This is a genomic window from Haloarchaeobius amylolyticus (assembly GCF_026616195.1).
Taxonomy (GTDB): Archaea; Halobacteriota; Halobacteria; order Halobacteriales; family Natrialbaceae; genus Haloarchaeobius; species Haloarchaeobius amylolyticus.
Genome location: NZ_JANHDH010000002.1, coordinates 558637 through 774448, shown reverse-complemented (window position 1 = coordinate 774448; position 215812 = coordinate 558637). Strand labels below are relative to the sequence as shown.

Here is a 215812-nt window from a genome sequence, read left to right as displayed (position 1 = left end):
GACGGTGCGGGCGGTCTGGTTCTCCGGGAAGTCCACCCCGTCGCGGGTCCCGAGCGTCACGCGCGCGAAGGGAGTCTTTCCCTCGGGGAAGACGCCTCCCTGTGGTCGCGTCTCCGTCTCGGGGTCGTCGAAGCCCCTGAACCGCCGGCGGTAGTACCGGCGCCGGGCATCCAGCCGGCCTGTCGCGTCGCGTCCCCTGGCTCCCCCAACGGAGCCAACAGCTGCGAGTGAGGCGGTACCACCGATTGCGGTGAGCAGTTGTCGGCGTCGCATAGCCGTCCATACGAATTAATCATAAAAGACCATTAGGGTAACTGGAACGCCGAATTCAACAGTCTCTGAGTGGTAAGAGTACAGATTTCTCGTTTCGAGAATACGAGCTTCTGACCGGTTCCCGACCGGTAACCGCTCGTTACCCGAAGCTCTCGACGTGTGCCTCGTCCGGGTCCACGCCGGCGTCGGCAAGCGCGTCCTGCACCAGCTCGCAGAAGTCCTGGAAACCGAAGACGTACACTTCGCCGCGGTCAGTGGCCGCGCCGACCGCGTCGGCCACCTCGTCGTCGGCGTCGTCGTCGAACACCTGGACCAGCGAGCCCGCGTCCTCCAGTTCGACCAGTCGGTCCTCGTGTGCGGGTTCGTCGTCCTGGTAGACGACGGTCGCCTCGTGGCCGTGTTCGACCGCGCGCTCCGCGATGGCGACGGCCGGGCCGATGCCGGGACCGCCCGCGACGACGACCACGTCGCCCTCGTCGTCGTAGTGGACGTTCCCGAACGGCCCCTCGATGCGGACTTCCGCGCCCGCGTCGAGGTCGGCCAGCCACGGCGTCAGGTCGCCTTCGGGGTCGACGCCGACGGTTATCTCGAACGTCTCGCCGACCGTCGGCGACGACAGCGTGTAGTAGCGGCTCAGCTCCTCGCCCTCGATCGTCGCGCGCAGCAACACGAACTGTCCCGGCAGCGCGTCGAAACCGTCGGGTGTCTCGAGGTCCAGTGCGACCGTGTCGGGTCCGACCGTGCGAACGCCCCGCACAGATACTACCGTCTCGTCCATAATTCTACCTGTTACGTTCGCGAGTAAATTCCTTCCGTTCCGGCGCATTGCCCCGTGTTTCAGAACCCTTTTACTCCCACGAGGGGTAGCCCCGCACCAACATGGCCGAGGACTTAAACTGGGCAATCGGCGGGGAGGCCGGAGACGGCATCGACTCCACCGGCAAGATCTTCGCCCAGGCACTGTCACGTGCTGGACGACACGTCTTCACCTCGAAGGACTTCGCATCACGGATCCGCGGCGGGTACACCGCCTACAAGATCCGCACAGCCGTCGACCCCGTACAGAGCGTGGTCGACCGACTCGACCTGCTCGTCGCCCTGACACAGCGCACCATCGACGAGAACCTCGACGAACTCCACGATGGCAGCGTCATCATCTACGACGGCGAGCGCTCGTGGGACGCCGAGTACCCCGACGAGATCACGGGCGTCGACGTCCCGCTGAAGTCCATCGCGGTCGACGCCGGTGGCGCCATCATGCGCAACGTCGTCGCGCTGGGCGCCGCCTGCGAGATCACCAACTTCCCCATCGAGAACCTCGACGAGGCGCTCCAGAAGCGCTTCGGCTCGAAGGGCGAGAAGCTCGTCGAGAACAACAAGCAGGCCGCCCGGATGGGCGCGGAGTACGTCCGCGAGAACTACGACCTCGACACCGAGTTCGACCTCGAGACGACCGACGAGGACTACGTCCTCCTCAACGGTGACGAGGCCATCGGGATGGGCGCCATCGCCGCCGGCTGTCGCTTCTACTCGGGCTACCCCATCACGCCCGCGACGGACGTGATGGAGTACCTCACCGGTCGCATCGAGCAGTTCGGTGGCCACGTCGTCCAGGCCGAGGACGAACTCTCCGCCATCAACATGGCACTCGGCGCGGCCCGCGCCGGCGCACGGTCGATGACGGCAACCTCTGGCCCCGGTATCGACCTCATGGCCGAGACGTTCGGCCTCGTCGCCACCAGCGAGACGCCGCTGGTCATCGTCGACGTGATGCGCTCCGGTCCCTCGACCGGGATGCCGACCAAGCAGGAGCAGGCCGACATCAACATGGCCCTCTTCGGCGGCCACGGCGAGATCCCGCGCTTCGTCGTCGCCCCGACCACCATCGACGAGTGCTTCTGGAAGACCGTCGAGGCGTTCAACTACGCCGAAAAGTACCAGACGCCCGTCTACCTGCTCGCCGACCTCTCGCTGGCGGTCACCGAGCAGACGTTCACCCCGGACACCTTCGACATGGACGCCGTCGAGGTCGACCGCGGCAAGGTCGTCGACGACGACACCATCGAGGAGTGGCTCGACGACGAGGGCCGCTTCACGCCCCACGCCAACACCGAGGACGGCGTCTCGCCGCGCGCATTCCCCGGCACGGAGCAGGGCGCCCACATGAGCACCGGTCTCGAGCACGACGAACTCGGCCGCCGGACCGAGAGCACGGAGGTCCGCATCGAGCAGGTCGACAAGCGCTACCGCAAGGTCGAGACCGCGAAGGAGCAGGAGGACTTCGACTACCGCGAGTTCGGCGATTCGGACGCCGACAACCTCGTCATCTCGTGGGGCTCGAACGAGGGCGCACTCATCGAGGCACTCGACTACCTCGAGGAGGACGACATCTCGGTGCGCGTCCTCACCGTCCCGTACATCTTCCCGCGCCCCGACCTCACCGACGAGGTCGAAGCCGCCGACGACGTCGTCGTCGTCGAGTGTAACGCGACCGGGCAGTTCGCCGACCTCGTCGAACACGACGTCCTGCAGCGCGTGAACCGCATCAACAAGTACAACGGCGTCCGCTTCAAGGCCGACGAACTCGCCGCGGACATCAAGGACGCGATCACCCAGGAGGCAGACCAATGAGCTCAGACGTTCGATTCACCGACTTCAAGTCCGACAAGCAGCCCACCTGGTGTCCCGGGTGTGGTGACTTCGGTACGATGAACGGCATGATGAAGGCACTGGCGAACACGGGGAACGACCCCGACAACACGTTCGTCGTCGCCGGCATCGGCTGTTCCGGCAAGATAGGCACCTACATGCACAGCTACGCCCTCCACGGCGTCCACGGCCGCGCACTCCCCGTGGGCACGGGCGTCAAGCTCGCCAACCCCGACCTCGAAGTGATGGTCGCGGGTGGCGACGGTGACGGCTACTCCATCGGTGCCGGCCACTTCGTCCACGCCGTCCGCCGGAACCCCGACATGACCTACGTCGTCATGGACAACCGCATCTACGGGCTGACCAAGGGCCAGGCCTCGCCGACCTCGCGCTCGGACTTCGAGACGAGTACGACCCCGGAAGGCCCGCAGCAGCCCCCGGTCAACCCCCTCGCGCTCGCACTCGCCTCCGGCGCGACGTTCATCGCCCAGTCGTTCAGCTCCGACGCGATGCGCCACGCCGAGATCATCCAGCAGGCCATCGAGCACGACGGCTTCGGCTTCGTCAACACCTTCAGCCCGTGTGTCACGTTCAACGACGTCGACACCTACGACTACTTCCGCGACTCGCTGGTCGACCTCAAGGAGGAGGGCCACGACCCGACCGACCGCGAGGCGGCCAAGCAGAAGATCCTCGAAGGCGACAAGGAGTACATGGGCGTCCTCTACCAGGACGAGGAATCCGTCCCGTACCACGAGGTCCACGGCGTCACCGAGAACATGTCCGAGATTCCGGACGGCGCACCCGAGAACGCGATGGACCTGGTCCGGGAGTTCTACTGAGAGGACCTTTTTAGACCTCGGGTTTCCTCGGGGTTTCACTTCGTTCAACCCCTGCGAGAACCACTCGGTCCAAAAAGCTACGCTGAAAAGGCCGAGTGCTCACGCCGTTCGCACTCGGTGAACGACAGCACTCGGGTCCTTCAGAACGACCTTTTTCCGCGTCGGGTTCGCTCACTTCGTTCACGAACCACTCGCGCAAAAAGCTCGGCCAAAAAGGCTGGGCGCTCGCTTCGCTCGCGCCCACTGAACGACAGCACTCGGGTCCTTCGAACCGCTCGTGCTGTCGACGGTTGTATTCTCTGTTCGGGAACCGGTGACTGTGGTCAGTCCAGATGGAATCGCAGGCAGAGGAAGGTCGGTTCCGTCGCTGCGCGTTCGTATCCAGCAGGGTCGACCTCGCGGAACTCGGCTGTCGGTGTCGGTTCGACCAGTTCGTCCAGTTCGAAGCCCGCTTCCAGTGCGGGCTGGAGCATCGCGGCGAGCGGTCGTCGGAACGCCGGGACGTCGACCGGGTCGCCGAAGGAGTCCCACGTCGCGGAGACCTGCTCGACCGCGTGGTAGTCCTCGGCGTCGTCGTACCCCTCGAAGTCGGCGTGGGGGTGCTGGACCGAGCAGACGACCCACCCGTCGTCGGTGAGGATTCGCCGGAGGTCGTCGAACAGCGCGCCCCAGTCGCGGACGTAGTGGAAGGCGAGCGAGCTGGCGACGCCATCGAAGGCATCGTCGCGGAAGGGGAGCCGAGAGCCGAGGTTCGCCCGGACGAATCCCACGGTCGGTACCCGGTTCCGGGCGTAGCGGAGCATCGCCGGACTGGCGTCGAGCCCGACCACTTCGGCGCCCCTGGACTGGAGTTCGCGGGTCAGGTGGCCGGCGCCACAGCCCGCGTCGAGAACCCTGTCGGCATCGATTTCGGGCACCAGCGACAGCGTGGCCGGGCGTTCGAGGTACGCGTTCCAGGGCTTCGTATCGCCCAGTTCGTCGTACCCCGACGCGAGTCGCTCGTAGGCGTCGTGTGCGACCGGCGGGTCCGGGCTGTCTGGCATCAGGTTGGCGGACGCGACAGTGGGACAAAAGTGCGCCGTCCCGTCGGTGGTGGCTGGACAGGAGCCGTGGCAGAACACGTATCCGACAGGCGGTGGAGTTCCGAGTCGATGGACCTCCACCGGATCCGATATCGCGCAGCGGTCGTCCTCTCTCTTCTCGTCGGTATCGTCGGAATCGCCGCGGGAACGGCCATCGGCGGCATGGTCGGTGTCGCGACGGCGCTCGTCGGCGTCTGTCTCGCGCTCCTCGGGCTCTCGCTCCGGGTCGGGACGAACCGTCATGTCGCGGGCGCGTTCGGCCTGTTCGCCGTCGTCGGTGCGACGCTCGCGGTCGGCTCGGTCGTCGGGTCCGGGTCGGTGTCGACGCTGTCCCTGTCGTTCGTCGTGCTGTCGCTGGTCAGCGCGTGGCGAGGGTACCAGTACTACCGGGCTGGCGAGAACTGAGTGCTGGCGGGTCGCTACTCCTCGTCGGCGTCGTGCTCGACGTTCTGCATCAGGGTGTAGATGTCGTCCTCCTCGTTGGGGAGCTTCGTCGGGTGGCCGCCGATGGCGATGACGTAGTCGTCGCCGTGTTTGACCTTCGTGACGTAGAGGCTGATCTCGACGGTCTGGCCGTTGAGGCTGGTCTCACCGACGAAGACGCCGACCTCGGTCTGCTGGCCGAGCATGGTCACCTGTTCGGTCCCGGTCTGGCGGACGTTCGAGATGGAGCCGTACCCGGTCTGGTACTGCCCGAGGACCCGGTCGAGGAGGTCCGCGTTGCTCATGTTCCGGACGGGGTTCATCGGTCGCCCGACCACGTCGACCTCGTGGGTCGAGACGACCGCGAACAGTCCGACCTGCTGGTCGATGAAGTCGTCCTGCTTCTCGTACTGGGCGACCCAGTTGTCGACGACGATGGTCCGGTCACCGATACCGACCTCCGAACCGTCGATCCGCAGGGTCTGGTTCTCGACCTTCGTCTGTTCGTAGCCGGTGCCCGACTCACCGAGTGCCCCGTCGGCGACCGTCGCCTGGCTCGCCGCGTACTCCAGTGGCTCCTCGCCGGTGACGAAGCCCAGGCACCCGCTCGAAACCAGCAGTACGGCGATCGCCAATGCGGCGACGCCGCGCCTCGTATCCATGTGAGCGAAATCCCGACCAGCAGGTATCAAGGTTCTGGCTGCGACGCTAAGCGTTTATAAGCACCAATGGTGGTAACTACCGACAAACCTGACCGAACCCAAAAGACCTTTTTCCGGCCTCGTAATTACATCTCATTACAGATGTCCGAGTTCCCCGAGTACCTCGACGTCGATTACACGGACGGCGAAGGCGAGTCCCCCGAGGACTACCCGTCCATCGAGCACAAGATCGAGAAGGCACTCGACGTGACGAAGAAGGGTATGGAGGAGTACGAGAACCCGGCCGTGATGTGGACCGGCGGGAAGGACTCCACGCTCACCCTCTACTTCGTCAAGGAGGTCGCCGAGCAGTACGACCTCGAGCTCCCGACCACGGTCTTCATCGACCACTACCAGCACTTCGACGAGCTCATGGACTTCGTCGAGCACTGGGCCGACGAGTGGGACCTCGAGGTCGTCTGGGCGCGCAACACCGACGTCGGGCAGTACGTCGAGGAGAACGACCTGGAACCGGGCGACGACATCCCGGTCGACGCGCTCTCCGAGCACAACCAGCACCACATCCGGAACATCCTCGAGTACGAGGAGGAGACGTTCCCGTTCCTGCTCGACACCTACGTCGGCAACCACCTGCTGAAGACGGTCGCGCTCAACGACGCCCTCGAGTCCGAGGACATCGACGGTATCATCTCGGGCATCCGCTGGGACGAACAGGAGGCACGCGCCGACGAGACGTTCTTCAGCCCGCGCCACGACCCCGACATCTACCCGCCCCACGACCGCATCCAGCCCATCCTCCAGTTCGCCGAGGCCGACGTCTGGGAGGCGTTCTGGCACTTCGTGGTGCCGGAGACGGTCGAGGACTACCCCGACGAGGGCTACGTCCCGCAGGACTACGACGACCTGCCGAACGGTCTGACCCACGAGGACATCCCGGTCTCCCCGAAGTACTTCGAGGGCTTCCGGAGCCTCGGCTCCGAGGTCTCGACCGACAAGGCCGACCAGGAGCCCGCCTGGCTGCAGGACCTGGAGAACACGACCGAGCGCGCCGGCCGCGCCCAGGACAAGGAGGACCTTATGGAGCGCCTGCGCGACCTCGGCTACATGTAAGCTCGGCCGCCGAGCCACACAGCCGATAGCGCCACCTTCTCGCAGCCGCCCTTCACGGGCCTGTATCTACACTTCTCGTCGAGTACACCGACAGCACTGGCGAGACCGTCGTGAGTACAGGTCGGTCGCCCGCTCGTGCGACGCGGATGCACGCTCCGGATACGGGTAAGAACCCTCGGTGCCTCCCCACAACCATGGTACAGAGACACACGCGCCGAGCGATGCTCGCCGCGACCGGCGGCTCGCTCGCTGCCCTCGCCGGCTGCCTCGGCGGTGGCGGGGGCGGCAACACCGCCGCGGTCGCTGACAGCGGGGGCGGTGGCGGTGGGACCGACCCCACCGCGGCCGACACCGGCACCGACCCAACGGCCGGGGGTGGCAGCCCCGGGACCGCGGTCCCGCTGGCCGAGGACCGCTTCACGGTCGAGTACGACTACGACACGCTCACGGGCTGGGTCATCTCCGGCGGCCCGCCGAAGGACGGTATCCCCTCCATCGACGACCCGACGTTCGAGGCCGCCTCGAAGGTTGGGTCACGGGTCCGCCCGGGCGACCCGGTCTTCGGCGTCGAGCTGAACGGCGAGGCGAAGGCGTACCCGCAGGCCATCCTCGTCTGGCACGAGATCGTCAACGACACCTTCGGCGACGAGAACGTCACGGTCTCGTACTGCCCGCTGACCGGGACCGCCATCGGCTACCGTCGCGGCGACACCACCTTCGGCGTCTCGGGGAACCTGCTCAACTCCAACCTCGTGATGTACGACCGCGAGACCGACAGCCGCTGGCCGCAGGTCATGGGCACCGCCATCTCGGGCGGCTACCGGGACCACAGCCTCCAGCACGTCCGGGTCACCTGGACCACGTGGGAGGAGTGGCAGTCGGTCCACCCCGACACCACGCTGCTCACCGAGGACACCGGCTACATCCGCGACTACGGCCGCGACCCCTACGGGACCTACAACCCGAAGGCGGGCTACTACAAGACCGACGGGATGCTGTTCGAACCCGAGAAGGAGGACGGCCGGCACCCGCCGAAGATGGTCGTCATCGGGGCCCGGACCGCCAGCGGGGCGTTCGCCGTGCAGAAGCAACGGCTCCGCCAGGAGCAGGTCGTCACCGGGACCGCCGGCGACGTGCCGGTCGTCGCGGTGTACGAACCTGCCCTCGACACCGGCTACGTCTACCGGGCCGACAGCGAGGTGACGGCGACCGGCGACGGCCGGTACGAGGTCGACGGCGCGACCCACACCGCCGACGCGCTCCCGCTGGACCGCGTTCCCGCCTTCGACGCGATGTGGTTCGCGTGGTTCGCGTTCTACCCCTCGACCGAGATCCATGTCTGAGACCACGGACGGGCGCTGGCCGGTGCCCGACCGCCTCAGCCGGACCGGGCGCGCGGTCCGGCTCGCCCTGGGCCGCCGCGACTCCCTCGCCGTCGTCCTCGCCGTGACGGTGCTCTACCTCGGCGTCTACCTGCTGGCCATCGGCGACCTCGCCATCCGGAGCGGCTTCGGCGTCGGCTACGTCGTCGTCGGCGACCCGCTGGCCCGGATGGTCGAACCGACAACGAGCCAGTTCACCTGGGAGGCCGTCGCGCTTGTGAACCTCGAGGTCGTCCGGCTGCTCGTCTCGCCCCTGAACATCGGGCTCGGGCTGGTGCTGGCCGGGCTCGTGGGCATCAACCTCGGCGTCACTTACCTGACGTGGCGCCACCCGAAAGCTTGCGGCATCGACGGGGGTGGGGCCGGCTCCGGGACCGGCATCCTCGCCGCGGTTCCCGCCCTGCTCTCGGGCAGCGCGTGCTGTGGCCCCGTGGTGCTCATCGCACTCGGCGTCTCCGCGTCGGGGGCGCTCCTGACCGTCTTCGAGTGGCTGTTGCCCGTCGGGGTGGCGCTGTTGCTCGCCAGTCTGGTCTACTCGGGCGGGAAGATGGACCCGGTCGGCGCGGCTCATGGCTGAACCGGCCGGGGGCCGAGACGGGTGCTATGGGCTGGGAGGGCGCCGCTTCGCTACTCTTCGTCGAAGAGAGTCTCGCCTTCGACCATGTGCTCCTCGACGGCGTCCATGTCCAGCGTGACGCCGAGGCCCGGCTTCTCCGGGACCTCGATGTAGCCGTCGACGATGACGTCCTCCTCGACCAGGTCCTCCCACCAGCCGAGTTCGTAGGAGTGGTACTCGACGGCGAGCGCGTTCGGGATGGCGGCGCCGACGTGGGCGGAGGCCATCGTCGCGACCGGCGAGGAGACGTTGTGCATCGCGACTGGCACGTAGTACTGGTTGGCCACGTCCGCGATCTTCCGGGTCTCGCGCATGCCGCCGACCTTCGGCATGTCGGGCGCGATGATGTCGACCGCCTGGTTCTCGATGAGGCGGCGCTCCTCGGTCACGCGGTACCGGTTCTCGCCGACCGTGATGGGCGTCATGGTCGACTTCGTGACCTCCTCCTGGACCTCGAGGTTCTCCGGCGGGACGGGGTCCTCAAGCCACCAGACGTCGTAGTCCTCGATGGCGTTGGCGAGGCGCTTGGCGGAGCCACCGGAGAACGTCCAGTGGCAGTCGAAGGCCACGTCGGCGCGGTCCTTGACGCGCTCGGTGACCTTCTCGACGATCTCGGCCTTGTGGCGGATCTCGCCGGGTCGCAGGTGGCGGTTCGCGCGGTCCTTCTCGTGGCCCGAGGGCACGTCGAGGTCGAACTTGAGGGCGTCGTAGCCCAGCTCCTCGACGACGCGCTCGGCCTCGTCGGCACAGGCCTCGGCGTCGGCCTCGGCCTCGGTGTGGCAGTCACAGTAGACGCGCATCTCGTCGCGGTACTTGCCGCCGAGCAGCTGGTACGCCGGGATGTCGAGGAGCTTGCCCGCGAGGTCGTGCAGGGCGATCTCGATGCCGGAGATGGCCGTGACGGTGACACCCTCGACGGAGCCCTCGCCGGACATCTTCTGGACGAGGTGCTCGTAGAGGCGGTCGATGTCGAGCGGGTTCTCGCCGACGACCATCGGCTTCATGCGCTCGATGAGCTCCGGGACGCCCGCGCCCCAGTAGGCCTCGCCGGTGCCGACGACGCCCGCGTCGGTGTAGACGCGCACCAGTGTCCACGGGAAGTTCCCGTCGACCATCGTGGTCTGGACGTCGGTGATCTCGACGTCTCGGCCGCCGCCGCGCTCGCGCGTGACTCCCATCGTCTCGCCGGAGAGTTCACGCATCGTGTACTCCGCGTTCGGGTCGTGGAGGTTCGAGTAGTCGATTCCCATGAACGCTTCATTTACTCGCAGCGTAGTAAAAGTTTGTCTCTGTCTCGCACCCCTCACGCCCGGGGGAGCGTGACCACGAACGTCGCCCCGCCGAGGTCGCCGGTCTGCAGGTCGATGTCCCCCCCGTAGCTCTCGACCATCTCCCTGACGAGGTACAGGCCGAAGCCGGTGCCGGGACTGGCGAAGCCCTTGCTGCCCTTCTCGAAGACGGCGCCGGCGAGGTCGTCCTCGACCCCCGGGCCGTTGTCGGCGACGCGGACCTCGACGCCCTCGTCGGTCTCCCTGGCGGTCACCCGGACGACCGGCGTCTCCTTGTCGTTGTGCTGGACCGCGTTCGTCAGCAGGTTCTCGAACACCTCCGGGAGCAGGTCGTCACCGACCACCTCGACCACCGGGAACTCGCCGGTCTCGAACGTCGCGTCGGTGTAGCTCGCCTTCGCCTGTGCCGTCTCCTCGCGGAGGACCTCGTCGAGCCGGACCGGCTCCAGTTCGTGGTCGCCCTCGTGGACGATGGCCTGCATGAACGCCTGGATGGTCTCGATGAGGTCGATCATGTCCTCGATGCGGTCCACGACGGTCTCGAGGTGCGGGACCATCGTCTCGTCGACGTGCCCGTCCAGCAACTCCGCCCTGGCGAGGACCACGTTCATCCCGTTGAGCAGGTTGTGCCGGATGATGCGGTTCATGAACTCGAGGCGCTCGCGCTCGTTCCTGACCTGCTGCTGGTGCTCGATGGCGGCGATGGACAGCCCGAGTATCTCCCCGAACTGGGCGAGGACGTGTCGTTCCTCCTCGTCGAAGGCGGTCCCGCGACCCGTCGTGACCGTCAGGACCCCGAAGCACTCGCCCTCGTAGACGATGGGGACGGCGGCGATTGCAGCCCACTCGTGGTCCGCACCGCCGTCCTGGAGCCCGTCCGCCGTGACGTTCCTCGCGACCTGGACCTCGCCGGTCCGGTGTGCGCGGTCGACCGGCCCCGAGTCCTCGTCCGGGAATGGCGGTCGTGACGGGGCGGCGTGCGACCCCTCCGGCGTGGAGGCGGCCCGGCACGCGACCGTTCCGGTGTCGTCGACCTCGCACAGCCAGGCGAAGTCGTACGTCTCGGTCGACACCAGCGACCGGCAGGCCGTCTCCTCGACGCCGGCGCGCGTCGACTCGCCGAGGACCTCGCCCGTCACGGCCCGGACGACCCCGTTGAGTTCGTCGAGCGCCCGCAGCCGGTCGACGTTGCGCTGGCGTTCGAGTTCGTAGCTCACCCAGTCCGCGAAGATGTCCACGAACGTCACCTGCCACTCCGAGAACGCCTCCTCCCGTGCCTCGGTGTCGTAGAAGCAGAACGTCCCGTACGGCTCGCCACCGACGATGACCGGCGCGCCGAGGTAACACGAGATGCCCCAGTCGGCGTTCCCGGACTTGTCGGCCAGCTCGGGGGCGTCGCGCTCGACGTCGTCCAGCACCAGGGTCCGTTCGGTCTCGACCACGCGCTCGCAGTTGGTCGCCTCCAGCGGAATCACGTCGCCGGCCTCCAGGTCGGCGTCCGTGGGCGCGTCGATGGACTCGAAGACGTAGTCGTCGTCGTGGACCCGCGAGAGGGTGGCGTAGTCGGTCCCGACCGTCTCGCGGACGACATGCAGCAGGTCCGCGACCCGGTCCTCGAACGGTCGCTCCATGTCGGCCGCGATGTCGTAGGCCTCCCTGAGCGCGCGTTCCCGCCGCGCCAGCGCCTCGTTCTCCTCGTCGCCCGCAGCCGCGGCCGCCGTGGCCGCGTCGAGCACTCGGCTCGCGACCGCCGCCGGGTCAGTCTCGCCGTCGTCGAACGGGACGTAATCGGCGACGCCGGCCTGGATGGCGTCGCTGGCGAGGTACTCGTCGCCGTCCCGTGCCACGAACACCACGGGGATGCTGGGGTGGGTCGACCGGACCTGGCGGACCACGCCGAGCCGGTCGTCCCCGGCGGTGTGGTCGGTCACGACGACGCAGTCCGGCGGCTGCTCGCGACTGGTCACGCTGTCAGGCACGTCCACGACCGCCACCTCCCCACCTGCATCTGTCACCGCAGAGGCGAGCACCGACCCGAACTCGTCGCCCCCTGCGACGATGCTGACCCGTGGGGCGGTCTCACCGCTCTCTGACATACCGTGTCATTCGAGAGTCCCCGTGTAAAGTCTCTGGGTCCCGGACGTGCTCGCGGGGTCGCTGGCTTATCCGAGGGAGGCGTCCGTTATCTCGATGTGCCCACGCGTCCCCTCCCAGACCGTCTCGTACTCCAGCTCGATGGGCCGCGCCATGTGCGGGCCGTCCGTCACGAAGGTCTCAGGAACCACCTTTTTCGTCGTCGGGTGCGCTCGCATTCGCTCGCGAACCGCTCCTCGAAAAAGCTGGGCCAAAAAGACCGCCGGCAGAGCCGGCGGATGAGTACAGTACAGCGACAGTCTAGCCGAGGGAGGCGTCCGTTATCTCGATGTGCCCGCGCGTCCCCTCCCAGACCGTCTCGTACTCCAGCTCGATGGGCCGCGCCATGTGCGGGCCGTCGGTGACGAAGGTCTCGAACTCGCCACCCTCACCGAGGACGTGGACGCCGTACTCCTCGTTGAGCGCCGCCAGCTCGGCGAATGCGTCGGCGTCCAGCGTCCGCCCCAGCCACGACTCGTCGAGGCCGTGGGCGGCGACCTGCAGGATGGTGATCTCGAAGCCCGCGTCGAGCATCTCCGCGGCGAGTTCGGACGGGTCGCGCTGCCACAGCGGCGCGAACACGTCACAGCCGAGGCGGTCGGCCATCGCCTGGATGCGCGAGGTCTGGAACTCGCTCTCGATGGCGCCCGCCGTGACGCCAGCGAGGCCACCGTCGAGGTCGTCGGCGAGGTCGACCAGTGCGGCCTCCAGAGGCTCCAGTTCCGCGTCACCCTGTGCCGCGGAATCCGTCGCGGCCATCGCGTCGAAGTCCTCGGGGGTGACGTTCACGTGTTCCAGACCGATGCTCTCTGCCGCGAGCGACGTGAGCTCCGTCGCCGGGACGTGGTACATGTACGACTCGCCCTCGGGGTGGACCGTCAGCATGTGCGAGACGGGCAGGTCCTCCTCGAGCGCCCGGTAGAGCGCCCACGAGGAGTCCTTCCCGCCGGAGAAGAGGCTCACCCACGAACCGTCGGCTGTCATAGCTGAGCAAGCGACCCGCGAGAGTAAACGTGTGACGGACTCCTCACGAGCCCTGTTCGAGTTCGGCCTCCTCGATGTTCGTCCCCGAGAGCGCGGCGGCGATGCGGACCCCGACGAGTGCGAGCAGGACCGCCGCGACGACGAAGCCGGCCAGGCGCTCGCCCGGCAGCAGGTCGAACGCGCCGAACGCGCTCTGGCCGACGGTCACCCGGGGAACCCGCAGCGGGTCGATGAGTTCCGAGCGTTCGAGGAAGTACGCCGAGAAGCCCCGGATGACCAGCGAGACCGCGACGAGGATGAACGGCATGTTCAACATCGCGTTCGGGACGCCCTCGGAGTCGATGGCCTCGTCGAGCACGCGCCCGATGCTCGCGGTCGCGCCCGCCATCGCCAGCCACGGGACGGCGTGGAAGACGAACATCATCGAGGGCAACAGGACGCCCTCGACGCCCGTCATGCGCGAGACCTCCAGCGCCCCGACGAACATCCCGACCATCGTCAGCCCGGCCGCGACGACGTAGGTGACGACGGAGACGTTCCCCGAGTAGAGCGCGGTCTGGACCTGTGCCGCGCCGTCTTTCGCCAGCTCGTCCACCGCGAAGCCCTTGTACAGCAGGAACACCCCGACGATGGCGGTGATGGTCGCCGCACCGACCGCCGGCCCCCAGGTCAACGCCAGCGCCGGGAAGGCGACGAGCGCGACCCCGAGGGGGACGAGGACGGTCTGGCGCAGCTCCTCGTCGGCGAGGAACTGCTTCAGCAGGTAGTACGTCGACTCGATGTCCCGGGCCTGCCTGACGACGACGCGGTCGACCGAGTCGACGCGGAGTCGGGACTCGACGACCGGCACGAGGCGTTCGTCCTGGGCGCTGTCGATGACGACGACCGCCGAGTCGAGGTCGTACCGGCTGATGAGTTCGTCCAGTTGGTGCGCGACCGACCGGTCCGCTCCGACGACGTTCTCGCTCGCGCCGGAGACGACCGCGACGACGGTCTCTTCGTCCTCGTCGCGCAGGTCCCGCGCGACCCGGAGGGTCTCCAGCAGGCAGTTCACGTTGGAGTCTTCCGGGTCCGCGAGACCGACGTCGGTGACGAGCGAGCGGACGGCCTCCCAGCCCACGACGGGCGTCTCGAGGCCCGTCTTCCGTCCGATATCGTCGGTCCGGTCGACACACACGACCAGCGTAGCCACTACTGCATGCGAACACGCAAAGGGATAAAAAACTGCCGTGACCGACAGCCGCGGGGCTCTCGGTGGTCAGAAAAACGGTATCAGTTCGCTGCGCGCTGGGACCGCAAACAGAGAGAGTCCCCGAGTCGGGCGCTTAGAGGCGGCCAGCCTTCTGCAGCTTCATCAGGTCCTCGGTGTCGAGGGTCTCGCCTTCCTTGAACTTCTGGTAGATCTCCTCGGCCTCGGCCTCGACCTCCTCGCGCTTCTGGTCGCGCTCGGACTGCTTGGCCTCCTCCTCCTTCTTGTCCAGCTCGCGCAGGCGCTTCTGGACGCGGACGAAGTCCTCGTGGTGACGGTCGGCCGCTTCCTGGGCCTCGACGAACTTCTCGTGCATCTCGTCGGCCTCGTCACGGATGTCGTCGGCCTCGCGGTAGGCCTCGATCATCTGGTTGTGGTGCTCCTGAGCCTTGTCGGCCAGCTCGGTCACCTTCTGGTGGTGCTTGGACGCTTCGGAGCGGACCTCCTCGGCCTCCTCGACGAGTTCGTCGAGGTCGTCGTTCTGGCCCATCTTCTCCTTGCGGCTCTGGTACTCCTCGCGCTTGGACTCGATCTTCTCGATGAGCTCCTTCTCCTCCTCGGAGGAGAGGACCTCGGTCTGCTGCTTGAACTCCAGGTCCTCGATCTCGGACTCGAGCTCCTCGAGGTCCTTGCCGTCGTCGAGCTCGAGGTCGGACTTCATCTCCTCGACCTTGTCGAAGAGCTCGTTGGCCTCGGCGTTGAGGTCGTTGCGCTTCTGCTTGTGCTCCTGGACCAGCTCGTTGAGCTCGTCGCGCTTCTCGCGGTGCTCCTGTGCCTCGTCGACCTTCTCGCGAGTCTTCGCGTTCAGGTCGTCACGGCTGGAAGCACGCTCAGAAGCCATCTGGTTGAGATCGTTACGGCGGTCTCGCAGTTGTCCTGCGAGTTTGATAAGTTGACCCTTGGATTTGTTCTCAAGGTCGTCTTCTGTGAGTTCTACGTTCTTGGATGTGTCTATCGAATCAGCCATTGTTTAGTCGTACCTCGATTCCGTCCCGCGCCGGAACGGTAGCAATCGCTGGCGGCCTGCGACCTCTCGGGGACAAGATTCCGTGTCATTCTGGTCGGCTAACGATGCTACCGGAACACCGGCGGCGTTCTGGTACCAGTTAGTACCACGGCAAGTAATTTAAATGTACCGATTGCCTGTATTCCCGGAATCGATAGCCAGCGCCGACACAGGGTGTGTAAAGTGGTAGCACACTAGCAGGTCGTGCTTATAAAGAGTACCTGTTGACGGTCCGGCGACCCTCGCCGTCGACCACCAGTTCGAGGGTGTCCGCGTCCGCCGGGACCGAGACCGTGCCGACGGGCTCTCTCGCGCCCGGTGCGACGACTACCGGGACCGACTCGCCCGCCTCACCGGCGGTCCAGGAGAAGGTCCCGTCGAGCTGGTCCGGTGTGTCGTTCACCACGGTCACGTCGACGGACCCTGGTGGGGTTCCATCGCACAGCGCGACGACGGGCTGGAACGAGTCCGCGAGCGCGTCGTAGGCCGGTTTCGGTGTCCCGTCGTGGGCTACCACACCCATCCCGCCGCCGGAAGCGACGTCCCGCAGGCAGAACGCCGCGAGGACGTCTGCCCCGTCGATGCGCAGCGCCTCGGCGACCCGCTTGACGATCCTGGCCTGTGTCGCCTGCGACGCGCCCGCACCGTCGTCACCGACGACCGCGTCGTGGCGCTCCCGGTCCAGACCGACCGGTCGCGCGCCGCGTTCCGTGAGCGAGCCAGCGCCGAACTCGGTGACGACGCGGCCGAACTCGGGATACTTCGCGAGCAGCCAGTCGACCGTGTCGGCGTCGCCGTAGTCCCAGCCGGGGTAGAGGTGCGCCGCGTCGGGCGAACACCCCGGCGGCCCGCAGACCGGGAACACCGTCGCGTCGTCGGGGAACGCGCTCGCGATGGCGTCGGCTGTCGCCCGGTCGAACGTCGTCCCGCTCACGCGCCGGCGGAAGCGAAGCCGCGCGAGGCGACCGGTCCCGAGGCGCTCCGGGAACGACTCGACCGGGTCGTCGTGGACGCCGAACATGGCGACCGAGGGGTGGTGGTCGTACTCGCCCGTCAGCGTCCGGGCGAGGGCCTGCCCCCGGGCCGGGTCGACCGCCGCCGGGCCGGTGAGGGGGAGGTCCTGCCAGACCAGAAGCCCCGCCTCGTCGGCCGCGTCGTAGAACCACTGTGGCAGCACGTGCGCGTGGACACGGACGAGGTTGAAGCCGGCCTCCGCGGCCGCCGCGAGGTCCGCCCGCGGCGAGTCACTCGGCAGGAGGTTCACGCCCCGGGCCTGCACGCGCTGGCCGTTGGCCCAGAGCCCGCCCTCGTACCGGACCGGGCAGATGCCCGTCGTCCGGGTGCGCTCGTGGTCCCGGAACTTCGCCCGGACCGTGTACCGGTGCTGGTCGCCGTACCCCTGCGGCCACCAGTACGAGGGGTCGTGTAGTTCCAGCGTCCGGGTGACGGTCACGCGCTCGCCCGCGTCGGCATCGACCTGGACCCGTTCCATCGTGCCGCCGCCGCGGAAGCCCTCGGGGCGGAGCGTGAGCGTGACCGACTCGTCGACCGGTTCCGCCGCGTCGACGCAGACCGCGGTGTCGATGACCGCCCCGTCGTCGGTCAGTCGCGGGTTCACCACGAGGTCGGTGACGAACGCGGGCGGCCGCAATCGGAGGTGTGCGCCCCACCAGACGCCCGGGACCGCGAGTTCCCCGGGCACCATGTCGGTCTCGTACACCCCGCCGAACCCGTCCGTCGGCCGGTGGCACTCGACGATCAGTTCGTTCTCCGGTCCAGGCTCGAACTCGAAGCGGGCCGGGTCGAAGTAGGTGTCGTGCTCGCCCAGCAACTCGCCGTCGAGCCAGAAGCGTGCCCGGCCGTACACCCCGCGGAAGTCGAGGAGCGTGCGCTGGTCCCGGGCCGCCCGTGGGTCCGAGAATTGGAGCCGGTAGGCGACGGCGTCCTCACCGGCGAACCGGGCCGGCCGCCCGGGGACCGAAACTGGAGCCCACTCGTCGACCACCGGTGGCTCCGTGTCACGGGCCGTCACGACCGTCCCGCCCTCCCACTGACTCGGCATATGGACACACACACCACCCGCGACCACGAAAGGTCTTGCGACCACTTTCACTTTCACCGCGCGGTTGGCGGACCCTTACATGGGACCGTGCCGATTCCGCTAGTATGCTCGAACACCTGACCGCCACCTGCGAGGGCTGTGACGCCACACTCGACGCGGACCGCCTCATGCTCACCATGCGGACCGAGGGCGGGGCGCGCCGCGCCTACGAGTGCACCTGCGGTGCGGTCACCGTCACCGTCGTTCGCGAGGACTAAGGCCACCGGTCGGAAACCCCGGGGCATGAAGGAGGTCATCCACGCCCGCGGTCACGAGAACGTCTCCGCCGAGCACACGAGCACGTTCGAGGTGACCACCGACGACTACCTCACGCCCGCCGGCGACTGCATCCTCGCCGTCGACGCCGACCGCAGCCCCGCCGACTTCGACCCCGCGTTCGTCGAGGCGTGCCAGACGCAGGGCGCACGCATCACCTTCACCATCGAGGCCGGCGGCTACTCGGACTCGGTGACCGGCCTCGGCCACCCCTCTCTCGAGGTCACCAGCGACCGCAGCATGGTCGGGCGCACCTCCGACTACGTCGACGACCGCACCATCATGCTCGCCGCCCCCCACGCCGCCGAGGGCTTCGACCGCGACCTCGTCGCCGCACTCGCCGAGGGAGCCGAGGCCACCGTGACCCTCGAGGTCGACGCCTGATTCTCCCTCGCCGTGCTCCCCGCCCGGAGCGCGGCGGTTTTGCCGCTCCCGTCCCAAGGCCCGCCCATGTCAGACGACGAGCCTGCCGAGAACATCTCCGGCGGTCCCGGTGGCGGCGGCGTCGCCGCCGAGTTCCAGCCTGGTGAGGGAAGCACCCGCGCCGAGGAGGTCGTCGACCGCCTGGGCGACATGTACTGGCAGAAGGCCTACGGCGGACAGGACGCCTTCGAGTGCCTCGTCCGGACCATCCTGAGCCAGAACACGAGCGACAAGGCGAGCCAGCCCGCCCACGACCAGCTCATGGCCCGGTACGGCCCGGAGGACGAACTGGCCGAGACGCTGGTCGATGTCGCCCGCGACGACCTCGCCGAGACCATCTCCGCGGCGGGCCTCTACAACCAGAAGTCCGAGGTCATCCAGCGCGCCGCCGAGTGGGTCCTCGACGAGTTCGGGTCGACGACCGCCTTCGACGCGTTCGTCCGCGACGGCGACCCCGACGACGTCCGGGATACCCTGCTCGGGGTCAAGGGCGTCGGCCCGAAAACCGCCGATTGCGTGTTGCTGTTCTCGGGCGGCCGCGGCGGCGTCTTCCCGGTCGACACCCACGTCCATCGCATCGCGCGCCGGCTGGGTATCGCCCCCGCCGACGCCGACCACGAGACGGTCCGCGAGTTCCTCGAACGCGACGTGCCGGCCGAGAAGTGCGGCTTCGGGCACACCGCGATGATACAGTTCGGCCGCGAGTACTGCACCGCCCGCAAGCCCGCCTGCCTGGACGACCCGGAGGCCTGCCCGATGGCGGACGTCTGCGAGCAGGTCGGCGTCTACCCCGAGACGGGCGAGGTCGTCGACCCCGCCGACGCGCCCGAGTGAGCGCGCCTACTCCTCCCCGGCTTCCAGTCGGTCCACCAGCTCGTCGAGCACGGCGTCGGCACTCGCGAGGTTCGTCGCCAGTGGGACCTCGTGTACGTCACAGATGCGCAACAGCGCCGCCACGTCCGGCTCGTGGGGCTGTGCGGTGAGCGGGTCGCGCAGGAAGATGACGCCCTCGCAGTCGTCGTCGGCTATCTCGGCCCCGATTTGCAAGTCGCCGCCGATGGGCCCGGACTGCTTGCGTTCGACGTCCAGCCCCGTCGCCTCCATGAGCCGCTTCCCGGTGGTCCCCGTGGCCATCAGGTCGAAGCGCGCGAGGTCGTCGGTCCGATTGTCTGCGAAGTCGATGAGGTCTGGCTTCTTCTCGTCGTGGGCGATGAGTGCGAGTCGCATACGTCTCGTTGCGCGTGGACCGGGCAAGTAACTTCGCGCAGGCGCAGCACTCGCCGCTCCCAGGATAAAGGTTCGTCGGGCGACAGGTATATAATCTAATGCTACCAACTCGTGCCAATGTCGTATAGTCCCTCGACCGAGGGGGCAGACGTGCTCTACGTCGGCTGTAACGACCGTATTCTGTCACTACTCCAGTCACAACTCGGTCGGGATGTCCACCCGGTCGATGGGCCCGATGCGGTCGAGACAGACGATGTCGGGTGCGTGATATGTGTCCACGAGCCACCGGCAATCGACGGACTGTCCGTCCTCGAACAGACCGCACACTGTCCCGTCGTCTTCATCGCCAGTGACGGCACCGAACGACTCGCGAGCGACGCGGTCGCCGCGGGTGCCGACGAGTACATCCCACTCGACGCCATCGACGACGGCGACGAGCTGGACGCCGCGGTGACGCGAGCCATCGCGGACGAGCGATACGTCTACGACGACATCGTGGACCTGCTGCCGGACATGGTCCTCGTCGTGGACCTCGACTCTCGGACGGTCGTCGACGCGAACGAGACCGCCATCAGGCGACTCGGAGACGACCGCGAGGCCATCGTCGGCCGGCAGTTCACCGACTTCCTGCTCTCGGAGGACGCCGAACGCGTCGAGAACCACCTCTCGACAGCCACAACCGAACCGAAGGCGGCCATCGGCGACGGCGGGGTCCAGATTGGGGAACTGCAGACGACCGGAGACGACGTCATCCCCGTCGAGGTGAGCCTCCAGCACCTCCGTACCGGGGACGAGACGCTGCTGCTCGGCGTGTTCCACGACCGGAGCGATGAGCTCCGCCAGAGCGCCGCACTCTCCCAGAACGAGCAGGTGTTCCGGCGCATCACCGAGACGAGTTTCGACATGCTGTACCGCCTCGACGGCGACGGCTGGCTCGAGTTCGTCTCCGACTCCGCCGTCGAGACGCTCGGCTATACCAGGGCCGAGTTCGCCGAGATGCACTTCGCCGAACTCGTCGCCCCGGAGAGCCTTCCCACCGCCAACGAGGTCTTCACGCGGGTACTCGCCGGCGAGACCGTCCATGACTACGAGCTCATCGTCGAGACGAAACGCCGACGCCGGGTCGTGCTCGAACTGAACACGACGCCCGTCCGCCGCGACGACGAGGTCGTCGGCATCCTCGGGGCAGCCCGGGACGTCACGGCCCAGCGCCGCCGCGAGCAGCTGCTCGACGTCCTCCACCGGGTGTTCCGGCACAACCTCCGGAACGACCTGACCGTCATCACCGGCTACCTCGAGGTCCTCGACGGGTACCTCCCGGGCGACCCGGCGGCCCGGTCGGCCTTCGACCACATCGCGGAAACCGTCGCGGGGCTCGACCGGCTCAGCCGGAAGGCCCGGACCGTCAGGCGAGCCGTGGAGCTCGAGTCCGCCGAAGCGCAGGTCGACCTCGTCAGGGTGGTCGAGGAGTGCATCGAGCGTGCGCGCGGCGAGGCGCCGGAGATCGACGTGACGTTCGACCTCCCGGACCGGGCGCGCATCGCTGCCGACGAACGGGTCGTCCTCGCCATCTGGGAGCTGTGCGAGAACGTGAAGAAGCACGCCGGCGAGCGACCGTCGGTGAACGTCTCGATCCGGTTCGTCGACGACGGCGACGAGGTGGAACTGGTCGTCGACGACGACGGCCCGGGACTCAGCGACCAGGAACGGGCGATACTCACCGAGGCCAGGGAGACGGCCCTCAAGCACGGGAGCGGCCTCGGACTCTGGCTGGTCTACTGGGTCACGACCAGCGTGGGCGGGACGGTCGACGTGGACGACACCGACGGAACCCGGGTGCGGCTGTGCTTCCCGGCGGCGGCCGAGACGGCCTGACCGGTCACCGCGCCAGCAGGGCGACTGCGACGACCGCGAACCCGATACCGGCGACGCGCTGGAGCGTCAGCGGTTCGTCCAGTACCGCGATACCGATGGCTGCCGCGACGACGAAGTAGAGCGCCGAGATGGTGGTGACGATACTGGTCGAGCCCCTCGCGAGCCCAGCGTAGAAGGCGACCGCGCCGAGGCCGGCGAACACGCCCGCGACGCCGGCGACGACCAGGCCGTCGCGGGTGTACTCGACCGTCTCCGGCCGCGTGAGGACGTAGCCGAACGCGAGGGCCGACCCCACGAAGTACGAGACGACCATCGCGACCGTCGGGGAGACGCTCCGGGTCGCGAGGTCGGCGACGACGGCCCAGAGCCCCCAGGCGAGCATCGCCAGCACCGCCCACGAGACGGGAGAGTTGAGCATGGTCCCCCGGACCGCCCCCTCGTGGAAAAGCATTGTCACTCCAGAATGACGAGCAGGCGACACTCTCGGGGCGGGACCGTGACACGGTGGGAGTGTCGCACGACCGCGACCACCGTGCCGCCGTGAGCAGGGCACACCGGGCGTGGCCGCGGCTCCGTACTTGAACTCGGGGACCAGAGCGGAGACGAGACCACCGTGGTTCCCGGACGGTTCAGGCGCCCTGACAGTCCGGGTCGTCGGCCCTATGCAGCGTAGGTGGCCGATTGAATCGTCTGGGTGTCCTTGCTACGATGTGACGATGACCAACCAGTTCACTGCCCGCGACCCGACGGAGGGCGAAGCATGTCACTGACCGCCAGCACGGTGCCCGTACTCGAGGGGCTGCTCCCGCTGCTGTTCTCGGGAGACTTCCTCTACTACGGGCTCGTGTTCTTCGTGGTCGCCATCGTGGCCGGCGTCGTCGGGATGCGCGGCGTCGCCGGCATCTCGATGGAGATCGCCAAGATACTCGTCGGCATCTTCCTCATCCTCGCCGTCCTCTCGCTCATCCTGTGAGCGAGCGCGGACCGCGGCCCTACTTGAACCGGAACGTCTCCAGGTTCTTCGGGGCGAACGTCCGCATGTTGAACTCGTGGTACAGCGCCGACGAGAGGTCCTGCACCGAGGACTCGTCGCCGTGGACACAGAGCACCTTCTCCGGGCGCGGGTTCATGGTCCGGACGAAGTCCATCAGGCCCTGCCGGTCGGCGTGACCGGAGAAGCCGTCGACGGTCTCGACGTCCATCTTCATCTTCATCGTGTCGGAGCGCCCGCCACCGTTGCGGCCGTTGACCGGAATCTCGTCCCAGCCGTTCTGGATGCGGCGACCGAGCGTCCCCTGTGCCTGGTAGCCGACGAAGACCAGCCGGGACTTCTCGTCGCTGCCGATGTGGCGGAGCCAGGACATGATGGGCCCGCCGGTGACCATCCCTGACGTGGAGAGGATGATGCAGGGACCGCCGTCGGCGACGTCCTGTCGCTCGTCCTCACCGCCGTCGATGTGGTTGAACTCCTCGGCGAGGAAGGGGTTCTCGTCCTCGTGGAAGATGCGGTCGCGGAGGTCGTCACGCAGGTACTCGGGGTAGGTCGTGTGGATGGCCGTCGCCTCCCAGATCATCCCGTCGAGGTGGACGGGCATCTCGGGGATGTCGCCGTTGCGCATCGCCTCCTCGAGCACGAGCATGATCTCCTGTGACCGACCGACCGCGAACGCCGGGATGAGGACCTTCCCGCCCTTGTCGTGGGTCTTGTTGATGACGTCGATGAGCTTCTGCTCGGAGTCCTCCTGGTCGGTCTGGTAGTCGTTGCGGCCACCGTAGGTCGACTCCATCACGAGCGTCTCGACCCGCGGGAAGTCGTTCACCGCGCCGTTGAACAGGCGGGTGTCCTGGTAGTGGATGTCGCCGGAGAAGGCGACGTTGTAGAGGCCGTCGCCGATGTGGAAGTGCGAGACGGCGGAACCGAGGATGTGGCCCGCGTTGTGGAACGTGAGCTTCACGTCGGGCGCGATGTCGGTCACGTCGCCGTACTCCAGCGGGATGGTGTGCTTGATGGCCTCGCGGACCATCTCGGACTCGTACGGCGGGGTGCGGCCCTCCTTGGCCGCCACGTCGAGGTAGTCGAGCGTGAGCAGCCCCATCAGGTCGCGGGATGGCTCGGTCGTGTAGATGGGACCGTCGTAGCCGTACTTGTAGAGGAGGGGGACCAGCGCGGAGTGGTCGAGGTGGGCGTGGGTGAGGACGACCGCGTCGATGGAGTTGAGGGGGGTCGCCTCGGGGACGTGGAGGTACGGCACCTCGTCCTCGGCACCGGGCTTGTCACCGCAGTCGATGAGGATGCGGGTCTCGGGCGTCGAGAGGATGAAAGAGGCGCGCCCGACCTCGCGGCAGCAACCGAGGGTGGTGATGCGCACCCACTCGTCGTTGGACATCTCCTCGCGGTGGATCTGTCGCCCGACGCGCTCTAAGATGTCGCGGCGCTCCTCGCGCTCTTGCTTGAGGAAGTTCCGGACGTTCGAGACGGTCGAGGACTCGATGGGCGGCGTGCGGACGACCTCGGGGGTCCAGCCGACCTGCTGGGTGATCTCGCGCAGCGTGGAGCCGTGACGGCCGATGACCATCCCCGGCTTCTGGGCCTCGATGACGACCTCGCCGGTGTCGGCGTGGAAGTCGAGGTCGGTGACGCCCGCCTCCTCGGGGATGACGTTCATGACCTTCTCGCGCGCCGATTCCGGCGGCGAGAGGACGTCCGGGTCGGGACGGACGGTGATGCGCTTGCGAAGCTTCGAGGCGAGTTTCCGGATGAGGTCGCCCTGCTGGGCGAACTTCTTCGGGTCGCGCGTGTAGACGACCAGCTCCGGGCCTTCGTACTTGACCGCGGAGACGGAGATGTCGTTGGGAATTTCGCTCGTGATCTCTGCTCGTAATTCTTCGAGTTGTTGGTCTACGGAACTCATATCTCGGGAAAAGGTAGTGCCATGCTGTCCGAATGCGGGCGGCGTCGTCCACCGCACCTGCGGACGGGTCCTTGGATTCCGGTCGCAGGCCGTCCCGGCCTGGCGTTCGACACCGGACAGTCGCGTGGCTGTGTGCCGTGGTGGCTGTCACGGTGGAAACGCTGGAAGTCTGGAGTATCGGCCGGGTACATGTTCGTGGTACCTGCGGTTGGAGCCCGTCCCAGACAGTCGTCTGTGCGGGAGGACCCAGGGAGAACCCGCTTACTCGACGGTATGCCATTCGAGTTATAAAAGCCTTCGCAATACTCAGGGGTGTCACTCCCGAACACCCGCGTATGCAGGTGACACCGGCGCGCGTCGTACAGGAGCGAGACTGGGTCAGAGACCGGGCCGACGTGGTCGTCCCGCTGGTCAACGACATCCGCGAGCGACTGGCCGACCAGTTCGCGGTCCCGGTCGACCCCATCTCGGAGGCACAGTACGTCGCCGCGGTGGACGAGCTGTTCGCCGACGGCGACCGGGCGGTGAACGTCGCGGCCATGGTCGCCATCCTGCGCGACCTCGACGTGGAGGGCGACTACCCGGGCTTCGTCGTCGACGAGGTGCTCGGGCGCGAGCTCGCGGCCACCATCGCGGGCACGCAGCCACTCCGGCTGCTCGGCGAGGCGACGTTCCACTACGCGGACATCATGACCCACGGCGACGACGGGGACGCCGCCGGCGCGGACGACCTCGACGCGGCCCTCGCCGCGGGCTTCCAGGAGGTCATCCCCGGCTGGGAATGGACCGAACGCGAGAGCCCCTTCTCGGTGCCACCGCGAGGTGAGGACGAACCGTGACCGACACGGCCGACCCCGGCCACGTCCGGGACACCTACCTCGCCGCGCTCCAGCACGACCTGTTCGAACCGGAGCCCGACGAGACGCTGGTCGGCGTGGTCCGGCGGCCGACGCGCTGGTTCGGCGGCGCGGTAGACGAGAACCTGCCAGCGCTCGGCCCCCCGGCCGACCTGCTGGACGAGGTGAAGGACGAACAGGAGGCCCTGCAGATGCGGGGCATCTGCGACGAGGAGGCGCACAACGCGGCGTGGGACGCGGTGGACTTCGCGGGCCGCTACCGGGAGCACCTCCGCGAATCGGCCGCGGCCCGGGATGCGGTCGAGGGCCTCCGCGACCGCCTCCGAGACGGCGAAGACCTCGTCCTCGTCTGCTTCGAGAACACCGAGAAGAAGCGCTGTCACCGGACCATCCTGCGCGAGGAACTGGTCGAGGGACTCGACGCGGGAACCAGCTAGTCGGCTGACGGGAACCGCAAACGGTTGTTCGAGCCGGTGGCCGTCGCTGGTCGCGGTGCCGACGGCGGGTGTGGTCTGGCTGGTCGACCGACGTCGGCAGAACTAATCCGGCGGCGGTCCCGACCCCGGGTATGGACGACGCGGGAGCCGACGGAGGCATCGACCAGGCGACGCTCTGTTTCGTCTGCGAGGACGACGAGGTGTTGCTCATCGAGAAGAAACGCGGCATCGGTGCCGGGCTGTACAACGGCCCCGGCGGCAAGGTCGAACCGGGCGAGACGCCGCGAGAGGCCGTGGTCCGCGAGGTCCGCGAGGAGGTCCACCTCGAGGTGTCGGACCTCAGCCGCCTCGGCGACATCACGTTCTACTTCGGCGAGGACCCCCTGTTCCGGTGTCACTGCTACCGGACGGAATCGTACGCCGGCACGCCGACCGAGACGCCGGAGGCCGACCCGGAATGGTTCCGACAGGACAGCGTCCCCTACGACCAGATGTGGGAGGACGACCGCTACTGGCTCCCGCACCTGCTCGACGAGGAGTCGGTCCACGGCCGGTTCGACTTCGACGACGACGGCGACGAGTTGCTGGCGTACGAACTCACGGTCGGCGAGTCGCTCCCGGCACCCTCCGAAACCCCGGTGTGGGAGTAGGCGTTCCCTACTTCGGCACGACGCTGCCGCTCATCCCGTGCTTCTCGAGCAGTTCCTCGAGCGCCGCCTCCGGGTCGCGGACGATGCCGGTCTGGTTCGCGAGGTTCTTCGCGACCGCGGTGTCGCGGTCCCCGAACTTGACGACCCAGAAGTACGGGGTCGACTCGGGGTTCGCCGCGACGAACTCGGCCGGCGTGCCCTCGGCGTGCTCGAACGACTCGAAGAACGCGTCGTCGCCGCCACCGCCGACGAACACCCACCAGAGGTCGTTGGGGCGCTGGTCGGTCGCCGAGGCGACGTACAGCTCCGCGACGGTCCCGGGCACGTCCAGCCGCCGGCTCACGGCGACCGGGCCGGCTCCGTCGTGGGTCGAGAGCGCCTCGAGCCAGATCTCGTGGACGAACGTCGGCACCGTCTCGGACTCGAAGCCGATGAGCAGGCGCTGGTCGGCGAGCAGTTCGAGTTCGGCGAACCGCCCCGGCCGGCCGGGGTAGACGCCCGCGTAGACCCGGTTGCCCGGTTCGAGGGCGTCGACGAGTTCCTGCAGGTCGCCACCGTAGTTCGCCGTCCCGACCGGCATGGCCGCACCGACCCAGTACTTGCCCGGGTCCTCGACCTCGAACAGCGGGTGCAAGAGGAGTTTCTCCTCCTCCGCCCGGAAGCCGAGCACGCGCCACTCCCCCTTGAGCATCTTCGTCACTGTCCCGCCCCCTGCACCGGTTCCCCCGATATCATGTCCTGTAGAGAGGTCTGGCAGGACGATAAGTATGCCGTGAGTAACGACGTGAGTCGGCCGTTACCGGGCGTGTGGCCGGGGCGTGGCTGGCTGGCACACCTTCAAGGGGTTTAAGATAGAGACGGGAGTTTGCTCATACAATGAGTGGAGAGCAGGAACTCGGGATGACCAAGAGCAAGGAGCATCAGACAGGCGAGTGGTACGCCGAGCTCGTCCAGAAGGCGAAGCTCGCGGACTACGCGCCGATGGGCGGGTTCATCGTCACCCGCCCCCGCGGCTACGAACTCTGGGAGCGCCTCCAGGACCACCTCGACGGCTGGTTCAAGGAGACGGGCGTCCAGAACAGCTACTTCCCGGTCCTCATCCCCGAGAGCTACCTCGAACAGGAGAAGGACATCGTCGAGGGGTTCGACCCCGAGGTCGCGTGGGTCACCCACGGCGGCCACGACGAACTGGAGGAGCGTCTGGCGGTCCGCCCGACCAGCGAGTCCATCATCACCCCCTTCATGAGCCAGTGGGTCCGCAGCTACCGCGACCTCCCGCTGCAGCTCAACCAGTGGTGTAGCGTCATCCGCTGGGAGGCGACCGAGACCAAGCCGTTCTTCCGCACGAAGGAGTTCCTCTGGCAGGAGGGTCACACCGCCCACGCCACCGAGGACGACGCCATGGACGAGGTCATGATGCGTCTGGGCCAGTACGAGCAGCTCTACGAGGACGTGCTCGCCATCCCGGTGATGCGCGGCCGCAAGCCCGACCACGACAAGTTCCCCGGCGCGAACAAGACGACGACCGTCGAGGCGCTGATGCCCGACGGGAAGTCGGTGCAGGGTGGCACCTCCCACCACCTCGGCCAGTCGTTCGCGGAGGCGTACGACGTGACGTTCACCGACGAGGACGAGGAGGAGCAGACCGCGTGGACGACCTCGTGGGGGCTCTCGTGGCGTGCCCTCGGCGCGCTCATCATGACGCACTCGGACGACCAGGGGCTCGTCCTGCCTCCGGCACTCGCGCCCGAGCAGGTCGTCGTCGTCCCCATCTACAACGACGACACCCGGGAGGACGTGCTCCAGTACGCGAACGAGGTCGCCGCCGAACTGCAGGAGGACGGCGTCCGCGTCCACGTCGACGACCGCGACGAGCGCAATCCCGGCTTCAAGTTCAACGAGTGGGAGCTCAAGGGCGTCCCGGTCCGCTTCGAGATCGGCGGCTACGAGGTCGAGGACGAGGAGGTCACCGTGGTCCACCGCCCCGACGGCGAGGAGGTCGTCGAGGACCGCGCCGACATCGTCGAGGCCACCAACGAACACCTCGACGCCGTGTACGACAAGCTCTACGAGGCGGCCGAGGAGAACCTCGAGGAGAACGTCCGCGAGGTCGACGAGGTCAACGAGATACTCGGCACCATCGGCCAGCACGGCGGCTACGTGAAGACGCCGTGGTGCGGCGACGAGGCCTGCGAGGAGGTCGTCAAGGAGAAGGTCCACGCCGAGATCGTCATGCTCCCGATGAACGAGGAGGCTGAACCCGACGCCGACGAGTGTACGATGTGCGGTGACGAGGCCACCGAGATCGCCTACTTCGCGAAGTCCTACTGACGCGGCCTGTCTCTTCTCTTCTGTAACGCGACTGCCGGGTGCCAAGAGCAAAGTACCAGTACGCTGCAGTTGCCACCGACCGGGTCCGCGGCGGGGCCCCACGAACGATGAGTGATAGCAACGAACCGGCGACGGCGGGGCGGGACGCAGCGCTCGATACCGAAGACGAATCACTCGGCGAACTCCACGCGGCGACGAGGCGGCTGCTGCGTGCCGACGACCACGAGGACATCCTGACGGTCGCCGGGGAGGCGGCCAGCGACGTGCTCGGGTTCCCCGGGTCGGGCGTCCGGGCCTACGACGCCGAGACGGAGACCCTGCACCACGTCGCGCTGGGCGGGCGCGTCGGCGACATCGAGAGCCGGCCCCCGTACGACGTGGCGGACTCGCCCCACGGCCGGGCCTTCAGGCGCGGCGAGACCGTCGTCGAGGACGTGCCGGAGGACGACCGCTTCGACCGCGATTCGTTCGTCCAGACGATGTACGTCCCACTCGGCGAGCACGGCCTCCTGAGCGTCGGGAAGACAGACGGCGCGTTCACCGAGCGCGAGGTCGCCCTCGCCGAGATCCTGGCGGGGAACACGACGGCCGTCCTCGACCGGGCCGAGAAGCGCCGGCAACTCGCCACGGAGCGGGAACGCCTCGACGAGTTCGCCTCGGTGGTCGCCCACGACCTGAAGAACCCGCTCGGTGCGGTCCGGGGGTTCCTCGACCTCGTCGAGGACACCGGGGACACCCAGTACGTCGGGGACGCCCGGAACGGCCTCGACCGCATGGAGCGCCTCATCGACGAGTTGCTCGCGCTCGCCCGCGACGGCCGGACGGTCGACGAGCAGTCACGGGTCGGGCTCGCCGAGGTGGCCCGCGACGCCTGGGAGACGGCGGACACGGGTGACCTCTCGCTCGTGGTACAGGGCGACCTGACGGTGGTGGCGGACGAAAGCCGGCTGGAACGACTGCTGGAGAACCTCTTCGCGAACGCCGCGACCCACGCCGACGGCTCGACCACGGTGACCGTCGGGGCCCTCGCCGCCGGCGACGACGGAGCCGACGAAGACGCCCAAGAGGGAGACGCCAGAGACGGCTTCTACGTCGCCGACGACGGGCCGGGCATCCCCGAGGGCGAACAGGAGACGGTGTTCGAGACAGGCTACACGACCGCCCCCCGTGGGACCGGCTTCGGGCTGGCCATCGTCGAGCGCATCGCCGACGCCCACGGGTGGACGGCGGCCGTGACGACCGGCGCGGCGGGCGGTGCCCGATTCGAGTTCGCCGGTGTCACGGTCCAGTGCTGACGGATTCCCTCGGTTCTACAAATCGCTCAACTATACTCCTTAAATCCACTAGTATGTGTTATTAATACCCTTAGTCATTGAGGAGTAGCCTCTTATACGAGTGCGTGGCAGCAATGCACATGACTCAGCCACACCGGGCAGCCCCTGCCTCGCAGGGACTGGCCGACCCCACCGACGAACGCTCGAACTGCGGCGTCGGGGTCGTCATGAACCTCGACGGCGCGACCGACCACGACGTGGTCGCGGACGGACTCCAGCTCCTGCAGAACCTCGAACACCGCGGGACGACCGGCGCCGAACCGAACACCGGCGACGGGGCCGGCATCCTGCTCCAGACGCCCGACGCCTTCTTCGCGGACGAGGTCCCGGTCGACCTCCCCGACGCGTACGCTGTCGGCTCCTTCTTCTTCCCGCAGTCGACCGCGGCCCGTGAGGACCTCCAGTCGCTGGTCGAGTCCCACCTCGGCGAGCGCGACCTCGAGGTGCTGCACTGGCGCGACGTGCCGACCGACAACGACGGCCTCGGCCAGACCGCACTCGACTCCGAACCGGACGTCTGGCAGGCGTTCGTCGTCCCGGCCGATGGCGTCTCCAGCGACGAGTTCGACCGCGCCCTCTACGAGGCCCGACGAACCATCGAGAAGAGGGTCGAGGACGACGGGTACGACGGTGCGGAACGCTTCTACATCTGCTCGCTGGACCGCAAGACGGTCGTCTACAAGGGCCTGCTGACGGGCGAACAGGTCCCCTCGTACTACCCCGACCTGCGCGACGACCGCGTCACCTCGACGTTCGTGATGGTCCACGAGCGCTTCTCGACGAACACGCTGGGCGCGTGGCACCTCGCCCACCCCTACCGCGGTATCATCCACAACGGCGAGTTCAACACCATCCAGGGCAACGTGAACTGGATGCGGGCCCGCGAGACCGACCTCGAGTCCGACGACCTCGACCTCGACGCGGTCACGCCCATCATCCAGGACCCGGACCAGTCCGACACCGCGAGCGTCGACAACGCGCTCGAACTGCTCACGCAGAACCGCGACCTGCCCCACGCCCTCCGGATGCTCGTCCCAGAGGCGTGGCGCGGCGACGACGACATGGACCAGGCACGCAAGGAGTTCTACGACTTCCACGCCTCGCTCGTCGAGCCGTGGGACGGCCCCGCGCTCGTGGCGGCGACCGACGGCGAACGCGTCGGCGCGGTACTGGACCGCAACGGCCTGCGTCCGTGCCGGTACGACGTGACCACCGACGACCGGCTCGTCATGGCCAGCGAGGCCGGCGCGCTGGAGATCGACGAGGCCGACATCGAGGAGCGCGGCCGGCTCCAGCCGGGCCAGCTCTTCCTCGCCGACCCGACCGAAGGTCGCGTCGTCCCCGACGCCGAGGTCTTCGAGGACCTCACCGACGAGAAGTACGGCGAGTGGGTCGCCGACGAACAGGTCGAGCTCGAGGACGAGGCCGACCCCGAGGACGTGCGACCCGGTGCGTTCCAGGGCGACCTGCGCGCCACGCAGGCCGTCTTCGGCTACACCCACGACGAACTCCAGCACATGATCGAGCCGATGAGCAAGAAGGGGAAGGACCCCGTCGGCTCGATGGGTGACGACACGCCGCTGTCGGTGCTCTCGGACTACAACCGCCCGCTGTTCTCGTACTTCAAGCAGCTGTTCGCGCAGGTGACGAACCCGCCGCTGGACTACATCCGCGAGGAACTCGTCACCTCGCTGGAGACCCGGATGGGCTACCAGCGCAACATGCTCGGCGAGTCGCCCGAGCACGCCCGCCAGCTCGTCGCCGACTCGCCGGTCCTCACCGACACCGAGACGGCGGCGGTCAAGGACCTCTCGACCAACGGGCTCTCCTCGACGGTCGTCGACACGACCTTCGCCCCCGATTCGGACCTCGAGAGCGCGGTCGAGCGCGTCCGCGAGGACGCCGCGGCGGCCATCCGCGACGGCGCGGACGTGGTCGTCCTCTCGGACCGGACCGTCGGCGAGGACCGGCTCCCGGTCCCGTCGCTGCTCGCGATGGGCGCGGTGCATCACCATCTCGTCCGCAACGGCCTGCGCAACCACGCCGGCGTCGTGGTTGAGTCGGGCGACCCCCGCACCGTCCACCACGTCGCGACCCTCGTCGGCTACGGCGCCGACGCCATCAACCCGTACCTCGCGTTCCAGACCATCGAGGACATCACCGCCGGCGCCGACGGCGCGGAACTCGCGGCGGCCATCGACGCCTACATCGACGCGGTCGAGAGCGGCCTGCTGAAGACGATGGCCAAGATGGGCATCTCGACGGTCGAGAGCTATCAGGGCGCCCAGATATTCGAGGCCGTCGGCCTCGACTCCGACTTCGTCGCGGAGTACTTCGAGGGCACCGAGAACCGCACCGAGGGCATCGGCATCGACGACATCGAAGCCGACCTGCGCGACCGCCACGCCGCCGCCTACGGCGAGGACCCCGACCTCGACCGCTCCGGCGAGTTCGAGCACCGCTCCGACGGCATCCGCCACGGCTGGAACCCCGAGACGGTCGGGACGCTCCAGCAGTCGGTGCGGGCCGGCGACTACGAGCGCTACGGGGACTTCGCCGAACTCGTCAACGACCAGAACGAGGAACTCCAGACGCTGCGGGGCCTGCTCGACTTCGACTCCGACCGCGAGCCCATCCCGGTCGAGGAGGTCGAACCCATCGCGGACATCGTCGAGCGCTTCTCGACGGCCGCGATGAGCCTCGGGAGCCTCTCGCCGGAGGCCCACGAGAACAACTCCATCGCGATGAACCGCATCGGCGGGAAGAGTAATTCAGGAGAGGGTGGCGAGCCGCCGGAACGCTTCGGCACCGAGAAGGAGTGTACCGTCAAGCAGGTGGCCTCCGGGCGCTTCGGCGTCACCTCGACCTACCTCGCCAACGCCGACGAACTCCAGATCAAGATGGCCCAGGGGTCGAAGCCCGGCGAGGGCGGCCACCTCCCCGGCGAGAAGGTCAACGAGATGATCGCCCACGTCCGCAAGTCGACGCCGGGCGTCGGCCTCATCTCGCCGCCGCCGCTGCACGACATCTACTCCATCGAGGACTTAAAGCAGCTCATCTTCGACCTGAAGGCGTCCAGCCCCGACGCGGACATCAACGTCAAGTTGGTCTCGGAGGCCGGCATCGGCACCATCGCGGCCGGCGTCGCGAAGGCCAACGCCGACGTGGTCCACATCTCGGGCCACGACGGCGGGACGGGTGCCTCGCCGCGCACCTCCATCAAGAACGCGGGCCTGCCGTGGGAGCTCGGCCTCGCCGAGGCCGTCCAGATGCTCCGCGAGACGAACCTCCGCGACCGCATCCGCGTCTCGGTCGACGGCGGCATGAAGACCGGCCACGACGTGGCCGTCGGTGCCCTGCTCGGCGCCGAGGAGTACGTCTTCGGGACCGCGTCGCTGGTCACCTCCGGCTGCGTGATGGCCCGGCAGTGCCACAAGAACACCTGCCCGGTCGGCGTCGCCACCCAGCGCGAGGACCTGCGCGAGCGCTTCCCCGGCCAGCCCGAGCACGTCATCAACTACATGACGTTCATCGCCCAGGAGCTGCGCGAGATCATGGCCGAACTCGGCTTCGAGACCGTCGAGGAGATGGTCGGCCGGGTCGACTGCCTGACCCAGCGCGAGACCGACCACCCGAAGGCCCGCCACCTCGACCTCTCGTCGGTGCTGGCCGACGTGGGCGAGGGCCCGCGCACCAAGGTCCGCGAGCAGGACCACGAACTCGACGACCACCTGGACCACGACCTGCTCGAGGAGGCCCAGCCGGCCATCGACCGCGAGGAACCGGTCGGCATCGCCACCGAGGTCACCAACACCGACCGCACCGTCGGCGCGATGCTCTCGAGCGCCATCTCCAGCGAGTACGGCGAGCGCGGCCTGCCCGACAACACGGTCAACGTCTCCCTGCGCGGGACCGCCGGCCAGTCCTTCGGCGCGTTCCTCGCACCCGGCGTCGCGCTCCACCTCACCGGTAGCGCGAACGACCACGTCGGCAAGGGCCTCTCCGGCGGCCGCATCGCCGTCGAGACCCCGATGGACGCCGGCTACGAGCCCGTCGACAACGTCGCGGTCGGCAACGTCGCGCTCTACGGCGCGACCGACGGCGAGTGCTACGTCAACGGCGTGGCCGGCGAGCGCTTCGCGGTCCGGAACTCCGGCGCGACCGCGGTCGTCGAGGGCGTCGGTGACCACGGCTGCGAGTACATGACCGGCGGCGTCGTCGCCGTGCTCGGCGACACCGGGAAGAACTTCGCCGCGGGCATGTCCGGCGGCATCGCCTACGTGCTGGACGAAGCGGGCGACTTCGAGGACCACGTCAACACCGGCATGGTCCACGTCGACCACGACCTCGACGAGCGCGACCGCGCGATGCTGAAGCGCCTCGTCCAGAACCACCGCGCCTACGTCGACTCCGGGCGCGCGGCCGACCTGCTCGAGAACTGGGAGGCCACGCTCGACGCCTTCGTGAAGGTCATGCCCGACGCCTACGAGCGCGTGCTGACCGAGGAGGACGCCGAGGACGTGCGCGAGAACCTGCCCGACAGCGCGACCGTCGAGAGCGAGTCCGCCGCGGCCGGGTTCGCCTCCAGCGACGACTGAGGCCCGGTCCGAAACACCACGCACCGCGCCGGAATCAGCACCGTTTTTCCCGCCTCTCCCATCCCACCAGCCATGGACACAGCGATGGTCATCGGCGGGACCCGCTTCATCGGCCGCCACACCGTCTCGGAACTCCTCGAACACGACTACGAGGTCACGATATTCAACCGCGGAAACCACGAGAACCCCTTCGCGGACGACGACCGCGTGACCCACGTCGCGGGCGACCGCACCGACGACGGCGACCTCGCCTCGGCCGCCCACGAGGTCGACCCGGACGTCGTCATCGACTGCGTGGCGTACAGACCGCGCGAGGTCCGCATGGCCTGCCGCGTCTTCTCGGACGTCGACGCCTACGTCTACATCTCCTCCGGCGACGCGTACGGCCGCGAGGAGATTCCCAAGCGCGAGGGCGTCACGCCGATGCGCGAGTGCACCGACGAGCAGGCGAAGGACGACTCCGACGAGACCTACGGCAACCGCAAGGCCGAGGGCGACCGCGCCGTCTTCGCGGCCGCCGAGGACGGCGTGAACGCGATGTCGGTCCGGCCCTGCATCGTCTACGGCCCGCACGACTACTCCGAGCGACTGGACTTCTGGATCGACCGCGTGAACGAGTACGACCGCGTCGTCGTCCCCGGCGACGGCACGAACGTCTGGCACCGTGCCTACGTCGAGGACGTGGCGTCCGCGCTCCGAACCGTCGCCGAGGAGGGCGAGGCCGGCGAGGTGTACAACGTCGGCGACCAGCGCCTCGTGACGCTGGAGGAGATGGTCGAACTCGTGGCGGACTGCCTCGATACGGAGGTCGAGGTCGTCCACGCCTCCGAGCGCGAGCTCTCCATCGGCGACCTCTCGGGCGAGGACTACGTGCTCTATCGCGACTACCCGCACGTCCTCGATACGACCAGGCTCGCGTCACTGGGCTGGGAGTCGACCCCGCTCGCCGAGGCGATGCAGCGCGCGGTCGACGACCACCTCGACTCCGAGCGCGACGGGAGCGAGCACGACCCCGGTCGCGAGAACGAGGAGCGCGTGCTGGGCGTGCTCGACACGCTGTGAGGAACTGATACCTCACCGCGGCGTCGACAGTGGCTATGCCGGCACAGTGCCAAGGAGTCGCATGGTCCCCGAGCAACCAGACCTGCCGCACGACCCGGACGAGAACCCCACGTTCTGCGTCGAGGACGACGACGCCGGCCACGTCGAGGAGTACGGTCCCGAGGACTACGTCGACTACGAGTACTCCGAGGACGGGAACTGGCTGGTCCTGACCGTCGAGACCGACGACGGGCTGCTGGCACAGAAGCGCTTCTTCATCGGGTACCCGGCCTGAGAGGCCCCTTGCCGGCGGATAGCCGTGTCTCCGTCACGCGCCGGCCCCGGAATCGAGACGAAAAAGAGTTACCTGTCTCACCGATGACTGTCACGTATGTTCACCAAATCGACGTGGATCCGGCTGCCACGCAACGTCGTGGTCGGCCACGGCGTCCTCGACCAGACCGTCGAGGCCGTCGAGGAGCTCCACCTGCACGGGCGACCCCTCATCGTGACGAGCCCGACACCGCGCCAGATCGCGGGCGAGGCCATCGACGAGCAGTTCGCCGAGGCCGGGCTCGACGCCGAGACGGTCGTCGTCGAGACGGCCAGTTTCGACGCGGTCGAGCGCGTCATCGGAGTCGCCGAGGAGATGGACGCCGGCTTCCTGCTCGGCGTCGGCGGCGGGAAGGCCATCGACATCGCGAAGATGGCGGCGGACCACATCGGCCGCGGGTTCGTCTCGGTCCCGACCGCGGCGAGCCACGACGGCATCGTCTCCGGGCGCGGGTCTGTCCCCGAGGGTGATACCCGTCACTCGGTCGCCGCGGACCCGCCGCTGGCGGTCGTCGCGGACACCGAACTCCTCGCGGAGGCGCCGTGGGAGCTGACGACGGCGGGCTGTGCCGACATCATCTCGAACTACACGGCCGTCATGGACTGGCGGCTCGCCAACCGGCTGAAGGACGTGGAGTACTCGGAGTACGCGGCCGCGCTCTCGGAGATGACCGCCGAGATTCTGGTCGACAACGCCGACCTCGTCAGGCCGGGGCTCGAGGAGTCCGCGTGGGTCGTCACGAAGGCGCTCGTCTCCTCGGGCGTCGCCATGTCCATCGCCGGCTCCTCGCGACCTGCCTCCGGCGCCGAACACCTCTTCTCGCACCAGCTCGACCGCATCGCGCCCGACCCGGCCCTGCACGGCCACCAGGTCGGCGTCGGCTCCATCATGACCGCGTACCTCCACGAGGGCGACCGCGGCATCTGGACCGACATCCGCGACGCGCTCCGGAGCATCGACGCGCCGACGACCGCCCGCGAACTCGGCATCGACGCCGACACCGTCATCGAGGCGCTGACGACCTGTCACACCATCCGCGACCGCTACACCATCCTGGGCGACGGGATGAACGAACGTGCGGCTCGCGAGGTCGCGACGAAGACCGGCGTCATCGAGTAACGGTCCTGGCCGGCGAGCAGTTGCCAGCCGACGCCCCACGCCAGACTATCCTTCGTCGGCGTACTCGCGTGCCCCCTCGATGGTGGCCATCGCGTCGTCGCCGACACCCAGCCGCCCGAGCGTGAGCAGCCCCGCGACCCCGCCGAGGGCGAGCCGGAACCAGAACGTCGCGATGCGGAAGAGGACGATCGCCGCGCCGAGCGCCCCCGCCTCCGCGCTGCTCAGGAGCGCGACCAGCCCCGAGAGCGTCGCCTCGATGCCGCCGATGCCGCCGGGGACCGGGAGGACGGTCGCCACGCCCGAGGCCGGGACGGCCAGCGCCGTCACCGCAGGGTCGGGTGCGAGCCCGACGGCGACCAGCGACAGCGAGAACGTCGCGACCATCGCCAGCCAGCCCGAAAGGGAGAGACAGAACGAGAGCCCGACCGCCCGCGGCGCGGCCGCGAGCGCCTCGCCGGTCTCGACCGCGCGGGCCAGTCGGGCGTCGACCACCGCGGGCGCGAGGGCCGCGTCGAGCCGGCTTGAGTACGGGCCGAGCCAGCGACGGAGCACGGCCGCGAGCCGCCGGATGGTGCCCTCGAGGCCGGAGGGGTCGAGCGCCAGCCCGACCAGCACCGCGACCGCGGCCGCGACCCCGAGCGCGAGGACGCTGGCGAACCGGAGGAGCCACATCGGGAGCGGGCGCGTGAGCGCGACGGCGACGAACCCGCCGCCAGCCACGAGGACGCTGGCGACGAAACTGAGGACGGCGACGACGGTCGTCGCCAGGAGGGTGCGTTCGACGGCGGCGTCGGAGTACCGCGAGATGACGTACGCGAAGATGGCGGGGCCGCCGGCGTTCCCCAACGGGACCGCCTGCTTGAGGAAGACCCCGGCGAGGTAGATGGGGACGAACCGGCCGGCGTCGGGGGCGCCCGGGACCGCACGGACCAGGACGTAGGTCCCGGCGGCGTAGCTCCCGACGGACAGCGACGAGGCGGCGAAGAGGAGCACGACCGTCGGCCCGTCGGCCGCGAGGACGTGCCCGAGCAGCGACTCCCAGCCGACCCCCAGCCCGAGCACCGCGAGGATGACGAGTCCGCCGAGCAGGCCGGCGACGAACTCGCGGTGTTCCATGGCATGGCTGTCGGGCGACCGTCACAAGAGAGTATCGACGCGCCGGCCCGGTGCCCGGTCGATAGGGCGACTGCGCAGGGCGGGGTGGGCCGGGTCGAGAGCCCCTCAGACGTGCTCGGCGAGGAACTCCGCGACCGCGGAGTACGCCTCGATCTTGTTCTCCAGTTTCGAGAGACCGTGGCCCTCGTCCTCGAAGATGAGCTCGCGGACCGGGACGCCCTGTTCGCGGGCCTCCTCGACGATCTGGTGGGCCTCGCTGACCGGGACGCGCGGGTCGTTCTCGCCGTGGATGACGAACAGCGGCGCCTGGATGGCCTCGATGTTGTTGATGGGCGAGATGGACTCGAGGAACTCACGGTCGTGCTCCAGCGAGCCGTACTCGGCCTCGCGGAGCTTGCGCCGCCACTCGCCGGTGTTCTCGAGGAACGTGACGAAGTTCGCGATGCCGACCACGTCGACGCCCGCGGCCCAGAGGTCGGGGTACTCGGTCAGGCACGCGAGCACCATGAACCCGCCGTAGGACCCGCCCATCGCCACCAGCCGGTCGTCGTCGACCGCCGGGTGGTCGTGGAGCCAGTCCACGCAGGCGCGGATGTCCTGCACCGAGTCCATCCGGTTGCGGACGTCGTCGAGGTGCCCGTACTCCTTCCCGTAGCCCGACGAGCCGCGGACGTTCGGCTCGAAGTAGCCGTACCCGCGGTTCAGGAAGTACTGCTTGATGGGGTTGAACGACGGCCGGCGCTGTGACTCCGGGCCGCCGTGGATGGAGACGATGACCGGCGCCGGGCCGTCGTCGTCCTCGGGGAGCGTGAGGAACCCGGGCACGTCCAGCCCGTCGAAGCTCTCGACGTGGACCAGTTCGGGCTCGCGGAACGAGGACTCCGGGATGCCCGCCGTCGCGGCGTAGGTCCAGCGCTCGGTCTCGCCGGTCGTCGTCTCGACGACGTAGACGTTGGTGTTGACCGCGGCGCCCGTGGCCGTCACCGCGAAGCGGTCCGCGTCCGGCCCCCACGAGACCCCGCCGGCGATGCCCTTCGGCAGGTCGGGCGTCGGGTAGGTCTCGTAGCTGGTCGGCCCGGTGAACTCCCCGACCGTCAGCTCGGTGAACCCGTCGACGTTGCGCGAGTAGACGAAGCGCCCGGTGTCCTGGTCGAGCGCGATGCCGTCGACGTTCCAGCCGTCGCCGTCGACGACGGTCTCCAGCTCCAGCGTCTCGAGGTCGAGCCTGGCGAGGTACAGCGTGTCCGACCCGTCGTCCGTGCTGACGTAGAGGGCGTCGCCGTCGGGCGCCCACGTCGCGCTGTAGAACCGGACGTTGCCCTCGTGGGGCGTGACGTGGCGCATGTCGCCGGCCTCCAGGTCGAGCACGTAGAGGTCCTGGTCGAAGTTCGAGTACGCCTGCGAGACGATGAGCCGCGAGTCGTCCGGGCTCCAGCCGCCGACGGTCAGCCAGCCGTCGCCCTCGTGGACCAGCGTCGCGTCGTTCCCGCGCTCGTCCCGGCCCTGGACGTACACGTCGAAGACGCTCTCGTCCCGCCGGTTCGAGGTGAACGCGAAGCGCTCGCCGTCGTGGCTCCAGCCGCCCCAGCGATGCTTCGCGTCGGGGTGTTCGGTCAGGTTCACCTCCTCGCGGCCGTCGCCCGAGAGCCGGTAGAACTGCTGGCGCTCGTTGCCGCCCCGGTCCATCCCGAAGACGAGTTCGTCGCGCTCTGGCGACCACGACGCGAAGGTGACGCGCTCGTCGTAGAAGGTGCGCTGGTCGGGCCAGCCGCCGGGTTCGTCGATGGTCCAGACCTGCGAGACGCCGGTCGTGTCCATCAGGAACGAGAGTCGCTCCCCGTCCGGCGAGAACGAGGCGGACCCGGCACTGCGGATGTGGAGATACCGCTCGATGTCGTAGGACATACACTACCATGCGTCACCACGGCGTTAAGCGGTTGTGGTGTCGGGTGGTCTCGTGGCGTTCTCGGCGGTGACTGCCCGAACGAGTGGGAAAAGGGAGGGATTTTTAATACGTCATGCGGTGCCACTCGATACGAGCAATGCGTATCGCCTTCGTCTCGCTGGAGACAGCCCTGCACTGCGACTACGAGGCGATAGACCGCCTCACGCGGACCGCAGAGCTGCTCGCGGGACGTGGGCACGACGTCGTCTGGTACTGCGCGAAGTGGTGGACCGGAGAGAAGGCGGAGTGGGAGCACGAGGGCGTGCGCTACCGGGGACTCGTCGACGACCTCGACGACACGCGGAAGTTCCGCTACAGCCTGACCGTCGCGCTACCGAAGTTCTCGCCCGACGTGGTCCACGCCGGCGCCATCCCGCCGAGGCAGGTCTCCGCCGCGAGCAAGGGCGCACGCGTCGCCCGCGCACCGCTGATCACCGACTGGTACGGCGACGCCGCGAACGTCCGGCGGACCCACCGGAAGGCGCTGAAGAAGTCCGACGCGGTGGTCACCCCCTCGCGCCTCGTCCAGACCCGCGTCTGGGAACAGGGCCTCGCCGAGGACGAGGTCGAGGTCGTCCCGAACAGCGTCGACATGGACTACATCGAGTCGGTCGACCCGGTGAACGCCGGCGACATCGTCTACTCGCGGAAACTGGACGAGGGCGCGAACCTCGAGTCCGTCCTGCTCGCGCTCGCCGAACTCCGGCAGGTCGACTGGTCCGCCGTCGTGGTCGGCGACGGGCCCGAGCGCGAGAACTACGAGCGACAGGCCCGGGACCTGCGCATCGACGACCGCATCACCTGGCTGGGCGAGTGCGACCGCGAGCAACGCGTCGCCGTCTACAGGGGGGCACACGTCTTCGCCCAGACGGCCCACGAGTGCCTGTTCGCGACCGAACTCCTCTGGGCGCTCGCCTCTGGCTGCATCGGCATCGTGGAGTACCACGCCGACTCGGCGGCCCACGAACTCGTGGAGTTGCGCCAGATGGACGCCGAACGCGGGTTCCGTACCACCAGCGAGCAGGAACTCGCGGACGCCATCAAGGCGGCCGCGGACATGCCGCACAAGACGGTCGACGAGGACTTCGCCGAGTTCGACCACCGTCCCGTCCTCGAACGCTACCTCGACATCTATCGCGAGGAGATGGACGCCGCGGGACTCTTCTGACGGGGTGAGCCACGAGCCATGACCGACGATTCCGGGGACCGCTTCGACGAGGAGACCGCACTCTCGCTGCTCGCCAGCGAGATCCGCGTCGACATCATCCGGGCGCTCGGCGAGGAGACGGTCGACAGCGACGGGCTGGGCTACCTCTCGTACGCCGACTTGCAGCGCCGCGTCGACGTCACCGACTCGGGGCGGTTCAACTACCACCTCGGCGAGTTGCAGGGGACGTTCGTCCGCGAGTACGACCCCGGCTACGGACTGACCACGCAGGGCCGGCTCGCCTTCCAGCACCTCGTCGGCGGTGGCTTCACGACCGACCTGCGCGTGAACGCCTTCCCGGTCGAGCAGTCGTGCTGGGAGTGCGGGAACGACCTCGTCGCGGAGTACGGCTACGGCTGGGAGCGCCCCCTGATGCCGCTGTTCTTCGTGAAGTGCTGGGACTGCCGGGCGGAGTTCGCCCGCACGTACGTCCCGCCGCGGGGCGTCGCGACACGCTCGAAAGCGGAGCTGCTCGTCGCCGCCGACCGCCGCAACCGCATGGAGACGGCCTCGCTCGTCCGCGGCGTCTGTCCGTGGTGTGCCGGCCACGTCGACACGACCGTCCACGAGCGCGACCCTGACGAGTCGCTGCCGGCCTCGGACGACGGGCGCCCCCTGTCGGTGTACTACGAGCACCACTGCGAGTCCTGTACGGGATTCCACTACACGCCCATCGGCGAGACGCTGCGCTACCACGCCGACGTCATCGCCTTCTACGCCGACCACGGCCACGACCTGCACACCATCCCGAAGTGGGAACTCGAGTGGGCCGTCACCGACCACCACCTGACCTGGTACGGGCCGAACCCGTGGGACCTCCGCGTCGAGATACCGCTGGAGGGTGACGTGCTCCGGGCGCGACTCGACGAGGAGGCGACCGTCCTCGCCACCGAAATCGTGTGAGCCTGCTTACCGAAACCGGGTTCGCAGAATCTTCATGTCGCAGACTCCGTTCACGTCGAGTCGCCGATGGCGACCGCTCGCACCACCGTCCTGAAGTACTACGCCTTCCGTGCCGTCACGACGCCCGGGTTCATGTGGCCCGTCTCGGTCCTCTACCTCGTCTCCAACGGCGTCTCCTACGCCACCCTCGCCCTGGGTAGCTCCGCGATGGCGCTGCTGACGGTCCTCGGCGAGGTACCGACCGGCTACGTCGGGGACCGCCTCGGCCGCCGCGACACCATCCGGGTCGCACAGTCACTGTTCGCCCTGTACCCGCTGACGCTGCTGTACGCCCGGGGGCCCGCGACCGTCGTGGCCGCCTACTGCGTCCTCGGCATGGCCGAGACCCTCCAGTCGGGCGCCGGCAGCGCCTTCCTCTACGACGCACTCGACAGCCACGACGACGCGGACCGCTACACCCACGTCGAGGGCCGCGGGACCGCCATCCGGCTCTGGGTCCTCGCCGCGACGATGGTCGCCGGCGGGCTCATGTACGCGGTCGAGCCGATGCTCCCGTTCGTCGCCTCGGCCGGGATGGGCGCCGCCGGATTCCTCATCGCCTCGACGTTCCCCGCGAGCGGCGAGACCCCCGACGGCGACGACGCGCTGCGCGTCCGGGAGGCCATCGACGTGATCCGGTCGGAGCTGCTCACGGCGGACATCAGGCGGTTCATCGCCCTGTTCGCCATCGCGGCCGCCGTCGGCCGGTCGGCCCGGTCGTACTTCCAGCCCATCGCGGTCGACTCGATAACGCCACTGCTCTCGGGGGTCGCCGTCGCCGGCCACGCCCTCCCGGAGACCGCGGTCCTCGGAGTGGCCTACGCCTCCTTCACGGTCTGTGGCGCGCTGGTCAGCGACCACGTCTCGGCCGTCGAATCCGCCCTCGGTCCCATCACGGGCGTCGTCGTGGCGTACGTCCTCGACGCGCTCGCGATGGTCGCGGTGGTCGTGTCGCCACTGTTCGTCCTCCCGATGATGGTGGTCCATCGCGTGGTCGTCACGGTCACGATGCCGCTGCAGAAGAACTACGTGAACCAGCGCATCGGGTCGGCCGGGCGGGCGACCATCCTCTCGACGCTCTCGATGCTCGGCGCGCTGGCGCGGGCTCCCATCGGGTTGGCCGCGGGCGTGGGTGCCGACCGGTTCGGCCCCGCGCTCGCGGTCGGCAGCCTCGGGCTCCTGTTGCTCGTCGCGACGCTGGCCGTGAAGGTCGGCGGCACGGGTAGTGGGTCGACAGCAGAGAACGGGACTGTCGCAGACTGAGACGGCAGCGACCGCCCGGGTCAGGCCGCCTGCGCGAGCACGACCATGGACTCGCCACCGTCGGTGAGGACCTCCAGAACCGGCTCGAACCGGGCGACGTCCAGGTCGTCGTACCCCGTCTCGGCCGCCAGACTGGTCAGGAGGTAGCCGTTCGGGCGGAGCACCCGCCGGTACTCGAGCAGTCGGTCGGGTGTCGGCGTCGCCGCGACGACGGCGTCGAGCGTGCAGGTGTCGCCGGGTGGGACCTGCGCGTCGTCGCCGGCGTGGGTCCGGTAGGTCTCCAGGAGGTCCATCCCCCCGAGCGTGTCGTCGGTCGGGCCGAGCAGAAGCTCCGCGTCGGGAGCCAGGACCGCCTGCAGGGCCGCCGCCATCGAGCCCGGACCGGCAGGGTCGAGACGCGTGACCGTCTGGTCGTGGTCTGTCGAGTTCGGGTCCTCCAGCGCGTCGCGAGGGGGCGTGGTCGCCATGGTAGAGTGACACGACCACCCGTCCCATCCCCCTTCTCCTTAATCTATTAGGCTCGGTGCTCTGCAGGGAGGAATCGCTGGGGTTGCGGACAGGCGGGTCGGCCGATGGGACGCTCTCGGTCGGTTCCCGTCGCGGCGACCCGCACACCAGCCTCGACCGACGACGGGTCGGTTCTCAGGAGATGGCGGGACTGGCCGCGGTCTCGAATAAAAAGGATTGCCTCCGGTGGGTCGGTGAGTCGGGTGGACAGGTTACGACGAGAACGAGTCGGGGTCGTTGGCCGCCTTCGCGACGCGGACCGCGGCGACGTTCTCCTGTACGTCGTGGACGCGGACGATGTCGGCACCGCGGTCGGCCGCGATGGCCGTCGCGGCGACGGTGGCGTGCCCGCGCTCGTCCGCGTCGCGGCCGACGTAGCCGAACATCGACTTGTGGGAGTGGCCGACGAGGACGGGACAGCCCAGCGCACGGAACTCGTCGATGCGCCCGAGCAGGTCGAAGGATTCGGCGGCGGTCTTCCCGAAGCCGACGCCGGGGTCGACGATGATCTGCTCGCGGTCGAGGCCGGCCTTCTCGGCCAGCAGGACCTGCTCTCTGAGCTGGTCGATGACGTCGTCGACCACGTCGTCGTACTCGATGTCGTTGTCGGGGTCGACCGGCGTGTCGATGCTGTGCATGACGACGATGGGCACGTCGAACTCGGCGGCGACGAAGCGCATCTCGGGGTCCTCGAGCCCGGACACGTCGTTGAGCACGTCCGCGCCGGCCGCCAGGGCCGCGCGGGCCACCGCGGCCTTCCGGGTGTCGACCGAGATGGTCGTCTCGATACCGGCGTCGCGGATGGCCTCGATGGCCGGGACGACCCGGTCGATCTCGTCGGCGACGGTGACCACCTCGGCGCCGGGGCGGGTGGACTCCCCGCCGATGTCGATGATGTCGACGCCCGCGTCGACCATCTCCTCGGCGTGGGCGACGGCCGCGTCGACGGCGTCGTACTCGCCGCCGTCGTGGAAGGAGTCCGGCGTGACGTTCAGGATGCCCATGACGGCGGTGCCGTCCTGCCAGGGGTACTCCGTCGGGGTGTCGGGTTGCTGGATGTCGAGTGCCTCGCGGAGTTCGCCGGCGAACTGGGCGAGGCCGTACGGTTGGCCGTCGAGCTTGTCGGTGAGGCGCTTGAACTGCGAGAGGGTGCCCATCAGCACGACGTCGAGGCGCTCGCCCTCGTTCTCCAGCCCGGAGACGGCGCACTCGCCGCCGAGGCTGAGCATCTCCTCCTTGAGGTAGGAGGCCTGGCGCTTCTGGACGCGGGTCTTGAGCACCCGGTGGACGCCCTTGCCGCGCATCCGCCAGATGCCGCCCTCGGTGACGCTCGCGGATTCGAGCGCGTCGCGGGCGTCGTCGAGGTCGCGGACCGTCTTGGGAATCTCGACGCGGGTCCAGCGCGTCCGGGCCTCGGCGACGGTGAACAGCGACCCGGTGACGAGCACGCAGTCGTCCGCGTCGGCGGCCTCCAGCGCGCGGTCGAGCGCGGTGTCGACCGACGTCCTGACGGTGCGGTCGGCGACGCCCGCGTCCTCGAAGACGCGGGCGAGGACCGCCGAGTCCTCGGCGCGGTCGAGGTTCGGCTCGCAGGTGTACACCGCGTCGGGCGTCGGGAGGGCCGCGGCCATCTCGGCGTGGTCCTTGTCGTGCATCGCGCCGAAGACGAGGTGGAGGTCGTCGTAGTCGAACTCGTCGAGGACGGTGGCGAGCTTCTCGCAGGCCCCTGGGTTGTGTGCCCCGTCGAGGACCGTCAGTGGGGCCTCCGAAAGCACCTCGAACCGACCCGGCCAGTGGGCGTTCCGGAGCCCGCGAGCCAGCGTCTCCGCGTCCACGTCGGCGACCTGTTGGGCGAGGGTGGCCGCGATGCCGGCGTTGACCGCCTGGAACTCACCGAGGACGGGGATGCGCGTCTCGACGCGCCAGTCCGGGCCGTCGAGGACGATACCCGCCTCGGCACCGTCGACGCGGCCCTCGTAGGTGGTCTCGACCTCGCCGTCGGGCCCGACCGTGACGACCTCGCCCGCCTGCTTCCGCACGGCGTCGAGGGCGTCGCCAGTCGTGCCCGTGACGAGCGGGGCGTCGTCGGGGGCGACGTGGGCCTTGTCCGTGGCGATCTCCTCGATGGTGTCGCCGAGGACGCTGGTGTGTTCGAGCGTGACGCTCGTGACCGCGCTGGCGACCGGGTCGACGACGCTCGTCGCGTCGTACTTCCCGCCGATGCCGACCTCGAGGACGGCCACGTCGACCTCCTGGCGGTCGAAGTACCAGAGCGCGATGGCGGTCATCGTCTCGAAGAAGGTGGGGGATTCGCCGGCCGCACCGCGCTCGGTGAGGTAGGGCTGGACCGTCTCGACGAACTCGGTCAGCGCGTTCCGGGTGACCTTGCGGCCGTCGACCCGGACCCGCTCTCGCACGTCCTCGAAGTGCGGCGAGGTGTACAGTCCGACCGTCCGGTCGGTCCCGCGGAGGACCGACTCGACCATGCGGGCGGTACTGCCCTTCCCGTTCGACCCCGCGATCTGGACGACGGTGAGGCCCTCGTGCGGGTCGCCGAGGTGTGCGAGGAGGTCCGCGGTCGACTCGGTGCCGGGACGGGGTCCGTACCGGCGCAGGTCGAAGAGCGCGTTCGCGGCCTCGTGGTACTGCATATCCGATGGTCCGAGGCTGCCCGCTTTAGCCTGTCGAACTGGAGAGGGCGGGCGAACCCCACCGCCGACCCGCGACCGTCCCGCCAGCAGTCATGTAATATCGTACATACGAACGACCTCCTTGCACCTGTTTCGAGGCCGGGAGAATCCGCACAAACTCGCGCATGCGCCCGTTTTCCGGCGGACGAACGGAGACTGAAAATCATTTTTCAGTATGATGAACCTATAAGGTGTGGTGTACACAACGACGCCACATGGACCGACGACGGTTCCTCGCCCTCGCAGCCGGTGCCTCCAGTGCCACCGCCGGCTGCCTCGACGCCCTCACCCAGAACCCCGGGACAGGCCCACCCGGTGCCGGTGGCCCGACGGACGGGACGACCACGAACGGCCGGACCGTCCGGCCCACCACCAGGGTCGTCTCGACGAGCATCGGGACGGCGGCCACCGTGGACGGTATCGCCGCCACCGTCACCGCCGCCGGTGTCTGGCGCCGGACGGTCCGGGCCGACGACGACGGTGCGGTCGCCGCCGCCCCCGACCGGCAGTACCTCGTGTTCCACCTCGCCACGGAGCACGTCGAGACGACCACGACCGAGTCCGGGACCACCTCCACGGCACAGACTCAGTCCACGACGCAGCCCCAGTCCACGACGCAGCCGGACACCGCGACCGAGCAGCCGCCCGACCCGACCGACCTCTCCCTGGCACTCTCGCTCGGCGGCGTGACCTACACCCGGGTCTTCCCGACGGAGGTCCACGAGGCCGGTCGTGTCTCCTTCGCCGTCCCCGTCCCGACCGACATCGACCCCGCGACCGGCGCGGTGACGTGGTACGCCGAGAACGGGACCACGGTCCGCTGGGCGCTCTCGGACGGCCACTTCGACCAGCTCGACCGGACGCCCCAGTTCGTCCTCGACTCGTTCGCGGTCGAGCCGGGCCCCGGCCAGCTCCCCGTCCGGCTCACAGTGAGCAACCAGGGCTCCCGCGCCGGACGGTTCCTCGCCAGCCTGCGGACCGACGGGACCCCCCACGGCGAGCGGATATCCTTCGGCGTGCCACTGGACGAGACGGTCACCTACCGGACCAGCGCGCCGGTCCCACGGGATGGCCGGGAGAAGGCCACCGTCCTCCTGCAGTGGGGCGACACCGTCCACGAACGGACGGTCGAGCGCTGAGGCGCCGGCTGACCGACCCTGTATTGTCGTGCACCCGATTGACAGCGAACCCTGTGGTCTGTGGAAACATGGCACTCGACTACGACCACGAACGCGAGAGCTTCGAGTGGGACATCCCGGCCGACTACTCCCTCCCGGCCGTCGCCGAGGAGCACGCCGACGCCATCGGCGACCGGATCGCGGTCCACTTCCGCGACGAGGCGGGGACAGAGGCCTCGCGGACCTACGCCGAGGTCCGGGACGACATGAACCGGTTCGCCACCGCGCTCGCCGAACTGGGGGTGGACGAGGGTGACCGCGTCATGCACCTCATGCCGCGACACCCCGACATCTTCGCCATCCAGCTCGGGGCGGCCAAGCGCGGCGCGCTCCTCGTGCCCTGTTCCTCGATGCTCAAGCCGAAGGACATCCGCTTTCGGGCGACCGACTGCGAGGCGACGACGGTGGTCTGTCACGCCGACCTGACCGAGATGGTCGACGAGGTGGTCGCGGACACGCCCATCGAGAACCGTATCGTCGTGGGGGACGCCGTCGAGGGCTGGGAGCGCTTCGACGACCTCGTGGCCGGCAAGCCCATCGAGCACGAGGGGCCGACGCTCGGCCCGCAGGACCCGCTCTCCATCAACTACACCTCGGGGACGACCGGCCAGCCAAAGCCCGTCCTCCACCGCCACCGCTGGACCTACGCGTTCAACCGGGTCAACGCCCGGTACTGGTGGGGCATCGACGACGACACCGACCTCGACGACGAACTGCTCTGGGCGACCACCGGCACCGGCTGGGCGAAGTGGTTCTGGAGCCCCATCGGCGTCGCCTTCACCAGCGGCGCGACCCAGTTGCTCTACCAGGGCGAGTTCGACCCCGCGACGTTCCTCGACGTGCTCGAACGCGAGGGCGTCACGAAGCTCTGTGCGGTCCCGACCCAGTACCGCATGTTCGCCCAGGAGGACCTCTCGCAGTGGGACCTCTCCCTGCGCGACGCGCTCTCCGCCGGCGAACCGCTCAACCGCGAACCCATCGAGGCCTTCGAACAGGAGGTCGGCGTCACCCCGCGTGACGGTTACGGCCAGACCGAGACGGTCGCGCTCGTCACGAACTACCCCGGCATCGACGTGAAGCCGGGCAGCATGGGCAGGCCCGCCCCCGGCATGGGCACGACCATCATCGACACGCAGGAGGAGGTCGAGGTCGACACCGGCGAGATCGGCGAGATAGCCGTCCCCGTCGACTGCCCGGGCATCTTCGACGGCTACTACGAGAAGCCCCACCTCGACGAGCAGACGTTCTCCGGCGACTACTACCGCACCGGCGACCTCGCCTCCCGCGACGCGGACGGCTACTTCTTCTTCGAGGGGCGGGCCGACGACATCATCATCTCGGCCGGCTACCGCATCGGCCCCTTCGAGGTCGAGGACGCGCTGGTGGCCCACGAGGCCGTCACCGAGGCCGCCGCGGTCGGCAGCCCCCACGACGAGCGCGGGCAGGTGGTGAAGGCCTACGTGGTCCTCGCAGAGGGCCACGAGGGCAGCGAGGACCTGATCGCGGAGATACAGGACTTCGTGAAGGAGGAGACGGCACCGTACAAGTACCCCCGCAGAATCGAGTTCGTCGACGAACTGCCGAAGACCTCCAGTGGGAAGATACGGCGCATCGAGTTGCGCGAGGAGGAACAGGCCGCGTTCGGGGAGTGACCGGGTAGCCGGTCCCCGTCTCGTCGCGGTCCGCCGTCTCCGCCGACCCTGCAACCGCTCTTTCACCTTGCTGAAAGCACTTATCAGTCCGCCTGAAACTCGTGGCTATGCACAGACGTCGTTTCCTCGCCGCGACCGCGGCAGCCCTCCCCGCGACCAGCGCTGGCTGTCTCGCCGGTGGCGGGCCGGGGACGAGCACCGACCGGGAGCCGACCGACCGCGTCACGGACCCGACCGCGACGACCCCGGAGCCGACCAGCACCTCCGAGACAGAGGGACCGGGCTACAGCATCGACGTCGAGGATGTCGCCGTCTCCCGCCGGACGACCACCATCCAGAGTGGCGCCCACGTCGACGTGGCCGCCGACCCAGAAGAACAGTACGTCGTCGCAGACGTCGCGGTCGCGCCGCACGTCGACGGCGAGACGACGGTCGACCCGCCCGCCCCTGCTGACCTCCGGTTCGTCGCCACGCTCGACGGCGACGAGTACCGGCGCGCCTTCGCGACCGAGTTCGGTGGCGGACGCAGGACCCGGATGGCCGTCCCGGTCCCGACCGGCATCGACCCCGACGAGGGGGCCCTGGCGGTCGGTCCCGGCGGTGGTGGTGGCGTCTCGCACCAGTTCACCCCAGAACAGCTCGACCGCATCGCCCGCGTCCCGCGGTTCTCGCTCGACTCGTTCGCGCTCGAGGCCGGGAACGCGACCGTCCGGGCGACGCTCGCGGTCTCGAACGAGGGCGACCGCGACGGCCGGTTCCTGGCCGAACTCGGGACGGACTACATCAGCGACACGCCCGAGGTCGCGTTCGCGGTGCCCGCCGGCGAGACCGTGACCCGCGAGGAGAGCGTCCCCATCCACGCCGAGGACGCCGACGAGGTCACGGTCGTCCTCGGGTGGGGCAGCACCTACCACCGGAAGACGGTCGAGCTGTGAGTTCCGGGCCGCGGCCGTCGCCCGGACCGACTCAGTGCACCCGGCCCTGCAGCCAGAACACGCCCTCCACGTCGTCGCCCTTCTCCGGTTCGAAGTCGCCACAGAGCCGCTTCGCGGCGTAGAGCATGACCTGGTACTCGGTCCCGTCGTCGCCCCGGAACAGCGGCACCCGCATCCGGTACACCGTGCTACCCTGGAACTCGACCTCGGTGACGGTCTCGACCGTCGTCTGGAAGATGTAGTCGTCCACGTCGCCGCCCTCGAACGGGACGAAGCCGGCCATCCCGGCCGTGGAGAACTCGTTACCGTCCTCGTCGGTGAGCGTCTCCGCCTCGGCGGGGTTCAGGTCGTACGCCAGCGCCGCGAGTTCGACCTGTCGCTCGCCGCCGAAGTAATCCTCCTCGTGCTCCCACGTGTTCGTCGCGAAGAAGGAGGCGGTCGCGTCGCCCAGCTCGCCCGAGAGCTGTGCCTCGGCCCCGTTCGCCCACGGGATCAACTGGGTGATGGTCACGTCGTGGCTGATGCCCTCGGCGACGGGATAGCCGGACCAGATCTCGCCGTCCTCGCTGGCGATGGTCAGCGTCGAGAGCGCCCCGGGGCCGCCCCGGTAGCCGACGACCGTCTCGCCGTCGACCAGCCGGCCCTCGGTCGCGGTCCCCGACTCGACCGCGCCCATGATGGCCTGCATGATGGCGTCGTCGCCCGCGACCACGGTGTCCCAGTGGCTCCCGTGGCTCCCGCTCTTGGCGTCCTCGCGGGCGACGTTCACGCCACCCCGCCCCCGGCCCTCGGGGTCGGCCCGTGGGTCCAGCGTCGCCTCGGCGTCCTCGTGCCCCGCCGCGGGGCCGACCGCCTCACCACCCGTCGATTCGTCGTCGCTCCCCCCGAAGAGATCTCGCAACCGGTCGAACAGTCCCATAGGCTAGCAGAATCGCCCGACCGTGGAATGTCTTGCCCTCGGCGGCGGGCGGTTCCCGCGTTCTTCGCGCGCCTACTGCGACTCCCGCTCCAGATTGCGGTACTCGCGGTCGTGTTCCGCGTCGTCCAGCAGCGCGTCGAGGTCGTTCCGGAACTCCCGGTTGTCGAAGCCCTCCTCGTCCTCGTAGAGGCGCTGGAGTTCGCGCTCGAACTCCGAATCGGAGAGGTCGCCGTCGACGTACCGCTCGGTCAGCGCCTCGCGCTTCTCCGCCAGCGTCGGCTCCGGCGGCGCGAGCCACTCCGAGACACCGTACTTGCGCGCCTCCGGCACCGCGTACTCCACGAGCGACGCGGCCTGGGAGAGCCGCTGGCTGTGCAGGCTCGGCATCGACACCTGGCTGACGGCGACGACCAGCAGCCAGACCACCCAGACGACCGAGAGCAGCGTGAGGAGGAGGGTGCCGACGACCCAGGGCGCGACCGCCCCGACGAAGGCGAACAGGCTTCCGGCGGTGCCGAGCGCCGCGACCGCCTGCAACAGCCCCCACGCGGAGACCCCGACGAGGGCGAACAGGGTCAGGACGAGCATGGCCAGGAGTGCCTTGACCTTCCGACTGGAGAGCAGACCCATTGACGGTGATTCCTACGTCGGGAGCGTACTTCAAAACGCAAGGTTGCTGCGTCGGGTCCGGGTGGTCTCGTGTGGCGATTCGAGAGGGAACGACGAGAGGTGTGACTGGCAGTGCGAGTGTGCTTGGTGACGACGACGAGAGGTGTGACTGGCAGTGCGAGTGTGCTTGGTGACGACGACGAGACGACTCGCGCTGGCGTCGATGACCGCGACCGCACCGCAACCACCCCGCACCACACCCTCCCCAGCCGATTCCGTTCCTCGCTCCGCGTTGCTCCGCTCCGGTACTCATCCCTCGCGCGGCGTCTGACAGGAGCCTCACTGCGTTCGGCATCCTGTCGGCGCGCGCCAGAACGAGAACGTAGAAATCGCGCCTCGGGACTTCAGTCGTGGCGGAAGCACCTGGTCCCGGTCATGACCATCGTCATGCCGAGTTCGTCGGCGGCCGCGATGACCTTGTCGTCGTTCTTCGAGCCACCGGGCTGGATGACGGCCTCGACGCCGGCTTCGGCGGCCTTCTCGACCGCGTCCGGGAACGGGAAGAAGGCGTCGCTGCCCATCACGGCGCCATCGGCGGACTTGCCTTCGGCGTCGCGCTCGGCCTTCATCGCGGCGATCTCGACGGCGTCGACGCGAGAGACCTGGCCGACGCCCAGACCCACGGTCTCGGTGTCCTTCGCGAACACGATACCGTTGGACTTGACGTGCTTCTGGACCTTCCACGCGAACAGCATCGACTCGATCTCCTCCTCGGTGGGTTCGCGCTCGGTGACGACCTCGAGGTCGTCGCGGGTGACCTCGTCGAGGTCGCGCTCCTGCACGAGGCGACCGCCGACGAGTTCCTTGCTGGTGAACGTCTCCGTGACCGCTCCCAGCGGGCCGACGTCGAGCACGCGCAGGTTCTTCTTCTCGGTGAGGGTGTCGAGCGCCTCGTCGGTGTAGCCGGGAGCGACGACGACCTCTTTGAAGGAGTCGGTGATGAGTTCGGCCGTCTCGGCGTCGCACTCGCGGTTGAGCGCGACGATGCCGCCGAAGGCGGACTTCGCGTCCGTCGCGAGCGCGTCCGCGTACGCTTCGCTCAGGGTATCGGCGGTGGCGCAGCCGGCCGGGTTGGTGTGCTTGATGACGGCGGCGGCGGGTTCGTCGAACTCCTTGATGAGGTTCAGGGCGCCGTCGGCGTCGTTGTAGTTGTTGTAGCTGAGTGCCTTCGCGCCCTCGTTGAGCTGCTCGGCGTGGACGACGCTTGCCTCCTCGCAGGTGTTATCTGCATACAAGGCGGCGTCCTGGTGGGGGTTCTCGCCGTAGCGGAGGTCGGCGTGGCGGTCCTCGGTGACGACCCGGCGCTGGGGCAGGTCGGCGGCCTCGTCGCCCTCGACGGAGACCTCGTTGGTGTCCCAGTCGACGGTGAGGCGGTCCTCGGCGAACCACTTGACTGCGCGGGGGTACGCCTTGAACTCGCCCTCGTAGAGCACGCGCTCCTTGAGCGAATCTCTGTCGTCGCCCTCGTAGACGGGGACGGGTTCCTGCGTGACGATGGGGCCGCCGTCGACCTCGCCGGCGACGACGTTCCCCTCTTCGTCCACCGCGTTCGTCACGGCGTGGACCGTACAGCCGACGGTCTTGACGCCCGCGTCGAGCGCGTCGCCCCAGGCGTCCATGCCGGGGAACGACGGGAGCAGGCTCGGGTGGACGTTCAGCGTCAGGGGCATCTCGTCGAGGAAGGTCTCCGAGAGCACGCGCATGTAGCCGTCGAGGCAGACGAGGTCGAAGTCGTATTCCGAGAGGGCGTCGACCACGCGCGCCTCGTGCTCGCGTCGGCTCTCGCCCTCCGTCTTCGGGACCGCCTCGGTGGCGATGCCGCGCTCTGCGGCGTCGGCGAGGACCGGGGCGTCCTCGTCGTTCGTCAGGACGACGGCGAGCTCCGCGCCGCCCGGTGTGAGGTCGTCGATGTGCAGGAGATTGCGACCGCGGTTCCCGGCGAGGCCGGCGATGCGTGTCATACGAGAACGGCGTGGTGCATGCAGGAAAGTAGTTGCGGTTGCGAGCGAAGAAGTATGCACGGGCCTGCATATTTTGCCGAATCGCAGGCCAGATTGCGGCCGTCCTGTGCACGAACGCGGATTGTTCCGACAGGCTTTTGCGACCCGCCCCGGCAGTGTCGTCCATGCCGAATCCGCTCTCTGCCGTCTCGCCGCTCGACGGCCGCTACGCCGGTCGCACCCGACCCCTCGCACCCTACGCCAGCGAGTCCGCGCTGATGCGCGCTCGCGTGCAGGTCGAGGTCGAGTACCTCGTCGCGCTCGCCGACCTCGACGCGACACCGCTGTCCATCGACGCCGAGCAGCGCGCCGAGTTGCGCTCGCTCTACGAGGACTGGGACGAGGAGGACGCTGACCTCGTGAAGACCATCGAGACCGACGGCTACGGCGAGTTCAGCGCCACGAACCACGACGTGAAGGCGGTGGAGTACTACGTCCGCCTGAACCTGCCGGAGGGCCTCGACGCCGCCCAGTGGATCCACTTCGGGCTCACCAGCGAGGACGTGAACAACCTCGCACACCGCCTGCTCGTCTCGGGCGCGGTCGAGGAGGTCCTGCTCCCCGAACTCGACGCCCTCGTGGACCAGCTCACCGAGATGGCCCGGGAGTACCGCGACCTGCCGATGCTCGCACACACCCACGGCCAGCCCGCGACGCCGACGACCTGGGGCAAGGAGGTCGCGGTGTACGCGGCCCGGCTCGGTCGGACCCGGGCCCGGCTGGCGGGCGCCGTGGACTCCCTCGCCGGCAAGCTCGGCGGTGCCTCCGGCACCTACGCCGCCCACGTCGCGGCCTATCCCGACGTGGACTGGCGCGCCTTCGCCCGCGAGTTCGTCACCGACCTGGGCCTCTCGTTCTCCCCGGTCACCACGCAGGTCAACCCCTGTGACGACCTCGCCGAGGTGTTCGACGCGGCCCGCGGCGTCAACAACGTCCTGCTCGACATGGACCGCGACATGTGGCTCTACGTCTCGAAGCGCTACCTCGGGCAGGAGGCCGTCGAGGGCGAGACCGGCTCCTCGACCATGCCGCACAAGGTCAACCCCATCGACTTCGAGAACAGCGAGGGCAACCTCTCGAAGGCGAACGCCGACCTCACCTTCCTCGCGGACTACGTCACGACCTCGCGCCTCCAGCGCGACCTCTCCGATTCGACGGTCAAGCGCAACATCGGCGCCGCCTTCGCGCACTGCCTCATCGGCTACACCAAGGCCCAGAACGGGCTCGGGAAGGTCGTCCCGAACGAGCAGGTCATGCGCGAGGACCTGCACGAGACGCCGGAAATCATCGGGGAAGCGGTGCAGACCATCCTCCGGCGAGAGGGCGACACGGCGGCCTACGAGCGCGTGAAGGAACTCACCCGGGGCAAGCGCGTCACCATCGAGGACTTCTACGACCTCTTCGACGACCTCGACGTCAGCGAGGACGTGCGCGAGGAGCTGAAGGCGCTGACGCCGGAGGGTTACGTCGGCGTCGGGGCAGACCTCGTGGACGAGCTGGAGTGAGGACGCGTCGGAGTGGCCGCCGAGGCCGCCACGACTACTCGGTCAACCCCCTCGCCACCGCCCGAATCACCAGATCGCGCGTCTCCGGGTAGAGGTCCGCCCCGATGTCCTCCTGGTGCAGGGTGAGAAACGACACGGACCGGATGGCGTTCGCGACGACCTTCGGGTTCGGGCCCTCGACCTCGCCCGCCTCGTACCACGCCTCGACGTATGGCAGGAAGTACGCCAGGGACTCCTCGCGGTCCTCGCGCAGGTCCTCCTCGGTGTGGTAGTCCCGGAGCATCTGCAGCTCCTGTGGCTCGACGAGCAGCCGGCGCACCAGCGGGTTCGTCTCTATCTCGTCCATCAGTTCGGTCAGGAACCCGACGATGGCCGCCTCGGGGTCGTCGTGCTCCTCGAAGGGCGCGATGATGCGCGGGAGCATCTCCTCGCCCTCGCGTTCGAGGATCTCGACGTAGAGCGCCTCCTTCGAGTCGAAGAACTGGTAGAAGGTGCTGGTGGCGATACCGACCGGGTCGGTGAGGTCCGCGATGGTCGTCTTCTTCAGGCCGTAGTGGCTGAACAGCTCGCGGCCCTCCGCGACCAGTCGCTCGCGGATGCGCTCGCGTTCGGCGTCGCTGAACCCCCCGCTCATGCGATGTCCTTCCGGCGGAAGAACTCGCGGCTCACGAGCACCAGCACGACGGTCGCGGCGAGCAGGATGCCGGCGCCGACGAGGTCGTAGCTGCTGTCGACGAGGATGGCCGCGGGGTCGTAGTAGTGCATCGGGGCGAGGTAGCCCAGTGCCGCCAGCGAGGTGTCCGCGACGACCGCGTCCACGAGGAACATCGCGAAGACGATGCCGACCGCGACGCGCTGGGCGATGGAGGCCCGGTCGAAGACGACCGAGGCGACGATACCGATGCCGGCACACGCCAGCAGGTACGGAATCGAGAGCGCGTGGGCGGCGAGCACGTCGACCATCGCGATCTCCTCGCCGATGGCGAGCGTCCCGACGAACACCACGACGGGCAAGAGCGCGTTCGCGACGACCAGCGGGACCGCCAGCGACGCGAACTTCTCCAGCAGCACCTGGCTGCGCGAGACCGGTAACGACAGCGTCATGTCCATCTTCTCGGTCTCCACGTCGCCAGCGACCAGGCTGGCCGCGGCGTACGCGAAGTACAGCCCGAGCAGGATGACCCAGGCGAACGCGTAGAGTTGCGTGGCGAGGAAGCCCTCGATGGTGTTCATCGTCCGGATGCCGAACGCCTCGCGCATCGCGGGCGGGTAGCTGTTGATGATGTCGTCGAGGTTCGCGGCCTCCGTGATGGAGGGGAACATCGCGACGTACAGGGCGGTCAACAGGGCGATACCGACCGACATGGCGAGTGCGCCCTTCAGTCGTTTCCGGCCGTCGTAGCGTGCGATCTCAAACATCGTCGTCACCGTAGAACCGCATGAACACGTCTTCGAGTGGTGCCTCCTCCACGTCAAGTTCGAGCAGGTCGTAGCCGTCGACGAGGTCGACGAGGTCGTTCACGTCGCCCGTGAAGGTGAACGTGAGTTCCGTGGCGGTGGCGACCTCACCGCCGCCGTCACCGACGACCGCCTCGCTGGCGACGCGTTCGAGGGGTCGGACCGTGAGGTCGTGGATTCCGTCGAGTGCGATGGACTCGGCGTCGACCTCGCCGGCGACCCGGACGAGGACCGACTTGCCCGAGCGCCCGAGCAGGTCGGCGACGGTCTCGACGGTCACCATGCGACCCTCGCGGATGATGCCGACGCGGTCGCAGATCTGGCGGACCTCGCCGAGGACGTGCGAGGAGAGGAACACGGTGGTCCCGCGCTCCTTCTCGGCGCGGACGAACTCGTTGAAGCGCTGTTGCATCAGCGGGTCCAGCCCGGAGGTCGGCTCGTCCATGATGACGAGGTCGGGGTCGTGCATGAACGCCTGGACGAGCCCGAGCTTCTGCTTGTTCCCGGTCGAGTACTCGCGGACCTTGCGGTCGAGGGGCGGGTCGAATATCTCGAGCAGGTCGTCGCGGCGGCTGTCGCCCTTGATGCTGGCGTGCAGGTCGAGTATCTGTCGCCCCGTCGACTGCGCGTCGAAGCCGGGGTTCGCCGGCAGGTAGCCGATGCGCTGCTTGGCCTCGATGAGGGCCGCTTCGTCGCGTACGTCGGCGCCGAGGAGCGTGGCGGTCCCGGCCGTGGGTGACTGGAACCCCATCAGGGTCCGGATGGTGGTCGTCTTGCCGGCCCCGTTGGGACCGAGATACCCGAAGACCTCGCCCTCCGCCACGGAGAACGAGACGTCGTCGTTGGCGAGTACCTCGCCGTAGTCCTTGGTCAGGCCGGACACCGTTATCGCGCTCATCACTCGACGATACGCAAAATGAACTCATAAATATTTGGTTCACAAATTTTTGAGCCGCCTCGCGGCCGTTCTCGGCCGTACTGACGACGTGACCGGCAGACCGGTCCACCAACAGACACTTGTGAATGTGCATAGAAGCCCGGGGCATGGCCCGCTCTCCAGACCCCGCGCCCTCCACCAGCGCCTCCGCCAGCGACGCCGGGTCGGCCACCGGCGAGTCCGACTCGCCAGCCACCGACGCCGGCGAGCACCCGCCAGACCCCGGCTGCCCGAAGTGCGATAGCGAGTCCGTCACCACGAGCCAGGTGTCCACGACCGGCTCCGGGCTCGCCCGGTTCTTCGACATCAAGACCCGGCAGTTCCACGTCGTCACCTGCGAGTACTGCGGCTACTCGGAGTTCTACGACGAGGCACAGGCCGACGAAGGGACCGGCATCGACGCCTTCCTCGGCCGCCCAGAGGCGGGAACCCGATAGTCGTCGGGCGCCTACAGTACCACGTGAACTCCGGGTCGACCGCGGCTGGCTCCCGACGCGGCATCGCAGGTACGCCGAGCCGGCGCTTCGCGCTCTTCTTCCTCGGCGTCGTCCTGCTGACGCTCGCGGCCGTCCTCACCATCGGCGCCATCCGGGTCGCCCTCGTCTACGACGGGACCGCCGAGGCACCCGAGGCCCGCTGGAGCATCGACCGGACCGACCTCACCGCGGCCGACCGCGCGGCCATCGACCGCGCCATCGCGGGCGAACGCATCGTCTACGAGAGCCCCGAGGCCGCGCCCGGGCCGGGCCGCGGGTCGCTGGCCGTCTACGACGCCGAGGCGAACACCTGGCACGTCTTCAGGCGACGCGTCTACGTCGACTTCGGGACGACGTTCGGCCAGGGCGCCGCCCTCTCCGCCATCACCGGGCTCGCCTGCCTGCTCCTGCCCGTGGTCCGACAGGTCCGGGACTGACCCGCACCGCCGAAACTGAAACGGCGACTGTACCCTCGCCAACCGTTAACATACTACGACAGAGATATCGAACAGATGCCACGCTCCAGTACGAGCACCCGTGCTGCCGACGGCCGCACCTGGCGGGTCCTCGGTGTCCTCCTGCTGCTCGGTCTGGCGCTCGTCTGCCTCGGCGCCGCCCCCGCGACGGCGGCCGAAGCCACAGAGACAGACGAACACGTCTCGGTCTACGAGGCCGGGAACGCCTCCGTCGCGGACGCCGCGGCCATCCAGCAGGCCATCACCGACGGGACGCTCGAACCCGCAGACCGCATCGTCGCCGGTGACACGCTGGTCGTCACCATCTCGTCGGACCGTCTCGCCGACACGATGAACGAGTCCACCGGCTCGGAGACGGCCCAGTTCTTCGCGGCGCTGGACGGCGACGCCGAGTTCCGCATCGTCCAGACGAACCCCACGCCGCAGAAACAACGGAAGGCGGCGGTCCTCACCCCGGCGAACGTGACCGTCTACCGCGACGGCGCGACCGTCTACGCGGTCGTCGACACCGGTGCGCTGGACTTCGTCTACCGCGAGGCCGAGACCGACGCGGACATCTACCCCGGCGAGCGATTCGCCGTCCAGTTCGGGTACGACCTCCCCGACGAGTGGTCGCGGGCGACCACCCCGGACAGCCCCATCGTCGAGTTCGCCGACCCCGAGGAACTGACGACGACCGACGCCACGACGACCCGTCCGACCGCCGGGACCACCAGTCAGGCCACGACCACCACGACAACCACCAGCCGTGCCACGACCTCCAGCCGGGCCACGACCACCACGACAGCAGCCAGTGACACCGACGACGGCCCGGTTCCGGGTTTCGGTGTCACGGCCGGCGGCCTCGCAGCTCTCGCGGCCGCGGTGCTCTGGGCGCGGCGAAGTGAGCGGTGAGAACAGCAGGTATCAGGACAGGAGCGTCGCGATGGCGTCGGTCACCGCCTCGGCGGCGCGGTCGACCTCCGCGATGCGCACGTACTCCTGTGGCGAGTGCGCGACCGCGCCGTCCTCGTCCGCGAGCACGCCGGGCCCGAACACCACGGTCGGGGCCAACTTCGCGAAGTAGGAGGCCTCGGTCGCGGCCGTGAAGTGCCGCGTCTCGGCGTCGGCCGCCTCGGACAGCGCCTGCACCACGGCGCTGTCCTCGTCGGTGTCCCACGCCTCGAGGAACGGGGTGTCCCGGTCGGTGAGCGCGAACTCCACGCCGACCTCGGACGGGACGTACTCGCGGAGGTGTTCGGTCAGCGCCGCGTGGAACCCGTCGGCGGTCTCCGGCGGGACGCTCCGGCGGTCGACCACGATGCTGGTCGACGCGGGCACCTGGTTGGTCGCGGTGCCGCCCTCGACCATCGTCGGCGTGAGCGTCGGGCCACCGAGTTGCGGGTGGACCGGCGGCGCGTCGGGTCGCTCGTCGAACGTCGCGATGGCGTCGATGACCGCCCGGACCGCGCTGATGGTGTTGATACCGGAGTCGGGCTCGGCGGCGTGGGCGTTCTCGCCGGTGAGCGTGATGGTACCCTGGAACCGGCCCTTCGCGGCGGTACAGACGTCGAGGTCGGTCGGTTCGCCGACGATGAAGCAGTCGGGGTCGTCGAACGCCATGGCTGCTGCACCGGTCGAGAGCGTCTCCTCGTCGGGCGAGATGGCGAGGGTGACCCGACCCGCGCCGTCGTCGGAATCCACGTCGGCCGTCAGGAAGCCAGCCAGCAGCGCCGCGAGTGGCCCCTTCGCGTCGCAGGAGCCGCGCCCGCGGATGATGCCCGCCTCGTCGTCGCGCTCGTAGGGGACGTGGGGGGGCACCGTGTCGATGTGCGTGTTCAGGACGACGTGGGGACTGCCACTGCCGCGCGTCGCGATGGTGTTGCCCGCGTCGTCGACGTGTGCCTCGACGCCGTGGTCGGCCAGCGTCTCCACCAGGAACGTGCGCATCTCGGTCACGTCCTCGTGGGACTCGATGCGGACCGCCTCGTCGAGGAACGCGATGGGGTCGAACGCTGTCCCCATCAGTCGGCAGACGGCGGCGTGATGGACGCCTTTCCGTCGAACTCGTGGACGACCGGGCCGCGCAGCACCGCGGGGCCGTCGTCCGGCACCTCGACCGTGAGGTCGCCACCGGGCGGGGAGACGTGGACCTCCTCGGCCGCGAGCTTGCCCAGGTACTTCGCGACCGCCGCGATGGCGACCGCGCCCGTCCCACAGGACCGCGTCTCGCCCTCGACGCCGCGCTCGAAGGTGCGCTGGTCGTAGCCGCCGTCGTCGCGCTCGGAGGCGAAGGTGACGTTCGCGCCCTCCGGGAACACGTCGTGGTGGCGGATGGGCGGCGCGTCGGCGTCGAGGTCGACGTCGTCGACGTCCTCGACAAAGACGACGGCGTGGGGGACCCCCGTGTTGATGCCCGTCACCTGGTAGCCCGCGAGCTGCTGTTCGACCAGCGGCTCGTCCTGCGAGAGCGGGACGACCTCGGGCCGGAACGACGGCTCGCCCATCTCGATGGAGATGTCGTCGCCGACCTGCCGGGCGTGGCGGGTGCCCGCCTGCGTGTCGATCATGACCTCGCGGGCGCCGGTCTGTTCCATGGCCCACTCGGCGGCGACGCGCGCCCCGTTGCCGCACATCTCCGCGGTGGAGCCGTCCGGCTGGACGAGCGTCATGACCACGCGTGGTGGGCTGTACTTGTCCTCGAGATGCAAGAAGAGGACGCCGTCGGCGCCCGTCGTTCCCATGTCGTTGCGCTGGACGCTGGATTCGTCGGTGCCGGCGACGCCGTCCTGGCGGTCGCAGTTCCGCGTCGCGAAGGCGAAGCGGTCCGGGACGTACTCGTCCGCGTCTACCACGATGAAGTCGTTGCCGGTGCCGTTGTACTTCCGATACTCGACGGTTCGTTGTGAGATGCTCATTCTGATACCTCCTGTCGCGTGATGTCCGCGATGGTCTCCCGACGTCGCGCGAGCGACGCCGCCCCGTCCGCTAGCGTGATGGTGGCTGGCCGCGGGCGGGAGTTGTAGTGACTCGCCATCTCGTAGCCGTACGCGCCGGCGTTCCCGATGGCGACGATGTCGTCTCGCTCCGGTGCAGGGAGCGGTCGATTCGAACAGAACGCGTCCGAACTCTCGCAGATGGGGCCGACGACCGTCTGGTCGACGGTCTCCCCTTCGCGTTCTTCCGCGTCGATGTTCCGCATGGCGTGGTAGGCGTCGTACATCGCCGGGCGAAGCAGCGTCGTCATCCCGGCGTCGAGGCCGACCACGGTGGTGTCGGGCGTCTCCTTGACCGTGTTGACGGTCGTGAGCAGGACGCCCGCGTCGGCGACGAGGTAGCGCCCCGGTTCGACCTGGAGCGTCGCGTCGACCTCGCCCAGTGCCTCGCGGGTGGCCTCGGCCACCGCGTCGAGGTCGAGGGGCTCCTCGTCCTCGTGGTACGGGACGCCGAAGCCGCCGCCCACGTCCACGAACTCCAGGGCGACCGGCGCATCACGCGCAAGGTCGCCCATCCGCGAGACGAGTTCGCGGTGGTTCGCGAGGTCCTCCTCGCCGGAGATGCCCGACCCGGCGTGGGCGTGGATACCGACCACGTCGAAGCCGCGGTCGGCGGCCTCGGCGAGCAGGTCCGCTGCCTCGTCGTAGGGGACGCCGAACTTGGCGTCCGCGCCGGTCTGGACCTTCTCGTGGTGGCCCGCGCCGACGCCCGGGTTCACCCGCAGGCAGAGCCGGCCGTCGTACCCCCGCAACTCGAGCCGGTCGAGGGTGTCGGCCGCGCCCACCGTGACCGTCAGCTCGGGGTAGTCCTGCCAGAGGCCGACCACGGTGGTCAGGTCCGCGGCGGGCGGGTTGACCGCGGTGTACTGGACCCGGTGGCCGGGAACCCCGGCGTCGAGCGCGCGGGCGACCTCGCCGGCGCTGGCGCACTCGATGCCCGCGCCCTCGTCGTGCAGGGTCGCGAGACACCGGCCGAGCGTGTTCGCCTTCGCGGCGTAGAACACGTCGGCCTGGGGGAAGGCCGCGTCGAGCCGGCGATAGTTCTCGCGCACCCGGTCGAGGTCCAGCACGTAGAGCGGGCTGCCGTACTCGGCGGCGAAGTCGCGCAGGCTGTCGGCGTCCCAGTCGGCGAGCCGCCGGATGCTGGCACCGCCGTCGGGGGCCGCTCCGTCGGCCCGCGCGACCTCGCCGCTCATTCGCGCAGCACCTCCTCGCGCTGGGTCGCTTCGAGCGTCTCGGCCTCGAGGCCGGTCGCCACGACCGCGGGCTTGTACGCGCCGCCCGGGATGAGGTCGTGGTCGCCCAGCGAGGACTCGACGAAGCGCTGGAACGCACGGCGCTCCGGCGGCAGTTCGCCGTAGTACACCTCCTCGTCCACGAGGTCGTAGACGGGGATGCGCGGCGTGAGCAGGGTGTTCTCGCCCACGACCGAGTCCTCGCCGACGACGAAGCCGGAGGTGACCCGGCAGCCCGCGCCGAGCGAGACGCCGTCCTCGACCACAACGGGTGCGCCCTCGACCGGTTCGAGGACGCCGCCGATGAGCGTGTTCGCGCCGAGCTTGACGTTCTCGCCGATCTGGGCGCAGGAGCCGACCGTGTCACACGAGTCGACCAGCGTCCCGTCGCCGACGTGGGCGCCGATGTTCACGAAGCTCGGGCTCATCATGATGCAGTCCGAGCCGATGTGTGCCCCGGCGCGGACGACGGTCCCGTCGGGCGTGTTGCGGCTCCCGCGCTCACCGAGGTCCGACGTGTCCTGCAGGGGCAGCACGTCGTTGTAGACGACGCCGCCGTGCTCGTACTGCTGGATGTCGTGGAGCGCGAAGTTGAGCAGGACGCCCTGCTTGACCCACGCGTTCGCCTCCCACTCGCCGCCGCGCTTCTCGGCGGCACGGACCTCGCCGGCCTCGAGCGCGGCGAGGAGTTCGTGCAGGACCTCGTGTGCGTCGGGGTCGTCGGCGTCGAGGTCGTCTGTCTGGTGTCGGTGCCACAGGTCGTCGATGTCGGATTCCAGGCTCATTCGTCGTCTCCCTCCAGAACGTCTGCAAAATCGTACCAGCCGGCGTCGCGGCCGGCCAGCCACTGGGCCGCGTCGAGTGCCCCCTCGGCGAAGACGCCGCGGGACTCGGCGCGGTGACTGAGTCGCAGTTCCTCGTGGCCGCCGGCGAGCCACACCTCGTGCATGCCGGTGACGTTCCCGGCACGCAGGGCGTGGACGCCGACCTCGCCCTCCGACCGCGGGGCCTCGCCCTCGCGGCCGTGGACGCGGTCTTCCTCGCCGCGGACGGACTCGACGTCGTCCAGCAGCGTGTTCGCGGTGCCCGATGGGGCGTCGCGCTTGCGGTTGTGGTGGGCCTCGACGAGCTCGACGTCGTAGTCGTCGAGCGCCCCTGCCGCCTCGCGGACGAGGCTGCGGAGCACGGCGATGCCCTTCGAGAAGTTCGCGGCGTGCAGGACCGGGACGGCCTCGCTCGCGTCGTCGAGGGCCGCCTCCTGCTCGGCCGAGAGGCCGGTCGTCCCGGTGACCAGTGCGGTGTCCGATCCGGCGCAGGCCGCGGCGTAGTCGGCGGTGGCCTCGGGGACGGTGAAGTCCACGACCACGTCGATCTCGCGGTCCGCCAGGGTGTCGGCGAGGTCGTCGTCCGAGACGACCTCGGCGCCCGCGACCGTGTCGTCCACGCCGGAGGCGGTGAAGCCGACGACCGACCCGAACTCGGTGCGGTCGGCGACCGCGTCGAGTACCTCCCGGCCCATCGCGCCGGTCGCACCGGTGACACCGAGCCGTACCATCAGTTTCCTACCTCCGCCGGTTCCTCTCGGACCATGTCCGAGTCGAGTTCGTCGAGGATGTCGGCCAGGGGCTCGACGTACTCCTCGGAGAGCCGGGTCAGGGGCGAGCGCATGTGGGCCTCGCTGTAGCCCCGGATGCGCATCGCCTCCTTCACCGGAATCGGGTTGGTCTCCCAGAACAGCGCGCGGAACAGCGGCCCGAGTTCGTGGTGGAGCGCCTGTGCGCGCTCGTAGTCGCCGGCCAGCGCCGCGCCGACCATCGCGCAGGTGCGCTCGGGCTCGATGTTCGCCGAGACCGAGATGGTGCCGGTCGCGCCGACCGAGAGCATCGGGAGCGTGAGCGCGTCGTCGCCCGAGAGGACCGCGAAGTCCTCGTCGCGGGTGCGCTCGACGATCTCGGTGATCTGGCCGAGGTCACCGGAGGCGGCCTTGAACCCGGCGATGTTCTCGTGGCTCGCCAGCTCGACCGCGGTCCCGGCCTCGATGTTCTGGCCCGTCCGCGAGGGGACGTTGTAGACGATCTGTGGCGCGTCCACCGCGTCCGCGATCGCCTCGTAGTGCTCGACGAAACCGCGCTGTTCGGGCTTGTTGTAGTACGGCGAGATGAGTAACAGGGCGTCCGCGCCCGCCTCGACCGACCGCTGGGAGAGCGACAGCGCCTCTGCCGTGTTGTTCGACCCCGAGCCCGCGATGACGGGTATCTCCTCGGCCTCGTCGACCACGGCCTCGACGACCTCGATGTGCTCGTCGTGGCTGAGCGTGGCCGATTCGCCGGTGGAGCCGACGGGCACGATGCCGTCGACGCCGGCCGTCTCCAGCCGGGTGACGTTCGCTCGCAGTGTCTCGAAGTCGATGCTCCCGTCCGCGTGGAACGGTGTGGTGATGGCGGGATAGACGCCGCTGAAATCGATGTCTGTCATGTGGTGTGGTGTGTGTATCGTGGGAAGTCGTCCGTCGCGCAGTGCAGGTCAGCCGAACGCACCCGGAACGGGGTCGCCACGCCCGCTTCGAGCACTCTACTGCGCGAATTTTTTCCCAAATGTAAAACGGAATGTGCCACTCTTCACGGGACCTCGGACCCGGACCGGAGTGGCGGCAGTCATCACTGGATACACTGGTCCACCATACAATAACGTTTGTGCCGCTCGCAGATGTGTCCGCAACGCCCCTGCCGTGGCATGGGTGACAAACACATGCGATATCGAGACACTGAGGAGAGAAGTTTACAAGTCCCGGTTCGCAAGACCCGCCCATGAGACACACTGGTCTGAAGCTCAGGATGCTGTTCGTCGGGACCATCCTGTTCGCGTTCTACGCGGCCATCGCCGGGGTCGCCCTGGCGATGTTCGGGACAGGTATCTGGCCAATCGTGGCGGTCGGCACCCTCCTGTTCGTCGGCTTCCAGTACAAGTTCGGCAAGTGGGCGGCCCTGCGCAGCGTCGGCGCCGAGGACCTGCCCGAGGAGCAGTACCCGGAGATACACCGGATGGTGGAGCGACTCTCCGACGACATGGGCATCGAGAAGCCGAAACTGAAGATGGCCCGCATGGGCGCGCCGAACGCGTTCGCGACCGGTCGCCGTGGCGCCGGCGTCGTCGTCGTCGGGGTCGAGTTGATGCAGGTCCTCGACCGCGACGAACTGGAGGGCGTCATCGCCCACGAGCTCGCACACATCCGTAACCGCGACGTGGTGACGATGGTGCTCGGTCAGTCCATCGCCGCCATCGTGGGCATCGCCGTCCAGTGGGGGGTCATCCTCGCCGGCGACAACGACTTCGCCGACTTCATCCTCGGCTGGATCGCCGGGATGGTCTCGCAGATGCTCGTGATGATATTCGTCCTCGCCATCTCCCGGTACCGGGAGTACGTCGCGGACGCCGACGCACGCGAGCACGTCGGCAGCGGCGAACCCCTCGCCCGCGCCCTGGAGAAGATCCAGAGCGGGAACGAGCGCGTCGAGGACACCCGCATCGACGACAGCACGGCCGCCCTCTGCATCTTCGACAGCGAGAAGGGCCTGCTCCGGAGCCTGTTCGCGACCCACCCGCCCGTCGAGAAGCGCATCGAACGTCTCCGGAACTGACCACCGCGTCCCACGCGCGGGCATAAAGGGCTTTCACCCCCCGTCCGCACGTGTCACGTATGACCGAGATTCATCCGGGCCAACGCGTCGCCATGCTGGTCGACGCCCAGAACCTCTACCACACGGCCCAGAGCATCTACACCCGCAACATCGACTACTCCGCGCTCCTGGAGAAGGGCGTGCAGGGTCGGACCCTGACCCGTGCCATCGCGTACGTCATCCGGGCCGACTCACCGGACGAGGAGAGCTTCTTCGAGGCGCTGGAGGACATCGGCTTCGAGCCGAAGATAAAGGACATCAAGACGTTCGCGGACGGCTCGAAGAAGGCCGACTGGGACGTCGGCATGAGCCTCGACGCGGTCACGCTCGCCAGCCACAACGACACCATCATCCTCTGCACCGGCGACGGCGACTTCTCGCGGCTGTGCTCGCACCTGCGTCACGAGGGCGTCCGCGTCGAGGTGATGGGCTTCGAGTCCTCCACCGCGGACGAACTCGTCGAGGCGACCGACCGCTTCATCGACCTCTCCGAGCGCCCGGACACCTTCCTGCTGTAGCTCGCGCCTGCCGTCGCTCGCGCTATCGGGTTCTACCGACGGTCTCACACCGACAGCAATCGCTGGCGGGTGTGGGGGTACGAGAGAGAAAAGGGGTCCTGCTCAGACCGGGCGGCCGCCTTCCGAGGTGCCGACCAGCAGCGCACCGGCGGCCATCGCGAGCGAGGCCGCGCCACCTGCGACGATCGGGATGTTCGCGCCGGGTGTCCCGAGGTAGAGCAGGAGTGCGGAGCTGACGAACAGCAGGACCGCGCCGAGGAGTACTTTCGTTGTGTTCATGTACACGTATACTCGTATCGCAGTAGAATATAACTTTCGCCACCGAATCGAGTGAGAATAATGGTACCGAGTGTCTAGGCACGTGCTGTCCAGTGTCATGCAAGACCGTGAACGTTTCTGGTGCGCTCCGACACGCTTTCACGGGTCAGCCCCGAACCCGGGCGCATGACCGACTCCGACGCCTTCGACGACGCCCCCGAGTTGCGGACGCTGGCGGACTACCAGTTCGGCAGCGGTGCCGGGGCGGCGCTGTTCCCCCCGACGGCGGACCTGACGGTGAAACGGACCTCCTCCGGCCGACCAGAGCAGATACTCGCCGCGGATGGCCGGCTGGTCAGCCACGGGACCGACGGCCGGTTCACCCTCGGTATCGCGGGCGGCCGCCGCCTCCACGAGGCGCTCGAGGCCCCCACCGGCCGCGTGGTCGTCGGGGACGACAGCGAGCCCTTCGTCCGGGACGGGAAGAACGTGTTCGCGAAGTTCGTCCAGGACGCCGACGCCGACATCCGCCCCGGCGACGAGGTGCTCGTGGTCCACTACGAGGGCCACCTGCTCGGGGTCGGGCGAGCCGAGCTGTCGGCCGACGCGATGCTCGACTTCGGCTCCGGGATGGCCGTCAGCGTCCGTGACGGCGCCGGCGACGCCGAATAACCCGTCTCCCTCGTTCTCGCTCTCTCTCGTTCTCTCCTCGCTCCACTCACGCTACTCGGCCGCCGGCGGCGGCTGGACCACGGCCGGCCGACCGCCGTCGCGGAACCACTCGACGGTCCGCTCGATGCCGTCCTCCAGCGGCGTCGCCACGTCCCCGAACGTCGAGACGTACTTGCGGTCGTCGACGAGGTGGGGCTCGTCGTAGCAGTACCAGAGCTCGCGGAGCCGGCGGTACCGCTTCGAGAACGGCGCGGCCAGCAGCGCGACCCAGCCCGGGACCCGCCGGAGCTTCGGCTGGACGCCGGCCGCACCGGCGACGAGCTCGACGAACTCCCGGGCCGACACGGCGGTCGGCGTCGGCGCGTGCCAGACCTCTCCGTGGGTCGCCGGCTCCTGGGCCAGCGTGACGAGTGCCCGCGCCGCGTCCTCGACGTAGGTCACGGCGTGGGTCGCGTCGGGGTCGCCGAGGACCAGCGCGGGCTTCCCGTCGAGCAGCCGCCCGAAGATGCGCTGGCCGTACGGCGAGTCGCGGACGCCCGGGCCGTAGAGGTCGCTCGTCCGGAGCACGACCGCGCCGATGCGCCCGGCCGCGTGGGCCGCCAGCAGCGTCTCGCTGGCGTCGGCGCGCGCCCGGCCCCAGCGCCCGGGTGCGGTGGGCTGCATGCCCTCGTGGTACGGGTCCGTCGCGGGCCCGTACGCCGCGAGGGTGTCGCAGTAGGCGACGGTCGCCCCCGACTGCGCAGCGGCCTCGATGACGCTTCCCACGATGGTCATGACGGTGCGTGCCCGCCGACAGGCGGCCGGGTCGACAGAGAGATAGACGACGTCCGCGCCCGCGAGCGCGGCTGCTACCTCGTCGTGGTCGCAGATGTCTGCCGCCCTGACCGGCACGGCGCCCGGGAACGCTCCCGTGCCGGTGCTGTTCACCGCCCTGACGAGCCGTCCCCGCGCCGTGAGCTCGCGGGCGACGGCCTGCCCGAGCGGGCCGGTACCGATGACCACGTCCATACCCCACGTACGCACTCCAGTGAGATGAACCACTCCGTGGCCCTCCCGGGCCTCGTGTCGTCACCGGGCGGAAACCGGGACGGTATCCCGAAGTTCGTCATCCTTTTGCCGGTACACCGCGACCCTCCGGGTATGTTCGGAGGAGGCGGCGGGATGAACCCGCGCAAGATGAAGCAGATGATGAAGCAGATGGGTATCGACGTCGAGGAGGTCGACGCCGAGGAGGTCATCATCCGCACCGAGGAGTACGACCTCGTCTTCGAGGACGCCCAGGTGACCAAGATGGACGCCCGCGGCCAGGAGACCTACCAGGTCGTCGGGACACCCGAGGAGCGCGAACGCGGCGCGGCGGGCGCCGTCGAGAGCGCCGACGCCGACGAGGGCGACGCGGCCGAGGCGGCCGACTCCGCCATCCCGGAGGCCGACATCGAGATCGTCGTCACCCGGACCGGCGCCAGCAAGGAGGAGGCCCGGAAGGCGCTGGAGGACAACGACGGCGACCTCGCGGCTGCCGTCAGCCAGCTAGAGTGAGCGTCCTGCTCGTCCACGGCGACCGCGAGTACCTCGTCCCGCCCGGGGACGAACTCCAGACCGACCTCGGTGTCCTGCAGGTCCCCGAGGACGTCGAACCCGGTGACACGCTGGAGACGCATCTGGGCGAGGCGTTCCACGTCCGGCCGCTCCGCGGCCCCGACCTGTTCAACCACTTCGAGCGCACCGGCGCGCCGATGATGCCCCGCGACATCGGCATCATCGTGGGCGAGACGGGGGTCGCTGGCGGCGACCGGGTGCTCGACGCCGGGACCGGCACCGGCGTCCTCTCGGCGTACCTGGCCCGCGCCGGCGCCGAGGTGACGACGTTCGAGCAGAAGGCCGAGTTCGCAGACGTGGCCCGCGAGAACATGCGCCTCGCCGGCGTCGACGACCGGGTCGACGTCCGCACCGGCGACGTGACCGAGCACCTGGACGACCTCGCGGACGAGGCGTTCGACGTGGTGACCCTCGACACCGGCGACGCCGCCGAGGTCGTCGCACACGTCCCCGACCTGCTCGTCCACGGCGGGTTCGTCTCCGTCTACTCCCCGTTCGTCGAGCAGACCAGGGACGCCGTCGAGGCCGCCCGCGAGGCCGGGCTCTCGAACGTGACGACCTACGAGACCATCCAGCGAAAGATGGACTTCGACGACCGCGGCTCGCGCCCGAGCACCCGCGGCGTCGGTCACACCGGCTACCTGACGTTCGCACGGAACGACTGAGTGGGCGTTCGTAACCACTCACTCCCCCGGTTTCTCCATATCTTCGATACTAACTGTCGACACGCGAATATTTCTCGTCGCGCGCCCTACGAGGGGCATGGCTGAAGCACAGCAGAAGCCGACGAAACAGGAGATCGACGAGACGACAACGTGGCCCGAGCTGGCCATCGGCCTGTACGACCGGCTCACCGGCCGCGGCGCGGCCATCACCTACGACTTCGAGGACATGACGGTCATGGTCCCGAGCAAGGCCGGCAAGGGTGCCAAACACGCCGAATGGCACCTCGACGGGAAACTGACCATCACCACGATGGAGCAGTGAGCGAGGCCGAGCCGGTGAGCGACGTGCGACCGTCGACCCACAGTCCCCTGCGCGTCGACGCCGACCTGCGGCTTCGACTGGGGGATACCGACGTGCTCGTCAGAGGCTACGGGTCGTCGGTGGTCGTCGAGGCACCGAGCCTCCGGGCAGTCCGGCAGTTGCGCCGCGCCGCCCGGCAGTGGCCCGTCCAGCGCCTGCTCGCCTCGCTCGCGTACTCGGGCGTCGCGCTCGACGTGCGCGTCGGCGACGTGAGCGTCGGCGGGTTCGACCGGGAGCGACGCGGCGGCCTGCTCTCCCGCGTCGTCGGGACCGGCCCCGTGTCGGTGTATCCCGAGGGCGTGGTGCTGGCGGCGTTACGTCGGGGGCGCACGGGCTGAATCACCCCGGCGCCCGCGAACATCAGAGACTTTTTTATCCCTGTCCCCCCCGGACGGAACGTGCAGCGACACGTGCGGTTCGTCCTCGGGCTCCTCCTCGGTGCCGTCGCTCTCGCGGGCTACCTCCTCTACGTCGGGCCGGAGGCGGTGCTCGGGCGGGCCACCGCCGTCGCCGGGTGGGCCGTCGCGGTCGTCGCCGTCCTGGTCCTCGCAGAGGCGGCCGCAGACGGCATCGGCGTGTGGGCCTCGATCCGGCCGCTGAACGGCGGCCTCTCACCGGGCAGGAGCGTCCAGTTCGCCTTCGCCGGCGACTTCTTCGACGTACTCAGCCCGGCGGGCCCGGTCAGCTCCGAGCCCATCATGGCCCAGTTCTTCGCGGTCGCCACCGACACGGACTACAGCGAGGCGCTGGGCGTCCGCGGCGTCGCCAAGTACGTGAAATCCGCTGCCCAGTTGCTCCTGTCGGTCGTCCTCGGTGGCGTCATCCTCACCGGCGGGTCCGCCTCCCGGTCGCTCTTCCTCACGCTCGTCGGCGCGACCGTCACGCTCGGCGTCGCCGGCGTCGCCATCGTGCTGGCGCGCGACTGGGTCGCCCGCGCCATCGTCTTCACCGTCACACCCGTCCTGCGGGTCGTTTCGGGCCTGTACCGTGACGACCCCTACGGCCGGGAGACGGTCGCCGACGCCGTCGCCCGCTTCCGGTCGCGCGCCGCCGCGTTCCGGGACGCCCCGGGGCTCGTCGCACTCATCGCCGTCGGCGGGCTCCTCGAACAGCTCCTCACCGCCGGGGCGCTGTGGGTCGCACTCTCAGGGACCGGAACCGGCACCGGCGTCGCGCTCGTCGCCATCGTCGCACTCGTCCCGCTCCCGCGGGCCGCGAGCGTCGTCCCCATCCCCGGCAGTCTCGGCGCCTACGACCTGCTGCTCGCGGGCGCGCTGGTCGCCGTGACCGGCGTGACGGCGACGAACGCGGCCGCTGCCGTCCTCATCGTGCGGACCTTCGAGTTCGGCGTCTCGCTCGGGGGCGGCGGGCTGGCCGTCGCGTTCCTGCGGGCCCGGCGGTCCTGACCGGGCGTTCCCCACTCCCCGTCGGCCGGACCCGTCGCTCTCGAACCTCAACAGATGGGCTTCGGGTCCACGCCCAGTTCCGAGAGCGAATCCGCGTAGTCGTCGTAGGCCACCTGTACGACGTACTCGGCGACCATCTGGGCGCGCTCCCAGTCCTCCTCGTCCTCGCAGTGGGCGTCCAGCAGGTCGAGGCCTTGCTGGAGGGACGCCTCGGTCTCGCTCCGGAGGTCGCGGAACAGGTCCGCGCCGGCCTCGTCCGGTTCGTTGATGTAGAAACTGATGATCTGCATGTGGGTCTTCAGGCTGACCAGCCCGCGGCCGACGAGGCCCGCGGCGGCGCGCTCGACCGTGTCCTCGCGCTGGCGGAGATAGCTGTGCATCGGCCCGACGCTGTCGGGATCGACGGACTCGCCGAGGCGCTCGACCACGCGCTCGTAGTGCTCGTCCTCCTGTGTCGCGACCGCGGCGAACACCTCCCGGGCGTCGTCGGCGTCCTCGTCGTCGGCCCACGCCCGGAACGTCTCGCGGGCGAGGTACTCGCTGAAGGCGGCGGCGCGGAGGATGCGCTCCTCCTCGAGGTTCGCGTCGGTCAGCGCGATGAGGAGTTTGTTGGAGCCGAGGCGGTCGAGTTCGGTCCGTTTCGACGATTCGACGGCCTCGCGGAAGGCGGCTGCGTCCATGTCGGGAAGTCGACGGCAGCCGGCTTCAACCTTGGCCCGCCGCCCATCCATCCAGTGTCGGTGTTTAAGACCAGAACGCCCGTACCAACGGCCATGAGCGTCCATTCTGAGTCCGACGGGTCGGTGCCCTCGGTCTCGCCGGCCGAACTCCACGAGCTGGTGGCGGGCGGCGAGTCCCTCACCGTCCTCGACGTGCGCGACCGCGACGAGTTCGAGGCGTGGCACGTCGACGGCCCGGCCGTGACCGCCAGACAGGTACCGCACGTGAAGTTCATCCAGGCGGAGGTCACCGGCGATGCGGCCGACCTCGTCGGCGACGTGCCAGAGCCCATCGTCGTGGTCTGTGGCGAGGGCGAGGCCAGCGCGCACGCGGCCGGCCTGCTCACCGACGCGGGCCTCGACGCCCGGAACCTCGCCGGCGGCATGGACGCCTGGGCCGACCTGCTCGTCGGCCGCGAGATCTCGGACGTACCGGGCACCGTCATCCAGTACGACCGCCCCTCCAGTGGCTGCCTGAGCTACCTCGTCGTCTCGGGCGACGAGGCGGCGGTCGTCGACCCCCTCCGGGCGTTCGCCGACCGCTACATCGCGGACGCGACCGAACGCGGTGCGGACATCACGTACGCCATCGACACGCACGTCCACGCCGACCACGTCTCGGGGATCCGAGCCGTGGCCGAGGCCAGCGACGCCGAGCCGGTCCTGCCCGAACTGGCCAGAGAGCGCGGCCTCGCCTTCGACGCGCGCCCCCTCGCCGACAGGGAGACGCTGGACCTCGGCGGCGAGCGCCTCAGGGCCGTCCACACGCCGGGGCACACCAGCGAGATGACCGCCGTCGAGTACGACGGCCTGCTGTTCACGGGCGACGGGCTCTTCCTCGAGAGCGTGGCCCGCCCGGACCTCGAAGACGGCGACGAGGGGGCCCCCGATGCGGCCCGCCGGCTGTACCGGTCGCTGCAGGAGACGGTCCTCCCGTTCCCCGACAGCGTGCGGGTCGCACCGGCCCACTACAGCGAGGCGGCCGACCGCGCCGAGGACGGGACCTACACCGCGAGCATCGGCGAGCTGGCAGCCCGCCTCGACGCGCTCGACATGCGCGAGGACGAGTTCGTCGAGTACGTGCTCGCGGACATGCCGCCGCGCCCGAACAACTACGAGCGCATCATCGAGACCAACCTCGGCCGCGAGAGCCTCGACGACGCCGAGGCGTTCGAGATAGAGCTCGGCCCGAACAACTGCGCCGCGACGCGCTAGGGAGACACTGGCAGGGCCACAGAAGACTCATTACGGGCCCTCCTGAGTTCCGGACAACCCGATGACAGAGACGCTTCCCGAAGACCGCAGCGACGAACCCATAACGGTCGAGCGCATCGCGAGCGACCTGCGCGACCTCGGCCTCGGCGCCGGCGACACCGTCCTCGTCCACTCCTCGCTCTCCGCGCTGGGGTGGGTCTGTGGCGGGCCGGTCGCGGTCGTCGACGCCCTCCAGCAGGTCGTCACCGCGGAGGGGACGCTGGTGATGCCCGCCCACACCGGCGACTACTCCGACCCCGGCTCCTGGCAGAACCCGCCGGTCCCGGACGACTGGGAGGAGACCATCCGCGAGACGATGCCGGCGTACCGCCCCGAGGTGACCCCCTGCACCCGACTCGGGGCCGTCCCGGACACCTTCCGGTCCTACCCCGGCGTCGAGCGCAGCCGCCACCCCGTCGTCTCCTTCGCGGCGTGGGGGGCCGAGGCCGAGGCCATCACGGCCGACCACAGCTACGACGAGCCCCTCGGCGAGCAGTCACCCCTCGCGCGGCTCTACGAACGCGACGCGGACGTCCTCATGCTCGGCACCGACCACGGTACGAACACCTCGCTCCACCTCGCGGAGTACCGTGACGACCTCGACAAGGAGATGGACCCCGGCGGCGCGCCGGTCATCCGGGACGGCGAGCGCGTCTGGCTCCGGTTCGTCGACATCGAACTCGACACCAGCGACTTCCCGCAGGCCGGCGCGGCGTTCGAAGAGGACTGTCCCGGGGCGGTCACCGTCGGCGAGGTCGGCGAGGCGACGGCCCGGCGCATCGACCAGCCGTCGCTGGTCGACTTCGCCGCCGAGTGGTTCACGGAGCACCGCCCCGAGAGCCTGGAAGAAGACTAGTCCTCAGTCGTCCGCGGCCGCCTGTTCGGCGTTGGCCTCCACGTCGCCCTCGATGCTCGGCGGGTACTTCCCGCGGTCGAGTTTGAGGTCGGAGGCCGGGCGTGCCATGCAGGTCAGCGCGTAGTTCTCGCGCTCCTCGTCGGTGAGGCCGTGGGCCGCGGGCTGGGTCACCTCGCCCTCGACGATCTCGGCCGAACAGGCCAGGCACATCCCCACCCGGCAGGAGTACTCCTGGGCGATGCCCTCCTCGATGCATCGCCGCAGGATGGTCTGCTTGTCGGAGACGGTGATGGTCTCGCCCGTCCCGACGAATTCGACGGTGTAGTCGGTCATAATCCCGTCTTCTTCGCTCCGCAACAAAACTCTTTATCCCCATCGTGACGCCAGTACGCCGACAGAAACGGGGATAAAACGTTTTTTCCCTGGGGCGAAGACGGCAATTCATGACTACACACACGCCCGACGTGGCCGTCGTAGGCGCAGGGACCTCCGGCTGCTACGCCGCGGCGACCATCGCGCGCGAGGGCTACGACGTCGTCGTCGTCGAGCGAAAGTCCGCGGAGGAGGCCGGACACATCGCCTGTGGCGACGCCCTGAAGGGAGCAGACGCGTTCCCCGAGGCCATCCCGAAGTCCAAGATCGAGTCCGCGTTCACCAACACGGGCGTCGACCACGGCCGCTTCGAGATACCCCAGGAGGACACCGTCCTCGAGATTCCGGTCCCCGGCGAACTCGCCGTCATCGACCGCTGGGAGTACGGCCGCCTCATCATCGAGGGCGCGAAGGAGGCCGGCGCGGAGTTCCACTACGACACGGTCGTCCAGGACGTGACCCAGGAACCCGACGGGACCGTCACCGGGGTCCGCGCGACCCGGAAGGGTGACCCCGTCGAGTACGACGCCGACATCGTCATCGACGGCGCGGGCGCGCTCTCGCTCCTGCAGGACAAGGCCGACTTCTCCGACGTCACCTTCGACACCAACGTCAGCTACTCGCAGTTCTGTTCGGCCTACCGCGAGGTCGTCCACGTCCCGGACCCGGTCGAGTGGGACGACGCGCTCGTGTTCAAGCCGACCAAGCGCGCCGCGGGTTACCTCTGGTACTTCCCGCGCACCGAGACGGAGATCAACGCCGGCCTGGGCTTCCAGATGACCGAGCAGCCGATGAAGCTCGTCGAGGACCTCAAGCAGGACCTGCGCGACCGGCCCGAGTTCGCGGGCGCCCGCGTCGAGGACAAACTCGGTGCAGCCCTGCCGACCCGCCGCCCCTACGACTCCGCGGTCGCGCCCGGCTTCATCGCCGTCGGGGACGCCGCGGGGTACGTCAACCCGACGACCGGTGGCGGCATCGCCGGTGCGGCCTACTCCGGCAAGTACGCCGGCGAGCAGGCCATCGAGGCCATCGAACACGGCGACGTGAGCGAGGCCGCGCTCTGGGAGTACAACGAGAACGTCATGGACCACTTCGGCAGCCGCTACGCCGCCCTCGACGTGTACAACATCCTCTCGACCGCGGTCGACGTCGACGACCTGATGGGCCTGCTCGCCGCCCTGCCCGGCGAGAAGCTCGCCGAGGCGCTCTACGAGGGCAGCACCCAGATGAGCATGCTGTTCAAGGCCAAGCTCGCCGTCAAGAGCTTCGGCTACTGGCGCAACATCCTCCAGTTCTACCGGACGAAACAGCGCGCCGACGAGCTCATGGCGCACTACGAGGACTACCCGACCGACCCGACCGAGTTCGGCATGTGGCGCTCGCGGCGCGACTCCATCATGGAGGGCGTCTACGAGACCACCGGCGCGGACCCGAAGTACTAGACCGCGCCCGGGCCGCCTGCTGCGCCGCCCCCTTCTCCGCCGCCGCCCTCGCCGTAGTCACCACCGTACTTCAGGAAGACGTACGCGAGACCGAGGACCGCCAGCATCGCGCTCATCGTGGCGATGGCGATTCCCTTCGCGCTGTCCGGGAGCACCGGCCCCGTCTCCTCGACCGCGGGCGCGCCGCCCTCGCGGACCTCGATGGTGCCGACCATCCCGACGCCCTCGTGCGGGATGCAGAAGTACTCGTAGGTCCCGACGACCTCGAAGGTGTGCGAGTAGCTGCCGCCACCGCCGATGTCCCCCTCGGGGTAGCCCGTCCGGGCCGCCGTCTCGGAGGCGAAGCCGCCGCTGGCGAAGTACTCGGCGTCAGCCGGAATCTGGTCCTCGTAGGCCGTGACGCTGTGCCCGACGTTCCCGACGTTCACCCACTCGACGGTGTCGCCGGGGGCGATTATCAGTTCCGCCGGGTCGAAGACGAGCGTGTCGGTCATGTCGACCGTGTGGGTCGTCCCCGCCTGAGCGCGCGTGGTGTCGGCCACTGCCAGGGCCGAGACGCCCACCGCGCCGCGGAGGAAACCGCGACGCGTCACGCTCGGCGTGTGCTGTTCCCCCATACCATCTCTGGGGTCGGACGACGGAAATCGTTCGCGTTGATCCTGCGGCCTAGAGTCCGCTCCCGATGCTGGTGGCGTGTTCGTCCGAGAGGTCCGCGCGGTCCGTGCTCGTGCCGAAGGCATCACCGTTGATGAACAGCAGGACCGCACAGGTCGTGTTCAGCCCACAGGTGAGCAGTGCCGACAGGTCGCCGAACATGCGGACACCGTGCCAGAGGGCGGCCAGCGTGAAGACGGCGACACCGACGAACCGGGCCCACGAGGTGAGCCTGAACAGGGCGCCGGCGAGGAATAGCTCGAACAGTCCGTACAGGATCGACAGGACCGCGACGACGACCCCGAAGACGGACTGGAACGATGCGCTGAACAGCACGAACACCCCGCTCACGAGCAGTATCCAGAACCCGTGTCCCGCGGCGACGAGCGCCGCGAACGAGACCCCTGCCGGCCGATGCATACTCCCAACCATACCCCGCGGTTCAGTAGCCAGTACTGTATAGTTTTCCAATACAATCGAGGAAACCAAAAGTTGGGCGAGAGTAATATTTTCTCGCCTTCGGGTTCGTTCCTGCACAGGTCGTCGCGATGGCTGCCCGCAGGCGTGCAGTCAGTCGTTCAGGGCCGCTTCGCGGCGACCGACTCGATGGCGCCCGCGAGCACGTCGACGCCGATGGGGAGGCTCGCCTCGTCCACGTCGAAGGTGCTGGTGTGGTGGCCGCCGGGGTGGTCGGTGCCGACGCAGACGTAGGTGGCGAGGCCGCCGCGCTGCTGGACCGCCTGCATCAGGAACGTCGCGTCCTCGCTCCCGCCGAGGGCGTCACGCTCGACCAGCCGTTCCACGTCGGGGTGTTCGCCCGCGACGGCCCCGACGAGGTCGACGAGGTCCTGGTCGCTGGTCGCGCTCGGGGCCTCGCCGCCGATCTCGACGTCGACCTCGCAGCCGTGCATCTCGGCCGCCGAGTCGAGGACCTGCTGGGCGCGCTCGTCCATGTAGTCCTTGAGGTGGGTCGTCACGCCGCGGACCTCGCACTCCAGGTGGGCGCGCTCGGGGATGATGTTCGCCGCGGTGCCAGCCTCCAGTTTGCCCGCGTTGACCCGGGTCGCCCCGTCGGAGTGCCGGGGGATGCCGTAGAGGTTCTGGACCGCGGTCGCCAGGGCCTGCACCGCGTTCCGGCCCTCCTCGGGCTTCGCGCCCGCATGGGAGGGCGCGCCGGTGAACTCCACGTCGAGGTGCTTCACGGCGAGGAAGTCGTCGATGCCGGCGACGACCTCGCCGGTCGGGTGGTCGAGGCCGAGGTGGGTGGCAAAGAGGTAGTCCACGTCGTCGAGGTGTCCGGACTTCGCCATCGCCTTCCCGCCGCCGACGAGTTCCTCGGCGGGCTGGAAGAACACCTTCAGCGTGCCCGAGAAGTCGCTCTCCGTGACGGCTTCGAGCGTCCCGAGGCCGAGCGTGATGTGCCCGTCGTGGCCGCAGGAGTGCATGTAGCCCTCGTTCTCCGAGCGGAAGCCCTCGCCCGCCGGGTGGTGGCTGTCCTCGTCGGACTCCCAGATGGGCAGGGCGTCGATGTCGACGCGCAGGCCGACCGTCGGGCCGGGGCCCTGCTCGACCACGGCGACGGCGCCGGTGTAGCCGCCCTCGAGCCGGTCGAGGACGTCCTGGCGGGCGCCGCGCTCGCGGGCCGCCTCGTACCACTCCTGCAGTTCGTCCTCGTCGGGGACGGCCATGCGCTCGTCCGTCGCCAGCGCGTCCGGGCCGACGTGGAGTTCGTCGACGCCGATGGCCTCCAGCTCCTCGACCAGCCGGCACGTCGTCCAGAACTCCCGCCAGGCGGGCTCGGGGTAGCGATGGAACTCGCGTCGCAACTCGACTAACCTGTCGCGGTCTACCATGTCCGACCGGAGGGGCCGCGCCTACTTAACCGCGTGAGCTTGCCGGCGGGGGCTCGACCGCACGACCCGGCCGCGTGCCCTTATCAGCGACGGCCGCGAATGGAGGCTATATGAATGCGCCACGGGTCCTCGGTCTCCTCCGCGCGCTCCAGCGCGAGGTCCGGGCCGAGAACCTCACCTTCATGGCCGGGAGCATCGCCTACCACGCGTTCATCTCCCTGCTACCGTTCCTGCTCGTCCTGCTGGCCGCGCTGACCGCCGTCGGCGGCGAGGGGCTGGCGCTCGACGTGGTGTTCAGCATCGGGACCTACCTCTCGCCCAACGCCGGCGAGTTGCTGACCGAGACGGTCCAGCGCGCGACCGCCAGCGCCAGCGTCTCCATCCTCGGCGTCGTCGCACTGGTGTGGGGGACCCTGAAGATATTCCGCAGCCTCGACACCGCCTTCTCTGACATCTACGAGTCCGAGGCCGAGAACACGTTCGCGGACCAGCTCGCCGACGGCATCCTCGTGTTCGTCTCGGTCGGCGTCGCGGCAGCCATCGCCGCCGGCGCGGGCACCCTCGTCGACCTCGACGGGTCCCTGCTGGGGGAGGCGCTCGGGTTCCTCCTGCTCGTCGCGGGGCTCTCGCTCGTGTTCTTCCCGATGTACTACGTCTTCCCCGACGAGAACGTGACCGTCCGGGAGGTGATTCCGGGCGCGGTCTTCGCGGCGACCGGCTGGGCGACGCTCGAATCGCTGTTCCAGTACTACGTCGCCGTCGCCGGGAAGGCCGACGCCTACGGGGTCGTCGGGGCCATCCTGCTGCTCGTGACGTGGCTCTACTTCTCCGGGCTGGTCGTCCTCGTCGGGGCGGCCCTGAACGCGGTGCTTGCGGGGCGCTCGGAGGACGTCGCGACGCTCGGCTGGCACGCCGAGACGGTCGAGACGCCGGTGTTCGACGAACTCGACGCGGACCTCGTCGCGCTGCAAGCGGCCCTGGACGAGGGCGGGCCGGTGACCATCACGGTCGGCGACACGACGGTCGAACTTCCGGAACCGGACACCGCCGAGTCGAAGAGCGAGCACGTCAGCCGACCGCAGTTGCTCGGCGGGTCGGAGCGGACCGGGAGGGTGATACTGCGCTGGCGGCGCGGGGAGTAGCGAGAACGGCTTACGAGCCCATCGAGCGGATCTGTTCGACCTCGACCTCGACGTGGACCGACGGCGGCAGGTCCTGGCCGGCGACCATCCGGGCGACCTCGTCGTGGCCGACGATCTCGATCTCGCGGCTGTAGACGGTGTAGTTCCAGTGGTCGAACGGCGCCTTCTGGTCGTCGGAGAGGCTGCGATGCTGGGGAACGCGCAGGCGTTCCGGTGGGGCCGAGTGCGGCCCTTTCATCTCTGCGCCCTTGCGCGAGACCGTCTCTCGGATGTCGTCGACGACCGAGTCGAGGACGGCTCTGTCCCCGCTCTGGAGCGTGAGGCGTGTGACGAAGCTCATGGTCAGGTATAGAGTGAGAGACGCGTCATCGTCAAAAAGCCATTGAGTTCGCGCCGCGGGCCGGGGCGAGGGGAACCGAGGCCCAATCTCTGACGCGCTCTCCGATATTCTCTTAACTGGGGATGGTTTACCAATGGGTAATGGCAGTAGAAGCTACGAGCGCAGGTGCCATCCTCTTTCGGGATACGCGGGGCCGGCGCGAGTACTTGCTGCTCAAGAGTCGCCCCGGGGACTGGGAATTCCCCAAGGGCGGCGTGGAAGGAGACGAAGAGCTCCAACAGACCGCGATACGAGAAGTGAAAGAGGAAGCAGGCATCAACGACTTCCGTCTCATCGACGGATTCCGCAAAGACTACGACTACGTCTTCGAGGCGAACGGGAAGACCATCCACAAGACGGTCCACCTGTTCATCGCGAAGTCCTACGAGGCCTCCGCCGAGCTATCGACGGAACATCGCGACCTGCAGTGGCGCGACTACGAACAGGCCTTCAACACCGTCACCCAGGACGGCCCCCGAGAGATCCTCGAGGACGCTCACGAGTTCCTCGACGAACTCCAAGAGAACGGCGGCATCTAGCCGCCACCGGCCCCGCGAGCCGATCCCGGCTTTTCAGACGCACTACTCCCCGCTACAGCGACTGTCTTACTGGTTCTCGGTCTCGGCCGGGGCGAGGACCGAGTACAGCAGCGACACCGGGTCGTCGTCGCCCTCGCCGAGGGCCGCGACCAGGGCGAGGGCGAGGTAGCCCCCGAGCAGGAACACGACCAGTGTGGCGATGAGGTCCGCGACCCCGGTCGACAGGCCTTCCCACCGGAGGTAGGTCGCGACCATGTCGACGAGGAGGGCGAGCAGGAACGCGATGAGCACGAGGAGGGTCTCGACGGCACGTGAGGACATACGCGGAACTATATCGAAACCCGACAAGAAAGCACCGAAACACCTTCCCCGCGGGCACACCGACCCCGCACCATGCTCCCGGGCGAGGACACCGAGTTCGGCTTCGAGTTGCGGGTGTGCCGGTGGGCCGAGCGGTCGTGGCCCCCCGGCTCCGACACCGACGACGCCGAGACCGACCCCATCATCGTCGCCCGCCAGCTCGGCACGAAGCGCCGGCGCTGGGACACCATCGTCGTCGAATGCGACCCCGACGGCCTGCGCCAGCGCGCGAACTTCGGCCACGAGGCGCTGGATTCGGACCTCCTCCACGTCGTCCAGCACGCGCCCGAAGAGTGGACCTACTACCGCGACTGCCTCCCCGAGCCGGGCTACCCGTGGCGGTACGTCCGCGAGGCCATCCACCGCGCCAGCACCCGCGGTGTCATCGAGGAGCGCAAAGAGGGCAACCGCATCCAGATCCGTCGGAAGTGGGCCTACCCGGACTGGGTCCGTCGGATAATCGCCATCGAGAACAAGCCCGACCTCGACGCGAGCGCGGCCGACGCGCTGGTCGAGCAGGTGCAGTACGACGTGGCCCTGAAACTCGCCGACGAGGTGTGGGTGGCCTCCCGCGAGACCGGCGAGACGGTCGAACCGGTGCTGCTGGAGGGGATGCCGGTGCAGGCCGGTATCCTCACCGTCGACCCCGAAGCGACCGACGCCAGCGTCGCGTGGCACGCCCGGAGACTCCCGGTCGACGACCCGGGGACGATGATACTGGACCGGCCCGACGGCGGCGACTTCGACGCCTCGGCTGCCGAGTTCCGGTACGCCGACCCCGAGTGGAAGGCCGGCAAGCGCCTCGCGATCGCCGAGCGCGCCTACGAGCGCGGCTGGCGGTCGTTCGCCGACACGATGCGCCCGGACTGCCGGTACTTCGAGTTGCGCGAGGACGGCCCCCTGCTGCCGTGGTGCGCGGCGAAGGAACGCTGTCAGACCGCGGGGGAGTGCTCCGGGCGCTGTCCCGACTTCCAGCCCGAACCCCCCGCCTGGCGGACGAAGGGCTGGCCCATCGAGGGCGGCCCCGGGACCAGACTCAAGCGGTTGCTGGCGGCACGCAGGCGACGACAGCGCCCCGGCCTGGAATGAGACGGGTACTCAGGAGAACAGTCGCTCGCGGAACTCGGTCGCCGTGAGGTCACAGACGATGGCGGGCTTGCGCGTCACGCCCGCCTTGTCGGCCCGCGCCGTGCTGTCCGGGTCGTGGTCCGGTTTCGAGACCGCGAACTCCCGGACGAACTCGTCGTCGAGGAAGTAGCCCCGGCGCTCTCCGCCGAAGGCCGCGAAGGTGCTCATCTGCGGGCCGGCGCGGTCGAGGAGGCCGACCTCGTCGTCGTCTCCGTCGGCCGGGTCCGACTCACCGTCCAGCAGCACGACCCGCCGGTCGTCCCGGTACGGCAGGCCGTCGACAGCCCGCCGCGTGTGGGCGTTGGCGGGATGGCGCGCGAGCTTCTCGCGCTTCGTCTCCGGGTCGTCGTCGGCCTCGACGACCGTCTTTTTCACCACTGGAAACCAGCCGACGAGGTAGCGGTGGAGCCGCCCGTCCGCGCCTTCGAGCCCGGCGTAGAACGCGACCGCGTCGGTCCCGTCGGCGTCGAGCGCGGCCAGCCGGTTGACGTAGCCCGGCCGGTGCTCGCCGTAGGTCAGCGCGTCGAAGTTCGGGTCGTGATGGGGCGGGTACGCGGCGATGGCGTCGGGGTCGGTGATGGATTCCCCGGCGCCGTCGGGGTCCGGCGTCAGGCTGGCGAGCAGGTCTGCCATGGTGCCGTCGCCGGTCCGCCGCGGGATGGTCCCGTAGGTCAGCGGTTCGTCGGTCTCGCGGGTCTTCTCCGGAATCGGGACGTACTCGAAGCGACCGTCCTCGTCGATTCTGGGGACGCGAGCATCGCGCAGGGAGACGTTCGTGGTGTCGGCACCGATGCCGCAACAGACGACCGTCATCAGGCGGCGACGGAGACCTCGATGTCGTCGCGAGCGACCGCGAGCCGGAACGTCGGGACGGTCGTGTAGACGACCTCGACGACGCCCTTGCGCCGGAGCGCCTGGAGCGCGGAGCGCACGTCGTCGGCGGTCACGTCGTCGCCGAGGCCGAACTCGTCGCGGACCGCGTGGAGGACGCTCACGACGCTCTGACCGTCCTCGTCGGGGGCGGCCAGCACCTCGAAGATCTGGGCCTGCAGCTCGGGCACCCGGACCGCACTCGGGGTGCCGTCGCCGTCCTCGTCGGCCTCCACGCCCGGCTCGACGTCGACCAGCTCCGCGGCCTCGGCCGTCGCGCGGATGAGGCTGTTGTCGTCGCGGTAGTAGTACTCCTTCAGCTCGTTCTCGAGGTACTGGTGGACCTCGCTCCCACTCTCCATGCCCCACCGCTTCTGTAGCTCGGCGTTCTTCGTCGGCTGCAACTCGACGACGTCCGCCAGGCGCTCGCGAGCCTCGTCCGAGAGGGTCATCAGCCGCGGATACGCACAGCCGCTATTTGGGAGTTCTGTCTGCGGTCGGGCGCCCGGAACCACCCGTTTGGCAGCAGTATAAAGGTCGTGGCACGCGTACTCATGGACATGGCACAGACGGTCAAGCTCAGCCACATCGAGGGGGTGCTGGAGGACCTGTCGTACCCGGCGATGCGCGACGACATCGCCTTCGACCTGTCCGACGTGACGGTCGTCCTCGCCGACGGCGAGGCGAACCTGGGGGAACTGGTCTCGGAGACACAGAGCGACGCCTTCGACTCCGCGGAGGACCTCATGCTCGAACTGAACAACGTGTTACCGGTCGAGGCCGTCGGCGAACCCGGGCAGGCAGAGGGCGAGGGGTGAGAGACAGGCGTGGCGCGGGTGGCGCGAGTCGACTGCTGAAGCGGGTCCCTTAAGTTTCCTGCCGGGCGTAGGACTGGGTATCAATGGAGTTCTGTGACGAATGCGGTTCCATGATGAAGACCCAGGACGACCACTGGGTCTGCGGGAGCTGTGGCTACGAGAAGGCCCGTGACGCCGTCGCCGAGGCGGCGATGGTCACCACCGAGTCCCAGGAGGAGTCCGAGATCGTCGACGTGAGCGACGCCGAGGACAAGGGACTCGCGAAGACCCAGGCCCACTGCCCGAAGTGTGACAACGACCAGGCGTACTGGTACATGCAACAGATCCGCTCCGCGGACGAGTCCGAGACGCGCTTCTTCATCTGCACCGAGTGCGAGCACAAGTGGCGCGAAGACGACCACTGACTCTCTCGACTCAGGCGGTTCGCTGCGCCTGATACGCCTTCCAGATGCCGGGAATCCCGGCGACGAACACCGACGCCAGCAACAGCCCCGCCCAGCTGAACACGCCGAAGGCGTAGCCCAGCACCGGCCCCGTCACCAGCAACACGACCGCGAGGCCGGCCGGACCCGCCGCGGCGAGGATGCTCTGGCCGTGCCGGTCGACCCACGCGACGGCCACGAGCGTCAGTCCGAACGCGACCGCGGTCGACTGGATGATGAGTGCGACCTCGGCCACCTCCGGGTCGGCCGCGGCCGTGGTCAACAGGAACAGTGGGCTCGCGAGGAAGACGAGGCCGAGAACGCCCGCGAGGGCGGCCGCGCCGCGGCCGAGGAGTACGGGGTCGAGGTCGGCGAGGGGTGAACCGGCGGAGTTGCTCATGGGTGTGGGTCGTCGTGTCGGCGGAAAGGAGTTTTCGTGTCGCGTCGCGCCACGGGCGACGATTCAACTCGCGTCGCGCCACGGGCGACGGTTCTCGTCGTCGCGCTTCTGGCGCGGCCTCAGTGCGTCGCGCGCCACTCGCCGTGCTTCACGCCGATGAGGAGACAGACGAGCCCGAAGACGAGCATCGACGGCGTGACCATCATCAGGACGGTCTGCGTGGTCATCATCGGTGCGGCGACGAGCGCGAGGGTCCCCAGCGCGATGAGCGCGAGGAACACCACCGCGGTCTTCTGCAGGTCGAATTCCATGCGGGTACGTGGGAACTGGAAGAAGATAATCGCAGCGGAGGGCCTCTCGGCTCGCCGGAAGGTCGGTCACTCGGTCGGCCGCGCCAACTCCGCCAGCGACACCAGCACGCCGAGTATCCACCCCAGCGGGACCGCCACGCCCAGCCACATCAGGACGTACGCGATGCCCGTGAGGTCGTACTGGGTCCGGAGGTACTCGTTGATGTCACCGACCGCGAGCACGTTGTCGAGGAACCAGATGGCGATGGACTCGCTCTCGGTGAAGACGACCTGCCCCAGCGCGGGCGAGTAGAACGCCGCGACGACCGGCGGGAGGAACACCGCGGTCATCCCCAGCGGGTAGGCCACCAGTATCGAGGTGAGCCGCCCGCCGACCCGCGACGTGGCGACCGCGAGTCCGGCCGCGATGGTCGCCACGGCGGCCGCGACGACCACCGCGAGGAAGCCCGCGAACGAGAACTGGAACCGGGCGAGCGCCGAGAGCGCACCCCAGAGCACCGCGACGATGAGGACCGTCCCGAGGACGCCGAGGTACTCCCCGAGGTCGTCGAAGTTGTACGCGGCCCAGCGGACGATGGTCCCGGCCAGCGCGAAGGGGTACAGCAGCGCGACGATGAGCGCGCCGATAGCGCCCCAGAACCGGTACGCGGCCTTGCCACTGGCCGTCTGTGGTTTCCACTTGCCGAGCACCGACCGGTCCGCGTTCCGCTGGCGCGGGAAGACGATCTCCATCCACGTCTCGTGGAGGCGCTTCAGGTCGACTCTGAGCCCGGCGACGACACCTGCCATTGCGTGTGAGGTGCGTGCGGCCGCTGTTTACGCTTTCGGCCTCGCGCAATTCTGATCCGTGAACTGACTGGTCTGGGTTCAGGCGGTCCCGGGCATCGTGTCGGTGCTTCCCGAGCCGGTTGCTGGTGACGACGAGCATCGAACTCGCGCCGATGGCGGTGAAAACCCGCACCGCACCGCACCGCTCCGCACCGCTCCGCACCACACCCTCCCCAGCCGATTGCGGTGCTCATTCCGCTTCACTGCGTTCCGCTCTATTGCGCTCCGCATCCCTCGCGCAGCACCGACTCGCGGCTTCGCATTGCGAGGCGACCAAGTCGCCTCGTGCTCAGCACGCTCGTCGGCGCGCGCCAGAGGGAAAAACGGGAACCAGGGCGAGGGACGACCGTCCGCGACTACAGCAGGCCGAGGTCCTCGAGGTCCGCTTCGAGCGCGGCGGTGTCTTCCTCGTCCATCGTGGTGAGGGGGTCGCGCAGGTCGCCCGCGTCGAAGCCGCGCAGGGAGAGCGCGGTCTTCACGCCGGCCATGTACGGGCCGCGCTTGAGGGCGGAGCGGATGTCGTACACCTGGCTCTGGAGTTCGCGGGCGCGCTCTTCGTCGCCCTCGTCGTAGGCCTCGTAGAGGTCGACGACGACCTCCGGGAAGACGTTCGCGACCGCGGAGACCATGCCGGTACAGCCGACCTCGAGGCCGGGGAACAGCAGGGAGTCCGAGCCGGCGAGGAAGGTGAGGTCGGGGTGGGCGTCGATGGCCTGGCCGAGCCACGGGACGTCCTTGCTGGAGTCCTTGAGGCCGGCGAGGTTGTCGATCCGGGCGAGCTCGTCGAGGGTGTCGAGCGAGAGGCTGTTCCCGGTCTTCGAGGGGATGTGGTAGACGTACACCGGGAGGTCGGTCGCCTCGCAGACGCGGCGGTAGTGCCGGAGCGCAGCGTCGTGGTCGAGGGGGAAGTAGTACGGCGTGACGACGACGAGGCCGTCGGCGCCGGCGGCCTCGGCGGCCTCGGCGCGCTCGACCGTCTTGTGGGTGCTCGGAGCGCCGACGCCGGCGATGACGGGGACCTCGTCGCCGACCGCCTCGACGACCGCGGCGACGACCTCGTCGCGCTCTCGGCCGTCGAGCATCGGGAACTCGCCGTTGGTCCCGAGCGGGAAGACGCCGTGGGCGCCGCGGTCGACGACGTACTCGGCGTGGGCCGCGGTCTGCTCGTAGTCGACCGATTCGTCCTCGTCGAAGACCGTGATTGTCGGCGGGACGACGCCGTGGATGTCGAGGGGGTCGTCGCTGCCGGGTGTGGGTGCGTGGCTGACCATGTGGTGAACAAATTACACGGAACCGAGTTAATTGTTGCTGTGCTCGCGACGGCGCTGCCACCGACGGACGGCCTTCGCGAGCGGTCGCGCCACGAGCAGGACGCCGAGGACCGCGAAGGCGGCCAGCAGCCGCAGGTCGATGTTCGCGACCCCGGTGGCGGCGCGCGCGGACTGCGCGATGACCATGTACATGAGCACCCACGGGGTGATGCCGATGGCCGTCCCGAGCGCGAACGCGCCCACCGGGACCTTCGAGAGGCCCGCCCCGTAGGAGACCACGTCCGCGGGCGTGGGGGTGAGCCGGATGGCGATGATGCCGCGGAGGTCGCCCGTCGCCGCGAAGGCGTCGCTCCCGAAGTCGCGGAACCGGCCGAGGATGGCCGAGTCGCCCTCGTACCGCCGCGCGAGCAGGTACGGCGGCAGGGACGTGAAGACGGTCCCGACGATGGCGATGGGGAAGCCGAGCCAGCCGAACCGGAAGATGATTATCAGCGAGAACAGGCTCACTGGCAGGGCGAGGAAGGGCCTGATGACGTAGGCGACGACCAGCGCGAGGAGGAAGACGTAGTCGTTCTCGACGGCCGCGACCAGCCCGGAGACGTCCCCGGTCAGGACCAGACGGCCGACGAGCGCGGCGCTCACCAGCGCGAGGAGGACGAGGGCCGTCTTGCGAGACGCCTGCATCTCCCCGAATCGAAGGGCAGGACGCACTTGACGGTTGCGAGACGGCGAGGAGAGCGAATCGCCCGGGGGAGTTACGACAGCCCGGCCAGCCGGTTCAGCGCGTACACCGTCCGCAGCATCTCGGCGCTCTTGCCGCGGTCGAAGACGAGTTCGTCGGTCGAGAGCACGAAGTCGAGCACGTCGCTCGAGGCGTGTTCCGGCGCCGCGCCGATGCCGGAGTCGGTCTCGGCGGCCCAGCGCATCACCCGCAGGTCGGACTTCGAGTCGCCCATCACGAGCGCGAAGGGGTCCTCGACGCCGAGCACGTCGAGGGCGGCCTCGACGCCGGCGACCTTGTCGAGCTCGAGGCTGGTGACCTCGGCGGCGTCGGCCTCGTAGTAGGCCACGTCGATGCGCTCGAAGGTGTCCTCGACCGCCTCGGGCATCGCGTCGAGGTCCACGTCGGGGAAGCCGCCCTCGCGTTCGAGCACGCCGCGGATCTCCGGGTCGGACTCGGCGTAGTACCGGCGCGACCAGTCGGCGGCCGCCTCGGGGTCGGTGTCGGTCGCGCGGGCGACGGCCTCGCCGACGAGGTCGAGCTGGTAGACCAGCGCCTCGTCGATGATCTCGCGGGCGCGCTTGCTCCCGGTCTCGAAGTTCGGCTTGAGCGTGACGTTGAACTCGTTCCCCTGCAGGTGACAGCCGTGGCGGATGCTCTCGGGGGCGTCCGTGAGCACGCGGGCGCGCACGTCGTCGAACACGTTCCGGACCGAGTCGTCGAGGTCCTCGTACAGGAGTTGCTTCGTGTCCGCGCCGTGCCCCGGCGTGAACACGCCGTTACCCGCCTCGTAGACGATGCTGAGGTCGCCGGAGTGGACGACCTCGCTCCCGAGGCCCTGGATCATGAATCCCTTGACGTTCTCCAGGGTCTGGCCCGTGCAGATGACGATGGGGACGCCGTCCTCGTGGAACTCGGTCAGCAGGTGCAGCGTCTCCCGGGGGATCTCGTTGTCGGTGTTCCCGGCCGAGCGCAGCGTCTCGTCCACGTCGAGCACGAGGACGTTCACGGCGCGCTCGTACTTCGAGTAGAGGTCGAGCGCGGTGAACGCCTGGTCGCGGGTCGCGTGCGCGGCGACCTCGGCGAAGGTCTCGCCCGCCGCGAACGCCTCGCGGATCTCGGACTTGCGGTCGGCGAGTTCGTCGCTCGCGTCCTGCCAGTGCGAGAGCGCGACGCGCGAATCCACCGGTGGGAACACGTCGACGAACTCCTGGTAGTCACGCAGGGTCGCGGTGTCGAAGTCGTCGTACAGCTGGTAGAGCAGGTCGTATCGTTCCATGGTATCAGAAGCGTTCGAAGGGCACGGATAAAACGGTGGATGCTGGCACGGATGTGGCTGCAGTCACCTGCTGTGCAGGGGCCGAGGGGATGCTGGGGGGGTACCTGCCGAGTGGCGAGTCAGGTGGCATCCACCGTCACTTCAGATGTTTACTCGGGAGAGAATAAATCTTTTGTCGGTGCGGGTTCATCCAGTACGTATGCAAGCAGTCGCAGTTCGACGGGGCGAGACCGAACCCGTCGTGATGGAGAAACCACGGCCTGAACCGGGCCCGGGGGAGGCCCTCGTCCGGACGCTCCGGGTCGGGATCGACGGGACCGACCACGAGGTACTCAACGGGGGCCACGGGGGCTTTCCGGCCGACGACGACCACCTCGTCATCGGGCACGAGGCCGTCGGCGTCGTCGAGGACCCGAACGGCACCGACCTCTCGGTGGGGGACGTGGTCGTGCCGACGGTCCGGCGCGCACCCAACGGGACGAACGAGTACTTCGAGCGCGGCGAACCCGACATGGCGCCCGACGGGCAGTACTTCGAGCGCGGCATCGTCGGCGCACACGGCTTCATGAGCGAGTACTTCACGAGCCCGGCGGAGTGCCTCGTCTCCCTGCCGCGCGAGCTGGCTCCCCTCGGGTTCCTCGTCGAACCCATCAGCATCTCCGAGAAGGCGTTCGAGCACGCCTTCGCCTCGCGGTCCGCGTTCGACTGGCGGCCCGAGTCCGCGATGGTCCTCGGGAACGGAAGCCTCGGCCTGCTCACCCTCGCGATGCTCGAGACGAGCGACACCTTCGAGCGCAACTACTGTCTCGGTCGACGCGACCGCCCCGACCCCACCATCGACATCATCGAGGAACTCGGCTGTACCTACGTCGACTCGCGGGAGACGCCGGTCTCGGAGGTCCCGGCCGCCCACGAGCCCATGGACTTCGTCTACGAGGCGACCGGCTACGCGCCCCACGCGTTCGAGACCATCGAGTCGCTCGCGCCCAACGGCGTCGGCGCCCTGCTGGGCGTCCCGACCGACTGGGAGTTCGAGGTCGACGGCGGCCGCCTCCACCGCGAGTTCGTCCTCCACAACAAGGCGCTGGTCGGGAGCGTCAACTCCCACGTCGGCCACTTCGAGGCCGCCGTCGACCGGCTGCAGGACCTCCCCGGGTGGTTCTTCGACGAACTCGTCACCGGCGTGTACGGACTGGACGACCTCGACGCTGCCTTTGCGGACGACGACAGCACTATAAAAACGGCCATCGAATTCGACGCTATATGAAGAACGTCGACGACCTCATCGAGAGTGCCGCCGAGCTCGCAGACCGTGGCCTGTCCAAGGGCGAGATCGCGGACGAACTGAACGTCTCGCGCGAGACCGCCTCCTGGCTGGTCGAGCGGTCGGGCAGTGCCGCGACCCAGTCGGAGACCAGCGAACCGGCCCCGACGGGCGGTCCCCACGACATCCACGTCGACTGGTCCGCCATCGGCCGCGACAGCTACCGGCTCGAAGCCGTCACCTCCGCGATGGCCGACCTCCTCGTCAAGCAGGGCGATGCGGTCGACCTCACCATCGGCATCGAGAAGGCCGGGGCGCCCATCGCCACCCACATCGCGCGCGACCTCGACACCGACCTCGCGTCCTACGCGCCGCGCAAGCACCAGTGGAACGAGGGCGACCTCGAGGACCTCGGTGGGTCGTTCTCGCGCAACTTCGCCCAGATCCGCGGCCGCGACTGCTACGTGGTCGACGACACCATCACCAGCGGGACGACGATGACCGAGACCATCGAGGCCATCCGCGAGCAGGGCGGCAACCCGGTCGCCGCCTGCGTCCTCGTGGACAAGCAGGGCCTCGACGAGATCGAGGGCGTCCCGGTCTACTCGCTGTTGCAGGTCATCACCGTCGGCAGCGACGACTAGGTCGGCCTGGAAGCCGCCGACGCAACTTCTTTCCGCGGTGGTTGCTTATCCGGCTGTATGACGTTCGACCCCAACGAGAGCCTCCCGCAGGAGGACGTCGACGAGCTGGTGCGCGAGACCATCGAGAACAACGAGGTCGTACTGTTCATGAAGGGCACGGAGATCATGCCCCAGTGTGGCTACTCCGACCGCGCGCTCGGGCTCATCCGCCAGTACCGGGACGACTACGAGACGGTGGACGTCCTCGAATCGCTCGAGGAGTTCCGGACCGCGCTCTCCGAACACTCCGGCTGGGAGACGATCCCCCAGACCTTCGTGAACGGGGAGTTCGTGGGTGGGAGCGACGTGCTCGCCGAACTGGACGAACGGGGCGAACTCGACGAAACGCTGAACGCCTGACGGGAAGCCGCAGTTTTCTGGATTCCCGGTTGAAATAAACAGCAGGTCATTTAAACTCTACGCCCCTATGTAGAGGCAAGCGGTTGGCTATTCGACGGCGCCGTGATACCCCCTTCACTATGTCAGCAGAAAACTCCGGCCAAGTATTCCGGTTGCATTCCACACTGGAACTGCCGCTCGAGACAGTTCGGGACTTCCTGAACAGCGACCCAGAAATGCCCGACGGTATCGAATCCGTCGACCTCACCCGACGAAACAACACCCTTATTCTCAAGGCAATCGCGTCCGACAACAGCCTGAGCAAGTACACGCCGACGGCGCAACTGAAGGCCAGCGTCACCGAGAACCGCGTGTACGAGGAGGACCCCGACGAGCGTCGTGGGCCGCGGTGGGGCGAGGAGGAAGAAGAGGAGATCCCCTCCGAGCTCGTCGAGTTCGCCGCGTTCAAGGGCGACCGCGAGACGGTGCTCCAGAACTCCCTGCTCCAGTACGAGATGTTCCAGGTCCTCTGTGACATCGCGCGCGAGGCCGAGAAAGGGACGTTGACGGCCATCACGGGCGTCGACGGGGAACTCGAGGCGACGCGCATCGTCGACGGCGAGGACCGCCCGGCGACCATCGAGGTCGTCGAGGGGCGCAACGAGAGCAAGGCGGCGAACAACGGCGTGAACTGGCGCGACAACAAGTTCATCAGCTGATTCTGACGGCAAACCGGACCGCCGGGTCTGGCTGGCTGGTTCGCCGCATCCCCAACCCACTTCTCCGTCCCGAGAGTAGCGTCTGCCAGTATGTCCGACCAGCCGCAGGTGACAGCAGACAGCGTGCCGCTCGCAGAAGACATGCCGATGCTCGGACTCGGGACCTGGCAGAACACGGACCCCGACCAGTGTGCCGAGAGCGTGGCGACCGCCCTGGAGATGGGCTACCGCCACATCGACACCGCACAGGCCTACGAGAACGAGGAGTACGTCGGCGAGGGCATCGCCCAGGCCGACGTCGACCGCGAGGACGTCTTCCTCGCGACGAAGGTCTGGATCAGCAACCTCGAACACGACGACGTCATCGAGACCGCGCGCGAGAGCCTCGACCGTCTCGGCGTCGACTACGTGGACCTGCTGTACGTCCACTGGCCGTCGCGGACCTACGACGCGCCCGAGACCCTCGCCGCGTTCGACGAGCTGTACGACGAGGGGCTCGTCCGCCACGTCGGCGTCTCGAACTTCGAACCCCGCCACCTCGACGAGGCGCGCGACCTGCTCGACGCGCCCGTCTTCGCCAACCAGGTCGAGTGCCACCCGCTGCTCCCGCAGGATACCCTGCGCGAGTACGCCGACGACAACGACCTGAACCTCGTCGCCTACTCGCCGCTGGCCCGCGGCGAGGTCTTCGACGTGCCCCAGATCCAGCAGGTCGCGGAGAAGCACGGCGTCTCCGAGGCGCAGGTCAGCCTCGCGTGGCTCCGCGAGAAGGGCGTCACCGCCATCCCGAAGGCGACCGGCGAGGCCCACATCCGCGACAACCTCGCGTCCGTCGCGCTCGAGCTCGACGACGAGGACGTCCAGGCCATCGACAGCATCGACCGCGAGGAACGCGTGGTCGACCCCGACTTCGCGCCCTGGTAGCGCCCGAGTCGCTGCCCACGGCCTCGCGCCACTGGCGCGAGACTCGCCCGCGACCCGAACAGTGAATTTCCCCCACGCGCTCCACCCTCGTATGAGCGACCTCATCGGCCACCTCCTCTCGTTCCGCAAGGCCATCGCGGTCATCGCCGGGCTCGGACTGTTGCTGCTGGCGCTGCTCTCGACGCTGGCGCTGAACGAGACGGGAACGCTCGTCGTGTACCTGCTGGTCGCGGGCGTGGTCATCCTCGGGAGCGTCCTGGCCATCTACCTGCGCATCGTCGCGAAGGAGAGCGCGCAGTTGCAGAACCCGCCGCCGGACTGGGAGCGCGACCGCGGGGAGTGACCGGAGAGACGACCTCAGTGGCCGTTCGTGATCTGGGTGTGCGCGCCGATGAGCGCGCCCGCGAGGTCGAGGTTGTCGAGGTGCGTGTTCTCGTCGATGATGGAGTCGCGGATGTCCGAGTCCTCGATGGTCGCGTTCGGGAAGATGACCGACCCGTCGATGTGGCTGTCGGCGATCTCCGCGCCGGCCATCACGTGGACGTTCTCGCCGAGGGTCGTGTCGTGGAGTTCGGCCGACTCGGCGACGTAGTTCTCCCCGCCGAGGTACCACGCGACCGCGTCGAGGTAGGAGTCCGGCGTGCCGATGTCGAACCACGCGCCCTCGAAGGTGAACGCGTAGGTCGACTCGCGGTTCTGGAGCCACTGGATGAACCAGCCGGGTTCGTCGGGGTTGTTGTCGCCCTGGAGGTACTCCTCCAGCAGGCCGACGGTGTCGCGGGTGAAGGCGTAGCAGGCGATGGAGACCAGCGTGCTCTTGGGGTCCTCGGGCTTCTCCTGGAAGTCGACGATGCGCTCGCCCTCGAGGTCGACGAGGCCGTAGGACTTCGCGAGTTCCTTCGAGCCCACGTCGTAGGCGGCGATGCACGGCGAGTCCTTCGCCTCGAAGAAGTCGACGAACTCGGAGACGTCGAAACTGATGAGATTGTCGCCAGCGATGACGAGGAGGTCCTCGTCGACACCCTCGCGGTCGACGAGCTGGGCGAGCGCGCCGATGACGCCGAACTTCTCGTCCTCCTCGGAGGTGTCCTCGATCGAGAGGGTCGGCTTCTCGAAGTCGGTCGTCGCGAGGTGCTCTTCGAACTCGGGCGCGAACTTCTCGTTCGTGCTCACGAACACCTCGTCGATGCGGTCGTCGTCCTCCAGTTCGGCGAATATCTGGTCGATGACGGTCGAGTCACCGACGGGGAGGAACATCTTGGGTCGGTGTTTCGTGATGGGCCACAGTCGGGTCGCGTACCCGCCAGCGAGAACGACGGCTTTCATTACTCGCGCGTTCTGCAGCCGTCATTAAGGTCTTTGTCTTTCATGTCGGCCAGTTTCGGGGTGTCCCGGCCGCCCGGCCGGCGCCGAATTCGAGACGCTCCCCCACGCTCGCGCCCAGATCTGTCGATATCTGGCCGCCGCCCCATCGGCACCAGACCTCCCTCACGCCGGGTGTATCACCGGGTCGACGTAGGTCCCGGGGGTCGGTGGGAACAAGAGATTTACCTGCGTGGGTCCGACTCACGCCCATGCGCCAGGCCGACGAGACCACCCGCCAGCGCATCACCGACAGACTCCGCGAGGGCGCGCTCACGCCGAGTGCGCTCGCCACGGAGTTCGACGTGACAGCCGGCACCGCGCTCCGCCACGTCGAGCACATCTCGCAGTCGCTCGAGAACACCGACGAGCAACTGCTCGTGGCGCCGCCGGAGTGTCGGGAGTGCGGGTTCACCGACTTCGACGACCTCCTGAACCGGCCCTCGCGCTGTCCCGAGTGCAAGAGCGAATCGCTTGAGGAGCCGGCGTTCGTCGTCGAGTGACGACCGTGGCGACCGGCCGCCTCAGGGCCCGTCGAAGCCGATACGACCGCCCGAGGAGAGGTCGATGTCGCTCGCCTTGCCCACGTGGTCGAACCGGTAGTCGTCGTCCGTGAGGTAGACGTCGCCGTCCTCGACCGTCACGTCGACCGGCTCCAGCACCGCGCCCTCGCAGGGGCCGTGGGTGCAGACCCCGTCGTCCTTGCGGAAGGTGGCGGCGTGTCTCGTACACACCAGTTCGTCGTCCCGGACCGTGCCGCCAGAGCCCTTGTCGAGGCGCACGTCGGTCCAGTGCTGACAGTAGTTCAGGAACGCCTGTACCGAACCGTCGCCGAGTCTGGTGAGGACGACCTCGCGCTCGTCGAACCCCTCCATCACCGTGAACAGGAAGGTCCCGTCCTCCGGGACCGCCTCGACCGTCGTCACGCGACTGTCCGCATCCATGCAGTGGCCGTTACGCGTGGACCGGTTTGAACGCACCGGTCGTGGCATCGGGTTCACGCAGGCTTTTGTCCCCGGCGTGAGGCGTGTCACCTATGCCCGACCTGCTCATCTACGGCTCCTACGGCTACACCGGCCGACTCGTCGCCCAGCAGGCCACCGTCGACGGCCTCGACCCCATCCTCGCTGGTCGGACCGCCGAGAAGGTCCACGACCAGGCCGAGGAACTCGGCTGTCGCTCGCGCGTCTTCGAGGCGACGAACCCCCGGACCGTCGCGGACTACCTCGAAGGCGTCGAGGTCGTCCTGAACTGCGCCGGCCCCTTCGCCCACACCGCCGACCCCATCGTCGAGGGCTGCATCCAGACCGGGACGCACTACCTCGACATCACCGGCGAGTGGCAGGTGTTCCAGAACATCGCCGCGCGCGACGAGGACGCCGACGCCGCGGGCGTCATGCTCCTCCCCGGCGTCGGCTTCGACGTCGTCCCCTCGGACTGCCTCGCGGCGCACCTCCACGACCGCCTGCCGAGCGCGACCGACCTCACGCTGGCACTCGGTGGCCTCGGCGGGATGTCCCGCGGGACCGCGATGACGATGGTCGAGAACATCGCCGAGGGCGGCGTCGTCAGGGAGGACGGCGAGATCGTCCACGTCCCGCAGGCCCACGACGACCGCGAGATAGAGTTCAGCTACGGCGAGCGCAGCGCGATGACCATCCCCTGGGGCGACGTGGTGACCGCCTACCACTCGACCGGCATCCCCAACATCCAGGTGTACTCCGAGACGCACCCGAAGACCATCGGCCGCCTCCGGAAGCTCCGGAAGCTCTCCCCTCTGCTCGGGGCCGGCCCCGCCCAGAAACTGCTGAAGTGGCTCGTCGACCGACGCGTCGAGGGCCCCGACGAGGAACAGCTCCGCGAGGGCCGCGGCGAGATCTGGGGCGAGGCGACCGACGGCCAGAAGACGGTCGTCTCGCGACTGGAGACTCCGAACGGCTACGCGCTGACCCGCGACACGGCGCTGCTCACCGCGAAGCGCGCCCTCGACGGGGACGTCGAGACCGGCTACCAGACCCCCTCGACGGCCTACGGGAGGGACCTCGTCCTCGAGATCGACGGGGTCGAGCGGGTCGACGTCGGCGGGACCTGACGAGGATTCACATAGGAAGCCGCGGCCAGCGTCGGCGTGCACTGAGCCGCCACGCCCGGTCCGCGGTTGCGCGACGCCCCCGCGCGTGGTCTCGAAATCGCGTCGCCTGTTCGCTATTCTGGGTCCTTCGAACCTTCGGCTCCCGACCCCGTGGGTGTCCCGGCTCCGGCCGCCAGTCGTTCACCATCGTAGTGGCGACGCTCGACGAGTGCCGCGAACTTGCTCCGGAGCAGGTCGGTGACGGGCCCACCACCCACGTCCAGCCCGTCGACCGTCGCCACCGGCCGGAGCTCCCACGTCGAGTTCGTCAGGAACGCCTCGTCGGCGGTCCGCACGTCCTCCAGCGCGTAGCGGTCCTGCCACACCGGGATACCCTCCTCGTCGGCGAGTTCGAGGACCACCTTCCGGGTGATGCCCGGCAGGAGCGGCAGCTCTGCACTCGGGGTGTGCAGGCCGTGGTCGTTGACGAAGAAGAGGTTGCTCGTCGCGCCCTCGCAGACGTTACCCTCCTGGTCGCGGAGCAGGGCCTCGTCGGCGTCCTCGACCAGCTCGTTCCGGGCGAGGATGCCGTTCAGGTAGTTGTGGGTCTTCGCGCCCGGTGGGAGCGCGTTCGCCGGCGGTTTGCGTGTCTTCGTCGTCTGGAGCGTGGCCGGCCCGTCCCAGACGGGCTCGCTTCCCTTCCCGCCCCGCGGGAGCGGTTTGACGATGACGACGACGGTCGGGTCGACCTCGGGTTTCGGTGCCAGCGTCCCCGGCTGGACACCGCGGGTCACCGAGAGCTTGACGTAGGCGTCGTCGAGGTCGTTCGCCGCGAGCGTCTCGTCGATGCGAGCGCGGAGTTCCCCGTCGGAGAACCCGTGTTCGAACCCGAGCGTCTCGCAGGAGCGGCGCAACCGGTCGGCGTGTGCCGCCCACTCGAACACGTCGCCGCCGTAGGCCCGCATCGTCTCGAACGCTGCATCGCCGTACTGGAACCCCCGGTCGCGGACGCTGACGCTCGCGTCCTCGGCCGGGACGAGTTCGCCGTCTACGTGGTATCGCATTGTTCGATGAAGGTCGCAACGAGTCGCTTGCCGACGCGCAGCGACAGGTGCGTGCCGGCTTCCGGTTCGCTCACGTCGCCCGTGAGGATGCTCTCCGGATGGAACTGCACGCCGACGTGGGGCTTCTCGCGGTGGCGGACCGCCATCAGCACGTCACGTTCGTCGTCGGTCGCGGCGGTCTCGACCAGCGTGTCGGGGAGGTCTGTCCGCTCGACCGCCAGCGAGTGATAGCGCCCGACGCGGATGCGGTCGGGCACGTCCGAGAAGATGCCCCGCCCGTCGTGGGTGATGACCGAGGGCTTGCCGTGGACCACGTCGGGGGCGTGGACCACGGGTGCACCGTTGGCCGCACAGAGCGCCTGGTGGCCCAGACAGACTCCGAGGGTCGGGTACGCGAGGTCGCGGAACACCGGGATGGAGACGCCCGCCTCGGCGGGGGTCCCGGGTCCCGGCGAGACGACGATGCCGTCGGGGTCGAGTGCCTCGACGTCGGCCACGTCGATGGCGTCGTTCCGCCGGACGACCACGCTGTCCGCCAGCTCGCCCACGTACTGGACGAGGTTGTAGACGAACGAGTCGTAGTTGTCGACGACGAGTATCTCAGTCATCGTCCGCCCCCTCGACGGTCAGGCCAGCCCGGTCGCCCAGTGCCTCGTCGACCGCCGTGACGAGGGCGCGAGCCTTGTCCAGTGTCTCCTCGTACTCGCGTTCCGGCACCGAATCGTGGACGATGCCGGCCCCGACGCGCAGGTGGTACTCCCCGCCGGTTCGGACGAGCGTCCGGATGACGATGTTGAGCGTCGCCCGGTCGTCGAACCCGAACAGGCCCATGCTGCCGGTGTAGGGACCGCGCCGGGTCGACTCCAGCTCGTCGATGATCTCCATCGTCCGCGGCTTCGGGGCACCCGTGATGGTGCCGCCGGGGAACACCGCCGCGATGGCGTCCGCGAGCGTCGCCTCCGCCCGGAGGTCGCCGGTCACGTTCGACACGAGGTGCATCACCTCGGAGTAGCGGTCGACGCGGCGGTACTCCGCCACCTCGACGCTCCCGTACTCGCACACCTTCCCGAGGTCGTTGCGCTCGAGGTCGACCAGCATCGCGTGCTCGGCGCGTTCCTTCTCGTCGCTGGTGAGGTCGGCCGCGAGGTCGTCGTCCTCCTCGGGGGTGTGCCCACGCGGGCGAGTCCCGGCGATGGGTTCGGTCCGGACGAACTCGCCGTCGCGGTCCAGCAGGAGTTCCGGGCTCGCGCTCACGAGGTCGACGCCGGGGAACTCGAACAGCCCCGAGTACGGCGCCGGGTTCACGGCCCGGAGCGCGTCGTAGGCGGCGACGGGGTGGACCGCGGCCGGGGCGACGAGGCGCTGGGAGACGTTCGCCTGGAAGGTGTCGCCGGCGTGGACGTACTCCTTCACTGCCCGGACCCTGTCGGCGTAGGCCTCGCGGCCGCAGTCGCTCTCGAAGGTCGCGTCGTTCTGGTCTTTCGGCGGCTCCCCGAACCCGGGGTCGCCGGTGGTCGCACGCGCCGCGAGGGCGAGGGCGTGCTCGCGACCGTGGTCGAACGCCGCCTCGGCGTCGTCGAACGCGTCCACGACCGGGCAGGCGGTGATCCTGAGCGTGGTCTCCTCGCCCTCCCGGGGGTCCTCCCAGGCGGCGATGCGGTCGTACACCCCGACCTGCAGGTGGGGGAGCTGTCGGTCGTCGACGGCCGAGTCGGGGAGCGATTCGAGTTCCCGGGCGACGTCGTAGGAGAGCCAGCCGATGGCCCCGCAGGGGTACGGCACGTCACAGTCGCCACGGGCGAGCGTCTCGCCGTCGAGGAGACCCTGCAATGCGGCCAGCGTCGCGGACTCGCGTGGGCCAGCATCGGTCGTCAGCGTCTCGGCGTCGGCCGAGACGGTCATGGCGTCGACGGGGTCGACCGCGAAGTAGCCCCAGCCGGGCTGCCCACCGGTGGTCTCGACGTAGGTGTTCCACTCGTCGCCGCGGGCCCGTCGATACGCGTCGAACGGGTCGTCCACGCGCACCCGGACCTCGACCGGGACGCGTGCCCCCGGCGGAGCGTCCGCCGCCGTCGAGGCGAACGCCTCGCGACTGGTCACGACGCGGGGGTCGGTCATGTCCTGCAGAAGGAGAACTGGACGTAACCGTGTTGCGGTTTCCGGCCTAGCGGCGGGCGCGAGCCCGCTTGACCCACTGCTCGATACGGGTCGCGGAGATGTCGGTCTGTTCGGCGACCTCGTCCGGGTCGGCGTCGGCGAGGTCGGCGACGGTCTCGATGCCGGCCCCGGCCAGCCGCTCGGCGTACGCCGGGCCGATGCCCTTGATGTCGTCGGTCGGTTCGGACGGTTCCTCGGGTTCGTCCTCGGCCGGTGCCGCTTCGGCCTCGGTGTCCTCCCCGGCGTCCGTGTCGGGTTCGGTGTCCGCCTCCGCGTCGGATACCGGTTCTGCCTCGGATTCGGTCTCGGGCTCCGGTTCCGCCTCGGACTCCGGTTCTGCCTCGGGTTCGGTGTCGGACTCCGGTTCTGCCTCGGGTTCGGTGTCGGACTCCGGTTCTGCCTCGGGTTCGGTGTCGGACTCCGGCTCCGCCTCGGACACCGGCTCCGCCTCGGGTTCCGCTTCCTCGACTGCGGGTTCGGTCGGTTCGTCGGCCGCCGCCTCGCCGGCGTCCGGCTCGGCTGGCTCGCTCGTCTCGGCCGGCTCGGCGGCTTCCGTCGCCGGCTCGGTGGACGATTCGGACTCGGCCGTGGTCTCGGCCGCTGCCTCTGCCGTCTCGGTACTCGTCGTCTCGTCCGCTGTCGAGGGCTCACGCCGCTCTTTCTCCACGGTGACACCGACGTCTCGCGAGGACCGTGGCTGGGAGTCGTCGTCCAGCCCCAGCAGCGACTTCAACTTCTTGAGCAGTGCCATTACAGGGGAGTATCGTGTGGCGGTACTTAAACCCGCTACCTGTCGCCTCGCAGGCCGGTTCGCAGCGCTTCGTTCATCTCGGCGATGGGGGCGTCGCGGCCGGTCCAGCGCTCGAACGCGATAGCTCCCTGATACAACAGCATCCAGGCGCCGTCGACCGTCGTCGCGCCGCGAGCCGCGGCCTCCTTCAGCAATCGCGTCTCCAGCGGGCTGTAGACCGCGTCGAGGACCACGAGGTCACCATGGAGCGCCTCGGCGGGAACCGGCGATTCGTTCGCTTCCATGCCGACGCTGGTCGCGTTGACGAGCACGTCCGCCTCCGGGACGAGGTCGGTGAGCGCGTCGAGGCCGTGGCCGCTGGCACCCGGTACGTCCGCGGCGAGGGCCGTCGCGCGCTCGACGGTCCGGTTCGCGACGTGGACGGTGCTGCCGGCGTCCGCCAGCGCGAAGGCCACCGCACGGCCGGCCCCGCCAGCCCCGACGACGACCGCTGTCGCGCCGTCGAGAGACGCATCGCCCTGTTCTTCGAGCGCACGGCGGGCCCCGTCGGCGTCGGTGTTGTGCCCGGTGGGCGTGTCGCCGGAGAAGTCGACAGTGTTCACCGCGCCGATGCGGGCCGCGAGGTCGTCCGGTTCGACCAGCGACAGCACGTCCTGCTTGAACGGGATGGTGACGTTCAGGCCGCTGATACCGAGTGCCTCGGCGCCCTCGACGGCGGTCGCGAGGTGCTCGGGAGCCGGCTCGAACGTCACGTAGCGGGCGTCCATGTCGTACACCTCGTAGGCCGCCTCGTGCATCGGTGGCGACAGCGAGTGTCCGACGGGGTTGCCGAGGAGTCCGAAGACCTGCATACGCGGTGGGGACGCGTCGGGCGGGCAAAAATCGTCCGCCGCCGGCAGCACTCGCTCAGCGCCGGGGGTGGACCACGAGGACCGGTTCGTCGACGAGCCGCAGGACGCGGTCGGCCGTACTCCCGAGGAACTGACCGGCGAGGCTCGACTCGCCCGTCGACGCGATGACCACGAGGTCCACGTCGTTCTCGTCGACGTAGGCCGCGATGCCCTCGCTCGGGATGCCCGAACGAGTTGCCAGCTCGAACTCGACGTCGGTCGCGGCCTCGGCGGCGTACTCGTCCGCGAGGTCCTCCAGCTCCGTCATGGCGTCCGCGAGGAGCCGCTCGACGTACTCCCTGTCGACGCCGCCGGCACTGAACGGCCCGGCCTCCATCGCCACGTCGACCACGGTGAGGAGGTGCAGTGCCGCACCGTACCGGTCCGCGAGGTCGGTCGCAGGTGCGACGGCCCGGCTCGCGGCCTTGCTCCCGTCGGTCGGCATGAGGATGGTCTCGAACTCCTCGACCTGCTCGTCGCTGGCCGGGACCGTCAGCACGTCGCGTTTCGCCGTCCTGAGGACGCGGTTGGTGACGCTCCCGAACAGCCGGTCCCGGATGCCGCTGTTCCCGTGCCGACCCATGACGACGAGGTCCGCGTCGAACCGGTCGGCGATGTCGACGATGGCGTGGGAGGGGCGGTCGACCACGACGTGTGCCTCGACGGGGACCCCGGCGTCGGCGCCGAGTTCCTCCACCTCGTCGAGGATGTCCCGTGCCGCCGCCTGGTCGAGTTCCTCGTGTGCTGCTGCGACGGCCGTGACCCGGGCCCCGTAGGTGTCCGCGAGTGCGACGCCCGCCTGGGCGGCCCGGGACGCACACTCGCTCCCGTCTACTGCGATGACGACTTGCTCGAACATGTCTCTCGGTGGAGGTTCGCCGAGTCGGTACAAAAATCGTGTGCAGTATTCTCCGGCGGCGGGAGCGCCACGGGTACCGGGGAACCGCCGCTCACGCGCGGTGCGACCGCCTGACACAAGGGGCTTCGTGAAACCACAAGCATTACCTACGAGATTGCGAACCGTTCAGACATGGTTACGAACCGGCTCCGGCATCCGCTGGCCGCCCTCGTCTTCGCCGCCCTGCTCACAGCGCCGTGGGTCGGCGTGATGGCGCTCGGTGGCCCGAAAACACTCGGTTTCTCTCCCCTGATGACAGTCGCGGTGAGTGGGCTCTCGGTCCTCGGTGCCTCCTTCATGCTCGCCTGGGGGGCGGAGACGGCAGAGAAGGACGTGCCACGCGCCTTCGCCATCGCCGTCCTCGCCGTCCTCGCGGTCGCACCCGAGTACGCGGTCGACGCCCTCTACGCCTTCGGCGCCGGTGACGGCGGGGCGACCGCCGAAGCCTGTGCCCAGTTCACCAAACAGCAGATCGAGAACGGTGCGACCCCGGTCGCCGCGGCCTGTCACGACGCGAACCTCGCGGTCGCGAACATGACCGGCGCGAACCGTATCCTCATCGGCCTCGGCTGGTCCGGCATCGCTCTCTTCACCGTCTACCGGGCCGGTTCCGCGAAGGACCCCTCCGTGACCGAGAAGGACGGCTTCCTCGCGAACACCGTCTCGCTGGACCGCGACCTCGGGCTCGAGATCGTCTTCCTGCTCGGCGCGACCCTCTTCGCGTTCCTCGTCCCGCTTCGCGGCGGCATCGGCATCGCCGACACCATCGTCCTCCTCGGCCTCTACATCGCCTACATCGCCATCATCGTCCGCGGAGACGTCGAAGAGCACGAGGAGCAGGTCGGTGTCCCGGCGTACCTCCAGCGACTCCCGTTCGCCTACCGGGCGCTCTCCTCTATCACCCTGTTCCTGTTCTCCGGGTTCATCATCTACACCGCGGTCCACCCGTTCGCCCACGGCCTCGAGGTCATCGGGAAGGACCTCGGCGTCCCACCGTTCTTCATGATACAGTGGATCGCCCCGCTGGCCTCCGAGTCGCCCGAACTCATCGTCGTCGCCTACCTCGTCAACAAGGCGCGGTCGACGGCCGGGTTCAACGCGCTCATCTCCTCGAAGCTCAACCAGTGGACCCTGCTCATCGGGACGCTGGCCATCGTCTACAGCTTCGCGCTCGGCGAGGTCGGCACGCTCCCGTTCGACTCGAAGCAGGCCGCCGAGATCTGGATCACGGCCGCCCAGAGCCTCTTCGCCATCGCCATCATCACGAACTTCGAGATCAGCGTCCGCGAGGCCGTCCTCCTGCTGGTCCTGTTCTCCACCCAGGTCATCGCCGAGTACGCCGTCATCCTGACGACCTCGGCAGCCGAGGCGACCGAACTCAGCATGGCCATCCTCTACGCCTACACCGTGGTCTACGTCGCCATCGCCGTCGTGATGTTCTGGCGGCGCCGCGCCGAACTCGCGCGGACCTTCCAGTGGACGGCGAACCGCGCGAAGGAGTCCATCGGCGGCGAGAGTCCGGTCGCCGACCACTCCGACTGACCGGCGCTCGCCGTCTCGCGACGACCCGATACCCACTTGTTCTCGCTTCGCCAACGCTGGCCCGTGATCGCGATAGTCGTCAGCCGAGCGGACGCCGCCTCCGAGCACATCGGGTCGCACCTGCGCGACCTGGCGGACTGGGAGACGACCGAGGACACGTCCCGCCCGGACGGCGCGGGTGGCGGGACCGTCTACCGGACCGACGGGTTCGCACTGCGCGAGTTCGACGCGTTGCACCTCGACATCGACGACGCCGCCGACGCGTTCGACGACCCCGAACTGCTCGTGTTCGCGTCGCGCCACTCCGGCGAGACGGGACCGTTGCTCACCGCCCACTTCACCGGGAACTTCGGCCCGGCGGAGTACGGCGGCGCGGACGACAGCCTCGCCGAGGCGTGCCCGAACGCGCAGGCGGCCCTGCTCTCGGCGTTCGAAGAGCACGCCCCGGCGGGCTACGAGGTCGGCATGGAGTGCACCCACCACGGGCCGAGCCGGGTCGGCGTCCCGTCGATGTTCGTCGAACTGGGTAGCGGCGAGGAGCAGTGGGAGGACCCCGCGGGCGCGAGAGCCGTCGCGCAGGCGATACTCGACATCGAGGGCGTCGCCCCGCACCGCGACCGAACCGTCGTCGGCTTCGGCGGCGGGCACTACGTCCCGCGGTTCGAGCGCGTCGTCCGCGACACCTCGTGGGCGGTCGGCCACATCGCGGCCGACTGGGGCCTCGACGCCATGGGCCACCCCGAGGAGCATCGCGACGTGCTGGCGCAGGCGTTCGAGCAGTCCGGCGCCGAGTACGCGCTGGTCGAGGGCGACCGACCCGCGCTCGAAGCCGTCGTAGAGGACCTCGGCTACCGGGTCGTCACCGAGACGTGGCTGCGGGCGGTCGACGGCCGCGACCTCGAGACGGTCGCCGCGCTGGAGGAGGCCATCTGCCCGGTCGCCGACGGCCTGCGATTCGGCACGGCAGCGACGACGGGCGACTGGGCGGTACGCGACCTCCCGTCGGCCCTGCTCGACGCGGCCCAGGGCACCGACCGCGAGGCCGTCCTCGCCGCCGCGGACGAGCACCTCGTCGCCTACGAGACAATCCAGAGCGGGAGCCGCGTCGATGGCCAGGGCGCAGTCACGCCCACGGGCTACGACGCGTTCGTCGACGCGCTGGTCGACGTGCTCGCGGAGAAGTACGACGAGGTCCGCCGCGAGGACGGCGAGGTCGTCGCGCGCTCGCAGGCGTTCGACCCCGCACTCGCCCACGAGGCGGGCGTCCCCGAGGGGCCGAAGTTCGGCAGACTCGCCGGCGGGCAGGCCGTCGAGATCGACGGCCGGACCATCGCCCCGGCGGACGTGTCGAGCGAGCGAACCGAGCGCTTCCCCGTCTGAATATAAAGGCGGGCACCCGACAGGGCGACGTTCCCGGAATCCCACACCTCACGTCGTGAGAGCCCAAACGTCTGACGGCCGTCGGACAGTGGGGGAAAGGTAATTAACCTCGATAAAATAATGGGTGCTAAGGATGGATTCGATCGTTGAAGACGCTATCGACGAGGCCGAAGGCGGGGCGCAGGAGCGAGAGCCCGCCCAGCGTTCCGGGGGCGCACCACAGGACGCAGAGCCCAAACGCACCGGCAAGATGACCGACGACGAGCTCGAGGACGTACTCCAGGAGCTCCAGACGAACATCACCGTGGTCGGCTGTGGTGGCGCGGGCGGGAACACCATCAACCGCATGCACGAGGAGGGCATCCACGGCGCGAAGCTCGTCGCCGCGAACACGGACGTCCAGCACCTCGTGGAGATCGAGGCCGACACGAAGATCCTGATGGGCGAGCAGAAGACCGGCGGGCGCGGTGCCGGGTCGCTCCCGCAGGTCGGCGAGGAGGCCGCCCTCGAATCGCAGGAGGAGATCTACGAGTCCATCGAGGGCTCGGACATGGTGTTCGTCACCGCCGGCCTCGGCGGTGGCACCGGCACCGGCTCCGCGCCGGTCGTCGCCAAGGCCGCCCGCGAGGCGGGCGCGCTCACCATCGCTATCGTCACGACGCCGTTCACCGCCGAGGGCGAGGTCCGCCGGACCAACGCCGAAGCCGGCCTCGAACGCCTGCGTGACGTGAGCGACACCGTCATCGTCGTCCCGAACGACCGCCTGCTCGACTCCGTCGGCAAACTGCCGGTCCGCCAGGCGTTCAAGGTCTCCGACGAGGTCCTCATGCGCTCGGTCAAGGGCATCACCGAACTCATCACCAAGCCCGGCCTCGTCAACCTCGACTTCGCCGACGTCCGCACCGTCATGGAACGTGGCGGCGTCGCGATGATCGGCCTCGGCGAGTCCGACTCCGACGCCAAGTCGACGGACTCCGTGAAGGCCGCGCTGCGCTCCCCACTGCTCGACGTGGACATCTCCGGTGCCTCCTCGGCGCTGGTCAACGTCACCGGCGGCTCCGACATGAGCATCGAGGAGGCCGAGGGCGTCGTCGAGGAGATCTACGACCGCATCGACCCCGACGCCCGCATCATCTGGGGGACCTCCATCGACGAGACCCTCGAGGGCAGCATGCGCACCATGATCGTCGTGACGGGCGTCGACTCGCCCCAGATCTACGGCAGCACCGGCGAGTCCCAGCCCCAGGAGGCCCAGCAGCCCCAGAACGTCCAGCAGGACATCGACTTCGTCGAGTAGTCGTACTCCCCGGGCGCTCGACCATCTCCATCGCCTTCTATCGTCTCTTCCCGCCTTCGAGCCCGCTCCAGTGACGACGCTTCTTGCACCGTCCGAGCCCGCCAGTTCGGCGGTTCCGACGGTGCCCCCGGCGATGACGAGCATCAATAGATAGAAAAGCACTGATGACAAAGCCCCGGCCATGGAAGTTCCCAAGGACCTCAACTCCTACGTCCGCGTGCTCAAGATGGCGAGCACACCGTCGTGGGACGAGTTCTCGCAAATCGCCAAGATCGCCGGGGCCGGCATCCTCTTCGTCGGCCTGATGGGCTTTCTCATCGCTCTCGTGATGCAGTTCGTACCCGCCTAACAATGCCGATATACGCAGTCAAGACCACGGCGAGCCAGGAGCGAACCGTCGCGGACATGATCATGAACCGCGAGGAGCCGACCATCCACGCCGCGCTCGCCCCCGATTCGCTGACGAGCTACGTGATGGTCGAGGCAGACGACCACAACATCATCGAGCGCGTGCTCGAGGACATCCCGCACGCCCGCAGCGTCATCCCCGGCGAGTCCGACATCTCCGAGGTGGAGCACTTCCTCTCCCCGAAGCCGGACGTCGAGGGCATCGCGGAGGGCGACATCGTCGAACTCATCGCCGGCCCGTTCAAGGGCGAGAAGGCGCAGGTCCAGCGCATCGACGAGGGCAAGGACCAGGTCACCGTCGAGCTGTACGAGGCGACCGTCCCGATTCCGGTCACCGTGCGCGGCGACCAGATCCGCGTGCTGGATTCGGAAGAACGGTAACCGTCGTACACGGGCGTCACGCCGATTCCGACGCAGAACAGAACAGGTTACGCAGGCGAGCCACCGAGACGCTCGACGACCGCCTGCAGGTCCGCGGTCTCCTCGACGAGGTCTTTTATCTCTTCGCGCTCTCTGACCTCCTCCGAGCTGGCGCCGTAGGCCCGGACGTACTCCGCGCGCGAGTGTTCGTTGAACGCGTGGCGGATCGCCAGGTAGCCGTCGGGGACGACCACGCCACAGACCTTGCACTCCTGGCGCTCGTGCTCGGTGCTCTGGTGGACGATGAGGTCTTCGACGCTCTCGTACGACGTGTCGCACTCTTCGATTCGGCATTCCCACGCCATCAGTTGCCGAAGCTACGGGAGTCGGCTATTTCATTGTTGTCCTGAGCCTGTCGGCCGGTCCGTCTTCGAGGCCCCCGGACCGGAAACGGAACCACTAAACTGGTCCTGACGATACCCCTGACTGTGAGCGACAGCGAGGGGTCCCGGGTGGACATGCACGTGAAGGTGCTCGACGAGCAGGTCGTCGAACGCGCCAAGGCCCGGGGACTCGACGTGCTGGTGTACGCACCGCACTTCGTCCGGTTGCCGGACATCCGCGAGCGAGCCCGCGAGTTCAGCGACGAGGAGTTGCTCGTCGTCCCGGGCCGCGAGATATTCACCGGCGACTGGCGCAACCGCCGGCACGTCCTCGCCATCGGGCTCGAGGACCCGGTGCCGGACTTCATCACGCTCGACGGCGCGATGGGCGAACTCGCCCGCCAGGGCGCCGCCGTCCTCGCGCCCCACCCCGAGTTCCTGAACGTCAGCCTCGGCCGCGGCGACCTGCGGACGTGGGCCGGCGAGATCGACGCCGTCGAGGCGTACAACCCGAAACTCCTCGGTCACTGGGCGGACCGCGCCCGCAGCATCGTCCGGCGCGACGACTGGGCGCCCTTCGGCTCCTCGTACGCGCACCTCCGCCGGTCCATCGGCGAGGTCTGGACGACGTTCGAGCGCCGCCTCGACTCGGAGGCCGAACTGGTCGACGCGCTCACCGAGGGTGCTGCACGGGAGGTCGGCCGCCAGCGCGGGGTCGGCCACCGGGCGCGCTGTCTGGCGGAGTTCGCCCACCTGGGCTACGAGAACTCCTGGTCGAAGATCGACCGCCTGTTCCTCTCGGGGACCGAACCGACCCACCCGCGACACATCGCGTACGAGGGCCGGTTCGACGACGTAGCGGTGTACTGACTGTTTCTGTGCCGGGTCGGGTCAGACCCCGAGCACGGCCAGCCCGATACCCTGGATGCCCTGTCCGAACTCCAGCGTCGCCCACGGAATCTGGTGGACGACGAGGTAGCAGACCGCGAGTTCGAACCCGGTGATGACGACCGTCATCAGGTCCGAGTGCTCGCTCTTGACGGCGACGCCGATGGGCAGGCCGAACTCCTTCGAGTAGGGGTAGAACAGCGCGATACCGCGCTTGCTGCCCATGACGTCGAGGACGTAGTGGGTGAGGACGCCGATCCAGACGTACTGGAGGTTCCCATCGAACACCATCGGGAAGGCGACGAAGAGGGCGAGGACTGGCAGGTTGTGCAACGTCTTGCGGTGCTTGCCGAACTCGGTGTCGACGTCGGGGAACAGCGCCCCGAGCGTGACCGGGAGGCCGACCTCGACGATCTTCACGAAGGTCGCTTCCGTCCCGGCCGGTTCGAGGACGTAGCCGAGGCCGATACTCAACAGCACCGCGTTCATCACGTGTCCTTTCTTGTTCACTGTGACTCCACCTCGTCGAGCACGTCGGAGAGTGCCTGCTCGACCGTCTTCTCCCTGACGGTCGCGCGGTCCCCGTCGAACTCGTAGCGCTCGACCGTGGTGTAGGAGGACTCGCTGCCCCACGGGCCGGCGTAGGCGATGCCGACGAACACGGTCCCGACCGGTGTCTCCTCGGTGCCGCCCGCGGGTCCGGCGACCCCGGTGGTCGAGACGCCCCAGGTCACGTCGGCGGTGTCGCGGACGCCCTGTGCCATCTGGCGGGCGACCGGCTCCGAGACCGCCCCCAGCGCGTCGAGGTCCTCGCGGTTCACGCCGAGCAACTGCTCTTTGGCGCCGTAGGCGTAGGTGACGAGCGACCGGTCGAAGTAGTCCGAGGCGCCCGGGACGTCGGTGATGCGGGCCCCGATGAGCCCCCCGGTGCAGGACTCCGCGGTCGCGAGCGTCTGCTCGCGCTCGCGGAGCGCGTCCCCGAGGCGTGCTGCGATATGTGGCATACCCGGAGGAAGGAGCGGGAGTGGTTTGAATGGCAGGGCTCCCGCGTCGGGTGGTCGTCGGGCGGTCCGAACCGTGGCGAAAGAAACTCCACCCCGCACGCCGAGGTGTGGCACATGAACTACGAGAAACCGCTCTTCTTCGAGATCATGTCCTACGCGGTCCACGCCGACCGCGACGTGGTGGACATGGTCAGCGGGAACCCCGACTGGGAGCCGCCCGAGGCCCTGCGGGAGGGGCTCCACGACTACGCGGACCGCGACTCGCTGGAGTTCCAGTACCCGCCGTCGGAGGGCATCCGCGAGCTCCGCGAGGAGATCGCCGCCCGGCGGAACGTCGACGAGGCACAGGTCGTCGTGACCAACGGCGGCGGCGAGGCGAACTACCTCGCGATGGCGCGGGCGCTCGAACTGGGCACGGGCGACGAGGTCATCCTCACGGACCCGGTCTACCCCTACTACCCGGGCAAGACCACGATGCTCGGCGGGACCCAGACGTTCGTCGCGACGGCCCCCGACGGGACGCTGGACCCGGCCGACGTGCGCGAGGCGGCCAGCGAGGACACCGCCGCCATCGTCGTGAACTCGCCGAACAACCCGACCGGCGCGGTGTACGACGAGGAGACGGTCGAGGAACTCGTCGCCATCGCCGAGGCGTACGACGCCATCCTGGTCAGCGACGAGGTGTACGACCACTACGACCTCTCGGGACGGTTCACGAGCGCGCTCTCGGTCGACTCCGACCATCGCATCGTCACGAACTCGTTCTCGAAGACGCTCGCCATCACCGGCTTCCGGGTCGGCTACGCGGTCTTCCCCGAGCAGCACGTCGAGGCCGCGAAGTCCCGGCACATGCTGGTGAACGTCGCGGGCTCCCGGCCGGCCCAGGCCGCCGTCCTGCACGCCCTGCGCAACACGGACCCGGCGTACTACGAGGCGAACCGCGAACTGCTGCGCGAGCGCGTCGAGACGTTCACGACCGCGCTCGACGAGGCCGGCGCGGAGTACACCCGGCCCGACGGCGCGTTCTACGTGATGGCCCGGTTCGGGGACACGCCGGGGTCCATCGAGAACACCAAGCGACTCATCGACGAGGCCGGCGTCGCGGGGATGCCCGGCGAGACCTTCGGCGACTCCCGGTCGGACTGGTTCCGGTTCGCGCTGGTGACGCCCCGGGTCGAAGAGGCCGCAGAGCGGCTGACGAACTACTTCTCCTGAGGCTCCCTCCCGGGCCGGCGTCGGTCCCAACCGGGAAGTACACAAGTCGTGACCCGGTATCGGCGCGTATGACAGACATCAGCGTCGAGGCAGTCGACGAGGTGGAGGAGAGCGACGACGACGAGCAGTCCGTCGACGCGACGGACGCTGATATCGACGTCGACGTCGTCGACGGGACCGAGACGACGACCCGGGACGACGTCGGCCTCGACGGGATCGACGCCCCGAAGTACGTCCTCTACGGCGGGAAGGGTGGCGTCGGCAAGACGACGATGGCGGCCGCGACCGCGCTCGCGAGCGCCAGCGACGGCTCGACGACGCTCGTGGTCTCGACCGACCCGGCGCACTCGCTCTCGGACACGTTCGAGACGGAGATTCCGGCCGAGCCCACGCAAATCCGCGACGACATCCCCCTCTACGCGGCCGAGATCGACCCCGAGGTCGCGATGGAACAGGGCGCGGCGGTCTTCGGCGGGGGCCAGAACGCGGACGACGACGACGCCGGCATGGGCATGGGCGGCGGGCCCGGTGGTGCCGGCGGCGCCGGCGGCCCGATGGGTGGCCTCGGCGACATGCTCGGCGGCGATGGCGGCCCCATGGAGCAGTTGATGGGCGGCGCGATGCCCGGGGCCGACGAGGCCGCGGCGATGCAGCTGTTCCTCCAGTACCTCGACGACCCGCGGTTCGACCGGGTCGTCGTCGACACCGCCCCCACCGGGCACACCCTCCGGCTGCTCGAACTGCCCGAGATCATGGACACGATGGTCGGCCGGATGCTCAAGCTCCGCGAGCGTCTGGGCGGTATGATGGACGGCCTGAAGGGGATGTTCGGCGGGCAGGCCCCGCAGGAGGACGACGGGATGCCCGACGACCTCGAAGCCCTGCAAGAGCAGATCGAGCGCCTGCGGGCGGTCCTCAGAGACCCCACGCAGACCGACTTCCGGGTCGTCATGAACCCCGAGGAGATGAGCGTCTTCGAGTCCAAGCGCCTGCTCTCCCAGCTCGACGACTACGGCATCCCGGTCGGGACCGTCGTCGTCAACAAGGTCATGGAGGACCTCGCGGACGTGACCGACGACGTGGACCCCGACGAGTTCGTCAAGCCGAACCTCGACTCCTGTGAGTTCTGCCAGCGACGCTGGGACGTCCAGCAGAAGGCGCTGGCGGAGGCACAGGAGATATTCCGCGGTCACGAGATAAAGCGCGTCCCCCTGTTCGCCGAGGAGGTCTGTGGGGAGCGCATGCTGCGCATCGTCGCGGCCTGTCTCGACTGACCCGGCCGGACCGTTCTCACCCCACGTCGGCGCTCAGGCCGGCTCGGGGTCGAATATCGTCGTGTCCTCCGGCCCTTCCGCGTGGACCACCGCCAGACAGCCCTTGCGAGCCACCCGGCTGAGCGCGTGGTCGACGAGCTTGAAGTCGCCCGGCACCGGGAACGACATCGTCGCGACGCAGGACGACCCGGGAACGACCGGCGTCGTCTGGACGAACCGGTCTGGCGGGCTGGCGAGGGCGCCCTGTTCCCAGACCTCGTCCCAGACGCTGCCGATGGGGTGGAACGCCGACGTGAGGTTCGGGCCGCCGACCGCGTAGAATATCCGGGCCGTCTCGCCCGTCTGCACCCGCATCTCGTCGTAGCCCTGCGGCCCGATAGCGTACTTCTCGCCGTTCATCAGGACGTACGTCGGGTCCTCGGCGGCCATGCCCTCGAAGTCGAACTCGTGGTGGCCCTCCTCGCCCGCCGAACCGGTCGTGTACAGCTCGTGCTGGCCGAGGTAGAACTCGTGGTCGACCGCCGGCAGGCCCTCCTCGGGTTCGACGACGATGAGGCCGAACATCCCGCTGGAGATGTGGTAGTCGACGTTCGCGACCGCGCAGTGGTAGACGAACGCGCCGGGGTAGGTCACCTTGAACCGCAGGCGTGCCTCCTCGCCGGGGGCGACCACGGTCGCCTCCGCCCCGCCGCCGGGGCCCCGGCAGGCGTGGAAGTCGACGTTGTGGACCATCGAGTTGTCCTCGTGGTTGCGGATGGTCAGGTCGATGGTGTCGCCCACGCGGGCTCGGACCATGGGGCCGGGAATCTGTCCGTCGAAGGTCATGTAGGTGAACGTGACGCCGGGCTCGACCTCGGCGACGACCTCCGTCGTCTCCATCTCGACCTCGACGACGGCCGGGTCCGTCCGCGTGATGGGGGCCGGGACGTCGCGCGGGTCGGCAGCGACCCGGTCGACGTCGACCGCCGCAGCCTGCGAGAGCTTGGCCTGCCCGCCAGCCATGCCATGTTCGGAGATCGAGAGGTCGTTGGTCTGGCTTCCGATAGTACAGCCCGCGAGCGCCGTGGCCGTACCGACGCCCATCGCCTGCAGGAACCGCCGCCGGGTCGTGGTAGAACTCATGTGTTACAGGCGTACCTTAAACAATACTAATAATATATACTCGGGGCGGTTCTCGGGGTGAGAGAATCTGAACGGCCGATATATCGACGGTTCACCAATGTCCGGCCATGGACACGAGAACGGTCCCCGACGACGACAGCCGCAGACGATTCCTCCGGGGCGTCGGTACGCTCGCCGCCGGCGCGTCGCTCACCGGCACCGCAGCGACCGCAGCAGGACAGGACGAGTCGGGCCTCGCCGGCTGGTTCGAGGGCGTCGAGAACTTCGAGGGCCTCCTCGATGCCCGCGGCGAGTCCGAGGTCGCCATCAGCGTCGGGGCACCCGGCAACGGTGGCGCGTTCGCCTTCGAGCCGGCCGCGGTCCGCGTCGACCCCGGCACGACCGTCGTCTGGGAGTGGACCGGGAAGGGTGGCATGCACAACGTCGTCGACACCGCGGGCGCGTACGAGAGCGACCTCGTGACCGACGCGAGCACCACCTTCGAGCACGCCTTCGAAGCCGACGGCGTGAGCACCTACGTCTGTGCACCCCACGAACAGATGGGCATGAAGGGCGCGGTCGTCGTCGGTGGCGCTCCGGTCGACATCGGCACGGCCGGCCTCGTCGAGGTCGAACCCGACTACGGCGACTGGTTCGACGGCGTCGAGAACTACGAGGGGACCGTCGACATGCGCGGGAAGGAGGCGGCCACCATCGCGGTCGGTGCGGGCGGGAACGGCGGGAACTACGCCTTCGAACCCGCCGCCGTCCGGATCGACCCCGGCACGACCGTCGTCTGGGAGTGGACCGGCGAGGGCGGCGTCCACGACGTTCGCGACGCCGACGAGACGTACGCGAGCGACGCGACCGACGAGGCCGGCGCGACCTACTCCCTCACCTTCGACGGCGATGGCATCAGCAAGTACGCCTGTCCCGGCCACAGCGCCCACAACATGCGCGGGGCCATCGTCGTCGGGAACCCGGAGGCGGGCATCATCGAGGTCGGTACGCCCGCACTGGTGACCGGTGGGTTGCTCACCGCCGCGGCGCTCTCGCCCGTCGCCCTGCTCGCTCTCCTCATCGCCAGGGGCGACAGGGACCGGCAGGGGAAGGTGTACGCTCCGGGCGGCGTCGTCCCGGAGAAGCGGTCCCGTCGGAAGCGGTGAGGTGCCCGGACCCGACGAGGGTTCAAGACCGAGCGCGCGGCCAGACGGTGCATGCCCTGACCACCCGCCACACGCCCGGTTCCGCGGTTGTACGGTACGCCGGCGTGTGGACTCCCGTACCGTCTGTTCGCCCTACGCCACGACGACGACCCGAAGGTCGTTGACGTTCGTCCCGGTCGCGCCCGTCCGCACGAGGTCGTCCCGGCCCGAGAGGTAGCCGAAGGCGTCGTTGGCCGCCAGTGCCTCGCGAGCCGCCGGCTCCTCCCGGACCGTCTCGCCGTCGACCAGCGCGCCCGCCGCGTCGGTCGACCCGTCCCGGCCGTCGGTGTCCACGGCGCCGACAGCGACCTCCGAGACCGCCTGCAGGTCGAGCGCCGCCGCCAGCGCGAACTCCTGGTTCGGCCCGCCGGTCCCGTCGCCCCGGACCGTCACGGTGCACTCGCCGCCCGAGAGGAGCACCGCCGGCGCCTCGACCGGGTTCCCCGTCTCGCCGACCTCGCGAGCGACGGCTGCGTGGAACCGCCCGGCTTCGCGGGCCTCCCCCTCGATGCGTGAGGACAGTATCGTGGGGTCGAACTCGTGCTCTCTGGCGGCCTCGGCAGCCGCGTCCAGCGCGGTGTGTGCGTTCGCCAGCACGTGGTAGCTGGTTCCATCGAACACCGAGTCGCCCGGTTTCGGCGTCTCTGCCACCTCGCCAGCGACGCCTCGGTCCAGCCGGTCCCGGACCGATGGGACGTCCACGTCGTACCGGTCGAGCACCGCCAGCGCCTCCTCGAACGTCGATTCGTCGGGGACGGTCGGCCCGCTCCCGATGACGTCGGGTGGGTCGCCGACCACGTCCGAGAACGCGAGCGTGACGACCGACGCAGGGGCCGCGGCACGTGCCAGTTGCCCGCCCTTGAGCGCGGAGACGTGCTTGCGCACCGCGTTCAGCTCGCCGACGCTCGCGCCGGCGTCGAGCAATCGTCGTGTGACCGTCTGGAGGTCGTCGAGCGCGATACCGTCCGCAGGTGCCGGTAAGAGGGCGCTCGCCCCGCCGGTGACGACCGCCAGCACCAGCGTCGACTCGTCGGCGGTCTTCACCAGGTCGAGCACCTGCTGTGCGCCGGCGACCCCGCGTTCGCTCGGGGTCGGATGGTCACCGACGACCACGGATACAGGCCCGGCGTCGGTCGGTTCGGCGTCCACCACGACGCCCGTGTCGAGTCGGTCACCGAGCGTCTCGGCCAGCGCCGCGGCGACACGACCCGAACCCTTCCCGCCCCCGACGAGGACGACGCGCTCGACCCCGGCGAGGTCGTACGTCTCGCCGGCGACGGTCAGCGTCTCGTCGGCGTAGCGCACGCGCTCGGCGACGACCTGCTCTGGGAGCGCCGCCTCGATACCGGCCTCGAGACACGCGAGCGCGGTCTGGCGCACCGTGGTCCGGCCGAGCGCGTCCGCGTTCCGGATCGGCATCGCTACGTCGCGAACTTCCGGACGAGCCGGAGGACCGTGTCCCGCCACCGGTCCGGCACGAACCGGACGAGCATGAAGTACTTCGCGGCGGCGCCCACGGGGTAGCGCGGGTCCGGGTTGGTGCTGCTCGCCGCGTTCAGGATGGTCTCGGCGACCCGCGTCGGTGTGACCGACATCGGACTGCCGCCACTGACGGTGTTGGCGTCGTCGTACATCTCGTAGAGGTCGCCGTAGGCGTCGGACCGCGGCAGGTCGTCCAGCTCGTCGTCGGCGCGGTCGTAGAACTCGGTCTCGACCGGGCCGGGTTCGACGACCACCACGTCCACGTCGTACTGGTCGACCTCGCCGCGGAGGGCGTCGCTCATCGACTCGATTGCGAACTTCGAGGCCGAGTAGATGCCCGACCCCGGAATCGTGATGCGGCCGAGCGCGCTGGAGATGTTGACGATGGTGCCGCGTTCGGACTCGCGCATGTGCGGGAGTGCGGCCCGGATGAGCCGGTGTGGCCCGTAGACGTTCACGTCGAACTGCTCGTGGACCTTGTCGGTCGGCACGTCCTCGACGGGGCCCATCTGCGCGAAGCCGGCGTTGTTGACCACGCAGTCGATGCGGCCGTGTTCGTCGACGATGCGGTCGACCACGCGCTCGACCTGCCCGCGGTCGGTCACGTCGAGTTCGGCCGTCTTGCACCCGGCGTCCGCGAGGTCCGCGATGGCCTCGGTGTCTCGCGCGGTGGCGTACACCTGCCAGTCCTCGTCGAGGAACGCCTTCGCCGTCTCGCGGCCGATTCCGGAGGAACAGCCCGTGATGAGGACGGTCTCGAGCGTCGGCTCCGGGCCGCCAGGAGATGTCTCGGTCGCCACGTCGTCGGCGTCCGTGTCCGAGTCGTCTGTCATGGGCCGGCGTTCTCCCGCCGGGTACCTAAGTGTCGATGGTTCGTTTCGCCTCGTCGGCGTAGGAATCGGCGAGACGGGTCGGCTCGGGGAGCTTGTAGCGGGTCGCGAGCCGGGCGACGAGGTCGGCCGCGGTCTCGGCGCCGACGCGATGGCCGGGGCTGACGTAGAGCGGGTTGATGGACCGGTCCGGCGAGTCGTACTGCCGGGTCTGGACCGCGTAGCCGATGGTCGTCCCGGCGGGCGCGTCGACCCGGTCGTCGGCGGCGATGGCGACGCGCTCGCCGGCGGGGAGGTTCTCGGTCTCGCCCTGTGGCGTGCCACAGAGCAGGTTCTTCGCGACGCCGATGCTCGGCACGTCGAGGATGACGCCCATGTGCGTGGCGAGGCCGGCCTGCCGGAAGTGGATGCGCCCGCTCCCGTCGAACAGCACGAGGTCCGGGTCGGTGTCGAGCGTCTCGAACGCGTCGAGGATGGGGCCGCCCTCGCGGAACGAGAGCAGGCCCGGGATGTAGGGTATCTCCAGTGGCGACACGGCGTAGGTCTTCTCGACCACGGTGTCGCCCCGGAGGACCACGATGGCGCTCACGGCGCGGTCGTCGAGGAACGCCTGGTCGACCCCCGCGACGAGGGGGCCGGTGTCCGAGCCGACCCTGTCGGCGTCGAAGTCGAAGTCGTCGGCGAACATCGCGGCGTCGGCGACCTGGCGTTGCTGGGCCTCCATCTCCTCACGGGAGGCCGCGGGGTCGGGGACGAACGCCTCTCGCATCCCTCAGAAGGGGCCGCGACCGCCACCACGGCGGCCGCCACCGCCACCCAGTTGCGTCTCGCGCGGGAGACTGACCTGTCCCTTGACGTGCTGGCCGTACAGCAGGCCGATGGCGAGGCCGACGAGGTGGGCCCCGTGGGCGACGTTGGCCTGGCCGGGGAGCGGGACACCGCCACCGAGGATGCCGGTGACGCTCAACAGGGCGTACAGCCCGGTGATGACCCAGATGGGCGTCGGGATGAGGAAGTAGATGAGGACGGTGAGGTTCGGCCGGATGATGGTCAGCGCGCCGAGCATCGCCAGTGCCGCGCCAGAGGCCCCGTAGAGGGCGGTCGGGCTCCCCTGGATGAGCGCGATACCGATCTGGCCGAGGCCGGCGACGATACCGCTCCCGAGGAAGATAAGCGTGTAGTCCCGGCTCCCGACGTACTCCTCGACCAGACGGCCGAAGAAGAATATCACGATGCTGTTGCCGGCGATGTGGCCGAGGCCGCCCGCGTGTGCGAAGATGGAGGTGAACCACGCCCAGACGTACTCGGGGTGGTTGCTCTGGAGGGTGAAGATGTCGTACCAGAGCTGGCTGGTCCTCGGGCCGATGTCGGTGATACCCGGGAGGATGAACCACTGGGTCGCCCACGTCACCCACATCAGCGCGAGGAACACGTAGGTCATGTTCCCGCGGAAGTAGCTCAGTGCGCCACCGCGACCGAAGCCGAGGTTCGGGAGAGCACTCGCGATACCGCCGGACTCGCTCTTCCCACCGCTCGTGGACTCGTCCTCCTGCCAGACGCCCTGCGGGTCGTTCCACTGCAACCCGGGGCAGTCGTGCTTCTCGGGCAACCGGTGTTTGCCACAGAACTTCTCACCACACCGGTTGCACGTGTACGGCATACTGGTGTGGTCGCCGCACTCGTCGCATTCAGGCATTGACCTGACGTAAGCAGAGCAGACGCAAAGGAGTTTGGGAACGGGGACGCAACCGCTAAAATCGAGGGTGCTGGGGGAGTAACTATCGGGGTATCGCCGGGGCGACCGATGGCACCAGCTCGGGTGTCGAGCGGTGTCGAGCACAGCGAATGGGGTGGTTGGGGCGGGCGGCGCTGTGAACCGCCCGCCGATGAACGTGGAATCGTCCGGGATTGGATATCGTCACCTTCCGTCGAAGGGTCTGACCGACCGCCATGTCGTCGACGTGAACGAACGCGTCCCGGCCGCGGGAATGACGTTGGCACGTCGGGACTCGTCCGGGGAAAGGGCGAGTCGGGTCGCGTGCCGGGTGCGGATTCTTCGGGTCGACATGGCTGCCTGGGAACTGGTGTTCCCTATCCAGTCCGTGGACCGGTTCGGACGTAAAGGTATCACCGAGTTCGACCGCCGTATCGAGACTCGATACGCGGGCGACGCGACCGGCGAACCGCCGGCGGATCACGCCGCAGAAGCAGGTTTTTGACCCGCCGGAACCGACGTAGGGGTGTGAAAGAGTACGAGCAGAAGCAGCTCCTCGCGAAGGTCGACCGCGAGGGGGCGACCATCGGTGCGAACATCCCAGACCGCATCGAGGTGCAGGGGACCGAACTCGACCTCCGCGAGTTCGTCTTCGAGATCAAGCGCCGGGACACCGTCCCGCCGGGCGAGCAAGAACGCGTCGAGGAGGCGAAGAAGAACCTCCGACGCGAGCGGATCCAGCGCCGTCAGCGCCTCGAGGACGACTGGGCGTCGCTCTCCCGCGAGGAGGGCGAGGACCTCGCGAACGCCATCATCGGCATCGACCGGGCACTGAACGCACTGGAGAACCTCGGCCCGACCGACCTCGAACGGGAGACCCAGGCCAAGGAGGCCGCCGACCAGAAGCGCTGGATGAACTTCCTGAAGAAGGCACTCGACCGCTAACCCATGACACTCCAACAGGACGTCGCCGACCGACTCGAAGAGATGGCCAACCTGCTCGAGGCCGACGGCGTCGAGTACAAACCGAACGCGTACCGCCGGGCGGCCGAGAGCGTCCGCGAGTACCCGGGGTCGTTCGACGAGCTCGTCGCGGAGGGCGAGGACGCCGTGAACGAACTCGACCACGTCGGCGACGCCATCAGCGCGAAGATCGTCGAGTACGCCGAGACCGGCGAGATCGCGGAGCTGACCGAGATGCGCGAGCGCTACCCCGTCGACATGGCGGCCCTGCTCCGCGTCGAGGGCGTCGGCCCGAAGACGGTCGGCACGCTCTACGACGAACTCGGCGTCGAGACGCTGGAGGACCTCGAATCCGCCGCGCGAGCCGGCGAGATACAGGACGTCAAGGGCTTCGGCGCGAAGACCGAGCAGAACATCCTCGACAACCTCGAGTTCGCCAAGTCCGCCGGCGAGCGCGCCCTGCTGGGCACCGCCCGCCCGGTCGCCGACTCGGTCGTCGCCCACCTCGAATCGGCCGACGCCACGGACTCGGTCGCGGTCGCGGGGTCGCTCCGTCGCTGGCGCGCGACCATCGGTGACGTCGACGTCCTGGTCGGCAGCGAAGACGGCGAGGCGGTCGTCGACGCCTTCACCGACTGGGACGACGCCGACAGCGTCATCGAGGCCGGCTCGGAGAAGGCCGCGGTCCGGAGCGACGGCCTGCGGGTCGACCTCCGCGTGGTCGTCCCCGCCGAGTTCGGGTCCGCCCTGCAGTACTTCACCGGCAGCAAGGACCACAACGTCACCCTGCGGAACTACGCAATCGAGCGCGACATGAAACTGAACGAGTACGGGGCGTTCGACGTCTCCGGGGTCGACGACCCCGACGCGGGCCAGCGCGTCGGCGACCGCGTCGGTGGCGACACCGAGGAGTCGATGTACGCGGCACTCGACCTGCCCTGGATTCCGCCGGAGCTACGCGAGGACCGGGGCGAGATACAGGCCGCCGCAGATGGAGACCTGCCCGACCTTCTGGAAGCGGACGACGTGCGCGGCGACCTCCACACCCACACCGACTGGTCCGACGGGAACGAGACCATCGAGGAGATGATCGCCGGCGCGGCCGACTTCGGCCACGACTACCTCTGCATCTCCGACCACGCGACCGGACCCGGCGTCGTCGGGGGCGTCGGCGTCGAGGACGAGGAACTGCTCGAACAGGCCGAGGCGGTCCGTGAGGCGGCCGAGAACGCCGACATCGCGGTGTTCACCGGCGTCGAGGCGAACATCGCGGCCGACGGCAGCATCTCGGTGGCCGACGAGGTGCTCGACGAACTCGACGTGGTCGTCGCCTCCCCGCACGCCGCCCTCGACGGCGACGGGACCGACCGGCTCGTCGAGGCCATGCAACACCCCTCCGTCGACATCATCGGCCACCCGACGGGGCGGCTGCTCAACCAGCGCCCCGGCCTCGACATCGACCCCGAGCGCCTCGCCGAGGCCGCGGTCGAACACGACGTGGCGCTGGAGATCAACAGCAACCCGCACCGCCTCGACCTCTCGGGCAGCGCCGTCAAGTACGCCATCGACGCGGGCGCGACCATCGCCATCAACACGGACTCCCACCGCACCTCGACGTACGAGTACGTCCGGTACGGGGTCCACACCGCCCGCCGCGGCTGGGCCGAGGCTGCGGACGTGCTCAACGCTCGCGACGCCGACGGGGTTCGGGAGTTCCTGCACTGACCGGATGTCCCGCTTCCTCCTCGACGTGATGTGCGGCGGCCTGACGACGTACCTCCGCTTCTGTGGTCACGACACGGTCTACGCCCTCGACCGCGGCGAGGAGGACGACGACCGGCTGCGAGCAATCGCCGCCGAGGAGGGGCGGACCCTCGTCACGCGGGACGTCCATCTCGCGAACCGGGCCGACGAGGCGATTCTCCTCCGCCGGCGCGACACCGAGGCCCAGCTCGCCGAACTGCTCGAGGCCGGCGTCTCGCTGCACCCGACCGAAGAGCCCGAGTACTGCGGGCGCTGCAACGGCCCTGTCGAGCGCGTCCCTCCCGAGACAACCACCCCCGAGTACGCGCCCGACGACGACACGCCGACGTGGCGGTGTCTCGACTGCGGGCAGTGCTTCTGGCGTGGCAGTCACTGGGACCGGATGCGGGAGACGCTAGAACGGGTGCGGGCTGCGCAGGGGTAGCAGAAACGGCGTCGTCAGTTGTTCGGTTCCCACGACTCGCAGGCTTCCATGTCGTCCATCTCCGCGTCGTGGTAGGCGCAGTACGGCTGGATACCACGGTTCGTCCGCACGTAGTCGAAGTGCGCACAGTTGCCGCAGTAGCGGTCCGCGAGGTTCTTCTCCTCGGGCTGGGGCGTCTCGGTTCGCATGACCTCCGCGTCCTCGTCGAGCGGCGACCGGATGTCGTTCGCCGCCGTGCCGCCGTCGCTGGTCGGCGAGTGCATCGCCGGGTGCGTCGGCGAAGAGTTCGACCACGAGCCGGACGAGTCGGACGACCCGGAGGACGACTGCTGCTCGCGCCGGTCCGGCCGGTTCGTCTGCGTCTCGACGTTCCCGTCGGGCTGGGCGCCGAACATGCCGACGCTGCCGTACTGGGCGGCCGAGGCCTTCTGGCCCTCGACCTCGTCGACCTTCTCCTCGGGCACCTCGACGACCGTCGTCTCGCCCTCCCGGGTCACCTGCATGGTGACGGTCCCGCCGGGGTCGTTGCGCGTCTTGAACGTCACGACCGCGCTGAACAGGCAGCCGATGGCGGTGAAGACGCCGACGAAGTACACCGTCGCGACGAGCAGGGTCATGCCCTGGCTCGCCGTGGGCGACCCGATCCACTCGCCGGGGTAGACGCGGCTGAACAGGGCGACGCCGAGGACACAGACGCTCGACCCGATGGCGGCCGCGGCCCGGATGCGCCGACTCGCCGGCAGGACGGTGAACACGCCGACGAGCACGGCCGGGATGCCGAGCCCGCCGAGGATGCCTGCGATCTCTCTCGACCCGTAGAGGTCCACGCCGAGACCGGCGAGCACGTCCGTCGCACCGACGACGATACCGAGGACCGTCAGCAAGGCCCCGGCCACGAACAGCCCGACCCCGAGGTAGAACCGCTGCAGGTTCTCGACCTCCCCGACGTTGTCCTCGTACACGTCCGCGAGGCTAGTCATACCGTTCCCTTACGTCCCCCGACACAAAACAGTACGTCAGACAACGGGCAGCGAAGCGAAAGGTTGAATCGAGGGGATTGCAAACCCCCGCACATGGCTGACGACGAGGAAGAGGAGACAGAACCTGCCGTCGAACTCGGGTCCGGCGAGACCGTCGAGGGCGCGCCGCTGGCCCGCGTCACCTCCCGACTGACCTGGCCCATCCAGAAGAGCCGCCTCGAAGCGCTCGAGGGCGAGTCCACCATCCGGACACCCGAAGGCCCGAAGACCATCTCCGAGGTGCTCGAGGACATCGACATCACGTACTTCGAGAAGCGCCAGGAGTTCGAGAACGCCGTCCGTGACGTGGTCGGCCGCGGTGCCGTCCAGACCGCGGACGAGTAACACGCCGTGTTCTCGACGGTCGCCCGGACGGTCGACGACGCGAAGTCGTGGCTCTCCGAGCGACTGTCCTCGATTCCGGTCCGCCCGTCCGAACTGACCTGGACCCAGAAGTCGCTCCTGCTCGGCGCGGTCCTCTCGCTGCTCTGGATGGAGTTCACGCGCTACCCCCTGAACGAGCGCCTGGTCACCGACACGCTCATCTTCTTCGTCGGACCGATGGTGCTCGCGTGGACCCACGGCAAGAACATCGGCTACCACGTCGACTGGCCGGCGGTCCGGAACACCGTCCTGCTCGCGGCGTTCGTCCTCCCGTTCTACGTCGTGGGCTCCTCGCTGCCGGGCATCCGGGCGTACTACCCGATGTGGGGCGAGTGGACCACCGGTGCCGTCGCCCTCGACGAGTTCGCGGTCCACGCGGCGAAGCAGTTCATGCTGGTCGTCGCGGTCGAGACGTACTACCGCGGCCTGCTCTGTGTCGGCGTCGGCGAGCGGTTCGGCATGAAGGCCGCGCTCATCAGCCCGTTCGTCTACATGCTCCACCACGTCGGGAAGCCACCGCTGGAGATGGTGCTCTCCGGGCCGACCGACGTGCTGTTCGGCGCGGTCGACTACAAGAGCGACTCGCTGCTCCCCTCCATCGTCGCCCACGGTGCGGGCCTCGTGCTGCTCGACTGGCTCGTCCTCCACGAACCGCTCATCCCGCCCGAGACCGTCATCGGGTGGCTGCGCTGGCTACCGATTCCGCTGTAGGCGCGGCCACGGAGACACGCTTTTGGGCGGTGCGTGCAATTCTACAGGTGATGGTACTCAACATCGACCCCGACCAGCTGAGCGACGACGACCTCGGCAAGAAACAGGCGACACTCGAGATGGAACACGAGGAGGCGATCGAGCACGTCCGCGAGGCGTTCGCGGACGCCGGATTCGGCACGCTCGTCGAGTTCTCGCCGTCCGAGGTCATCAAGGAGAAGACCGGCTCCGAGCACGACCCGTACTACGTGCTCGGTGCCTGCCACCCGGAGATGGCGGACCGCGCACTGGACATCTCGAAGGAGATCGGTGGCATCATGCCCTGCAACGTGGTCGTCTGGGAGGAGGCACCCGGCCGCCAGCACGTCTACCACGTCTCCATCATGAAGATCGCCCGGCTGCTCGGCATGGCGCCCGACGACGAGACCTGGGAGGAACTGGTCAGTGACACTGGCGAACTCGTCGAGCAGGCGTGGGCGAACGTCGAGGACGTCTGAGACGCTACCGCAGGCCCACGCGCTGGTAGTAGTAATCGAGCACCAGCGAGACGACGACGAGCGCGAGCAGGCTGGCGACGGCGGGCGTCTGCCCGCCGAAGTCCACCAGCAGTGGTGACCAGACCATGTCACTAGTTGCCAAGGACCGTGTCGAGATAAACCCGATGGCTCAGACGGTAGGCGACGCTAGAAGTCCGAGAGCGACGCCTGCAGTCCCGCGACGAGTTCGGACTTCCGGCGCAGGCGGTTCAGCGAGACGGGCAGGTGCGTTGCGACCGTCCGGACCGCCCCGTGGAACGTCTCGGCCTCACCGTACTCCCCCTCGAAGGCGTTGCGCACGCTCTCTCTGACCTGCCAGACGCCGACCGGCGCCCAGTAGTCGTCACTGACCTCGCGCAGGACGAGGCACTTCGCCTGTCGGCCGCGGTCGGCGAGGTGCTCCAGCACGCCGAGGCGGCTGGCGTAGTACGCACCGGCCGTCTCGTCGACGTAGCCCGTCCGGCCCTCGTAGCCCTCCGAGGCGCTACCCATCCAGATGTCACCGGACTCGGCCGGGTTCCAGACGCTGCCGGGCGCCTTCATCTCGACCAGCTCGAACTCCCACTGGCCGGGCGCGAGGACGACCCAGTAGCGGTTGCCCATGAACTCGTTCTCCCACACCTCGACCGAGTCCACGCTCGGCGCGTGGCGTATCTGGCCGCGGAGGAACTGGCCGATGGTGTCGTCGACGGCCGTGATGGACCAGCGCGTCGGGACCAGCCGGCGGTTCTCGCCCTGGCCGAGCGCGCCCGCCGAGAGGATTCGGTTCACGTCGTACACGTCGAAGCCGCGGCGGTAGAGGTAGGTCATCGCGCCCTGTGCCTGCCAGTCGTCGTCCTCCAGCGTCTTCTTCACCGGGCGCGGGACGTACGGGTTCTCGGTGAGGTCGACCGACGTGGCCTTCGCTCGCGGCCCCCGGGGCGTCGCGATGCCCTCGTCCACGTCGAGGTCGAGGTCGGGCTTGCCGTCGAGGCCGATCTCGAGGTCGACGGGGTCGCCCGCGATGGCGACCTCGCGCTGGACGCCGACGAAGCCGTCCCACACGTCGTTCACGTCGACGTTGGCCCGCCGGGTCGAGTTCAGCAGGCCGGTCCGGCGCTCGACCACGTCGCCGACGCCGAGGCCCTGCTGGTACCACGCGCCGTCGGTGACGAAGTCCGTCGGGTCGCCCTCGGCGACCGGCGAGAGCAGGCCCGTCGACACCCGCGGGTAGTTGGTCCGGCCGACGAAGATGGAGGGCGCGGTCGCCCCGAACAGGGAGTCACCCTGGACGGTCTCCTCGAACTGCGACTGGAAGTCCTGCAGGTAGTCGGTGATGGCGTAGGACTTCTCCTTCGCCAGCTGCCGACGCCTGGCGTCCTCGTCGGGTTCGAGGCTCTCGATGTAGTCGTCGAGCCGCATTCGGTTGCCGTACGTCCCTGACGCTCATCAATGTTCAGTCATCGCCGTGGCGAACAGGCGACACGCGACCGGGGTCGGTCGTGCTCGGTCCCGGCCCACAGCGTGTCGCACACCCGCGTCTGTGGCCGGGCAGGTCGTCAGCGCACGGGGGAGCTGGCCGCGGCTTCGGATTTAAATCGTGGCGAGCGACCGGGCTGCCGCGGGGACCTCCCCGACCTGTATCCAGCCGTGTTCCTCCCGGCGGAGCACCTGCCCCGGCGCGTGCTGCTCGAATCCGTCCTGGATGCGCATCGTCCCCGCGTACACCTGGTCGTCGTCGACCGCCCAGGAGACGACGAACGACTCCTTCTCGCCGGGGTAGGGCACCCGCGTCGCCTCGCGACCCGTCCCGTCGACCGACGCCTCGAAGAGTGCGCCACCGGGGGACGCCGGGCCCCAGCCGTTCGCGGCCGCGTACAGGGTCCCGTCGTGGGCGACGGTCTCCCGGAAGTAGTTGAACCAGAAGTCCCGGAAGTCGGTGTCCTGCCGGAGCCACGTCCGGCCCGCGTCGTCGGTCCCGTAGAGGCCGTTGCCGGTGGCCGCGAGGTACTCGTCGACCCCGAGCGCGAGCAGGTGATGGACGTCGTCGTGGACGCCCGCACAGCGCTCGTTCCACGTCGCGCCGCCGTCGACGCTGACGAAGACGCCGCCGGGTTCGACCCCGACCGCGAGGCGGTCGGGCGCGCCACTGTGGACGGCCATCGTCCGGACCGTCGCGTCGTTCCCGGGCGCGCGGTCCCGCCAGCGGTCCCGAGAGGGGAGGTTCTGGAAGCTCGCCGACTCGGTCCACGTCTCGCCGCCGTCCTCGGAGACGTACACGGCCGCGGGCGAGATACCGACGTACCAGCAGTCCCCGTCGGGCGTGGTCGCCATCGAGTGGACCGGCCCGGCGAACGATTCGACCTTCGTCCACTCCCACCCACCCTCGGAGTGATAGAGGCCGGCCGAGGTCGCCGCGAGCGCCTCGTCGCCGAACACGTGGAGGCGGTTGACCCGCTCCTCGAGCGGCCGTTCGACGGTCTCGAACCCGTCGCCGACGTGGAAGAGGCCGTCCAGTGTACCGATGAGTAGACCCATCGCCCAATCGTGGTCGGCTGCTATGTTAACGGTTACGCCGAGTAGGTATCAATCAGACAACTATTCTACAGTCGTGTAATCGAAACAGAACGAACGCTGTCGCTCGCCGGGCGAAAAATAGAGAGGATGTCGGGCGGTCCTAGCTGTGGATGCCCATCGCTTCGATCTGTTCCTGGTACCGGTTCCGGATGGTGACCTCCGTCACCTGTGCGACGTCTGCGACCTCGCGCTGGGTCTTCTTCTCGTTGCAGAGGAGCGACGCGGCGTAGATGGCGGCCGCGGCGTAGCCAGTGGGAGACTTGCCCGAGAGGAGCCCTTTCTCGGCGGTCGTCTCGATGATCTCGTTGGCTTTGGTCTGGACCTCTTCGGAGAGTTCGAGTTCAGAACAGAACCGCGGTACGTATTTCTTCGGGTCGACGGGTTTCATCTCCAGACCGAGTTCCTGAGAGATGTAGCGGTACGTCCGGCCGATTTCCTTGCGCTCGACACGGGAGACTTCGGAGATCTCTTCGAGACTCCGCGGAATGCCTTCCTTCCGACAGGCGGCGTAGAGTGCGCTGGTCGCGACGCCCTCGATGGACCGGCCGCGGATGAGGTCCTCCTTGAGTGCACGCCGGTAGATGACCGACGCGACCTCGCGGACCGACCGCGGCACACCGAGTGCGGACGCCATCCGGTCGATCTCGCTGAGCGCGAACTGCAGGTTGCGCTCGCCGGCGTCCTTGGTACGGATGCGTTCTTGCCACTTGCGCAGCCGGTGCATCTGGCTGCGTTTCTTCGAGGAGATAGAACGCCCGTAGGCGTCTTTGTCCTTCCAGTCGATGGTCGTCGTGAGCCCCTTGTCGTGCATCGTCTGCGTGGTCGGGGCCCCGACGCGGGACTTCTCCTGTCGTTCCTGATGGTTGAAAGCGCGCCATTCCGGACCGGGGTCGATCTTCTCTTCCTCGACGACGAGCCCGCAGTCGTCGCAGACGAGTTCGCCCCTGTCCGAACTTTTGACCAGGTTGTCGGACTCGCACTCGGGGCACTCCCGGACCCCCTCTTGCTCGTCCGAATTCTCGGTCTCGAGTTCTCGCTCCCGCTGGCGGGTAGACCGTGTCATCGCACTTTTATAGTAGTAGTTCCGATGGTCTTAAACCCTTGGTATGATTCTGGCCGATATCGTCACGACGAAAAGTCGGCCTGAGAACGAATCGATAGACTGCGGCAATTCTCTCCAGCTGACATAGAATCGGAATCAGAACGGTTATACACCAGGTTCGGTGACGTTCGGTCAATGCCGGTCATCGAGTGCGACCCCGAGGAGGCCCGCGAACGGCTGGAATCCGCGGGTGCGACCGTCACGGACGGGAACACCGAGCACGAGCGCTGGCGCGCGGAGTACGGCGACGCGTCCGCGGTCGCCTACGACGAGAAGGTCGTGATACAGGGCGCACAGCCCTCAGACATCGAGGCCGTCCTCCGCGACGGCGGCGGCCGAGCGCACTGCTACTTCGACGGCGCCTCCCGCGGCAACCCCGGCCCGGCGGCCATCGGCTGGGTCATCGTCACCAGCGACGGTATCGCCGCCGAGGGCTCCGAACGCATCGGGAACGCGACGAACAACCAGGCCGAGTACGACGCGCTCATCCGGGTGCTGGAGGCCGCGCGCGACTTCGGCTACGACGAACTGGAGATCCGCGGCGACTCCGAACTCATCGTCAAGCAGGTCCGCGGCGAGTACGACACGAACAACCCGACGCTGCGCGAGAAACGCGTCACGGTCCGCGAGCTGCTCTCGCAGTTCGACTCCTGGACGCTCTCGCACGTTCCGCGAGAGATAAACGAGCGCGCCGACAACCTTGCGAACGAAGCACTCGACGATGCCTGAGGACGCCACACAGCCAGACACCGAGGAGCCCGACGACCAGCAGGAACTGCCCGAGGACGTGGTCGAGGAGGCCGAACGCCTCACCCGACTCGCCCGCGAGGCGGTCGACGAAGGTGCCATCGAGTCCTACGAGGACCGCCGAACCGACCTGCTCGCCGACCACGAGTTCACCGCCCGCGTCCGCGATGACGACGACGGCGAGACGCTGGTCCTCCACCCCGAAGAGTGGGTCGAGGACGGCGTCATCCGGACCGACCGCATCGAGGACACCGACCGGGCGGTCGAGGTCTCGCTGTCCGGCCCCGGCGACGCAGAGGAGTGGGAGAACGTCGCGGAACACAACGACGAACTGGTCGCCGCCGTCGCTGCGGAACACGGCGACGTCCACGCGAGCAACGCCCGCAAGTTCGCCGACTTCATGGGGAACCACTACGCGCGGCCGGCCGACAGCGCGACGAGCGCGGAGCTACAGGAGTTCCTGACAGAGTACTATCCACGCAACGCGTGGCCGACAGAGGAGGAGGAAGCAGTGGTCGAGACGTCGCTGCGGCTGGTCTTCGAAACCGCTGAGAAGCGGGTGCCCGATTTCTAGCCCTGTTCGAGGACGGTGTCGAAGTCCTATTCGAGGAGGGCGCGGATCTCGTCCGCGCGCTCGTCGTCCTCGCCGATCTTCGAGAGCGTCCACTCGAGCTGGTCCATGACGGCGTCGTAGCCGTCGTCGGTCAGCTCGTACTGGTTGGTCCGCTTGTCGAGTTCGCTCTTGTCGATGAGCCCGAGCCCGACGAGTTCGTCGAGGTTGGGGTACAGACGGCCGTGGTTGACCTCGGTGCCGTAGTACTCCTCGAGTTCGCGCTTGATGGCGAGCCCGTACATCGGCTCCTTCGCTAGGATGACCAGGATGTTGTGCTGGAACGCGGTAAGCTCGCGCGCGATACCCTGTTGCCCGGTGACTGCTTGTGCCTCTGACATACCTAACTAAATGTCATCAGGCTATTTAACACTTCTCAACTATTAGTGCATTTACTTGCAGTTCGGCCGACCCGTCACTCCCTAGACTCCCTGAGGGGTAGCGATTTCGGGTTACGGATACTATTTTTCGGTCACTTCGAGGTGATATCGTGGCACACAGTCCCTGGACCGGAGATAAACTCCGGGCGAAGGGTAAATACGAAAGGACTTTCCGGGCCGTCCACGGACCCGAGAACGTATGACGAATCTCTGGGAAGACCTCGAAACTGGCCCGAACCCGCCGGAGACCATCTACGCAGTCGTCGAGTGCCTCAAAGGCGAGCGCAACAAGTACGAGTACGAGAAGGACATCCCCGGAGTCGTGCTGGACCGCGTCCTCCACAGCAACGTCCACTACCCCTCGGACTACGGGTTCATCCCGCAGTCGTACTACGACGACGAGGACCCCTTCGACGTGCTCGTCCTCGTCGAGGACCAGACGTTCCCGGGCTGCGTCATCGAGGCGCGCCCCGTCGCCCTCATGAAGATGGACGACGACGGCGAGCAGGACGACAAGGTCATCGCGGTGCCGACCGAGGACCCGCGCTTCGACCACATCCAGGACCTCGACGACATCCCGCAGCAACAGCAGGACGAGATCGACGAGTTCTTCGCGACCTACAAGAACCTCGAGGAGGGCAAGGAGGTCGAGACCCTGGGCTGGGAGGACAAGGAAGCCGCGAAGGAGGCCATCGAGCACGCGATGGACCTCTACGAAGAGAACTTCCAGTAACGCACTCTCGCGGTTCTGTCGTCTTCACCGCCGACTGTTCTACTCGAGTGCCGCCCGGATGGGGCAGACCCGAACCGCACCCGTGAGCAACAGCACTGCACCGACCACGCCGAGGAGGAGCCCGACCGACACGCGTTGGAACCCGGCTCCGGCGACCATGGCGGCGAACATCGCGACCGACCCCAGCCCGATGCGGACCAGCTGCCCGTCGTCGTTGACGTTTCGTTCCATGCCCGCCCGTTGGGTGAGCCCCCTGAAAAACGTACCTCGTCCGGGTCGGCCGGACAGCCCACCGTCGCCACCGCATCGCCCCCGCCAGAGATACGTCCCGGTAATGGGAGCACGACACCCGGATAATTTATGAGCATGGGTAATTTTATCCGGGTTCTGCCCGTACCGCTAGATAGAGATGGCCACCAACAGCGTCCACCCCACGACCGATGTCGACCTCGACGACGAGCCGGAACGCCGTGAATCGACTGGTGGCGTCGGGATGCACCACGTCACGGTCGTCCCAACGAACTTCGAGCGCGAGCCGACGCGCGAAGAGTAACGGATTCTTGCCGGGACCGGCGACCGGCGGCCCGATTGGGCAGTGAAAAGAAGGTTCTTGTAGTCGACTGCAGTACGGGGCGATATGGGTCTCTTCGACCGTCTTCGTGGCGACGACAACCCCCGCGTCGCGTTCTTCGGCATCGACGGGGTACCGTACAGCCTCATCTCCGACAACGAGGAGCGGTTCCCCAACCTGACCGCGCTCGCCCGCGAGGGTAGCGCCGGTCCCATCGACAGCATCGTGCCGCCGGAGTCCAGCGCCTGCTGGCCGTCGCTGACCACCGGCGTCAACCCCGGCGAGACCGGCGTCTACGGCTTCCAGGACCGAGAGGTCGGTACCTACGACACCTACGTCCCGATGGGTGACGACGTGCAGGCCAAGCGCCTCTGGGACCGCGTCCAGGAGGACGGCCGCGACGCGACCGTGATGAACGTCCCCGTGACGTTCCCGCCCCAGCGCAACGTCCAGCGCATGGTCAGTGGCTTCCTCTCGGTCAACGACATGAGCAAGGCCGCATACCCCGACGAGTTCGGCGGCTACCTCGACTCCATCGACTACAAGCTCGACGTCAACGCGAAACTCGGACACGAGGACGACAAGACGGCGTTCATCGAAGACGCCCACGAGACGCTCGAGAAGCGCTACGAGGCCTTCTCGCACTACATCGCGGAGGACGACTGGGACCTCTTCTTCGGTGTCTTCATGACGACCGACCGCGTCAACCACTTCCTCTTCGAGGACTACGAGCGCGACGGCGCGAACAAAGAGGCGTTCCTCGACTTCTACGAGAAGGTCGACGACTACCTCGGCAAGCTCCGCGAGCAGCTCCCCGAGGACGTCACGATGGTCGTCGCGAGCGACCACGGCTTCACCACCCTCGACAACGAGGTCCACCTCAACGAGTGGCTCCAGCGCGAGGGCTGGCTCGAGTTCGACACGGACGAGCCCGAGGAACTCGCGGACATCTCCGAGGACGCCCGCGCGTACTCGTTCATCCCGGGTCGCGTCTACCTCAACCTCGAGGGGCGCGAACCGCGTGGCTCGGTCCCGCAGGACGAGTACGAGGAGGTTCGCGACGAACTCAAGGCCGAACTCGAGGCGCTCGAAGGCCCGGACGGCGAGAAGGTCGCAGAGCGCGTCGTCGAGAAGGAAGAGGCCTTCCGCGGCGACCACGACGACATCGCGCCGGACCTCGTCATCATCCCGAACCACGGCTTCGACCTCAAGGCCGGCTTCAAGGGCCACGACGACGTGTTCACGAAGGGTGCCCGCAACGGGATGCATAGCTTCGACAACGCCTCGCTGTTCGTCGACGACCCCGAGGCGAACATCTCCGACGCCGACCTCTTCGACATCGCGCCGACCATCCTCGACCTGCTGGAGATCGACTTCCAGCGCACCGAGTTCGACGGCGCGAGCCTGGTCTGAGCGCTCGAGAGAAGTTTTTTCACGCGAGTCGCGGTACGGCTGGACATGAGCAGACAGCCCGCGACGAGTATCACGTCCCTCCTCGTCCTCGGGGCCGGGCTGGCCGCCCTGTTCCTCGACGTGAACAACTGGTGGCTGGTGTTCGTCATCGGCTACGCGGTCGTCGTCCCCATCGTCGGCATCCTCACCGGCGAGGACGACGACGAGTTCCTCGACGAGACCGACCGGCGGATGGACGAGGCGCTCGACGACGCGTTCGACCACGCGACAGAGCGCGAGGACCTCTCCGCCTCGAAGCGCGACTCGCTGGAGACCCTCCGCGAGCGGTACGCGCAGGGCGAGCTCTCGGAGGAACAGTTCGAGCGGAAACTGGAGGTACTGCTGGACACCGAGACGCTGGAGGACGCCAGGAACCGGGTCGAACGCGGCAGCGAGCCGGAGACCGAGCGGAACTGACGACCCGGCTCAGAACAGGTCGTCGAGTTCGTCGTTCCGGAAGTTCGCGGCGTGGTCCTCGGGCTCTTTCTCCTGTTGTTGCTGTGCCTCCTTTGCGCGCTCCATGAACTCGTCGATGCGGTTGGACCGTTCGACCCCACCGAGGAGCACGAGCGCGGCGATGCGGTCCGAGTCGAGCGGGAAGTCGCCGCCGCGGACCTGCATCGAGCCGGTCTGGTCCTCGACCCAGCGCCGGGCGCGTTCGACGCCCTTGCGCGGGATGGCCTCGGGACGGCCCGCGACGACCAGCAGCGCCGAGTCGGCCGTGACGGCGTCGGGGAGACTGGTCCCGGTCAGCAGTGCGGACCGGGTGACGCTCGTGACCGCGTTGATGTTGTCCTCGGCGGTCTCGCCGGAGAGGGCGCTGGCGTAGCCCATGCAGGCGATGCCGCCCTCGCGGAGCGTGTTGATGACCTCGGAGGTGTCGACGACGCTCTCGCCGACGCCCTCGACCGCCTCGCCGGAGGCGAACAGCAGGCCGATGCGCTGGGCGATGTTCTGGTTGATGGTGTCGAAGGCCCCTTCGAGGGACTCGCCGGAGTCGTGCCACGCGTCGTTGTCGACGAGGATTGTCGAGTCGGCCTCGCGCACGACGGTCTTCAGCGAGCGACCCGCGTTGGCCTGGTACATCGCGCCCTCGCCGCGGCCGGGGAGGACCCCGAGCGCGTAGATGGGGAGGTCGTAGACGCGCTGGAGCTCGCGGAGGAGGACCGGGGCGCCGCCGGAGCCGGTGCCGCCGCCGAGGCCGGCGACGACGAAGATGGCCTCGGCCTGTGCGGTGATCTTCCCGTCGAGGCTGTCCATGACCTCGATGGCGTCGTCTTGCATCACCTGCGCGCCCAGTTCGTTGTCGCCGCCGACACCGTGGCCCTTCACCGTGTCCTGGCCGACGAGTTGCGTCTCGATGTCGAGGTTCTGGAGGTCGGCACTCGCCGTGTTGACCGCGAGGGCACCCTGCACCGCGTCGAAGTCCATGTTGTAGTCGAACTCGGCCAGGGCCTGCGTGATCTTGCCCCCGGCCTGTCCGACACCGATCAGGACGACTTTCATGTTATCGGCATCCGTAGAGCGGGGGGTAAAGCGTTCCGCCTCGGGATTTAAATACGAACCCGCGGCCAATCGCGACATGTCCGACCAACTGGACGACCGACTGCGGGCGGTCGAGCGCGCCATCGCCGACGAGGACGCGGTTCTCGACGCGGTTGCTGGCGACGGCGGTGCCACGCACACCGGGTTCGAGGCCGGAGCGACCGAACCCGCGACCGGCAGCGCCCCCGAGCAGCCGACGCTCGCGGACCGTCTCGACGAGGTGGAGACCGCCGTCGCCGACCTCGAAGCCGCCGTGCAGGCGCTCCGGGGCTACGCCGGCAACGTCCGGAGCGTGAACGAACGGGTCGAGCAGCGCGCCGACGGGGCGATGGCCGCGGTCGAGTCGCTGGAGGAGCGCGTCGCGGAACTGGAGGCGAGGTCGAGAACCCACGAGAGCGATGTGGGCGAACCGGCCGCCGGCGAGTGGGCGACCAGTCCCGGCCATTCGCGGGACACAGACCACGACCCCTACACGATTCCGGACCCGGACGACGGCCGGGACGAACCGGGGCTCGTGGCCCGCATCCGCGAGGTGCTGTGAGCGTCCGGACGGTCGTCGCGGTCGTACTCGCGCTGGCGCTGCTGGCGGCGACGCTGCCGGCGCTCGATGCGGCGCGCGAGACCCGGAGCGACCAGCAGGTGGCGGCCGACCTCCATCGTCTCGAGGTCGCCGGCGAGGGGCTGCTCGCGACCGAGGATGCGACCCCCGGTCCAGGTGCGAGACGGGTCGTGACGGTCAGGCTGCCGGCCGACGGGTGGACGACCCGCGAGGTGGCCTGGGTGTCGGTCGGTGGCGTCCCCGGCGAGCCGGACGCTCAAGTACTCGCCTACCGGCTGGCAGGCGGGCCGGTTCGGGAGGTTCGTGTCGGTGTCGCGTTCCGGACGCCCGGCGGGCGGCCACTGGTGCTGGAGGGGAGTGGCGAGCATCGGCTCGTGCTGACCCTGCAGCCGGATGGGGAGGGGGTTTGCGTCGGGCGGTCGCGGGACTCCTGAGGCGACTCCGTCGCCTCGTGCTCGCCACCCGGCCAAGCGCGCGCCAGGTGGAGACGGCAGCACTCGTCGCACCCCGGAGTTTAAATCCGAACCCGCGGCCAGCGTGGCCATGTCACTGCGCTCGCTGCTCGGCACCGACTCCGACGACCCCTGTGGTTGCACCGTCTCCTTCGCGGGCGACCGGCTCTCGCTCGACGCGACCGACTGCCCCGGCGGCGACCTCGCGACCGACCCGGACTGCCGGGCGACCGCGGTCGAGGCCCTCGAATCGCGCGACGCCGACAGCGTGGTCGTCAGGGACGGGGGGCTGGAACGGGCCTACGAGGACGACGCCGCGGCCCTGCTGGTCGCGGCGGGCCGGTTCGCCGACGCGACGGCCTTCCACGACCCGGTGCTGGCGGGGCGCACCCGGACCGACCCCCTGCGGGCCGCGGCCGACGCGACGGCCCGGGCCGGACCGGTCGCCGACCTCGTCGCCGAGACCGGCCTCGCCGTCCTCGCGGACCGGGCGGGTGGGTACGAGGAGGCCCTGCGACCGTACGCCGGCCCGACCGTCAGCAAGGCCCGGGTCGCCACCGACCTCCCGCCGGGCGCCACACTCGTCGCCACGCGCGAGACCTGTACGGGGACGACGGTCCGCGAGTACGAGGACGCGACGGGGCGACGATGCTACCACCTCGAACCGGTCGAATCCCGACTGGAAGACGACGACCTCGCGACGCTCGCAGACGCCTACGCCCATCTCGCGGACGGCGGCACCGATGGGGCGGCGCGGGCCCCGGGCAGGGCGGTCCGGGCGGTCGCTGACGAGTCCACGCCGGTCGGGGTCCTCGCGGCCGTCCTCCGCAAGCACACCCGCGAGTACGGCGTCCTCACCGACCTGTTCGCGGACCCGGCCGTCTCCGACGTCTTCGCGTCCGCGCCCGTCACGGAGACGCCCCTCCGGGTGACCGCGGGCGGGCACACCATGCCGACGAACGTGCGGCTCACCGCGGCCGCGGCGGGCGCACTGGCCTCCCGGTTCCGCCAGGAGAGCGGCCGCGCCTTCTCACGCGCCAGTCCGACCCTCGACGCCACGGCCGAGATGGCGGGCGACCCGGTCCGGGTGGCAGGCGTGACCCGCCCCGTCAGCGACGGCCACGGGTTCGCCTTCCGGCGGAACGGCCGCGACGCCTGGACGCTCCCCCGGCTCGTCACGGTCGGGAGCCTCACCGCCGAGGCGGCCGCGTTCCTCTCGCTGGCGGTCGAGCGCGCGGCCGCGATGCTCGTCGCCGGAACCCGCGGGGCCGGCAAGACCACGACCCTCGGGGCGCTGCTGTGGGAGCTCCCGCGTCAGACCCGGACCGTCGTCATCGAGGACACGCCGGAGCTCCCGGTCGCAGCCCTCCAGACCGGCGGCCGGGACGTGCAGGCGCTGCACACCACGACCGGGGACGGCCCGAGCGTCGCCCCCGACGAGGCGCTCCGGACCGCCCTCCGCCTCGGCGAGGGTGCCCTCGTCGTCGGCGAGGTCCGCGGGGAGGAGGCCCGCGTGCTCTACGAGGCGATGCGGGTCGGTGCGAGCGGGAGCGCGGTCCTGGGAACCATCCACGGCGACGGCGGGGCCGACGTGCGCGAACGCGTCGTCGCCGACCTCGGGGTCCCCGAGTCCTCCTTCGGCGTCACCGACCTCGTCGTCACCTGCCGCCCGGTCGAGACAGCATCCGATGCCGGAACCGCGCGCCGAATCGCCCGCATCGAGGAGGTCCGCTCCGGCGACGACGGCGTCCACTTCGCGCCCCTGTTCGCCCTCGACGGGCTGGCGCTCGAACCGACCGGCCGCATCGACCGCGGCGAGAGTTCGCTGGTCGCCGGGCTCGCCGGTCCGACCGAGTCCTACGCCGACGTGCGCCGGGCGCTGCAGGAGCGAACCGACGAGATCGCCGGGCTGGTCGCCGACGGCCGGACCGCGCCCGCCGACCTGCCAGGGGGACCGTGCTGATGCAGTTCTGGGTCGGCTGGTGCCGGTTCCTCGCCAGGGGCTACCCGTGGCCCGTCGACGTGAGCGACGAGCTGGACCGGGCAACGACCTTCCTCGAGAGCGACCTTGCTCCCGAGACGGTGACCCGCGCGGGCTACACCGCGGCTGGTCTGGGTGCCGTCGTCGCCGCGGCCGCAGCCTCGGTCCTCGGAGTCACTCCCGCGACCGTCCCGCTGGTCGCACTCGCCGCCGGCCTCGTTCTCGCGCACGTGGTCCACTCGACCCCCTGCTGGCTGGCGAGCCTCCGTCAGTCCGCGGCCCTGGGCGACGCGCCGGACCTCGTCGGCCGCGCCGTCCTCCGGATGCACGTCGAACCGACCGCCGAGAGCGCCGCCGCCTTCGCCGCCGAGAGCGACGACGGCCCCCTGGCGGCCAGCCTCGGCCAGCACGTCCGTGGCGCGGCCGGGACGCCCGAGAGCGGCCTCGGCTCCTTCGTCGCCGCGTGGCGCGACACCTTCCCGGCGCTCCGGCGCGCCCTGAACCTCGTGGTGGCGGCAGCCGACGCCCCGGCCGGCGAGCGTTCCCGGACCCTCGACCGGGCGATGACCGCCGTCCTCCGGGGGACCCGCGACCGACTGGCCAGTTTCACCGCGACCGTGCAGGGGCCGGTGACGGGTATCTACGCCTTCGGGGTCCTGCTCCCCCTCGCACTGGTCGCGGTCCTCCCCGCTGCCCGGGTCGCCGGGCTACCGGTGACCATCGGCGCACTCGTGGTGACCTACGACGGCCTGCTCCCCGCGATGCTGCTCGTCGCCAGCGCGTGGCTGTTCACCCGCCGGCCAGTCGCCTTCCCGCCGCCGGCGGTCTCGCGGGCGCATCCCGACGTGCCCAGCCGCCCCTGGCGCGCGCTGGCAGCCGGCGCGTTGTCCCTCGGGCTCGCGGTCCTCGGCGTGCCACTGCTGGCCCCCGGCTGGCTGACTCCCCTCGTCGCGCCCGCGCTCGGCGTCGGCGTCGCGCTCTCGGTCTGGTACCGCCCGGTCGCGGCGGTCAGAGACCACGCGAAGGCGGTCGAGTCGAACCTCGTCGACGCCCTCTACCTCGTCGGCCGCCGGGTCGCCGAGGGCGAGGCCGTCGAAGCCGCCCTGGACCACGCCGCCGGCGAGGTGTCGGGCGAGACCGGCGACGTGCTGGCCGCGGCTTGCCGCCGGCAGCGCCAGCTCCGGGTCGGCGTGCGCGAGGCGTTTCTCGGCGAGCACGGCGCCCTCGCCCGGGTCCCGAGCCCTCGCGCGCGGAGTACCGCCGCGTTGCTCGCGCTGGCGGCCGCCGAGGGTGCCCCGGCGGGCCGCGCCATCGTCTCGATGGCCGACCACCTCGACGACCTGCAGGCGCTCGAACGCGAGTGCCAGCACGACCTCGCCCGCGTGACCGGGACCCTCCGGAGCACCGCGACAACTTTCGGGCCACTCGTCGCCGGCGCGACGGTCGCGATGGCCGACGGGATGGGCCTCGGGGGCGGCGCGGTGGGGGCCCTCGGCGGCCCCGGTGGCGGCTCGATGACCGCTCCGCCACTTGCCACCCCCGACCTCGGCCTCGCGGTCGGGGCCTACGTCCTCCTGCTCTCGGTCGTCCTCACCGTGCTCGCGACCGGCCTCCAGCACGGGCTGGACCGGACCCTCGTGGGCGTGCGCGTCGGTCGCGCCCTCCCGACCGCGGCGCTGGTCTACGCCGGGGCGTTCCTGGCTGCCGGGGCGATGGTGTGAGCGACTGGAACCGGAGTACCACCGTGGCGCGCGCTGGCGAGCAGGTCGAGCGGGAGCGAGACTGCGAGGTGGAAGCGCGCGAGGTCCGCACGAGCCTGCGAGTGCGGGCTCGTGAGAGCTTGCTCTCACGGTGGACGACCGGAGTGGAGCCTGCGGAACGGAGGGGGTCGGCTAGGGATGGTGTGGTTCGGTCTCCATCTCCGCCGGCGCGAGCACGCTGCGCGTCGCCACTTCACCGGAATCGCCAGCACGCCAGCACTGAACTCACAGACTCCGGCGAGACTGCTCACACACTCTGCACAGCCAAGCCTTCAAATACGAACCCGCGGCCAGCATCGGCATGCCAGACCTCCCGATAGACGCGTGGTACTGCTGGGTCGGCCTCGCTGCGGCGAGCCTCGCCGTCGCCGGCGTCGCCGTCGAACTCCCGACCAGACCGGCGCCCGATGCGGCCGCGGCCGCCGACACCGTCGACGCGGTCGCCGCTGCCTCGTATCCCACGACCGCCGAGCATCCGGTCGACGCGAGCGCGGTCCGACTCGACCCGCACCGGCTCTCGCTCCGCAACGCCGGCGGGACGACCCACGCGACCTTCGGGTTCGGGCCGGTCGTTCCCGTCGCGGCCGACTCGCGGCTCCAGCGCGTCGCGACAGGCGACCCGCCATCGAGCGTGTTCGACTCGCCAGTCGCGTTCGCCCGCGCGGTCGAGCAGGCTCGGGAGCGGACGGAGTCCCGCGACGCGACGTGGCGGCAGGCGCCAGCCCGCATCCGGATCACCCGCGTCCACTGGGAGGGGACGAATGTCACGCTGGTCGATGCGTGAGCAGCCGGCGGCGCGACGGTCGAACAGCCGCGCCCAGGTCGAACCGACCGCCGCCCTCGTCGCAGTCTTCGCGGTCTGTGTCGGGCTGGCGCTGTTCGCCGGGGGGCTCGATGCGACCCTGGCGCGGGTCGGCGGCGACGAGACGGGCCAGCGGGACCTCGCGACACCGACGCTCCGGCAGGCCCACGCGGCGGTCGCCCCCGACGGGGTCGCCGACCCGGGCCGCCTCACGGCCGCCGCGGGGACCGGCCCCGACGGCTACCACGTCGCCGTCACGCTCATCGCCGAGGGGGAACGCTGGCGGGTCGGCCCCGCATCGCCGCCGCACGTCTCGACCGCGGCTCGGCCGGTCAGCGTGCGCCTCGAACCCGGCGTCGTGGTGAGTGGCACCCTGCGCGTGGAGGTGTGGGAATGAGGGGTAGAATGAGAGGTGCGTGGACCGGTTCGCGGGGCGTCAGCACCGTCCTCGACGTGAGCCTCTGCCTGCTGCTCGTCTCCGCGAGCGTCCTCGTCCTGACGACGGCTCAGGCGCCGACGGCCCCGGACCCGACCAGCGCCGACCACGCCGCCGAACTCCTCGGGAGCACGACCGCGACGGTCGAGTACTCGCTCGCACCCGGCGCGACACGGGCCGACCAGTCGGTCGTGCCCTTCCCCGACACCGAGGGCGCGGCCTTCGACCGGCAAGCCCACGGCTCGCTGGCCGACCTGCTGGCGAGGGCCGCGGTCGCCAACGCGACGGTCGATGGTCGACCCATCTCACAGGCCGGCGACGGGTTCGAGGGCGCGGTCGAGAACGCGACGCGCCGCCGACTCGCCGGCCTCGACCACGAGTGGCAGGTCGTCGCGACCTGGCGGCCGACCGGTCACGGCCCCGGCCCCGGCCCCGCCCCGGTCTGGGGTCGCGTCACCGTCGGGACCTCACCGCCCCGGACTGCCGACGTGCACGCGGCGAGCCTCCGCGTCGCGGTCGAGCCAGGTATCGAAGCGTCGACGGCAGCAGGCGACTGGGACCGCGTCGGCTACCGGACCGCCGCGACGACGGTCCGCACGCTGTTCCCGCCCGACAGAAGTCACCTCGCCCTGCTCGGGGAGTACCCGACCGACCGCCTCACGGCGTACCGGTACCGCCGCGCGGCCGGCCTGCTCGGGACCGACCTCGACGGGACGCTCGAGGAGGCCGACACCCACCGGGCGAACCAGCGACTGGCCGCCGCCCTCGCGCCGCGGGTCGAACAGGCGCTTCGCAGCCGGTACGACTCCCCGGCGGCGGCTGGTTCCGCAGCCAGCCCCGGAACCGTCGTCGTCACCGTCAGGACGTGGTCCGGATGAGACTGGCAGACGACGAGCGCGCCCGCGTCCCCTTCGCCCTCGTCGGCGTGTTCCTGCTGGTCAGTAGCGCGGCGCTGGTCGGCACCCTCGCGACCCGGGCACCCGGCGGTACCACGCCCGCGGCCGACCTCGCCGCCGACCGGGCCGATGCCGCGGTGAACGCGGCGCTCCGGGGCGCGGTCCGGCGGGCGAGTGTCAACGCCGGCGCGAACCCGGTGCTCTCGACGGCCGACACGCCCTACGGCCGGATTCTGAACGACTCGACGCCGTTCCGGGACGCGCTCCGGCTCCGGGTCTACCGGCAGGCACAGGCCGCGCTCGGACGGGTCGACATCGGGGTCCGGGGCGCCCGCGCGACCGCGAGCCTGCCCCGCATCTCCGATCCGGTCACGGCCCGGCTGGCGAAAGAGCGCGTCCATCTCCAGCGGACCGGCAACGGGACGATGCGAGTCCGCGTGGAGAACATCACGGTCCGGATTCGCGCTCGTGGGCGGGTGGTCGCCGTCGAGGAGCGCACTGTCCGGTTCACCGCCGCGACGCCGGTCCTGCTCGTCCACGACCGGGTGGCCGACTTCGAGGCGCGGCTGAACCGCGGCCCGACCGAGGGCCCCGGCTTCGGCCAGCAGTTCGCCGCCCGCCTGTACGCCTGGGCGTGGGCCCGGGGCTACGTCCAGTACGGCACGAGTTCGGCCGGCAAGAAGGGGCAGGACGGCGGCACCGTGTCGAACGTGCTCTCCTCGAGCTACGTCTCGCTCTCGGCCAACGAGGCCGCCCTCGCGACACAGCAGGGGAGCTTCGGCCGGCCCGACGACGCCGGGACGCGCGCCCTCGGCCGGGCCCGGGCAAGGATCCTCGCCAGCGAGGCCCTCGGGCAGGCCCAGACCGTCGAGACCGGGATGTCCCCCGAGGGCTGGCTCGACCTCGTCCTCGGGGACCCGGACGGGACGCTCGCCAACGCCGCCCCCGAGATTCCCGAACCGACGACGCCCGAGACGACCGCCGGTGACCCGGTCCGCGTCGGCGTGAACGAGAGCGCCGACGATGCGTTTCGCGCACTGCTGGCCGACTCGGAGGGGTCCTCTGACGGGGCCGGCCCCACGCTTGCCGACGTCATCGCGGAGACCTACAGTGCGGACGTGGCCATCAGGAGTCGCGTGACCCTGGTCTCGTCCGACCCCGAGCCGGCTCCTGAGTCGCCGGGACCAGGATGGGAACTCGTCGACAGAACCGTGGCGACGTCGGTGGCGGCCGCCCCGGGCACGGCAGCCCTGCCGGCGCCGGGGCCCCGACAGTCGCGACTCCAGAGCGACGAGCGCGTCGTGACCGTCGACCGGACGACGACGTGGCGCTGGCAGACCGAGAACCGGTCCGACGCCCTGGACTGGAACCGGAGTTCGCCCGAGACGCGCGTCACGACGGCGGACCACGGCAGCCGGTACCGGGTCGGCCTCGCGGTGGTGGCCACGCCCGCACCAGCTGCCCCGGGGCCCGATGGCCCCATCGCCGGTGTCTTCGAGCAACCCGGGCCTCTCGGCGGCGGCAACCTGGTCGACGTGCGCGCTGGGGCCGGCGACCTCGTCGCGGACCGTGGCGGTCCCGACGCGCTGGCGGAACGGGCCGCCACCGGTAGCCTCGACGCTGGCGAGACGCGGCTCACCGGGGAACCGCCCGTGGGCATCGAGTCGTCCGTCTACCGCGGCCTGCCGGCACTCCGCGAGACCGTCCGGAACATCTCGGTCGAGCACGCGCGGGGCGACCTCGCGACGACGGCGACGCCGGCACTCGACCTCGCGGAGCGCATCCGCGAGCGCGAGGCCGCCCTCGTCGATGCGCCTGAATCGTACGACAGCGTGTCCGAGCGCGCCCGCGTCGCGGCCCGGATCGTCTACCTCGACCGGGTGCGCGCGGAACTGCGCGAGCGCGCCGAGTCGACCACGCAGGCCCGCGCTGGCCTCGGGAGCGTCCTCGGCGACTACGGACTCTCACTGGACGGGGTGGCGGCGACGATGGACGCACAGGCGCAGGCGACGGTCCCCGAGAGCCGCCGGTTCGGCCACGGCGGCCCCACCGGCCCGGTCCAGCTCTCCGTCGACGGCGTCCCCTCGTACCTCGTCCTGAACGCGGTCGAGAGCCACCGGGCCCCGGCCATCCACTCCTCGGGCTACCACCCGCTCGTCGCCCGGAACGTCAACCTGTTCACCGTCCCCTACGGCGATGCGGCCGACACGGTTGCGGGCGTGGGCGGCGGGGGCGGCAGTGGTGGTGGCGGGGGGTCCGCCTCGACAGACCTGCGGGTCGCGACACGCGCCCTCGTCGAGATGGAGTACGCCGCACCACTCCTCGAAGAGGAGGCCGCCCGGCGCAAACGGGCGAAACTGGCCGCCTCTGTCGAGTCGGCCCTCGGCGACGTGCAGGACCGCGTCGCCGCGGACCTCGCCGCGGAGACCGACCTCAGACGTCCCGAAGCCGAGTCGGCCGTGGCGGCCGCCCTCGACCGCTGGCCGACGACCGCGACGCGGGCACAGGCCGCGATGAACGGCTCGCTGGCGCCCGCGGTCGCCGAGAGCGTCCTCGCCCGGTCTGCTCGCGCCGAGACAGACCGCTGGCGCGACGAGCAGACCGTCCTCGCGCGGGTGTCGATACGGGACGCGGTCCGGGCCGAGACGGCCAGACCCGACGAGGCGGTCGTCGCGGACGCGGTCGGCTTCCTCCGGGCGAGACAGGACGCCATCGAGAAGGCAGCCACGGTGGCCGATGCCGCCGGGCGGGACCGGGGTGCGCGGGCGTCGAAGTACGGCAACGAGTCGATGTACTCGGTGTTCGCCGGCCTCCCGCTCGTCCCGTTCTACTCGTGGGTCGCGACGGTCAACGTCTGGGTCGTCGACGTGCGCGGGACCTACGCCCGGTTCACCGTCCGCGCCCGGCAGGGCGGCCCGGACGACCCCGGTGGCTCGTTCGTCTACAGCCGCGACGGCAGCGCCGTCTCGGTGGACCTCGACGGGGATGGTGCCGGCGAGCGCCTCGGCCGGGCCGACCGCGTCACCTTCGAGAACCGGGTCGGCGTCCTCGTGGTCGTTCCGCCCGGGCGGAACGGGGTCGGCGACTTCGACGGGAACATGGACGAGCGCTCGCCGGGCTGGCCAGACCCGGGGCCGACGGTCTGGCCGCCGCGTGATGAAGCCGACGGTGATAGCCACGGCAGCGAGGACGAGAACGAGACGACGCGGCAGGATTCGGCACGATACAGCAAGCCCTTGTACGCCCCCGCCGAAGCCTCCCGACATGTTCCACGAACAGCGGATGGACGTCTCGGGGCTGACGCCCGCCGACCTCGAATCCGAGTACGCCGATGACCTCGCCGCGGTCGTCGAGTCCGTCGGGGTCGACACGGTCGTCGGCTCGACCGGACTGGACCGGGCGAGCGTCGAGCAACTGGCACAGGGCGAGTTGCCCACGGACTTCAGCCTCGAGGAGGCCGCCGAGGTGCAATCGCTGGCCGAGGGCGTCGCCGACCCCGACACGGTCGTCGAGATGGCGTGCGAGCACCTCCTGCTCGGGATGTCGACGGGCGTGATGAACATCGAGACCGTGGCGGCCGACCTCGATTCGGACCTCGACCTCGACCCGAAGGACGTCCAGCAGAAGATCGAACGGCGCGCGCCGATGTCGTTCCACGAGTTCGTCCACGTCCAGCACGTCATCGCGAGCAAGCAGCGCTGACCCGGCCGTTCTCTCGCACAGCGGTACCGGTATGAGTGGGGACACCCAACGTCGACCCGTATGCGTGTCGCGATTCTCGGCTGCGGGTACGTCGGACTCGAACTGGGGCGCCAACTGACCGACGCCGGCCACGAGGCGATCGGCGTCAGGCGCTCCGAGGACGGACTCGCGGCCATCGAGGACGCGGGGTTCACCGCCGTCCAGGCCGACCTGCTCGATGCGGATTCGCTGTCGGCGGTCCCTGACGTGGACGCACTCGTCTACGCCGCCAGCACCGGTGGCCGCGGGGCCGACGCCGCCCGCCGGATCTACGTCGCGGGGATGCGGACCGCCCTCTCGCACTTCTCGTCTCGCGAGGACCCGCCCGACCGCCTCGTCTACACCTCCAGCACGGGCGTCCACGGCGACCACGACGGCGACTGGGTGACCGAGGAGACGCCGCTCTCGCCGACCACGCCGAAGACCGAGGTACTGGTCGCGGCCGAGGAACTGGCGCTCTCGGCGGGCGAGGCGTTCGACATCGACGGGACCGTCGCCCGCTTCTCCGGCCTGTACGGCCCGGACCGCTACCGGCTGGAGCGCTACCTCGAGGGCCCGGTGACCGAGGGCTACCTGAACATGGTCCACGGCGAGGACGCCGCCGGCGCGGTGGCGTACCTCCTCGCCGAGGACCTCGCCCCCGGCGCGGTCGTCCAGGTCACCGACGACGAACCCGTCTCGAAGTGGACGTTCGCGGACTGGCTGGCCGAGCAGTGCGGCGTCGACGAACCGCCGAAACAGACCATCGAGGAGCGCCTCGCCGGGGGCGACCTCTCCGACGCCGCAGAGCGCCGGCTCCGGACCTCGAAGCGCGTCTCGAACGAGAAACTCCGGGGGCTCGGCTACGAGTTCAGGTATCCGACGTTCCGGGAAGGATACCGTCAGGCGGTCGATTTGTACCGCGAGAGACATTCGTGACGGGTTTGGGGAACCTTCTTACCGGTCGCCCGTGAGAACTGGAATATGTGGTTCGTTGTCAGCCCGGCGGCCCTGGGTGCCCGCGCCGCCGGCGTCGTCGAGTCCGCGACGGCAGACCCGATGATGCTGGGTGGGGTCGTCGCGGGCCTGCTGGTCCTCGGTGTCGGTGGGTGGGCCGGCGTCAACCGCCTCCGCCGGACGGAGGGCGAACGGTTCCTCCGTGCCCTCCGTCGAAACGACGCGGTGAGCGTCCTCCTCCATCCCAACCCCGACCCGGACGCGATGGCCTGTGGGATGGCCGTCGCACAGCTCTGTCGACACGCGGGCGTCGACGCGACCCTCCAGTTCCCCGGCGAGATACGTCACCAGGAGAACCGGGCGTTCCGGACCGTCCTCGACCTCGAGGTCGAGAACATCGAGACGGCGGCTGACCTGGCCGGCGACGCCGTCGTCCTCGTCGACCACAACACGCCCCGTGGCTTCCAGGGCTCGCAGGGGGTCGAACCGTACGCGGTCGTCGATCACCACCCCGGCAACGGGACCGGCTCGGCGTTCACCGACATCCGGACCGACTACGGCGCGTGTGCGACCATCCTCGCGGAGTACTTCGACGACCTCGACGCGTCCATCGGGAACGGGAGCGGCGACGGGGTCGACCTCCCGTCGCGGACCGCGACCGGCATGGTCTACGGTATCCAGGCCGACACAAACCACCTCACGAAGGGGTGCTCGCCCGCCGAGTTCAGCGCGAGCAGCTACCTCTACCCGGCCGTGAACGAGGACCTGCTCGACCGTATCGCCAACCCGCAGGTCCCCCGCGAGGTGCTGAAGACGAAGGCGAAGGCCATCCACGAGGTCGACGTCGACGGTCCCTTCGGCGTCTGCGACCTCGGCGCGATCCCGAACGTCGACGCCATCCCGCAGGCGGCGGACGAGTTGATGCACCTCGAAGGCGTCTCCGCGGTCGTCGTCTACGGCGAGAAGGACGGCACCATCCACATGTCGGGGCGCTCGCGCGACGACCGCCTGCACATGGGCGAGGCCCTCCGGAACGTCGTCTCGGACATCCCGATGGCCGAGGCCGGCGGCCACGCCCGGATGGGCGGCGGCCAGATATCGAAGGACCACATGGAGGGGCTGGGTCCGTCGAAGGGCGTCTCCCGCGACCAGTTCAAGCAGATGCTGTTCGACGTGCTGGCCGGCGCGCGCCAGTGACCGAACGGTCGGCTTTTCTCCCCGACGCCCGAAACGGCGGCTATGGTTACGAAGACGGCGACGTGGGCCTACCGCGACCGCTTCCACGAGTCGTTCGGCCGGACGTACTTCCGGCGCTTCAGCGACGGTCTCGTCTCGAGCATCGGCCTCGGAACCTACCTCGGTGACCCGACGGACGCGGTCGACGAGCGCTACCACGAGTCCATCGTGACGGCGCTGGAGTCCGGCGTGAACGTCGTCGACACCGCCATCAACTACCGGTGCCAGCGCTCCGAGCGCGTCGTCGGTGAGGCGGTCCGGGACGCCGACGTAGACCGCGACGCGGTGCTGGTCGCCACGAAGGGTGGGTTCGTCCCCTTCGACGGCGAGCGTCCCGCGAACCCCGGCCAGTACGTCCAGTCCGAGTACGTGGATTCGGGCATCGCCGACCCCGACGACCTCGTGCGCGGGAGCCACTGCATCGCCCCCGACTACATCGACGACCAGCTGGACCGGTCGCTCGACAACCTCGGCCTCGACCACGTCGACCTCTACTACGTCCACAACCCCGAGACGCAACTCGCCGACCGGTCCCGCGAGGCCGTCTACGACCAGCTCGAGGCGACGTTCGAGCGACTGGAGCGACGGGCCGACGAGGGCGACATCCAGCACTACGGCGTGGCCACGTGGGAGTGCTTCCGCGTCCCGCCCGAGCACGACTCCTATCTCTCGCTGGCGGAGATCGTCGGGCGTGCCCGGTCGGCCGCGAAGACGGTCGGCAACGCCGCGACGCACTTCCGGGCCGTCCAGTTGCCCTTCAACGTCCACATGGCCGACGCGTTCACGGTCGAGGGCCAGTCCTCCGCCGACGGGGCGGTCAGCACGCTGGCGCTCGCCCACCAGGCCGACCTCGACGTGTTCACCAGCGCGTCCATCCTGCAGGGCGACCTCACCGCCGAGCTGCCGGAGGACGTTGGCGCGAAGCTCTCCGGCGATTCCACCGTCCAGAAGGCCATCAATTTCGCGCGGTCCGCCCCCGGGGTGACGAGTTCGCTGGTCGGCATGAGCCGGCCCGAACACGTCGAGGAGAACGTCGCCGCCGGGACGTTCGACCCGATGGGCGCGGACGCCTTCGACGCGACGTTCGAGTGAGAACGCGGTCGCTCACGGACTGAAAGAACAGAAACGCCCCCGCGACCCTGTCGTTACCTGATCTCCTTCCACTCGCCGCCGCAGTCCGGGCACGTTCGGACCGTGCCGATGGCGTCCGGGTCGTTCTTCGTCTTCAACGTCTTCCCGCACTCCGCGCAGTTGAGGCGTTCGTACGTGTCTTTCTCGAGCGTACCGTCGCGTAGGGCTTTCCTGACCGACTTCATGGGCGGCGCTACGATGGGGGAGGCCAAAAGTACCGTGGTGTCTCGACTTTCGATTCGAAAACTTTGAACCGGTCCACCCGGAACTGTCGAACGTGACAGCACAGACCGACACACGCGAGGGCGACGACATCCGTCGCTGGCGCGTGTTCGGGTCGCTCTGTGCGATGGTCTTCCTCGTCAACTTCGCCCGCGTCGTCTTCGCGCCGCTGCTCGACCCCTTCCGGGCGGCCTTCACCATCTCCTCGGAGGGGGCGGTCGGGCTCATCGCGACGCTGGCGTGGGTCGGCAGCGCGCTCCCGCGCATCCCGACGGGCTACCTGCTGACGCGGGTGCCACGACACCGGGTGGTGCTGGGGACCGGGGTGGTCCTCACGGCCGCGACGACGTTCACCGCGTTCGCCGACTCGCTCACCATGGTCTACCTCGGCGCGTTCCTGATGGGGCTGGCCAGCGGCGCGTACTTCATCGCCGCGAACCCCCTCGTCAGCGAGCTGTTCCCCGAGCGCGTCGGCCGGGCCATCGGCATCCACGGGATGTCGAGCCAGCTCGCGGCGGTGGCCGCCCCGCTGTTCGTCGGGCTGGTACTGGTCCAGAGTTCGTGGCAGGTGCCCGCGCTCGGCGACCTCGCGGCCTGGCGCGTGGTGATACTCACCATCGCGGTCGTGGCGGCCGTGACGACCGTCGCGTTCTACCTGGTGGCTCGCCGGTCCGCGATGCCGACCGCGGGCGCGGCCGACCGGGACCTGCTCGTCGCGCTGAAGCGCCAGTGGCGCATCATCCTGACCGGCTTCGTCGTGCTCGGTGGTACCGGGTTCGTCTGGAACGGCCTGTTCAACCTCTACGTCCGGTACCTCTCGGTCGCGAAGGGGCTCGCGCCCGCCCAGGGACGCACCCTGCTGACGCTGGTGTTCCTCGCGGGCGTCCCCGCGTTCTTCCTCACGGGCGACCTCGCCGACCGCATCCCCCACGTGCCCCTGCTGCTCGCGGTCCTCGGCGCGTTCGCGACCTGCCTGCTCGCGCTGACGTACGTCTCGGGGTTCCTGCCCATCGTCCTCGTCACGGTCGTCCTCGGCTACGTCATCCACAGTGCCTTCCCGGCGATGGACACGTTCCTGCTGGACTCGCTGCCCGACGAGAACCGGGCGTCGGCCTACGCCATCTACTCCGGCTCGATGATGATCTTCCAGGCCGCCGGCAGCGTGACGGTCGGGACCCTCGTCGACCTCGGCGTGCGGTACGACCTGGTCTACCGCGGGTTCGCGGTCCTCCTGTTCTGCATCCTCGCGGGCCTGCTCGTCCTCTACCGGCTCGACCGGCTGCCGACCGGCGCGTCCTGACCCGCTTCCGGACCGGTGCGGTATCGTGAAAGTCGGCAACCCGTGTCCCAAGTCGCGGTCGTTTTTAGACTCCGGTCCCGACCCCCGGATGATGGAGTACGTCCAGGAGCGGATCGCGACGCTCCACGACCTCACGAACCCCCGGCCGGACGCGCCGACCGACCGGACCGCCGTCGTGGTCCCCATGACCGAACGGGAGTACGCCGGCCTCGCCGCCGAGCAGGTGCTCTCGACGCTCGCCGCGGTCGACCCCGCCGCCGTCATCGTCCCCCTCCGCGCGCCCGCCGAACGGGTGCCCGACTTCCACGAGTGGCTCGGCTCGTTCGACCTCGACGTGGACCTGCTGTGGTGCTCGGCCGACGCCGTCTCGGACCTCCTGCACGAGCACGGCCTGGAGAACGGGTTCGGCAAGGGCCGGGACGTCTGGCTGGCCCTCGGCCTCGCCGCCGAGCGCGCCGACTACGTCGTCGTCCACGACGCCGACGCGAAGACCTACAGCGAGTCCCACGTCCCGCGACTGCTCTCCCCGCTCGACCAGGGCTTCGACTTCTCGAAGGGCTACTACGCCCGCGTCGAGAACAACCGGCTGTACGGCCGGCTCTTCCGGCTGTTCTACACGCCGCTGGTCCGGGCGCTCGACGACGCCCACGACCACCCGTTCCTCGACTACCTCGAATCCTTCCGGTACGCGCTGGCCGGCGAGTTCGCCATGACGGCCGACCTCGCCCGGCAGGTTCGCGCCCAGCGCGCCTTCGGGCTGGAGGTGGGCGTCCTCGCCGACACCTACGAACACGCCGGCTTCGAGGGAACCGCCCAGGTCGACCTCGGCCGCCACGAGCACGACCATCGCTCCGTGTCGGGCCCGACCGGCCTCTCGGACATGTCGACGCAGGTCGGGCAGGCGCTGTTCAACGCGCTCGCCGACCACGGCATCGACCCCGACTTCGAGACGCTGCCCGCGCGCTACGAGCAGGCCGCGACCGCGCTGGTCCGGCAGTACGCCGCCGACGCACGGTTCAACGGCCTCGACTTCGACGCGGCCGGCGAGCGCGAGCAGGTCGCGACCTACGCCGACGCGGTCGTCGAACCCGCCGTCGACACCCGGCTGCCGGCGTGGGCAGACGCTCCCCTCACCCCCGGGGACGTGGCGGCCGCCGCGGCCGAGGCGACGGCCCGGGTAGTCGAATGAATCTTTGTTCTCGGTGACATCTGGTCACCTATGCGCGTCAGTGAGGACGAACTCGCCGGTGTCGTGGAGCTGTTCGGCGGGCTCACCCGGGACGAACTGTACGAGGCGCTCTCCGAACTCGCCTACCGCGAGGGCGAGGAACTGGACGGCGCCGACGCCGGCGAGACGCTCGATTCGGCCATCTCGAGCTACCATCTGGTCGAGTACGAGAGCGACGCCGCCGAGAAACCCCTGCTGGTCGCCGGGCCGCGGGCGTTCCCCGAGCAACCGCCCCACAGCGAGGACCTGCCCCACATCATGGACGTCGAGCCCCGCGACGTGGACCGCGAGGCACTCGGCGAGGCCGTCCGGGAGACCCTCGACGACGAGGCGACCGCGGCCCTCGCCGGCGGCGACACCGACCGCATGCGCGAACTGGTCGACGTGAGCTACGACCTCGAGGCGTGGGCGCCGGTGGACTGCACCGGCATCCGTAACCGGCTCGACGCCCGGCTCTGAGCCGGAGTGGAAACCTCACAGGGAGGGTGAATGCTTTACATTTCTGGTGCGTATGTCTGCTCGATGGACCTGCGTCGCGTCGCCGAGTTCACACCCCGCCCCATCGGAGACCAGAAACACGATGCCGGGGTGCTCATCCCCGTCATCGAACGGGACGGCGAGTACCACCTGCTGTTCACGAAGCGCGCCGACCACCTCGGCAAACACCCCGGGCAGATGAGCTTCCCCGGCGGCGGCAACGAGCCGGGGGACGTCGACATCCGGGAGACCGCACTCCGCGAGGCCTACGAGGAGATCGGGCTCCACCCCGACGAGGTCGACCTCGTCGGCCGCCTCGACGACATCCGGACCATAACCGAGTACGCCGTGACGCCCTTCGTCGGCATGGCGCCCGACCGCGAGTACGACCCGAACGAGCGCGAGGTCGCCGAGGTCGCGGTCCTGCCGGTCGCGGCCCTGCTCGACGACGAGAACTACGAGTACGAGCACCGCGACCACCCGCACTACGGCGAAATCGTCATCCACTACTTCCACGTCGACGGCTATACCGTCTGGGGTGCGACCGGGCGGATCCTCGTGCAGTTGCTCGAGTTGACGACCGACTGGCGCGCGCCGATGCGGCTGGACCGCCGCATCTGAGGCGTCTCGGCAGGGCAACCGACAGACCGACGCGACACCCGACGCAAACCCTTTCTCTCCCGGCCCGGAACCCGCTTCCGTGAATCGCCGCGCAGTCCTCGCCGAACTCGGGGCGGCCGCCGCACTCGCGAGTCCGCTGGTGGCCTACGGCCTGGGACAGTCCGACCCGCAGCCAGCAGCCTGTCCGTCGTTCGAGGCCGCGGCCGACCGGACGGTCTGCCCGGGCGAGGAGGCTCCGATGACCGTCACGGTCGAGACCTCGGTCGGGGCAGAGACGCGGGTCGACTCGGTCCGGGTCGTCGTGGAGAACACGACCGATGCGCCGTGGCTCGTCGGCGTCAACTCCTGGACCCTCTACGAGTGGACCGGGACCGGGTGGACCCGGGTCGCCCCGGCCCAGCGCTGGCCGGTGCAGGCCCGGCTCCGGCCGTCGGCGCGGTACAGCTGGCTGCTCGGCCCGAACCGCGAGGGGGTCGCCGGCGAGACCGTCGTCGACCGAGTCGACCTCGAACGCGGCCACTGGGCGTTCTCGGTCGTGGCACAGCCCGAGGCCGCCGGGCCGGACGAGGAGGCGCTGGAACTGGTCGCGACGTACTCGCTTCCCTGAGGCCAGGGGTTTTGCCCTCGTGGCGGGTTTCTTGCCCGTCGCGGTCCTCTCTCCGAGTACCGTGCCCACCACCTGCGTCTACTGTGAGAGCGACGTCGAGCGCCACGACCCGGTGTACGTCCGCGAGGTCGAAGCCGGACGCGAGGGCGAGAAACCGTTCTGCAACTACGCCTGTCTCGCGGCGTACATCGACGACGAGCAGCTCACGTACGGGGCGTCGTGCGAGTGGTCGCCGGAGTGAGTTCCGGGTGACAGCGTGACGGTGCGGGTATCGGCTTCCCACGGCGATACTTCGTGTGCTCCGACACGCTTATGCCGGATGCTGGCCTGCCTATCAGTACATGGTCGCCCAGACGATGGATCGAGTTCCACTCGCCCGATAGTCAACTATTCTGTTGCTGTAGCGGAGGTGTCGGAGATTGCTGACAAGAGGCGTCACCCTGCCGAAGACCGGACTGGACGGTGTCGCGCTCAAGCCCAAGGAGGTCGACATCTCGGCAGCCGTCGGCCTCGACGTGGACATGCTCGCGGTCGATTACGAGGGTCGCGAGCACCTGCCCGACGCGTCGGTCCTGCGTGACCTCGCCGAGCACTCGCAGGTCATGGTCACCACGCCGGTCCGCGCCGACGGGTTCGACCCCCTCGGCGACGACTCGCTGGCCCGGACCCTCCCCGAGGACATCCGGCGCATCCTCGTCGCCGGCCACCCCGCCTACCTCACCGACGAGGAGAAGGGCCGGGCCATCGCGCCCCGCCTCGGCGCGGCCCGGAAGGTCGACTCGGAGGCGTGGGTCGGCACCGAGGGTATCGAGCGCATCGCGATGGCCGCCGGCGGCACCCAGTTCGAACTGCTGTCGCGCTCGACCGCGCGGGACCTCCGCGCCATGCGCGACGCCGGGTTCGCCGGCGAGGTCGCCATCTACGCGCCGACCGTCCTCACCGAGGACGACGACGCGGTGCTGGACGCGGTCGGTGGGTACGTCGCCCGCCGCGGCGCGGTCGCCCGGGCGCTGCCCGACGACTGCGCGACGGATTCCTCGGCGACCGGCCGGGCCCGCGAGGTGCTGCTGAAGGCGAGCACCGACTTCGCGCTCGTCGGCGACACCGCGACGGTCCGTGACCGGATTGCGGAGCTGAAGGAACTGGGCGCCGACTACGTGGTCGGCTACCCCGCCCGCGGGCTCGACGAGTTCCTGAACTGACCCGCCGTCGGCGCGTCGGCTCCGTGGCCCCTCGCGGTGGTGCTGACTGGTCGCCAGACGTGCAACATCGTTTATCTTTTCGGCGCCGGAAGCAGCCGGTACATGCCGCTCGACGCCGTCATCGAGGACCTCGAACAGGACCCGCACCGGCCCCGGAGTTTCTACGAGTACCCCGCCCTCTACGACTTCTATCACTCGCGCGTCCTCGACAGGGACGCACAGGTCGGACTGCTCCGGCGATACGAACCCGAGGACACCACCCGGGTGCTCGAGTTCGGCTGTGGCACCGGCCCGCTGCTCACGCGCATCGAGGACGAGTACGAGACGGTCCTCGGCATCGACGTGAACGAGGCGATGCTCGCGGTGGCGAGAGAGCGCGTCACGACGGCCGAGGTCCGCGAGGCCGACTTCACCGCGTGGTCGGCGGCCGACGACGGCCTGGTGTTCGACGTGTCGGTGCTGCTGGGCGGGATGTTACACCTCACGGACGACCGGGAGGTCGCGGCCCTCGCCGAGAACGCGTGCGAGAGCCTCCGGGACGACGGCGCCTTCGTGACCTTCTTCCAGCCGTTCTCGGACGACGTCGAGAACGGGAGCCGGGACGTCCAGACCGCCGAGTCCGACCGGTACTCGGTCGAGCGTCACTCCACCAGTGCCCTCACGTCCGCCGACGGGCACTACACCACGACCTACCAGTTCGTCATCCGCGACGAGGCCGAAGACCGCGAGGTGACGATGGGGACCGTCTTCGAGGGGCGGTTCCACGACCCCGACGCACTGCGGGAGACGTTCGCCGACGCCGGGTTCTCGCAGGTGGCGATACACGACGGCGACGGCCCGACGACGCTCCACGCGGTGAAGTAGGTCCCTGCAGGACGGCGAGCACGCCCCCGACTGCTGCGGTTCCGGAAGGGAATCGCCCGGCGGCAGAAGGTTTACCACACGCCCGCCTGCACCTCCGGTATGCACCTCGCGCGACACACGACGACGACCCTCCGCGACCGCCTCGACTCCGCCGAGGTCGCCCTCCTGCCGACGGGCAGCGTCGAACAGCACGGCCCCGCCCTGCCACTGGGAACCGACTTCATGGCGGCCGAGGCGGTCGCCGACGCCGTTTCCGACCGCGACGACGCGGTCTGCTTGCCCACACTCCCCGTGGGCGTCAGCGAGCACCACCGCCAGTTCGACGGGACGCTCTGGACCCACCCCGACACCTTCGAGAACTACGTGAGCGACGTGCTGGCGAGCGTCGCCAGCCACGGCGTCCGCAAGGCCGTCATCGTCAACGGCCATGGCGGCAACACCGACGCCATCACCCGCGCGGCTCGCCGCCTCCGGCGCGAGGAGACGGCCTTCGCCGCGCCGTGGAACTGGTGGTCGAACCTCGAGGGGCTGGACGCGGAACTGTTCGGCCAGTCCGGCATCGGCCACGCCGACGAGGTCGAGACGAGCATGGTGATGCACGTCGAACCGGACCTCGTCCGCGAGGAGAACCTGGAGGACGCCGAGGACGGGGCGGCGGACTCGTGGGGCAAGTCGGTCCACGGCGCGAACGTCGGCTTCGACACCGCGGACTTCTCCGAGTCCGGGGCGGTCGGCCACCCCACCGCCGGCTCGCCCGGCGCCGGGAAGCAACTGTTCGAGAAGGCGACCGACGACCTCGACGCGCTGGTCGACTGGCTCGCCGGCCACGAGTTCGAGGCGCTGCTGCCGGAGGCGCACCGATGACCGAATCGGAGGGTCCGGAGACCGTCGCCGTCGTCGGGGCCGGTGCGGTCGGCACCACTGCGGCGTACGACCTCGCGCGCGACGGCGCCGACGTGACCCTGTTCGAGGCGGGCGATATCGCCGGCGGGAGCACCGGGCGCGCCTCCGGTATCTGCTACGACGCCTTCGCCGAGGACGTCGACGCCGCGGTCGCCCAGCGCGCCATGGAGCGTTTCCGGGCGTTCGACGGCCAGGGCGACTTCGAGTTGACGCCGTGGCCCTACGTCTGGCTGGCCCGGGAGGGCGACGAGCGACGTGCCGAGGCCATCCGCGAGCAGGTCCCCCGGATGCAGACCAACGGCCGGAACGTCGAACTGGTCGACCCGGCCGACCTCGCAGCCGAGTTCGACGACCTCCGGACCGACGACGTGGCGGTCGCCGCGGTCGCCCACGACGCGGCCCACGTCGTCCCCGAGACCTACCCCCCGCTGCTCGCCGAGAAGGCCGAGGCGGAGGGCGCGACGGTTCGGACGGACACCCCGGTCGACCTCAGCACCGACCCGACGGGCGTGGTTCCCGATGGCGAAGACGCAGTGCAGGAGTTCGACGCGGTGCTGGTCGCCGCCGGCGCGCACTCGAAACAGTTGCTCGCCGACGCCGGGGCCCCCATCGCGATGAAGCCCTACCGCGTGCAGGCACTGACCGCGAGCGACGACCTCGCGGTCCCCATCTGCTACGACGCCACCGGCGGATTCTACCTCCGGCCCCACCCAGAAGGGCTGCTCGCGGGCGACGGAACCGAGGAGGTCGAGGCTGACCCCGACGAGTGGGACCGTGACGCCGACGACTGGTTCCTGGACGATATGGCCGAGGGGCTGGACCGGCGCATCGGCCAGTCACCCGAGGTCGAGCGGTCCTGGGCCGGCCTCTGTACCGCGACGCCGGACCGTGACCCCCTGCTTGGCGAGGTTCGCGACGGGCTCTACGTCGCGACCGGCTTCCAGGGCCACGGGTTCATGCGGTCGCCCGCGCTGGGTGAAGCCGTCGCTGCGGAGATTCTCGGCGACGAGGGCATCGAGCCGTTCGACCCGACCCGGTTCGAGGGTGACGAGGCGTTCGAGATCGTCGAAGGGATGGATGTGGAGTAGCGAGTGAGGAACCTCGGGAGCGAGCGGCGAAGCCGCGAGGAATAGCGAGTGTCCGACTGGGAGGAGGACTCTCGAAACGAACGGCGAAGCCGCGAAGAGTAGCGAGATTCAGAGAGCGTTGCGAGTGAGAACCTCGAACGCGAAGGGCGAAGCCGTGAGCAGTACCGAGAAGCGAGATTACTCGTCGAAGTCCTCGTCGTCGAACGGCTCGTCGTCGCCCTCGTCGGGTTCGGCGATGGTGACGGTGTCGCCCGATTCCTCGGTTTCCCCGCCTTCTTCCTTCGGAATCTCGATCTCCAGCGTACCGTTCTTCCGGAGGGTCGCCTTCGCGTCCTCGGCGTTGACGAGCGCGTCGGCCGGGAGCTTCGCGTGCCCGTCGAGGGACATGCCGCGGCCGGGGACGCGCATCTCGAACTCCTCGTAGAACTGGCGGAAGCGGTCGATGCGGACCTCGACCGCGCCCTCGATGTAGCGGACCTGCACGTCGGACTGGGTCGCGCCGGGGGCGTCGAAGACGACGAGGTAGGCGTCGTCGGACTCGAGGACGTCGACCGGGAGCGGTCGGTTCTCCTGCACCTGACTGGCGGCGCGGCCGACCTGCTTGAGGACGGAATCGCTGACCGTCTTGCCGATGTCCCGCAGCGTCATAGCTCGATCTCCTCCAGGCAGTCGCTCCCCTGGCAGTACGGGCAGACGAAGTCACCGACCGTGGTGTCGTCGGGCATGTCGTACGTGTAGTGGAGTTCGAACATGTCCAGCTCACACTCGCCGTCGGTACACTTGACCTCCATCGTCGCTGGCATACCCGGGAGTTCGGCCGTCAGGGGAAAACAGTTTTCGGAGGGCGGAACGCTTTTCTTCGACTTGGCGAACATATCGGTGATGGGCACCACGTGGCATAGCGTCGTCGTCGTGACGGTCCTCCTCGTCGCATCGGTCGCCGGACCGGCGGCTGCGCCGGCTGCTGCCGACACCGCGCCGTCGGCGGCGGCCTCGCTGGACGACAGCACAGCGGTCGAACGAACACTCACGGTCCACCTGACCCCGGACGACCCCGGCAACGTCGAGTTGACCGCCGAGTTCCAGGTGGCCGCGAACGTCACCGGGCTGGACGTGGCCCTGCCGGAGACCGCGGTGGTGGTCGACCGCGATGGCTTCGAGCGCAGCGGCGGGGCCTGGGCGTACACCTGGGACGGCGAGACGGCCGCCCCGAGCATCCGTATCGAGATAGACGCCAACCAGCAGTTGTTCAATCGCTACAACTTCTACGACGAGGGGTCGTGGGCGCTGGTGCCGACCCGCTTCCCCGCGCGCTTCTTCACCACGGGTGCCGAGACGTACCACTCCTGGGAGGACGACACCCTCCCGACGACGTACCGCGCCGCCGGCGAGGGCGTCGTCGGCGACCGGATGGCCTTCCTCGGGCCGCACGAGGCGCGGACCTACACGTCCGAGGGGCGGACGATGACGCTGGTCATCCCCGAGGCGACCGGTGTCGTCGACGCCGACGACGTGTTCGGAACGCTGACGTACGCGATGGACGAACTAGAGGTCCACCACGGCGACAGGGACATCCGCGTCTTCGCCGCGCCAGACCCGATACGTCTGGGCGGCCTGCAGGCCGGGAACACCGACATGTGGGTCCACCACTCCTCGGCGGTGAACGACCCCGACAACGTCTGGGTGCACGAGTACATCCACACCCGCCAGCGGTTCACCACGACGCACAAGATGGACTGGTTCTTCGAGGGCAGCGCCGACTACACGACCGCCCTGCTCACCTACCAGGAGGGGCGCATCAGTTTCGAGGAGTTCTACACCCACGTCTCGACCGACCGTGACGCCGCCTCCCGCCTGAGCGCACAGAGCAAGTGGACCTCCGAGTACGCCGAGTACACGAAGGGGCGGCGCGTGCTGGCCGCACTCGACGCCGAGATCCGGCAGGCGACGAACGGGAACAACACCCTCGAGGACGTGTTCTACCTGCTGAACGTCCGGGACGAGGAGGTCACGGTGGCCAACTTCCAGCAGGCCGTGGTCGACGTGAGTGGCGACGAGTCCCTGCGGGGGTGGGTCGAGCGCTACGTCACGACCGACGCGGTGCCCGACGTGCCGGAGAACCGCTCGCTGTTCGCCGAACCCGAGGGCCCGCTCGACTCGGACGGCGACGGCATCACCGACGCCGAGGAGAACCGCCTCGGCCTGAACCGCCTGAACCCCGACACCGACGGCGACGGCATCGACGACCAGCGCGAGCGCGAACTCGGGACCGACCCCGCGAAGAAGGACACCGACGGCGACGGCCTCGACGACGGCACCGAGATAGAGTTCGCGGGCACCGACCCGACCGAGGCGGACACCGACGGCGACGGTCTCGACGACGGCACGGAGCGCTACGACACGAACACCGACCCGACCGACCCCGACACCGACGGCGACGGGGTGCCCGACGGCGAGGACGCCGCGCCCACCGATGCGTCGATACAGACCGCGACGGCGACCGAGACGGCAGAGCCGGGCGACGGAGAGACGACGACCCCGACTCCAACCGCCCCGGCGACGACCGAGACCACCACCGCGACCGACGGTGGCTCCGAGAGCGCGATTCCGGGCTTCGGCGTGGCCGGGATGGTGGCGGCACTGGTACTGCTCGGCACCAGCACCCTGTTGGCTCGGCGCGAGTGAACCAGTCGCCGAAGCCCACGTCGTCCTGTCAACTCGCAACGTTACCACGCGGTGACCTGACTCCCCGGATGACAACGACCTGAATACGGCGAGGCGCCACTAGACACCTGCCCACGGAGGGAGTACTATGGCAACAAACACGCAAGTACGCATCGGGCACTGCTCACCGGACGCCCCGGCCGTCGACGTCATCGTCGACGGGGAGACGGTCGCCTCGGACGTCTCGTTCAAGAACGTCAGCGACTACATGGAGCTGCCCGCGGGCAGTCACGACGTCAAGATCTGCCCCGCCGGTAAGCCGGACCAGCCGGTCATCGAGAAGTCCCTGGAGCTGGAGGCCGACCACGAGTTCACGATACTCGCCATCGGCACGCTCGCCGACATCGACACCCTCGTCCTGAACGACAAGAACGAGGAGAAGGCGAACGCGGGCCGGGTCCGCTTCGTCCACGCGGCCCCCGACGCCCCCAGCGTCGACGTGGCTTTCGACGGCGCGAAACTGTTCACCGAGATGCCGTTCGGGAAGGCGGGCGCCTACGCCAGCGTCGACGCCGGCAGCTACGAACTCCAGGTCATGCCCGCCGGGAAGAAGAAGCCCGTCCTGTCGGTCCCCGACGTCACCGTCGAGGCCGGCAAGACCTACACCGCGTTCGCGGTCGGGCAGCTGAGCGACGACTCGCTCGACGCCATCATCACGCTGGACCACCAGCCGATGGTCGCGCCCTGACCTGGTTCGTTTTTTCTGTCGACGGCCACGAGGAGTTCCGCACTCGTTTTACCGCTTCGGCGTCCACCTTGGAACATGACCGACCCCGCGACACTCGACGTCACCATCGTCGACGGCTACGTCGACGAGCCGGCGCACTTCGGGGTGCCGCCCTACATCTCGACCTATCCCCGGTACACCGCCGGGGCGCTGGTCGACGCGGGGGTGCCAGCCGACCAGATCACGTACCTCACCATCGACGAACTGCGCGAGGACCGCATGCTGTGGGCCGAGGTCGAACAGGCCGACCTCATGTGCTACCTCGGCGGGATGACCGTCCCCGGGAAGTACGTCGGCGGCACGCCCGCGGAACCGGACGAGGTGAAAGAACTCGCCTGGACCGCACAGGGCACGACCCTGATGGGCGGCCCCGTGAAGTTCGGCGTCGGCGACGAGAACGCCGGCGCGACCGAGACCGAACGCGACGACCTCGACTACGACTTCGTGGCGAAGGGCGACGTGGAGGCCGCCGCCTACGACCTCGTGGAGAGTGGGCTGGAGGGCTTCAACAACCGGATGCGCGACAACGAGGAGATCGACCGCTGGGCCGCCGACGGCGCGTTCGTCATCGAACAGCACCCGAACCACCCGGAGTACCTCATCTGCGAGATGGAGACCTCGCGTGGCTGCCCGTACCGGTGCTCGTTCTGTACCGAACCGCTGTACGGGAATCCCTCCTTCCGCCAGCCCGACTCCGTCATCGGTGAGGTGGAGGAGCTGTACGACCGTGGTGCCCGGCACTTCCGGCTGGGCCGGCAGGCCGACATCCTCGCCTACGGCGGCGACGGCGAGAAGCCGAACCCGGACGCCCTGCGCGAGCTGTACGGCGGCATCCGCGAGGTCGCGCCCGACCTCGGGACGCTCCATCTCGACAACATGAACCCCATTACGGTCGTCGAGTGGCCCGAACTGTCGCGCGAGGGCATCCGCATCATCGCGAAGCACAACACCCCCGGCGACACGGCCGCCTTCGGCCTCGAATCCGCCGACCCGCAGGTGCAGGACGCGAACAACCTCAACGTGACCGCCGAGGAGGCGTTCCAGGCGGTGAAGATCGTCAACGAGGAGGGTGGCTGGCGGCCGGGTGACGAGCCCGGAACCGGCCCCTCGACCGGGCCCGACGCGCCGCGTCGGCTCCCGAAGCTCCTCCCGGGCATCAACCTGCTCCACGGGCTGAAGGCCGAGCGCGAGGAGACGTTCCAGCACAACCTCGACTTCCTCCACCGGGTGTACGACGCCGGCCTGATGCTCCGGCGTGTGAACATCCGGCAGGTGATGACGTTCGCCGGCACCGACATGAACAGCGAGGGCGCCCACATCGCCCACGACCACAAGCAGTTGTTCAAGTCCTACAAGCAGCAGGTGCGCGAGGAGATCGACAACCCGATGCTCCAGCGCCTCGCGCCGCCGGGGACCATCCTCGAGGACGTGCACCTGGAGTACCACGAGGACGGGACGACCTTCGGCCGCCAGCTGGGAACCTACCCGCTGCTCGTGGGGCTCCCCGGCGAGTACGACCTCGGCCAGACCGTCGACGTGGCCCTCGTCGACCACGGCTATCGCTCGGTGACGGGCGTGCCCTACCCCCTCGACCTCAACAGCGCCTCGATGAAGGAGCTGACCGCGATTCCGGGCATCGGCAAGGGGACCGCGGGCGACATCATCGTCGACCGCCCCTACGCCGACCCGACCGAGGTGACCGCCGAGGTCGACCTCACGAAGTACGCGACCGCCCGACGGCAGTCCGGCGCCGACTGAGGCCGGGGGCGTCCCGGCCCGTGTGCCGAAGTGACCTTTTCATCTCATGCATCAGCGGAAATTTGAAGACAACCCCACCTGTCTACTTCGATGGAGGCTACTCACTGTGGAGATATCTGATAAGCTACTGTGTCTGTTCAGCGCCGAGGTAGAGGGGGACGACGACTCCTTCACCGTCGAGGTACCGCGCCAGGAGATCGAGAACGGCTCCGTCGAGCCGGGTGCGACCTACCGCGTCGCACTCATCGCGCGAGAGGAGGCCGAGGAGGCCGAGACCACCGAGACGACGAGCGCCGCCCCGTCCGAGCCCCAGCCCCCGGTGGAAGCCGGCGAAACACGCTACGTCGAGATCGAGGACATCGGCAAGCAGGGCGACGGCATCGCCCGCGTCGAGCGCGGCTACGTCATCATCGTCCCCGGTGCCGAGGTCGGCGAGCGCGTCAAGGTGGAGATAACCGAAGTGAAGTCGAACTTCGCCGTCGGCGAGATCATCGAAGAGACCTTCTGAGTCGCTCCTCACTCGGCGTCCGTCCCGTCCGGTCGTTTCGCGCCTTCCGAGTCGTGGACGACGACCTCGCCAGATCGCGGACTCGCGGGTTCGTACTCGTCCCTGACGGCGATGGCTTCGTCCAGTTCTCGCACCGCCCGCTCCTTGAGCGCCGCGGCCAGCTCCTCGGCGTCCTCGCGTGAGATGTCCCGACCGAGGCCCTCGCACTCGTGGGCACGGACGACACCAGACTCGTCGACCGCCTCACCCATCGGCTGGCTCGTCCCCGCGAGGGCGACGCTGAAGGGGTAGGTCCGGCAGATGAGGGGCCGCGACCCGTGGACCGAACACGCGCCGACGCCGTCCTCGTCCTCGGTGTAGAAGGTGCAGTCCCCACACGAGTCGGTCTGGAGGGCCCACTCGAACGTCTCGCCCTCGAGGTCCCCCTCTGGGTTCTCGGTGAGGCCGTAGGGCATCGGGCGGGCCACGTCGCGCCAGTCGTACTCCGTGGTCGCCTGCAGGTCACGGACCTCGTCGGGGAACACCGTCGCGGTGTGGGGGTCGTCGGCCTCCGACGTGCAGCAGGCGCCACAGCGCGTGCACTCGAAGCCGATGTCCTCGATGGCGTCGGCGAGGCTGGCCACGTCGAGGTCCTTCGCGCGCTCGAGTTCGGCTTCGAGTGACTCCATGCGTGACTGGTGGTCGGGGACCAGCGGGAAAAAGCGGTTCGTTCGGGCGGCGGGGCAGGGCGAGACGGGGAACGGGGTGGGACGGTCGCGTGGTCAGTACGTCGAGGCCGCACCGCCGGGACCCGTCTGGTCGCGGCCGATGATGAAGTACAGCAGGATGCCGATGATGCCGCCGAAGAACACGACCAGTGCCCAGAGCAGCCCGCTGTGCGAGCTGTTCCGCTGGGCATCGTTGTACGTCCAGATGGGGAGGACGATGGCGAACAGGACGAACATCGCGAGGGCGAAGAGGACGAAGAGGGCTTCTCCTGCCATACCCGACGCTACCGGAGTGTTGCATAAATACTTTGTCGTGTCAGGAACCGATTACACCGGGCTGGCCCGCTCGCCGTCCCAGTCGATGCGACCGGCCCGCGACAGTTTCGACAGGTGACACTCGACCGTCGCGGCCGCGAGGTCCCGCACCCCGGAGAGGTCCTTGTCGTAGGCCGAATCGAGCACCTCGTCGAGCGTCTCGGCCCCGGCGACGACCGCACCGAGGACCTTCTGCTCGCGCCGGTTCCGGTGCCGGATGAGACGCTCGCACTGGCCGCGCGGGTCGGTCAGGACGGGCCCGTGGCCCGGACAGAGTTCGCCGGGCGCCATCGCCCAGAGCCGGCGCAGGCTGGTGAGGTAGGCGCGCAGGTCGGCCCCGTCGCCGCCCACGACGACGCTCCCCTCGGCGATGGCGAGGTCGCCACAGAGGATGGAATCCCCGGCGACGAACGAGACGTGGTCGCGGGCGTGCCCGGGCGTCTCCAGGACGCGAACGCCCACGTCGGGGATGACCGTCCCCTCGCGGAACGTCCGGTCCGGCTCGACGCCGGTGGCGGCGGTGAAGGCGTCCTCGTGTCCCTGGCGTGCCCAGACGGTCGCGCCCGTCTGGTCCGCATAGTGGGCGACCGCGTCGACGTGGTCCGAATGAGTGTGCGTCACCGCGATGTGGCGCACGTCGTGGGTCGAGACGACCTCGTCGAGGCGTTCGTTGGTCGTCGCGGGGTCGACGAGCAGGGCGGTGCGCTCGCCGACCACGTAGGCGTTGGTCCGGGCGGTCGGCGCACGAGTCTCCGTCGGGACGGCGATCCGCGTGACGGCTGGCACGACGTCGGTCATGCGACGACAGAGGAGGGTGGGAGGTAAAACGACAGGGGAAGGAGGCGCCCGCACTGCTGGCGGGGCGAGGACCGTGCCGGGGACGGGGAGCCACGGCTCGGGGGTGGAGCGTGTCGAAAGGACGGAATCGAGGGGTCGACCGGGTCCGTGGCTGGCGACCCTGCCGAGCGCCGTCGGCGTCGTCTAGATGTTGAGGTAGTAGACCTGCTTGCGCGCGTCCTGGAAACTGTAGCGCGAGCTGACGAGGCCCGCGTCCTCCAGGCGGTTGAGGGCGTAGCGGACCGTGCGGTCGGGGAGGAGGGACTCCTCGGCCAGCTGCCCCTGCGAGAGGGGCGAGTCGGACTCCAGGACCTTGGCGACGAGCTTCGCGCTCGGGGGAAGCTCGCGGAGGCGTTCGCGGTATTCGGCGTCGGAGAGGGTCTCCTCTGCGTTCTCGGCACGGTCGTCTGCGGTACTCATGCTCATGCCTCTGCGTCTCGCGAGGTCAGTGTTAAGGGTTGGCTATATGGGAGTTGGTATAGTAAAGATAATATTAAGTGATTATATGCCACGGTAAGAGTTCGCACGACGGTTTATCCACGCGGCGCGCGAACCACCGGACATGGAGCCGATTCCGGAGCAGTACCACGACCTGTTCGAGAAGCAGACGTTCGCGCACTTCGCGACGCTGATGCCCGACGGGACGCCGCAGGTGACCCCGGTCTGGGTCGACTACGACCCCGAGACGAACCACGTGCTCGTCAACACCGCCCGGGGCCGCCGGAAGGAGCGCAACGTCCGCGAGAACCCGAAGGTCGGCATCGAGATGACCGACCCGGACGACCCGTACCGGTTCCTCTCGGTGCGGGGCGAGGTCGTGGCGGTCACCGAGGACGGCGCGGTCGAGCACATCGACGAGCTGGCCCAGCGCTACATGGGGCAAGACACGTACCCGAACCACGGCGAGGAGTCCGGGCCGCGGGTCATCATTCGGATTCGACCGGCTCGGGTGACTGGTAACTAGGGTCGCGGTACTGGCCCATCAGGCAGTTGCAGTCGGGACAGTGGACCAGCGTCAGACCCCGTCGTTCGTGTCGGATGAGGTCTTCCGTCTCGACCTCGGCGGTGCAGTGCTTGCAGGTCGGCATATGATGACATATGGTACCACACTACAACAAGCTTCCCGTACCGTGGCGAGACCGCCACACGACGAGGCGAGTCCAATACCGTTTTATCCCACCGGGTGAGTAGCAACGCACAGTGTGAAGGGGCAGGAATGGTACCAGACCGACGAGGTGGCCGAGGAGTACGAAGAGAAGCGGTTCTCCCGTGGCGGTCGCCTCATCGATCGGCGCGAGAAGGAGGCCGTACTGAACGCCATCGGCCCCGTCGACGACAAGGACATCCTCGAGATAGCCTGCGGTACGGGTCGATTCACGGTCATGCTCGCCGAGCGTGGTGCCGACATCGTCGGTCTCGACATCTCCGCGGCGATGCTCCAGCAGGGGCGCCGGAAGGCACGCGCCGCCGGGGTCGCCGACCACCTGGAGTTCATGCGTGGTGACGCCGCTCGCCTGCCGTTCCCGGACGACCACTTCGACACGGTGATGGCGATGCGTTTCTTCCATCTGGCCGACACCCCTGCCTCGTTCCTCTCCGAGATGTGCCGCGTCTCGAAGGAACAGGTGTTCTTCGACACCTTCAACCGGTTCTCGACGCGGAGCATCTACAACTGGGCGCTCCCGATGGGGTCGCGACTCTACTCGCGTTCGGAGGTCGAGTCGCTGCTCTCGAAGTCCGGACTCCAGCTCGCCGGCGAGTCCCACGACTTCGTGCTCCCGTACGGGTTCTACCGGCAGATCCCCGGCAACCTCGCGAGCACGTTCCGGGGCCTCGACAAGGAGATCCTCGACGCGCCGGGGCTCGAACGCCTCGCCTCGGTTTCCTACTGGAACGCGCGCGTCGAATGAAACAGGTTCGGTTCGATTGACACACTGGTTTTTAAGTATCGGAACCGCAAGCAACGATTATGCAACTCTCGGTGGTCGTCCCGACACTGAACGGCCGAGAGGAACTCCACGCCTCGCTGGACGCGCTCGGTGAGCACGTCCCAGACGCCGAGGTCGTGGTGGTCAACGGGCCGTCGGCCGACGGGACGACCGGGATGGTCCGCGAGCGCGACGACGTCGACGTGCTCGTCGAGATCAGCGAGCGGAACATCAACGTCGCCCGGAACGCCGGCATCGAGGTGGCGACGGGCGACGTGGTCGCGCTCGTCAGCTACGACCTCGCGGTCGAGCCGTCCTGGTACGAGGGGCTGGTGAGCGCCCTCGACGACGGGGCTGCCGTCGTGACGGGGCCGACACACCGGACCGTCAAGGCCGGGATGACCACCGAGGAGAAGGAGTCTGTTTCTCTCGCGGGCCGTGAGGTGACGTACTTCAACGGCGACAACGTCGCGTTCGAACGACAGGTACTGGAGGACATGGACGGGTTCGACGAGTACCTCCAGACCGGCGGGGCCCGCGACGGCGCCCACCGGCTGGCCCACCTCCGGCACGACGTGACGTGGGAGTCGTCGATGTCCGTCCGCGGCGAGTTCGAGACCGACGGCGGCCACACCGTCCACGACTGGGAGTGGAAGTACCGGGCGCTGTCGTACCGGCTGGTGAAGAACTACGGCGTCCGTCCGACGGTCGCCGCGCGTGCGGTGAAACACGCGCTGCTGGACGGGGCGCGCTCCCTGAAGGGCGTCGTCACCGGCCACGAGCGCCCCTCGTCGTGGCTCGGTGGCGGGCGCTCGGTGGTCAAGGGGATGCTCCTCGGGTGGAAGGACGGCCTCGCCGCCCGGAAGAACGACCGGACGCTCCGGCGGAACCCGAACGGCATCTCGACCCGGCAGGACCGGGCGGTGTGTCGCTACCAGGTCGCCGGCGAGTGAATCAGGTCAGGCTTCTGCCGCGGGTCGCAGTGCCTCGATGACCCGGCAGGCGTTCTTCGCGAAGGCCCGGCGCATCGTATCCTCCGAGACGTCGAGCGTCAGCAGTTCCATCACGCCCACGTTCGGGTGCGTCCAGGGCGCGCCGCTCCCGAAGAGCACCCTGTCCGGGTGCTCCAGCATGGCGCGTTCGAGCTGGTCGCGGAACCGGACGAAGGAGGTGTCGACGTAGGTGTCGTCGTAGTGGTCGAGCAGGTCGATGGTCCGGTCCATCATGTCGCGGTCGAGCGGGTAGCCGCCGAGGTGGGCCACGACGACCGGGAAGCCCCGGCCCAGGAGCGTCTCGGCGACTGCCTCGGGGGCGAACCCCTGCCCGGCCCGGACCAGCACCGGCAGCCCGACCGACGCGAGTTCGTCCAGGACCTGCTCGTCCGGCAACCCGTCGTTGGGCGCGTCGAGGACGAACCCGTGGAACCGGTCGTCGTAGGCGTACTGTTCCACGTCGGCAGGCGAGGTGTGCCACGGCTGCCGGGATGTCGTGAGGTTCCGCAGTCGGGCGGTCGCACCCGCGCCGGGGTCGCGCTGGCCGTTGATACGGGCGAACGCGACGAACGGGCGGTCGACGCTCAGCCGGGCGACGGTGTTGTTCCGGGTGAGGTAGTCACCCTCCTCGGGACCGGGCTCGGGGAAGACGACGGACCGGACGACCCCTGCCTGTTGCATCTCGCGTTCGAGTTTCTCGGGCGAGATGGCGCGGCCGCGTGTCGAGGCGAACTCGTCGCTGGTGAGTTGGGCGTGGACGTCTACGACGCGGAACCGGTGTTCCAACTCCAGCATCTCGCGTGATACATTCGGGCGCTGCTATTTCTTGGTACCGGCTAGGGAACCCGCGGGAGAAACCCTCTCTTGAATTACTTCTTGCACACGCAAGCTTGCTAAACGCAAGCAAGCGATTCTGTAGCCAAGAAATCTATATATAGTCTCGCAAACAATATGGAAGCGAGGTTTCCCATCATGCCCCAACAATCTTTCGCACAGCGTAGCATGGGCGGTCAGCCGATGTTCATCCTCGCAGAGGACACCCGACGAACCCACGGCCGCGACGCCCAGTCGTCGAACATCATGGCCGGCAAGGCCGTCGCCGAGGCCGTCCGCACCACACTCGGCCCCCGCGGCATGGACAAGATGCTCGTCGACACCTCGGGCACGGTCGTCATCACGAACGACGGCGCGACCATCCTGAAGGAGATGGACATCGAGCACCCCGCGGCCCAGATGATCGTCGAGGTCGCCCAGTCCCAGGAGGACGAGGTCGGTGACGGCACCACCACCGCGGCCGTCCTCGCGGGCCAGCTCCTCGCGCAGGCCGAGGACCTGCTCGAGAGCGACGTCCACCCGACGACCATCGTCGAGGGCTACCGCGAGGCCTCGCGCATCGCCCTCGAGACCATCGACGAGATGGTCCTCGACGTCGAGATGGACGACGAGACGCTCCACCAGGTCGCCGAGTCCAGCATGACCGGCAAGGGCACCGGCGGCCTCACCGCCGACCAGCTCGCCGAGACCGTCGTCGAGGCCATCCGCCACGTCCAAGAGGGCACCGACGTCGAGCGCGACGACGTGCGCATCCACACGAAGGTCGGCGCGTCCTCGAACGCGACCGAACTCGTCGAGGGTATCATCATCGACGAGGAGCCCGTCCACGACTCGATGCCCCGCACCGTCGAGGACGCCAACATCCTCGTCCTCGACATGGACCTCGAGGTCAGAAAGACCGACGTCGACGCGGAGTACCGCATCGACTCCATCGACCAGCTCGAGGCCGTCATGGAGGCCGAGGAGACCGAACTCCGCGGCTACGCGAAGACCATCGCCGACTCGAAGGTCGACGTCGTCTTCACCACCGACGACATCGACAGGCGCGTCGCCTCCTACCTCTCGAACGAGGGTATCCTCGCCTTCGAGAAGCTCTCCAGCACGGACGCCCGGGCCATCGCTCGCGCGACCGGCGCGAAGCGCCTCGGCTCGCTCGAGGACCTCGACGGCGAGGACTTCGGCCACGCCGACGAGATCCGCGTCGAGCGCTTCGGCGAGGACGAGCTCACCTTCATCGAGGGCGGCGCGGCCGCGAAGTCCGTGACCATGTTCGTCCGCGGCGGCACCGAGCACGTCGTCGACGAACTCGAGCGCGCCCTCACGGACGCGCTCGACGTGGTCGCCGTCGCGGCCGAGTCCGAAGAGGTCGTCCCCGGCGCGGGTGCGACCGAGATCGCCATCTCCGACGCGGTCCGCCAGGGTGCGGCCGGCATCGAGGGCCGCAAGCAACTCGCCGTCGAGGCGTTCGCCGACGCGGTCGACACGCTCCCGCGCACCCTCGCGGAGAACACCGGCATGGACTCCATCGACGCGCTCGTCTCGCTGCGCGCCGCCTACGAGGGCGGTGACGTGATGGGCGTCATCAGCGAGGGCGAGTCGGGCCGCATCGACGACCCGCTCAAGTACGGCGTCATCGACCCCGCCGACGTGAAGCGCGAAGCCGTCGAGTCCGCGACCGAGGCCGCGACGATGATCATCCGCATCGACGACATCATCGCCGCGAAGTAACGCCGCGGCGCGGTCGAACCAGCATCCTCGATTCTTCTCCGTCGTCGCACACAGAGCGACCGCGCTGGGTCGGTGACTCGCCGAATCCGGTCGTGACGGGGCGAAAGTCCCGATTTCCGGTACTTCCGCCGTCGCCAACCATCTTTGGCAAGACATGCTTTCGGCTCGGCGACCGACCACGACGTGTTCACAGATGTCTGAACGACTCGGTCTCACGGAAGCGATATCCATCGCCCTCGGTGGGATGATCGGCGGGGGCATCTACGCCGTGCTGGGTGTGGTCGCCGGCATCACGAAGGCTGCGACGTGGTTCGCCTTCGTGCTCGCCGGCGTGGTCGCCGCCTGCGCGGGCTACTCCTACGTCACGTTGAACACCATGAGCGACAACCAGGGCGGGTCGGTGTCGTTCGTCCAGTCCTTCGTCGGGAACTCGACGCTGGCCGGGATGGTCGGCTGGACGCTGTTGTTCGGGTACATCGGCTCCATGGCGATGTACGCCTTCGCGTTCGCCGAGTTCACCATGTGGTTCGACGCGGTCCCGACGTCGTTCGCCAGCCTCCCACTCCGGCCGGTGCTCTCGGTCGTCGCGGTCGCTGCCTTCGTCGGGCTGAACCTGCTCGGCGCGCAGGCGACCGGCTCGGCCGAGAACGTCCTCGTCGCCGGGAAGGTCGGCATCCTCGTCGTCTTCGGGGTGCTCGGGCTGGTGTACGCGACGATGCTCGAACCGATGGCGGTCTCGATGGGCACGAGCAAGCTCGCCTCCTTCAGCCCCGTGATGGCGGCGGCGGTCTCCTTCGTCGCCTTCCAGGGCTGGCAACTGCTGTTCTACGACCAGGACAGCATCTCCGACCCGGTGGAGACCATCCGGAAGGCGGTGTACGTCTCCATCCCCGTGTCGGTGCTCATCTACATCCTCGTGGCCGTCGTGACGGTGAACCTCGTCCCGCAGGCCATCACCAAGCATCCCCACACCGCGCTGGTGAGGGCCGGGCAGCAGATGGTCTCGCCGTGGGGTGTCGGCGCGGCCGCGGCCGTCGTCATCTCGTTCTCGGCCATCCTCTCGACCGGGAGCGCCATCAACGCGACGCTGTTCTCGACCGCCCACTTCGCGGAGGGCATGGTCAGTGACGGCCTGCTCCCGGACCGCATCACCAGCGAGGACCACGACGAGGGCGTCCCGCCGCGGACCGTCCTCGTCATCGGGGTGGTGACCGCCGCGTTCACCGCCTACGGGAGCCTGAACGCCATCACCTCGTTCGCCTCGCTCGCGTTCATCGTCGTCTTCGGGTCGATGAGCCTGCTCGCGTTCCGCCAGCGCGACCAGGAGGCGGTGACGGGCGCCATCCCCGCGGTCGGCGCCGTCGGCGCGTTCGGCTTCTTCCCGCTGATGCTGTACCACCTCTACACGAAGGAACCGGGGACGTTCTACATGGTCGTCGCCATCGCCGCCGCGGTCATCGCGCTCGAGTTGCTGTACTTCGAGCGCGAGACCATCGAGGAGGAGGTCGAAGCCTTCGAGTCCGAGGTCGCGAGCGCCGCGGACGGCGTCTTCGGGAACTCGGACGATTGAGACCGGGGGCTACCCCCAGAACCGGCGGACGACGGTGACACCCCCCAGCGTCCCGCCGCTCCCGATGGCGGCGACGCCGAGGGAGAGCCAGACCAGACTCCGCGTACACCAGTTGCAGCCGTCGTAGTACTCGACGGTGTGGTCCTGCGTGTCGATGCCTGTGAGTCGGTAGTCCGTGGGGCCGGTCGTCTCGCCGGGGCACGCACGCTCGGTGCAGGCACCCGGGCTTGCGACGACGAGGAAGGTACCGAGGAGGACGAACAGTATGGCGAGGGCCAGGCGGGTCACGAGTGGGGTTACAGATGTCTGCGATAAAAGCGCCCGGCTAGCTGAAACCGACGGTTGTGTGATATCGGTGCCAGTCAGGGATTCGGCAGCGACCAGTCGTACCGCATCGCCGCCAGCCGCAACCCGAGCGCGAGGCCGACGCTCAGGGCCGTCGCCCACACCTGCGGACCGCCGGCCTCGCGAACGACCCAGAAGACGGCGCCACCGGCCAGCGCGCAGGTCGCGTAGAAGTCCTCGTGGAGGATGCTCGGAACCTCCTGAGCCAGCAGGTCGCGAATCGCCCCGCCGCCGGTCCCCGTCAGGGTCGCCGTGATGACGACGCCGAAGGGCGAGAGGCCGGCCTGGTAGCCGACGATGGCACCGGTCCCGGCGAAGGCCGCGAGGCCGATAGCGTCCGGAATCGTGAGCAGGGGCGAGTCCGCGATGTCGCCGGCTTCGAGGTGCGCGAGGACGATAGCGACGCCCACGCCGGCCAGCGCGAGCGTCATGTCGAGTTCCGAGAGGAGCGCGCCGGGGACCTTGCCGACGAGCAGGTCGCGGGTGATACCCCCGCCGAGGGCCGTGACGACTCCCAGCACCGACACCCCGAGGTAGTCGAGGTCCTTCTCGACGCCCTTCGAGGCGCCGGCGGCCCCGAAGGCGACGGTACCGAGGGCGTTCATCGCGGCGAACGGCGTCAGCATCTCAACAGCGCTCCAGTACGACTGTATCTCCCGGTGCCAGTCCGAACGCCTCGTCGCCGCGGCCCTGGTTCACGTCGCACTCGACGTTGCCGTGGCTACCGACGGTGACGAGGCGGTCGCCCTCGGAGACCGCGGCGAAGGTGTCGCCGACGGGTGTCCGGGTCCCGTCCACCGTGACTGCGCTCGCGCCCGCGAGGAAGTCGCCGGGGACGTTCGTGATAGCGTTCCCGAAGTCGTCGACGACGAGCACCTCGCCCTCGGCGCGCTCGCCCTCGATGGTGGCTTCGGGAAGCGTGCAGTCGACGAGACTGCCGGGGTCGGTCGAGGTGAGCCGGGCGAGCGAGTCGGCGTCCGCCACGCCGGCGTCGTGGACCGCGGCGGCCGCCGGCGCGAACACGTCCCGGCCGTGGAAGGTGCTGCTCGCGGCGTCCTCGTCGTCGACGACGAAGGCGGCCACGTCCGCGGCGGTGTCGAGTGGGTCGCCGGGCGCGAGTCCAGCAAGCTCGCGGGCGACCGGGAGGACCACGCCGTTGTCGGGCGCGACGAGGGCGTGCTCGCCGACCCGGAGGACGATGGCGTCGCGGTCGGTGCCGACGCCGGGGTCGACGACGACGCAGTGGACCGCCGGTGGGAAGTACGGCAGGACCTCGCGGAGCCAGAAGGCGGCGGCACGCACGTCGTGTCGGGGGAAATCGTGGGCCACGTCCTCGATGCGGGCGTCGGACTCGGCACAGATGACGCCGCGCATCGCGGACGGGTAGGGCGACCCGAAGTCCGAGGCGAGCGTTATCATTCCCCGCCGTTCGTGTCGGTCTCGGCCACCTGCTGGATGCGCTCGATACCGTCTATCTCCTCGATGATCTCGACGGCCGGGTCCGGGATGAGGCTCTCCCAGTCCTCGCCCTGTATCATCCGCTCCCTGACCTCGGTGCCCTCCAGGACGTCCCGGTTGAACATGGGCGACTGGCGCACCTCGATGCCGGCCTCCTCGAACAGCCGGATGACGAGCGGGTTGTTCGAGTACGCCACGTCGAACGACGGCGACATCGACTGGACGTGGCTCACCCACACCGAGTTCCGTTCGAGGTCCTCGATGGGGACCGCGTACGTCGTCAGGTCGAACTCCTGGAGCGACTTCGTCAGCATCATGATCCGCTCGCCGGCCGTGAACGGGTCGTGGGTGCTGTGCGAGTCGCCCGCGCTCCCGATGCCCAGCACGAGTTCGTCGACCTCCGCGGCGATGGTCTCGACCATGCTGTGGTGGCCGTTGTGGTACGGCTGGAACCGGCCGATGTAGAATCCGCGAGTCATACTACATGGGTCGACCGTTCCATTTATAAGGGTGGCGGCATCCGGCGGGTGCCGTTCGTGGGGTGTAGGAGGCTTCTATCCATCGAATCCGGTCGTGTGTCGACGGGGCGAGAGGGGAGAAAGTATATCAGTGCCTGAGCCTTCGATTCAGGTAGCAACCCGATTCTATGAGCAACGACAGTGACACCAACGACGGAATCCCGGAGACGGTCGAGGAGACCGAGACTGACGGGGATTCCGAGTCAGGCGAGACGGGGATGCCGGGCGTCCCGAAGGACAAGCACCCGGACCCCGTCGTGCCCGACGATTCCCCCTCAGAGGACGACGGTGACTCCATCGAACGACTGGGTAGCGACGTGGAAGTCGACATCGGTGCCGACATCGACGAAGAGGTGGCCGAGGACGACCTCCTCGGTGGCCTCCAGATCGACAGCACCGAAGAGATAGAGGTGCCAGAGCGCCTCGTCGACCAGGTCATCGGCCAGGACGAGGCTCGTGACATCGTCAAGAAGGCCGCCAAGCAGCGCCGCCACGTCATGATGATCGGCTCCCCCGGTACGGGGAAGTCGATGCTGGCGAAGGCGATGTCCCAGCTCCTCCCGAAGGAGGACCTCCAGGACATCCTCGTCTACCACAACCCGGACGACGGCAACGAGCCGAAGGTCCGCACCGTCCCCGCGGGTAAGGGCGACCAGATAATCGAGGCGTACAAGGACGAGGCCAGAAAGCGCAACCAGATGCGCTCGTTCCTGATGCTCATCATCATGGCCGTGGTCCTCGTGTACGCGGTCGTCACCCGCAACCTGCTGCTGGGCATCCTCGCAGCGGGTGTCGTCTACCTCGCGTTCCGCTACTCCGGCCGGAGCAGCGACTCGATGATTCCCAACCTCATCGTCAACAACGCCGAACAGCAGACCGCCCCGTTCGAGGACGCGACCGGCGCCCACGCCGGCGCGCTGCTGGGCGACGTCCGCCACGACCCGTTCCAGTCCGGTGGGATGGAGACGCCGAGCCACGACCGCGTCGAGCCCGGCGCCATCCACAAGGCGAACAAGGGCGTGCTGTTCATCGACGAGATCAACACCCTCGACATCCGGTCCCAGCAGAAGTTGATGACCGCCATCCAGGAGGGCGAGTTCTCCATCACGGGCCAGTCCGAGCGCTCCTCGGGTGCGATGGTCCAGACCGAACCCGTCCCCTGTGACTTCATCATGGTCGCGGCCGGGAACCTCGACGCGATGGAGAACATGCACCCCGCGCTCCGCAGCCGTATCAAGGGATACGGGTACGAGGTGTACATGGACGACACCATCGAGGACACGCCCGAGATGCGCCGCAAGTACGCGCGCTTCGTGGCACAGGAGGTCGCCAAGGACGGCCGCCTCCCGTCGTTCACCCGCGACGCCGTCGAGGAGATCATCCTCGAGGCCCGCCGCCGTGCGGGCCGCAAGGGCCACCTGACCCTCGAGCTGCGTAACCTCGGTGGGCTGGTGCGCGTCTCCGGCGACATCGCCCGCGCCGAGGACAAGGAGTTCACGGACCGTCAGGACGTGCTCCGCGCCAAGCGCCGCAGCCGCTCCATCGAGCAGCAGCTGGCGGACGACTACATCGAGCGCCGCAAGGACTACGAGCTGACCGTCTCCTCCGGGGACGTCGTCGGCCGTGTCAACGGCCTCGCGGTCATGGGCGAGGACTCCGGTATCGTCCTCCCCGTCATGGCCGAGGTCGTCCCGGCACAGGGCCAGGGCAAGGTCATCGCGACCGGCAAGCTCCAGGAGATGGCCGAGGAGGCGGTCCAGAACGTCTCCGCCATCATCAAGAAGTTCTCCGACGAGGACATCTCGGAGAAGGACATCCACATCCAGTTCGTCCAGGCGGGCCAGCAGGGTGTCGACGGTGACTCCGCGTCCATCACGGTCGCGGCCGCTGTCATCTCGGCGCTCGAGGACGTGCCCGTCGACCAGTCGATGGCGATGACCGGCTCGCTGTCGGTCCGTGGCGACGTGCTCCCCGTCGGTGGGGTGACCCACAAGATCGAGGCCGCCGCGAAGGCCGGACTCGACCGGGTCATCATCCCGAAGGCGAACGAGCAGGACGTCATGATCGAGGACGAGTACAAGGAGCAGATCGAGATCATCCCGGTCAGCCACATCAGCGAGGTCCTCGAGGTGGCCCTCGTTGGCGAGACCGAGAAGGACTCGCTGGTCGACCGCCTGAAGTCCATCACCGGCTCGGCGCTCGAGCACAACGTCGGGCGCGGCACCGGTTCCCCGAGCCCGCAGTAGATGCCGAACTGGGCGGCCTTCGCTGCCGTCGCGGCGGTCGTCTGTGGTTTCTTGCTCTTTCTCGCACACGCGACGAGTTCGACAGTGACGACGACGGAGGCCACGCTCCCGACCACCGAGGAGGTCGACGCCCACGCCCGCGAGCGCTTCGCCGACCACGAGGGACTGTACGAGGAGTGGGTCGCCGAGCAGGGCGACGAGTGGGCCGCGGAGCGACAGGACCGCTGGCTGGCCGAGACCGACTCGACAGGCACCCGGCAGGAGTTCTCGACCGGGCTGTTGCTCGCGAACGTCGCACTGACGCAGGGACTGTTCCTCGCGGTGCTCGTCGGCGCGGCGATACTGGCGGCGGTCCCGCCGGCTGCACTCGGCGTGGCACCGGCCCACGTCGGCCTCGCCCCGCTGGCGGTCGGCGTGGCGGTCGGGCTGGCGCTCTACGCGGCGAACCAGGTCGGCTCGTCCGTCTCGGCGCGCTTCGACATCGAGACGGGCGAGGAGTTGCGGGCGCTGCTCGCCCCCGAGAGCCCCCGGGGCTGGGCCGTCCTCCTCGCCGGGGTGCTCCCGCTGGTCGCACTCTTCGAGGAGTTCATGTTCCGGGCGGTGCTCGTCGGGGCGCTCTCGGTCGGCTTCGGCGTCTCACCGTGGCTGCTCGCGGTCGTGTCGTCGCTGGCGTTCGCGGTCGGCCACGGCGTGCAGGGGCCGGCGGGCGTCGTCATCACGGGTGCCCTCGGTTTCGTCCTCGCGGCGGTGTTCATCCTCACGGGGAGCCTGCTGGTCGTGGTGGTCGCACACTACCTGGTGAACGCGCTGGAGTTCGTCGTCCACGAGGGACTGGGCGTCGAGTAGGAGAGAGTCAGAGGTCTTCGACGGAGCGCAGTCGCTGTTCGACCTCCGGCGGGGCCGCGCTCGGTCCGTCGCGGACGCGGTGGTCGGGGATGAGCAGGGGCGCCGGGTTCTCGTCGAGGGCGGTCCGGACGAGGATGAGGTCGTCCTCGTCCTCGGCGTCGAGGCCGGGCGTCATGCGGGCGAGCTGTTTCACGTCGACCTGCTCGCCGTAGGGCACGTTCTCGCGCAGTGTCTCCAGCACCTCGCGCTGGTCCGTCGGCAGCGTCAGGGCGACCTGCACGTCCCCGAAGTCGACCTCGGTGACGCCGTCGAAGTACGTCTGGATGCGGTCGAGCAGGTCGTGGTCGTCGGCCGCGTCGTCGTCCGGTTGCTCCGGGAACGTGACCGAGATGACGCGCCCGCTGGCGACGCCGAGTTGCACGTATCGCTCCAGGAAGGGGTAGTGCCTCGCGTAGATGCCCGCGTCGTCCATACGCGACACGAGGCGCGAAACCGACTTCAAGGTTCCTCGTCGGTCGGCGGACTGACGGGTGCGCAAGGCTTATGTACAGATTAGCACATCAATGTACGATGATGAACGCTACTGAGGATATTGCGCCAGCGGTCCGGTCCATCCTGGACGCTGCAGCGCGGCGAGAGACACCAGACGGGCGCGTCTCGGTGGAATCGCGGTCGCTCGTCGACGCGCTCGCCGCCGCGGCGGCGGACGGGCGGACACCGGTCATCGCCGAGGTGAAGCCGACGAGTCCCACGACGGAGGGCTCGCGGACCGACGACCCGGTCGAGCTGGCGAAGCAGATGGTCGCGGGCGGCGCGGCCGCCATCTCGGTTCTCACGGAGCCAGAACACTTCGGCGGCAGCACCGAGAACCTGACCCGCATTCGCGAGACGGTCGACGTCCCGGTGTTGCGCAAGGACTTCCTGCTCGAGGAGGCGCACCTCGACGCCGTTGAGGCCGACGCTGTCTTGCTCATCGTCCGGTTCCTCGACGACCTCGGGGGGATGATAGACGCAGCCCGCGACCGCGGCTTCGAGCCGCTGGTCGAGGTGCACACGCTGGCCGAACTGGAGACCGCGCTCGACGCGGGCGCGACCCTCGTGGGCGTGAACAACCGCGACCTCGCGAAACTGGTCGTCGACCTCGACACATTCGAGGCCATCGCGCCCCACGTTCCGGACGACGTGACACTGCTCGCCGAGTCCGGCATCACGACGCCTGCAGACGCGCGGCGGATGCGCGAGGCGGGCGCCGACGGGCTGCTCGTCGGGAGCGCCATCATGGACGGCGACGTGGAGACGAACACACGCGACCTGGTGAACGCATGAGTACGGACGACGACACGACGACCGAGGAATCGACACGGGACCGACCGGGCACGTTCGGCCGCTACGGCGGCCAGTACGTCCCAGAGGCACTGATGCCCGCCATCCAGGAGCTGGAGGACGCCTACCAGCGCTACGTCCTGGAGAACGAGGACGGCTTCATGGACGAGTTCCGCCGACGCCTGCGCGACTTCGGTGGCCGTCCCACGCCGCTGCAGCGCGCCGACCGCCTCAGCGAGGAGTACGGTCTCGACGTCTACCTGAAGCGCGAGGACCTGCTCCACGGCGGCGCCCACAAGTTGAACAACGCGCTCGGGCAGGTGCTGCTCGCGAAGTACATGGGCAAGGAGCGCATCGTCGCCGAGACCGGCGCGGGCCAGCACGGCACCGCGACGGCCATGGCGGCGGCCCACCTCGACCTCCCCTGCGAGATCTACATGGGTACCCGCGACATCTCGCGCCAGCGCCCCAACGTCTTCCGGATGCGCCTGAACGGGGCCGAGGTCAACCCCGTGACGGCCGGGCGTGGCACCCTGAAGGAGGCCATCAACGAGACGATGCGCGACTGGGCGACCAACGTCGAGGACACCCACTACGTCATCGGGTCGGTCGTCGGGCCGCACCCGTTCCCGTCGATGGTGCGTGACTTCCAGGCCGTCATCAGCGAGGAAGCTCGCCGCCAGATCCAGGAACAGGTCGGGCGCCTCCCCGACTCGGTCGTCGCCTGCGCGGGCGGCGGCTCGAACACGATGGGCACCTTCGCCAACTTCGTCGACGACGAGGACGTTGACCTGTTCGCGGTCGAGGCCGGCGGCTCCTCGCTCGAGGTCGACAGCGAGACGGGGGTCGCCCCGAACTCGGCGTCGCTCTCGACCGGCTCCGAGGGGGTCCTCCACGGGGCCCGGACGAAGCTCCTGCAGGACAGGGACGGCAACATCGTCGAGAGCCACAGCATCTCCTCGGGGCTGGACTACGCCGGCGTCGGCCCGGAGCTCTCCTACCTCGTGGACGAGGGCCGGGTGACCCCGGTGAACGTCGACGACGACGCGGCGCTGGCCGCCTTCCACCACCTGAGCCAGCACGAGGGCATCATCCCGGCGCTGGAGTCCGCCCACGCCATCGCCTACGCCTCCGAGCACCCCGAGACGCTGGGCGACGTGACCGTCATCAACGTCTCCGGGCGCGGCGACAAGGACCTCGAGGCGGTCATCGAGGAGACCGAGAAGCGCGACATCCCCGGAGCGCCCGACATGGACGTCTTCGAGGAGGTCGGCGGTGGTTCGCTATGAGCGACCTCGACGCCGCCTTCGACGAACCCGCCTTCGTGCCGTACCTCTGCGTGGGCGACCCGAGCGTCGAGCGCACCCGCGAGTACGTGAAGGCGCTCGAACGCGGCGGCGCCGACGTCATCGAGCTCGGCCTGCCGTTCTCCGAGCCCATCGCGGAGGGGCCGACCATCCAGGCGTCGGTCGTCCGCGCGCTCGACGCCGGCGTCACGCCCGACGTGTACTTCGACTTCGTCGAGTCGCTCGACGTCGAGGTGCCACTGGTCTGTATGACCTACTACAACCTCATCTACCAGTACGGCGACGAGGAGGGGCCCGAACCCTTCGTGAAGCGCGCCGCCGAGGTCGGCATCTCGGGCTTCGTCGTGCCGGACCTGCCGGCCGAGGAGTCCGGCCCACTCCGCGAGGCGTGTGACGAGTACGGGCTCGACCTCGTGTTCATCGTCGCGCCGACGACCCGCGGCGAGCGCCTCGAACGCATGATGGAACAGACCTCGGGCTACGTCTACGTACAGGCACGACTCGGCACCACGGGGGCTCGCGACGACGTGAGCGACCAGACGGCCGATTCTCTCAGTCGCATCTGTCAGTACGATATCCCCAAGGCCGTCGGCTTCGGAGTCTCGACCGGAGACCATGCCAGGCGTATCGTGGCCGGCGGCGCCGACGGTGTCATCGTCGGCAGTGCCCTCGTGGACATCGTCGCCGAGCACGGCGACCCCGAGGGTGACGACGTGCCCCAGCGCCTCGAGGAGAAGGCGCGAGAACTCGCAGAGGGCGTCCGGGCCGGTTACGCGCAAGGAGTACCCGAACCAGAAGGGACATAACCTATTGTTTGCTACAGAGTGACATACATGAACACAGACATCGGAATCCAGACACGGCTAGAACGCATCGGGACAGACGGGAAGTACGTCATCGTCCCGATGGACCACGGTATCACACTCGGTGCGGTACAGGGGCTGAAGGACATCGAATCCACCATCGACGCGGTCACGCGTGGCGGCGCGGACGCGGTCCTCACGCAGAAAGGCATCGCGCCCCGCGTCCACGAGCACAAGAACGGGGCGGGCTACATCGTCCACCTCAACGCCTCGACCGTCATCGGGCCCGACTCGAACGACAAACGCATGACGGGCACCGTCAAGGAGGCCATCCGGGTCGGCGCCGACGCCGTCTCCTTCCACATCAACGTCGGCTCGAACTACGAACCCGGTCAGATCGAGGAGCTCTCGCAGGTCACCGCCGAGGCCGCCGACTACGGCATCCCGGTCCTCGCGATGGCCTACGCCCGCGGCCCCGACGTCGAGAGCGACGACCCGCAGGCGCTCGGCCACGCGGTCCGCCTCGCCGAGGAGGTCGGCGCCGACATCGTGAAGACGGGCTACTCCGGCGACGGTGACTCGTTCGAGCACGTCGTCGAGTCCACCCGCCTGCCCGTCGTCATCGCCGGCGGCGCGAAGGGCACCGACCGCGAGACCGTCGAGATGGTCCGCGGCGCGATGGACGGCGGCGCGGCCGGCGTCTCGATGGGTCGTTCCATCTTCCAGCACGAGTCGCCAGAGCGCATCGCCCGCGCGGTCGCCGCCATCGTCCACGACGACGCGAGCGTGGACGAGGCGCTGAAGCGCGGCGGGTTCGCGATGGAAGTCTAGGTTTCTGCACCGGGACTCGTTCTTCGTAGCAGTCGCCAGCCGGCCTGTGCCAGTACCGACCCGACCAGTGCCACGGTCCCCACGAACAGCAGGATGACCGCGACGATGGCGGTCGGGTCGAACTCGGCGTCGGGGTCGATGCGGGTGACGAGCCAGACGCCGAAGACGAAGGTGCCGGCCGGCAGGACGCGGGCGAGGTGGCCGATGGCGTCCTCGATGGTCGCGTCGTCGCCGTCGATGGCACGGTAGAGGTCGACGAGCGCGTGGAGTACCACGACGGCGGGGAGCAGGAACACCGGGACGAAGAGGACGGTGAGGAGCCAGTTCCCCTCGAAGGCGGCCCCCATGACGCTCCCACTGGTGAGCAGGACGCCCGCGATGCTCCCGAGGAACAGCAGTGCGAGCGCCGTCTCGACCTGCGCGAACGTGGGGAGCCTGTCGGTGAGCGAGGCCATGTGGGGATGCTCTGGCCAGTCCGGGATGAACTTTGTGCCGGTATGTCATACGAGGGTCGCCGGAACGTGGGGTGGCTTCGCCGCCGGAACGCTTAGGGACGCCCCGCCCGCGATTGCAGCCGTGCACGACACCGGCACGCCAGACCCCGAGACGCCCGCGGAGCTCTGCGACTGGGCGAGGACGTACGCCAGCACCGTCGACGTCGCGGTCGACCTCGACCGGGTGGACTGGGACGTCTCGAAGCGGGCGAAACGCCGGGCGGGGGCGTGCCGGTACCATCCCGACGAGGAGACCTGCACCATCGTCCTCACGTGGCAGGCGTACCGCGCCTTCGGCTGGCGGCAGTTCACCGACACCATCCGCCACGAGCTGGTCCACGCCTGGGAGTTCCAGCAGTTCGGCGAGTCGGGCCACGGCGAGCGCTTCCGCGAGAAGGCCACCGAACTCGACGCGCCGCGACACTGCAAGACGTTCTCGGAGCCGCGGTACCTGCTGCGCTGTGCGGCCAGCGACTGCGACTGGCGGGCGGCCCGCCACCGCGCCTCGAAACCCGTGAAACGACCTGCCGACGGCTATCGCTGCGGCGCGTGCCAGTCGCCCTACGAGGTCGAACACGTCGACTCGGGCGAGACGTGGCGGACCGCGGCGGGCTACCGCGAGGCCCGGGCCGCGCTCGGCGACGACTGGTGAGCCCTACAGGACCGTCTCGAACTCGTGGAGCGTGTCGAGCTGGTGGGTCGGGTCGTGGGCCCCGTCGTGGCTCGCGGCGTCGTAGGGCACCCACACGGAGCCGATACCCATGGCGTTCGCGCCGGCGACGTCCGAGCGCAGCGAGTCGCCGACGTGGATGGTCGATTCGGGGGCCGCGTCCAGTGCCCCGAGAGCGCGCTCGAAGGGTGCCGGGTGGGGCTTCGGTTCGACACCGTTCCGGGGGTCGACGAACACCGTCGCGTCGAAGTCGTCGGCGATGCCGAGCGATTCCAACTTGGTGGTCTGGCTCGCCTCGCCGCCGTTCGTGACGAGGCCGACGCTCTCGGCGTGGGTCCGGGCGTGTTCGAGGGCGCGCTCCGCGCCGGGGCAGAACTCGACCGCGGCGTGGTCGACGAGGTCGGCGTGGGCGCTGGCGAGCGCGTCCGTGGGCACGTCCTCGACGCCGGCGCGGTCGGCGGCCGCGGCGAAGATGGACTCGTAGAACCCGTGTTCGGTGTCGGCGGTGCCCACCTCGCCGACGACCGCGCCGAGGTCCGCGGGGTCGCAGTACTGCTCGACGCCGACCGCGTCGAAGGTGTCCGAGAGGAGGGCGTCCCGGTCCTGTGTGGAGGCACACAGGGTCAGGTCGAGGTCGAAGAGGACCGTGGCGGGGGCAGTCATCGTGCCGGGAGTTGTAGAGACAGGGGTAAAGGCGTGTCGAGGGATTCCTCCCCGGAGATTTATGTGTCGGACTAGGGAACAGGTCGATATGTCCAACCCTGAAGGGTCCCCCTACGACGACGTCCTCACGCTGCGTGACATCGCGGCCGTCCTGACCGACGGGACGCTCGCGCGGCAGTTCGGCGTCGTGACCCTCGCCCTCCTGACGACCGGCATCGCACTGGGACTGGTCCCGCTGCTCTTCGGCGGGTTCGGCGACCACAACCTCCTGCAACTCGCCGGCGGGCCGAGTGCCCAGCAGAGCGCACAGGCGAGCAAGAACAACATCGGCAGGCTGGTGTACATCTTCGCCCCGATACTGGCGCCCCTGCTGGCGACCGTCGTCTCGTTCGTCTCCAGCACGAGCCACGACGGCCCGCGCCGGAAGGTCGTCCCCGCGGCCGTCGTCGGCGCGTTCGTCGGCTGCCTGCTGTTCATGCTGGCGAGCACCTGGCTCCCGCACACCCAGTTCGCGGTCGTCGAGAACTCCTTCCCCTTCGAGGAGACCGTCCCGCCCTACGACACCGCCGGCGTCCTCCTGAACGGGGCCCTCGTCGGCCTCACCGGCGCGGTCGGCGCGCTCGGCGCGTCGCTGGCCGGGAGTCTGCTCGACTGACAGCCGAACAGCCACGACACGACGGTCCCGCTCCCGAGAGTTCGATACGAGATGACTTCCCCCGACCGAGACCGATACGACGACGTCGTCACGCTCCGCGATATCGCCGACGCCCTGACCGAACGGGACGCCGCCCGGCAATCAGCTGCGGTGGCGCTCGTCCTGCTCGCCGCCGGCCTCGCACTCGGCCTGGTGCCTGTCGTGGTCGGCGAGTTCGGTGCGCAGGCGCTCATGGAATGGACCTATTCCCCGGTGGACGTGACGCTGACGGAGCTCCGGATACTCCTCGGCTTTCACATCTACCAGTACGTCCCGCTTCTCGGGGTGCTGTTGGCGACCCTCGTCACGTTCGTCGCGAGCGCGAGTCGTGAACAGACGTTCGTGCCCGCCATTGTGGCCGGGGCGCTCGTCGGCTGTACCCTCTTCACGATCGCCACCACTGGGATTCCGTACACGCAGTTCGTCCCGACCGACGGGCGGATCCACCTGTTCGGGTCCACGGTGCCACCCTACGACACCGCCGGCGTCCTCCTGAACGGCGTTCTCACCGGCCTCACCGGCTCGGTCGGCAGCCTCGGCGCGTCGCTGGCCGGCAGTCTGCTCGACTGAGCACAATCGCCACTTCCGCCACGTTAAAGCAACGCCCTGACGGACTTCGTGGTATGACTACAGAGCGCGAAGTCTGGCTGAAAGCCGACAGCAGCGTCGGCGACTGGGAGGCACGCAAACGACGCATCACGGCAGGGCTCGAAGCGGGCGTCGACTGGGTACTCGTGGACGAGGCCGACGTGGCCCGCGTCCGCGAACTCGGCGCCGTGAACGTCGCCGCCTTTCGCAACGGCAGCGACGTGGACATCATCACCGACGCCGAGAGCGAGGACGACGACGAGGTCGAGAGCGACGGCGGCCACGCCGACCCCGACGCCTACGTCGTCGGCAAGGGTAGCGAGGGCGACGGGACCATCGACTTCCCGACCGACTTCTCCGGCTCCGCCGACCTCTCGACCATCCGCCGCGGCAACGCCGACGGCGCGTACGTCCGCATCCTCGGCAAGGAGTACGAGGGCTTCGCGGAGGAGGCCGCGTCCATCGCCGAGTACACCATCGTCGTCGGCGAGGACTGGACCATCATCCCGCTGGAGAACCTCATCGCCCGCATCGGCGGGGAGACGACGCTCGTCGCCGGTGTCGAGACCGCCGAGGACGCCAGGACCGCCTTCGAGACGCTGGAGCGCGGCTCCGACGCCGTCCTGCTCGACAGCGACGACCCCGGCGAGATCCGCGACACGGTCGAGGCCCGCGACGCGGCCGACCGCGAGAAGCTCGACATGCGCTGGGCCGAGGTCACCGACATCGAACAGACCGGCAGCGCCGACCGCGTCTGCATCGACACCGGCTCGCTGCTCGACCACGACGAGGGGATGCTCGTGGGTTCGATGGCCCGCGGCCTCGTGTTCGTCCACGCCGAGACGGCCGAGTCGCCCTACGTCGCCTCCCGCCCCTTCCGGGTCAACGCCGGCGCGGTCCACGCCTACGTCCGCACCCCCGGCGGCGGCACGAAGTACCTCTCCGAGCTGAAGTCGGGCGACGAGGTGCAGGTCGTCGACACCGCGGGCAACACCCGCGAGGTCATCGTCGGTCGCGCGAAGATCGAGAAGCGCCCGATGTTCCGCATCGAACTCGCCATCGAGGACGACGAGGCCGAGGACCGCGTCGAGACGCTGCTCCAGAACGCAGAGACCATCAAGGTCCACACCCGCGAGGGCCGCAAGGCCGTCACCGAACTCGAACCCGGTGACGAACTCCTGCTCTACTACGAGGACAAGGCCCGGCACTTCGGCGAGGCCATCGAAGAGTCAATCATCGAGAAGTGAGGTCGCAAAGCGGGTCGTCTCAGTCCCGCGACACGCGCCGTAACTCGTCTATCTCGTGGGCGCACCACGGACAGAAGTCGATGTCGCCGTCGAGTTCCTTCCCGCAGTTCGGACAGCGCGGCCCCTCGTCGCTTGTCCGGGCCGCACTGCTCGCCAGCAGGTAGGCGTCGGTCATCGCGGCCACCTCGACCACGCTCATCGCGAGGCTCTCCGAGAGCGTGATGCGGTCGGAGACGCGCTGGGTGACCTCGACGATGGAGCCGACGGAGGTGAGCGCGCTCTCGGGCACCGCGATGGCGGTGACGGTCACGAAGATGCCGACGAACAGCAGCGAACGCGCCCAGCGGCGGAGATAGGCGTGGCCGAGGCCGGGGAAGATGAACGAGAGCACGACGGCCACGACCACGCGCACACGAACCATGGGGCCGCGTTATCGACGCTGATTCAATAGGTTTCGGGTTTCGTCGACAGCGCCGCGACCAGCTCGCGCAGTCGCGAGAGGGGGAGCTGGCCGGGGGCGGTCGCGTCCGCCGGGTCGACGGGCGCGTACCCGATACGCGAGCCGTACGTCGGGGCGACGACCCGTGAGTGGCTGCCGACCTCGCCCATCGCCATGGTGGCGACGCGCTCGCCCGCGGCGGCGAACTCGCGGGTCACCGCGAGCAGTTCCAGCACGTCGAGTGGCTCTTCGGCCGCGATTGCCAGTTTGGCCACGTCGCCGTACTCACCTGCGGCCTCCAGCGTCTCCGCCATCTCCTCGGCGTCGAAGGTGCCCTCGAAGTCGTGGGCCGAGACGACGAGTGCCGCGCCGTGGTCGCGGGCGTGTGCGGCGGCGTCCGCCACCACCCCGTCGGGGTCGTCCGCGAGCGCGGCGAGTTCGAGGTCGACCGCCTCGACCGCGTCGTGTTCCGCCGCGGCCGTCAGCGCCTCCAGGCGGGCCGGGTCGTCGGCCGCCTCGCCGCCCTCCCACGCGACCCGGTTCGTCGCGAGGATGGGGAGCTCGCCGTCGTAGGCGTCGAGGGCGGCCAGCGGGTCGGCCGCGAGGTCCATCCGGAACTCGACGGCGTCTGCGTGCTCGCGGGCCGCCGGCTCCTCGCCGAGGTCGGCGGTGCTCGCACACAGCACGAAGGAGTCGAAGTCCATGCGAGTGCATTGCGTGGCGACCGGCAAAAGCGTGCGCGAACCGTCATCGCTTGTCGGGGCACCGGAACGGTCATCCGGGGGCGTGGCGTCTCGACCCCCATGTGCCAGTTCCGCCCCGAGACGGCCGCCGACCACGCTGCGGTCGAGGCCGTCCACCGCGCCGCCTTCCCGACCGACGACGAGGCCGCCCTCGTCGCCGCCTTGCGCGAGAGCGACGCGTTCGTCCCCGGCCTCTCCATCGTCGCCGAGGCCGACGCGGGAATCGTCGGGCACGTGCTGTTCACCGAGGTCTCGGTTTCCGGCGGCGGCCGAACCGGACGCGACGCCGCCCGTCCCGACGCGGCACTCACGCTCGCGCCGGTGGCCGTCAGCCCGGACCGACAGGGCGAGGGCATCGGAAGCCGGCTCATCCGCCACGGGCTCGACGCGTGCCGCGAGGCGGGGTACGAGTGCGCCGTCCTCCACGGCGACCCGGACTTCTACAGCCGGTTCGGGTTCGAGCCGGCGGCGCCGTACGGGTTCTCGCACCCCTTCGACCTACCGGATGCGGACTTCCAGGTGCTGTGGCTGACGGACGAGGAGAACGACAGAATCGGTGGGCGCGTCACCTACGACGCGGCGTTTCTCGACCTGTAGCTCAGACGAGGCCGAGGTTGTCCTCGGCTTCGAGCAGTTCGTGGTAGCGGTTCCGGATGGTGACCTCGGAGATGTCGGCGACGTCGCTGACGGCGGCCTGCGTGGTCTTCTCGTTGGTGAGCAGCGAGGCGGCGTAGACGGCCGCGGCGGCGAGGCCGACCGGGGACTTCCCGGAGTGGACGCCCTTCTCCTTGGCGTTCTGCAGGAGCGAGCGGGCGCGGTGTTCGGCCTCGTCGGAGAGGTCGAGGCCCGACGCGAAGCGCGGGACGTAGCTCTCGGGGTCCGCCGGCTGGACCTCGAGGCCGAGCTCGCGGACCACGTAGCGGTAGGTGCGAGCGACCTCGTTCTTCTCGACGCGGGAGACCTCGGCGATCTCGTCGAGGCTGCGCGGGACGCCGGCCTGGCGCGCGGCAGCGTAGACGGCGGAGGTCGCGACGCCCTCGATGGACCGGCCGGGGAGCAGGTCCTCGTTGAGCGCGCGGCGGTAGATGACGGAGGCGGTCTCACGGACGTTCTTCGGGAGGCCGAGGCCGCTGGCCATGCGGTCGATCTCGCCGAGCGCCTGCTTCAGGTTGCGCTCTTTCGAGTCACGGGTGCGGAAGCGCTCGTTCCACTTGCGCAGGCGCTGCATCTTCTCGCGCTGGCGCGAGCCCAGGGAGTTCCCGTAGGCGTCCTTGTTGCGCCAGTCGATGTTGGTCGAGAGACCCTTGTCGTGCATCGTGTTGGTCGTCGGGGCACCGACGCGGGACTTCTCGTTCTTCTCCTGGGCGTCGAAGGCGCGCCACTCCGGGCCGCGGTCGACCTGGTCCTCCTCGACGACGAGACCACAGTCGTCACAGACCGTCTCGGACCCCTCACTGACGACGCTACCGCCGCATTCGGGGCACTGGAGGCTGTTGTCGGATGTCTCTTCTTCGGTGCTGCTTACTCGTGTTCGGGTTCGTGCGTTTGGCATGGGTGCGAAGGCGGGGGCTACCGGGCAGGAGCTGTCCTGGAGAAACCCGGAAGCGCTGGTGCTGATACTGTGCGATGTGGAGCCCGATATTAAATGTTGTGGAATTTTTCTCTATATGCCACGAATTCCTATGTCATACGCCGGAACTCGACTGAAAATCACAATTTTAATATGTAGTCGTCGTAGCGGCGATGACAACGCACATCTGCCTCCCGCGCGTGAACCTACTCGATGCGAGTCGCCATCGGGAGCCAGAACCCCGTGAAGGTGGCAGCGACCGAGCGAGCCCTCGAAACACTCCCCGGCGTGGTCGTCGAACCGGCCGACGTGGACTCCGGCGTGCCCGAGCAGCCCCGCGGTCTCGACGAGACCGTCGCGGGCGCGACCAACCGGGCCCGCCGCGCCTACGAGACCGGCGCGTTCGACCTCGGCGTCGGTATCGAAGGCGGCGTGGCCGACCTCGTCCCGGCACCGCGGTCGGACGAGGGGGACCCGACGACCGACCTCCACCTCGTCATGTGGGCCGCCGTCTTCGACGGGACCCGCGTCGAGCGCGCCGCCGGGCCGAGCATCCGTCTACCCGACCACGTCGCGACCCGGGTGCACGACGGCGAGGAGCTCGGCCCCGTGATGAACGACGAGTTCGACCGCGACGACGTGGCCCGGAGCGAGGGCGCCATCGGCATCTTCAGCGGTGGTGCCATCGACCGCGAGGGCGCACTCGAGAGCGCCGTCGCCGGCGCGCTCGGGCCGTTCGTCACGCCGCACTACCGGTCCTGAGAAACGAGTCGAGTCACCGATTCATTCCTGGCCCGCTGGCTCCGCTGCCTCGCGGGCCTCGGAACTCTCCTCCAGCGCCGTCGTCAGCGACACGTTGAGCGAGACCATCGAGACCAGCCCGCCCAGGATGGTGACGACGTTCTTCACCGCGTGGTCGACGACCGCCGCGGCGATGGCGAGTTCGACCGAGATGCCCGGTGCCAGTCCGACCGCGAAGACCGTGAACGCGCCCTCGTACAGGCCGATGCCGCCCGGCGAGAGCGGCAGGACCTTCGCGAGGTTCCCGACGCTCACCGCGAAGAAGCCGACCGTGACGAACAGCGCCAGCGGGAGGTCGATACCGACCGCAGCCATCACGACCATCGCGGTGACCACGTCGAACGTCCAGATGAGCAGGCTCGTCGAGCCGACGACCGCGAACGCCTTGCCGTCCTGCGTGACGGCCTGGACGTCGGTGACGAAGCCCCTGATGACGTTCACGACCATGATGGCGTAGGAGTCGTCGCTGAGACGCGCGACCAGCGGGCTCACGAGGTCTCGGTCCGAGCGCGCCGAGGCGAAGATGGCGGTGACGGCGGCGACTGCCGCGATGCCGACCCCGGCAGCCACGTACGACGCGTATTCGGCTGCCGACCGGTACTGGGCGTACTCCTGCGGGACCGCCTCGCCAGCGAGGGCAGCGGCGATGTCGTCCGCGCTCCCCGTCGCGACGAGCGCGAGCATCACCGTGCCGGCCAGCCCGGCGATGGTCAGCAGGTCGAACACGCGCTCGATGGCGAGCGACGCGAAGCCCGATGGATACGGGACGCGCCGCCGGACCTTCATCACGTACGCCCGGACGCCGTCACCGAGCCGCGCCGGGAACACGAGGTTCCCCGTCTGACTGATGAATATCGCGCCGGTCAGGAATCTCGTATCGCTGTCGTAGCCGATGGTGTCGAGGATGTCGCGGTAGCGAAGGCCGCGGATGGGCCACGAGACCAGGTAGACGACCGCCGCGGCGACCACGAACGCCGGGTCGGCAGCGCCCATGTGGTCGAGCACGACCTCCCACTCCAGGTAGTAGAACGCCATCAGCAGGATGGCGACGGTCGAGAGCAGCGTCCCGGCGACGAGGCTGACACGGCGGTTCACCCGCGGGGTCACCGACAGCTCCCACCAGGTCCGGAGGATCTGGCTCCCCATGCCGAAGACGTCGCGCACGAGGTCGACCTTGGTGTCGCCCTTGGGCTCCCAGTCGACGGCGAACTCCTTGACCCGGAAGCCGCGGCGCTGGGCCTTCACGAGCATCTCGGTGTCCCAGAACCAGTGGTTGTCCTCGACGGTCGGCTGGAGCGCGAGGAACGCCTCGCGGTCGAACGCCTTGAACCCGCACTGGTGGTCGCGCAGGTCAGAGCGCAGGAACAGCCGCGTGAGGAGGTTGAACCCGCGACTCGGGATGCCGCGCTTCGCGGGGCGGTCCGCCTCGTGGCCGGCCATCCAGCGCGACCCCGTCGCGAGGTCGTACCCCTCGGTCCGGATGCTCTCGACGAGCTCCTCGAGATGTTTCATGTCCGTCGCGAGGTCCGTGTCGAAGTAGACCAGCGTGTCGCCGTGGCTGGCCTCGAAGGCGCGTTCGAGCGCGCCCCCGCGGCCGAGGCGTTCGTCGGAATGGAAGTGGCGCACGCGGTCGTCCGCGGCCGCCATCTCGTCGGCGATGTCCGGCGTGCGGTCGTCGCAACCGTCCTCGGCGACGATGACCTCGAAGGTGCCGGCCGGCAGGAAGGACTCTAGCGTTTCGAGCGTCGTCTCCACGGTGGAGCGGATGGTCTTCTCCTCGTTGTAGGCGGGGAGGACGACGCTGACGTCGACCGACTCCGTACTCATTGCCACCAATTGAGCCATCCGCAGGTAAGTAGCTTCTGAACGTTGTGTTAACCACCCGTACCAAGAAGTGTTGCAGAACGTTCCACCCGGGTCTTTGGACCCCTGTAAATCGCAAGACAGCGGCCGATTAACTCCCTGTACCAAACCCCCTAAGAGAACACGTCCCATCCCTGTAGGTATGAGCACCAGTTCCGCAGCCGCCCTCGACCTGTCCGAGAAACAACGGCGGATCCTCTCGTACCTGCGCGAGGAGGCCCAGACCAAGACGTACTTCAAGTCCCGGCTCATCGGCGACGACCTCGGCATGACCGCCAAGGAGGTCGGCACCAACATGACCGCCATCCAGCGCGGCGACTTCGACGTCGACGTCGAGAAGTGGGGCTACTCCTCCTCGACCACCTGGAAGGTCTCGGTCTAGACCGGCTGTCGCGTGTCCCCGCTGACGCGACCCCGTCGCGTCGGCCCCATCCTGTCCTGTCATCCCGCGCCCGTCGGGGCTCTCCGACGGTGCGCACCCCACAGCCCCACCACCCACCAGCGTCGCTGGCAGATGTTGCCGTGGAAGGGCTAGTTTAATAATGAACAATGATTAAGGTTCCTGTGGGGGAAGGATGACCGCATACCCACCACTGACCATCGACGTCTACCTGCGCGCCTACGCACCAGTCTCCGCTCCGCAAGAGACGGTGCTCGAAACCGTCCGGGACCTCCGGGACGACGGTCTCGTGGCGTCGTACGACGTGCACACCTGGCCAAGCGCGGTCCGCGCTGACCGCTCGACGACCACCTCGCGCCACTACGAGCGCTTCCGCGACTGGGCGGCGGCCGAGGACGTCCGCATCGACCAGTCGTTCGTCACCCGGCGCGACGACAACCTGTTCACCGGCGAGACCACGGAGCGGCTCCGCACGCCGTGTATCTGTCTCGCGGTCCGACAGGACGACGAGCTCGCGGCGGTACTTCCCTGCACGGTCGCAGACGGCGAGCACGTGACCGTGCAATCGTATCTCGAGAGCCTGCTCGACGGTGTCGACCCGCTCGGCACCCTCGACCTCGCAGACGCAGAGGCACCCGACGACGAACCGCCAGAGCGTGAGCTCACGGTTCCGAACGCCTGAGAAACGTTTTCCGCGATCCGTTTTCTCGACCCGTTTTCTGCGACCCGTCGTCAGCGCCCGAACGTGACCAGTTCGTCCGCCTCTCCGGCGAGCCGTGCCGCGTTGGCGTCGAAGGAGTCCGCGTAGCGAACCACGAGCAACAGCACCGTCTCGGGGCGCTCGACCCGGTAGCCGTCCTCGCGCGAGAGCAGGCCGGCGGCCTCCAGTTCCTTCGCGTACTTGCTCACGGTCGGACGCGAGACGCCCAGTGCCTCCGCGAGGGCGGAGCCGGTGGCGTCGGGGTCGCGCAGGAGTTCGACGAGCATCCCGCGGGGCGTGTCCCGACGCAGGTAGCCGAGGGCGGTCTTCTCGAACTCGGAGAACTGCGTGGCGGGGTAGAGGCGCTTGTAGTCGCCGTCGCGGTGGACCTCGACCGCGCCGCCGTCGACCAGCCGACGCAGGTGGTGCTGGGTCTCCCCCGTGCCGAGTTGCAGGTCGTCACGGAGCTTCGAGAAGTGGGCGCCGGGCGTCGCGGCGAGGTAGCCGGCGATGGCGTCGCGCACGTCGCTCTCGCCGGTGTCGTCGTCGTCCGTAAAACGAGCGAACGGGCTCGCCGCACCGACCGCGGCGAAGCGCCGTAACGTGGCGCGTTTCTGCTCGTCGACCTCCCCGCGTTCGCCCATTGTTCGTTTCTTTCTATACTTCCCCAGCGGTAAAACGCCTTCGCTACTTCTCGGTCTCGGTCTCCTTCTCCTTGTCCTCCATCTTCTTCTCGGCGCTGGTGAACGAGTCGGACATGTCGTCGCTCACGTCGTAGTCCCCGCCGGCGATCTCGTCGTCGGCCTCCTGGATGACCTCGTCGGGGTCCTTGATGTCCGTGGGGTCGTCGCCCATCTTGACGGCCTCGGCCTGCTTCTCCATCTTCTCGGTGTCGAGTTCGGCCTCCTCGTCGATGGCGCCGATGATGTCCTCGATGTCGTCGAGCCCGAGCATCTCCCGGGTCTCGTTGTCGAAGTCCTTGCTGTCGAGGGCGGCCTCGCTCTCCTTGATATCGCTGCCGGTCAGGTGCTTGCCGTAGCGGCCGAGCATCGAGGAGAGTTCCTGGGGCAGGACGAACGTCGTGGAGTCGGAGGTACCGATCTCCGCGAGCGTCTCCATGCCCTTGTCGATGACGGCGCGCTCGCCCATCGACTCGGCGGACTTCGCGCGCAGGACCGTCGAGATGGCGTCACCCTGCGCTTCGAGGATCTGGCTCTGCTTCTCACCCTGCGCCCGGATGATGTTGGACTGCTTCTCACCCTGGGCCTGCTCGACGGCGCTGCGGCGTTCACCCTGCGCCTCGAGGATCATCGCGCGGCGACGGCGCTCGGCGGAGGTCTGTTGCTCCATCGCCTGCTGGACGTCCTTCGAGGGGTTGACCTCGCGGACCTCGACAGACTCGACCCGGACACCCCACTCGTCGGTGGGTTCGTCGAGTTCCTCGCGGATGCGCGCGTTGATCTCCTGGCGCTTGTTGAGGGTATCGTCGAGCTCCATGTCGCCGATGACGGCGCGGAGGGTCGTCTGCGAGAGGTTGCGGACGGCGTTCTCGTAGTCGTCGACCTCGAGGAACGCCTTCTTCGCGTCCATCACGCGGATGTAGACGATGGCGTCCGCGACGACCGGGGAGTTGTCGCGGGTGATAGCTTCCTGGGGCGGGACGTCGAGCGTCTGCGTCCGCATGTCGAAGCTCTGCGTGCTCGACACGAACGGGGGGACCAGGTGGAACCCGGGTTCGAGGAGACCGCGGTACTGGCCGAGGACGGTGAGCGTGCGCTTCTCGGTCGGTTGCACGATCTTCACCGCGGAGGCCAGCGCCACGATTATCAGTATCCCGATAATCGCAGCCACGAACCCGAAGGTCGCTGCCCCTTGTAGTGGAAGTGGCTCCATAATATCATCCGGGGAACCAGATTACAAAAGCCTTCCTGTTGCAGAGTTGATTTGTCTGCCCGATTACGCTGTCTCGGTCTCGTCCTCTTCCTGCTCGCGCTCTTGCCGTTCGCGCTCTCGGCGGAGTTCGCGGTCGATGTCGTCCTCGGTCTCCGTCGGCGCGACCGTCAGGACGTTGCCGCCGCCGGGGTCGGTCACGACGACCTCGCTGCCCTCGGGTATCTCGTCGCCCCACTCGCTGCGGGCGGTGTAGTTCGGGTCGAACCCACCCTGGTCGAGCAGGCGGACGCGGCCGCTGGTCGAGGTGACGGTCTCGGTGACGCGGGCGGTCGCGCCCCGCAGGTCGTTCGAACTGCTCGTCTGGCCGCGGTCGGTTCCCTCGTAGAAGTCGAACTCGCGGTAGACGTAGAACGTGAGCAGGCCGACGGCGAGCACCATCGCCGCCAGCGCGACGGGGGTCCCGAGCGGGGTGAACAGCATCCCGACCAGGCCGGCGATGAAGAGCGCGACACCGATGACGATGAAGTGCGCACCGGGGACGAGCGCCTCCGCTATCATCAGTCCCGTTCCGGCGAGGAACAGGAGCAAGGGCAACAGGTCGACGTCGAGTAACGGTGCCATGTGGGTCGGTTAGGGCCAGGGCTGATTAAAATTTTGCAGGCGGTCGGTACCGGTACGATACGTGTTCGCCCGTGGGGAGGTGCCTGGTCACCCCAGCAGCGTCACCACGTGGACGAAGAACGCCACCATGGCGAGCACGCCGAGGGCGACGAACAGCGCGTTCTCGCCGTCGATGGAGCCGGATTCGATGACCTCGTCGGGGTCGTACTGGCCCATCTCGACGGCACGGGCCTCGTGACGGTCAGTCTCCGCCTCGTCGTCCTCGAGGTCCTCGAGGCTGAAGCGGTACTGGTCGTCGGCGGTGTCGTCTGTCACGGGAGTGTATACGCGCTCGGACTACTAAACCGGACGGGTCACCGACGGGTGTCCTCGCGGCTGCGGATGGCCCCGTCGTAGACGACGCCGCGCTCGGCGTCGATGGTGACCGTCGCGCCGTCCGCGACCGACGACAGGTCGGCGCCGGAGACCATCGGGATGCCGACCTCGCGGGCGATCATGGCGGGGTAGCCCGTCATGCCGGGGCGCGCGTCGACGATACCGGCGAGCTTCGAGACGTCGCCGTCGAACTCCGCGTCGAAGTCCGGGCCGAGCGTGACGATGGTGCCCTCCGGCACGTCGGTCAGGTCGCCGTCGTCGACGTGCCGGACCGGGCCGGAGACGTAGCCGGAGACGACGCCGCGGCCGGTCGAGATGGTCTCGGCGGCGACGTGGACCTTCAGCATGTTCGTCGTCTGGGCGCCCTCCAGTTCGGTCATCATGCCGGAGAGGACGACGACCGTGTCGCCGCTCTCGGCGACGCCCGCGTCGAGGGCGGCCTGCACCGCGTTCTGGATGACGGCGTCGACGCCGTCCTGGTCGAAGGGTGCGTACTGGGCGTTGACACCCCACGAGAGCGCGAGCTGGCGCCGGACGCGGTCGGTCGGCGTCGTCGCGACCACGGGGACGCCGGGGCGGTACTTCGCGGTCTTCAGGGCCGTGTACCCGGACTCGGACGCCGCCACGACCGCGCTGGCCCCGATGTCGCGGGCGAGGTAGCGCGCGGACCGGGCGATCGCGTCGGTGCGGGAGTCGCTGGCCGGCGGGACGCGCTGTTCGCGCGTCTCGGCGTACTCCTCGCTCTCCTCGACCTGCCGGACGATGCGGTCCATCGCCTCGACGACGCGGACCGGGTGGTCGCCGACGGCGGTCTCCGCCGAGAGCATCACGGCGTCGGTCCCGTCGAGCACCGCGTTCGCCACGTCGGAGGCCTCCGCGCGGGTCGGGCGGCGCTCGTGGATCATCGAGTCGAGCATCTCGGTCGCCGTGATGACCGGCGTTCCGGTCTCGCGGCAGCGGCGGATGATGCGCTTCTGGATCATCGGCACGTCCTCCATCGGGCACTCGACGCCGAGGTCGCCGCGGGCGACCATGATGCCGTAGGAGGCGTCGATGATCTCCTCCAGGTTCTCGACGGCGCCGGCCCGCTCGATCTTCGAGACGATGGGGATGTCCGCGCCGTACTCCTCCAGGACCTCGTTGACGTGGATGACGTCCGCGGCGCTCCGGACGAAGCTAGCCGCGACGAAGTCGACCTCCTTCTCGGCGGCGAGTTGCAGGTCCGTCCGGTCCTTCTCGGTCACCACGTCGATGTCGAGGTCGACGCCGGGCATGTTCACGCCCTTGCGCCCGCCGAGTTCGCCACCCGTCTCCAGCGTGGCGTAGACGTCGGAGCCGTCGACACGCTCGACGGTCGATTCGATGCGGCCGTCGTCGAGCAGGATGCTGTCGCCCGGCGAGACCGAGGAGATGTCGTAGGAGAGCCCGATCTCGTCGGGCGTGGCCTCGTCCCCCTCGTAGAACCGGACGGTCGTGCCCGCCTCGAGCTGGATGGGCTCGTCGAGGGGGGCGGTGCGTACCTCCGGTCCCTGCAGGTCGACCATCGTCGCGAGGGGTTGCTCCGTCTCCTTGTCCACCTGGCGGATGCGGTCGGCGATCTGCGCGCGACTCTCCTCGTCGCCGTGACTGGAGTTGATGCGCGCGACCGACATCCCGGCGTCCGCCAGTGCCCGGATGCGCCCGACCGTGTCGGTCGCTGGCCCGAGTGTACAGACGATCTTGGCGTTTCTCATGTGGCGGTGTACGCTGGAGGTCGGCAAAAACCCCGGTGTTTTACTCGGTTTCGAGTACCCTTCCACTAGCCCTCGGTAATCAGGCCGCACCCTTTCCGTCGGCGGGTGAGTAGGCCGGGGCATGGGTACGTACACCTCCCTCGTCAGCGTCCGTGAACGAGACGTCAACAACGTGCAGGAACTCGCGACGCTCTGGGGCGAGATACACACCGAGATCGAGGACTTCGACGCGGAACTCAAGGACACCTACGCGGTCCTGGGCGACTACGACTTCATCGTCATCTTCGACGCCGCCGGGCGGGACGAGGCGTTCAAGGTGGCGCTCGCGATGGAGCGTCACGGCCTCGACATGCAGACGATGGAGGTGGTACCGACCGACGACTTCGCCGAACTCGTCACCGATATGTGACGCTCGCCCGGCGGTCGCTCGCGGCTACCACGACGCCACGACCTCCGGCATGCAGCCGTCGCCCGGTTCGTAGTACGAGCCGTGGTCCGGCACCTGCTGTGTGACGTCGAGTTCCTGGTAGTTGTACGGGGCCGCGAGCCCATCCTGGATGCCCTGTTCGCCGACGGCGGTGTCCCACTCGGCCGAGCTGTACGCCCAGTCCAGTACGTCGTCCTCGCGGTTGTAGAAGTTCCCGAAGCTATACGCCGCGTACTCGATGGCATCGCCGTACAGGTCCTCCGTCGAGACGGTCTGGTCCGGGATGGCGCCGCCGACGAGCGACGCCGTCTCGACGGCGTTGTAGTAGCCCCAGGCGTGGAGGTTGTTCAGCGCGCTGGCGACGACCTGTGCGCCCAGCGAGTGTCCCACGAGGCGGATGGGGTCGCCACCGTTGCTGGTCCAGTTCGCGATCCAGTTCGCCAGTTTCGGCCCGTTCTGCTTGGCGATGTCGACCGCCGTCCACCAGCCGCGGTCGGAGTCCCAGGAGTAGCCCACGTTCGTCTGGTAGACGTCGTTCTGCTCCAGCGCGAGTTCGCAGGTGTAGGCCCCGTCGATGTCCTGGTCCTGCGAGTCGTCCTGGTTCCAGCCGTGGACGAAGACGATGATCTGGTCGTGCCAGGACTCGGTGTACTTCGCCCAGTCGCCCTCGCCGTAGTAGTTGTAGGTCGTCCCACTGCTCGTGAGGTTCCCGTCGTCGTCGAAGTGCCCGCGGGTCGAGATGAGGGGGTAGTCCGCGGGCGCCTCGTAGTCGCCGTCGCTGCCGCCGGCCGCGGCGAGGCCGGAGAGGCCGCCGAGTGCCAGCCCGGTCGTCGCGAGTCCCTTGAGTGCGCTGCGCCTGCCGAGACCGTCCTTGTCGGATGTCACGACTGCACGCACCGGCGGGTGGCTGGTAAAGGTTGGCCGGTGGAAATTTCCAACGGCGATGGAAACAGGAATAGGAAGATACGGGCAGGAGAAAGACGGGGACAGGAACCCGTCTACCGGACCTTCGTGCCCGGCTCGGCGTCGCCGTGGGTCGTCAGCAGGTCGGCCTCCTCGCCGGCGGCCAGTACCATCCCGTTCGACTCGACGCCGAACAGCTCGGCCTTCTCCATGTTCGCGAGCAGCACGACCTTCGTGCCCGGCAGCTCGTCGAGGTCGTGGAGCTGCTTGATGCCCGCGACGACCTGGCGCGTCTCGACGCCGATATCGACCGAGAGCTTCGCCAGTTTGTCGGAGTCCTCGATGGGCTCGGCCGATTCGATGCGGCCGACCCGGATGTCCAGTTCCTGGAAGTCGTCGAAGTCGATGCGCGAGTCCAGCAGGGGTTCGAGTTCGTCGCTCACGTCCGCCTCGTCATCCCCCGCGGTATCGTCACTTTCGCTTTCGTCCTCGTCGTCCTCGGCCTCGGCGACGCGCTCGGCGAGCTTCTCGTTCAGCTCCGCGACGCGCTCGTCCTCGACCTTCTCGAACAGCTCTGTGGGCTCGTCGAACTCGGCAGCCGGCGGCTCCAGCGCCGCGTCGACGGTGACCTCGTGGACGTCGCCTTCGCCGGCGAACTGGTCCCAGGCCTGCTCGGCCTTGCCGGGCGTGATGGGCTCGATGAGCAGCGTGACGGCCTTCGCGATCTGGACGCAGTCGCGGATGACCGGTGCAGCCTCCTCGTCGTCGAGCTTCCAGGGCTCGTGTTGCTGGATGTACTCGTTCCCGAACTGGGCGAGTTTGACCGCGGCGTCGCCGGCCCGGCGGATCTCGTACTCGTTGACCGCGTCGGTGAAGTCCGCGATGGCCGCCTCGATGCGCGCCTCGACCTCCGCGGAGAGGTCGGCCGCCGGCGTCCCGCCGAAGTTCCGCTGGGCGAACAGCAGGCTGCGGTAGAGGAAGTTCCCGACCGTACCTACCAACTCGCCGTTGACGCGCTCCTGGAAGCGGTCCCAGCTGAAGTCGAGGTCCTGCTGGAAGCCGCCCATCGTCGTCAGGTAGTACCGGAGGAGGTCCGGGTGGAAGCCCTCGTCGAGGTACTCCTGCGCCCAGATGGCGCGGTTCCGGCTCGTCGAGAGGCCCTTCCCGTTGATGGTGACGAAGCCGGTCGCACAGATGGCCCGCGGGGCGTTGTACTCGGCCACGTGGAGCATCGCCGGCCAGAAGATGGTGTGGTGCTGGATGATGTCGCGGCCGATGACGTGGATGATCTCCCCGTCGTCGTCGCGCCAGACGTTCTCCCAGTCGTACTCGTCTTTTCCGACCTTCTCGGAGTACTGCTTCGTGCTGGAGATGTACTCGATGGGCGCGTCGACCCACACGTACAGCACCAGGTTTTCGGGATTCTCGCCGGGGTAGTCGATGCCCCAGTCGAGGTCGCGGGTGATACACCAGTCCTGCAGCCCGCTCTCTATCCACTCGCGGGGCTGGTTCTTCGCGTTGCTCGTCCCCTGGAGGTCGTCGAGGAACTCCGTGAGGTAGTCCGAGAGCTCCGAGACCTCGAAGAACTTGTGCGGGCGCTCGCGGTACTCCGCCGGGTTGCCCGTCACCGAGGAGACGGGGTCCTCTATCTCGCCGGGTTCGAGGTGGCGACCACAGCCCTCGTCGCACTCGTCGCCGCGGGCCTGCTCGCCACAGTACGGGCAGGTGCCCTCCACGTAGCGGTCCGGCAACGGCTGGTCCTCGACGGGGTCCCAGGCGACCTTGATCTCCTTCTCGTAGACGTAGCCCTCGTCCTCCAGTTTGCGGACGATGGACTGGGTGGTCTCCGTGTTCGTCTCGTCGTGGGTGTGCCCGTAGTTGTCGAACTCGATGTTGAACCGCGGGAACGTCTCCTCGTACTGCTCGTGGTAGTCCAGCGCGAACTCCTCGGGCGAGACGCCGGCCTTCTCGGCGTTCACCGCGATAGGTGTCCCGTGCATGTCCGAGCCACAGACGTACGCCGTCTGCTGGCCCAGTTTCCGGAGCGCGCGGTTGAACGTGTCTGCACTCGTGTAGCCCCGCAGGTGGCCGACGTGCAGGTCGCCGTTGGCGTAGGGCAACCCACACGTCACCACCGCGGTGTTGTCCGTGGGAAAGTCGTCGTTGCTCATGGTATCGTCTGCTATCGTGCGGGCCTAAAACCCGCTGATTCCGGTCTGTTCTGTCGACGGTTCGCTCTGGGATTCGACAGCACCCGGCTTTCAGACCGCGCGGAGAAGTCGTATGACCGACCCGCAACCCCCGGTCCACCCGCCAGGCATGGCTCACGCCATGCGCATACGGCGGTTCTCGGGGACGTGACGGGTCGTATCTGTCACGGTACTGGGTTGGTCGGGAGACGGATAAAAAGGTGTCGTGGGGTGTGTTGGGTGGTAGCGTGATTTCGACCCGGTGTGAATAGGGTTCTGGCGCGCGCCGACGCGGTCGTCGAACCCCGTGAGACGGCCGCGTTCGACGTCGCGCGAGGGATGAGCACTGGACTGGAATGGAGCGCCAGCGGAACGGAAGGAAGCGCGGAATCGGCTGGGGAGGGCGTGGTGCGGTCGTGGACGCCAGCATGAGTGGTCTGCTCGTCGCCACCACTGCCCACCTGCAGTTTCGGATTCGACGCTGGGGTGACTCGGGGGAGAACGTCGACTCGCGCCGAGGGCGATGGAGACCGCCACGGCACAGCACCGCAGCCACGCCCTCCCCAGCCGACTCCCGCCGTTTCGCTCCACTACGTTCCGCGTCACTCCGGTCGGCCACCGTGAGAGCAAGCTCTCACGAGCCCGCTCTCGCTACCGGTCGTGCGGACCTCGCGCGACGCCTACCAGGGGCCTCGCTCGGGCTCGGCACCCTGTCGGCGCGCGCCAGACCGGAAATCGGAAAATCAGAAAGAACGCCGAAGCTCAGTTCACTTCGACGCCACCGAAGCCGACGAGGCCGGTGACGATGAGGTCCACGTCGTCGCCGCCGGTGGGCCGGGTGGTCGTCCGGCCGGCCACGTCGGTCTCGGGCTCGCGGATGACCCGCGGCCGTTCGTCCTCGGCCGCGCCGAAGACGGGCAGGACCTCCATGCGGACGGTCCAGTCCGCGGGGACGTGGAGTTCCACGCCGCCGAACATGGCGAACACGTCGACCTGTGCGGTGCCGACGGGCTCGGTGTCGCGCAGGTCGAGTTCGGCGCCGCCGAACAGGGTGGTCACGTCGGCCTGGGCGAACCGGGAGCCGGTCGCGCGCTTGGTGACGCCGCCGAACATGGCGAACAGGTCCATGGTCTCGGCGTCGGAGTCGACCGTGCGGGTCCTGAGCTGGCGGCCGAAGACGACGGTCAGGCCGACGAGGATGACCAGCACGGGCCAGTACGCCTCGACGACCGCGTCGGTCAGGATGTCGAGCGCCGCGAGCTGGAGCGCCCCGGCGACGAGTATCAGCACCATCGGGCCGACGAGGTTGGCACCGCGGCTCTGGACGATGGCCCAGGCGCCGAGCAGCACGAACACGCTGGGCACGAACAGCCAGAGCTGCCCGGTGTCGTAGGTCTCGGTGGTCCCCAGCAGGAGCAGGAGGCCGAAGAGGACGATGACACCACCGCTGACGAGTCTGCTGTTGATCCTGAGGTTCATGTGTCTAGATACGCTGACACCGACGATATACCGAGAAGTTGGTTCTCGGGTGGCGAGAAGGATGCGGCCTGCTGCCCCAGGTCACAGCAGCGCGAACGCGCCACTGAAGAACAGCACCGTCACCAGCAGCCGGCCGACGCTCCCGACGAAGGTCGCCGCCGCGAACTTCAGGTAGTCGCGTTCGAGCACGGCGAAGGCGTAGATGGAGAGCGTGTCGGGGAAGAACGGCACCGACAGCGCCATCGCGAGCCCGGCGTAGCCGTACTTGCGCGCGAGTTCGACCGTCTGCTTCTCGGACCACTCGATGACGTCGAACCGGGAGCGCTTGAGGAACCGGACGATGGGGCCGGCCTCCTTGGCCTCCTGGCCGATGTGGAACGCGAAGACGCTGCCGCCGGCCTTGCCGAGCCCACTCACGAGCATGATGAGCGCGAGTTCGACGTTCCGCGGGACGCCGAGCTGGAGCTTCGGCGCGAGGACGATCTCGCTCGGCAGGGGCAACACGAACGCGATGAGGAACGAGTAGACGGCGATGATGCCGAGGCCGACCCACCCGGTCGCTGTCTCGACGGCTGCTTCGAGCCAGTGGTAGTCGAACCACGGGGCGAGGACCACGGAGTCGAAGACGGCGAGGGGACCAGTCGTGAGTACGGCTGTCACTGCCAGAGTGTCGCAACCGCCGCAACCTAAGTGTTGATGTTCACGGTGGGTCGCAGCCGGTCGATGTCGGTCAGGAACGCTGACAGCATCTCCCGGGTGACGTGGGGCATCATGACGACGCGCATCTCGTCGGAGCCGGTCGTCGAGACCCGCCAGCCCTCCTCGCGGAGCGCCTCGAACAGGTCGTCGGGGACGTCCGCGGTGACGATGGGGAGGTCGGGTTCGACCACGTCGAAGCCCCGCTCGCGCAGTTCCGAGACGAGGAAGTCGGCGTTGGCGACCGAGGTCTCGTACTGCTCGCGGTAGCCGTCGGGCCAGAGTTCCTGCATCACCGCGGCGGCGCTGGCCACGCCCGCGCCGGAGCGGGTGCCCGTCAGGGTTGCCTGCTTGGCAGATTCGAGGTAGGGCGTGTCGACCGCGAGCGCGTCGAACAGTTCGTCCTCGCGGGCGAGCAGGCCGCCGGCCGGGATGGCAGCCTGGCCCATCTTGTGCGGGTCGATGGTGAGCGTGTCCACGTCCGCGTGGCCGAAGTGCCACTCGTGGTCCGTGAAGGGGAGCACGAAGCCGCCCCAGGCCGCGTCGACGTGCAAGAGCGCGTCGTGGCGGTGGGCGATGTCGGCCAGTTCGGGGATGGGGTCGACGCGACCGTACTCGGTCGAGCCGGCGACGCCGACGACGCCGGCGGTGTCCTCGTCGCAGAACCGGCGGACCGCCCCGAGGTCGACGGTGTAGTCGTCGGTCAGGGGGGCGATGCGTAACTCGATGGCCAGCACGTCGGCGGCCTTCTGGAAGGAGAAGTGCGCGCTCTCGGGGACGACGACGTTCGGGTCGCTCGACACCGAGCGGTTCCGGGCCATCCGGACCGCCTGGATGTTCGCCTCCGTGCCGCCGCTGGCGACGTAGCCGGCGGGGTCGGGCAGGCCGACGACGTCGCCGAGCATGGCGACGGCGTCGTCCTCGAGGTCGGCGACCGTCTGGTACGTCGCGGGGTCGCCGGGGTTCGTGGCGAGGTAGCGTTCTGCGGCCTCGCGAGCGACCGGGTGCGGTGGTGTACACATCGAGGAGAGAACCCGGTCGAAGTCCTGTGGCTGGCCGCGCATATCCCTATGGTGCGGCCTGTGGAATTTAGGGATTGCGTTCTTCGAAGGTCCGGCTGGGCCCCGTGAACCCCGGAGCCCGGTCGGTCGTTACTCCTCGCTGGAGAGGTAGTCCACGTCCACGAGCGCCATGCCGTTCCGGACGGTCACCTCGACGAGCCCGTCGATGGTGGTCCCACCCTCGGGGTCCTCGTGGCTGCCGACGTAGGCGGTCGCGGGCTCCTCGGAGCCGACGTTGTGGACCGACGCGGTCTGGCCGGGCGCGAGGTCGGCGTCGAGCGTCGCGTAGGTGACGATGACCTCGCCCTCGGACTGCTGGACGACGAGGGTTATCTCGGTGCCCTCGGGCAGCACGTCGCCGCCAGCGTGGGTGATCTTCAGTGCGTCACCGTGTATCTTGTACTCGAGGTCCGCGATGGTCATCTCGGCGCGGTTCGCGCTCACCCAGCCGGGCTCGGTGACCGTCGGGGCGGCCGGCTCGACCTCGTAGGTGACGGTCACGGACGTCGGCGTCTCGCCCGCGTCGTTCGTCACGGTCGCGTCCAGCGACTGCACGAGGCCGTCTGCGGCCACCACGACGGTCGAGGTGACGGTCGTGCCCTCACCGAAGCCGAACGGGTCGGCCGAGACGTCCTCCGCGGTCAGCAGCGTGACCGTCTCGCCGCCGCGCTGGGCAGTCGTGACCTCGTAGGGGACGGTCCCGAGGAACGTCTGCAGCACCTCGCTGCCGGTCAGTTCGCCGTAGGCGATGGCGGCGTCGTAGCCGCTGTAGACGGTCTCGTCGCCGAACTCGTCGCGCTCGTAGGCGACGGTCCCGTCACTGAACAGGGCGCGGGTGGCGGTCTGGTCGCCGTAGGTGGACTGCTCGGTGAGCGAGAACTGCCCGTCGGTGCCCACCGTGACCTGCCTGGTCTGCTCCATGCCGTCCTCGCCGGCCTCGTAGCGCAGCGCGAACGACAGTTCGTAGCCGATGCCCGCGAGGACCTCCTCGTGGGCCGCGAGCAGGTCGGCCGGGTCGGTGACGCCGTCGTCGGCGACGCCCGGCGCGTAGTCCGGTGTACTGGCTCCTGTCGAGTCGACGGCGCCGATGCCCCCGACACAGCCGGCGAGCAGGACGACCGTGGCGACGGCCACGCTGGCGATAGCTCTCATACTACAGAGAAGAGGCAGGTTCCGTGAAAAGGACGAATCCCGATTACCTGAGGGGAGTTACCAGACCCCTCAGCGAACCGATTCGAGGATGAGCTTCTGCTCGACCCGCTTGACCTCGTGCTGGACGTCGCGGACCGCGTCGATGTTCGCCGAGATGGACGAGACCCCCTCGTTGACGAGGAACTGGACCATCTGGGGCTTCGAGCCCGCCTGCCCGCAGATGGATGTGTCCACGTCGTGTTCGCGACACGTCTCGATGGTCTGGCCGATGAGTTCGAGCACGGCCGGGTGGAGTTCGTCGAACCGGTCGGCGACGTTGCCGTTGTTCCGGTCCACCGCGAGCGTGTACTGCGTGAGGTCGTTCGTGCCGAAGGAGGCGAAGTCGATGCCGGCCTCGGCCATCGCCTCGACGCCCAGCGCCGAGGCGGGCGTCTCGATCATCACGCCCCAGCGGCGCTTCTTGGGGTCGATGCCGACCTCCTCCATCAGTTTCCGGGCCTGCAGGACGTCCTCGGCGTCGTTGACGAGCGGGAACATGACCTCGACGTTGTCGTAGCCCATCGAGAACAGGCGACGGAACGCCTCCAGCTCGTGCTTGAACAGGTCGGGCTTGTCGAGGCTGCGGCGGATGCCGCGGTAGCCGAGCATCGGGTTGTGCTCTTTGGGCTCGTCGTCGCCGCCCTCGAGCTGGCGGAACTCGTCGGTCGGCGCGTCGAGGGTGCGCACCCGGACCGGGCGCGGGTAGAACTCCTCGGCGACGCCCTGGACGCCCTCGACGATCTCGTCGACGTAGGCCTTCTCGCCGTGGTCGTCGATGTACTTCTGGGGCGTCTTGTTCGTCGACATGATCATGTGCTCCATGCGGAGCAGGCCGACGCCGTCGGCGCCCGTGGCGGCCGCGCGCTCGCCCGCCTCCGGGATGGAGACGTTGACCTTGACCTCGGTCGCGGTCATCGGCTTGACGGGTGCCTGCGGGCGGACCTCCTCGACGGGTTCGCGCTCCTCCTCCTGGGTCTCGACGCGCCCCTCGCGGATGCTGCCCTTGTCGCCGTCGATGGTGATGAGCTGGCCGTCCTCGAGCATCGAGGTGGCGTTCCCGGCACCCACGACCGCGGGGACGCCGAGTTCGCGCGAGACGATGGCAGCGTGGCTGGTCATGCCGCCCTCGTCGGTGACGATGCCGGCGGCCCGTTTCATCGCGGGCACCATGTCCGGTGTCGTCATCTCGGTGACGATGATGTCGCCCTCACCGACCTTGTCGAGCTGGTCGAGCTTCTTGACGATGCGGGCCTTCCCGGAGGCGACGCCGGGACTGGACCCGAGGCCCTGGACGAGGATGGTCTGTTGCTCGGCGCTGACGGCACCGCTCCCGTCGGTGCTCGTGCTGGCGGCCTCCTCCATCTCGGCGTCGACGCGCGTCTCGTCGGCCTCGCCGATGTCGCCCTCGGTGATGGTCGTGATGGGGCGGGACTGGAGCATGAACACCTCGCCGTCGACGATGGCCCACTCGACGTCCTGCGGGGTGTCGTAGTGGTCCTCGACGGTCTCGCCGAGTTCGCGTAGCTTCGCGAGTTCCTCGTCGGAGAGGACGCGCTCTGTCCGGCGGTCCTCGTCGACCTCGACCTCGACGGTCTCGCCGGTGTCGGGGTCCTTGACCATCTGTATCTTCTTGTCGGCGACCGTCACCTCGGCGACCTCCCGGGTCTTCCGGTCGATGACGTAGTTGTCCGGGGAGACGCTCCCGGAGACGACGGCCTCGCCGAGGCCCCACGCGGACTCGATGATCATCTTCGGTTCGCCCGTCGAGGGGTGGCTGGTGAACATGACGCCGGACTTCTCCGCGTCGACCATCAGCTGGACGACGACGGCGATGTTCACGTCGGCGTGGTCGAACCCCTGCTGCTGGCGGTAGTAGATCGCGCGCTGGGTGAACAGCGAGGCCCAGCACTCCCGGACGCGTTCGAGGAGTTCGTCCTCGGTGACGTTGAGGAACGTCTCCTGCTGGCCCGCGAAGGAGGCGTCGGGGAGGTCCTCGGCGGTCGCGGAGGACCGGACGGCGACGAAGGCCTCGCCGTCCCCGACCTCGCGGTACGCCTCGAGGACCTCCTCGCGGAGGTCGTCGGGGAACTCGGTGCCGAGGATGAGTTCGCTCGCACGCGCCTCGGCCTCGGAGAGGGCCTTCGAGTCGTCGACGTCGACGTCGACGGCCTCGAACAGCTCCTCGTCGATGCCTGCCTCTTCGATGAATCGCCGGTACGTGCCCGCGGTCACGACGAACCCGGGTGGGACAGGAAGCCCTGCGGCGGTCAACTCGCCGAGGGAGGCGCCTTTACCGCCGACGGCTTCGATATCGCTGGCCCGTATCTCGTCCAGCCAGAGTACTGCCATCTCTATGCGGAGCCAGTCGGGGGGCGACCATGAAGATTCCGGACGCCGTCTCTGGATTCTCACTCGCCACTGAGTGAACGATTCGGCTGCTCGGCAAGTGTTGCCCGGGTGGGGGGCGGGCCGCAGGGGTTATGGTCGGTGCCCGTGACCCATCGGACATGGATACCAAGCAGACGCTCAAACTCGTCGCGTACTACCGCACCCTGGCGTTCCTCTCCTTCGTCGTCGGGGGCGGTATCGCGCTCGTGGGTGTCTACCTCGGTATGGGTGAGACGGCGCAGATCCTCCTGCGAGACTTCCCGGCGAACGTGGACACGGCCATCGCCGCGGCGAACCCGGTCATCACGGTCGCGCTGGGCGTCGTCGGCGTCCTCGTCTGGCAGTTCGGCAAGTCCTTCGCCATGGTGAAGACGATGGACAGGGCCGCAGGCGGCGATGGCGAGCCGGACCAGCAGCAGGTCAAGAGCGAGGTGCTCGACGTGGTGAACGACCAGCTCTCCAGCATGGAGTCCGACCTCCGCTCGGAGATCAAGGCGAACGCCGGCTCGGACGGGTCCAGCACGGCTTCGGGCAGTTTCGGCAGCAACCGGTCGGGGTCCTCGCCCGGGTCGTCGGCCAGCCGGTCCTCGCGGTCGTCCGGGTCCGGGTCGTCCGCCGCCAGCAAGAGCGAGCGCCGCAGTTCCCGCTCCGAGTCCGGCTCGAAGGGTTCCGAGAGGGCCGGGGCGGACGACACGGGTAGCACCACCACGTCCGGGTCCGGGTCCGACAGCGGGTCCGGGTCGCGCTCCTCGTCCGGCTCGGGCAGCGAGACGGACGACACGAGCGGCGGGTCCGGCGGCCGTGGTAGCCCCGCCAGCGACGGCGGCACCGACGACCCCCTGCGCTGAGCCTCAGGCTTCGAGAATCTCGTCTTCTTCCGCGTCCGGCACGACCAGCGAGCCGTCCAGCACCGTCACGCTCCGCCCACCCACGCGGACCGGTGCGGTCCGGACCCGGACGCGCCCGGGGCGGTCGACGTAGTGGCCCTGCTCGACGACGACCTCCTCCGGGAACTCGTCGGCGAACGCGCCGTAGTGGTCGAGGTACGCGGTCACCGCGCCCGCACCGGTACCACACACCGGGTCCTCCGGGATGCCCGCGCCGGGCGCGAACATCCGGGCGTGGAGGGTCGCGTCGGCACCCACGGCGTCGAAGGTGAAGGGATAGACCCCGAGCGCGTCGTACTCGTCCGCGAGGGCCGCGACCGCGTCGAGGTCCGGGTCGGCGTTCCCGAGGTGTTCGAGGAAGTTCACGGGGACCAGCAGGTAGCGCACGCCGGTCGAGGCGACCGCGAGGGGCAGGTCAGCACCCACGTCGGTCAGTGCGGCCTCGTCGATGCCGAGTGCCTCACCGACGCGCTCGTACGTCGGCTCGACCTCCCTGACGTGTGGCGCGTCCTGCGTGAGCCAGACCGTCCCGTCGTCGTCCACCGCCACGTCGAGGACGCCCACGTTCGTCTCGACGCTGTACTCCCCGGCGTCGAGTTCGCCGTCCTCGTGGAGGTGGCTGAAGGCCGCGACGGTCGCGTGCCCGCAGAGGTCGACCTCCTGAGTCGGTGTGAAGAACCGCAGCCGGTGGTCCGCGCTCGGACTCGGCAGGACGAACGCCGTCTCGGAGACGGCGAGTTCGCGCGCGACCTGCTGCATCTGCTCGGCCGTCAGACCCGCGGCGTCGGGGATGACCCCCGCCGGGTTCCCCGCCAGTGGCTCGTCGGTGAAGGCGTCGACCTGTAACGCGCGATAGGTATCCATGGGCGCCACGAGGACCTATCGGGGCAAGAAACTGGCGTCCGTGCGGTCGCCCTGGTCAACTACGGTCCGGCTCCGCGAGCCAGATGCCGACGACGCCGCCCGCGTCGAACGTCCAGGCGACGACGAGGGAGCCGCTCTCGAACGTCGCCTGCACCAGCACGACGTCGTAGCCCTCCGAGACGAGGTGTTCGGTGCGCTCGATACCGGTGTACGTGCCCAGTCCCCGGGTCTGGGTCGCCCAGGCGTCCCGCAGGCTCGTCGCGGTGACGGTCTCGGCCGCGCTCCCGACGAAGGCGTCGGCCACCCACGCGTACCGGCCTGCCGACAGCGCCTCGGTCAGGTCGCGCCCCCGCGCTCGTAACTGCGAGGGACTGCGGGCGGTGGTCTCGGCGCCGCCGCCATCGCTGCCGCCATCGTCCCCTCCACCGCCACCGCCGCCACCACCTCCGGTGCTACCGTCGCCACCGTCCGCACCGCCTCCCCCACCGCCGCCCCCGCCCTCCTGTCCGTCCGTGGTCTGCCGCGCCGTGGTCCCCCGCGTGGTCGTCGTCCCGCCGGTCGGGGTGTCACCCGCGGTCGTCGACCCTGCCGTCGTCCCCGGGTCGGTCTGTGGGCCGGTTCCGGTCCCGTCGGCCGTGTCGCCGGTCGACCGTGTCGAATCGGCGGTCCCCGTCGCCCCGGTCGCGGGCCGGTCCGTCGCGGTCTTGACTCCCGTGTTCGGGACCGCGTCGGGGGCCGTCGTGGCGGGGGCGTCCGTCTCGGAGCCACCCGAGCAGCCGGCGAGGGCGGCGAGTCCGCCGGCCGCGAGGGTCTGCAGAAGGTTCCTGCGAGGGAGGGGGTCGGCCATGGTCGTACTAGGTGGGAGATGCGAGTGACGGAAAAGCACAGTGGTAACGAGGGATGGCCCTATCTGCTGGTAATCGTATGGGGGCGACCGGCACGTCCGCCCATCACGCCGCGCCGACGAACTCGGCCAGCTCGTCCACGAGGGTCTGGCCGACGTGGTTCTGGACGAGGTACTCGCTGGGGTCGGACGGGCCGGTTCCGGGCATGAGCAGGTGGTTCAGGTCCGCGAAGGACTTGAACGAGACCGTCTCCTGTTTCAGCGCGACGGCCCAGCCGTCGAGTTCCTCGGGCGGGACCTGGTAGTCCCTGCCACCCTGTGCGAGCAACAGCGGGACCGAGAGCTCGTTCGCGGTCGCGACGTGGTCGTACGTCTTCAGGCTGCGCCAGAACGTCCCGGAGAAGCCGAGCAGCGTCTCGCTGTCGACGAACGAGCCGCCACCGATGCGGTTCGACGCGCTCTCGGCGAAGTCGAGTTGCTGCTGTTCGGCCTCGGAGACCGTCCCGTCGAGTTCGGCGAGGTAGCGGATCTGTTCCGGGATCAGCTCCCAGAGCGGGGTGATGGGCGCGGCGAGCATGGCCGCGCCCGATACGTCGGCCCGCGAGGCGATGCGGGGAGTCGCCAGCCCGCCGAGGCTGTGCCCGACGACGGTCACGGAAGACACCCGGTCCTCGTCCGCGAGCCGGTCGATGGCGGTGACGGCGTCGTCGACGGTCACGTCGTCGATGGTCACCTGGTCGGTGGCCGACACGTCGCAGGCGAAGGTGCGCTTGTCGTACCGCATGACCGCGACACCCCGGGAGGCGAGGCCCCACGCGAGGTCCTTGAACACCTTGTTCGGACCGATGGTCTCGTCGCGGTCGTTCGGCCCGGAGCCGTGGACCAGCACCACGCCGGGCACGTCGCCGGACCGGGCCGGCATCGTCAGGGTCGCACCGAGGTCGCAGGCCGGCGAGGCGAGCGAGAGCGTCGACTCGGTGAAACTGGACTGGTCGACGTAGTCGGGCGCGCTCCAGGCAGCCTGTGGCTGGTTCAGGCGCAGGCCGACCACGCCCCCGGTGTCGTCGAAGCCCCAGTTGACGAGCAACACGCCGCTCTGGAAGGACGCGCGAACAGTGACCACGTGCGTCCCGTTCTGCTCGGTGTACTCGGCGCTCGCGATACCGGTGAACGACCCCTTGTCGCTGGTCTGGGAGTTCCAGGCCTGCTGGAGCAGGTCGGCGGAGACCTGCTCGGCGGCCTGCCCGACGAACTCGTCGGTGAGGTCGTCGTAGGCGCCGTTCGCGAGGTCGAGCGTGAGGGCCTGCGCGCGGGCGACGAACTCCGCCTCGGAGAGCGGTTCGCCGGTCGGCTGCTGGGTCGTGGTGTCGGTCGCGGTCGGGGTGGCCGTCTGCGTCGTCGTATCGGTCGCGGGGCCGGTCGTCGTCTCCGTCTCCTGCTCGCCGCTGGAACACCCGGCGAGGGCGGCCGTACCGACGGTCGCGAGACTGCCGAGGAGGCGTCTGCGGGGGAGGGCGTCGTCCATGTCCTCGTCTTGTATCGCAGCTATCATAAATCGACCTTTCGTCTGCCGGGAATCGACGGCACCGGAACTCGACATCGTTACAGGTCCCCGACTCGATTCACACCCATGGACTACGAACTCCGCGAGACCCTCCCCACGCCCGAGGAGTACGTCGCCCTGCGCGAGGCCGCCGGGATGGCACCACGGAGCCTGAACGCGGCCCGGCGCGGCCTGCCCAACACCACCTTCGGCGTGACCGTCGTCACCGACAGCGAGGTGACCGGCGAGGAGGAGGTCGTCGGCATGGGCCGCATCGTCGGCGACGGCGGGACCGTCTTCCAGCTGGTCGACGTCGCGGTCCACCCCGCCCACCAGGGGAAGGGACTCGGCACGGACATCGTGGACGCCCTGATGACCTACCTCGCCCAGCACGCGCCCCCGACCGCCTACGTGAACCTCATGGCGGACGTCGAGGGGTTCTACGAGCAGTGGGGCTTCGAGCCGACCGCACCAGCCTCACGGGGTATGTTCACGCGCATCGAGTGAGAACGCCCTCGTCGAACCTGTAAACCGTTAAGTAGCGACGTTCCGGAGTGGCGGGTATGAGCGACCTCCCGGACGATTTCAACTGTACCATCACCAACTGGGAGTACATCTACGGTCTCTGCCGCGACGTCAGCAACGACGTCAAGGCGGACGAGTTCGAGCCCGACGTCATCGTCGCGCTGGCCCGCGGCGGCTGGTTCGCCGGGCGATGTATCTGTGACTTCCTCGGGCTGAACGACCTGACCAGCCTGAAGATGGAGCACTACGTCGGCACGGCCCAGAAGGCCGAGGAGCCCCAGGTCCGCTACCCGATGCCAGAGGGCAGCGTGGAGGGCAAGGACGTGCTCATCATCGACGACATCGCCGACACCGGCGGCTCCATCAAGCGCGCCGAGGAGTACGTCGAGGAGCGCAACGCCGGGCAGGTCCGGACCGCGACCCTCCAGCTCCTCCAGACCAGCGAGTTCGAGCCGGACTACATCGGCGAGCGTCTCGAGGAGTGGGCCTGGATGGTCTACCCGTGGAACTTCATCGAGGACATGATCGACATCATCGGCGGCGTCATGGACCGCAACGACAAGTCCGTCTACACCAAGGAGGACATCCGCCACTTCCTCGCCGAGCAGCACGACCTCCAGCGCATCGAGATGGAGATCGCCCAGCCGAACCGCCTCGACGAGGTCATGAGCGAGATGACCCGCCGGGAGGTCGTCGAGGCCACCGACGGCGGCTGGACACTGCTGGACTGACACACCTCGCATCCGTCGATGGTCCCCTCCGAGACAGTCTCAGCCAGCCGGATCCGCATCGCCCTGACGGTCGTCCTCGTCCTCCTCACGCTGAGTAGCGTCGCCGCGACTGCCACCTACGAGCCTCCCGAACTGCAGCGCGGGACCGTCACCGACCCCGCGAACGGGACGACCGTCGTCTCGACCCACGGCTGGCACGCCAGCCTCACCGGCCCCGCGGACCCCGACAAACCGGTCCGGCTCGTCGCCCTCTCCGAGGACGCACGGCTCCAGTGGGAACGCGAGACGACCGACATCCCCGGCACCCGGTTCTACGACGTGGACCCGCTCCCCGACGGGGACCTGCTCGTCACGAACACCACCGCGGACGGCCAGACGCTCGTCACCCGGCTCGACCCGGACACCGGCGAGCGAGAGTGGCAGCAACGACTCGACATCGAAGACACCCACGACGTGGACCTCATCAACGGCGACGAACTGCTCGTCGCGAACATCAAGAACTCCTCGAACGGCACCAGCTACGACGGCGTCTTCGTCTACGACCTGAACGAGGACCGCATCACCTGGCACTGGTACTTCCGGAACCACTACCCCCTGTCGACCGACGGCGGACTCGACCACGACTGGACCCACGTCAACGACGTCGACAAGATCGCGAACGGGACCTACATGGTCTCGCCGCGCGACTTCGACCAGGTCATCGCCATCGACCGCGAGACCAAGAACATCACGTGGCGGCTCGGGAGCGACGACGAGTACGGCATCATGAACGAGCAGCACAACCCGCAGTACTTAGAGACCGAGTCCGGCCAGAAGACGGTCCTCGTCGCCGACAGCGAGAACGACCGCGTCGTCGAGTACACCTACGAGGACGGCTCGTGGACCCAGGTCTGGGCGGTCGGCGACGACAAACTGCAGTGGCCCCGCGACGCCGACCGCCTCCCGAACGGGAACACCCTCATCGTCGACTCGATGAACCAGCGCGTCGTCGAGGTGACGCCGACGGGTGAGATCGTCTGGGAGTACTACGTCCCGTGGGCGCCCTACGACGCCGAGCGCATGCACCTGGGCGACGAACCCGACGGCCCGACCATGCGCGACCTGAACGTCTCCGGGTCGTACGACCTCTCCGGCTCGGCCGGCCACGCCGCCCACAGCGGCGAGCCGACGCTGTTCCAGCGCGCCGAGTTCGCCACCGACGGCGTGCCGGTGCTGGGCGACGTGGTCGGCTGGAGCGTCGACAAGATACAGCACTACGGCCCGTGGGCCATACCGAACTGGATGCCCCTGAGCGCACTGTTCAACGGCGGGCTCGCGGTCGTCGTCGCGCTCGTCTGGGGTATCGGCGAGGCGGTCATCCGCCGCGAGCGAATCGTTGCGGGGGTCCGCGGCCGACTCGGGTCGTAAGAGACTCGGCGGTCTCCGTTCTCACTCGCATCCATGACCGACGAGGACCCGCAGGAATCCGACCCGGCACTCGAACCCCTGCTCTCCGCGCTCGCGCTCAAGGACGAGACGCGGACCGGCTGGCAGCTCCGCGGCGTCGTGGCCCCGGAGTCGGTCGCCGCGCACTCGTGGGGCGTCGCCTACCTCACGCTGCTGTTCGCCGAGCAGGCCGGCGTCGACCCCGACCGCGCCCTCCGGCTCGCGGTGGTCCACGACGTGGCCGAGGCCGAGACGGGCGACTGGGCGACCAGGGCCGACGAGACGGTAGACAGCTACGACCCGGCCGAGAAGGAGGCCGCGGAGACGGCCGCCGCGGCCGACCTGCTCGCCGGATTCGAGCACGCCCACGACGCCTGGGCCGAGTACGAGGCCCGTGCGACGCCCGAGGCCCGCTTCGTGAAGGACATGGACCTCGTGGACATGTGCCTGCAGGCCGTCGTCTACGAACGCGAGGACCGGTACGAGCCGGGCGACGCCGAGGCGTTCGCGGAGTACGACCACCTCGACGAGTTCTTCGCGACGGCCGAGCCGCGGCTCAACACCGAGTTCGGGCGTGAGCTGTTCGAGGCGGCGAAAGAAGCGTACGAGGCGGTCCGCGGCTAGTTCTTGCCCTTCCCGTTACCCTTCTTCCCCGGGACGACCTCGAACTCCGACGAGAGCGTGTAGGGACCGCCCGAGAACACCCTGTCGCCGTCGTCGATGGGTTCCTCGTACTCGATGGTCCAGGCGACCTCGTGGACACCGGGGTCCACCGGGGGCGTCGTGTATTCCCAGTATATCGTCCAGTAATCGTTCTCGTTCACGTACGGTTCGTTCCAGTAGTCGTCGGGGTTCTCGACCGGTTCACCGTCGATGGTGTAGCTGATGAAGTTCAGTTTCTCCAGGTACTCCTCGATGTACGCCCGTTTCGAGGGTTCGTGGCGGTCGACCCAGCCGAGTCGATGGTCGACCCAGGAGCCCGCGGGCACGGTGAAGTCGTCACCGACAGGGCTCACCAGCGTCGTCTCGACCTGGTCGTTCGGCGCGTCGCCGTCCCCGGCGGCCGCGACGGGCGTCGCCGCGAGTGTCGTCGATGCCAGTGCAACACCGCTTCGTTTCAGGAAGCGTCGTCTATCCATCCCGGCAGGCACGACAGACCGATGACATAAAAAGCCCTTGCCCCGTTTACACGTTTCAATCGTCCTGCCCCGCCGCCGCGACCGTCTCTGCGCCCGGCGTCGCGTCGTCCCCGGTGTCGACGATGGTCGACTTCCAGGTCCCCCGGGTGAAGTAGAGGATGGCGGCGATGGCCCCGACCACGTCGCCGAGGGCGACCGCGGTCCAGATGCCGGTCGTGCCCCAGCCCAGGTCGAAGACGAGGTAGTACGTCACCGGCACCCGGGCGATCCAGAGCGCGACGGCCGAGAACACCAGCGCCGTGGTGGTCTTGCCCGCGCCGCGGAACGCGCCGAGGAACACGGGGAACAGCCCCATGGCGACGAACGCGACCGCGACGATGCGGAGGTACTCGCTCCCGTAGCGCAGCGTCTCGGCGGCCTGGGCGGTGTCCGCGCTCATCAGGGGCCGCAGGATGGTCGTCGGGAACGCGAAGACGACGAGGGCGACGACCAGCAACACGCCC

The 215812-nt window shown here is 68.9% G+C and carries 235 protein-coding genes and 1 pseudogene (2 of these 236 running past the window's edge); 127 read left to right on the top strand and 109 right to left on the bottom strand.

What is annotated here, in order from left to right; genetic code table 11:
* Both NOV86_RS16290 and NOV86_RS16285 read right to left on the bottom strand, forming a co-directional pair.
* Positions 1-273, bottom strand: partial view of a hypothetical protein gene (locus tag NOV86_RS16290; protein ID WP_267642674.1) — the 5' portion only. The gene continues 627 nt to the left of window position 1, outside the view; 273 of the gene's 900 nt are visible here — the first part of the coding sequence; its start codon is at positions 271-273; its stop codon lies off the left edge, out of view.
* A gap of 139 nt (positions 274-412) precedes the next feature.
* Positions 413-1051 (bottom strand): FAD-dependent oxidoreductase, encoded by a 639-nt coding sequence (locus NOV86_RS16285; RefSeq protein ID WP_267642673.1) that lies wholly within the window; start codon positions 1049-1051, stop codon positions 413-415.
* Positions 1052-1152: 101 nt separating this feature from the next.
* On the opposite strand from NOV86_RS16285, the gene NOV86_RS16280 reads away from it, so the two are divergent.
* Together NOV86_RS16280 and NOV86_RS16275 are read left to right on the top strand one after the other, a co-directional pair.
* Positions 1153-2904 (top strand): 2-oxoacid:acceptor oxidoreductase subunit alpha, encoded by a 1752-nt coding sequence (locus tag NOV86_RS16280; RefSeq protein WP_267642672.1) that lies wholly within the window; start codon positions 1153-1155, stop codon positions 2902-2904.
* A complete protein-coding gene (locus NOV86_RS16275) occupies positions 2901-3764 on the top strand; it encodes a 2-oxoacid:ferredoxin oxidoreductase subunit beta (RefSeq protein WP_267642671.1) in 864 nt (287 codons plus the stop codon). The genes NOV86_RS16280 and NOV86_RS16275 overlap by 4 nt, the downstream gene beginning before the upstream one ends.
* Before the next feature lie 323 nt (positions 3765-4087).
* Here NOV86_RS16275 and NOV86_RS16270 read toward each other — a convergent pair whose 3' ends face one another.
* Positions 4088-4807 carry a class I SAM-dependent methyltransferase gene (locus NOV86_RS16270; RefSeq protein ID WP_267642670.1) on the bottom strand — a complete coding sequence of 240 codons (720 nt, stop codon included), beginning with the start codon at positions 4805-4807 and terminating at the stop codon, positions 4088-4090.
* Between the two features lie 108 nt (positions 4808-4915).
* Between NOV86_RS16270 and NOV86_RS16265 the strand changes: the two genes are divergently transcribed.
* Entirely contained in the window at positions 4916-5251 is a 336-nt protein-coding gene (locus NOV86_RS16265; protein WP_267642669.1) for a hypothetical protein, read from the top strand.
* 14 nt (positions 5252-5265) lie between these two features.
* Here the strand turns inward: NOV86_RS16265 and NOV86_RS16260 are convergent, their stop codons facing one another.
* Entirely contained in the window at positions 5266-5931 is a 666-nt protein-coding gene (locus tag NOV86_RS16260; protein ID WP_267642668.1) for a DUF6517 family protein, read from the bottom strand.
* Positions 5932-6072: 141 nt separating this feature from the next.
* Between NOV86_RS16260 and NOV86_RS16255 the strand changes: the two genes are divergently transcribed.
* The 3 genes from NOV86_RS16255 (at position 6073) to NOV86_RS16245 (ending at position 9000) form a co-directional block, all read left to right on the top strand.
* Complete coding sequence (locus tag NOV86_RS16255) at positions 6073-7041, top strand: phosphoadenosine phosphosulfate reductase family protein (protein WP_267642667.1); 969 nt, start codon at positions 6073-6075, stop codon at positions 7039-7041.
* Between the two features lie 194 nt (positions 7042-7235).
* Positions 7236-8384, top strand: a complete 1149-nt coding sequence (locus tag NOV86_RS16250) for a DUF3179 domain-containing protein (RefSeq protein ID WP_267642666.1) — start codon at positions 7236-7238, stop codon at positions 8382-8384.
* Positions 8377-9000: a hypothetical protein gene (locus tag NOV86_RS16245; protein WP_267642665.1), complete on the top strand. Its 624-nt coding sequence runs from the start codon at positions 8377-8379 to the stop codon at positions 8998-9000. The genes NOV86_RS16250 and NOV86_RS16245 overlap by 8 nt, the downstream gene beginning before the upstream one ends.
* A gap of 50 nt (positions 9001-9050) precedes the next feature.
* On the opposite strand, the gene NOV86_RS16240 is transcribed toward NOV86_RS16245, so the two are convergent.
* From NOV86_RS16240 to NOV86_RS16210, 7 genes and pseudogenes are all read right to left on the bottom strand, one after another.
* Complete coding sequence (locus NOV86_RS16240; RefSeq protein WP_267642664.1) at positions 9051-10289, bottom strand: mandelate racemase/muconate lactonizing enzyme family protein; 1239 nt, start codon at positions 10287-10289, stop codon at positions 9051-9053.
* Positions 10290-10342: 53 nt separating this feature from the next.
* Entirely contained in the window at positions 10343-12424 is a 2082-nt protein-coding gene (locus NOV86_RS16235) for a receiver/sensor box histidine kinase (protein WP_267642663.1), read from the bottom strand.
* A 66-nt stretch (positions 12425-12490) separates the two neighbouring features.
* Positions 12491-12604: pseudogene (locus NOV86_RS16230) on the bottom strand (diphthine--ammonia ligase); the annotation flags it as partial.
* Positions 12605-12722: 118 nt separating this feature from the next.
* Positions 12723-13445, bottom strand: a complete 723-nt coding sequence (locus NOV86_RS16225) for a diphthine--ammonia ligase (protein WP_267642662.1) — start codon at positions 13443-13445, stop codon at positions 12723-12725.
* Between the two features lie 43 nt (positions 13446-13488).
* Positions 13489-14637 (bottom strand): DUF373 family protein, encoded by a 1149-nt coding sequence (locus tag NOV86_RS16220; protein ID WP_267642661.1) that lies wholly within the window; start codon positions 14635-14637, stop codon positions 13489-13491.
* Between the two features lie 133 nt (positions 14638-14770).
* Positions 14771-15661: a coiled-coil protein gene (locus tag NOV86_RS16215; RefSeq protein WP_267642660.1), complete on the bottom strand. Its 891-nt coding sequence runs from the start codon at positions 15659-15661 to the stop codon at positions 14771-14773.
* A gap of 247 nt (positions 15662-15908) precedes the next feature.
* Positions 15909-17762 carry a glycoside hydrolase family 2 protein gene (locus NOV86_RS16210; RefSeq protein ID WP_267642659.1) on the bottom strand — a complete coding sequence of 618 codons (1854 nt, stop codon included), beginning with the start codon at positions 17760-17762 and terminating at the stop codon, positions 15909-15911.
* Positions 17763-17866: 104 nt separating this feature from the next.
* Between NOV86_RS16210 and NOV86_RS16205 the strand changes: the two genes are divergently transcribed.
* The 3 genes from NOV86_RS16205 (at position 17867) to NOV86_RS16195 (ending at position 19334) form a co-directional block, all read left to right on the top strand.
* Positions 17867-18019, top strand: coding sequence for a hypothetical protein (locus NOV86_RS16205; RefSeq protein WP_267642658.1), 153 nt, complete (start codon positions 17867-17869; stop codon positions 18017-18019).
* Between the two features lie 25 nt (positions 18020-18044).
* Entirely contained in the window at positions 18045-18461 is a 417-nt protein-coding gene (locus NOV86_RS16200) for a DUF371 domain-containing protein (protein WP_267642657.1), read from the top strand.
* 66 nt (positions 18462-18527) lie between these two features.
* Positions 18528-19334, top strand: a complete 807-nt coding sequence (locus NOV86_RS16195; RefSeq protein ID WP_267642656.1) for an endonuclease III domain-containing protein — start codon at positions 18528-18530, stop codon at positions 19332-19334.
* Positions 19335-19340: 6 nt separating this feature from the next.
* Here the strand turns inward: NOV86_RS16195 and NOV86_RS16190 are convergent, their stop codons facing one another.
* A complete protein-coding gene (locus NOV86_RS16190; protein WP_267642655.1) occupies positions 19341-19727 on the bottom strand; it encodes a methylglyoxal synthase in 387 nt (128 codons plus the stop codon).
* Positions 19728-19844: 117 nt separating this feature from the next.
* Between NOV86_RS16190 and NOV86_RS16185 the strand changes: the two genes are divergently transcribed.
* On the top strand, positions 19845-21602 hold the full coding sequence (locus NOV86_RS16185) for a hybrid sensor histidine kinase/response regulator (RefSeq protein WP_267642654.1): 1758 nt from the start codon (positions 19845-19847) through the stop codon (positions 21600-21602).
* Positions 21603-21606: 4 nt separating this feature from the next.
* On the opposite strand, the gene NOV86_RS16180 is transcribed toward NOV86_RS16185, so the two are convergent.
* Positions 21607-22020: an EamA family transporter gene (locus NOV86_RS16180; RefSeq protein WP_267642653.1), complete on the bottom strand. Its 414-nt coding sequence runs from the start codon at positions 22018-22020 to the stop codon at positions 21607-21609.
* 342 nt (positions 22021-22362) lie between these two features.
* Here NOV86_RS16180 and NOV86_RS16175 point away from each other — a divergent pair, with 342 nt between their 5' ends.
* A complete protein-coding gene (locus tag NOV86_RS16175) occupies positions 22363-22575 on the top strand; it encodes a DUF1328 family protein (RefSeq protein WP_267642652.1) in 213 nt (70 codons plus the stop codon).
* Between the two features lie 19 nt (positions 22576-22594).
* Here NOV86_RS16175 and NOV86_RS16170 read toward each other — a convergent pair whose 3' ends face one another.
* Positions 22595-24514, bottom strand: coding sequence for a beta-CASP ribonuclease aCPSF1 (locus NOV86_RS16170; RefSeq protein WP_267642651.1), 1920 nt, complete (start codon positions 24512-24514; stop codon positions 22595-22597).
* Positions 24515-24849: 335 nt separating this feature from the next.
* On the opposite strand from NOV86_RS16170, the gene NOV86_RS16165 reads away from it, so the two are divergent.
* From NOV86_RS16165 to NOV86_RS16155, 3 genes are all read left to right on the top strand, one after another.
* On the top strand, positions 24850-25353 hold the full coding sequence (locus tag NOV86_RS16165) for a DUF7984 family protein (RefSeq protein WP_267642650.1): 504 nt from the start codon (positions 24850-24852) through the stop codon (positions 25351-25353).
* Positions 25350-25808, top strand: coding sequence for a DUF488 family protein, N3 subclade (locus tag NOV86_RS16160; RefSeq protein WP_267642649.1), 459 nt, complete (start codon positions 25350-25352; stop codon positions 25806-25808). The genes NOV86_RS16165 and NOV86_RS16160 overlap by 4 nt, the downstream gene beginning before the upstream one ends.
* Before the next feature lie 131 nt (positions 25809-25939).
* The gene (locus tag NOV86_RS16155) at positions 25940-26458 is read left to right on the top strand and encodes an 8-oxo-dGTP diphosphatase (protein WP_267642648.1); all 519 of its coding nucleotides are present in this window, start codon (positions 25940-25942) and stop codon (positions 26456-26458) included.
* 7 nt (positions 26459-26465) lie between these two features.
* On the opposite strand, the gene NOV86_RS16150 is transcribed toward NOV86_RS16155, so the two are convergent.
* Positions 26466-27149, bottom strand: coding sequence for a hypothetical protein (locus tag NOV86_RS16150; protein ID WP_267642647.1), 684 nt, complete (start codon positions 27147-27149; stop codon positions 26466-26468).
* A 185-nt stretch (positions 27150-27334) separates the two neighbouring features.
* Here NOV86_RS16150 and proS point away from each other — a divergent pair, with 185 nt between their 5' ends.
* The 6 genes from proS to NOV86_RS16120 all read left to right on the top strand — a co-directional run bounded on the left by proS (position 27335) and on the right by NOV86_RS16120 (position 37215).
* The gene (gene proS, locus NOV86_RS16145; protein WP_267642646.1) at positions 27335-28789 is read left to right on the top strand and encodes a proline--tRNA ligase; all 1455 of its coding nucleotides are present in this window, start codon (positions 27335-27337) and stop codon (positions 28787-28789) included.
* Positions 28790-28896: 107 nt separating this feature from the next.
* Complete coding sequence (locus NOV86_RS16140) at positions 28897-30084, top strand: sensor histidine kinase (RefSeq protein ID WP_267642645.1); 1188 nt, start codon at positions 28897-28899, stop codon at positions 30082-30084.
* 119 nt (positions 30085-30203) lie between these two features.
* Positions 30204-34721: a glutamate synthase large subunit gene (gltB, locus tag NOV86_RS16135; protein ID WP_267642644.1), complete on the top strand. Its 4518-nt coding sequence runs from the start codon at positions 30204-30206 to the stop codon at positions 34719-34721.
* 72 nt (positions 34722-34793) lie between these two features.
* Complete coding sequence (locus NOV86_RS16130) at positions 34794-35783, top strand: NAD-dependent epimerase/dehydratase family protein (RefSeq protein WP_267642643.1); 990 nt, start codon at positions 34794-34796, stop codon at positions 35781-35783.
* Between the two features lie 61 nt (positions 35784-35844).
* Positions 35845-36057 carry a hypothetical protein gene (locus NOV86_RS16125; protein ID WP_267642642.1) on the top strand — a complete coding sequence of 71 codons (213 nt, stop codon included), beginning with the start codon at positions 35845-35847 and terminating at the stop codon, positions 36055-36057.
* Between the two features lie 96 nt (positions 36058-36153).
* The gene (locus NOV86_RS16120) at positions 36154-37215 is read left to right on the top strand and encodes an NAD(P)-dependent glycerol-1-phosphate dehydrogenase (protein ID WP_267642641.1); all 1062 of its coding nucleotides are present in this window, start codon (positions 36154-36156) and stop codon (positions 37213-37215) included.
* Between the two features lie 45 nt (positions 37216-37260).
* On the opposite strand, the gene NOV86_RS16115 is transcribed toward NOV86_RS16120, so the two are convergent.
* Entirely contained in the window at positions 37261-38331 is a 1071-nt protein-coding gene (locus tag NOV86_RS16115; protein ID WP_267642640.1) for a lysylphosphatidylglycerol synthase transmembrane domain-containing protein, read from the bottom strand.
* 105 nt (positions 38332-38436) lie between these two features.
* On the bottom strand, positions 38437-40236 hold the full coding sequence (locus NOV86_RS16110; protein ID WP_267642639.1) for a S9 family peptidase: 1800 nt from the start codon (positions 40234-40236) through the stop codon (positions 38437-38439).
* A gap of 137 nt (positions 40237-40373) precedes the next feature.
* Between NOV86_RS16110 and NOV86_RS16105 the strand changes: the two genes are divergently transcribed.
* The 3 genes from NOV86_RS16105 (at position 40374) to NOV86_RS16095 (ending at position 43688) form a co-directional block, all read left to right on the top strand.
* On the top strand, positions 40374-41444 hold the full coding sequence (locus NOV86_RS16105; RefSeq protein ID WP_267642638.1) for a glycosyltransferase: 1071 nt from the start codon (positions 40374-40376) through the stop codon (positions 41442-41444).
* A gap of 18 nt (positions 41445-41462) precedes the next feature.
* Positions 41463-42386, top strand: coding sequence for a DUF7351 domain-containing protein (locus tag NOV86_RS16100; RefSeq protein WP_267642637.1), 924 nt, complete (start codon positions 41463-41465; stop codon positions 42384-42386).
* Positions 42387-42452: 66 nt separating this feature from the next.
* Positions 42453-43688 (top strand): MFS transporter, encoded by a 1236-nt coding sequence (locus NOV86_RS16095; protein WP_267642636.1) that lies wholly within the window; start codon positions 42453-42455, stop codon positions 43686-43688.
* Positions 43689-43708: 20 nt separating this feature from the next.
* On the opposite strand, the gene NOV86_RS16090 is transcribed toward NOV86_RS16095, so the two are convergent.
* Both NOV86_RS16090 and folP read right to left on the bottom strand, forming a co-directional pair.
* On the bottom strand, positions 43709-44155 hold the full coding sequence (locus NOV86_RS16090) for a hypothetical protein (RefSeq protein ID WP_267642635.1): 447 nt from the start codon (positions 44153-44155) through the stop codon (positions 43709-43711).
* A gap of 252 nt (positions 44156-44407) precedes the next feature.
* Positions 44408-46846 (bottom strand): dihydropteroate synthase, encoded by a 2439-nt coding sequence (gene folP / locus NOV86_RS16085; protein ID WP_267642634.1) that lies wholly within the window; start codon positions 46844-46846, stop codon positions 44408-44410.
* Between the two features lie 254 nt (positions 46847-47100).
* Here folP and NOV86_RS16080 point away from each other — a divergent pair, with 254 nt between their 5' ends.
* The 3 genes from NOV86_RS16080 to NOV86_RS16070 all read left to right on the top strand — a co-directional run bounded on the left by NOV86_RS16080 (position 47101) and on the right by NOV86_RS16070 (position 50650).
* Positions 47101-48024: a hypothetical protein gene (locus NOV86_RS16080; RefSeq protein ID WP_267642633.1), complete on the top strand. Its 924-nt coding sequence runs from the start codon at positions 47101-47103 to the stop codon at positions 48022-48024.
* Positions 48025-48092: 68 nt separating this feature from the next.
* Positions 48093-49715, top strand: coding sequence for an acetate--CoA ligase (locus NOV86_RS16075; protein ID WP_267642632.1), 1623 nt, complete (start codon positions 48093-48095; stop codon positions 49713-49715).
* Positions 49716-49822: 107 nt separating this feature from the next.
* Complete coding sequence (locus NOV86_RS16070; RefSeq protein ID WP_267642631.1) at positions 49823-50650, top strand: hypothetical protein; 828 nt, start codon at positions 49823-49825, stop codon at positions 50648-50650.
* A 31-nt stretch (positions 50651-50681) separates the two neighbouring features.
* Here NOV86_RS16070 and NOV86_RS16065 read toward each other — a convergent pair whose 3' ends face one another.
* The 3 genes from NOV86_RS16065 to purH form a co-directional block, all read right to left on the bottom strand.
* Positions 50682-51569: a hypothetical protein gene (locus tag NOV86_RS16065; RefSeq protein ID WP_267642630.1), complete on the bottom strand. Its 888-nt coding sequence runs from the start codon at positions 51567-51569 to the stop codon at positions 50682-50684.
* Between the two features lie 72 nt (positions 51570-51641).
* A complete protein-coding gene (locus NOV86_RS16060) occupies positions 51642-52199 on the bottom strand; it encodes a hypothetical protein (RefSeq protein ID WP_267642629.1) in 558 nt (185 codons plus the stop codon).
* A gap of 383 nt (positions 52200-52582) precedes the next feature.
* The gene (gene purH / locus NOV86_RS16055) at positions 52583-54199 is read right to left on the bottom strand and encodes a bifunctional phosphoribosylaminoimidazolecarboxamide formyltransferase/IMP cyclohydrolase (RefSeq protein WP_267642628.1); all 1617 of its coding nucleotides are present in this window, start codon (positions 54197-54199) and stop codon (positions 52583-52585) included.
* Positions 54200-54363: 164 nt separating this feature from the next.
* Between purH and purB the strand changes: the two genes are divergently transcribed.
* Positions 54364-55743 carry an adenylosuccinate lyase gene (gene purB / locus NOV86_RS16050; protein ID WP_267642627.1) on the top strand — a complete coding sequence of 460 codons (1380 nt, stop codon included), beginning with the start codon at positions 54364-54366 and terminating at the stop codon, positions 55741-55743.
* Between the two features lie 34 nt (positions 55744-55777).
* On the opposite strand, the gene NOV86_RS16045 is transcribed toward purB, so the two are convergent.
* Genes NOV86_RS16045 through NOV86_RS16035 form a run of 3 tightly spaced genes read right to left on the bottom strand, consistent with a single transcriptional unit; the run spans position 55778 to position 58099 of the window.
* The gene (locus tag NOV86_RS16045; protein ID WP_267642626.1) at positions 55778-56377 is read right to left on the bottom strand and encodes a TetR/AcrR family transcriptional regulator; all 600 of its coding nucleotides are present in this window, start codon (positions 56375-56377) and stop codon (positions 55778-55780) included.
* Positions 56374-57162, bottom strand: coding sequence for an ABC transporter permease (locus NOV86_RS16040; RefSeq protein WP_267642625.1), 789 nt, complete (start codon positions 57160-57162; stop codon positions 56374-56376). Before NOV86_RS16040 ends, NOV86_RS16045 begins: the two co-directional genes overlap by 4 nt.
* Positions 57155-58099, bottom strand: coding sequence for an ABC transporter ATP-binding protein (locus NOV86_RS16035; protein WP_267642624.1), 945 nt, complete (start codon positions 58097-58099; stop codon positions 57155-57157). The genes NOV86_RS16040 and NOV86_RS16035 overlap by 8 nt, the downstream gene beginning before the upstream one ends.
* Before the next feature lie 146 nt (positions 58100-58245).
* Between NOV86_RS16035 and NOV86_RS16030 the strand changes: the two genes are divergently transcribed.
* The 3 genes from NOV86_RS16030 to NOV86_RS16020 all read left to right on the top strand — a co-directional run bounded on the left by NOV86_RS16030 (position 58246) and on the right by NOV86_RS16020 (position 59984).
* Complete coding sequence (locus NOV86_RS16030) at positions 58246-58575, top strand: zinc ribbon domain-containing protein (protein ID WP_267642623.1); 330 nt, start codon at positions 58246-58248, stop codon at positions 58573-58575.
* A gap of 23 nt (positions 58576-58598) precedes the next feature.
* Positions 58599-59051, top strand: a complete 453-nt coding sequence (locus NOV86_RS16025; protein WP_267642622.1) for a hypothetical protein — start codon at positions 58599-58601, stop codon at positions 59049-59051.
* A gap of 75 nt (positions 59052-59126) precedes the next feature.
* On the top strand, positions 59127-59984 hold the full coding sequence (locus NOV86_RS16020) for a hypothetical protein (protein ID WP_267642621.1): 858 nt from the start codon (positions 59127-59129) through the stop codon (positions 59982-59984).
* A gap of 12 nt (positions 59985-59996) precedes the next feature.
* Here the strand turns inward: NOV86_RS16020 and NOV86_RS16015 are convergent, their stop codons facing one another.
* The 6 genes from NOV86_RS16015 to dapA are packed head-to-tail and all read right to left on the bottom strand — an operon-like array spanning position 59997 to position 65775.
* Entirely contained in the window at positions 59997-61094 is a 1098-nt protein-coding gene (locus NOV86_RS16015; RefSeq protein WP_267642620.1) for a M20 family metallopeptidase, read from the bottom strand.
* Complete coding sequence (gene dapF, locus NOV86_RS16010) at positions 61094-61987, bottom strand: diaminopimelate epimerase (protein WP_267642619.1); 894 nt, start codon at positions 61985-61987, stop codon at positions 61094-61096. Before dapF ends, NOV86_RS16015 begins: the two co-directional genes overlap by 1 nt.
* Complete coding sequence (gene lysA, locus NOV86_RS16005) at positions 61984-63261, bottom strand: diaminopimelate decarboxylase (protein ID WP_267642618.1); 1278 nt, start codon at positions 63259-63261, stop codon at positions 61984-61986. The genes dapF and lysA overlap by 4 nt, the downstream gene beginning before the upstream one ends.
* Positions 63258-64085, bottom strand: coding sequence for a 2,3,4,5-tetrahydropyridine-2,6-dicarboxylate N-succinyltransferase (locus NOV86_RS16000; protein WP_267642617.1), 828 nt, complete (start codon positions 64083-64085; stop codon positions 63258-63260). Before NOV86_RS16000 ends, lysA begins: the two co-directional genes overlap by 4 nt.
* The gene (dapB, locus tag NOV86_RS15995) at positions 64082-64858 is read right to left on the bottom strand and encodes a 4-hydroxy-tetrahydrodipicolinate reductase (protein WP_368408789.1); all 777 of its coding nucleotides are present in this window, start codon (positions 64856-64858) and stop codon (positions 64082-64084) included. The genes NOV86_RS16000 and dapB overlap by 4 nt, the downstream gene beginning before the upstream one ends.
* Positions 64855-65775: a 4-hydroxy-tetrahydrodipicolinate synthase gene (gene dapA / locus NOV86_RS15990; RefSeq protein ID WP_267642615.1), complete on the bottom strand. Its 921-nt coding sequence runs from the start codon at positions 65773-65775 to the stop codon at positions 64855-64857. Before dapA ends, dapB begins: the two co-directional genes overlap by 4 nt.
* Before the next feature lie 332 nt (positions 65776-66107).
* On the opposite strand from dapA, the gene NOV86_RS15985 reads away from it, so the two are divergent.
* Complete coding sequence (locus NOV86_RS15985) at positions 66108-66938, top strand: M48 family metallopeptidase (protein WP_267642614.1); 831 nt, start codon at positions 66108-66110, stop codon at positions 66936-66938.
* Positions 66939-66997: 59 nt separating this feature from the next.
* Complete coding sequence (locus tag NOV86_RS15980; protein ID WP_267642613.1) at positions 66998-67495, top strand: LabA-like NYN domain-containing protein; 498 nt, start codon at positions 66998-67000, stop codon at positions 67493-67495.
* A gap of 102 nt (positions 67496-67597) precedes the next feature.
* Here the strand turns inward: NOV86_RS15980 and NOV86_RS15975 are convergent, their stop codons facing one another.
* Entirely contained in the window at positions 67598-67774 is a 177-nt protein-coding gene (locus NOV86_RS15975; protein WP_303647765.1) for a hypothetical protein, read from the bottom strand.
* A 165-nt stretch (positions 67775-67939) separates the two neighbouring features.
* Between NOV86_RS15975 and NOV86_RS15970 the strand changes: the two genes are divergently transcribed.
* Entirely contained in the window at positions 67940-68425 is a 486-nt protein-coding gene (locus NOV86_RS15970) for a PUA domain-containing protein (protein ID WP_267642611.1), read from the top strand.
* 51 nt (positions 68426-68476) lie between these two features.
* Here NOV86_RS15970 and NOV86_RS15965 read toward each other — a convergent pair whose 3' ends face one another.
* Entirely contained in the window at positions 68477-69433 is a 957-nt protein-coding gene (locus NOV86_RS15965) for an NAD-dependent epimerase/dehydratase family protein (protein WP_267642610.1), read from the bottom strand.
* Positions 69434-69565: 132 nt separating this feature from the next.
* Here NOV86_RS15965 and NOV86_RS15960 point away from each other — a divergent pair, with 132 nt between their 5' ends.
* From NOV86_RS15960 to NOV86_RS15940, 5 genes are all read left to right on the top strand, one after another.
* Positions 69566-69964, top strand: a complete 399-nt coding sequence (locus tag NOV86_RS15960) for a nascent polypeptide-associated complex protein (RefSeq protein ID WP_267642609.1) — start codon at positions 69566-69568, stop codon at positions 69962-69964.
* Complete coding sequence (locus tag NOV86_RS15955) at positions 69961-70689, top strand: tRNA (adenine-N1)-methyltransferase (RefSeq protein ID WP_267642608.1); 729 nt, start codon at positions 69961-69963, stop codon at positions 70687-70689. Before NOV86_RS15960 ends, NOV86_RS15955 begins: the two co-directional genes overlap by 4 nt.
* Before the next feature lie 97 nt (positions 70690-70786).
* A complete protein-coding gene (locus NOV86_RS15950; RefSeq protein ID WP_267642607.1) occupies positions 70787-71011 on the top strand; it encodes a hypothetical protein in 225 nt (74 codons plus the stop codon).
* A 14-nt stretch (positions 71012-71025) separates the two neighbouring features.
* Positions 71026-71388: a hypothetical protein gene (locus tag NOV86_RS15945; RefSeq protein ID WP_267642606.1), complete on the top strand. Its 363-nt coding sequence runs from the start codon at positions 71026-71028 to the stop codon at positions 71386-71388.
* 60 nt (positions 71389-71448) lie between these two features.
* Positions 71449-72456: a lysylphosphatidylglycerol synthase domain-containing protein gene (locus NOV86_RS15940; protein WP_267642605.1), complete on the top strand. Its 1008-nt coding sequence runs from the start codon at positions 71449-71451 to the stop codon at positions 72454-72456.
* 47 nt (positions 72457-72503) lie between these two features.
* On the opposite strand, the gene NOV86_RS15935 is transcribed toward NOV86_RS15940, so the two are convergent.
* Positions 72504-73136 carry a rubrerythrin family protein gene (locus tag NOV86_RS15935; RefSeq protein ID WP_267642604.1) on the bottom strand — a complete coding sequence of 211 codons (633 nt, stop codon included), beginning with the start codon at positions 73134-73136 and terminating at the stop codon, positions 72504-72506.
* Between the two features lie 93 nt (positions 73137-73229).
* Between NOV86_RS15935 and NOV86_RS15930 the strand changes: the two genes are divergently transcribed.
* Both NOV86_RS15930 and NOV86_RS15925 read left to right on the top strand, forming a co-directional pair.
* Positions 73230-74390: an MBL fold metallo-hydrolase gene (locus tag NOV86_RS15930; RefSeq protein ID WP_267642603.1), complete on the top strand. Its 1161-nt coding sequence runs from the start codon at positions 73230-73232 to the stop codon at positions 74388-74390.
* 61 nt (positions 74391-74451) lie between these two features.
* Complete coding sequence (locus tag NOV86_RS15925; protein WP_267642602.1) at positions 74452-75285, top strand: AAC(3) family N-acetyltransferase; 834 nt, start codon at positions 74452-74454, stop codon at positions 75283-75285.
* A gap of 3 nt (positions 75286-75288) precedes the next feature.
* Here NOV86_RS15925 and NOV86_RS15920 read toward each other — a convergent pair whose 3' ends face one another.
* A complete protein-coding gene (locus NOV86_RS15920) occupies positions 75289-75618 on the bottom strand; it encodes a 2Fe-2S iron-sulfur cluster-binding protein (RefSeq protein ID WP_267642601.1) in 330 nt (109 codons plus the stop codon).
* Positions 75619-75728: 110 nt separating this feature from the next.
* Between NOV86_RS15920 and NOV86_RS15915 the strand changes: the two genes are divergently transcribed.
* Entirely contained in the window at positions 75729-77099 is a 1371-nt protein-coding gene (locus NOV86_RS15915; protein WP_267642600.1) for a geranylgeranyl reductase family protein, read from the top strand.
* On the opposite strand, the gene NOV86_RS15910 is transcribed toward NOV86_RS15915, so the two are convergent.
* The 3 genes from NOV86_RS15910 to NOV86_RS15900 form a co-directional block, all read right to left on the bottom strand.
* A complete protein-coding gene (locus NOV86_RS15910; RefSeq protein ID WP_267642599.1) occupies positions 77096-77716 on the bottom strand; it encodes a plastocyanin/azurin family copper-binding protein in 621 nt (206 codons plus the stop codon). The two genes, NOV86_RS15915 and NOV86_RS15910, sit on opposite strands and share 4 nt — an antisense overlap.
* A gap of 49 nt (positions 77717-77765) precedes the next feature.
* The gene (locus tag NOV86_RS15905; RefSeq protein WP_267642598.1) at positions 77766-78173 is read right to left on the bottom strand and encodes a hypothetical protein; all 408 of its coding nucleotides are present in this window, start codon (positions 78171-78173) and stop codon (positions 77766-77768) included.
* A 158-nt stretch (positions 78174-78331) separates the two neighbouring features.
* A complete protein-coding gene (locus NOV86_RS15900) occupies positions 78332-79606 on the bottom strand; it encodes an amidohydrolase (protein ID WP_267642597.1) in 1275 nt (424 codons plus the stop codon).
* A 110-nt stretch (positions 79607-79716) separates the two neighbouring features.
* On the opposite strand from NOV86_RS15900, the gene NOV86_RS15895 reads away from it, so the two are divergent.
* Complete coding sequence (locus NOV86_RS15895) at positions 79717-80748, top strand: YihY/virulence factor BrkB family protein (RefSeq protein ID WP_267642596.1); 1032 nt, start codon at positions 79717-79719, stop codon at positions 80746-80748.
* 10 nt (positions 80749-80758) lie between these two features.
* On the opposite strand, the gene NOV86_RS15890 is transcribed toward NOV86_RS15895, so the two are convergent.
* Positions 80759-81088, bottom strand: a complete 330-nt coding sequence (locus tag NOV86_RS15890; protein WP_267642595.1) for an uS10/mL48 family ribosomal protein — start codon at positions 81086-81088, stop codon at positions 80759-80761.
* A gap of 140 nt (positions 81089-81228) precedes the next feature.
* Here NOV86_RS15890 and NOV86_RS15885 point away from each other — a divergent pair, with 140 nt between their 5' ends.
* On the top strand, positions 81229-81666 hold the full coding sequence (locus tag NOV86_RS15885; RefSeq protein ID WP_267642594.1) for a bis(5'-nucleosyl)-tetraphosphatase: 438 nt from the start codon (positions 81229-81231) through the stop codon (positions 81664-81666).
* A 66-nt stretch (positions 81667-81732) separates the two neighbouring features.
* On the opposite strand, the gene NOV86_RS15880 is transcribed toward NOV86_RS15885, so the two are convergent.
* Positions 81733-81987: a hypothetical protein gene (locus NOV86_RS15880; protein ID WP_267642593.1), complete on the bottom strand. Its 255-nt coding sequence runs from the start codon at positions 81985-81987 to the stop codon at positions 81733-81735.
* A gap of 72 nt (positions 81988-82059) precedes the next feature.
* Between NOV86_RS15880 and NOV86_RS15875 the strand changes: the two genes are divergently transcribed.
* Positions 82060-83115 (top strand): DUF5787 family protein, encoded by a 1056-nt coding sequence (locus NOV86_RS15875; RefSeq protein ID WP_267642592.1) that lies wholly within the window; start codon positions 82060-82062, stop codon positions 83113-83115.
* A 9-nt stretch (positions 83116-83124) separates the two neighbouring features.
* On the opposite strand, the gene NOV86_RS15870 is transcribed toward NOV86_RS15875, so the two are convergent.
* On the bottom strand, positions 83125-83967 hold the full coding sequence (locus NOV86_RS15870; RefSeq protein WP_267642591.1) for an Nmad3 family putative nucleotide modification protein: 843 nt from the start codon (positions 83965-83967) through the stop codon (positions 83125-83127).
* Positions 83967-84476, bottom strand: a complete 510-nt coding sequence (locus NOV86_RS15865) for a DUF5797 family protein (RefSeq protein ID WP_267642590.1) — start codon at positions 84474-84476, stop codon at positions 83967-83969. The genes NOV86_RS15870 and NOV86_RS15865 overlap by 1 nt, the downstream gene beginning before the upstream one ends.
* Positions 84477-84584: 108 nt before the next feature.
* Between NOV86_RS15865 and NOV86_RS15860 the strand changes: the two genes are divergently transcribed.
* Both NOV86_RS15860 and NOV86_RS15855 read left to right on the top strand, forming a co-directional pair.
* Entirely contained in the window at positions 84585-84842 is a 258-nt protein-coding gene (locus tag NOV86_RS15860) for a DUF5789 family protein (protein ID WP_368408788.1), read from the top strand.
* An 83-nt stretch (positions 84843-84925) separates the two neighbouring features.
* Entirely contained in the window at positions 84926-85246 is a 321-nt protein-coding gene (locus NOV86_RS15855) for a transcription factor S (protein ID WP_267642588.1), read from the top strand.
* A 10-nt stretch (positions 85247-85256) separates the two neighbouring features.
* On the opposite strand, the gene NOV86_RS15850 is transcribed toward NOV86_RS15855, so the two are convergent.
* The 6 genes from NOV86_RS15850 to NOV86_RS15825 form a co-directional block, all read right to left on the bottom strand.
* Positions 85257-85664, bottom strand: coding sequence for a hypothetical protein (locus NOV86_RS15850; RefSeq protein ID WP_267642587.1), 408 nt, complete (start codon positions 85662-85664; stop codon positions 85257-85259).
* 119 nt (positions 85665-85783) lie between these two features.
* Positions 85784-85975 (bottom strand): DUF7333 family protein, encoded by a 192-nt coding sequence (locus NOV86_RS15845; RefSeq protein ID WP_267642586.1) that lies wholly within the window; start codon positions 85973-85975, stop codon positions 85784-85786.
* 66 nt (positions 85976-86041) lie between these two features.
* A complete protein-coding gene (locus NOV86_RS15840; protein WP_267642585.1) occupies positions 86042-86764 on the bottom strand; it encodes a hypothetical protein in 723 nt (240 codons plus the stop codon).
* A 395-nt stretch (positions 86765-87159) separates the two neighbouring features.
* The gene (locus NOV86_RS15835) at positions 87160-88074 is read right to left on the bottom strand and encodes a dihydrodipicolinate synthase family protein (protein ID WP_267642584.1); all 915 of its coding nucleotides are present in this window, start codon (positions 88072-88074) and stop codon (positions 87160-87162) included.
* Positions 88075-88101: 27 nt separating this feature from the next.
* Positions 88102-88758: a TVP38/TMEM64 family protein gene (locus tag NOV86_RS15830; RefSeq protein ID WP_267642583.1), complete on the bottom strand. Its 657-nt coding sequence runs from the start codon at positions 88756-88758 to the stop codon at positions 88102-88104.
* A 71-nt stretch (positions 88759-88829) separates the two neighbouring features.
* Entirely contained in the window at positions 88830-90074 is a 1245-nt protein-coding gene (locus tag NOV86_RS15825; RefSeq protein WP_267642582.1) for an HAD family hydrolase, read from the bottom strand.
* Positions 90075-90273: 199 nt separating this feature from the next.
* Here NOV86_RS15825 and NOV86_RS15820 point away from each other — a divergent pair, with 199 nt between their 5' ends.
* The 6 genes from NOV86_RS15820 (at position 90274) to NOV86_RS15795 (ending at position 94346) form a co-directional block, all read left to right on the top strand.
* Positions 90274-91341, top strand: a complete 1068-nt coding sequence (locus NOV86_RS15820; protein WP_267642581.1) for a glucose 1-dehydrogenase — start codon at positions 90274-90276, stop codon at positions 91339-91341.
* Entirely contained in the window at positions 91338-91982 is a 645-nt protein-coding gene (gene gfcR, locus NOV86_RS15815; RefSeq protein ID WP_267642580.1) for a transcriptional regulator GfcR, read from the top strand. The genes NOV86_RS15820 and gfcR overlap by 4 nt, the downstream gene beginning before the upstream one ends.
* Before the next feature lie 57 nt (positions 91983-92039).
* Positions 92040-92381: a glutaredoxin family protein gene (locus NOV86_RS15810; RefSeq protein WP_267642579.1), complete on the top strand. Its 342-nt coding sequence runs from the start codon at positions 92040-92042 to the stop codon at positions 92379-92381.
* Between the two features lie 119 nt (positions 92382-92500).
* The gene (locus tag NOV86_RS15805; protein WP_267642578.1) at positions 92501-93079 is read left to right on the top strand and encodes a DUF7110 family protein; all 579 of its coding nucleotides are present in this window, start codon (positions 92501-92503) and stop codon (positions 93077-93079) included.
* Positions 93080-93169: 90 nt separating this feature from the next.
* Positions 93170-94003, top strand: coding sequence for an aldo/keto reductase (locus tag NOV86_RS15800; protein WP_267642577.1), 834 nt, complete (start codon positions 93170-93172; stop codon positions 94001-94003).
* Between the two features lie 91 nt (positions 94004-94094).
* A complete protein-coding gene (locus tag NOV86_RS15795; RefSeq protein ID WP_267642576.1) occupies positions 94095-94346 on the top strand; it encodes a hypothetical protein in 252 nt (83 codons plus the stop codon).
* Between the two features lie 14 nt (positions 94347-94360).
* On the opposite strand, the gene NOV86_RS15790 is transcribed toward NOV86_RS15795, so the two are convergent.
* Entirely contained in the window at positions 94361-95329 is a 969-nt protein-coding gene (locus NOV86_RS15790; protein ID WP_267642575.1) for a nucleotidyltransferase family protein, read from the bottom strand.
* Between the two features lie 248 nt (positions 95330-95577).
* Here NOV86_RS15790 and NOV86_RS15785 point away from each other — a divergent pair, with 248 nt between their 5' ends.
* Positions 95578-95868, top strand: coding sequence for a transcriptional regulator (locus NOV86_RS15785; RefSeq protein ID WP_267642574.1), 291 nt, complete (start codon positions 95578-95580; stop codon positions 95866-95868).
* A gap of 21 nt (positions 95869-95889) precedes the next feature.
* On the opposite strand, the gene NOV86_RS15780 is transcribed toward NOV86_RS15785, so the two are convergent.
* Positions 95890-96309 (bottom strand): Rieske (2Fe-2S) protein, encoded by a 420-nt coding sequence (locus NOV86_RS15780; RefSeq protein WP_267642573.1) that lies wholly within the window; start codon positions 96307-96309, stop codon positions 95890-95892.
* Positions 96310-96401: 92 nt separating this feature from the next.
* Between NOV86_RS15780 and NOV86_RS15775 the strand changes: the two genes are divergently transcribed.
* Positions 96402-97457, top strand: a complete 1056-nt coding sequence (locus NOV86_RS15775) for a saccharopine dehydrogenase family protein (protein ID WP_267642572.1) — start codon at positions 96402-96404, stop codon at positions 97455-97457.
* A gap of 113 nt (positions 97458-97570) precedes the next feature.
* On the opposite strand, the gene NOV86_RS15770 is transcribed toward NOV86_RS15775, so the two are convergent.
* The 6 genes from NOV86_RS15770 to NOV86_RS15745 are packed head-to-tail and all read right to left on the bottom strand — an operon-like array spanning position 97571 to position 103157.
* Entirely contained in the window at positions 97571-98500 is a 930-nt protein-coding gene (locus NOV86_RS15770; RefSeq protein WP_267642571.1) for an aminotransferase class IV, read from the bottom strand.
* The gene (locus NOV86_RS15765) at positions 98485-99108 is read right to left on the bottom strand and encodes an anthranilate synthase component II (protein ID WP_267642570.1); all 624 of its coding nucleotides are present in this window, start codon (positions 99106-99108) and stop codon (positions 98485-98487) included. The genes NOV86_RS15770 and NOV86_RS15765 overlap by 16 nt, the downstream gene beginning before the upstream one ends.
* Positions 99101-100618, bottom strand: a complete 1518-nt coding sequence (pabB, locus tag NOV86_RS15760) for an aminodeoxychorismate synthase, component I (protein ID WP_267642569.1) — start codon at positions 100616-100618, stop codon at positions 99101-99103. Before pabB ends, NOV86_RS15765 begins: the two co-directional genes overlap by 8 nt.
* 46 nt (positions 100619-100664) lie before the next feature.
* Positions 100665-101408, bottom strand: a complete 744-nt coding sequence (locus NOV86_RS15755) for a helix-hairpin-helix domain-containing protein (protein ID WP_267642568.1) — start codon at positions 101406-101408, stop codon at positions 100665-100667.
* Positions 101409-101443: 35 nt separating this feature from the next.
* Positions 101444-102259 carry a shikimate dehydrogenase gene (locus NOV86_RS15750; protein WP_267642567.1) on the bottom strand — a complete coding sequence of 272 codons (816 nt, stop codon included), beginning with the start codon at positions 102257-102259 and terminating at the stop codon, positions 101444-101446.
* 55 nt (positions 102260-102314) lie between these two features.
* On the bottom strand, positions 102315-103157 hold the full coding sequence (locus NOV86_RS15745) for a universal stress protein (protein WP_267642566.1): 843 nt from the start codon (positions 103155-103157) through the stop codon (positions 102315-102317).
* A gap of 171 nt (positions 103158-103328) precedes the next feature.
* On the opposite strand from NOV86_RS15745, the gene NOV86_RS15740 reads away from it, so the two are divergent.
* The 5 genes from NOV86_RS15740 (at position 103329) to NOV86_RS15720 (ending at position 108204) form a co-directional block, all read left to right on the top strand.
* Complete coding sequence (locus tag NOV86_RS15740) at positions 103329-104738, top strand: calcium:cation antiporter family protein (protein WP_267642565.1); 1410 nt, start codon at positions 103329-103331, stop codon at positions 104736-104738.
* Between the two features lie 63 nt (positions 104739-104801).
* Entirely contained in the window at positions 104802-106118 is a 1317-nt protein-coding gene (locus tag NOV86_RS15735) for a D-aminoacyl-tRNA deacylase (protein WP_267642564.1), read from the top strand.
* Between the two features lie 133 nt (positions 106119-106251).
* The gene (gene ftsZ, locus NOV86_RS15730; protein ID WP_267642563.1) at positions 106252-107415 is read left to right on the top strand and encodes a cell division protein FtsZ; all 1164 of its coding nucleotides are present in this window, start codon (positions 106252-106254) and stop codon (positions 107413-107415) included.
* Positions 107416-107596: 181 nt separating this feature from the next.
* Entirely contained in the window at positions 107597-107764 is a 168-nt protein-coding gene (locus NOV86_RS15725; protein WP_267642562.1) for a protein translocase SEC61 complex subunit gamma, read from the top strand.
* A gap of 2 nt (positions 107765-107766) precedes the next feature.
* Positions 107767-108204, top strand: a complete 438-nt coding sequence (locus NOV86_RS15720; RefSeq protein WP_267642561.1) for a transcription elongation factor Spt5 — start codon at positions 107767-107769, stop codon at positions 108202-108204.
* A gap of 47 nt (positions 108205-108251) precedes the next feature.
* Here the strand turns inward: NOV86_RS15720 and NOV86_RS15715 are convergent, their stop codons facing one another.
* The gene (locus tag NOV86_RS15715; protein WP_368408774.1) at positions 108252-108548 is read right to left on the bottom strand and encodes a DUF7565 family protein; all 297 of its coding nucleotides are present in this window, start codon (positions 108546-108548) and stop codon (positions 108252-108254) included.
* A 153-nt stretch (positions 108549-108701) separates the two neighbouring features.
* Between NOV86_RS15715 and NOV86_RS15710 the strand changes: the two genes are divergently transcribed.
* On the top strand, positions 108702-109436 hold the full coding sequence (locus tag NOV86_RS15710; RefSeq protein ID WP_303647813.1) for a PHP-associated domain-containing protein: 735 nt from the start codon (positions 108702-108704) through the stop codon (positions 109434-109436).
* Positions 109437-109457: 21 nt separating this feature from the next.
* Here the strand turns inward: NOV86_RS15710 and NOV86_RS15705 are convergent, their stop codons facing one another.
* The gene (locus tag NOV86_RS15705; protein ID WP_267642559.1) at positions 109458-109964 is read right to left on the bottom strand and encodes a metal-dependent hydrolase; all 507 of its coding nucleotides are present in this window, start codon (positions 109962-109964) and stop codon (positions 109458-109460) included.
* On the bottom strand, positions 109961-110458 hold the full coding sequence (locus tag NOV86_RS15700) for a CinA family protein (protein ID WP_267642558.1): 498 nt from the start codon (positions 110456-110458) through the stop codon (positions 109961-109963). The genes NOV86_RS15705 and NOV86_RS15700 overlap by 4 nt, the downstream gene beginning before the upstream one ends.
* 114 nt (positions 110459-110572) lie before the next feature.
* On the opposite strand from NOV86_RS15700, the gene NOV86_RS15695 reads away from it, so the two are divergent.
* Together NOV86_RS15695 and NOV86_RS15690 are read left to right on the top strand one after the other, a co-directional pair.
* On the top strand, positions 110573-111673 hold the full coding sequence (locus NOV86_RS15695; RefSeq protein WP_267642557.1) for a pyridoxal phosphate-dependent aminotransferase: 1101 nt from the start codon (positions 110573-110575) through the stop codon (positions 111671-111673).
* 68 nt (positions 111674-111741) lie between these two features.
* Positions 111742-112947, top strand: coding sequence for an ArsA family ATPase (locus NOV86_RS15690; RefSeq protein ID WP_267642556.1), 1206 nt, complete (start codon positions 111742-111744; stop codon positions 112945-112947).
* 33 nt (positions 112948-112980) lie between these two features.
* Here the strand turns inward: NOV86_RS15690 and nirK are convergent, their stop codons facing one another.
* Positions 112981-114069 (bottom strand): copper-containing nitrite reductase, encoded by a 1089-nt coding sequence (nirK, locus tag NOV86_RS15685; protein WP_267642555.1) that lies wholly within the window; start codon positions 114067-114069, stop codon positions 112981-112983.
* A gap of 107 nt (positions 114070-114176) precedes the next feature.
* Between nirK and NOV86_RS15680 the strand changes: the two genes are divergently transcribed.
* Positions 114177-115214 (top strand): halocyanin domain-containing protein, encoded by a 1038-nt coding sequence (locus NOV86_RS15680; protein WP_267642554.1) that lies wholly within the window; start codon positions 114177-114179, stop codon positions 115212-115214.
* Between the two features lie 132 nt (positions 115215-115346).
* On the opposite strand, the gene NOV86_RS15675 is transcribed toward NOV86_RS15680, so the two are convergent.
* From NOV86_RS15675 to NOV86_RS15660, 4 genes are read right to left on the bottom strand one after another with little or no spacing between them, the layout of a single operon-like run.
* Positions 115347-116672 carry a glycerate kinase type-2 family protein gene (locus NOV86_RS15675; protein WP_267642553.1) on the bottom strand — a complete coding sequence of 442 codons (1326 nt, stop codon included), beginning with the start codon at positions 116670-116672 and terminating at the stop codon, positions 115347-115349.
* A 2-nt stretch (positions 116673-116674) separates the two neighbouring features.
* Positions 116675-117568, bottom strand: coding sequence for an SDR family oxidoreductase (locus NOV86_RS15670; protein WP_267642552.1), 894 nt, complete (start codon positions 117566-117568; stop codon positions 116675-116677).
* A 25-nt stretch (positions 117569-117593) separates the two neighbouring features.
* A complete protein-coding gene (locus NOV86_RS15665) occupies positions 117594-118334 on the bottom strand; it encodes an endonuclease V (protein WP_267642551.1) in 741 nt (246 codons plus the stop codon).
* 3 nt (positions 118335-118337) lie between these two features.
* Positions 118338-119261, bottom strand: coding sequence for a rhomboid family intramembrane serine protease (locus tag NOV86_RS15660; protein WP_267642550.1), 924 nt, complete (start codon positions 119259-119261; stop codon positions 118338-118340).
* 190 nt (positions 119262-119451) lie between these two features.
* On the opposite strand from NOV86_RS15660, the gene NOV86_RS15655 reads away from it, so the two are divergent.
* The 4 genes from NOV86_RS15655 to NOV86_RS15640 are packed head-to-tail and all read left to right on the top strand — an operon-like array spanning position 119452 to position 122430.
* Positions 119452-119784 carry a hypothetical protein gene (locus tag NOV86_RS15655; RefSeq protein WP_267642549.1) on the top strand — a complete coding sequence of 111 codons (333 nt, stop codon included), beginning with the start codon at positions 119452-119454 and terminating at the stop codon, positions 119782-119784.
* A gap of 23 nt (positions 119785-119807) precedes the next feature.
* Complete coding sequence (locus NOV86_RS15650) at positions 119808-120224, top strand: DUF5788 family protein (protein WP_267642548.1); 417 nt, start codon at positions 119808-119810, stop codon at positions 120222-120224.
* A 3-nt stretch (positions 120225-120227) separates the two neighbouring features.
* Entirely contained in the window at positions 120228-121967 is a 1740-nt protein-coding gene (polX, locus tag NOV86_RS15645; RefSeq protein WP_267642547.1) for a DNA polymerase/3'-5' exonuclease PolX, read from the top strand.
* 4 nt (positions 121968-121971) lie between these two features.
* Positions 121972-122430 carry a Mut7-C RNAse domain-containing protein gene (locus NOV86_RS15640; RefSeq protein ID WP_267642546.1) on the top strand — a complete coding sequence of 153 codons (459 nt, stop codon included), beginning with the start codon at positions 121972-121974 and terminating at the stop codon, positions 122428-122430.
* A 14-nt stretch (positions 122431-122444) separates the two neighbouring features.
* Here the strand turns inward: NOV86_RS15640 and NOV86_RS15635 are convergent, their stop codons facing one another.
* Positions 122445-123410: a cell division protein CdpA domain-containing protein gene (locus tag NOV86_RS15635; RefSeq protein ID WP_267642545.1), complete on the bottom strand. Its 966-nt coding sequence runs from the start codon at positions 123408-123410 to the stop codon at positions 122445-122447.
* Positions 123411-123503: 93 nt separating this feature from the next.
* Between NOV86_RS15635 and NOV86_RS15630 the strand changes: the two genes are divergently transcribed.
* The 3 genes from NOV86_RS15630 to NOV86_RS15620 all read left to right on the top strand — a co-directional run bounded on the left by NOV86_RS15630 (position 123504) and on the right by NOV86_RS15620 (position 125041).
* Positions 123504-123794, top strand: coding sequence for a DUF5789 family protein (locus NOV86_RS15630; RefSeq protein ID WP_267642544.1), 291 nt, complete (start codon positions 123504-123506; stop codon positions 123792-123794).
* A 63-nt stretch (positions 123795-123857) separates the two neighbouring features.
* Complete coding sequence (locus NOV86_RS15625) at positions 123858-124544, top strand: CPBP family intramembrane glutamic endopeptidase (RefSeq protein WP_303647811.1); 687 nt, start codon at positions 123858-123860, stop codon at positions 124542-124544.
* 50 nt (positions 124545-124594) lie between these two features.
* Positions 124595-125041: a DUF302 domain-containing protein gene (locus NOV86_RS15620; protein ID WP_267642542.1), complete on the top strand. Its 447-nt coding sequence runs from the start codon at positions 124595-124597 to the stop codon at positions 125039-125041.
* A 4-nt stretch (positions 125042-125045) separates the two neighbouring features.
* On the opposite strand, the gene NOV86_RS15615 is transcribed toward NOV86_RS15620, so the two are convergent.
* The 4 genes from NOV86_RS15615 to NOV86_RS15600 all read right to left on the bottom strand — a co-directional run bounded on the left by NOV86_RS15615 (position 125046) and on the right by NOV86_RS15600 (position 128699).
* Positions 125046-125168, bottom strand: a complete 123-nt coding sequence (locus NOV86_RS15615) for a hypothetical protein (RefSeq protein ID WP_267642541.1) — start codon at positions 125166-125168, stop codon at positions 125046-125048.
* A gap of 59 nt (positions 125169-125227) precedes the next feature.
* Positions 125228-126481 (bottom strand): DNA repair protein NreA, encoded by a 1254-nt coding sequence (gene nreA / locus NOV86_RS15610; protein ID WP_267642540.1) that lies wholly within the window; start codon positions 126479-126481, stop codon positions 125228-125230.
* 171 nt (positions 126482-126652) lie between these two features.
* Positions 126653-127597, bottom strand: coding sequence for a WD40/YVTN/BNR-like repeat-containing protein (locus tag NOV86_RS15605; protein WP_267642539.1), 945 nt, complete (start codon positions 127595-127597; stop codon positions 126653-126655).
* 139 nt (positions 127598-127736) lie between these two features.
* Entirely contained in the window at positions 127737-128699 is a 963-nt protein-coding gene (locus NOV86_RS15600; RefSeq protein WP_267642538.1) for a transcription initiation factor IIB, read from the bottom strand.
* A 174-nt stretch (positions 128700-128873) separates the two neighbouring features.
* Between NOV86_RS15600 and rnhA the strand changes: the two genes are divergently transcribed.
* Together rnhA and NOV86_RS15590 are read left to right on the top strand one after the other, a co-directional pair.
* Positions 128874-129467 (top strand): ribonuclease HI, encoded by a 594-nt coding sequence (gene rnhA / locus NOV86_RS15595; protein ID WP_267642537.1) that lies wholly within the window; start codon positions 128874-128876, stop codon positions 129465-129467.
* Positions 129460-130059 carry a DUF7108 family protein gene (locus NOV86_RS15590; RefSeq protein ID WP_267642536.1) on the top strand — a complete coding sequence of 200 codons (600 nt, stop codon included), beginning with the start codon at positions 129460-129462 and terminating at the stop codon, positions 130057-130059. Before rnhA ends, NOV86_RS15590 begins: the two co-directional genes overlap by 8 nt.
* Positions 130060-130085: 26 nt before the next feature.
* Here NOV86_RS15590 and NOV86_RS15585 read toward each other — a convergent pair whose 3' ends face one another.
* The gene (locus tag NOV86_RS15585) at positions 130086-130436 is read right to left on the bottom strand and encodes a PadR family transcriptional regulator (protein WP_267642535.1); all 351 of its coding nucleotides are present in this window, start codon (positions 130434-130436) and stop codon (positions 130086-130088) included.
* Between the two features lie 238 nt (positions 130437-130674).
* Between NOV86_RS15585 and NOV86_RS15580 the strand changes: the two genes are divergently transcribed.
* The gene (locus NOV86_RS15580) at positions 130675-131208 is read left to right on the top strand and encodes an inorganic diphosphatase (protein WP_267642534.1); all 534 of its coding nucleotides are present in this window, start codon (positions 130675-130677) and stop codon (positions 131206-131208) included.
* A 39-nt stretch (positions 131209-131247) separates the two neighbouring features.
* Here the strand turns inward: NOV86_RS15580 and NOV86_RS15575 are convergent, their stop codons facing one another.
* A complete protein-coding gene (locus NOV86_RS15575; RefSeq protein ID WP_267642533.1) occupies positions 131248-131439 on the bottom strand; it encodes a YgaP family membrane protein in 192 nt (63 codons plus the stop codon).
* 178 nt (positions 131440-131617) lie between these two features.
* On the opposite strand from NOV86_RS15575, the gene NOV86_RS15570 reads away from it, so the two are divergent.
* The 3 genes from NOV86_RS15570 (at position 131618) to NOV86_RS15560 (ending at position 133648) form a co-directional block, all read left to right on the top strand.
* Positions 131618-131761, top strand: a complete 144-nt coding sequence (locus tag NOV86_RS15570; RefSeq protein ID WP_267642532.1) for a hypothetical protein — start codon at positions 131618-131620, stop codon at positions 131759-131761.
* An 84-nt stretch (positions 131762-131845) separates the two neighbouring features.
* Complete coding sequence (locus NOV86_RS15565) at positions 131846-133192, top strand: alkaline phosphatase family protein (RefSeq protein WP_267642531.1); 1347 nt, start codon at positions 131846-131848, stop codon at positions 133190-133192.
* Positions 133193-133237: 45 nt separating this feature from the next.
* Complete coding sequence (locus NOV86_RS15560) at positions 133238-133648, top strand: SHOCT domain-containing protein (protein WP_267642530.1); 411 nt, start codon at positions 133238-133240, stop codon at positions 133646-133648.
* A 9-nt stretch (positions 133649-133657) separates the two neighbouring features.
* Here NOV86_RS15560 and NOV86_RS15555 read toward each other — a convergent pair whose 3' ends face one another.
* Positions 133658-134737, bottom strand: coding sequence for a tubulin/FtsZ family protein (locus tag NOV86_RS15555; RefSeq protein ID WP_267642529.1), 1080 nt, complete (start codon positions 134735-134737; stop codon positions 133658-133660).
* A 76-nt stretch (positions 134738-134813) separates the two neighbouring features.
* Here NOV86_RS15555 and NOV86_RS15550 point away from each other — a divergent pair, with 76 nt between their 5' ends.
* The 12 genes from NOV86_RS15550 (at position 134814) to NOV86_RS15495 (ending at position 148667) form a co-directional block, all read left to right on the top strand.
* On the top strand, positions 134814-135317 hold the full coding sequence (locus tag NOV86_RS15550) for a DUF7310 family coiled-coil domain-containing protein (RefSeq protein WP_267642528.1): 504 nt from the start codon (positions 134814-134816) through the stop codon (positions 135315-135317).
* A complete protein-coding gene (locus tag NOV86_RS15545; protein WP_267642527.1) occupies positions 135314-135769 on the top strand; it encodes a DUF7311 family protein in 456 nt (151 codons plus the stop codon). The genes NOV86_RS15550 and NOV86_RS15545 overlap by 4 nt, the downstream gene beginning before the upstream one ends.
* A gap of 109 nt (positions 135770-135878) precedes the next feature.
* Positions 135879-137750 carry an ATPase, T2SS/T4P/T4SS family gene (locus NOV86_RS15540; protein WP_267642526.1) on the top strand — a complete coding sequence of 624 codons (1872 nt, stop codon included), beginning with the start codon at positions 135879-135881 and terminating at the stop codon, positions 137748-137750.
* A complete protein-coding gene (locus tag NOV86_RS15535) occupies positions 137750-139489 on the top strand; it encodes a type II secretion system protein (RefSeq protein WP_267642525.1) in 1740 nt (579 codons plus the stop codon). Before NOV86_RS15540 ends, NOV86_RS15535 begins: the two co-directional genes overlap by 1 nt.
* Before the next feature lie 340 nt (positions 139490-139829).
* The gene (locus NOV86_RS15530) at positions 139830-140312 is read left to right on the top strand and encodes a DUF7283 family protein (protein WP_267642524.1); all 483 of its coding nucleotides are present in this window, start codon (positions 139830-139832) and stop codon (positions 140310-140312) included.
* Positions 140290-140727, top strand: a complete 438-nt coding sequence (locus tag NOV86_RS15525) for a DUF7285 family protein (RefSeq protein WP_267642523.1) — start codon at positions 140290-140292, stop codon at positions 140725-140727. The genes NOV86_RS15530 and NOV86_RS15525 overlap by 23 nt, the downstream gene beginning before the upstream one ends.
* On the top strand, positions 140724-141644 hold the full coding sequence (locus NOV86_RS15520; protein ID WP_267642522.1) for a DUF7284 family protein: 921 nt from the start codon (positions 140724-140726) through the stop codon (positions 141642-141644). The genes NOV86_RS15525 and NOV86_RS15520 overlap by 4 nt, the downstream gene beginning before the upstream one ends.
* On the top strand, positions 141641-144997 hold the full coding sequence (locus NOV86_RS15515; protein WP_267642521.1) for a DUF7286 family protein: 3357 nt from the start codon (positions 141641-141643) through the stop codon (positions 144995-144997). The genes NOV86_RS15520 and NOV86_RS15515 overlap by 4 nt, the downstream gene beginning before the upstream one ends.
* Positions 144927-145364 (top strand): DUF5791 family protein, encoded by a 438-nt coding sequence (locus NOV86_RS15510; protein ID WP_267642520.1) that lies wholly within the window; start codon positions 144927-144929, stop codon positions 145362-145364. The genes NOV86_RS15515 and NOV86_RS15510 overlap by 71 nt, the downstream gene beginning before the upstream one ends.
* Before the next feature lie 60 nt (positions 145365-145424).
* Entirely contained in the window at positions 145425-146321 is an 897-nt protein-coding gene (locus NOV86_RS15505; protein WP_267642519.1) for an SDR family oxidoreductase, read from the top strand.
* Between the two features lie 45 nt (positions 146322-146366).
* On the top strand, positions 146367-147536 hold the full coding sequence (locus NOV86_RS15500) for a DHH family phosphoesterase (protein WP_267642518.1): 1170 nt from the start codon (positions 146367-146369) through the stop codon (positions 147534-147536).
* A gap of 42 nt (positions 147537-147578) precedes the next feature.
* Positions 147579-148667: an aldo/keto reductase gene (locus tag NOV86_RS15495; protein WP_267642517.1), complete on the top strand. Its 1089-nt coding sequence runs from the start codon at positions 147579-147581 to the stop codon at positions 148665-148667.
* A 53-nt stretch (positions 148668-148720) separates the two neighbouring features.
* Here the strand turns inward: NOV86_RS15495 and NOV86_RS15490 are convergent, their stop codons facing one another.
* On the bottom strand, positions 148721-148891 hold the full coding sequence (locus NOV86_RS15490) for an HVO_0758 family zinc finger protein (protein WP_261650432.1): 171 nt from the start codon (positions 148889-148891) through the stop codon (positions 148721-148723).
* A gap of 164 nt (positions 148892-149055) precedes the next feature.
* Between NOV86_RS15490 and NOV86_RS15485 the strand changes: the two genes are divergently transcribed.
* The 10 genes from NOV86_RS15485 to NOV86_RS15440 all read left to right on the top strand — a co-directional run bounded on the left by NOV86_RS15485 (position 149056) and on the right by NOV86_RS15440 (position 157218).
* Complete coding sequence (locus NOV86_RS15485; RefSeq protein WP_267643121.1) at positions 149056-150228, top strand: MFS transporter; 1173 nt, start codon at positions 149056-149058, stop codon at positions 150226-150228.
* A gap of 91 nt (positions 150229-150319) precedes the next feature.
* On the top strand, positions 150320-151417 hold the full coding sequence (locus tag NOV86_RS15480) for a glycosyltransferase family protein (RefSeq protein WP_267642516.1): 1098 nt from the start codon (positions 150320-150322) through the stop codon (positions 151415-151417).
* 30 nt (positions 151418-151447) lie between these two features.
* Positions 151448-151915 (top strand): DUF7109 family protein, encoded by a 468-nt coding sequence (locus NOV86_RS15475; protein WP_267642515.1) that lies wholly within the window; start codon positions 151448-151450, stop codon positions 151913-151915.
* A gap of 63 nt (positions 151916-151978) precedes the next feature.
* Positions 151979-152554, top strand: a complete 576-nt coding sequence (locus NOV86_RS15470; protein ID WP_267642514.1) for an NUDIX hydrolase — start codon at positions 151979-151981, stop codon at positions 152552-152554.
* A 79-nt stretch (positions 152555-152633) separates the two neighbouring features.
* Complete coding sequence (locus NOV86_RS15465) at positions 152634-153161, top strand: hypothetical protein (RefSeq protein ID WP_267642513.1); 528 nt, start codon at positions 152634-152636, stop codon at positions 153159-153161.
* Positions 153162-153222: 61 nt separating this feature from the next.
* On the top strand, positions 153223-153402 hold the full coding sequence (locus NOV86_RS15460; RefSeq protein WP_267642512.1) for a hypothetical protein: 180 nt from the start codon (positions 153223-153225) through the stop codon (positions 153400-153402).
* A 178-nt stretch (positions 153403-153580) separates the two neighbouring features.
* On the top strand, positions 153581-154363 hold the full coding sequence (locus NOV86_RS15455; protein WP_368408772.1) for a DUF7388 family protein: 783 nt from the start codon (positions 153581-153583) through the stop codon (positions 154361-154363).
* A gap of 102 nt (positions 154364-154465) precedes the next feature.
* Positions 154466-155227: a class I SAM-dependent DNA methyltransferase gene (locus NOV86_RS15450; RefSeq protein ID WP_267642511.1), complete on the top strand. Its 762-nt coding sequence runs from the start codon at positions 154466-154468 to the stop codon at positions 155225-155227.
* Between the two features lie 99 nt (positions 155228-155326).
* Complete coding sequence (locus NOV86_RS15445) at positions 155327-156091, top strand: creatininase family protein (RefSeq protein ID WP_267642510.1); 765 nt, start codon at positions 155327-155329, stop codon at positions 156089-156091.
* The gene (locus NOV86_RS15440; protein WP_267642509.1) at positions 156088-157218 is read left to right on the top strand and encodes an NAD(P)/FAD-dependent oxidoreductase; all 1131 of its coding nucleotides are present in this window, start codon (positions 156088-156090) and stop codon (positions 157216-157218) included. The genes NOV86_RS15445 and NOV86_RS15440 overlap by 4 nt, the downstream gene beginning before the upstream one ends.
* Positions 157219-157395: 177 nt before the next feature.
* On the opposite strand, the gene NOV86_RS15435 is transcribed toward NOV86_RS15440, so the two are convergent.
* Together NOV86_RS15435 and NOV86_RS15430 are read right to left on the bottom strand one after the other, a co-directional pair.
* Positions 157396-157866 carry an Hsp20/alpha crystallin family protein gene (locus tag NOV86_RS15435; RefSeq protein WP_267642508.1) on the bottom strand — a complete coding sequence of 157 codons (471 nt, stop codon included), beginning with the start codon at positions 157864-157866 and terminating at the stop codon, positions 157396-157398.
* Positions 157863-158021: a DUF7559 family protein gene (locus tag NOV86_RS15430; protein WP_267642507.1), complete on the bottom strand. Its 159-nt coding sequence runs from the start codon at positions 158019-158021 to the stop codon at positions 157863-157865. The genes NOV86_RS15435 and NOV86_RS15430 overlap by 4 nt, the downstream gene beginning before the upstream one ends.
* Before the next feature lie 79 nt (positions 158022-158100).
* Between NOV86_RS15430 and NOV86_RS15425 the strand changes: the two genes are divergently transcribed.
* The 4 genes from NOV86_RS15425 to NOV86_RS15410 all read left to right on the top strand — a co-directional run bounded on the left by NOV86_RS15425 (position 158101) and on the right by NOV86_RS15410 (position 162935).
* On the top strand, positions 158101-159903 hold the full coding sequence (locus NOV86_RS15425) for a M61 metallopeptidase family protein (RefSeq protein ID WP_267642506.1): 1803 nt from the start codon (positions 158101-158103) through the stop codon (positions 159901-159903).
* A gap of 127 nt (positions 159904-160030) precedes the next feature.
* Entirely contained in the window at positions 160031-160630 is a 600-nt protein-coding gene (locus NOV86_RS15420; protein WP_267642505.1) for a DUF4397 domain-containing protein, read from the top strand.
* 75 nt (positions 160631-160705) lie between these two features.
* Positions 160706-162427 (top strand): radical SAM protein, encoded by a 1722-nt coding sequence (locus tag NOV86_RS15415; protein ID WP_267642504.1) that lies wholly within the window; start codon positions 160706-160708, stop codon positions 162425-162427.
* A 106-nt stretch (positions 162428-162533) separates the two neighbouring features.
* The gene (locus NOV86_RS15410; RefSeq protein WP_267642503.1) at positions 162534-162935 is read left to right on the top strand and encodes a TRAM domain-containing protein; all 402 of its coding nucleotides are present in this window, start codon (positions 162534-162536) and stop codon (positions 162933-162935) included.
* An 8-nt stretch (positions 162936-162943) separates the two neighbouring features.
* Here NOV86_RS15410 and NOV86_RS15405 read toward each other — a convergent pair whose 3' ends face one another.
* From NOV86_RS15405 to NOV86_RS15390, 4 genes are all read right to left on the bottom strand, one after another.
* Complete coding sequence (locus tag NOV86_RS15405) at positions 162944-163603, bottom strand: YkgJ family cysteine cluster protein (RefSeq protein ID WP_267642502.1); 660 nt, start codon at positions 163601-163603, stop codon at positions 162944-162946.
* Between the two features lie 93 nt (positions 163604-163696).
* Positions 163697-163918, bottom strand: coding sequence for a PLDc N-terminal domain-containing protein (locus NOV86_RS15400; protein WP_267642501.1), 222 nt, complete (start codon positions 163916-163918; stop codon positions 163697-163699).
* 51 nt (positions 163919-163969) lie between these two features.
* Entirely contained in the window at positions 163970-164755 is a 786-nt protein-coding gene (locus NOV86_RS15395) for an MBL fold metallo-hydrolase (protein ID WP_267642500.1), read from the bottom strand.
* 183 nt (positions 164756-164938) lie between these two features.
* Positions 164939-165220 carry a winged helix-turn-helix transcriptional regulator gene (locus NOV86_RS15390; RefSeq protein ID WP_368408771.1) on the bottom strand — a complete coding sequence of 94 codons (282 nt, stop codon included), beginning with the start codon at positions 165218-165220 and terminating at the stop codon, positions 164939-164941.
* A gap of 136 nt (positions 165221-165356) precedes the next feature.
* Between NOV86_RS15390 and NOV86_RS15385 the strand changes: the two genes are divergently transcribed.
* Entirely contained in the window at positions 165357-165758 is a 402-nt protein-coding gene (locus NOV86_RS15385; RefSeq protein ID WP_267642499.1) for a PPOX class F420-dependent oxidoreductase, read from the top strand.
* Here NOV86_RS15385 and NOV86_RS15380 read toward each other — a convergent pair.
* On the bottom strand, positions 165721-165882 hold the full coding sequence (locus NOV86_RS15380; protein WP_267642498.1) for a hypothetical protein: 162 nt from the start codon (positions 165880-165882) through the stop codon (positions 165721-165723). The two genes, NOV86_RS15385 and NOV86_RS15380, sit on opposite strands and share 38 nt — an antisense overlap.
* A gap of 114 nt (positions 165883-165996) precedes the next feature.
* Here NOV86_RS15380 and NOV86_RS15375 point away from each other — a divergent pair, with 114 nt between their 5' ends.
* Together NOV86_RS15375 and NOV86_RS15370 are read left to right on the top strand one after the other, a co-directional pair.
* On the top strand, positions 165997-166704 hold the full coding sequence (locus NOV86_RS15375) for a class I SAM-dependent methyltransferase (RefSeq protein ID WP_267642497.1): 708 nt from the start codon (positions 165997-165999) through the stop codon (positions 166702-166704).
* A 59-nt stretch (positions 166705-166763) separates the two neighbouring features.
* Positions 166764-167675: a glycosyltransferase family 2 protein gene (locus NOV86_RS15370; protein WP_267642496.1), complete on the top strand. Its 912-nt coding sequence runs from the start codon at positions 166764-166766 to the stop codon at positions 167673-167675.
* 6 nt (positions 167676-167681) lie between these two features.
* Here the strand turns inward: NOV86_RS15370 and NOV86_RS15365 are convergent, their stop codons facing one another.
* The gene (locus NOV86_RS15365) at positions 167682-168509 is read right to left on the bottom strand and encodes an amidohydrolase family protein (protein ID WP_267642495.1); all 828 of its coding nucleotides are present in this window, start codon (positions 168507-168509) and stop codon (positions 167682-167684) included.
* A 222-nt stretch (positions 168510-168731) separates the two neighbouring features.
* Here NOV86_RS15365 and thsA point away from each other — a divergent pair, with 222 nt between their 5' ends.
* Positions 168732-170276 (top strand): thermosome subunit alpha, encoded by a 1545-nt coding sequence (thsA, locus tag NOV86_RS15360; RefSeq protein ID WP_368408787.1) that lies wholly within the window; start codon positions 168732-168734, stop codon positions 170274-170276.
* A 193-nt stretch (positions 170277-170469) separates the two neighbouring features.
* Positions 170470-171846 carry an APC family permease gene (locus NOV86_RS15355; protein WP_267642494.1) on the top strand — a complete coding sequence of 459 codons (1377 nt, stop codon included), beginning with the start codon at positions 170470-170472 and terminating at the stop codon, positions 171844-171846.
* A gap of 9 nt (positions 171847-171855) precedes the next feature.
* Here the strand turns inward: NOV86_RS15355 and NOV86_RS15350 are convergent, their stop codons facing one another.
* The 4 genes from NOV86_RS15350 to NOV86_RS15335 all read right to left on the bottom strand — a co-directional run bounded on the left by NOV86_RS15350 (position 171856) and on the right by NOV86_RS15335 (position 174128).
* On the bottom strand, positions 171856-172134 hold the full coding sequence (locus tag NOV86_RS15350; RefSeq protein WP_267642493.1) for a hypothetical protein: 279 nt from the start codon (positions 172132-172134) through the stop codon (positions 171856-171858).
* A 74-nt stretch (positions 172135-172208) separates the two neighbouring features.
* The gene (locus NOV86_RS15345) at positions 172209-172817 is read right to left on the bottom strand and encodes a trimeric intracellular cation channel family protein (RefSeq protein ID WP_267642492.1); all 609 of its coding nucleotides are present in this window, start codon (positions 172815-172817) and stop codon (positions 172209-172211) included.
* Position 172818: 1 nt separating this feature from the next.
* Positions 172819-173610, bottom strand: coding sequence for an SAM hydrolase/SAM-dependent halogenase family protein (locus NOV86_RS15340; RefSeq protein WP_267642491.1), 792 nt, complete (start codon positions 173608-173610; stop codon positions 172819-172821).
* Positions 173607-174128 (bottom strand): nicotinamide-nucleotide adenylyltransferase, encoded by a 522-nt coding sequence (locus NOV86_RS15335; RefSeq protein WP_267642490.1) that lies wholly within the window; start codon positions 174126-174128, stop codon positions 173607-173609. The genes NOV86_RS15340 and NOV86_RS15335 overlap by 4 nt, the downstream gene beginning before the upstream one ends.
* A gap of 167 nt (positions 174129-174295) precedes the next feature.
* Here NOV86_RS15335 and lonB point away from each other — a divergent pair, with 167 nt between their 5' ends.
* The gene (lonB, locus tag NOV86_RS15330; RefSeq protein ID WP_267642489.1) at positions 174296-176413 is read left to right on the top strand and encodes an ATP-dependent protease LonB; all 2118 of its coding nucleotides are present in this window, start codon (positions 174296-174298) and stop codon (positions 176411-176413) included.
* Complete coding sequence (locus NOV86_RS15325; RefSeq protein WP_267642488.1) at positions 176414-177259, top strand: CPBP family intramembrane glutamic endopeptidase; 846 nt, start codon at positions 176414-176416, stop codon at positions 177257-177259.
* A gap of 7 nt (positions 177260-177266) precedes the next feature.
* On the opposite strand, the gene NOV86_RS15320 is transcribed toward NOV86_RS15325, so the two are convergent.
* Entirely contained in the window at positions 177267-177731 is a 465-nt protein-coding gene (locus tag NOV86_RS15320; protein ID WP_267642487.1) for an MGMT family protein, read from the bottom strand.
* A 101-nt stretch (positions 177732-177832) separates the two neighbouring features.
* Here NOV86_RS15320 and trpC point away from each other — a divergent pair, with 101 nt between their 5' ends.
* Genes trpC through NOV86_RS15300 form a run of 4 tightly spaced genes read left to right on the top strand, consistent with a single transcriptional unit; the run spans position 177833 to position 181523 of the window.
* On the top strand, positions 177833-178585 hold the full coding sequence (gene trpC / locus NOV86_RS15315; protein ID WP_267643117.1) for an indole-3-glycerol phosphate synthase: 753 nt from the start codon (positions 177833-177835) through the stop codon (positions 178583-178585).
* Positions 178582-179871: a tryptophan synthase subunit beta gene (gene trpB, locus NOV86_RS15310; RefSeq protein WP_267642486.1), complete on the top strand. Its 1290-nt coding sequence runs from the start codon at positions 178582-178584 to the stop codon at positions 179869-179871. The genes trpC and trpB overlap by 4 nt, the downstream gene beginning before the upstream one ends.
* Positions 179868-180695 (top strand): tryptophan synthase subunit alpha, encoded by an 828-nt coding sequence (trpA, locus tag NOV86_RS15305; protein ID WP_267642485.1) that lies wholly within the window; start codon positions 179868-179870, stop codon positions 180693-180695. The genes trpB and trpA overlap by 4 nt, the downstream gene beginning before the upstream one ends.
* Before the next feature lie 27 nt (positions 180696-180722).
* Positions 180723-181523, top strand: coding sequence for a 2-amino-3,7-dideoxy-D-threo-hept-6-ulosonate synthase (locus NOV86_RS15300; RefSeq protein ID WP_267642484.1), 801 nt, complete (start codon positions 180723-180725; stop codon positions 181521-181523).
* On the opposite strand, the gene NOV86_RS15295 is transcribed toward NOV86_RS15300, so the two are convergent.
* The gene (locus NOV86_RS15295; protein WP_267642483.1) at positions 181520-181978 is read right to left on the bottom strand and encodes a hypothetical protein; all 459 of its coding nucleotides are present in this window, start codon (positions 181976-181978) and stop codon (positions 181520-181522) included. The genes NOV86_RS15300 and NOV86_RS15295 overlap by 4 nt on opposite strands.
* Before the next feature lie 121 nt (positions 181979-182099).
* Here NOV86_RS15295 and NOV86_RS15290 point away from each other — a divergent pair, with 121 nt between their 5' ends.
* Positions 182100-182669: a SprT family zinc-dependent metalloprotease gene (locus NOV86_RS15290; RefSeq protein ID WP_267642482.1), complete on the top strand. Its 570-nt coding sequence runs from the start codon at positions 182100-182102 to the stop codon at positions 182667-182669.
* Positions 182670-182672: 3 nt separating this feature from the next.
* On the opposite strand, the gene NOV86_RS15285 is transcribed toward NOV86_RS15290, so the two are convergent.
* Complete coding sequence (locus NOV86_RS15285) at positions 182673-183350, bottom strand: HAD family hydrolase (protein ID WP_267642481.1); 678 nt, start codon at positions 183348-183350, stop codon at positions 182673-182675.
* Between the two features lie 88 nt (positions 183351-183438).
* Between NOV86_RS15285 and NOV86_RS15280 the strand changes: the two genes are divergently transcribed.
* Genes NOV86_RS15280 through NOV86_RS15270 form a run of 3 tightly spaced genes read left to right on the top strand, consistent with a single transcriptional unit; the run spans position 183439 to position 185879 of the window.
* Positions 183439-184005: a hypothetical protein gene (locus tag NOV86_RS15280; RefSeq protein ID WP_267642480.1), complete on the top strand. Its 567-nt coding sequence runs from the start codon at positions 183439-183441 to the stop codon at positions 184003-184005.
* A gap of 51 nt (positions 184006-184056) precedes the next feature.
* Positions 184057-184614 carry a hypothetical protein gene (locus NOV86_RS15275; RefSeq protein ID WP_267642479.1) on the top strand — a complete coding sequence of 186 codons (558 nt, stop codon included), beginning with the start codon at positions 184057-184059 and terminating at the stop codon, positions 184612-184614.
* Between the two features lie 53 nt (positions 184615-184667).
* A complete protein-coding gene (locus tag NOV86_RS15270) occupies positions 184668-185879 on the top strand; it encodes a 3-dehydroquinate synthase II (protein ID WP_267642478.1) in 1212 nt (403 codons plus the stop codon).
* Positions 185880-185898: 19 nt separating this feature from the next.
* Here the strand turns inward: NOV86_RS15270 and NOV86_RS15265 are convergent, their stop codons facing one another.
* On the bottom strand, positions 185899-186300 hold the full coding sequence (locus tag NOV86_RS15265; protein ID WP_267642477.1) for a zinc ribbon domain-containing protein: 402 nt from the start codon (positions 186298-186300) through the stop codon (positions 185899-185901).
* 23 nt (positions 186301-186323) lie between these two features.
* Positions 186324-187022, bottom strand: coding sequence for a type I 3-dehydroquinate dehydratase (locus NOV86_RS15260; protein ID WP_267642476.1), 699 nt, complete (start codon positions 187020-187022; stop codon positions 186324-186326).
* A gap of 99 nt (positions 187023-187121) precedes the next feature.
* On the opposite strand from NOV86_RS15260, the gene NOV86_RS15255 reads away from it, so the two are divergent.
* Positions 187122-187658 carry a GNAT family N-acetyltransferase gene (locus tag NOV86_RS15255; RefSeq protein ID WP_267642475.1) on the top strand — a complete coding sequence of 179 codons (537 nt, stop codon included), beginning with the start codon at positions 187122-187124 and terminating at the stop codon, positions 187656-187658.
* Between the two features lies 1 nt (position 187659).
* On the opposite strand, the gene NOV86_RS15250 is transcribed toward NOV86_RS15255, so the two are convergent.
* The gene (locus NOV86_RS15250) at positions 187660-188613 is read right to left on the bottom strand and encodes a transcription initiation factor IIB (RefSeq protein ID WP_267642474.1); all 954 of its coding nucleotides are present in this window, start codon (positions 188611-188613) and stop codon (positions 187660-187662) included.
* Positions 188614-188844: 231 nt separating this feature from the next.
* Between NOV86_RS15250 and yjjX the strand changes: the two genes are divergently transcribed.
* Positions 188845-189393 carry an inosine/xanthosine triphosphatase gene (yjjX, locus tag NOV86_RS15245; protein WP_267642473.1) on the top strand — a complete coding sequence of 183 codons (549 nt, stop codon included), beginning with the start codon at positions 188845-188847 and terminating at the stop codon, positions 189391-189393.
* A 21-nt stretch (positions 189394-189414) separates the two neighbouring features.
* Here yjjX and NOV86_RS15240 read toward each other — a convergent pair whose 3' ends face one another.
* The gene (locus NOV86_RS15240; protein WP_267642472.1) at positions 189415-191259 is read right to left on the bottom strand and encodes a flippase-like domain-containing protein; all 1845 of its coding nucleotides are present in this window, start codon (positions 191257-191259) and stop codon (positions 189415-189417) included.
* A gap of 178 nt (positions 191260-191437) precedes the next feature.
* Between NOV86_RS15240 and NOV86_RS15235 the strand changes: the two genes are divergently transcribed.
* Positions 191438-191677, top strand: coding sequence for a DUF7123 family protein (locus NOV86_RS15235; RefSeq protein WP_267642471.1), 240 nt, complete (start codon positions 191438-191440; stop codon positions 191675-191677).
* Between the two features lie 193 nt (positions 191678-191870).
* A complete protein-coding gene (locus NOV86_RS15230) occupies positions 191871-192377 on the top strand; it encodes an HTH domain-containing protein (protein ID WP_267642470.1) in 507 nt (168 codons plus the stop codon).
* 50 nt (positions 192378-192427) lie between these two features.
* Here the strand turns inward: NOV86_RS15230 and NOV86_RS15225 are convergent, their stop codons facing one another.
* The 5 genes from NOV86_RS15225 to pyk form a co-directional block, all read right to left on the bottom strand.
* Positions 192428-193039, bottom strand: coding sequence for a winged helix-turn-helix transcriptional regulator (locus NOV86_RS15225; RefSeq protein WP_267642469.1), 612 nt, complete (start codon positions 193037-193039; stop codon positions 192428-192430).
* A gap of 43 nt (positions 193040-193082) precedes the next feature.
* On the bottom strand, positions 193083-194288 hold the full coding sequence (locus NOV86_RS15220; protein WP_267642468.1) for an SPFH domain-containing protein: 1206 nt from the start codon (positions 194286-194288) through the stop codon (positions 193083-193085).
* A 63-nt stretch (positions 194289-194351) separates the two neighbouring features.
* Positions 194352-194909 (bottom strand): NfeD family protein, encoded by a 558-nt coding sequence (locus NOV86_RS15215; RefSeq protein ID WP_267642467.1) that lies wholly within the window; start codon positions 194907-194909, stop codon positions 194352-194354.
* An 87-nt stretch (positions 194910-194996) separates the two neighbouring features.
* A complete protein-coding gene (locus tag NOV86_RS15210; RefSeq protein ID WP_267642466.1) occupies positions 194997-195224 on the bottom strand; it encodes a DUF7312 domain-containing protein in 228 nt (75 codons plus the stop codon).
* 38 nt (positions 195225-195262) lie between these two features.
* Positions 195263-197017, bottom strand: a complete 1755-nt coding sequence (gene pyk, locus NOV86_RS15205) for a pyruvate kinase (protein WP_267642465.1) — start codon at positions 197015-197017, stop codon at positions 195263-195265.
* Between the two features lie 121 nt (positions 197018-197138).
* Here pyk and NOV86_RS15200 point away from each other — a divergent pair, with 121 nt between their 5' ends.
* Positions 197139-197426 carry a GYD domain-containing protein gene (locus NOV86_RS15200; protein ID WP_267642464.1) on the top strand — a complete coding sequence of 96 codons (288 nt, stop codon included), beginning with the start codon at positions 197139-197141 and terminating at the stop codon, positions 197424-197426.
* A gap of 24 nt (positions 197427-197450) precedes the next feature.
* Here the strand turns inward: NOV86_RS15200 and NOV86_RS15195 are convergent, their stop codons facing one another.
* From NOV86_RS15195 to ppsA, 7 genes are all read right to left on the bottom strand, one after another.
* On the bottom strand, positions 197451-198329 hold the full coding sequence (locus tag NOV86_RS15195; RefSeq protein WP_267642463.1) for a DUF726 domain-containing protein: 879 nt from the start codon (positions 198327-198329) through the stop codon (positions 197451-197453).
* Positions 198330-198442: 113 nt separating this feature from the next.
* A complete protein-coding gene (gene metG, locus NOV86_RS15190) occupies positions 198443-200518 on the bottom strand; it encodes a methionine--tRNA ligase (protein ID WP_267642462.1) in 2076 nt (691 codons plus the stop codon).
* 780 nt (positions 200519-201298) lie between these two features.
* Positions 201299-202015, bottom strand: coding sequence for a LiaF transmembrane domain-containing protein (locus tag NOV86_RS15185; protein ID WP_267642461.1), 717 nt, complete (start codon positions 202013-202015; stop codon positions 201299-201301).
* Between the two features lie 81 nt (positions 202016-202096).
* Complete coding sequence (locus NOV86_RS15180) at positions 202097-202630, bottom strand: YqaA family protein (RefSeq protein ID WP_267643116.1); 534 nt, start codon at positions 202628-202630, stop codon at positions 202097-202099.
* Positions 202631-202701: 71 nt separating this feature from the next.
* Positions 202702-203775: a tyrosine decarboxylase MfnA gene (gene mfnA, locus NOV86_RS15175; protein WP_267642460.1), complete on the bottom strand. Its 1074-nt coding sequence runs from the start codon at positions 203773-203775 to the stop codon at positions 202702-202704.
* An 87-nt stretch (positions 203776-203862) separates the two neighbouring features.
* Positions 203863-204924, bottom strand: a complete 1062-nt coding sequence (locus tag NOV86_RS15170) for a hypothetical protein (RefSeq protein WP_267642459.1) — start codon at positions 204922-204924, stop codon at positions 203863-203865.
* A gap of 69 nt (positions 204925-204993) precedes the next feature.
* Positions 204994-207312: a phosphoenolpyruvate synthase gene (gene ppsA, locus NOV86_RS15165; protein ID WP_267642458.1), complete on the bottom strand. Its 2319-nt coding sequence runs from the start codon at positions 207310-207312 to the stop codon at positions 204994-204996.
* 158 nt (positions 207313-207470) lie between these two features.
* Between ppsA and NOV86_RS15160 the strand changes: the two genes are divergently transcribed.
* Positions 207471-208199 carry a hypothetical protein gene (locus NOV86_RS15160; protein WP_267642457.1) on the top strand — a complete coding sequence of 243 codons (729 nt, stop codon included), beginning with the start codon at positions 207471-207473 and terminating at the stop codon, positions 208197-208199.
* A gap of 3 nt (positions 208200-208202) precedes the next feature.
* On the opposite strand, the gene NOV86_RS15155 is transcribed toward NOV86_RS15160, so the two are convergent.
* The 3 genes from NOV86_RS15155 to NOV86_RS15145 form a co-directional block, all read right to left on the bottom strand.
* Positions 208203-209102 carry a PhzF family phenazine biosynthesis protein gene (locus NOV86_RS15155; RefSeq protein ID WP_267642456.1) on the bottom strand — a complete coding sequence of 300 codons (900 nt, stop codon included), beginning with the start codon at positions 209100-209102 and terminating at the stop codon, positions 208203-208205.
* A 55-nt stretch (positions 209103-209157) separates the two neighbouring features.
* Complete coding sequence (locus tag NOV86_RS15150) at positions 209158-209949, bottom strand: DUF3887 domain-containing protein (RefSeq protein WP_267642455.1); 792 nt, start codon at positions 209947-209949, stop codon at positions 209158-209160.
* A 103-nt stretch (positions 209950-210052) separates the two neighbouring features.
* Complete coding sequence (locus NOV86_RS15145) at positions 210053-211471, bottom strand: alpha/beta hydrolase (RefSeq protein WP_267642454.1); 1419 nt, start codon at positions 211469-211471, stop codon at positions 210053-210055.
* A gap of 105 nt (positions 211472-211576) precedes the next feature.
* Between NOV86_RS15145 and NOV86_RS15140 the strand changes: the two genes are divergently transcribed.
* From NOV86_RS15140 to NOV86_RS15125, 4 genes are read left to right on the top strand one after another with little or no spacing between them, the layout of a single operon-like run.
* Entirely contained in the window at positions 211577-211996 is a 420-nt protein-coding gene (locus NOV86_RS15140; RefSeq protein WP_267642453.1) for a GNAT family N-acetyltransferase, read from the top strand.
* 56 nt (positions 211997-212052) lie between these two features.
* Entirely contained in the window at positions 212053-212745 is a 693-nt protein-coding gene (locus NOV86_RS15135) for a phosphoribosyltransferase (RefSeq protein WP_267642452.1), read from the top strand.
* Between the two features lie 18 nt (positions 212746-212763).
* Complete coding sequence (locus tag NOV86_RS15130) at positions 212764-214152, top strand: outer membrane protein assembly factor BamB family protein (protein ID WP_267642451.1); 1389 nt, start codon at positions 212764-212766, stop codon at positions 214150-214152.
* A 33-nt stretch (positions 214153-214185) separates the two neighbouring features.
* Positions 214186-214794, top strand: coding sequence for an HD domain-containing protein (locus tag NOV86_RS15125; RefSeq protein WP_267642450.1), 609 nt, complete (start codon positions 214186-214188; stop codon positions 214792-214794).
* Here NOV86_RS15125 and NOV86_RS15120 read toward each other — a convergent pair.
* Positions 214791-215309, bottom strand: coding sequence for a hypothetical protein (locus NOV86_RS15120; RefSeq protein WP_267642449.1), 519 nt, complete (start codon positions 215307-215309; stop codon positions 214791-214793). The genes NOV86_RS15125 and NOV86_RS15120 overlap by 4 nt on opposite strands.
* Before the next feature lie 55 nt (positions 215310-215364).
* Positions 215365-215812, bottom strand: partial view of an MATE family efflux transporter gene (locus tag NOV86_RS15115; RefSeq protein ID WP_267642448.1) — the final stretch only. 998 nt of this gene lie beyond the right edge of the window; 448 of the gene's 1446 nt are visible here — the last part of the coding sequence; the start codon falls outside the window, past its right edge; its stop codon occupies positions 215365-215367.

What these genes read in the sequence shown, in the direction of transcription:
- NOV86_RS15970 (WP_267642611.1), top strand. Translation starts at nt 67,940, where the DNA reads ATGACCGACTCCGACGCCTTCGACGACGCCCCCGAGTTGCGGACGCTG.
- NOV86_RS15985 (WP_267642614.1), top strand. Translation starts at nt 66,108, where the DNA reads ATGAGACACACTGGTCTGAAGCTCAGGATGCTGTTCGTCGGGACCATC.
- NOV86_RS15240 (WP_267642472.1), bottom strand. Translation starts at nt 191,259, where the DNA reads ATGAGTACGGAGTCGGTCGACGTCAGCGTCGTCCTCCCCGCCTACAAC.
- NOV86_RS15405 (WP_267642502.1), bottom strand. Translation starts at nt 163,603, where the DNA reads ATGGAGTCACTCGAAGCCGAACTCGAGCGCGCGAAGGACCTCGACGTG.
- NOV86_RS15145 (WP_267642454.1), bottom strand. Translation starts at nt 211,471, where the DNA reads ATGGACGACGCCCTCCCCCGCAGACGCCTCCTCGGCAGTCTCGCGACC.
- NOV86_RS16110 (WP_267642639.1), bottom strand. Translation starts at nt 40,236, where the DNA reads ATGTCCTACGACATCGAGCGGTATCTCCACATCCGCAGTGCCGGGTCC.
- NOV86_RS15720 (WP_267642561.1), top strand. Translation starts at nt 107,767, where the DNA reads ATGCCGATATACGCAGTCAAGACCACGGCGAGCCAGGAGCGAACCGTC.
- NOV86_RS15840 (WP_267642585.1), bottom strand. Translation starts at nt 86,764, where the DNA reads ATGGCAGGTGTCGTCGCCGGGCTCAGAGTCGACCTGAAGCGCCTCCAC.
- NOV86_RS15565 (WP_267642531.1), top strand. Translation starts at nt 131,846, where the DNA reads ATGGGTCTCTTCGACCGTCTTCGTGGCGACGACAACCCCCGCGTCGCG.
- purB (WP_267642627.1), top strand. Translation starts at nt 54,364, where the DNA reads ATGCCGAATCCGCTCTCTGCCGTCTCGCCGCTCGACGGCCGCTACGCC.
- NOV86_RS15125 (WP_267642450.1), top strand. Translation starts at nt 214,186, where the DNA reads ATGACCGACGAGGACCCGCAGGAATCCGACCCGGCACTCGAACCCCTG.
- NOV86_RS15550 (WP_267642528.1), top strand. Translation starts at nt 134,814, where the DNA reads ATGTCCGACCAACTGGACGACCGACTGCGGGCGGTCGAGCGCGCCATC.
- NOV86_RS16130 (WP_267642643.1), top strand. Translation starts at nt 34,794, where the DNA reads ATGGACACAGCGATGGTCATCGGCGGGACCCGCTTCATCGGCCGCCAC.
- NOV86_RS16175 (WP_267642652.1), top strand. Translation starts at nt 22,363, where the DNA reads ATGTCACTGACCGCCAGCACGGTGCCCGTACTCGAGGGGCTGCTCCCG.
- NOV86_RS15340 (WP_267642491.1), bottom strand. Translation starts at nt 173,610, where the DNA reads ATGATAACGCTCGCCTCGGACTTCGGGTCGCCCTACCCGTCCGCGATG.
- NOV86_RS15890 (WP_267642595.1), bottom strand. Translation starts at nt 81,088, where the DNA reads ATGAGCTTCGTCACACGCCTCACGCTCCAGAGCGGGGACAGAGCCGTC.
- NOV86_RS15560 (WP_267642530.1), top strand. Translation starts at nt 133,238, where the DNA reads ATGAGCAGACAGCCCGCGACGAGTATCACGTCCCTCCTCGTCCTCGGG.
- NOV86_RS15345 (WP_267642492.1), bottom strand. Translation starts at nt 172,817, where the DNA reads ATGCTGACGCCGTTCGCCGCGATGAACGCCCTCGGTACCGTCGCCTTC.
- NOV86_RS15385 (WP_267642499.1), top strand. Translation starts at nt 165,357, where the DNA reads ATGGAGCCGATTCCGGAGCAGTACCACGACCTGTTCGAGAAGCAGACG.
- NOV86_RS15675 (WP_267642553.1), bottom strand. Translation starts at nt 116,672, where the DNA reads ATGCCGATCCGGAACGCGGACGCGCTCGGCCGGACCACGGTGCGCCAG.
- NOV86_RS15435 (WP_267642508.1), bottom strand. Translation starts at nt 157,866, where the DNA reads ATGACGCTGCGGGACATCGGCAAGACGGTCAGCGATTCCGTCCTCAAG.
- NOV86_RS16070 (WP_267642631.1), top strand. Translation starts at nt 49,823, where the DNA reads ATGCACAGACGTCGTTTCCTCGCCGCGACCGCGGCAGCCCTCCCCGCG.
- NOV86_RS16210 (WP_267642659.1), bottom strand. Translation starts at nt 17,762, where the DNA reads ATGCCGAGTCAGTGGGAGGGCGGGACGGTCGTGACGGCCCGTGACACG.
- NOV86_RS15475 (WP_267642515.1), top strand. Translation starts at nt 151,448, where the DNA reads ATGCGCGTCAGTGAGGACGAACTCGCCGGTGTCGTGGAGCTGTTCGGC.
- NOV86_RS15670 (WP_267642552.1), bottom strand. Translation starts at nt 117,568, where the DNA reads ATGACAGACGACTCGGACACGGACGCCGACGACGTGGCGACCGAGACA.
- NOV86_RS16170 (WP_267642651.1), bottom strand. Translation starts at nt 24,514, where the DNA reads ATGAGTTCCGTAGACCAACAACTCGAAGAATTACGAGCAGAGATCACG.
- NOV86_RS15155 (WP_267642456.1), bottom strand. Translation starts at nt 209,102, where the DNA reads ATGGATACCTATCGCGCGTTACAGGTCGACGCCTTCACCGACGAGCCA.
- NOV86_RS16045 (WP_267642626.1), bottom strand. Translation starts at nt 56,377, where the DNA reads ATGAGCGGGGGGTTCAGCGACGCCGAACGCGAGCGCATCCGCGAGCGA.
- NOV86_RS15555 (WP_267642529.1), bottom strand. Translation starts at nt 134,737, where the DNA reads ATGAAAGTCGTCCTGATCGGTGTCGGACAGGCCGGGGGCAAGATCACG.
- NOV86_RS16200 (WP_267642657.1), top strand. Translation starts at nt 18,045, where the DNA reads ATGAAGGAGGTCATCCACGCCCGCGGTCACGAGAACGTCTCCGCCGAG.
- dapF (WP_267642619.1), bottom strand. Translation starts at nt 61,987, where the DNA reads ATGAGCATCTCACAACGAACCGTCGAGTATCGGAAGTACAACGGCACC.
- NOV86_RS15415 (WP_267642504.1), top strand. Translation starts at nt 160,706, where the DNA reads ATGACCGACCCCGCGACACTCGACGTCACCATCGTCGACGGCTACGTC.
- NOV86_RS15930 (WP_267642603.1), top strand. Translation starts at nt 73,230, where the DNA reads ATGAGCGTCCATTCTGAGTCCGACGGGTCGGTGCCCTCGGTCTCGCCG.
- NOV86_RS15905 (WP_267642598.1), bottom strand. Translation starts at nt 78,173, where the DNA reads ATGCATCGGCCGGCAGGGGTCTCGTTCGCGGCGCTCGTCGCCGCGGGA.
- polX (WP_267642547.1), top strand. Translation starts at nt 120,228, where the DNA reads ATGACACTCCAACAGGACGTCGCCGACCGACTCGAAGAGATGGCCAAC.
- NOV86_RS15665 (WP_267642551.1), bottom strand. Translation starts at nt 118,334, where the DNA reads ATGCGAGAGGCGTTCGTCCCCGACCCCGCGGCCTCCCGTGAGGAGATG.
- pabB (WP_267642569.1), bottom strand. Translation starts at nt 100,618, where the DNA reads ATGACCGACCCCCGCGTCGTGACCAGTCGCGAGGCGTTCGCCTCGACG.
- NOV86_RS16000 (WP_267642617.1), bottom strand. Translation starts at nt 64,085, where the DNA reads ATGAGCCTGGAATCCGACATCGACGACCTGTGGCACCGACACCAGACA.
- NOV86_RS15900 (WP_267642597.1), bottom strand. Translation starts at nt 79,606, where the DNA reads ATGGTAGACCGCGACAGGTTAGTCGAGTTGCGACGCGAGTTCCATCGC.
- NOV86_RS15585 (WP_267642535.1), bottom strand. Translation starts at nt 130,436, where the DNA reads ATGTCAGAGGCACAAGCAGTCACCGGGCAACAGGGTATCGCGCGCGAG.
- NOV86_RS16155 (WP_267642648.1), top strand. Translation starts at nt 25,940, where the DNA reads ATGGACGACGCGGGAGCCGACGGAGGCATCGACCAGGCGACGCTCTGT.
- NOV86_RS15850 (WP_267642587.1), bottom strand. Translation starts at nt 85,664, where the DNA reads ATGAGCAACTCCGCCGGTTCACCCCTCGCCGACCTCGACCCCGTACTC.
- NOV86_RS16180 (WP_267642653.1), bottom strand. Translation starts at nt 22,020, where the DNA reads ATGCTCAACTCTCCCGTCTCGTGGGCGGTGCTGGCGATGCTCGCCTGG.
- NOV86_RS16075 (WP_267642632.1), top strand. Translation starts at nt 48,093, where the DNA reads ATGGCACTCGACTACGACCACGAACGCGAGAGCTTCGAGTGGGACATC.
- NOV86_RS15880 (WP_267642593.1), bottom strand. Translation starts at nt 81,987, where the DNA reads ATGTCCTCACGTGCCGTCGAGACCCTCCTCGTGCTCATCGCGTTCCTG.
- NOV86_RS15150 (WP_267642455.1), bottom strand. Translation starts at nt 209,949, where the DNA reads ATGGCCGACCCCCTCCCTCGCAGGAACCTTCTGCAGACCCTCGCGGCC.
- NOV86_RS15530 (WP_267642524.1), top strand. Translation starts at nt 139,830, where the DNA reads ATGCCAGACCTCCCGATAGACGCGTGGTACTGCTGGGTCGGCCTCGCT.
- NOV86_RS15745 (WP_267642566.1), bottom strand. Translation starts at nt 103,157, where the DNA reads ATGTTCGAGCAAGTCGTCATCGCAGTAGACGGGAGCGAGTGTGCGTCC.
- NOV86_RS15445 (WP_267642510.1), top strand. Translation starts at nt 155,327, where the DNA reads ATGCACCTCGCGCGACACACGACGACGACCCTCCGCGACCGCCTCGAC.
- NOV86_RS15750 (WP_267642567.1), bottom strand. Translation starts at nt 102,259, where the DNA reads ATGCAGGTCTTCGGACTCCTCGGCAACCCCGTCGGACACTCGCTGTCG.
- purH (WP_267642628.1), bottom strand. Translation starts at nt 54,199, where the DNA reads ATGACACGCATCGCCGGCCTCGCCGGGAACCGCGGTCGCAATCTCCTG.
- NOV86_RS15450 (WP_267642511.1), top strand. Translation starts at nt 154,466, where the DNA reads ATGCCGCTCGACGCCGTCATCGAGGACCTCGAACAGGACCCGCACCGG.
- NOV86_RS15570 (WP_267642532.1), top strand. Translation starts at nt 131,618, where the DNA reads ATGGCCACCAACAGCGTCCACCCCACGACCGATGTCGACCTCGACGAC.
- NOV86_RS15215 (WP_267642467.1), bottom strand. Translation starts at nt 194,909, where the DNA reads ATGGCACCGTTACTCGACGTCGACCTGTTGCCCTTGCTCCTGTTCCTC.
- metG (WP_267642462.1), bottom strand. Translation starts at nt 200,518, where the DNA reads ATGAGCAACGACGACTTTCCCACGGACAACACCGCGGTGGTGACGTGT.
- gfcR (WP_267642580.1), top strand. Translation starts at nt 91,338, where the DNA reads ATGAAGAACGTCGACGACCTCATCGAGAGTGCCGCCGAGCTCGCAGAC.
- nirK (WP_267642555.1), bottom strand. Translation starts at nt 114,069, where the DNA reads ATGAGTTCTACCACGACCCGGCGGCGGTTCCTGCAGGCGATGGGCGTC.
- NOV86_RS15975 (WP_303647765.1), bottom strand. Translation starts at nt 67,774, where the DNA reads ATGAACACAACGAAAGTACTCCTCGGCGCGGTCCTGCTGTTCGTCAGC.
- NOV86_RS15275 (WP_267642479.1), top strand. Translation starts at nt 184,057, where the DNA reads ATGACTTCCCCCGACCGAGACCGATACGACGACGTCGTCACGCTCCGC.
- NOV86_RS15785 (WP_267642574.1), top strand. Translation starts at nt 95,578, where the DNA reads ATGCGCCAGGCCGACGAGACCACCCGCCAGCGCATCACCGACAGACTC.
- NOV86_RS15325 (WP_267642488.1), top strand. Translation starts at nt 176,414, where the DNA reads ATGCCGAACTGGGCGGCCTTCGCTGCCGTCGCGGCGGTCGTCTGTGGT.
- NOV86_RS15255 (WP_267642475.1), top strand. Translation starts at nt 187,122, where the DNA reads ATGTGCCAGTTCCGCCCCGAGACGGCCGCCGACCACGCTGCGGTCGAG.
- NOV86_RS15835 (WP_267642584.1), bottom strand. Translation starts at nt 88,074, where the DNA reads ATGGTCAGCCACGCACCCACACCCGGCAGCGACGACCCCCTCGACATC.
- NOV86_RS15885 (WP_267642594.1), top strand. Translation starts at nt 81,229, where the DNA reads ATGGCAGTAGAAGCTACGAGCGCAGGTGCCATCCTCTTTCGGGATACG.
- proS (WP_267642646.1), top strand. Translation starts at nt 27,335, where the DNA reads ATGAGTGGAGAGCAGGAACTCGGGATGACCAAGAGCAAGGAGCATCAG.
- NOV86_RS16205 (WP_267642658.1), top strand. Translation starts at nt 17,867, where the DNA reads ATGCTCGAACACCTGACCGCCACCTGCGAGGGCTGTGACGCCACACTC.
- NOV86_RS15895 (WP_267642596.1), top strand. Translation starts at nt 79,717, where the DNA reads ATGAATGCGCCACGGGTCCTCGGTCTCCTCCGCGCGCTCCAGCGCGAG.
- NOV86_RS15780 (WP_267642573.1), bottom strand. Translation starts at nt 96,309, where the DNA reads ATGGATGCGGACAGTCGCGTGACGACGGTCGAGGCGGTCCCGGAGGAC.
- NOV86_RS15170 (WP_267642459.1), bottom strand. Translation starts at nt 204,924, where the DNA reads ATGAGAGCTATCGCCAGCGTGGCCGTCGCCACGGTCGTCCTGCTCGCC.
- NOV86_RS16250 (WP_267642666.1), top strand. Translation starts at nt 7,236, where the DNA reads ATGGTACAGAGACACACGCGCCGAGCGATGCTCGCCGCGACCGGCGGC.
- NOV86_RS15740 (WP_267642565.1), top strand. Translation starts at nt 103,329, where the DNA reads ATGGTTACGAACCGGCTCCGGCATCCGCTGGCCGCCCTCGTCTTCGCC.
- NOV86_RS15980 (WP_267642613.1), top strand. Translation starts at nt 66,998, where the DNA reads ATGACCGAGATTCATCCGGGCCAACGCGTCGCCATGCTGGTCGACGCC.
- trpB (WP_267642486.1), top strand. Translation starts at nt 178,582, where the DNA reads ATGAGTACGGACGACGACACGACGACCGAGGAATCGACACGGGACCGA.
- NOV86_RS15865 (WP_267642590.1), bottom strand. Translation starts at nt 84,476, where the DNA reads ATGACCCTCTCGGACGAGGCTCGCGAGCGCCTGGCGGACGTCGTCGAG.
- NOV86_RS15235 (WP_267642471.1), top strand. Translation starts at nt 191,438, where the DNA reads ATGAGCACCAGTTCCGCAGCCGCCCTCGACCTGTCCGAGAAACAACGG.
- NOV86_RS15825 (WP_267642582.1), bottom strand. Translation starts at nt 90,074, where the DNA reads ATGGAACGATACGACCTGCTCTACCAGCTGTACGACGACTTCGACACC.
- NOV86_RS16285 (WP_267642673.1), bottom strand. Translation starts at nt 1,051, where the DNA reads ATGGACGAGACGGTAGTATCTGTGCGGGGCGTTCGCACGGTCGGACCC.
- NOV86_RS15200 (WP_267642464.1), top strand. Translation starts at nt 197,139, where the DNA reads ATGGGTACGTACACCTCCCTCGTCAGCGTCCGTGAACGAGACGTCAAC.
- NOV86_RS15605 (WP_267642539.1), bottom strand. Translation starts at nt 127,597, where the DNA reads ATGGGTCTACTCATCGGTACACTGGACGGCCTCTTCCACGTCGGCGAC.
- NOV86_RS16060 (WP_267642629.1), bottom strand. Translation starts at nt 52,199, where the DNA reads ATGGGTCTGCTCTCCAGTCGGAAGGTCAAGGCACTCCTGGCCATGCTC.
- NOV86_RS16105 (WP_267642638.1), top strand. Translation starts at nt 40,374, where the DNA reads ATGCGTATCGCCTTCGTCTCGCTGGAGACAGCCCTGCACTGCGACTAC.
- folP (WP_267642634.1), bottom strand. Translation starts at nt 46,846, where the DNA reads ATGCAGTACCACGAGGCCGCGAACGCGCTCTTCGACCTGCGCCGGTAC.
- NOV86_RS16240 (WP_267642664.1), bottom strand. Translation starts at nt 10,289, where the DNA reads ATGGGAATCGACTACTCGAACCTCCACGACCCGAACGCGGAGTACACG.
- NOV86_RS16195 (WP_267642656.1), top strand. Translation starts at nt 18,528, where the DNA reads ATGTCAGACGACGAGCCTGCCGAGAACATCTCCGGCGGTCCCGGTGGC.
- NOV86_RS15225 (WP_267642469.1), bottom strand. Translation starts at nt 193,039, where the DNA reads ATGGGCGAACGCGGGGAGGTCGACGAGCAGAAACGCGCCACGTTACGG.
- NOV86_RS15440 (WP_267642509.1), top strand. Translation starts at nt 156,088, where the DNA reads ATGACCGAATCGGAGGGTCCGGAGACCGTCGCCGTCGTCGGGGCCGGT.
- NOV86_RS15480 (WP_267642516.1), top strand. Translation starts at nt 150,320, where the DNA reads ATGGAGTACGTCCAGGAGCGGATCGCGACGCTCCACGACCTCACGAAC.
- NOV86_RS15285 (WP_267642481.1), bottom strand. Translation starts at nt 183,350, where the DNA reads ATGACTGCCCCCGCCACGGTCCTCTTCGACCTCGACCTGACCCTGTGT.
- NOV86_RS15680 (WP_267642554.1), top strand. Translation starts at nt 114,177, where the DNA reads ATGGACACGAGAACGGTCCCCGACGACGACAGCCGCAGACGATTCCTC.
- yjjX (WP_267642473.1), top strand. Translation starts at nt 188,845, where the DNA reads ATGCGAGTCGCCATCGGGAGCCAGAACCCCGTGAAGGTGGCAGCGACC.
- NOV86_RS16065 (WP_267642630.1), bottom strand. Translation starts at nt 51,569, where the DNA reads ATGGGACTGTTCGACCGGTTGCGAGATCTCTTCGGGGGGAGCGACGAC.
- NOV86_RS15755 (WP_267642568.1), bottom strand. Translation starts at nt 101,408, where the DNA reads ATGGCACTGCTCAAGAAGTTGAAGTCGCTGCTGGGGCTGGACGACGAC.
- NOV86_RS15140 (WP_267642453.1), top strand. Translation starts at nt 211,577, where the DNA reads ATGGACTACGAACTCCGCGAGACCCTCCCCACGCCCGAGGAGTACGTC.
- thsA (WP_368408787.1), top strand. Translation starts at nt 168,732, where the DNA reads ATGTTCATCCTCGCAGAGGACACCCGACGAACCCACGGCCGCGACGCC.
- ftsZ (WP_267642563.1), top strand. Translation starts at nt 106,252, where the DNA reads ATGGATTCGATCGTTGAAGACGCTATCGACGAGGCCGAAGGCGGGGCG.
- NOV86_RS15770 (WP_267642571.1), bottom strand. Translation starts at nt 98,500, where the DNA reads ATGCGATACCACGTAGACGGCGAACTCGTCCCGGCCGAGGACGCGAGC.
- NOV86_RS15510 (WP_267642520.1), top strand. Translation starts at nt 144,927, where the DNA reads ATGTTCCACGAACAGCGGATGGACGTCTCGGGGCTGACGCCCGCCGAC.
- NOV86_RS15265 (WP_267642477.1), bottom strand. Translation starts at nt 186,300, where the DNA reads ATGGTTCGTGTGCGCGTGGTCGTGGCCGTCGTGCTCTCGTTCATCTTC.
- NOV86_RS16125 (WP_267642642.1), top strand. Translation starts at nt 35,845, where the DNA reads ATGGTCCCCGAGCAACCAGACCTGCCGCACGACCCGGACGAGAACCCC.
- NOV86_RS15925 (WP_267642602.1), top strand. Translation starts at nt 74,452, where the DNA reads ATGACAGAGACGCTTCCCGAAGACCGCAGCGACGAACCCATAACGGTC.
- NOV86_RS15915 (WP_267642600.1), top strand. Translation starts at nt 75,729, where the DNA reads ATGACTACACACACGCCCGACGTGGCCGTCGTAGGCGCAGGGACCTCC.
- pyk (WP_267642465.1), bottom strand. Translation starts at nt 197,017, where the DNA reads ATGAGAAACGCCAAGATCGTCTGTACACTCGGGCCAGCGACCGACACG.
- NOV86_RS15500 (WP_267642518.1), top strand. Translation starts at nt 146,367, where the DNA reads ATGTGGTTCGTTGTCAGCCCGGCGGCCCTGGGTGCCCGCGCCGCCGGC.
- NOV86_RS16235 (WP_267642663.1), bottom strand. Translation starts at nt 12,424, where the DNA reads ATGTCAGAGAGCGGTGAGACCGCCCCACGGGTCAGCATCGTCGCAGGG.
- NOV86_RS15295 (WP_267642483.1), bottom strand. Translation starts at nt 181,978, where the DNA reads ATGGCCTCGCTCACCGACAGGCTCCCCACGTTCGCGCAGGTCGAGACG.
- NOV86_RS15725 (WP_267642562.1), top strand. Translation starts at nt 107,597, where the DNA reads ATGGAAGTTCCCAAGGACCTCAACTCCTACGTCCGCGTGCTCAAGATG.
- NOV86_RS15935 (WP_267642604.1), bottom strand. Translation starts at nt 73,136, where the DNA reads ATGGACGCAGCCGCCTTCCGCGAGGCCGTCGAATCGTCGAAACGGACC.
- NOV86_RS16185 (WP_267642654.1), top strand. Translation starts at nt 19,845, where the DNA reads ATGTCGTATAGTCCCTCGACCGAGGGGGCAGACGTGCTCTACGTCGGC.
- NOV86_RS16260 (WP_267642668.1), bottom strand. Translation starts at nt 5,931, where the DNA reads ATGGATACGAGGCGCGGCGTCGCCGCATTGGCGATCGCCGTACTGCTG.
- NOV86_RS15470 (WP_267642514.1), top strand. Translation starts at nt 151,979, where the DNA reads ATGGACCTGCGTCGCGTCGCCGAGTTCACACCCCGCCCCATCGGAGAC.
- NOV86_RS15485 (WP_267643121.1), top strand. Translation starts at nt 149,056, where the DNA reads ATGGTCTTCCTCGTCAACTTCGCCCGCGTCGTCTTCGCGCCGCTGCTC.
- NOV86_RS15635 (WP_267642545.1), bottom strand. Translation starts at nt 123,410, where the DNA reads ATGACTAGCCTCGCGGACGTGTACGAGGACAACGTCGGGGAGGTCGAG.
- NOV86_RS15800 (WP_267642577.1), top strand. Translation starts at nt 93,170, where the DNA reads ATGTCCGACCAGCCGCAGGTGACAGCAGACAGCGTGCCGCTCGCAGAA.
- trpA (WP_267642485.1), top strand. Translation starts at nt 179,868, where the DNA reads ATGAGCGACCTCGACGCCGCCTTCGACGAACCCGCCTTCGTGCCGTAC.
- NOV86_RS16140 (WP_267642645.1), top strand. Translation starts at nt 28,897, where the DNA reads ATGAGTGATAGCAACGAACCGGCGACGGCGGGGCGGGACGCAGCGCTC.
- NOV86_RS16275 (WP_267642671.1), top strand. Translation starts at nt 2,901, where the DNA reads ATGAGCTCAGACGTTCGATTCACCGACTTCAAGTCCGACAAGCAGCCC.
- NOV86_RS15710 (WP_303647813.1), top strand. Translation starts at nt 108,702, where the DNA reads ATGCACGTGAAGGTGCTCGACGAGCAGGTCGTCGAACGCGCCAAGGCC.
- NOV86_RS15400 (WP_267642501.1), bottom strand. Translation starts at nt 163,918, where the DNA reads ATGGCAGGAGAAGCCCTCTTCGTCCTCTTCGCCCTCGCGATGTTCGTC.
- NOV86_RS15870 (WP_267642591.1), bottom strand. Translation starts at nt 83,967, where the DNA reads ATGACGGTCGTCTGTTGCGGCATCGGTGCCGACACCACGAACGTCTCC.
- NOV86_RS15690 (WP_267642556.1), top strand. Translation starts at nt 111,742, where the DNA reads ATGACAGACATCAGCGTCGAGGCAGTCGACGAGGTGGAGGAGAGCGAC.
- NOV86_RS15390 (WP_368408771.1), bottom strand. Translation starts at nt 165,220, where the DNA reads ATGAGCATGAGTACCGCAGACGACCGTGCCGAGAACGCAGAGGAGACC.
- NOV86_RS15380 (WP_267642498.1), bottom strand. Translation starts at nt 165,882, where the DNA reads ATGCCGACCTGCAAGCACTGCACCGCCGAGGTCGAGACGGAAGACCTC.
- NOV86_RS15600 (WP_267642538.1), bottom strand. Translation starts at nt 128,699, where the DNA reads ATGACACGGTCTACCCGCCAGCGGGAGCGAGAACTCGAGACCGAGAAT.
- NOV86_RS15910 (WP_267642599.1), bottom strand. Translation starts at nt 77,716, where the DNA reads ATGGGGGAACAGCACACGCCGAGCGTGACGCGTCGCGGTTTCCTCCGC.
- NOV86_RS15960 (WP_267642609.1), top strand. Translation starts at nt 69,566, where the DNA reads ATGTTCGGAGGAGGCGGCGGGATGAACCCGCGCAAGATGAAGCAGATG.
- NOV86_RS16245 (WP_267642665.1), top strand. Translation starts at nt 8,377, where the DNA reads ATGTCTGAGACCACGGACGGGCGCTGGCCGGTGCCCGACCGCCTCAGC.
- NOV86_RS15540 (WP_267642526.1), top strand. Translation starts at nt 135,879, where the DNA reads ATGTCACTGCGCTCGCTGCTCGGCACCGACTCCGACGACCCCTGTGGT.
- NOV86_RS16040 (WP_267642625.1), bottom strand. Translation starts at nt 57,162, where the DNA reads ATGTTTGAGATCGCACGCTACGACGGCCGGAAACGACTGAAGGGCGCA.
- ppsA (WP_267642458.1), bottom strand. Translation starts at nt 207,312, where the DNA reads ATGGCAGTACTCTGGCTGGACGAGATACGGGCCAGCGATATCGAAGCC.
- NOV86_RS15700 (WP_267642558.1), bottom strand. Translation starts at nt 110,458, where the DNA reads ATGCCACATATCGCAGCACGCCTCGGGGACGCGCTCCGCGAGCGCGAG.
- NOV86_RS16150 (WP_267642647.1), bottom strand. Translation starts at nt 27,149, where the DNA reads ATGCTCAAGGGGGAGTGGCGCGTGCTCGGCTTCCGGGCGGAGGAGGAG.
- NOV86_RS15580 (WP_267642534.1), top strand. Translation starts at nt 130,675, where the DNA reads ATGACGAATCTCTGGGAAGACCTCGAAACTGGCCCGAACCCGCCGGAG.
- NOV86_RS15920 (WP_267642601.1), bottom strand. Translation starts at nt 75,618, where the DNA reads ATGACCGACTACACCGTCGAATTCGTCGGGACGGGCGAGACCATCACC.
- NOV86_RS15575 (WP_267642533.1), bottom strand. Translation starts at nt 131,439, where the DNA reads ATGGAACGAAACGTCAACGACGACGGGCAGCTGGTCCGCATCGGGCTG.
- NOV86_RS16020 (WP_267642621.1), top strand. Translation starts at nt 59,127, where the DNA reads ATGCCACGCTCCAGTACGAGCACCCGTGCTGCCGACGGCCGCACCTGG.
- NOV86_RS15535 (WP_267642525.1), top strand. Translation starts at nt 137,750, where the DNA reads ATGCAGTTCTGGGTCGGCTGGTGCCGGTTCCTCGCCAGGGGCTACCCG.
- NOV86_RS15320 (WP_267642487.1), bottom strand. Translation starts at nt 177,731, where the DNA reads ATGGACGACGCGGGCATCTACGCGAGGCACTACCCCTTCCTGGAGCGA.
- NOV86_RS16265 (WP_267642669.1), top strand. Translation starts at nt 4,916, where the DNA reads ATGGACCTCCACCGGATCCGATATCGCGCAGCGGTCGTCCTCTCTCTT.
- NOV86_RS15845 (WP_267642586.1), bottom strand. Translation starts at nt 85,975, where the DNA reads ATGGAATTCGACCTGCAGAAGACCGCGGTGGTGTTCCTCGCGCTCATC.
- NOV86_RS15430 (WP_267642507.1), bottom strand. Translation starts at nt 158,021, where the DNA reads ATGCCAGCGACGATGGAGGTCAAGTGTACCGACGGCGAGTGTGAGCTG.
- NOV86_RS15160 (WP_267642457.1), top strand. Translation starts at nt 207,471, where the DNA reads ATGGATACCAAGCAGACGCTCAAACTCGTCGCGTACTACCGCACCCTG.
- NOV86_RS15860 (WP_368408788.1), top strand. Translation starts at nt 84,585, where the DNA reads ATGGCACAGACGGTCAAGCTCAGCCACATCGAGGGGGTGCTGGAGGAC.
- NOV86_RS16190 (WP_267642655.1), bottom strand. Translation starts at nt 19,727, where the DNA reads ATGCGACTCGCACTCATCGCCCACGACGAGAAGAAGCCAGACCTCATC.
- NOV86_RS15805 (WP_267642578.1), top strand. Translation starts at nt 92,501, where the DNA reads ATGTCAGCAGAAAACTCCGGCCAAGTATTCCGGTTGCATTCCACACTG.
- NOV86_RS16215 (WP_267642660.1), bottom strand. Translation starts at nt 15,661, where the DNA reads ATGGCTGATTCGATAGACACATCCAAGAACGTAGAACTCACAGAAGAC.
- NOV86_RS15855 (WP_267642588.1), top strand. Translation starts at nt 84,926, where the DNA reads ATGGAGTTCTGTGACGAATGCGGTTCCATGATGAAGACCCAGGACGAC.
- NOV86_RS15615 (WP_267642541.1), bottom strand. Translation starts at nt 125,168, where the DNA reads ATGGTCTGGTCACCACTGCTGGTGGACTTCGGCGGGCAGACGCCCGCC.
- NOV86_RS15830 (WP_267642583.1), bottom strand. Translation starts at nt 88,758, where the DNA reads ATGCAGGCGTCTCGCAAGACGGCCCTCGTCCTCCTCGCGCTGGTGAGC.
- NOV86_RS16255 (WP_267642667.1), top strand. Translation starts at nt 6,073, where the DNA reads ATGTCCGAGTTCCCCGAGTACCTCGACGTCGATTACACGGACGGCGAA.
- NOV86_RS15640 (WP_267642546.1), top strand. Translation starts at nt 121,972, where the DNA reads ATGTCCCGCTTCCTCCTCGACGTGATGTGCGGCGGCCTGACGACGTAC.
- NOV86_RS15185 (WP_267642461.1), bottom strand. Translation starts at nt 202,015, where the DNA reads ATGAACCTCAGGATCAACAGCAGACTCGTCAGCGGTGGTGTCATCGTC.
- NOV86_RS15820 (WP_267642581.1), top strand. Translation starts at nt 90,274, where the DNA reads ATGCAAGCAGTCGCAGTTCGACGGGGCGAGACCGAACCCGTCGTGATG.
- NOV86_RS16030 (WP_267642623.1), top strand. Translation starts at nt 58,246, where the DNA reads ATGGCCCGCTCTCCAGACCCCGCGCCCTCCACCAGCGCCTCCGCCAGC.
- NOV86_RS15590 (WP_267642536.1), top strand. Translation starts at nt 129,460, where the DNA reads ATGCCTGAGGACGCCACACAGCCAGACACCGAGGAGCCCGACGACCAG.
- NOV86_RS15695 (WP_267642557.1), top strand. Translation starts at nt 110,573, where the DNA reads ATGAACTACGAGAAACCGCTCTTCTTCGAGATCATGTCCTACGCGGTC.
- NOV86_RS16095 (WP_267642636.1), top strand. Translation starts at nt 42,453, where the DNA reads ATGGCGACCGCTCGCACCACCGTCCTGAAGTACTACGCCTTCCGTGCC.
- NOV86_RS15660 (WP_267642550.1), bottom strand. Translation starts at nt 119,261, where the DNA reads ATGCCTGAATGCGACGAGTGCGGCGACCACACCAGTATGCCGTACACG.
- NOV86_RS16225 (WP_267642662.1), bottom strand. Translation starts at nt 13,445, where the DNA reads ATGACAGCCGACGGTTCGTGGGTGAGCCTCTTCTCCGGCGGGAAGGAC.
- NOV86_RS15280 (WP_267642480.1), top strand. Translation starts at nt 183,439, where the DNA reads ATGTCCAACCCTGAAGGGTCCCCCTACGACGACGTCCTCACGCTGCGT.
- NOV86_RS15420 (WP_267642505.1), top strand. Translation starts at nt 160,031, where the DNA reads ATGGCAACAAACACGCAAGTACGCATCGGGCACTGCTCACCGGACGCC.
- NOV86_RS15515 (WP_267642521.1), top strand. Translation starts at nt 141,641, where the DNA reads ATGAGACTGGCAGACGACGAGCGCGCCCGCGTCCCCTTCGCCCTCGTC.
- NOV86_RS16120 (WP_267642641.1), top strand. Translation starts at nt 36,154, where the DNA reads ATGTTCACCAAATCGACGTGGATCCGGCTGCCACGCAACGTCGTGGTC.
- NOV86_RS15715 (WP_368408774.1), bottom strand. Translation starts at nt 108,548, where the DNA reads ATGGCGTGGGAATGCCGAATCGAAGAGTGCGACACGTCGTACGAGAGC.
- rnhA (WP_267642537.1), top strand. Translation starts at nt 128,874, where the DNA reads ATGCCGGTCATCGAGTGCGACCCCGAGGAGGCCCGCGAACGGCTGGAA.
- NOV86_RS15300 (WP_267642484.1), top strand. Translation starts at nt 180,723, where the DNA reads ATGAACACAGACATCGGAATCCAGACACGGCTAGAACGCATCGGGACA.
- NOV86_RS15335 (WP_267642490.1), bottom strand. Translation starts at nt 174,128, where the DNA reads ATGACTCGCGGATTCTACATCGGCCGGTTCCAGCCGTACCACAACGGC.
- NOV86_RS15220 (WP_267642468.1), bottom strand. Translation starts at nt 194,288, where the DNA reads ATGGAGCCACTTCCACTACAAGGGGCAGCGACCTTCGGGTTCGTGGCT.
- trpC (WP_267643117.1), top strand. Translation starts at nt 177,833, where the DNA reads ATGAACGCTACTGAGGATATTGCGCCAGCGGTCCGGTCCATCCTGGAC.
- NOV86_RS15490 (WP_261650432.1), bottom strand. Translation starts at nt 148,891, where the DNA reads ATGAAGTCGGTCAGGAAAGCCCTACGCGACGGTACGCTCGAGAAAGAC.
- NOV86_RS15965 (WP_267642610.1), bottom strand. Translation starts at nt 69,433, where the DNA reads ATGGACGTGGTCATCGGTACCGGCCCGCTCGGGCAGGCCGTCGCCCGC.
- NOV86_RS15355 (WP_267642494.1), top strand. Translation starts at nt 170,470, where the DNA reads ATGTCTGAACGACTCGGTCTCACGGAAGCGATATCCATCGCCCTCGGT.
- NOV86_RS16090 (WP_267642635.1), bottom strand. Translation starts at nt 44,155, where the DNA reads ATGGCGACCACGCCCCCTCGCGACGCGCTGGAGGACCCGAACTCGACA.
- NOV86_RS15790 (WP_267642575.1), bottom strand. Translation starts at nt 95,329, where the DNA reads ATGAAAGCCGTCGTTCTCGCTGGCGGGTACGCGACCCGACTGTGGCCC.
- NOV86_RS15765 (WP_267642570.1), bottom strand. Translation starts at nt 99,108, where the DNA reads ATGACTGAGATACTCGTCGTCGACAACTACGACTCGTTCGTCTACAAC.
- mfnA (WP_267642460.1), bottom strand. Translation starts at nt 203,775, where the DNA reads ATGCGCGGCCAGCCACAGGACTTCGACCGGGTTCTCTCCTCGATGTGT.
- NOV86_RS15425 (WP_267642506.1), top strand. Translation starts at nt 158,101, where the DNA reads ATGGGCACCACGTGGCATAGCGTCGTCGTCGTGACGGTCCTCCTCGTC.
- NOV86_RS15370 (WP_267642496.1), top strand. Translation starts at nt 166,764, where the DNA reads ATGCAACTCTCGGTGGTCGTCCCGACACTGAACGGCCGAGAGGAACTC.
- NOV86_RS15630 (WP_267642544.1), top strand. Translation starts at nt 123,504, where the DNA reads ATGGCTGACGACGAGGAAGAGGAGACAGAACCTGCCGTCGAACTCGGG.
- NOV86_RS15525 (WP_267642523.1), top strand. Translation starts at nt 140,290, where the DNA reads ATGTCACGCTGGTCGATGCGTGAGCAGCCGGCGGCGCGACGGTCGAAC.
- NOV86_RS16035 (WP_267642624.1), bottom strand. Translation starts at nt 58,099, where the DNA reads ATGAGCGCGATAACGGTGTCCGGCCTGACCAAGGACTACGGCGAGGTA.
- NOV86_RS15505 (WP_267642519.1), top strand. Translation starts at nt 145,425, where the DNA reads ATGCGTGTCGCGATTCTCGGCTGCGGGTACGTCGGACTCGAACTGGGG.
- NOV86_RS15120 (WP_267642449.1), bottom strand. Translation starts at nt 215,309, where the DNA reads ATGGATAGACGACGCTTCCTGAAACGAAGCGGTGTTGCACTGGCATCG.
- NOV86_RS15795 (WP_267642576.1), top strand. Translation starts at nt 94,095, where the DNA reads ATGAGCGACCTCATCGGCCACCTCCTCTCGTTCCGCAAGGCCATCGCG.
- NOV86_RS15520 (WP_267642522.1), top strand. Translation starts at nt 140,724, where the DNA reads ATGAGGGGTAGAATGAGAGGTGCGTGGACCGGTTCGCGGGGCGTCAGC.
- dapA (WP_267642615.1), bottom strand. Translation starts at nt 65,775, where the DNA reads ATGACAGACATCGATTTCAGCGGCGTCTATCCCGCCATCACCACACCG.
- NOV86_RS15250 (WP_267642474.1), bottom strand. Translation starts at nt 188,613, where the DNA reads ATGCCAAACGCACGAACCCGAACACGAGTAAGCAGCACCGAAGAAGAG.
- NOV86_RS16115 (WP_267642640.1), bottom strand. Translation starts at nt 38,331, where the DNA reads ATGGAACACCGCGAGTTCGTCGCCGGCCTGCTCGGCGGACTCGTCATC.
- NOV86_RS15270 (WP_267642478.1), top strand. Translation starts at nt 184,668, where the DNA reads ATGACTACAGAGCGCGAAGTCTGGCTGAAAGCCGACAGCAGCGTCGGC.
- NOV86_RS15495 (WP_267642517.1), top strand. Translation starts at nt 147,579, where the DNA reads ATGGTTACGAAGACGGCGACGTGGGCCTACCGCGACCGCTTCCACGAG.
- NOV86_RS15950 (WP_267642607.1), top strand. Translation starts at nt 70,787, where the DNA reads ATGGCTGAAGCACAGCAGAAGCCGACGAAACAGGAGATCGACGAGACG.
- NOV86_RS16270 (WP_267642670.1), bottom strand. Translation starts at nt 4,807, where the DNA reads ATGCCAGACAGCCCGGACCCGCCGGTCGCACACGACGCCTACGAGCGA.
- NOV86_RS15395 (WP_267642500.1), bottom strand. Translation starts at nt 164,755, where the DNA reads ATGACCGACGTCGTGCCAGCCGTCACGCGGATCGCCGTCCCGACGGAG.
- nreA (WP_267642540.1), bottom strand. Translation starts at nt 126,481, where the DNA reads ATGCGGCTCGACGACTACATCGAGAGCCTCGAACCCGACGAGGACGCC.
- NOV86_RS15875 (WP_267642592.1), top strand. Translation starts at nt 82,060, where the DNA reads ATGCTCCCGGGCGAGGACACCGAGTTCGGCTTCGAGTTGCGGGTGTGC.
- NOV86_RS16165 (WP_267642650.1), top strand. Translation starts at nt 24,850, where the DNA reads ATGCAGGTGACACCGGCGCGCGTCGTACAGGAGCGAGACTGGGTCAGA.
- NOV86_RS15135 (WP_267642452.1), top strand. Translation starts at nt 212,053, where the DNA reads ATGAGCGACCTCCCGGACGATTTCAACTGTACCATCACCAACTGGGAG.
- NOV86_RS15365 (WP_267642495.1), bottom strand. Translation starts at nt 168,509, where the DNA reads ATGCTGGAGTTGGAACACCGGTTCCGCGTCGTAGACGTCCACGCCCAA.
- NOV86_RS16100 (WP_267642637.1), top strand. Translation starts at nt 41,463, where the DNA reads ATGACCGACGATTCCGGGGACCGCTTCGACGAGGAGACCGCACTCTCG.
- NOV86_RS15130 (WP_267642451.1), top strand. Translation starts at nt 212,764, where the DNA reads ATGGTCCCCTCCGAGACAGTCTCAGCCAGCCGGATCCGCATCGCCCTG.
- NOV86_RS16080 (WP_267642633.1), top strand. Translation starts at nt 47,101, where the DNA reads ATGGACCGACGACGGTTCCTCGCCCTCGCAGCCGGTGCCTCCAGTGCC.
- NOV86_RS15620 (WP_267642542.1), top strand. Translation starts at nt 124,595, where the DNA reads ATGGTACTCAACATCGACCCCGACCAGCTGAGCGACGACGACCTCGGC.
- NOV86_RS15260 (WP_267642476.1), bottom strand. Translation starts at nt 187,022, where the DNA reads ATGGACTTCGACTCCTTCGTGCTGTGTGCGAGCACCGCCGACCTCGGC.
- NOV86_RS15810 (WP_267642579.1), top strand. Translation starts at nt 92,040, where the DNA reads ATGACGTTCGACCCCAACGAGAGCCTCCCGCAGGAGGACGTCGACGAG.
- NOV86_RS15230 (WP_267642470.1), top strand. Translation starts at nt 191,871, where the DNA reads ATGACCGCATACCCACCACTGACCATCGACGTCTACCTGCGCGCCTAC.
- NOV86_RS16015 (WP_267642620.1), bottom strand. Translation starts at nt 61,094, where the DNA reads ATGGGGACAGCGTTCGACCCCATCGCGTTCCTCGACGAGGCGGTCCGC.
- NOV86_RS15655 (WP_267642549.1), top strand. Translation starts at nt 119,452, where the DNA reads ATGAACGTGGAATCGTCCGGGATTGGATATCGTCACCTTCCGTCGAAG.
- lonB (WP_267642489.1), top strand. Translation starts at nt 174,296, where the DNA reads ATGAGCAACGACAGTGACACCAACGACGGAATCCCGGAGACGGTCGAG.
- NOV86_RS16280 (WP_267642672.1), top strand. Translation starts at nt 1,153, where the DNA reads ATGGCCGAGGACTTAAACTGGGCAATCGGCGGGGAGGCCGGAGACGGC.
- NOV86_RS15775 (WP_267642572.1), top strand. Translation starts at nt 96,402, where the DNA reads ATGCCCGACCTGCTCATCTACGGCTCCTACGGCTACACCGGCCGACTC.
- lysA (WP_267642618.1), bottom strand. Translation starts at nt 63,261, where the DNA reads ATGAGCGGCGAGGTCGCGCGGGCCGACGGAGCGGCCCCCGACGGCGGT.
- gltB (WP_267642644.1), top strand. Translation starts at nt 30,204, where the DNA reads ATGACTCAGCCACACCGGGCAGCCCCTGCCTCGCAGGGACTGGCCGAC.